Here is a 209229-nt window from a genome sequence, read left to right on the forward strand (position 1 = left end):
TGGCCTGGCCGCTGGCAAGGGTGTCATTGTCGCCATGACCCTGGAAGAAGCCGAAGCCGCTATCAATGACATGCTGGCCGGCAACCGTTTCGGCGAAGCCGGGCATCGTGTCGTGATCGAAGACTTTCTTGATGGCGAGGAAGCCAGCTTCATCGTCATGGTGGATGGCCGTCACGTGCTGGCCATGGCCACCAGCCAGGATCACAAGCGCATCGGCGATGGCGATACCGGACCGAACACCGGCGGCATGGGCGCCTATTCGCCCGCACCGGTCGTCACCGACACCATCTACCAGCGCGTCATGGACGAAGTGATCCTGCCTACCGTGCATGGCATGGCGGCCGAAGGGCACCCCTATGTCGGCTTCCTCTATGCCGGCCTGATGATCGATAGCGGCGGCGCACCCCGCGTGATCGAATATAACTGCCGCTTCGGCGACCCCGAAACCCAGCCGATCCTGATGCGCCTGAACAGCGATCTGGCCGAATTGTGCCTGGCGGCACTGGACGGCCGCCTGAACGAAGCCGAGGTGCAATGGGATCCGCGCCCGGCGCTGGGTGTGGTCATGGCCGCGGGCGGCTACCCGGATGATTATCGCAAGGGTGATATCATTCAGGGTCTGGATGGCACTGATGCCGACGATCTGAAAGTCTTCCACGCGGGCACCGCCTTGCGTGGCGACGAGGTCATCACCAGCGGGGGCCGCGTGCTTTGCGTCACGGCACTGGGTGACACCGTATCCGCAGCCCAGCAGCGTGCCTATGAAGGTGTGCGTGGCATTCAGTGGGACGAGTGCCAGTACCGCACCGACATCGGATACCGCGCCGTGGCCCGCGAACAGTAACACCCGCTGCTCTGTGCTCTGCCCCGCCAGCGCATGTGCTCAGGCCGGGCAGAGCAATAACCCCACTATCCCTCACACCGACCTCGCCACCCCGCTCCCCGCGCCGCGTGTGCCAACTGGCTCTCACCATGGGCGCGCCGCTCACTGCCCCACCCGGGCCGGCCTGTGAACACCCGCCCTGCTCTGCCATAATGCTTCCGTCGTAGAGCCGACAACTGGAGCCATGATTCCGCATGAGTAACGACGCCCCGCACATTGATCTGGAACGGCTGAAGCATTTCATCCCTTTCGATGGCCTGAGTGATTCGCATCTGGCAGAAATTCGTGCGCGCATCCAGTTGTTGCGGCTGCCGCCGGGCCGGCTGGTGTTCAAGCGTGGCGAGCCTGCGGCCCGCGCCCTGTTCCTGATCGAAGGCGCAGTGGACATGACCGACGCCAGCTTTCAGGTGCGGCCGCTGCCAGCCGATGATGACGAAAATTATCTGGCACTGGATAACTACCCCACGCACACCGTCAACGCAATCACCACCGCGCCCAGCATCTTTTATGCGCTGGATCGTAACCATCTCGATCTGCTGATGACCTGGACACAAGCCGCAGAATCCATGCTCGAAGAAGGCGACGATGCCGACCAGCGTGACTGGATGGACGCGCTGCTCGGCTCGGAGCTGTTCGCACAGGTGCCGCCGGCACGCATCCAGTCGCTGTTCGTGAAGTTCGAGGAACACCCCTGCAATCTGGGCGATGTGATTGTGCGCGAAGGCGACAGCGGCGATACCTTTTTCGTCATCAAACAAGGCAAAGCGATGGTGACACGGCAGCATAGCGGCCGCGAAGAAACGCTCGCTGCCCTGACTGCCGGTAATTTCTTCGGCGAAGACGCCCTGATCTCCGATGCGCCCCGCAACGCCACCGTGACCATGACCAGCGACGGCCTGCTGATGCGACTGGGCAAAGATGATTTTCGTGCGCTCTTGCAACAATCCGTGGTGCGCCGCGTCAGCGCCGAGCAACTCGACGCGCTCAACGAAGAAGGCGACCGCGCCTGTATACTGATTGATGTACGCTTGCCGATGGAGTTCAGGCATGATCGTACACCGGGCGCTCGCAATATCCCGTTGCCGGAGTTGCGCCGTGAACTACGCAGTCTGGAAAAGGATTTTATTTATGTGGTCAGCTGTGACGGAGGCCGCCGCAGCGAGCTGGGAGCTTATCTGCTCTCGGAAGCCGGGTTCGACGCATTCGTACTGGCACGCGCTGAAGAAAAGGACGCAGCAGCCGCGTCATGATCGGGCTTTGCGCCTGTTGTTTGGCGCGCTGGCCCTGCTGGCATGTTCACTTGCGAGTGCATCGCCGCCGCCTTTCGTCATCAACGCCGAGCTGGATCATGCGCGCATCACCGTGTACTCCGAGCACCTGCGCGACGAGCACGGAGACATCGAGTTCAACGACATTCTCAGCGGCGCCTACGACCGGCAATTTGTCCCGGCGCTGCGCTCATCCGAGTTTCTCGGCTTCAGCGATCAGCGCTGGTGGATCAGGCTGGCGCTGCACAACAACACGGCCAGCCCGCAGAACCTGCTCCTGACATTGACACCCGGCCTGTATGCGCGGCTGAGTTTCTACCGGCCCGATGACCGGGGGCTGTATCACGCCAGCCACGGCGGCACCGATCTGGCGCCACCCTGGGGCGATCTGCGCCAGCGCGCTCCGGCCTACCAGCTGACGCTGGCACCCGGCAGCACACAAACCTATTACTTCAGCGTTGTCCCGCGCCGCCATCTCAATTACACCCTGCACCTGACCAGTGTCGGCCATCAGTTGCAGAACGCGCTCGCCAGCAGCGGGCTGTTCCTGCTGCTCAGTGGTATCGTGCTCGGCCTGGTACTGTACAACTTTGTGCAGAGCCTGCTGTATCGCAATGACGTGCATTTCTACTATTCCCTGTTCCTGTGCGCGCTATTGCTGGCCGTGCTGACGGCCAGCGGCTTCATCGGGTATCAGTATCTTGCCGCGCCGGGCCTGCAACCCCGGCTCGAAGCCTTCGCCGCGCTCCTCGCGATCCTGTTGAGCACCGCCTTTACCCGGCGCTTCCTGAATATTGCCGCACTCCTGCCAGGCGCCGAGCCCTGGTTGCGCGCCACCATGGCCGGTTGCGCCATCGGCGCCCTGCTTAGCTGGATTGTGCCCGTTATCATCGCGGTGCAGCTGGTGCTGGCGCTGGCCGTGCTCAGCGCCCTGCTGCTGCTGTGGGTGGGCTTCACTTGCTGGCTGCGCCATGGTGAGGGCGCCGGCTTGTACCTGATCGCACGTGCGCCGCTATTGCTGGCCGTGCTGCTGATCGTGCTGGCCGGCTTCGGCGTAGTGCCGATCACCTTCGATGGGCCACTGCTGGCGCTATCGTGCGCCACGCTTGAGGCGCTGATGTTTGCCGTTGGCCTGTCACGCAAAGGCCGTGATGATCTGCGCCGCACATTGCGCGAAGAGCACGAAGAGGCACTCAACGCAGCCACCTGGCACACGCGCAGCGAGACCCTGGCACGCCTCAGCCACGAGATACGCACGCCGATGAGCGGCGTGCTCGGCATGGCCGAAATCCTGCGTGACACCCCGCTGACACCGAATCAGAAAGAATGCGTGCGCGGCATCCAGAACGCGGGCGAAAGCCTGCTCAAGATTCTCAACGACGTCCTGGAATACTCCCGCCTGGAACAGGGCCACACCGAACTGGAGCAGATCCGTTTCGATCTCAACGAGCTGGTGATGGAAGCGGTCGAGCTGTTCCGTGAAAAAGCCGAGGAAAAACAGGTCGAGCTGATCCCGCATCTGCACACCAATGTACCTCAGCAGGTGGAAGGCGATCCGAACCGCCTCAAGCAAGTGCTCACGCATCTGCTCGGCGCCTGCATCCGCCATGCCCAGCCCGGCGAGCTGGTCATCGACGTGGCCCGCGATGCGTCCGGCCGTGCCGATCATTTGCGGTTCGAATTCGAGGGCAGCGCGTTACAACAGGCCGGCGATGCCTTCAGCGCACTGACACAATTCGACAACGTGGCAGACGATCACAGCGACAGCACCCGCCTCGGCCTGTCCATCGCCCGGCAGCTGGTGGAGGCCATGGCTGGCCGCTGTGGCGTTCGCCAGGGCCGCGCCGGCCCGGCCAGCTGGTGCGTGCTGCCGCTACCGGCCGTGCTCGAACCCGGCCTGCCCGAAATCAGCGATGTCACCTTGCAAGGGCGCGCGCTGCTGGTGGTCGATGATTCCAGCACCGTTACCCGCGTGATCCGCCAGCAAGCGCTCGCCTGGGGCATGCGCGTCACCGCCTCCCACGATCCTCGGGAGGCGCTGGCCAGCATCCGCACCCAGGCCAACCTCAACGATCCCTATGACGTGGTGCTGCTGGATCATCGCATGCCCGGCATGACCGGCATGCAGCTCGCCGCCCGCGTGCAGGAAGATCCACTCATCACCCCCACGCCGATCCTCGTCATGCTCACTGGCGTCAACAGCGCCCCCACCGCCACCGTCGCTCGCAATGTCGGAATTCACCGCGTGCTGGGCAAACCTGTTTCCGGCCCCCGCCTGCGGCAAGCGCTGGCAGAAGAACTCGGTGCCGCCGCTCGCCCGCCGGCACCGCACCTGCGCGATCAGTCGCCCGATCCGGGGCTACGCATTCTGGTCGCCGAAGACCATCAGCTCAGCCAGAAAGTCATTCGCGGCATGCTGGCCAAGCTGGGGCTGGATGCCGAAATCGTGACCAACGGCCGCGATGCCGTGAACGCAGTGCGTGAAGGCCGTTATGATCTGGTGCTGATGGATTGCGAGATGCCGGAAATGGACGGCTTCGAAGCCACGCGCCGCATCCGTGACTGGGAGCGGCTGCATGATCGCAAGCCAGTGCCCATCATTGCGCTGACCGCACACATCCTGCGCGAACACCGCGAGCGCAGCCTTGCCGCCGGCATGAACGCCCATGTGCCCAAGCCGGTGGAGCTCGATGTGCTGCGCCAGGCGATTGTGCAGTTTACTGCTGGCGCCGAAACGCCGTCGGGCTCTGCCCCCGCCAACGGCGAAACGCCCGGTTGAAGGAACTCTGCTCGGCGAACCCCAGAAGCAATGCAATATCGCTCAGGCTCAATGCCGGGTCACGCAAGTACAGCTCGGCCAGGGAACGCCGCAAACCGTCCAGCAGCGCCTGAAAGCTCACGCCATGGCGCTGCAAGCGGCTTTGCAGCGTGCGCACCGCCAGCCCCATTCGTGCCGCCACCGCCTCGATGCCCGGCTCGCCGTCGGAGAGCATCTGGTAGAGCTGGCTGCGTACGGCGTTGACCAGATTGGTGCCGGCATCGTAATCCGCCAGCAACGCTGCTGCCTCGCGCTCCATCAGCTGCGCCAGGCCCGGATCAGCGCCGCGCAATGGCAACGACAGCATCGCCGGCGCCAGCTCCACGCCATCAAACGCAGCCTGAAAATGCACCGGGCAACCGAACCAGCGCTCGTAACGCTGCCGATCCGCCGGCGCCGCGTGGCGAAAGAAAGCGGCTAACGGCGCGATCTCGGTTGTCGCGTCGCCCACCAGCTGACGCGCAAAACTGACCCAGCCAGTAATCGCCGCTTCCGTCACAAAACGTGCCGGGGTGCCGGTCACCGGGCATTGCCAACTCAGACGGACCGGATCGCCCGGCGTCAACTTCGCCGTGCCCAGGTTGCCTGCCAGTTTCTCGAAACGTAGCAGACGCTGGATCGCCTGGCCCAGATCGGCACTCGCCAGCAGCGCGTAGCCCAGCACCTGATAAGAGCGCGCCTGCACCAGCCGCCCCGTCTCGAACCCCAGACCGTCATCGCCTGTCTGTTCCAGAATCACCAGAAAAAGCCGCAGCACATCCACCAGCGGCAACAACGCATCCGCTCGCGCCAACTGTGCGGCATCAATGCCGGCACGCGCCAGCACATCGGCCTGATCCAACCGGTAATGCGCCAGCAATGGCGGCAGCACCGAGCCGATATAAGCCGCCGATACTGATTGCGGCTCGCCAGCTATCCCCGGGTCAATAAGCATGTTTTCTCCGCCGCTCCGGCTCAGTGCCGCCACCCGTACTGCTCAACCTGCCGGCACCGCACGGCCGTGGCACCATGCGCGCAGGGCACCGATCTGCTCCGCCATCGTCACCGATAACGGCACCGTGCTGGTGATCTCCTGCTCCAGATGAGCATCACTGAGACGTTGCTCCTGCGCACGGGCGCTGTAAAGCGCCGCCACCACCGCCTGCTCGATTTCCGCGCCAGTAAAACCTTCACAGCGCGCCGCCAGACGAGCCAGATCAAAACGGCTGCTCTGTTCACCACGCCGGCTCAGATGAATGCGCAATATCTCGGCGCGGATGGCCGCCTCCGGCAAATCGACAAAAAACAGCTCGTCGATGCGCCCCTTGCGCACCAGCTCCGGTGGCAGCCGCTCGATATTGTTGGCCGTCGCCACCAGAAACACCGGCGCCTTGCGCTCGGCCATCCAGGTCAGCAAAGTACCCAGCACCCGCCGCGAGGTGCCGCCGTCGTTATCACCGGCGGCCAGCCCCTTTTCGATCTCGTCGATCCACAGTACACAAGGCGCCATGGTTTCTGCCATCTGCAACGCCTCGCGCAGATTGCGTTCTGTTTCGCCAAAATACTTGTTGTACACCGCACCCATATCCAGCCGCAGCAGCGGCAGATGCCACAGGCCCGCCACCGCTTTTGCAGCGAGGCTTTTGCCGCCACCCTGCACGCCTACCAGCAAAATACCCCGCGGCACATCTGCCGCCCCGGGATCAAGAAATGCCTGCCGCCGTCGCTCCAGCCAGGCTTTCAGATTCGACAGGCCGCCCACCTGCGCAAAGTTTGCCGTGTCGTATTCGAAACTGAGCACACCATCCATATCCAGCAGGCGAAACTTCGCCCTGTTCACTTCCGGTAGATCATCATCGGTGATCGCGCCATCCTGAATGATGGCGCCTCGGGCAAGCTTGCGCGCATCGTCCACACTCAGGCCACGCAGATTGCGCACCAACTTGTCCAGCGCCTCGCGCCCGGCGCGCACACGCTGGCCGCTTTCGCGGGTAAAATTGCGCGCCTCTTCCTGCACGATACGCATCAATTGCTCCGTATCCGGCAGCGACAGGCTAAAGCGCGTGCTCGCCCGCGACAGCTCGGGCGGCAATTTGAAGGCGTGGCTGATCAGCAATAACGTGTGCGGCACCGTGTCATGGCGCAGTGCGATATCTTTCAGCAACCGGACGATACGCGGCGCATTTTCCACATAAGGGTGAAAATCACAGAGCGCATAAATACCAGCTTCCGCGTTACCTCGAATCTGACCCAGCACCGCTTCCGGTTCGCTGGCATGGCGCTGGCTGGGCGCGTTCTCGATTTCCAGCCGCCGCAAACCCTCGACAATTGTCCAGCTGAATACCGGCCGGCCTTGTTGCATACCGATGCGGCGCACCAGATCCAGCGCCCGGCGCTCCTCCCAGGTTTCCAGCACGACAATCGGATAACGCGACTCCATCACCAGCCGCAGATCAGTCAGATCCTTCATGGTGCCAGCCCCCCGCCCCGCGCTGCCGGCAACACAGTGCGGCCCGCCATCGACAATTGCTCCGGCACGGCACCCCCCTTCTTCTGCATACTTGCGACAGTATCGCCAACCGCTTTGGCAGCGCACCGACTGTTGTTGTTAATCGCCATTATTATTGGTCATCCATCCCCGTCAACAGCCACCACCGCCGGTATCGGCGAGCCTACCACAGGGGGCGACACAACATGCTAGAATGCGCCCCATGACAACGACCCGACACAGTCGCCGCCTGAGTCCGCTGGACCAGCTGCTGGCCCGCGCCGACAACGCCTTGCGCACCCTCACCCCCGGCGCCACCCGGGGTGAGCGCGCCAATCCGGCCGACGCGGCACGCAGCGATAGTACGCCTGCCGACGCCCACCAGGCGCGACATATCGCCGGCCTGATGCGCATCAACCACACCGGTGAAGTGTGCGCGCAAGCACTCTATCAAGGCCAGGCCAGCACCGCTGCGTTACCTCATGTGCGCCGCGCCATGGAAGAAGCCGCCCGCGAGGAAGAAGATCATCTGGCCTGGTGCGAAGAACGCATCCGCGAACTGGGTAGTGAGCCGAGCGTACTCAATCCGGCGTTCTATGCCCTCTCCTTCAGCATCGGCGCGCTGGCCGGGATGGCCGGTGATCGCTGGAGTCTGGGCTTTGTTTCGGAAACCGAGCGGCAGGTGGTGCGCCATCTGGATGCGCACCTCATGCAAGTGCCATTGGAAGACGAGCGCACCCGCGCCATTCTCGAACAGATGCGCGAAGACGAGCTGAAGCACGCTGTCACCGCCGAGCAGGCCGGGGGCGCCGCGCTGCCAACCCCCATTCGTCGGCTGATGGCGTTGGTCAGCAAGGTCATGACTTTCAGCACCTATCGCATCTGACCCACCGCAGCCCACCCCTGGCCTGCCGCAGCCGCCACAACGACACCCGGTCTTTTCCGGCAAATGGCAAGTTACCGGCCTGACCGCCAGCCTGAAAAAATACCTTCAGCGGGAAAGCGTTTCCCCGCACACAAACGTGCCGCCCCGCCCGCCAGGCACGCGATGGCTTAACGGATCAATGCAAAAGGGGATAGCGATTGGAAGACACGGGCCATCCTGTGATGGCCCGTGGGTAACAGCGTGGCAAACGCTGGCAACGGGTGGCGCAGCCTTCAGGTTGCGCAGCCCGGCCTGCGTCGATACGGCGGTTATTCCACGTTACGGCTGTAGAAAATCTCGAGCATTTCCTTGCGCAAGCGCATTTCGATATCTTCCAGCTCTTCGGCGTTGAATTCATCCACGCCGGCGCCGAACAGATAATTGTCGATGTCGAAATCTTTCAGCAGCATCTTGGTGTGGAAGATGTTCTCCTGATAGACGTTAACGTCGATCATCTGATACTCGTTCTGCGTCTCTTCCGTGAGGAAGTTCTGGATCGAATTGATGTCGTGATCGATGTAGTGTTTGGTGCCGTCCACGTCGCGCGTCATGCCGCGCACCCGGTAATCGATGGTGACGATATCCGAGTCGAAGCTGTGGATCAGGTAGTTCAGCGCCCGCAGGGGCGAGATCACACCACAGGTAGACACATCGACATCCACGCGGAACGTGGAAATACCATTATCCGGGTGTGATTCCGGATAGGTGTGCACGGTCACGTGGCTCTTGTCCAGATGCGCGACAATCGAATCCGGCAGCGGGCCCGGGCCTTCCTCATCGAAATCCGGGTCGGTCGGCGGCGCATCATGTTCGGCAATCAGCATAGTGACGCTCGCGCCCTGCGGATCGTAATCCTGGCGCGCCACGTTCAGCACGTTGGCGCCAATGATCCGCGTGACGTTGGTGAGAATCTCCGTCAACCGCTCCGCATTGTAGAGTTCATCGATATATTCGATGTACTCCTTGCGATGCTGCTCCGTCTTGGCATAGCTGATATCAAAGATATTGAAGCTGAGCGACTTCGTCAGGTTATTGAAGCCGTGCAACTTGATCTTCTGGTTCAGGTCTCTCACCTCTGGCTACCTTTCCTCTGCGCCTTGCACAGTCAGTCGTTGCGGATAAAACGGCCACCGGAAATGGGGGGGTGCCAGATGAACTGCACCACCACCGCTTCCGGGTCCAGACAATAGAAGCTGCGTGCCCCGTCCCGGTGCGTGCGCGGCTCCGATTTCATGGTCACGCCCTGGTCTTTCAGGAACGTGAACCACTGGTCCACCTCGTCCATGCGGTCGATGATGAAGCCAATGTGATCCAGTCGCTGCGGCCGGGCGAACGATTCGCCCTGCCAGCGATGCAACGCCAGATTGTCACAGCCCGAACACAGATAGACGTTATCCGCATCCGGGCGCCATTCCACCGCCATGCCGAGCAGATCGACATAGAAGTGCTCACAGGCGGGCAGATCGTTGACGAACAGCGCTACATGCCGCAATCCGCCCAACGCTGCCGGCCGCTTGCTCGTCATCGTTCTTCGATCTCGTGGCTGTGGGTCATTTCGACACCCGCACGCCCAAGCATGATCGACGCCGAGCAATACTTTTCTGCCGACAGCTCCACCGCCCGCTTGACCTGGTTCGGTTTCAGGTTCGTGCCCGCCACCACAAAATGCAGGTGAATACGGGTAAATACCGCAGGCACTTCATTTTCGGCCCGCTCGGCCGTCAGTTCACAGCGGCAGGCGGTCACATCCTGCCGGGCTTTGCGCAGGATGTGGACGACATCAAAAGAAGCGCAGCCGCCCACGCCCATCAGCAGCATCTCCATCGGCCGCGCACCGCGGTTCTCGCCGCCGTGTTCCGCCGGGCCGTCCATCAGCACCGTGTGCCCCGTACCGGACTTCGCCTCGAAACAGACGTTCCCCTGCCAACGAATCGTAGCTTGCATAAACAGACTCCTTCAGCGCGGGCGCAGGTTACCACAACGCCAGCCTGCCACCATACCCCGAGTTCCTGACCACTCGGCCTGCCGACGATGGCGACCATTCCGCAGCTTGTGAAGGCGCGCCTTGGCAGGAGCGCCAAAAAAGGGCAATATCAGACCGTTTTGTCACCTTTTTTACCTACTTACCAGGCGAATAACAGGCCATGATGGACTCCAGCAACAAGATCATCCCCAACCTGGACAATTTCCTGGCCCACTGCCACCGACGCAAATACCCGGCCAAGAGCACTATCATTTACGCAGGCGACGAGTCGGATGCCTTGTATTATGTTCTCAAAGGCTCGGTTACCGTCATGATCGAAGACGATGACGGCCGCGAGATGATCATGGCATACCTCAACGAAGGCGATTTCTTCGGCGAGATGGGCCTGTTCGAGCAAGACCCGAGCCGCTCAGCGTGGGTCAAGGCAAAGACGGAATGCGAAGTGGCGGAAATCAGTTACGCCAAATTTCGTCAGCTGGCGCGTGAAGATGCCGAGATCCTGTTCACCGTCTCGGCACAGATCGCGGGCCGCCTGCGAGCCACCACGCGCAAGGTCGGCGATCTCGCCTTCCTGGACGTGACCGGCCGCGTAGCCGGCACCCTGCTTGATCTGTGCAAGCAGCCGGATGCGATGACGCACCCGGACGGCATGCAGATCAAGGTCACCCGGCAGGAGATCGGGCGCATCGTCGGCTGCTCCCGCGAGATGGTGGGCCGCGTGCTGAAAAATCTCGAAGATCAGGGGCTGGTATCGGTGAAGGGCAAGACCATGGTGGTCTACGGCACTCGCTGAGCCGCCTGGCACCCCCACGTCAGCCCCCTCCGCCCGCCACCCCACCGCACAGGGCCGGCTCTCGCCGGTCCTGTGCGTTTGGCCGTCTGCCCGCCATGCTCAGCTACGTGCGGCCAGCGTATCGTGGATTTCCTGCATCACGGTTGCCAGCTGGCTGATGCCCGGCTCCTCTATGGGGAAATGACCCGCATTGTCCAGCGGCACATGCCGCGTCTCGCCGCGAATCCGCCGCAGGAAGCGCAGGCTGAGTTCCGGCGCCGTCCAGCGATCCGCCGCCGGGTGCACCAGCATCACTGGCGCCGCATCGAACTGCTCCGGCTCCACCGGCGGCACCGAGCCGAGAAAAGTCCGCAGAAAGCCCAGTGCGATACGGCCGCCACCGCCACGCGGATCGGTGCGGCACAACCGGGCCAGCGTGCGCTCGTTGGCAATCTTGTTCATCGGCGTCAGCCAGCGAATCGGCAAGCGCCAGGAATCGATCAGCGGCGCTGCCCTGTTCATCAACCCGAGGCTCCAGCGCCCCACCAGCGGTGACAGCGCCGACCACACCTGCTCGTCTCTCGGATCGAGCAAGCAGGTCGCCAACAGACAAGCCACCCCGCCAACCCGTGCCGTGGCTGCGTAGGCCAGCATCCCTCCCATGCTGGCACCCACCAGCACCAGCGGGCGCGGATCGCGCGCTTGCTCGGCGCGCAGCAAATCACTGACGCAATCGACCCAATCGGAGTAACGCACCGCCGACGGCCTGGGCACGCGGGTACGGCCATAGCCCGGCATATCCGGCGCCAGCACCTCAAAACCGATATCCGCCGCCAGCGCCGCCGCCGGCCAGAGCGCGCCAGCGTGCCCGCCCGCACCATGCAGGATCATCAAGCGTGCCGGCGCCTCGGGGTTGCGTACGCGAGCAATGTGCAACGCCATGTCACGCCAGGGCCACCAATCGCTCTCCGGCTCGGCCGTGGCGCGCTCACGCCAGGCGGGGGGCAGGCAGGCAAGGTAATCCTTGTGGGAAGGCATCAGTGCAACTCCGGTTGTCAGCGAATAGATTGCGAGTAATACTCAGGTTTTGTGCCCCCACCCACAACTCGCATTCATCTGTCATGTCGACACCGCGCAAACGCCCCCGCCAGCAACGCTCACAGGCCACCTGGGCCGCCATCCTCGACGCCGCTACTCAGCTTTTCCAACGCCTGGGTTATGCCGGCACCACCACCAATCGCGTCGCCGAGCTGGCCGGCGTTTCGATCGGTTCGCTGTACCAATATTTCCCCGACAAGGACGCGCTGCTGCTGGCACTGGCCGAACGGCACATTTTTGATGCCGCCACGCAGATCAGTGCTGTTTTTGCCAGCCTGGAACGCGAGCAACCCGGCCTGGACGAAACACTGTCGCAGCTGATCGATGCAGCCGTGGCCCTGCATGAAAACGACCCGGCAACCCATCAGCTGCTATTTGATCAGGCGCCACGAAGCCCAGAGACGCAACAATATCTGCGGCGCCTTGAACTGCTACTGGCCAGCGCCGTGGCCCCGCATCTGCAACGGCTCGGCTGCGGCGGTGACACGCCGATGGTACGCGCCCTGCTGCTGGTGCAAGGGCTGGATGCGCAGATTCACGGCGCATTGCTTGCACCGCCGGCCGGCGTTGAGCGCCAGCAAGTGATCGATGAGCTGAAGCGGATGTGGCGTGCTTCGCTGGCTATCTAGCTCTACTTGTGCGGTTACATTTGTCGGCTGTTAGCTGCGCCTGTCACTTGGCGCGCTGTTATTGGCCCCGCTGTCATTTGGCACGTTCCCGGCGGCACCAGCCACAATCGAATGCCTGCCCCAGCCGCTCGGCGCGGCCGGTCGCCGTCACCACCCAGGGGCGCTGCATGAACGGTGGCCGGTGGCGCACATGTTGCGTGTGGCCACAGCTGAGCGACACCACCCAATCACCTTCGTCATCCTGATGAAAGCCGGTAATCACCGGCAACTGACGCTGCATGGCATTTCTTCCCCTCGGCGCAACCTCTCACAGGCAGCTCGATCCGGATGCCGAGCACCTCGGCACCGTGAGTGAAACGCTATTGTCGGCGCGTTTTGCAAGCCGGGCCAGAGCAAGTGATAACAGTGGTTGCCGGCACCAACGTCCGGCGCATGATCGAGCCGCCGACAGCCGTGGGCACACATCGGGAGCAATTGGCGCTCAATCGCGTCGGTGAAGCAGCATGGCGATGTGGCGTCACAAGCCGAGCAGCCAAGAAGCCCATGAGAGGGAGGTGCCCAAATAGAGAATTGGGGAATTGGGAAGCAGGGAAACTGACAAGCTGGCGAAACGGGCCACAGTAGCTGCCAGGCGCTCAGGACGCCAGGCAGCTACTGCCCCGTGACCGGGCCGCCCCGCGTGTGGTTCCTCCCACGCGGGGCGGCCCGGCCGATATCAACGTTCGGGATCGCCGAACGTCAGATAATCCCACATGCGCTCGAAGATCAGCCCGGCGCGGGTGGCGCGGCGTGTCGCCTCGTCGTGGCTGAGGGGCTTGGCCGGCACGCCACTGGCAAGGCAGTCCAGCTCGACGCGGGCCGCATCCTCCAGATACCAGGCCAGCACCACAGCAGATTGCACCGAATCGGACGCTGTCACCACACCATTGCCGCGCATCACCAGCGCCGCGCCATCGCCGAACATCTCTGCCAGCTGTTCGGCAGAAGTGTCGTCGCGAATCAGCTGTGGATCATCCCACAGCGGCGCGCCCGGCGAAAAATAACTGCCCATACCATGCAATACACGCGGCGTGCGCCCCAACGCAGAAAGCGACATGGCACGCGGCGGCATACTGCGCACTATCCCGCCTACATCCGGGCGGCGGCGGTAGATTTCGCGGTGGATGCGCACTTCACCAAGCACGCCATCAGGCAGCGGGCCGTTGATCGGCACCAGAGTGCCCGCCTCGCCCGGCGCGATGGTGATCATCGGCTTGGCCGTGCAAACCAGAAAGTGCTCGGCATCCACTCGCTGGCTGCAATGGCCGTAGGCATGAACCAGGCCGTGCCGGCCCAGGGCCCGGGCGGCAAGGCGGACGGTACGGTCTATTTCGCTGGTCAACGTCGCTCTCCTTTTCTGGTCAAGGCCTTGGCAGGCGACCATAGGGTTGCAGCAGCTCGGCCCGTGCCGGTGCTGCTTTCAAACTACTCTAGAGCGATGCAGCCATTCCTGGTAATGAATATATATAGCGCAACCATAACTCTTGGTTATTTCCCGACTCACCCCCGCCCGGCCTGCGCCTCGCTGCTGCCGGCCTGCCGCAAGGCGGCCAGCATCGCCTCTGCTGGTTGTGACAACGGGCTGTCGCGCCGTAGCGCCACGCCCACGGGGCCAAACGCCAGTGGCTCCGCCAGCGTCAGCTCGGCCAGCAGCCCGGCGCGCAGATCCGGCTCGACCACCCGTGCCGGGAAGGCGGCGATGTATTCAGTCTCCAGCAGCAGGCGGCGGTTACCAACCACCGACAGGGATTCACACGGCGACTGTGGTAACGGCAGGTTCTGGTCGTGAAACGCGGCCTCCAGCATCTGCCGCAAGGTGGTCTGCGGTGGCGGCATGATCCACGGCCAATCACCAAGCTGCTCAAGGGTCGGGCAGCGCAGCGCCAGCGCCGGGTGGGCCGGGCGCACCGCAAAACAGACGCGCTCCTGATAAAAGGATTCCAGCAGCAAGCCCTCGCGATATTGATAGGCGGGCAAGCGCCCGGCGATCATATCCAGCTCGCCCCGGCGCAGCGCCGGCACCAGCCGTGCATAAGTGCCTTCCACCAGCATCACCCGGATACCGGGCACGGTGCGCTGAAGCTGCGCCACCGCCTGCGGCACCAGGCTGGCGCTGGCCGCAATCAAGGTGCCAAGCCGCACTTCGCCGGCCAGCCCCGCACGGGCATTGTGTATCTCCCGCTCCACTTGCGTCAGCTGCGCAAACACCCCCGCAGCATGTTCCGCCAGCAGCTCGCCATAGCGGGTCGGGTGGGTGCCACGGCTGGTGCGCACAAACAGTTGCACGCCCAGGTCCGCTTCCACTTCGTGCAATATCTTGGTTACCGCGGGCTGGCTCAGGCCCAGTTCTTCTGCCGCCTTGACCAGGCTCTGGTTGCGTGCCACCGCCAGCACGGCACGCAATTGCTGCAATCTGACTCTGCGCGTCCAGCCTGTTTCCACCATCGCTGTGCTGCTCCTGCGGTTGATCGTAATCGGATGCAAGTGTGAGGCCGATCGCGAGCCGGCGCCCAGCCATCATACCACCCGCTCCGCCCTGCCCAGGGCCGCTGCTTCACCACCGATCTAAAAATCAGAACAAAGCGTTCAACCCCGGGCGGTGGTGGCTGGCGCCCGGTCTGTTTAAGCTGACTGGCAACTCAAACGATTATCCAAGGAGGATTTCATGCGTCTCATCCTGCCCGCACTTGCCCTGACCCTGCTCGCCGCTCCCGTGGCGCAGGCGGCAGATACCATCACCGAATATACGCTCGACCCTGCCCACACGCAGGTGCGTTTCAGCTGGGACCACTTCGGTTTTTCCACCATGGGGGCGAACTTCGACAGTGTGACCGGGACTATTTATGTCAACGAGCAACACCCGGAAAAATCCCGTGTCGACGTCAGCATCCCGGTCGCCAGCATCCACACCCATGTGCCGTTGCTGGATGAGCATCTGCTGACTCAGCCGGATTTCTTCAAGGCAGAGGAGCACCCGACCATTACCTTCCGCAGCACCGGCATCCGCAATGTGGATCGTGATGATGAAGAGTTCGATCTGGTCGGTGTGCTGACGGTGAATGGCATCAGCAAGGAAGTCGTGCTGGAAACCTCCGTAAACAAAGTGGGCCAGCACCCGATGTGGGATAACGCACGGGCGGTCGGCCTGGAAGCAGAAACCACGCTGAAGCGTTCCGATTTCGGCATGGGTGCATTCGCACCGGCTGTCAGTGACGAGCTGGAGGTACGCATCGAGCTGGAAGCGATCGAAGCCAGTGCCTTCGCCAAAGCCCAGCAGGCGCAATAAGCTCGATAAGCACGCGACTCACCCTGAACGCTCAAAGCAGAAAGCGCCGAACCCGGCGCTTTCTGCTTTCTCCAGACGAACAAAATATCAGTCGTCGCGATCGACTTTCACTACTTCGGAACTGCCCTGACGGACATGCACTTCGATGTCCTTGCCTTCCGCCGTCTTGCCGTCGATCTCGATGATTTCCTTGCGGTTGACGTCAATATCTTCGATCCGCACCAGCCCTTCACCCGCCGCGGCCTGCACGGCGGCGCGAATGTCGCTGTCGTTCATGCTGTGTTTGCGCTCACGATCCCGTTTGGACTTTTCTTCCACAATGGCGCCCTGGCTGGAGAACTTTACCTCAGCACGGGAATCCCCCTGCAACCAGCCCTCCACTTCCGCCTGACCATCGTCATCAATATCGATGTCCTTGAAATAAGTGAAACCGTACTCGGCGCTACGGTCCAGCAGGCCGTGCAGTTGCTCCACAGAGTAATCGGCGTGCACTGGCTGCAAAGTGATCATGCCGAGGGTGAGCGCGCCCGCCAGGGGCAATAAGGTACGTTTCATGAAAACCTCCTGTTCGTTTCACAGGCCCACACCGGGACTGCCGGCCTGACCCTGACCGGCAACAGCGGCCACCCGGCCGCTCCTGCTTGCACTGATGTTGGACCGTCGCGAGCACGAGTGTCCCCCGGCTGCGACGCCTTTTGACAATGTTTTTCAGCGTTGGGAGGGGAAGCTCAAGCGAACTGGCAGGGTACCGGGGCAACACCCTGCGCAGAACAAAGGCGGGGCGCTCATCTGCTCAGACTTTATGCAGACTCTATTCAGACTCTGCTCAAATTCTACTGAAACCAGGCAGTGAGCGCCGTGCAAAAACGGAGGGATCAGCGAAACAGACGAGCCAGCTCTTCACCCGGCTCATCGGCGCGCATGAACGCCTCGCCGATAAGAAAGCTGTGCACACCGTGCTCACGCATGCGCATGACATCCGCCGGTGCAAGAATGCCGCTTTCGGTAATCAGCAAACGATCGGCCGGAATGCGATCACGTAACGCCAGTGTGACATCCAGCGACACATCAAAGCTGTGCAAGTCGCGATTGTTGATGCCGATCAGCGGCGCCGGCAGGCGCAACGCCCGCTCAAGCTCTTGCTCGGTATGCACCTCGATCAGCGCGTCCAGCCCGGCCTCGACGGCGGCCTGATACAGCGTCGCCAACAGGTCGTCCGACAGCGCGGCAACGATCAGCAGCACGCAATCGGCGCCGATGGCCCGGGCCTCCCACACCTGATAAGGGTCGAGCGTGAAATCCTTGCGCAGCACCGGCAAGGTGCAGGCCGCACGAGCCGCCTGAAGGTAATCATCCTGGCCCTGGAAAAAATCCCGGTCTGTCAGCACGGACAAACACGCCGCACCACCGCGCTCGTAACTCGCCGCAATCGCCGCCGGCTCAAAATCCTCGCGGATCACCCCTTTGGAGGGGGACGCTTTCTTGATCTCGGCAATCACTGCCGGCTGCCCTTGCGCCAGCTTGCCTTGCAACGCCTGCTCAAAACCGCGTGCTGGCGATTGCTGATTCATCGCCAGCGCTTCATCACGCACTTGCGCCAACGGGCGCTGCTGCTTCAGCGCCTCGACCTCTTCCTGTTTGCGCCGCAGGATACGATCAAGCACTGTATCAGTCCGTAGAACACTCATCACCCGCTCCTCAGCAGATCAGTGAACCGCGCCACTTCATTCATGCGCTCGCCCGCCTCACCGTTGTGAATCATATCTTCGGCCATACGCACACCATCTTTCAGCGTCGCGGTGACGCCGGACACATAAATCGCGGCACCCGCATTGAGAGCAATCATGTCCGCTGCCTTTTCGCCTGCGGCAGTCGCGCGTTTGCCGAAGGCATCGCGAATCAGCGCCAGAGACTGCCGTGAATCGGTAACATCAAGGCCCACCAGCGACGCAGATTCAAGCCCCACATCTTCTGGCGTCACCATATATTCCGTCAGCTCGCCGTTACGCAGCTCCACCACCTTCGAACGGCCCGCCAGGCTCAACTCATCCAGACCATCCAGGCCGTGCACCACCATCACATGCTCGGCACCGAGCCGGCCCAGCACTTCCGCCATAGGGCGACACAGCTTCTCGGCAAATACCCCGACCACCTGACGCGTCACGCCAGCGGGGTTGGTCATCGGCCCGAGGATATTGAACAGCGTGCGCATGCCCAGCTCGCGGCGTGGCCCGATGGCGTGCTTCATTGCGCTGTGGTGCGCTGGCGCAAACATGAACCCCACGCCCGCCTCGCGGATACAACGTGCAATTTCTTCCGGCGTCAGATCCAGCCGCACACCAGCCGCCTCCAGCAGATCCGCCGAGCCGCTTCGGGAGCTGACCGAGCGGCCGCCATGTTTGGCCACATGGCAGCCGGCTGCGGCCGCGACAAAGGCCGCCCCGGACGACACGTTGAACAGGTTGGCGCCATCGCCGCCTGTGCCGACGATATCCACCAGGTAATTCAGCCCTTTTACATCCACTGGCGTGACCAGCTCACGCATCACTTCCACTGCGCCAGTAATTTCATCAAGCGATTCGCTCTTCATGCGCAGCGCCACCAGAAAAGCACCGATCTGCGCATCGCTGGCGGCACCCGTCATGATCTGCCGCATCACTTCTTTCATCTCCTCGCGGCTGAGATCGATATGCTCGACCACGCGCGCAAGGGCGTCACGAATATCCATGGCTCAACGCTCCAGAAAATTTTTCAGCAGAGCATGGCCATGCTCCGTGAGAATGGATTCCGGGTGATATTGCACCCCCTCGATATCCAACGTGCGGTGACGGATACCCATGATTTCATCCAGCCCCCCGTCCGCACGCTGAGTCCACGCCGTCACCTCCAGACACGCGGGCAAGCTTTGCTGTTCAAGCACCAGCGAATGATAGCGGGTGGCCGTATAAGGCGATGGCAAGTTGCGGAAGATGCCCGCACCGCCATGATGAATCTGCGATGTCTTGCCGTGCATCACTTCCGCCGCTCGCACCACCCGGCCACCAAACGCCTGGCCTATGCACTGATGCCCCAGGCAAACACCCAGAATCGGCACGCGGCCGGCAAAGTGCCGGATCGCCGCCAGCGAGATGCCCGCCTCGTTCGGCGTACACGGCCCCGGCGATACCATCAGCCGTTGCGGCGCCAGCGCTTCGATCTCTTCCAGCGTGATCGCATCATTGCGATACACAGCCACCGTCGCACCGAGCTCCTGCAAATATTGCACGATGTTGTAGGTGAAGCTGTCGTAGTTGTCGATCATGAGGATGTGCACGAGTCTAACCCTCTGATTCCTACAATATACCGGCCTGATAATCCACATCAGCCGTCAACGGGGAGCATAACGGCAGCGAGCAGGCCAGCAACACCAGGCGAGGTTGCGCCCGTCATCACAGCAAATGAGCAACATTAGCGGGGGCACTGGCGTCGAGCGCCCCCGAGATCCCGGAGCCGCCGTGCCGGAGCCGCCTGCCTGAAGCCTGCTCTGTCGCGGCCAGGCAGCACGGCACGCTAGCGCCACACCTAACCACAAGCTCCCCAGCCGTTCACACTGGTGAGCCATGGCGTACCGGGATTCAGTCGAATCAGGCAAGCAGACAAGCAAACAGGCAGGAGAGAAGCGTGCGAGAACAAGCCTTCCACAGCAAACCCACTTCAGATTCCGGTCATTCTAGTCGCCACCCCACTTGGCGTCCACTGCGCCCCGGCGCAACGCCCGCCTGTGGCGAGGAGCAGCCCGCAGGCCTGCTGTGCCGCGTTTGCCTGCAAGCATTGGGGGCCGGCAGCGGTCGCATCCTGCACCAGCATGGACGCAGGCAGAACCTTATGGCTCACTGGACGTCAGACAACAATACCTGTACCGCAGACTGGAGTGATTGACATGGAAATCAAGGCCGCTGTCACCCACGCACAAGGCAAACCCTTTGCTATCGAACACGTCACGCTCTCGGCACCCGGACCCAACGAAATCCGGGTTCGGATTGTCGCCACCGGCGTCTGCCACACCGACGCGGTAGCGCGGGATCTCGGCGTTTCGCCCTACCCCATTGTGCTCGGTCACGAAGGGTCGGGCGTGGTCGAGCAGATCGGCGACAACGTTACCCGTCTGGCAGTGGGCGATCATGTGGTGATGTCTTTTGCTCACTGCGGCCAGTGTGAGAACTGCCTGACCGGGCATCCCACCGTCTGCGCACGCTTCAACGAGCTCAATTTCGGTGGCCGTATGGAAGATGGCACATGCCGCCTGCATCAGAACCAGACCGAGTTGGGCACTTTCTTTGGTCAATCATCATTTGGCACCCACGTCGTGGCGCACGAGCGCAACGTGGTCAAGGTGGACAAAGATGTGGATCTTGCTCTGCTCGGCCCGCTGGGCTGCGGCATTCAGACCGGCGCCGGCACCGTGCTCAATCGCCTCAAGCCGGAGTTCGGCAGCGCCATTGCCATCTACGGCTGCGGCGCGGTCGGCCTGAGTGCCATCATGGCGGCCCGTATTGCCGGCTGCCGGCACATCTTTGCCATTGATGTCCACGACAGCCGCCTGGCGCTTGCCCGCGAGCTGGGTGCCACGCACACGCTCAATGGCGCGCAGGTCGATGTGGTGGAAGAGATCAGGGCTGTGACTGGCGGCGGCGCCCACTACGCCGTGGAGACGACTGGCGTGCCGCCGGTGGTGCGCCAGTGCCTGCACGCGCTGCGCCCGCTGGGCCAGGCCGCCATTGTCGGGGTCACGCCGGAAATGAAGATTGATGTGCACAACGATCTCATGGCCGAGGGCAAAAGCATGATCGGCGTCATCGAAGGCGATTCGGTGCCGAGAGTGTTCATTCCGCAGCTGGTGGATTATTTCAAAGCCGGGTTGTTTCCGTTTGACAAACTGGTGAAATTCTACCGTTTCGAGCAGATCAACGAGGCGTTCGAGGATTCTGCCAACGGCACCACCGTGAAGCCCATTCTCAAGTTCGACACCGAGTAAAAGCGCTCTGCGCCAGGCCGCTACCGGGCAGCTACCTGCCCGGTAGCGCACGCATCACTCAGCTGTTGCCATCATATTTGTCCAGATCGATACCCGAGCGGCCCGGTGCCAGGATATTGTTCGGGTCCAGCGCTCGTTTGATGGCATGTTCCACATTGCGCTTCACGGTGCCGTAGCTTTGCGCCACGCGCTCCTGGAAGCGTGTGTTCACCCGGTATACCGCATAGCCCTCTTTTTCGAACTCATCCAGCAATTCGCCAAAGCAGGCATCCGCACGCTGCCGCTCCTCTTCCTTGGTGCGATCAAACAGCACATCGATCACGTGGTGCATGTCACGTGGCGCGACAATGAATTCGGCCACATAATCCAGCCCGTGCTTGTGCAGCACGCGCTTGGCCAGCCGCGCCTGCTTTTCGCACTCGCTGCCCCGCGCCTCGCTGACCGGCGCAAACCACATGGAGCCACCGCCGCCACGCCAGTTATACAACCCGAACTCCTGCAAGTTCGGCACGCCGGACATCAGCTCCGCCCGGTATTTGAATGGCTGTGTATCTCCCGCCTTCTCCTGCGTCACGATGCGCCCCTTGCCCAGCTTTTTGAACGCGTCTGTAACGATCTTCCAGTTCACGTCCACCTGCTCCTGCGTGCCATACAGCGCGGCATACAGGTTCCAGGCGCCCATGCCGGTATCTTTCTGGATTTGCTTGAGCACGCTGTCCGGGGTGTGCCCGGGCTCTGTGGTGTACTGCGAGCGCCGCACGTTACCACTGCCCGCCTCCCACAGAATATTGGCAATCACCACCGAGTTGGGAATGGTGCCGGAGATACGCAGGGGCCGAAGCATCTCGACTATTTCGGCAATATCCGTTTCATCCTCGAAGATCACTTCAAACGGTTTGAACACCGGCGGCTTGGGCATCAGCCAGAAACCCATCTTGGTGGTGATGCCATAGTTCGCCTGGGTAAACATGCCGTCGAGTGTCGGGCCGTAGCCCCATTTGAAAATCTGCCAGGTATTGCTGCCTTTCACCCCACCCATGCCCGTGCGGTAAACCTCGCCGTTCGCCATTACCACTTCCATGCCGCACTGCATCATGAAATGTTCACCGTAAGGCGTGTAACCCACGCCGCGGTCCATGGTGTTGCCCAGCGGCCCGGCGATGGCCGAAGGGGCGGAGAACGACAACATCAGCGGCAGATTGTTTTTCTCGATATAGTCGTACAGCTGGCCATAGGTGACGCCAGGCTCAACCAGCGCGTAACACATATCCGCATCGACCTTGAGAATCCTGTTCATTTTTTTCAGATCCAGAATCACCTGACCACGCTTTACCGGCGCTGCTGACCCGTAACCAAAGTTGCGCCCGGTAGAAATTGTCCAGACCGGAATCTTGTGTTCATTGCAGATACGCACCACGCCCTGCACCTGTTCCACCGTGGTCGCCGTGAGCGCGGCCGAAGGTGCATGCGCTGCATTTTCCACCGACATCATCACCTTGTTGTAAGGCATCAGCTGATCCGCCTGGGCCAGCACGTTCGCCTCGCCCAGCAGCGCACGGAATTTCTCCAGCGCCTTGTCGAATTCCTTCCGGTCTATCCCTTCTGGCAGTACCGTCGTATTTTGATCAGACATGGATCAGACTCCTTTCAGACTTCGATCGAAAAAGATACGAAGCTACCGGCGAGCGGCATGTTCGCCAACGGCACCACAGGCGGCACCCCCTTTATTTCCGTGCCCAGCGCTGCCAGCAGATATCCGACGCTGCTCGCCCACTGTGCCGGATGCCCGGCGCCAGAGGCCGGCGCCGCCAGGGTGCTGATCTGGCCACTCTGGCCACCCTGCCCATGCCGTTCCTCCGCCAGCGTGAAAGCAGCACCGCAGGCATGTAACTGCTCACCAAACCATTGCGAGCAACCCGCTGCCGCTTCGGTGTTGAGCAGGTGATGGTGAGAGGCGCCGGCCTCGACGGTGTGCTGGCCCAGCCACTGCGCACGCGCACCACCGCTGCGCGCCAGATCAACAATCAGCGTCGCCGAGGCATCATCCAGCAAGCCGATCAGCCGCGCCGGCACGCCACTGCCCAACTGACGTTCGAAATCCAGCATGAAGCCCAGGTCCTGGCCTACATCCAGCACGTGCGGCGTGGCGCCCTGTGCGGCTGCCACGCCATGTAAAAACGCGGCACTGGCTGCCCCCTCGCCCACCAGCACCAGCAGTTCGCTGCGCTGAATTCCCGGCGCGGCAACACTGCCGCCCATGGCAAAAGCGCGCAGAGGTGCGTTCAGCGCCAGCCCTGCGAGGCTGCTCAGGGCCATCCCCTTGAGAACAGCACGACGTCTGATTTCCATGGCGCGATCCCTCAAGGTTGAGCTGCCGGCGCCGGCAGCGTCGATAAATACTCAGTCACCTGAGCAATGGATTCGTCATCAATATAAGAGGCCGGGAAAGACGGCATGGCGTTGAAACCGTTGCGCACGATCGAGCGCACATAAGCCTCCGGCAGATCGCGCCCGGCCAACACCGTACCGACCCCTACCTCGGGCGCGTGGCAGTGGCCGCAGACCTTTTCGTAAAGGTTCTTGCCGCTGCCCCACTGGCTCTGTTCCTGGGCGTAAGCTGCGCTGGCACATGCCAACGGCAGCACGCCCGCCAGCATCAGCCGTATCGCATTTTTATTGCGCGAGGGACGAGGCATCTTGCTTCTCCTGTGGTGAGTGAACGAGCCGATATCAGCAGGTATTCCCCATGCTATTGAGCGCGCCACAGCCGCAGCCGCGTCGGGCGACCCTGGCCCATACGCGCTTGCGCGCACCCAGCCCGCCACCGCCTTCCGCTGGCGGACGGATAAGCCGGCCAGGCACGGCGCAAGGCGCGATATCATGAATGGCGGGAGCGGCTGCCAAGGGTATGGTGGTGCGCGGGTGTAAACGTAAGAAGATAAAACAAGGAGCCAGAACAGAGGGGATATGAAGAGAGCTGCGGGAGGGTAATTTTCCGTGCGCTGCCCATGGCGGCAATACTCTTGACGCCAATTTTCCTGGCACTGTCCAGGGAGCCCATGGGAGGGTCCATGACACCATCCACGACACCATCCATGGCACCCTCCATGGCAACAGGGGCCATGGCAACAAGGGCGGCGGGGCCGACAACCCTGTGGCACTCGGCGAGCCTCCGCTCGCGCAGACCGGCTTGCTCATCATGAGCGATCCCTCTTGGTATTCCGAGCGTCAACGCCAGATCAAGGGCCACCTCGATCTGCCGAGTTCTCGAGAGCTGGATTTACCATTTCACTTTCCGGGCCAAGCGTCAAGCAATGCCACGCTAGCCATGCATGGCAGCGATTCGCTTTCGTTTCCAGTGCCGCCCTACTCTCGCAAAGTAACAGAACGGCACACCTGCCAAGGCATGATCGAGCGGGCATAATGGAGGCGTCAGTGCAAAATGCCGACCGGTTCGCACCGTAACAAGGCCCGGCGCCTGCCAGAATAAAAGGGCTGACGCAGGTGGCGCGGTGCAGGCAGGCGCCGTTACACCGCAAGCCACTTGATGCTCGGCACGCTCGGCACAAAGAGCTGAAACAAGAAAGGAAACGAGAGCGCGCGCGAATAGAGCGAGGGACAGAGAGCGAGGGCAGAGAGCAAGGACGGCAACGAGAGGGAAACGTGTTATCGCAGCGGAGATACTGATGAAGCATGCACCCACAAGCGAATGCACTCACAAAGGATCAGCCGCAGGCCGTGGCCAGACACCGCAGCCGCTCAACCGAGCCATGCCGGAAACGGCACCCGCCGGCACCGTTTCCAGGCGCTTCGCCCGCGCCGCTTAATGATCCAGCGTCAGGCCACGCAGTGCCATATTGACGGCGGTGAACACCGCCCGGCCCTTGTTCATGGTTTCTTCCCACTCCAGCCGGGGCACCGAATCCGCCACCACCCCTGCACCGGCCTGGATATAAAGCCGCCCGTCGCGGATCACCGCAGTGCGTATCGCAATGGCGGTATCCATCTCGCCATTGAAACCGATATAGCCTACTGCGCCGCCGTACACACCGCGCTTGACCGGCTCCAGCTCGTCGATGATTTCCATCGCCCGGATCTTCGGCGCACCACTGAGCGTGCCGGCCGGAAATGTAGCGCGCAATACATCCAGCGGCCCGCAGCCGCTGCGCAGGCTGCCATCCACATTGGAGACGATGTGCATCACATGGGAGTAACGTTCGACCACCATTTTTTCGGTCAGCCGCACCGAGCCTGCTTCCGCCACCCGGCCCACATCATTGCGCCCCAGATCGATCAGCATCAGGTGCTCGGCAATTTCCTTGGGATCGGCCAGCAGCTCCTGCTTCAATGCTTCGTCTTCTTCCTCGGTGCGGCCGCGCCGGCGCGTGCCGGCAATCGGGCGCACCGTCACCACACCCTGCTCGATGCGGGAAAGAATCTCCGGTGACGAGCCGGCGATATGGAAATCTTCCAGATCGAGATAAAACATATAGGGCGAGGGATTGAGGTAACGCAGCGCTCGGTAGAGATCCATCGCCGGCGCAGCAAACGGCACCGACATGCGTTGCGACGGCACCACCTGCATCACATCGCCCGCAAGAATATATTCGCGGATGCGCTCGACCCCGGCCTCGAAATCCTGCTGCGGCGTTTCCGAAACAAAACCTGCCTCATCAATAGGCTCCCCGTACATGCGATCTGCTGGCGCGGGCAGCGGCGCCCTCAACTTCGTCTGCAACTCGTCCAGCCGCTGCTGTGCCGCCGACAACGCCTGTGGCTGCGCCGGATCAATCAGCACCACCAGAAACAGGCTGCCGCGCAGATTATCGAACACCACCACTTCTTCACTGCGCATCAGCAGGATATCGGGTGTCTTCAACGTATCGCGGCCCGGCGCCGGGCCCAGGCGCGGCTCGAAATAGCGCACGCTGTCGTAGCCGAAATAACCGATCAGGCCACCATTGAAACGCGGCAGGCCGCTGATATCCGGTGCACGAAAACGCAGGCGATATGCCTCGATCCAGGCAATCGGATCGGCCACGGTTTCTTCATGGCGGCCGTCGGGCCCCGTCACCTGTACCCGATTGCCGTCGATACGGATCACTTCACGCGCCGGCAAGCCGATGATCGAGTAACGGCCCCAGCGTTCGCCCCCCTGCACTGATTCGAACAGGCAACTATAGGGCGCGTCGGCCAGCTTGCGGTAAGCGGAAAGGGGAGTATCCAGATCGGCGAGCACTTCGCGCACCACAGGAACGCGGGTAAAGCCGGCCTGGGCGTACTGTTCAAGTTGTTCCGGTGACATGGTCTGTCCTTGTTCTGTATAACGGCTGGGTGATGCAGTGAATACAACCAGAATCACTCTCTTGCGAGAGCACGGCCGAGCTTCACCATCGCCAGGGGACGGGCGCTGACAGAAAGGCAGACTGTGGTGTGGTGATGTCCCGGTACACAGGGCAAATCCTTGAATCGTGGTGATTCGTTTATCGGCGGATGCGAACCAGAGTGTAGTGCAGAGTGTGGCCCCGCACCGCTCGACATAATGGGCAAAGTGTAGCCGGCATTTGCGCTCACCGCGACCCCTGATAACAGCCCCGGCCTTGATCTGGATCAACCGCGCCAGGCCACCGTGCTGATGCAGATCAAGTTGCCCCCGCGACCGGCTGACAATACTGGAGCTTCCTGCAACAACGCGCTGGAGGCGCCTGATGATATCGAAATACCGCCCTGCTCTGGCTGGCTGCCTGCTGGCCGTTACTCCACTGCTGGCCACCACCGCCAGCGCCCATCAGGCCGGCGACTGGTTGCTCAAGATCGGCGGCACCCTGGTCACACCGCAGTCGGACAACGGCAAGGTGCTCGGCGGTGCAGCGGCGCTGGACGTGAAAAACAATGCACAACCCAGCATCAGCCTGACCTGGATGGCCACGCAAAATCTTGGCGTGGAAATACTCGGAGCGCTGCCGTTCGAGCACGATATCCGCAGCAGCGATCTCGGCGGCAAGATCGCCAGCACCCGCCACCTGCCGCCGACCCTGAGCGTGCAGTGGCACTTTTTGCCCCGGAGCACCGTGCAGCCCTATGTGGGCGCTGGGCTGAACTACACCCGTTTCTTTCACACGCGCACCCACGGCGCCCTGCGCGGCGAGCGGCTGGTGCTGGATGATTCCTTCGGTCTGGCCGGTCAGTTGGGCGTGCATATACAGCTCGACCAGGGCTGGTTCGTCAATGCCGACGTGCGCTATATCGACATCGACACCGACGTCAATCTCAATAGCAGCAAGATCGGCACAGCGAACATTGATCCCTGGGTGAGCACACTGGGTTTTGGCCGGGCTTTCTGAGCCGGCGCCGGGCGTTGTCATGGCGGTAGCGCCCGGTTTTTTCTATGCACTTCTGCAATATCGGCGGGAAGCGACAAAAGGCATCAGCAGAGAGAAAAAGAAAAAAGAAACTCGATAAACAGCCGGCAAGCGGGCCAACACAGCATCATCTGCCTACACATAACAATACATAAATAGAAGGACAGGGAGGCGTCACAACCCTTCATGCCACTGACCAAAGCATCAACAGCTCAAAGCCGTGGCCGGGGCATGTCCGACCGCCCGGTAATCCGGGCAAGAAAAACTGTTTTTCTCCCACCTCAGCCCAGCGTACGCAGAAAAGCGCTGACCGCCTCTAGCACCTCGGCCGGTTTTTCCCGATGCGGCACATGGCCGCAATCTTCCAGCAGCACCAGCGTCGTATCACCTGCGATGCCCTGCGCATAGCGCAGCGGCTGCGCACGCGAGCCATATTCGTCGTGCTCCCCGTGCAGCACCAGCGCCGGGCAACGCACATACGGCAACACCTCTGCCAACGACCAGTGGCGAAACGCCTCGGATAGCCAGGTGTCCACCCAGGCGGCGAGCACCCAGCCGGCCTTGTCACCATGGTAACGCTCAAGACGTTGCATTTGCCCCGGCTCGGCAAAGGCGTCACGGGCCGCACAAATGCCGTCACGGGTGCATTGCTCGACAAACGCTTGTGCGGATTCGGTAATGACGCCGACACAAAGCGCCGGCCACTGTGCTGCACAGGCGGCAGCCATGGCGCCGCCTACGCTGTGCCCGAACAGCACGCACTGTTTCAGCGCGAACGCCTCCGCCACCGCAGCAAAGCCCAGCTGTGCCTCGGCCGTCACAAACGCCACATCCTGCTGCCCAGGGTGTGGGCTTGAGGCACCAAACCCGAGCCGATCGTAGGCTATTACCCGTCGGCCCGTGGCCCGCACCAGCCGTTCGGGAAAATCGCGCCACAGCGCCACACACCCGAGCGAGTCATGCAGCAGCACCAATGGTGCGCCCGCTTCCGGCTCCGATGGCAGCCACTGCTTTGCAAATATGTTTGCAAATACGGTGCCGCCGGGCACCGGCAGCCAGCCCTCCTCGGCAACAATCCCACCCATCACTTTTTCCAACCGTCATTGCCCCGCTACCACACGCGCGTCGCGCCGTAGCAACACCAGGCACAGCGCCGGCACCACCAATAACGTCAACACGGTGGAGGCCATCAGGCCGGAGATGATCGCCCAAGCCATGGGCGGCCACAATGTCGACTGGGTGAACGCCAGCGGCAGCAGCCCGGCAATGGTGGTTGCGGTCGTCAGCAGGATCGGCCGCGTACGCCTGGCCACGGCAAAATACACCGCATCCGGTGCGGTATCACCGGCCAGCAAGCGCTGATCCACCACATCAATCAGCACAATGGCGTTATTCACCACAATGCCCACCAGCGCGACCACGCCCAGCACCGACATAAAACCGAATGGCGAGCCCGATAACACCAGGCCGGGAATAATCCCCACCGCAGCCATCGGCACCGTGAGCAGGATCAGGCCCAGGCGGCGATAGGAATTGAATTGCCACAGCAGGAAAAACAACAACAGCAGCACCCCGATTGGCGCCGAGCTCGCCAGCGCCCGGTTGGCATCGCCACTACCTTCGCTATCGCCACCAAACTCCAGCCGTGTGCCCTCGGGCAGTGGTTGCTCGGCCAGTTGCACACGCAGACCATCCAGCGCCTGGCTGAAGCTGAAGCCGTCATCCAGATTCGCCACCACGGTGTAAATGCGCACGCCGTTGCGGCGCGCTACACCTGCGGTCTCCCACGCAGCATGAACCCGCGCCACTTGCATCAGCGGCACCGGATCGCCTTGGTCAGGATAGATATTCACCGACAGCAACCGTGCCAGCGGCAGCGCCGTGCCCTCCAGTGAACGCAGCACCATTGGCATCGGATCGCGCTCCTGCCGGTACTGCTCGGCGGTCAACCCATAGCTTTGTCCGAACAACGAACGCGCCACATCGGCACGGCTCAGGCCGGAGCGCTGCGCCACCGCATCATCCACATCGACACGCAATGCTGGCGTGCCAAAATCAATATCGTGTCGCACATCCACCGCACCGGGCACCCTGCGCAGCATGGCAAACACTTGCTCGGCTGCACGTATGCGCTGGGTGTCATCAGCATGATAAATGCGCACTTCTACCGGCGCTTCACGTGGAGGCCCCTGGCCAAGCTGATTTGCTGCCAGCGTCACCTCGGGCATACGCTCACGCACATGAGCTCGCACATCGCGGATCACCGTACGCGTGGCGTCCAGATCGACTGCATCCACGACCAGGCGAGCGCGGTTAGGCGCCTGGGGCGTGCGCACGAGATTGTAGTAAAACGTCGGCCCGCTGCTGCCGACAAAACGATGCACCCGTTGCACATCTGGCCGGGCGCGCACGAACCGCTCAAGGTGTGCCGCTACATCTGCGGTATAGGCCTGATCCGTGCCTTCCGGCAAATGCAGATCAAGGATCACCTTGGGTCGGTCCGCATTCGGAAAAAACTGGAGGTTCATGAAAGGCGCCATCAGAAAACTGATCAGCACCATCCCCCCGCTGATCAGCAGCACCCGGCGCGGCTGGTTGGTAGACAGGCTTGCCAGGCGCTCACCGAGCGTCAACACCCACTGGCTGCGGCGCACAGATTCAAGGCGCAGAAAGCGCATGGAAACCAGCGGCGCCACACTGATCGCCAGCAGATAGCTGACCGTCAGCGTAATCATGATCATCACGGGCAAGGCGCGGGTAAAATCCGCCGTGCCGCCCTTCGACAACAGCATCGGCATAAAGGCCGCGAGTGTCGTGATCGAGGCCGTGCCCAACGGTGCTGCCAACTCACGCACAGCGCCTACCGCTGCGTCCTCCGGCTGCACACCGGCGCTGATACGGGTCTGCACGTTCTCTACCATGACGATGGCATTGTCGATCAGAATGCCAAGAGCAATCACCATCGCGATCACGGCGATCTGATGCAGGATACCACCGCCGAGGTTGTACAACCCGAGGCTGATCAGCACCACCACCGGCAATACCGATGCCACCAGCACACCCATGCGCAAGCCCATGCCGAGAAATACCACGACGATGATGATCAGCGCACTGAGTAGCAGGCTGCCTTCAAGCTCTGCCAGGCGCTCGCCCACCTTGTCCGGCTGGAAAAACATTTCGTGAATCGTCAGTGGGGCAAATTCGGGCGCCAGCTCTGCCAGCCGGGCGCGCAATGCCTCACCGAAACGAATCGCATCCACTTGCCCGCGCTGCGCCAGCAAATTCAGCAGCACCACTCGCTCGCCGTCAAACCACGCTTCCGCCTGTAACGGCTCAAGCGGGCCACGCCAGATATCGGCAATGGCCGCCAGCGGCACAAAGCTACCATCAGGCAGTGGGATCTGCGTGCGGCGCAAATCCTCGATATCGACAAACTCACTGTTGGCAAGCATCGACAGTCGCTTGCCGCCCGCAACCACAAAGCCACCCGGCACGACCTGATTGCGCTGCGCGATCAGGCCGGCCAACTGCTGTGGCGTGAGGCCGATACGATGCAGCTCGGCATCATCTACCGCGATCGTCAGCTGCTCGTCGGCCTGCCCTTCGATCTCGATTCGTGACAGATAGGGCAGATCCAGCAGCTGGTCTTTCAACAGCTCGGCGGTACGTGACAGCTCGGTGATTGACGATGAGCCGGCCAGCGCCAGCACCACCACCGGCGTGTCGATGATGCGATCATCCAGCACCATCTGCCCCACGCCTTCCGGGAAGGTCAGCTCGGCTCGCGCCATCGCCTGGCGCACCCGATCCCAGGCGGCGGTGGTGTCATAGATCTTGTCCAGCAGCATGATGCGCACAATGGCAAAACCACTGCGTGCGTTGCTGGTGACATGGTTGATTTCCTCGACCTGGAGCAGCTCTTCTTCCAGCGAGCGCAATACCAGACGCTCCACCGCCTCGGCCGTGGCGCCCGGATATTGCACAGTGATCAGACCCGCACGATGGGGGAAGCTCGGGTCTTCCTGGCGCGCCATATTGAAATAGGCCGCAAGGCCGACCAGCGACATCATCACGACAACCAACGCCAGCAGGCGCTGGCGCTGCAACAGTTGCTCTATCACGGGAGTATCTCCACGCGATCACCCGGCACCAGGCGGCTCAGCCCGGCGTAGACCACCTGATCGCCCGCTTGCAGATGCTCGCCGCCGACCAGCACCTGCTCGCCTGCCAGTTGCAGCACCGCCACCGGCACCCGCTCGGCAATGCTGTCACGCACACGGAACACGGCCGGACCCTCGGATGAGCGGAATACCGCCAGCACCGGTAGCGCCAGCGCCTCGCGGTGGCCGCGATAGACGCCCACCTCAACCGCCACACCGGGCACCAGCGCCGGGTCTTCGATACTGACCACCAACGGATACAACTCACCGCGTCGTGAACCGCGCCCGATCTCGGTAACGATACCGGCCAGCGGCTCCGAGCCACGCTCCATGACCCGCCACACCGGCAGCTCATCCCCCGGCTGCAATCCGGTGCGCAAGGTCTCCGGCACCCGGACTTCGACCTCCAGGCCAAGTGCAGAGGACAACCGCACCACCGGGCGGCCGGCGGAAACAAATTCACCCGGCTCCGCCAGCACCGCCTCGACGGTACCGGCAAAGGGCGCCCGCAGCTCACCTTCACTCAACAGCTGCTCGGCTTCCGATACCGCTGCCCGCGCCGTTGCCCGGCCAGCTTCCATCGCATCGCGACGCGCCTCCAGCTGCTCGAGATCCTGCTCGGACAGCACGCCCCGCTCGCGCAACGTCACGGCGCGCTGATATTCCTGCTCGGCCTGCCGCAACTGCGCCTCGATCTCGCGCAGCCGTGCCCGTGCCGAATCCCGTGCGGGCACAAGCTGCGGATTTCGCAGAGTGGCCAGCACTTCACCGGGCGCCACCTGCTGGCCGATTTCCACCGGCCGCTCATGCAACGTGCCGGATACCTGAAACGTCAGCTCGGCCCGCTGGCGTGCCCGCACAACACCCGCAAACCGCAGTGGCGCCAACTCTTCCCCCGCCAGCACCGGAGCCGTGCGCACAACCACCGGCGCCTGCACCGACTCATCGCCATGACCGTCGCAACCCGTGAGGCTCCAACCGGCGATTGTTATCAACACCAGTCTCAGACTCAAACCCGGCCAATACCTGCCCTTCACATTGCGCATACTCGCCTACCCCCGCGCGCTCTACATCATGCTGTCATCCGGACCGACGTCCGCCAGGCGGGCTGGCGCTGCCGATGAATGCGTGACATATTGTCAGCTGTTGACAGTTTGTCAATAAGATGGCGGATTGATAGCATTCAAGGAAACAAACACGGCTTCGGTGACGACACCGGCCACCCTGATAACCTTTAGTGACCGAGGTCAGCGCATGGGCGTGCGGGCTCGACGGGAGCAGGAAAAACTGGCGCGGCGCGAGCGCATTCTCGATGCGGCCGAGCAGATATTTTTCACCAAGGGCGCAGAGCGCTCGACAATGGATGACATCGCCCGTGCGGCGCAGCTCAGCCGCGGCCTGCTGTATGTTTATTTCCGCGACAAGAGCGCCATTCTGGAAGCCGTCATGCTCAGAGCAGCCGAAGCACTGCGCTGCCGCTTTCGCACCTTGGCGGCCACCGATCTGTGCGGGCACGACCAGATTCTCGCCATGGGTGAAGCCTACTACACCTTTTCTCTTGAGCAGCCCGACTACTTCGATTTGCTCACCCGCGCCGCCAGCGATTGGCCCACTTTGCCGCCGGAAACAAGCCAGCAGATGCTGGCGACATGCTCAGGCGAGGTAATGGCCATCATGGCCGAGGCCATTCGGCGCGGCGTCAGCGATGGCAGCCTCGCCGCCAATCAGATCAGAGATCCGGTGCAAACGGCGCTTTATCTGCGCGGCGCCCTGCACGGGGTCATCATGCTCACCCGGCAACCGGATGGCCTCGGTCTGCCCGCAGGCCAGAATGCCGCCGCACTGGTGCACTACACGCTGGAAACGCTGGGCGCATCACTGCGCAGCACGCCAACCGACAACTGAGCACCTTATACTGAACTCCGACTGCCCTGGCGGCCTGACACGGAGTTCTTCAATGAGTATTTCCCCCTGGCCCGCGCTATTGAGCGAAGCACTGAGCCTTAACACGGACCATCGCGATCGTTATGTGCAGCTTGCCAGCCTCAGCGATAGCGGCGAGGCCACCTGTCGTACGCTGGTGATGCGCCGTTGGCTTCCGGATGAGACAATGCTCGTCGCCACCACGGATCTGCGCAGCCATAAAGTGCGTGGTTTGCGCCACCACCCGCAGGGCGAAATCTGCTGGTGGCTGCCGACGCGCAACGAGCAGTTCCGCTTTCGTGGCACGGTGATCCTGCAAGGGGCCGAACCCGGCTCATCGCTGCGTGAGGAAATCTGGGATGATCTGGCACCGGCCGGCAAACTGAATTTTACCGGCCCGGCACCGGGTACTGCGCTCACCACGGCGCCAGTGCCGCGCCTCGCCACGCCACCTGCCACCCCTCCGGACAACTTCGTTCTGCTGATGATGCAGCCATTGCGCGTTGATTATCTGCGCCTGGATAACATGCCGCATCAGCGCTGGCTGTATGAGTACCATCGAGGCGATGGCAGCCACCGCAGTTGGCATGCCAGAGCGATTGCGCCCTGAGCTCATGCCAGCGATTGTGCTCTGAGCCAGTGCGCGCTGCGTTAGCGCCAGCGCACTGCTCTGTAGAAAGGCCTGCCAACCATCGGCTCTCAGCGCACGATACCGCACAACAGACGAGCACCACCGCCGCCCAGCGGCTCCGGTTCATCGGCGTGATTATCGCCACCGGCGTGAACAACCAGTGCCCGGCCACGCACTTCAGCCAGGGTTTTCAACCGTGGCGCCAGCACCGGGCGCTGGGCACGCCCTCGCTCGTCCACATGGAGCACCGGCAGATCGCCCTTGTGCCCCTGCCCCAGCGGGCCATCGTGCTCGCCAGTATTATCCGGGTCGTAATGGCCACCTGCCGCCATGGCAGCACCTTCCTTACCGTCTTTTCCGCGTGGGCCACAGTCGCCGCGTTCATGAACATGAAAACCGTGCTCCCCGCCCATCTTTTCCAGCCCGGCGAGCATTGGCGTAAACACCAGCCCCTGCTCACTTTCGGTAATCATGACGCGACCTACTTCACGGCCCACGCCGCTATCGCTGACCTCATGCATCATCACCGATATTTCAGTGCGCGCAGCACCGCCGAGTGCAATCGCCCACAAAGGAAGTGCGATCACAGCGAACAGGATTCCAAGACGGGTATGCACCACACCAGCTCCAATTTCGTATCTGCAAAACATCGCGAATCCTCCCTGTTTTTTTACCAGACGCATCCGTACATCCACGCCTTCGGGGAAGTGTGATCGCTGTCCCAGCCGGTGTATAGCTGTGGCTATTTGCCATCAATCCGCCGTGTGCAATATTTCTCAACACAACACGCCTGGTGTTCAATTTTTTGTTCAGCAAAGGCAGACGCGCACCACGCCCTGTAGCAAGGCATATAATTCCTTTTACATTAATCACATAGAGAAACAGAAAGCGTGCAAATTGCACTCAAACGAAGCGCGTTAAAAGTAACAGGATAGAAAACATGGCAACATTAATACGACACAGTGGCCAAAAATAAATTTTCGACTGCCCGGTCAGAAACAGGCCACAATGCCGATTGGCGCATTTACAAATAATCATTGAAAGCCGATGGCATTACCATGATGTGGCGCAGGCCCCTCGGGAGAACGCCTTCAGAAAAACCAGGGCAAGGCTTGAAACAGCCAGAAGCATTCGGAGCAGGCGCCGCAGACCTGGTGCCTGCTCCGATGTGATCCGGGCAACATTCAGCTCAGGCTTTCCAGTGCGGCCTTGGTGAAGGGGCGAATTTCTGCCGCACGATCTGCGAGCAGCTTGGCCAGCCATTGGGGATCGACCAGCAAAGCGCGGCCCACCGCCACCAGATCAAATTCATCCGCTGCCATGCGCTCCAGCAGATTCTCCAGCCCGACCGGGTTGGCGGTAGCCCCCATGCCCTGGCTGGTACTGCCGGCGAAGACTTCATCCAGCCCGACACTTCCTACCGTGATGGCGGGCTTTCCTGTCAGCTGCCGTGTCCAACCGGCCAGATTCAGTGGTGAGCCAGCAAATTCAGGCTGCCAGAAGCGGCGCGTGCTGGCGTGAAAGATATCCACGCCAGCATCCGTCAGCGGCTGAAGCAGCCGCGCCAGTTCGTCAGGGGTGTGTGCCAGCCGCGCTTCGTAATCCTGCTGCTTCCATTGGGAAAAACGAAACACGATGGCGAAGTCTTCGCCGACAGCGGCACGCACCGCCGCGACAATCTCTGTAGCGAAGCGAGCGCGCTTCTCCAGCGAGCCGCCGTATTCATCGTCCCGCTGATTGGTGCCTTCCCACAGGAACTGGTCGATCAGATAGCCGTGAGCACCGTGGATTTCCACGCCGTCAAAGCCCACCGCTTTGGCATCCCGGGCGGCCTGCGCAAACGCCGCGATGACCTCATCAATATCATCACGGCTCATGGCCTGGCCGTTGGGTTTGCCAGGCTTGAACAGGCCCGAGGGGCTGAATCCCGGCACTGCCGGATCAGGGCCGATGCCCTCTCGGCGCACCGCGCCCACATGCCACAATTGGGGAATGATCTGTGCGCCGGCCGCGTGCACCTCTTCCACCACCTTGCGCCAGCCTGCCAGCGCTGCCTCGCCGTGTATCGCCGGCACTTTTTCATAGCCGTTTGCGGCGCAGTGGCCGACAAAAGTGCCTTCGGTGATCAGCAGGCCCACACCACCCTCGGCGCGGCGACGATAATAGCCGGCCACTTGCTCGTTCGGCACATAGCCAGGCGAGAACATGCGCGTCATGGGCGCCATCGCAACGCGGTTACGCAAGTTCAGAGACTTGCACTGGAAAGGCTGTAGCAGCGGAGCAAGAACCGGGTCAGACATCAGACAATCTCCTGGGCAATGTCGGCAAGGCCGGCTTGTGAAAGCCGGGGCTGACGGTAGGGCCAGGAGTGGGGTTTTGCAACTCGGGTACAGATGGCAGGTGCTCAGGGGGCGGCAATCAAGGCAGCCGGAACCGTGGCGCACTCATCCGTGTGCGCGTTGCAGGCGCAGCCACCAGCGCCAGCCGCACCAGGCCGCAGCGGCCAGATAAGGCGCGCCGCCAAGCACCCACATCAACAGGCCCGCCAGTTGCTGATCCTGAATGCTGCGTGCTTCGCCGTAAAACGACGTATCGGAAAAAGTCAGCAAAGCGCCCAGGAAGCCGGTCTGCATCAGCGTGAACAACAACGCCACCAGTGCATCCGGCGTGCCTCGCACGCTGCTGCGCAGCACCGCCCACCACAGCAGCCCGGCGCTGATCATGAAGCAGGCATGTTCGATCACATGCACCAGGCTGTTTTCCAGCGCCCACACATAGGCACGCGGCACATGCCACCCCCACACCACGGCGGCATGCAGCAACGCCATGGCCATGGGATACCGCACCATTGTCAGAAACGGCCTGGAGGCGCGCGCCACCTGGCGGGGCAACACCGCCAGAAACTGCGGCAGCGGGCGTGCCAGCACCGCCATCGGCGCAATCACGGTCATCATCATCATGTGCTGTGTCATGTGCATGGCGGCGCTGGTTTCCGCCATCTCGTCCAACGGGCCGAACATGGCGATGCCGGCCAACACCATCATGGCGTGAAACGTCCAACGCGCCAGCGCGGATGGCTGCACGCGGCGTGCGCCCCAGCTATACAGCAACCACAACAGTGCCCAGATGATCGCCGCCACCAGAACAGGCAGGCGCTCGCGCTCCAGCGAAAAAGGCGAGTGTGCCAGTGCCAGCATTGGCCAGCACCACAAGAGCACACCCAGCCCGTGACGCTTTACTGCGCTAACCGTCATCATCACTCCTTTTTTCCGACCCTCGCTACAGGCACGGCGGCAACATCACGACCGGCAAGCCCACTGCCAGCGTCACCAGCGCTGCCACCAGGTTGAGCATCACCGCGGTACGCACAATGAAACGCCCCGCCGAGCTCTGATCCCGCCAGCTCGGTCGTGCATCCCGCCAGGTACGGTGCGCAAGAAACAGCAACAGGCCACAGGTGAGCATGGTAAAGGCCATCAACACGAGATTTACCCACGACAGCGTGCCGCCCTCCATCTCGACCAGGTGCTCGCAGGCGATCGACAAACCGGCATAAATCATGACGAACCAGACCGCCCAGATGGCCAGGCCAAACACCAATTGCATCGGATGATACGGTGACGACATCACGCACCTCCCCAGCCCAGTGGCCACAACACAAGCGCCGCAAAACTCACCATCGTGGTGACTGCGCTATAGCCCCACCAGTACTCCACTAGCAACGGCTCGTAGGGCGCCAGCCTGCTGACATAACCACGCCGGGCACGCCACGCCTGCATCAGCGCCATCACGGTGGCCAAGGCGCAATGCAACAACGTGTACATCAGAAAAACCGTGATGACCGCATCGTGTGCGGTGTCACCGGGAACAAGAGCCGAACGCCACCAGCCGGCGATCAGCAACAGGCACTGGCCGCAACCGAGCAGCGCCAGCCACCACAGGCCCTGTTGCAGCCGCGCATCATCACCGGCACGCAGGCGAGCGATCAGCCGCCGCAGCCATAACCAGCCAAGCGGCATCAGCAGGCTGGCCGCCAGCAATAATGGCCAGTGCAAATGGCTATGCTCGGGTAGCTGCCACTGCGGCGCCACCGTCCACAGATAAAACCAGCCGAACAGCAGCGACATATAGAGCGAGCCATTCGCCAGCAAGGTCACCCCCATGCCCCACAGGCCCGGCCCGTCGAAAGTGCGTGAATGCAGTGGCGGCTCGCCTGCGGCGGTGCGGCCGTCCGGGGCGGCCGCCGGGTGAGTGCCGTTTTCCCACGCCCAGCGCAACAGCAGGCCAAGCGCCACCAGGGCGGCGGCCAGGGCGATGACATAGACCTTGGCCAGCAGCCCGATACACATGAAGGCCAGCGCCAGTGCGCTGAAGAATGGCCACCAGGAATTGCCGGGGAGATGGATGATTTCCCGAATGCGGCCGCTGACCGGATCGGTGCCCCAGGTTTCCCGGCGGCCGTGATTGATGCTGGTCAGCCCGTGCCGGCCTTCGGCAATGGTTTCCGGCAGATCCGGCTGCTCCCACAACGGGTGCCGCCCGCTCACCTTTGGCAGGCTGACGAAATTATACGGCGCCGGTGGCGTTGCCGTGGCCCACTCCAGCGTATCCGCCTGCCAGGGATTGATGCGCGCCCGCCGGCCGGCCAGGCCATGCAGCACCAGATCCAGTATCACCACGGCAATGCCGGCCGCCATCACAAAACCGCCGATGGAGGACACCAGATTCGGCCAGTTCCACCCCATACCGGCATCGTAGGTATAAACACGCCGGGGCATGCCGAGCAGGCCCGTCAGGTGCATAACGAGAAACGTCAGATTGAAACCGACGAAGGTCAGCCAGAACCCCCAGTGGGCCAGCACTTTCGAGGGCATCCGCCCGGTCAGGTGCGGCCACCAGTAATAAAGGCCGGCTACCAGCGGAAAGAACATCCCGCCCACCAGCACATAGTGCATGTGCGCCACCACGAAGTGCGTGTCATGCACTTGCCAGTTGAACGGCACCAGCGCCAGCATCACGCCGGTCAGCCCGCCGATCACGAAGATCACCAGAAAACCGATGGTCCAGAGCATCGGCACTTCAAACACCGGGCGGCCCGTCCATAATGTTGCCAGCCAGGCAAAGATCTGTATGCCGGTGGGCACTGCCACCATCATGCTGGCGACGGAAAAAAACGCCTGCGCCAATTGCGGAATACCCACGGTGAACATGTGGTGCACCCACAGGCCAAAGCTGATGAAGGCGGTGGAAATCACCGACACCACCACCCAGCGATAACCGACCATCGGCCGTCGTGCGAACACCGGCAAAATAGTGGAAATGATGCCGGCCGCCGGCAGGAAAATGATGTAGACCTCGGGGTGCCCGAACAGCCAGAACAAATGCTGCCAGAGAATCGGATCGCCGCCGCGCAATACATCATAAAACGGCAGCCCCGCAGCGCGCTCAAGCTCCAGCAGGATGCTGGCCAGAATCAATGGCGGAAAGCCGAACACAATCATCAGGCTCATCGCCAGAATGTACCAGGCAAACAGCGGCATCGTTTGCAGCGTCATGCCTTCGGTGCGGGTACGCATGATCGATACCACCAGCTCGATACCCGCAGCAACCGCCGAAATTTCTATGAAGGTAATACCGATCAGCCAGAAATCCGCGCTGAGGCCCGGCGTGTACACCGCATCGGATAACGGCGTGTACATGAACCAGCCGGTATCCGGCGCGATCCCCAGCACCACGCTGGTCATCAGGATAATGCCGCCGAACAGATAGCAGTAATAACCCAGTGCGCTCAATCGGGGGAAAGCCAGATCTCGCGCACCGATCATTTTCGGTATCACATACAGCGCCACCCCTTCGAGTATCGGCACGGCAAATAAAAACATCATCACGGTGCCGTGCATGGTGAACAGCTGGTTGTAAATATGCGGCGGTATCCAGTCCTGCCCCGGCAATGCCAGTTGCGTGCGCATCAGCATCGCCATCAAACCGCCGATGATGAAAAACACGGCGCCGGTGATCATGAAATAGCGGCCGATGGCGGTGTGATTGACCACCGTCAATACCCGCAAGCCGCCGGGATTGCCCCACACTCGCACAAGCTTGTTGTGCTGCTCGGCGGCATCAAGCAGCGGCTTGCCGCCATGTTCTCGCTCCTGGCTCAGCGGCGCCTCATGGTCAGTCATTGGGCGCCTCCGTCGAGCGCTGCAACCAGTCCGCTATATCGGCGAGTTGCCCCGGCGCCAGTTGGCCATGATCGGGCGCCGGCGTGGGTGGCGGCTGTTGTGCGTGCTGGGTGAGCCAGCCAAGAATATCCGTGCGGCGTGCACCGATGGTGGTCAGATCCGGCCCGGCACCGCCCTGACTGACACCCCGCAGCGCATGGCATTCACTACAATGCTCTCGGAATGCGCTGGCGAGTGCAGGCTCCGCCTGCCTTTCATCCGGCGCCCGCTGTTGCTGCGCCAGCCAACGCTGAAAATCCGGCTCGGTATGTGCGGTAACCGGCATGTGCATATGCGCATGGCCCAGCCCACAGAACTCGGCACACTGGGCACGGAATACGCCCGGCTCCGCAGCGCTCAGACGTAATACGTTGACCCGGCCCGGCACCATATCCATCTTGCCGCCGAGCCGGGGCACCCAGAATGAATGAATGACATCTTCGCTGCTCACATGCACATCCACCGGCCGGCCCGCCGGCAGATGCAGCTCGTTGGCGGTCGTGACTTGCGCCTCCGGATAATGCACTTGCCACCACCATTGGCGTGCGGTCACTTCGATGCGCAGCGGCGGCTCGTCGGTGGCCAGCGGCAGCATGGAATGCCCGGCCGGAATACCAAAGGCCAGCAGCACCACGCTGGCACCCAGCGGCAACAACAACCCGCCACCAATGATCAGGCGCTTTTGCAGCTGCCGCGCCCGGAGCGCCGGCAACATCGTCTCTCTCGGCCGCATGGCCCACAGCCAGAACACCGTCACCATTACCGTCACGGCCGTTGCCACAATGAACATGCCCCACCACAACAGCGCGGCAGTATGTGCCGCCGGGCCAGCCGGCTGTAATGTCGACTGCGGGCCGTCGCAGGCCGCCAGCAACAACAGCGGCGCGAATTTAAAAACAGTATTAAATGCTATGCGCACGCCCGCGCCGCCCGCTAGGCTCGGAGAATCATCCAGCAACGGAGCGCCGGCATGGCTCGACAACAGGAACCGATCATCAGCCGCATGGCGATTGCGGGGCACCCGTTGCATCCGATGCTGATTCACTTTCCCGTTGCTGCACTGATCGGTGTGCTGGGTGCGGATGCGGGCTATCTGCTGACCGAAGATGATTTCTGGGCGCGCGCCGGATTGTGGCTGGCAGGTATCGGCGCTGCGGGGGGCTGGCTCTCTGGCCTGATCGGGCTGGTCGATCTGGTTTCGGTGCGACACACCCGGCGTCTGATCACGGCCTGGTGCCACGCGCTGGTGGCGGTGATGCTGCTGTCGGTGGCGAGCTTCAATTTTTTGCTGCGTTATACCGCCGAGGATATTACCGCAGTGATCCTGCCATGGGGACTGGGGCTGTCGCTGCTCACGGCCGCGCTCACCGCCGCAGCCGGTGTGCTCGGCGGGCAACTGGTGTACGAACACGCGGTGGGCGTCAGCGCGGAGGAGTGATCCGCCCGGCCCCGCCGCGCCCGTACAGGCATCCCGGCGTTTCACCTACAGCTCCGGTTTTGCCAGCACCAGCACCACGATCGCCAGCATCAATGCCAGCATCGTCGCGCTGGCGCCGCCAGCGAGCCACCCCGGTGTGCGCTCGGCGTGCCCGGCACGCTCGGCACGCAGCATCAACAAGCCGATCGAAACATGCATTAGCACCAGTGCGCTGACCAGCACCAGCTTGAACAGCATCCAGGGTGCCAGCGTTGTCATCAGCGTGAACAGCAAGGTGCCGCTGCCCACCGCAATCAGCGCAGCGGGGGTCGCCACCCAGATGAACGCACGCCGGGCAATAACAGTGGTGCCTTCGGTGTGCCCGGTTTCCCGTGCGGCGCCAGCGGTCGTGGCACCGGTCTGGAACAGCCGATCGTTGAGCAACAGCGTCGGGACGCAGAGGATGGCTGCGCTCCAGCATAGCAGGCCGGCAATATGAAGAGTTAACAACCAGAGCATCGTAAAAACGCTCCCGCGACTTTTTCAGTTCAGCTCGTGTTCGGCTTGCGTTTTCGGCTCGCGATGACACGCAGCGCAACCATGACGTTGCGCCAGTCTGGCATGGAAGGCAGGAGGCGGAATGAAAAAGAAAGTTTAATCCACGGCAAGCGAGCGCTGACCGACGCGCAAAGCGACGGCCAGCAGGACCATCGCTCAGGCAGGCATGGTTTCGACAGTGTGCGGCGCGTAATGCTCGGTGCCAATTGCGGCCTGCACGGCAAACGCGAAACTGGTGGATACCAGCGCAGCACAATCTGCTTCGCTTTCATCGAAGGGTGCCAGCTTGCCCAGTTCCAGCACCGCCACCACGTCATCGCCCCGGCACACCGGTACGATCAGGATTGCCGCTGGCGAGAGGGTTTCGAACGCGCTGCGTATCGGTAAATAATCCCGCGGCAAGTCCGTGAACTGCACCGGCTTGCGCTGTGCCAGCGCCGGCCCGATCAGGGTTTCCTCGACATCGACGATGTGCCCGCTGCGGCCCGGCTGCCCACCCCAGGCCGCCAGCGCACGCAAACGTGTTCCCTCGACACGATAGGCCATGCCGATCAAAGCGCCGGTCTGCTCCACCAGAAATCCCAGAGTGCGCTCGAACAACACTGCCAGGCCGGGATTGCCCGCGATCAAGGCCAGATAATCCGCCTGACGCTTTTGCCGCACCAGATCGTATTCCGCCTGCTGATTCATTTCACGCAGCCGCAGGGACTCAAGATTGAGCAGCTGGTTCTGCAGATAATCACGGCGCTCGGAATGCTCCAGCATGGCACCCACCACCACCGACAAACTCCAGGGCACAAAGAAATAGAGCAAGCTGTCCAGCCACAGAAAACTGCCATTGACTGCCAGCGCAATGATGACCGCAAAAACAAATGCCAGCAGTGTGCTGATCGATACCGCCACCAGCGGCAAGCGCAGGATCGAAAACACGATTACCAGCACATAAATCGTTTCGTAAGCCGCCACTTGTGCGAAAAAATCTTCACCGAGCAGCATCGCCGCCAGCACACATCCGAGCAGCGACACAAACACGCCGCCGACCAGCAACGGCTCGACGAACGCTTCCAGATCCCGGCGCAAGGTGCCCAGCCAGAGCGTTGTCAGCACCAGCCCCACCGGCAGCACCGCTACCAGTAACCAGGTATTCAGGCCAGGCGCTTCGCTGAACAGGGCAGCTGCTCCGGAGACCACCGAATAGACCAGCAACATGCCGTAGATCGAAACGCGCAACAGCTGTGCGGCCCGCTCGCGGGCGTGCGCACGAAAGGACTGCTCCAGGCGGCCCGGCATGCGGCGGGTAAGCAATGGTCCGGCCAGCGCCTTGCGCAGAGCTTGCTCGTCGTGGTGGGCATTACGCGCCTGCTCGGTACGCTGTTCGGCTTCAAAATAAGCGCTGACACCGTCATCGGCATCTGCCGCACGGTTCATGGTGATGGAATGACTGCTCACACTTCCCCCCAGAAGATGTGTTCCGGCCCCGACCGGTGTTGTTATGGCCGCATCAATATGCGATGCAAAACTGCCCCCGCGAGCGCGGTAATCGGCAGGCGCCAGCGGCGCAAGGCAGCCACCTTCTTGCAAAAAGACAGCGCTGTAAATGGTGGCATTGTGATAGCGTCGCCGCCTGACGGGCATTGCACCGGCCAGACAGGAGAAAGAAGGCTCCAGCCGGCCCGTTCGGCCAGCGCAGCGCCAGATCAGCGCGGCGCGCCCCTGCGGAGGCGCCGCTTCGCAAGCTTACAGCTCGTTCTGGATCTTCTTGTAGCCTTGCACCAGACGCACGTTGGTCTGTGCGACGTCCTCCGAAAAGCTGGAGGCGTCCGGCGTCACCGGCTCGATCCGCGCCAGATCTTCATCGCTGTTGATATGGCTGGTGGAGGGCACGTAGAAGTTGGGCGGCACGCTACAGGCTTCCACCACCGAGTTATGCCGTACCACCGAGCCGTCGCCGACCTCGCAGTTGAACAGCACGGTATTGAAGCCGATGAACACATTGCGCCCCACCTTGCACGGGCCGTGCACGATGGAACGGTGCGCGATGGAGGTATTTTCGCCGATCTCCACCCGTGCGCCGGATTTCGAGTGGATCACAACACCGTCCTGGATATTGGAATTGTCGCCGATCACAATCGGCTCCATGCCACCTTCGGCATCCACCTCATCGGCGCGAATCACCGCATAAGGGCCAATGAATACGTTTTCTCCCACCCACACCTTGCCACACAGGATGGCAGTGGGATCGACAAACGCGGACTGCGCCACTATCGGCAGATCGCCGCTCGGGTTTTTGCGGATCATGCTGTGAGGTTCCCCTTCAGGTCAGGCTCGCACTCAGCGAGCGTCAGAAGATGACGGCACCGACGCCAGCGCAGCGCGCATGCTGTCGATGGCCGCCCGGTAATCGGGTTTGCCATAAATTGCGGAACCGGCCACAAAGGTATCTGCGCCCGCTGCGGCGATCTCGGCGATATTCTGCTCATTGACGCCGCCATCCACTTCCAGCCGGATCTGGCGACCACTGCGATCTATCATCTCGCGCACGCGGGCGACCTTTTTCAGCGTGCCTGGGATGAAGGCCTGCCCGCCAAAGCCTGGGTTGACCGACATCAACAGTACGATGTCGAGCCTGTCCATGACGTATTCGAGCACCTCGGGCGAGGTTGCCGGGTTCAGCACCAGCCCCGCAGCACAGCCGGCATCGCGAATCAGTTGCAGCGAGCGGTCCACATGCTGGCTGGCTTCCGGGTGGAAAGTGATGATGCTGGCACCGGCTTCGGCAAAGCGGGTGATCAGCTCGTCCACCGGGCTGACCATCAGGTGCACATCGATGGGCGCACGAATGCCATAATCGCGCAAGGCCTTGCAGACCATGGGCCCGATAGTGAGGTTCGGCACATAATGGTTGTCCATCACGTCGAAATGGATCACGTCAGCGCCGGCTTCAAGCACAGCGGCGGCCTCTTCGCCGAGGCGTGCGAAATCTGCGGCCAGAATCGATGGCGCTAGCCAGTATTGTTGCTTGGTCATGCCTGTATCCTCTGCCTGCCACCGCTCACGAGGTGGGGTGAGTGGGCTCGTGCTGCGCATGAGCCAGAAACTGATCCAGCGCCGCCAGGCGCTGCGGAGTGCCGATATCGAACCAGTGGCCACGATGATACTCGCCACTGACCCGGCCGGCGGCCATCGCCTGTCGCAGCAGCGGCGCCAGCGGCGCGGCGCCATCCGGCAGCCCGGCGAACAACGCGGGCCGGTAAACGCCGATACCGGAAAATGTCAGCGCCCGGCCGCCCGGTGCTGGCGAGGCGCTATTGTCCTGCACTTGGCCATCCCCAGCCAAGGGCGCTTCGTTACAAAACAGCAGAAAATCGCCCTGCGGGTGATGTGACGGGTTATCCACCAGCACCAGATGCGCATCGCCGGCCAGGGATTCCGGCAGATGATGAAAGGGATAATCAGTCCAGATGTCGCCGTTGACGACTATGAAGGGTGCCTCACCCAGCAGCGGCAAGGCCCGGCGAATACCGCCAGCGGTTTCCAGCGGGGTTTCCTCGTGCGACCACTGGATACGCACGCCCAGAGCGCTGCCATCACCCAGCGCAGCCGCCAGTTGCTCGCCCAGCCAGGCGGTATTGATGACCAGCTCGGTGATGCCGGCACGGCGCAGATTGGCAATGTGGTATTCGATCAGGCTGCGGCCACCGGCCTTGAGCAACGGTTTGGGGGTGTGATCGGTCAGCGGCCGCATACGGGTGCCCAACCCGGCCGCCAGGATCATCGCCCGCATCAGCCGGCCAGCTCCGGCGCGCCGGCGGCGGCCAGCCGCGCAAGCACCCGGCGCAGCGGCGCCAGCTCCGCATGGCGAGCGGCCACGGTTTGCAGGTAACGGAAAAAGCGGGGCGCATCCGTCAGATATCTGGGCTTGCCATCGCGATGGCAGATGCGTGCGAAGATGCCGATCACTTTCAGATGCCGCTGCGCGCCCATCAGATCGCAGTCATGCAGGAACACCTGCACATCCCCCGGCACCGGCAAGCCGGCATCGCGAGCGGCAGCCCAGTACTGACGCAGCCAGCCTTCCACCCGCGCCTCGGGCCAGCTGATGAAGGCATCCTTGAACAGCGATACGGCGTCGTAACTGATCGGGCCGAGCACCGCGTCCTGGAAATCCAGCACACCCGGATCGGCCTCGCCCTGCATCAGATTGCGCGGCATGTAATCACGGTGCACGAACACCTGCGCCTGCGCCACGGCCCGCGCTATCAACACCGCCTCCAGCTCACGCAGATCATCATGCAGCGCCGGCGCCTGGGCAGCGGACAACGGCAGGCGCAGATGCTCCACCAGATGGCGCTGGATGTACCAGTCGGGGAACAACGCCAGCTCACGGCGCAACAGCGCTTCGTCATAACGCGGCAGGCCGGTGCTGTCGGCCTGCTGGATGAGAATCAACGTGGCAATGGCGCGCTGGAACGCCTGATCTGCATTCGCCTCGTTGAGCGTGTCGAGCCAGGTCTGCCGGCCCATGTCGGAGAGCAGCAAAAACCCTTGAGCGAGGTCGGCGGCAATGATCTCGGGCACCGGCACCCCGGCGCTGGCCAGCCGCTCGGCGATCTCGATAAAGGGACGAGAATCTTCACGTTCCGGCGGCGCGTCCATGGCCACCAGTGACCGCGACGGCAGCCGGAAACGAAAATAACGACGAAAGCTGGCATCAGTGGACGCCGGTACTGCTGCAGCATCAACGCCGGTTTGGGCCCTTACCCATCGGGTCAGCGCTTCGAGGCGGATATCTTCGTTACCTTTCGGCGGCTGCATTGCGTGCATTGTTCCTTTAAACTTCCGGCCTTTGGCACCGCATACGCCCCAGGGAGCCTCGCCGGAGGGCGGTGTCTCATGCAGCGCTTTTTACCTGTTCCGGACGACGAATGCCACTGCGCTCAGCCGTTAAACCACTGCTCTGCCACCTGCTGCTCATTATCGCAGCCGCTCCTGCGGGCGCGCAGGCCAGCGATCTGGGGTGGATGACGCGCGCGGAAATCGAAGCGCTGCCGCCCGCGCAGCAGGTGCCGATCCCCGCCTGGTGCTCCGGCACTTATTACAACCCCGAGCTTGCCGAACCTGATCCACGCGCCGACACCATCATCACCGCCGACCGCTCGCGGTTGGTGCCCGGCGGGCTGGCCGAGCTGCTGGGCGATGTGCGAGTGGAGCAGCCCGGCCGGTTCCTGCGGGCCGACCGCGCCGAGATGGATCAGGACACCGGCGATTTCCTGCTGGAAGGCGATGTGCGCGCCGATACCAACCTGTTCAGCGCACGGGCGGCCAGCATGCGCGGCAACACACGCCACGAGACCGCGCAGTTTCGCGACGTGGAATACGCCATGTTCGATCTGCACGTTCGTGGTGGCGCCGGCCTGATCGAACAGCAACAGCAACTGATCCATATCACCGACGGCTCCTACACCACCTGCCCGCCGGACCAGCGCGGCTGGGCGCTGACGGCCCGCCAGATCGAGCTGGATCGCGATACCGGCTGGGGCACCGCCCGCAACATGACCCTGCGCGTGCGCGATGTGCCGGTGCTGTACTTGCCGTGGATCACCTTTCCGATCGATGACCGGCGCAAGAGCGGCTTGCTGTTTCCGAGCCTGAGCACCGGCGATGATGGCGGTTTCGATGTAGCACAGCCGATCTACCTGAACATTCATCCGCAGGTGGATGCCATCGTGGCGCCGCGCTTCATCCAGAACCGGGGCAGCGGCTTCGATTCCGAATTGCGCTATCTGACCAGCTTCGGGCAAGGCTCGATCAGCTCCGGCTGGCTGTTTCAGGATCGCGAGTTCGACAATGAAGACCGCAAGATCGGCCGCTGGGCGCATCGCGGTCAGGTACGCCGCTGGACGCTGGATGCCGACGTCAACTACGTCTCCGACGACTTCTACTTCAAGGATCTGGACGCAGGCCTGGATGTGCGTTCACAGACCAACCTGCCGCGGCAGGGTGAAGCGCGCTACCGCGGCCGCACCTGGACATTCCTCAGCCGCGTCCAGGCCTGGCAGACCATTGATCCGCTGCTGCCGGATCAGAACAAACCGTACCGCCGCCTGCCGCAGCTCGCGCTCAGCGGCGATCCCACCATCGCCGGCCCGCTGCGGCTGCTATGGCTGTCCGATTTCACCCGGTTCGATCGCGAAACCGATCTGCCGCAGGACGACATCACCGGCGACCGACTGCATTTTGCCCCGGCCCTGAGCCTGCCCCTGCACCGTAGCTGGGGCTATATCGAGCCACGGGTGCGCGCCTACCACACCCGCTACAACCTGCAGGGCGTGGATACCCTGCCAGACAGCGAGCCGACACGCGATCTGACCGGCATCAGCCTGGATGCCGGGTTATTTCTGGAGCGCCCGCTGGTGCTCAATGACACCGACTGGACGCAGACGCTGGAGCCGCGCCTGTTCTACAACCGCATCGAGCACAAGAATCAGGATGACATCCCCAACTTCGATGCCGGTGAGCTGACCTTCGGCTACAACAGCCTGTTCCGCGAAAACCGCTTCACCGGCTACGACCGCATCGGCGACGAAGAAAAGCTGTCCATGGGCCTGACCTCCCGCTTTCTGGATACCACCAGCGGCCGCGAGGTGCTGCGCCTGCGTGCCGGGCAATCGCTGTATTTCAAAGACCGCCGCATCCAGCTGGACAACCGCCCGGTGGACACCCGCGAATGGTCGCCGGTGGTCGCCGATGGCACCTGGTATTTCAGCCGCTACTGGCACCTGTTCGGCGAAACCCAATGGGATCGCGAGAACAACCGCCGCGAGCAGAACAGCTTGCGGCTGGGCTACAGTGATGGCGAACGGCGGGTATTTCACGCCGGTTACCGGTATCGTGCACGCGAAGACATCAAACAGACGGAACTGGCGGCGATCTGGCCTGTCCATCGCCACTGGAGCCTGATCGGGCGCTGGCTGTTCGACATGGAAGGGGAACGCTCGCTGGAAAACCTGATCGGCGTGGAGTACCGCGACTGCTGCTGGCAGTTGCGCCTAGTCAGCATCCGAGATCTGACCGACCGCGACGGCGATGGCACCCTTGATCCAGATCAGACATTCCAGCTTCAGTTCCAGATGATCGGCCTGGGTGGCTTCGGCGGCCGGCTGGAGACGCTGCTCGAACGCAGCATTCCGGGTTACGGGAGAAATTATGCGAACACTATTCACTGACGTTGCACGCCGCCTGGGCGCGCCTGCGGTGCTGGCTCTGGCCATGCTGTTGCCGGTTGCGGCAGAAGCGCGCTTGCAGATGCTTGATCGCATCGCCGCCGTGGTCAACGACAGCGTCATAATGGAAAGCGAGCTGGATCAGCGCGTTGACGATCTGGCGCGGCAGTTCGTCGCCGAACGTCAGCAGCTGCCACCGCGCGACGTGCTGCGCCCGCAGGTGCTGGAGCGGCTGATCATGGAGCAGCTGCAACTGGACATGGCAGAGCGTGGCGGCATCCGTGTCGATGACGGCTCCTTGAACCAGGCGCTGGCCGGCATCGCCCGCCAGAACGACATGAGCCTGGACGAATTCGCCACCGCGGTGCAGGAAGATGGTTTCGAGTGGGCCGCCTTTCGCGAACAGATCCGCGCCGAAATGATCATCAGCCAACTGCACCAGCGGCAGGTGGCGCGCCGGGTGCGCATCACCGACCGCGAGGTGGATCGGTTTCTGGAATCGGAAATGGGCCGGCAATTGTTCGAATCCGAGTTTCGCCTTGGTCATATCCTGATCGGCCTGCCCGACGATGCCACCCCGGATCAGGTCGCCGCAGCCCAGCAGGAAGCCGAGCAACTGGTGCAACGCATCCGGGATGGCGCCGACTTCCGCGAAATGGCCGTGAGCTTTTCCGATGCGCCCCAGGCACTGGAAGGCGGCGACCTCGGCTGGCGCCCCGCCGCCCAGCTGCCGACCCTGTTTGCCGAAGAGGCGCTGCGCATGCAGCCCGGCCAGGTTTCCGAGCCCCTGCGCGCCGGCAACGGTTTTCACATCCTGCAATTGATCGACCGCCGTGGCGACGCCATACAAATCGTCGAACAGTACCGCGTGCGCCATATCCTGATCCGCACCAGCGCCCTGCGCACGCCCAGCCAGGCCGAGCGCCTGATCATCGAGCTCCATAACCGCATCGAGGGTGGCGAGAGTTTCGAGGCGCTGGCGCGGGAATATTCCGAAGACCCCGGCAGCGCCCGTGCGGGTGGCGATCTCGGCTGGGTGTCGCCCGGCGAGATGGTGCCCGAATTCGAGCAAACCTTTCGTGAAACCCCCGTCGGTGTGCTCTCACCTGTATTCCAGAGCGAGTTCGGCTGGCATTTCCTGCGCGTGGAAGACACCCGCAGCGCCGACATGAGCGACGAATTTCGCGTGCTGCGAGCCCGCCAGGCACTGCAACAGCGCCGTTACGAGGAAGAACTGCAACAGTGGCTGCGCGAAACCCGCGCCGAAGCCTTCGTGGACATCCGCATCTGACCGGCTACCCGGCCGCCTGGCAACGCTATGCCTGACTTAGCGCCCGGCAGCCGGGCTCCTGCCACTCGCTGCACTATCTGCTCCGGCACCACTTGCTCCGGCGCTACCTGCTCCGCTGCGCCTGATTAACATTGCTCGCTAATGCAGGTCGGTGCACCTGACGCTACGCCTTGCATCAGGCATAGCGCCCGGAAGCCTGCGATAGCACCGTGCTTTTGATATCTCACCTTCATGTTGCCGTAGCACCGTCTGCCAGCATCCCGGCGCCACCAGCTCCGACGAAACGAGGCTGTGGCGCATCCCGGCCCTGCCTGCATCCGCTACGAGGCAGCTCCCCACCACCGCTGGCCGTAGCCCTGCTCCTGCTGGCCAGCCGCGCACTGTCACAGCGCCCGACCGTGCTAAACTGGCATGGCTTTCTCTGTAAGCCCTATATCAGCCTTGTCAGCGGAGCTTTTTATGGTTGCGCCCATAGCCGTCACCAGCGGCGACCCGGCCGGTATCGGCCCGGATCTGGTGCTAACCCTGTCACAAGCGCAACCCGGCGCACCGCTTGTGGTGCTCGGCGATCACGACGTGCTCGCGGAACGCGCCAGCCAATTGAAGCTCGACGCACGCCTGCAACGCTGGCAACCCGGTGACGCACTGCCACACGATGCGCTGGCCATCTGGCACTGCCCGGCCGGCGCACCGGTACGCGCCGGCAAGCCCGACCCGGCCACCGCCGCCGGCACGCTGGCAATGCTGGATCGCGCCATCGACGGCTGCCTTGAAGGTCGTTTCGCCGGCATGGTCACCGCGCCGCTGGCGAAATCGGTGATCTGCGACGGGGCCGACCCGGCCTTCACCGGCCACACCGAATATCTGGCCGCGCGCAGCAACACCCCGCGCGTGGTAATGATGCTGGCCACCGACAACCTGCGCGTGGCACTGGCCACCACTCACTTGCCATTGCGTGCCGTTGCCGATGCCATCACCGGCCCGTCGCTGGCCGAGACGCTGCGTATTCTGGAGTACGACCTGCGCCTGCGTTTCAACCTGCCACGCCCGCGAATCATGGTGCTGGGCCTGAACCCCCATGCAGGTGAAAGCGGCCATCTGGGGCACGAAGAAATCGACATCATCCAGCCCGTGCTGGAGCAGCTGCGCGCCGAAGGGCTGCACCTGACCGGGCCACTCCCGGCGGATACCGCCTTCACGCCGCGGTATCTGGAAGCACACGACGCCGTGCTGGCGATGTACCACGATCAGGGGCTGCCCGTGCTGAAGTACGCCGGCTTTGGTCAGGCCGTGAACATCACCCTGGGCTTGCCGTTCATCCGTACCTCGGTGGATCACGGTACCGCCTTTGATCTGGCCGGCACCGGCCAGGCCGATCACGGCAGCCTGCTGGCGGCAACCCGACTGGCCATGAGCCTGGCACAGGGCTGATCCCTGCTCGCGCCGGCAGGCCAACCTTTTCTAACCTGTCGCCAACGGGTCAGCCGATCACAGCCCAGCTTGCCCGGCGACACGGCTGGCCATGGACGACAGCACTGGCCCCGCGCATTTCCACAGGCGGCGGCGCCGTGCAGCACCTCTGACAGATCATCGCAAAACCCGTTAAACTGCCCACCCAGTTCAATCAGGGATGCCTCTCATGCATCAGGCCCGCAAGCGCTTCGGCCAGAATTTCCTTACCGACACCGGCATCATCACGCAACTGGTACGCAGCATCGCGCCAGCACGCAACGATCTGATGGTGGAGATCGGCCCCGGCCAGGGCGCCCTCACCCGTCCTTTGATGGATGAGCTGGATCACCTGCATGCCGTCGAGCTTGATCGTGATCTGATCGCACTGCTACAACGCACGCTCACTGCACGCCGGCTGACCCTGCACCAGGCCGATGCCTTGCGGTTTGATTTCACCACCCTGGTGCCCGACGCACAGCAGCGCCTGCGCGTGGTGGGCAACCTGCCGTACAACATCTCCACCCCGCTGATGTTCCACCTGATCCGGCAGATCGACGTCATCCAGGATATGCACTTCATGCTGCAAAAAGAGATGGTGGAGCGCTTGGTCGCCACGCCGGGCAGCAGCGACTGGGGCCGTTTGAGCGTCATGATCCAGTACCATTGCCAGGCGGATTTTCTGTTCCTGGTGCCGCCCGAAGCATTCCGGCCAGCACCGAAAGTGGATTCCGCCATCGTCCGCCTGACACCGCACGCCACCCTGCCGCACCCGGTGGCCGACTATGCGGTATTTGCCGCGCTCGTCGGGCAAGTCTTCACCCAGCGGCGCAAGGCCATCCGAAATGGGCTAAAATCGTTCCTCAGCCCGGCGGAAATCGAAACCGCCGGCATTGATCCGGGCCTGCGCCCCGAGCAGTTGTCGCTGGCGGATTTTGCCGCCCTGGGCAATGCGGCGGCAGCCCGCATCAATGACACCAAGCCCTGACGAGCCGGCCCAACAGCCGCGCGGAGACCGCCCGATGCCAGCCCAGGACAACAACCGTTACCTGATCGACATAGAAGTGCACACCGAATTCCTGCCCGAGCAGAGCGATGCCGAAAGCAACCGCTGGGTGTTCGCGTATCACATCACACTGCGTAATGATGGCGACCAGCCCGCCCGCCTGATGACCCGCCACTGGGTGATCACCGATGGCGAGGAGCGCACCCACGAAGTCCACGGCGAGGGCGTCATCGGCGAAACCCCGTTGCTGGCACCCGGCCAGAGCTTCTCCTACACCAGCGGCGCAGTACTGGAGACATCCATCGGCAGTATGCACGGCAGCTATCAGATGCTGGCCGACGACGGCACCTGCTTCGATGCCCCAGTGCCCGCGTTCACGCTCGCACCACCCCACACCCTGCACTGAGCAGCATGAGCACCTATGTCATCGGCGATCTCCAGGGTTGCCTGTCTGCCTTCCAGTGCCTGTTGGAGAAAATCGACTTCGACCCGGCCCGGGATCAGCTACTGCTGGCCGGCGACCTGGTTGCACGAGGTGAGGATTCGCTGGGTACGCTGCGGCTGGTTTATCAGCTGCGCGACTGCACGCGTGCGGTGCTCGGCAACCATGATCTGCATTTGCTCGCGCTGGCAGCCGGCGCCGCCCCACTGCGAAAGAAAGAGCGCGATCTGACGCCCATTCTGGACGCACCAGACCGCGACGCGCTGCTGGGCTGGCTACGCCACCAGCCGCTGGCACTGCATCTGCCCCGGCACAACAGTGTGCTCACCCACGCCGGCCTGCCGCCCGGCTGGACGGTGGCGCAGACGCTGGCTCGCGCCGCGGAAGTGGAAGCCGCATTGCGCGGCCCCGATGCCGAGGATTTCTATCACGCCATGTACGGCAACAGCCCCAGCGCCTGGAGCGAGCAGCTGACCGGCACGACACGCTTGCGCGTCATCACCAACTACCTGACGCGCATGCGCTTTGTCGATGCCGAAGGCGCGCTTGATCTGGCCAGCAAAGGCGAGGCCGATGCGCCACCAGAAGGCTTCATGCCCTGGTTCCTCCACCCAGCCCGGCAAGACACTGGAATACGCGTGCTGTTCGGCCACTGGGCAGCCCTTGCAGGCAATGTGCCAGCCTCTGCTAATGTCGCGGCGCTGGACACCGGCTGTGTCTGGGGCGGGTGCCTCACCGCCTTGCGCCTGGAAGACAACCAGCGCTTGCATTGCGACTGTTCTCGCTAACGCTCCCGCCAGCCTATCACAGCGCTACCTTTTTGCCCCTGCGTTTACCGCCGGCCTGGCGGAATGCCCGCCAGAAAAAATTTTGCGCGCTCTTGCTTGCTGCAATGAATTATTTTTTTTGACTTTCACAAGCAAAAATGGCCATTCTAGAAACACACCCCATCCTGCTCGCGGCTACCCCGCGCAGGCGAACGTGATCCAAGGAAACGTATTACATGTAGAACACCGGTCTGGCCACCACCGGCGCACAGTGAGGACGCAAGGCATGAGTATTATCAGCCACTACCAAGCCCGCTATGAAGCCACCCAGCAGGAGGAGTATTCACTGGAGGAATACCTCCAGCTCTGCAAGGCAGACCCCTCCACCTACGCCACCGCCGCCGAGCGTTTGCTCATGGCAATCGGCGAACCGGAAATGATCGACACCGCCAAAGACCCACGGCTGTCACGCATCTTCTCCAACAAGATCATTCGCCGCTACCCCGCGTTCAGCGAGTTCTACGGCATGGAAGATGCCATAGAAAATATCGTCGCCTATTTCCGCCACGCCGCGCAGGGGCTGGAGGAACGCAAGCAGATCCTTTACCTGCTCGGGCCGGTGGGCGGCGGCAAATCGTCTCTCGCCGAAAAGCTCAAGTCATTGATGCAGAAGGTGCCTTTTTATGCCATCAAAGGCTCGCCGGTAAACGAATCGCCGCTTTCATTGTTTGATCCGGCAGAAGATGGCCCCATTCTCGAAGAGGAATATGGCATCCCGCTGCGCTATACCCGCTCGATCATGTCGCCCTGGGCGGTAAAACGCTTGCACGAGTACAACGGCGATATCTCCCGCTTTCGTGTCGTCAAGCTCTACCCCTCGACACTGGATCAGGTGGCCATCGCCAAGACCGAGCCGGGCGATGAAAACAACCAGGATATCTCCGCTCTGGTCGGTAAGGTGGATATCCGCAAGCTGGAAGACTTTGCCCAGAACGACCCCGATGCCTACAGCTTCTCCGGTGGCCTTTGCCGCGCCAACCAGGGGCTGCTGGAATTCGTGGAGATGTTCAAGGCGCCGATCAAAGTGCTGCACCCGCTGCTCACGGCAACACAGGAAGGCAATTACAACGGCACCGAGCATATGGGCGCAATTCCGTTCGACGGTATCGTGCTGGCCCACTCCAACGAGGCCGAGTGGCAAACATTTCGTCATAACAAAAACAACGAAGCCTTCATCGACCGGATATTTATTGTCAAAGTACCTTACTGCCTGCGCGTCAGCGAAGAAGTGCGCATCTACGAGAAGCTGCTGGCCAACAGCAGCCTGCGGGATGCACAGTGCGCCCCCGATACCCTCGACATGCTGGCGCAGTTCTCGATCCTGAGCCGCCTCAAGGAACCGGAAAATTCCAGCATCTACTCGAAGATGCGCATCTACAATGGCGACAACCTGAAAGATATCGACCCGAGATCGAAATCATTGCAGGAATACCGCGATGCGGCCGGTGTCGATGAAGGCATGACTGGCATCTCGACACGCTTTGCCTTCAAGATTCTCTCCAAGGTGTTCAACTTCGATCACAGCGAAATAGCCGCCAACCCTGTTCACCTGATCCATGTGCTTGAGCAGCAGATCGAGCAAGAGCAGTTTCCGCAAGAGCGTCAGGAGCAGTTGCGCCGCTACATCAAGGAATACCTGGTGCCGCGTTACGTGGAGTTCATCGGCAAGGAAATCCAGACAGCTTATCTGGAATCTTATTCCGAATACGGCCAGAACATCTTTGACCGCTACGTTACCTATGCCGATTTCTGGATTCAGGATCAGGAATTCAGAGATCCGGACACCGGAGAAATATTCGACCGTCAGGCGCTCAACGAAGAGCTGGAAAAAATAGAAAAGCCGGCCGGCATCTCCAACCCCAAGGATTTCCGCAACGAGGTTGTGAACTTCGTGCTACGCGCACGCGCCAACAACGAGGGCCGCAACCCGTCATGGCTGAGCTATCAGAAGCTGCGTGATGTGATCGAAAAGAAAATGTTTTCCAACACCGAAGACTTGCTGCCGGTGATTTCTTTCAACGCCAAAGGCTCGAAAGAAGACATGCAAAAGCACAACGACTTTGTACATCGCATGATGGAACGCGGCTACACCGAGAAGCAGGTGCGCCTGCTCTCGGAATGGTACCTGCGGGTGCGCAAGGCGCAGTAGTTGAGCAGGTCCGGGTGCCGAAACGGCACCAGGCATCGCACTATCCTGTCGCGGGAGGGCGATATGAGCTTCATTGTCGACCGCAGGTTAAATGGTAGGAACAAGAGCACCATCAACCGGCAGCGCTTTCTGAGACGCTACCGGGACCACATCCGTGAGGCCGTGGATAGCGCCGTCAACCAGCGCTCGATCCGTGATATGGAGCGCGGCGAGCGCATTGTCATTCCCCGCAAGGATCTCAGCGAGCCGCAATTTCAGCACGGCCCCGGTGGCAGGCGCACCATCGTCCATCCGGGCAACCGGGAGTTTCAGCGGGGTGACCGGATCGCCCGTCCGCAGGGCGGTGACGGCCAGGGCGGCCAGGCGTCCAACCAGGGCGAGGGGCTGGATGAATTTGCCTTCCAGCTGGACCCCAGGGAGTTTCTCAATTTCCTGTTCGAAGGGCTGGCACTGCCCAATCTCGTCAAGCGCCAATTGCGCGGCGAATCCAGTTACCGTGTCGTCCATGGCGGCATCACCAGCGAGGGCAACCCTTCGCGGATAAATATCGTGCGCTCCATGCGGCAGGCGTCGATGCGTCGGCGGGCGCTTGGCGCGGCCAATCGACGCCAGCTCAAGGAACTGCTGGCGGAGCAGGCGCAGCTGTTACAACAGGAGCAGTCGCCCCCTCGGCAGGCGCGGCTGGCCGAGCTGACCGAAGAAATAGCCCGGCGCCAGCGCCGCGCCGAGCGCATCCCGTTTCTGGATACTGTAGATCTGCGCTACAACCATACCGTCCGCCAGCCAGTGCCGGTCAGCCGAGCTGTGATGTTCTGCCTGATGGATGTCTCCGGCTCCATGGGCCAGAATATGAAAGAGTTGGCCAAACGTTTTTTTCTGCTGCTTTATCTGTTCCTGCAACGCAACTACAAGCAGACAGACGTGGTCTTCATCCGCCACCACACCAGCGCCAAGGAGGTCGATGAAGAAGAGTTTTTCTACTCGCGTGAAACCGGGGGCACCATCGTCTCAAGCGCCCTGAAACTGACCAGCGAGATCATTCGCGAGCGCTATCCAGAACACGAATGGAACATCTACGCTGCACAGGCCTCTGACGGCGACAACTGGAATGACGACTCACCCACCTGCGTGCGCATTCTGCGGGAGGAGCTGCTGCCGAAGATGCAGTATTTCGCCTACGTGGAAATCATGCCGCGCCGGCATCAGGCGCTCTGGGAGAGTTACAGCCTGCTACAACAGCAGCACCCGAATGCCTTTGCACTACAGCAGATTGATGGCCCGGGCGATATCTACCCCGTGTTTCGCGAGTTGTTTCGCCAGCGTATGGAGGCACCGGCATCATGAAGCAGCGCAGGCAGCCCCTGTCCACCACCTCGGAATGGAACTTCGAGCTATTGCAGCGCTACGACGAGGAAATAGCGCGCATCGCGCACGATGTTTTTCAGCTGGATACCTACCCCAACCAGATTGAAGTGATTTCCTCCGAGCAGATGATGGATGCCTACGCCTCAGTGGGGATGCCGGTGGGTTACCACCACTGGTCCTTCGGCAAGCAGTTCGTGGAAGTCGAGAACCGCTACCGGCGTGGGCAGATGGGTCTGGCCTATGAAATCGTCATCAATGCCAATCCCTGTATCGCCTACCTGATGGAAGAAAACACCATGGCCATGCAGGCGCTCGTGATTGCCCACGCCTGCTACGGCCACAACTCTTTTTTCAAAGGCAACTACCTGTTCCAGACCTGGACGGATGCCTCGGCAATCATTGATTATCTGGTTTTTGCGCGGCGCTATATCGCACAATGCGAGGAGCGCCACGGTGTCGAGCACGTCGAGCGCATGCTGGATTCCTGCCATGCATTGATGAATTATGGCGTCGATCGCTACAAGCGGCCCTATCCTGTCTCGGCCGAAACCGAGCGGCTACGCCAACAAGAGCGCGAAGACGCCCTGCAGCAGCAGGTATCTGAGTTATGGAAGACTTTCCCCGAGATGCAGCCCGATATCCGGCGGCGTGTTCCCATCGAGCGCTATCCGGCCGAGCCACAGGAAAACCTGCTTTATTTCATCGAGAAAAACGCCCCCTTGCTGGAGCCCTGGCAGCGGGAGATCGTGCGTATCGTGCGCAAGATGGCGCAGTATTTTTATCCGCAACGGCAAACCAAAGTGATGAACGAAGGGTGGGCCAGCTTCTGGCATTACACCCTGCTTCACGAGCTGTATAACGAGGGGCTGGTGACCGATGGTTTCATGTTCGAGGTTCTGCAAAGCCATTCACAGGTGATTTACCAGCCGCCCTTCGATAGCCCGTTTTATAACGGGATCAACCCTTATGCGCTGGGCTTTGCCATGTTTCGTGATATCCGCCGTATCTGCGAAGCCCCCACTGCTGAAGACCGGCACTGGTTCCCCGACATTGCCGGCAGCAACTGGCGCGAAACCCTGACCTTTGCCATGCAAAGCTTCAAGGACGAGAGTTTCATCCAGCAATTTCTTTCGCCCGCGGTGATCCGCGACATGAAACTGTTCGCCGTGCTGGATGACGATACCGATGATCACCTGGCAATCGATGCCATCCATGATGAAGCCGGCTATCGCGCCGTGCGGCAGCTGCTTTCCGAACAATACAATCTGAGCATCAGCGAGCCGAACATTCAGGTTTACCAGGCCGATGTGCGCGGCGACCGCTCCCTGACGCTACAACACATACGCCACGATCGCCGGCCTCTGGCACGGGATCAGGCTGCCGACGTCATGCGCCATCTGTACCGCCTGTGGCAATTCGACGTACACCTTGAAAGTGTGCAGGACGGCCGCGTGGTAGAGCGGCTTTCCATCCCGCCACCGGCGGCCGAAGGCAGCGCCTGATCCGGCACAACGCAATCGGGCCTTCGCTGCTCTCGCTAAGCCCACTCACCCGACAGCGTCGGCTTTTTTCGTACCGATCACTCAACCTCGGCCTCTTGCGTGAGCGGCCGGTTCTCCGGCATCAGCGCCTTGCGCACCGCCCGGTCGCCATACAGATACGCCCCCAGCGCCACCACGATCAGTGCCGCGCCGCCCAGCATCGAGATTGCCGGCGTTTCGCCATTGAGCAACATGCCCAACGCCAAGGCCAGCACCGGGGTAATCAAGGTAATCAGCGCCACCGTCGCCGCACTCAAACGCGACAGCACCAGGTAGTAGCAGAGAAAACCCAGCAGCGAGCCAAAAAAGGCCAGATAAAGCACCATCCACACGCCGCGCTGGCTCAACGGAATGGCCAACGGCTCGCCACTGCCCAGCCACAACAGCACAAAACACGGCAGGCTCAGCGCCAATGCCCCCAGCGTCTGGTTAAGCGGCGGCTCCCCCGCTGCGGCGCGCTGCACAGCAATAGCGCTGCCGCTGAACAGACACACCGCGCCAAACAGCATCAGGATCGCCGGCAAGGTGCCGCTGCCCGGCGCCAAGGCATCACTGAATATCAGCAACAGGCCCGCCACCCCGATCACACAGCCCAGCCAGTGCCAACCGCGCAGGCGCACCGAACCGGGCAGGCATTGCAGCATCAACCCGGACACCAAAGGCGCCAGCCCGAACATCACCGAGATCAGCCCGGAGGGCACCGACAACGACGCCTGATAACTCAGCGCCATGGCACCGAACACCCCCGGCACCGCTGCCAGATAACCGCGCACTGCGCGCCGGTGCCACGCCAGCCGGCCGCCGATACACCACAGCAGCAAAATACCGAACAGGGTTGCGAGCAGCATGCGCAACATCAGGCTGCCGATCGGCGCGCCGGCTTCGGCGCTCCATTTCACGGCCAGGGGTGTCGTTGCCCAGACGAGCACGACGATCAGATAAGCCGGGGCGGTGGGCATGTGAAAATCCTTTACTTGGATGAATGTCCCGACCGAAAAACAAAAAAGCCGCAGGGCCTGGGACGACACTGCGGCTTTTCAACTTCAGGATAATATCACCCCGGCCGCAGTCCTCGGCGCCACGCACGGCGCATGGCCACCAGCAGGCTTGCCGGGGCGGCCTGGGTAACGGACACTGCGTGCAGTTTGCGGGTTGTCATCATCATGCGACCATGATGCGCAGAACTGGCCACAGGTGCAATAACACAATGCAGCAGTCTCAGGTTTTTCTTGTCGGCGGCGCCGTGCGTGACGATATGCTCGGGCTGCCGGTGCACGAACGTGACTGGGTGGTGGTGGGCGCCACACCGGAGCAGATGATCGAGCAGGGCTTTCGCCCAGTAGGCCGCGATTTTCCGGTGTTCCTGCATCCACAAAGCAGCGAGGAGTATGCGCTGGCGCGTACCGAGCGCAAAGCCGGCATCGGCTACCATGGCTTTACCTTCAACGCCGCGCCTGATGTAACGCTGGAGCAGGATCTCGCCCGGCGAGATCTGACCATCAACGCCATGGCGCGCAGCCATGGTGGCGAGCTGGTCGATCCGTATCGCGGCCAACAGGATCTGAAGGCCCGCGTGCTGCGCCATGTCTCCGACGCCTTTGCCGAAGACCCGCTGCGAGTGCTGCGCGTGGCACGCTTTGCCGCCCGCTTTCATTGGCTCGGCTTTACCATTGCCGCCGAAACCCTGGCGCTGATGCGGCAGCTTTCCACACCCGAAGAACTGCTCGCTTTGTCACCGGAACGTATCTGGAAAGAAACAGAAAAGGCACTGAACGAACCCGACCCGCAGGTATACTTCGAAACACTGGAAGCCTGCGGCGCACTGCCGGTCCTGTTTCCCGAGCTGGCAGCGCTGCGCGGCGTGCCGCAGCCCGCCGCCCACCACCCGGAGATCGACACGCTCACCCATCAATATCTGGCACTGAAACAAGCAGCAGTGATGGCGCTGCCGAGCGTGGCACGCTTTGCAGTGCTGGTGCATGATCTCGGCAAGGCAGACACGCCCGAAGCCGAATGGCCACGGCATATCGCGCATGAGCACCGGGGCGGCAAGCATATCAAGGCACTGTGCGAGCGCCTGCGCGTGCCCACCGAACACCGCACGCTCGGGCTGCTCACGGCCACCTGGCATACCCACTGCCATCGGGCGCTGGAGTTGCGGCCTGAAACAGTATGGAAACTGCTGCGGGCGCTGGATTACCCCCGGCGGCCGCAACGCCTGGCGCTTTTTGCGGCAGCCTGCGAGGCGGATGCACGCGGGCGGGAGAGCTTCGCCGAGCGGGAATATCCGCAGCGGCAATATTTACTGGGCGCCGCAGCGGCCAGTGACAATATCGACATGAGCGCGTTGCGCGCCCGCGGGTTGGAAGGCAAGGCACTCGGCACCGCCATCGAGCGCGCCCGCATCGAGGCAATCAGGGAGTATCAGACACAATGGCGAAAGTCGCACTGATCACAGGCGCCGCACGGCGCATCGGCGCAGAGATTGCCCGCACACTGCACCAGCATGGCTTTCGGATTTTGCTGCACTGCCGCCGCAGCACGCTGGAAGCAAACGAACTGGCCGCCGAGTTGAATCAGCAGCGCGAAGATTCCGCTCGGGTCCTGGTGGCCAATCTCAACAGCCCCCCGGCGGTACGCGAACTGGCCGCCGCTGCACAAGCGGCCTGGGGCTATGTTGATGTACTGGTCAATAATGCATCGAGCTTTTACTCCACACCGCTCGCCAACGCCACAGACGATGACTGGGACGCGCTGCTGCACAGCAACCTGCGCGCGCCCTTCCTTCTGATACAGGCGCTGGCAGACACCCTGCGGGAGCGCCATGGCGCCGTGGTGAACATGATCGACGTGTACGCCGAAAAGCCGCTACAGGAACATTCGCTTTATTGCATCGCCAAAGCTGGCCTGGCCATGCTGACACGCAGCCTGGCACGGGAGCTGGGGCCGGACGTGCGCATCAACGGCATCTCCCCCGGCGCTATCTTGTGGCCAGAAGCCGGCCAGGGAAACCAGCAGGACATTCTTGATGCCACCGCTCTGGGACGCTGCGGCACGCCGGCTGATATCGCTGGCGCCGTCGCCTGGCTCGCGCTGGATGCGCCTTACGTGACCGGCCAGATACTGGCCGTGGATGGCGGCCGCTCGCTCTCGTTTCACGGCGGCTGAACGCGGCCGGAGACCAGGCATCCAGAGACACTACAAGAGCTGCGCCCTGCGGAATAGCAGCCTTGGAGGGCAACGTGCGGCGCTGTAAAAAGCACCGTAGATCCTGCCTGGCGTTGCAGAGCCATTCTATTCCGGCAAGCCTCAGCGGCGGCCGGACACCCGAAAATACGCCGTGCCACATCTCGGCCTGCGGCACCCTTTGAAGGGCCGCTCAGCGGCTGGTTTGATTTTTCTGTTATCGCCCTGGTTGTGGCAGGCATGACTCCCACACACCGCAGACAGCGCCGATTTCCGTCTTATAAGCGCCCGCCATCTGTGGTACAACCGTACACCCAATGACAAGACACCCGGCCCGGACCTGGCGCAAGGGTTGCGGCCTGGCGCCGCTGCCGTTCACCTGAATGGATACAGGATCATCTTTTATGAACGCTACAACATCTGCCTTACGCCTCGCCCCCCTGGCACTGTGCCTGGCCCTTACCGCCTGCGGCGGTAGCAGTGGCTCCGACCGCGGCAATCTCGGCACCCTTGATCCACTGCCATTGACTCTGGACTCTTATGCTCCGCTCGCGGCGCATATGGCACTATTTGTTGGACCAGCGGTGCCTGAACGCTATCACATGCTGCTGTCGTCCCATCTGGATGACATCATCAATGACTGTAACGCCCAACGGATTATCGACGGCGACACCACCCGCATTGACATCGACGATTGCAGCCACTCAGAGAATCTGGGCTCAAATCATCGCACTCGACAAAGCTACGTTAAACTTGAATACCAGGCCGATGTCGATGCCAATCCAGGCAGTGATACTTGGCTTGTTAATATTCAACATCTGGAAGATTTTGCCAGTCTGATCTCCCCTCCCATTCGCGACAGTGTCTTCACCAAGGCCGAGGGAACGCTCACGCTTACCGTGACGCCGGACTCAATTACAGTCACCGACACCGAGAGCCTCTACACCCGCAGCGAAGATCGCATTCTGACTGAAACAGAGCTATTAAGCCGGACACTACATTTGTTTCAGTTGGAGGGCTTCAGTGTCACGGTGCAGGATGACGGCAGCGAGCGAACCATTGATCAGCACGGGCGCCTGATTGTCGACGTCGGCGGAATACTCGGCTACGTGGATATAGATACCGTATCTTCATTGGTCTGGCCGGTACAAAGTGATTGCCCCACTATGGGCGAGATTGCTTTAACGGGGCGTGACGATGAGAAAATGAACCTTTCATTCGACAACAATCAAGTTACCGTCACGATCAGCAACGATGGCGGCGCAAATGGGGAACTGTTTGATTGTAACGACTTCCTCGGCTGGGTCGAGAGTGCCTTCGACAAATGAAAAAACCACCGGGGTGCGGCCGCACCCCGCTGCTTTCAAGCGCCTTCCAACTACTCTCAAGCGACCTGCCTGCTCTCTTCCTTCACCGTCACAAATTCATAATCGGTACTGCATACGGTGCGTGTTTCCAGCCAGTAGCGCCATGTCGCGCCGGGCCACAGCGCAAAGTTGCGGCCATCCGCTTGCTGATACCAGCTGGTGCAGCCTGACGTCCATGTCGTGCCTTGCAAGCGCTTTTGCACCTCCTCGCTGAACCTGCGCAGAGCGCTTTCTTTTACATCAAGATAATCTGCGCCCTCTGCCTTGAGCAGCTTCATGCATTGCACGATGTAATTCACCTGGCATTCGATCATGAACAGGATCGAGTTATGCCCCAGCCCGCTGTTCGGCCCCACCAGCATGTAAAGGTTCGGGTAACCGCTGACCGTCATCCCGTAGTAAGCTTCCGAGGCGTGCGCCCAGTCCTTGCGCAAGTCACGCCCGCCCAGCCCGATGACGGGAAACTCTTTCATGTAGATACGCGGGTCGACCACAAAGCCGGTGCCGAGAATAATGCAGTCGGCAGGATGCTCGACGCCGTCATCGGTGATCACGCTATGAGCGCGCACCTCGCGAATGCCGGCAGTCACCAGCGACACATTGTCGCGGTTGAACATCGGATACCACTTGTTGGAAATCAACACACGCTTGCAACCGAAGGCATAATCCGGCGTCAGCTGCCGTGCCAGTGCCTTGTCCTTGACTTGAAAATGGATAAACGCCTTGCACAGTGCTTCCAGCACCCGCGCCGCTCGCGGGCTGGATGCCGGCATGACACGCGCCTCGTTGCTCCAGTAAAGGCGTGCGCGGTGCAATTTACGCAGCGCAGGAAAGCGCCGGAACAAGGCGCGCTGCAAAGCGGGATAGCCGCGCTCATCACGAGGAATGACCCAGGCTGCCGAGCGCTGAAACACCGCCAGAGATTTCACTTGCGGTGCGATTTCCGGGCAATACTGAATGGCGCTGCCACCGGTGCCGATGGAGACAACACGCTTGCCGGCAAGATCATACTCGTGATCCCACTCGGCCGAGTGCATCACCTTGCCCTTGAACTTGCCCAGCCCCTTGATGGCCGGCTTGTTCGGCACATGCAGCGGGCCGGAGGCCAGGATCACATGCCGGCAGTGCACCGTCAGGCCGCTACTACTGCGCACCGTCCACAGTGCAGTGGCCTCATCAAAGCGCGCCTGATTCACCTCCTGATGAAAGCGAATAAAAGGTCGCAGCTGATAACGCTCGGCCACATCAAGAATATAGCCCTCGATTTCCTGCTGCGACGCATAACGCCGCGACCAATCAGCCTTGCCGGCAAAAGAAAACGAATAGAGATGCGACTGCACATCACAGGCAGCGCCGGGGTAGCTGTTGTAATGCCAGGTGCCTCCCACATCACCTGCTTTTTCGAGAATCACGAAATCTTCGTTACCGGATTCGTGCAATCGGATCGCGGCGCAGAGGCCGCCAAAGCCGGCACCGATAATTGCGGTATCCACATGAAGCGCTTGCGCGGGGACAGACGCCTTGCTGGTCATGTTTTTTCTCCTCAGGCAGCGCTCTGCGGCTCAAGATCATTGCCGCTCAAATTATTCATAAGCGTTTCGGCCTGTGCCAGAAACTCCCGGTTATCATGCTGCCAGGGATGAAATCCTGGCCGGAAAAAACTGAACCAGTCAGGCAATGCGCGCCGCAGCACTCCAGGGCGGCCGGCCACCAGATTGCCCACTGACCACCAGCCGCGCAGATCAAACAGGCCACCGGAGCGAGCAATCATCACGATATAAAACGGCACGAACAGGCTCCAGAACAGCATGTTCGCCAACACGAAGGCCACCACACGCAGCCCATAGGCACGCACATCACTCTCGACGACACTTTCGAACGCATCAAAGCAGACCGCCTTGTGCTCGGTTTCCTCAATTGCGTGCCACCGCCAGAGTGCGGCAAAGTGCGGTTCGACATCCTTCAGCAGCACTTCATTGCGCAGCAGCACATCCCCAAGCACCGCGGTCAGATGCTCCAGCGCCACGGTGGCCGCCAACTGTATCGGCCGCGGCAAGCGCGCCACATTGGCGAGCAGCCGCTCCACCGCTCGCTCCAGCGCATCCACCGGCAACCCGGCCTCTTGCAGCGCCTGGTTGTATTGTTCGTGCTCGCGGGTATGGAAGGCTTCCTGGCCAATAAAGGCTGACACCTGCGTCTTCAGCTTTACATCGGTTATTTCGTTGCGGTAATTACGCACGCTCTGAATGAAAAAGCGTTCGCCGGCGGGAAAAAAAAGCGACAACGTATTGAAGAATTGCGTGACATGCAGGCCCGCCGGATGCCATGTCAGCGCTTCGCCCCTGGGCAGGGCGAAGCGCAAATTGCGCCGCACAGGTTCTATCTGAATGGACATCGCCAAACCTCTCACCAAATAAACAAGTCAGAGAGAGATTAGGCGCGAAAGGCGATACCGAGAACCGTTACATCGGACAATGTAACGCTTTGTTGATCTGGATCAACGATCCCCGCCCGCCGGCCAGCGAAACGGCACCTGCCACAGGCCTTGCGCGGAGAAATCCGTTCGGCTCAGCAGCTCTCGATAGGTTTCGCCGAGCACCGGATGGCGCTCCTGGGGCACCAGATCCGCCAGCGGCTGCAACACGAACGCATGCTTGAGGATCTCGTCGCGGGGCAGCACCATGCCATCCACCTCGCCGGTCAGTTCACCGTAGGTCAGGATGTCGATATCCAGCGTGCGGCTGGCGTATTTCTTGTCACCACGCACACGGCCGTGCTCGGCCTCGATATCGTGCAACAGATCCGCCAGCACACCCGGCGGCAATGCGGTTTCGATGCGCGCCACCAGATTCAGAAATGGCGCGCCATCAAAACCCACCGCAACACTTTCGTACACCGGGCTGAGCTGCACTTGCCCGAACTGATCCGCCAGCCGATCCAGGCCAGAGCGGATGTTGTGCTCCCGATCGATATTGGAACCCAGGCTCAGGAACACCGGGGTGGCCGTTGCCCCCATCAGGAACGCTCGCCCCGTTCGATGATCACGCCCACATCCCGCGAGCCGCGCAGTGCACCAGGCTTGGACAGCTGCAAGCGCACCCAGCGCACGCCGAACTCTTCCAGCACGATAGCGGCCGCTTTTTCCGCCAGCGTCTCCACCAGCTGAAATTCCGACGCCTGAATGAAGGCAATCAGGCGCTTGCCCACGGCCTTGTAGTTGAGCGTATCGTCGATGCTGTCTGTCGCTGCGGCGCGACGAATGTCGGTGGCCATCTCCAGATCAAGGCTGACGGTCTGCCGAATGCGCCGCTCCCAATCGAAGATACCGATAACGGTATCCACTTTCAGGTCGCGGATATAGACGATATCCATTTTCAATCCCTATGCGATCATGCGAACCTTGCACGCCAGACCAGCCTGGCGATACGGAACGGAGGATTATAGCCGGTGGACCTCATCACATTACAGGATGCGCGTTGGCTGATTCCGCCGCTATGCCTCGCCGCCTACTTGCTCGGCTCCATCTCCAGCGCCATTTTGATCTGCCGCCTGTTCGGTTATCCCGACCCGCGCACCCAGGGCTCCAGTAACCCCGGCGCCACCAATGTCATGCGCATTGCCGGCAAACCGGCAGCCGCGCTCACGCTGGCCGGCGATGTGCTCAAGGGCGTGGTGCCCGTGCTGATCGCCTGGCAGCTGGGGCTCTCCGCCACGGCAACTGCGCTGATCGGTTGCTTCGCTTTTCTCGGCCACCTGCTGCCGGTGTTTTTTCAGTTTCGCGGTGGCAAGGGTGTTGCCACGGCATTCGGGCTGCTATTTGCCCTTTATTGGCCGATCGGCATCATGACAGGGATTACCTGGCTGGTGGTGTTCGGTATCGGGCGAATTTCCTCGCTGGCCTCGATCATCGCCTTCCTGGTGATGCCGGTCACCGTGTGGTACTGGCTGCCCGGCGCGTTCTGGCCAATGCTGCTGCTGACGCTGGTGCTGCTGGCACGGCATCACAGCAATATCCGCAAGCTGATAAAGGGAGAGGAGCTGGGCTTTCGCAAATCGCGACGCTGAGCTCAGACGGGCGCAAGCTCAGTGAGCGGCCAGCGCGCCCTCACCGCGATTTCCAACCCCTGCTGGTGCTCTCCGGCAGCCAGCCGCAGGGCACCGGCAAAGGCGATCATGGCGCCATTATCCGTGCACAGTTCCTGGCGCGGGTAACACACCTGCACCGGCTGCTGCTTGCGGGTTGCCTGCCCCAGCGCCTCGGTGAGCCGAGCGCGCAAGCGGCGGTTGGCACTGACCCCGCCCGCCATCACCAGTGTCCGATGGCCTGTCTGCTGCATTGCCCGCCGGCACTTGATCACCAGCGTTTCCACCACCGCCTCTTCGAAGGCACGGGCGATATCGGCCCGATCCTGCTCGCTCAGCCCGTCCCGCCCACCACATTCGGCGATGGTATTGAGGCAGTAGGTTTTCAGGCCGGAGAAACTGAAATCCAGCCCCGGCCGATCCGTCATCGGGCGCGGAAAGGTAAACCGCTGCGGATCGCCCTGTTCGGCCAACGCGCTGATCCGGGGGCCACCGGGATAACCCAGCCCCATCATTTTCGCCGCCTTGTCGAAGGCTTCGCCGGCAGCATCATCCAGTGATTCACCCAGAATGCGGTAATCACCCAGCGCCTGCGCCTCCAGCAGCAACGTGTGCCCGCCGCTGACCAGCAGCGCCACAAATGGAAACGCCGGTGGCTCGTCTTCCAGTAACGGCGCCAACAAGTGCCCTTCCATATGATGCACCGCCAGCGCCGGTATGCCCCAGCCGAACGCCAGCGCACGCGCCGCTGACGCCCCGACCAGCAATGCTCCCGCCAGCCCCGGCCCAGCGGTGTAGGCAATGCCATCAATCTCCGCCACCGTGCAACCGGCCTCATCCAGCACCTGCTGCACCAGCGGCAGCAGCCGCTGCACATGATCACGGCTGGCCAGCTCCGGCACTACACCGCCATGCCTGGCGTGCATCGCCACCTGGCTATACAGTGCATCGGCCAGCAGGCCGCGCTCGGTGTCGTACAGGGCGACACCCGTTTCATCACAGCTCGTTTCAATACCCAATACGCGCATCAGAGCCTCCGGTTGGGAGCGGATGATAGACCCCGGCCCCCGGCTGAGCCAGTACCCGGGCCGATATCCGGGCTCACGCCCAGCTTTGCAAATGGCCGTGGCTCCGGTAGAATGCCGCGCTCTCCGTGTCCGCCGTGTCTGCACGGACAACAGACCCGCGTCCGGGGCGCGCCCCACGGGGGCCGGCCCGAACAACTTATTGAAGGTAGATTGCATGCCGCAAGTACGTGTAAAAGAAGGTGAACCGTTTGACGTGGCGCTGCGTCGTTTCAAGCGCTCCTGCGAAAAGGCCGGTGTTCTGGCCGAAGTACGTCGCCGTGAGTACTACGAAAAGCCGACTCAAGAGCGCAAACGCAAGCGCGCCGCAGCCGTCAAGCGTCACCTGAAGAAAGTGTCGCGCGAGCAACTGCACCGCAAGCGCCTGTACTGATCCGAGCGGCCCGCCCGGCCCTTCGGACTTCCCCCAGGGAGCCCCGATGAGCGATCTCAAGGCCCAGCTTACCAGTGCCATGAAAGAGGCCATGCGCGCCAAAGACAGCGCGCGCCTGGCGGTGATTCGCATGGCACTTGCGGCGATCAAGCAGGTCGAGATAGACGAGCGCATCGAGGTTGATGATACGCGAGCGCTGGCGATTCTTGACAAGCAGGTCAAGCAACGCCTGGATTCCGCCCGGCAGTATCTTGACGCCGGCCGGCAAGAGCTGGCGGATATCGAGCAAGCCGAGATCGAGGTGCTCCGGGAGTTCTTGCCAGCGCCACTCTCGCAAGCCGAGATCGACACCCTGATCGAACAGGCCATCGCCGATTCCGGCGCCGCCGGCATGCAGGATATGGGCAAAGTCATGGCGCTCCTCAAGCCAGCCATGCAAGGCCGCGCCGATATGGCTGCCGTGAGCGGCCGCCTCAAGGCCCGCCTGACCGCCTGACCGCCTGAACCACCCTTAGCCAGCCCGCTTGCCGCCCGGCTGGGCGCGGCGGCGCCGTGCCGCTACACTTTCGCCTGAACACCCGCCCGCCCCGTGGCTAGACGAGAACCCATGGCACGCATACCGGACGCCTTCATACAGGATCTGTTGGCTCGCACCGATCTGGTAGAGCTGGTGGATAGCCGTGTGCCACTGAAAAAGACCGGCCGCAATTACAGCGCCTGCTGCCCGTTCCACAACGAGAAGACGCCCTCCTTCACCGTCGCCCCCGACAAGCAGTTTTATTACTGCTTCGGCTGCGGCGCCAAAGGCAACGCGGTCGGCTTCCTGATGGAATACGAGCACCTGAGCTTTCCCGAAGCGGTGAAACAACTGGCCGACAAAGCCGGCGTGGAAGTGCCACGGGAACGGCCCGAAACCGCGGAAGACCACGCCCGGCGCGATCACCTGCAAACCCTTTATGATCTGCTGGCACGCGCCGACCGGTTCTATCGCCAGCAACTCAAACAAGCGCCAGAGCGGCAGCCGGCCGTAGCCTACCTCAAGCAACGCGGCCTCAGCGGCGAAGTTGCCGCACACTTTGGCCTGGGCTTCGCGCCACCCGGATTCGATAACCTGACCAGCAACCTGTCGCTGGACAATCGCGGGCTGGAGCAAGCCCTGGAAGCCGGCCTGCTAGTGCGCCGGGAGGACACCGGCCGCACCTACGACAAGTTCCGCGACCGCATCATGTTCCCGATCCGCGACACCCGAGGGCGCACCATCGGCTTCGGCGGCCGCTTGTTAGGCGACGGCAAACCGAAGTATCTCAACTCGCCCGAAACACCGGTGTTCCACAAGGGCCGCGAACTCTACGGCCTGTGGGAGTGGCGGCAAAGCCGCGACAAATCCGAGCAGCTGTTCGTGGTCGAAGGCTACATGGATGTCATCGCCATGGCCCAGCACGGCCTGCCCAACGTAGTCGCCACCCTGGGCACCGCGACCACCGAAGAACACACGCAAAAGCTGTTCCGACAGGTGGATGAAGTGGTGTTCTGTTTCGACGGCGATGACGCCGGCCGCCGCGCCGCCTGGCGCGCCCTGGAATCGGCCTTGCCAGTGCTGGAAGACAATAAACAGGTACGCTTTCTTTTCCTGCCGGAAGGCGACGACCCGGACAGCCTGATCCGTCGTGAAGGGCGTGAAAGCCTGCTCGCCCGAGCGGCTGACGCACCCACCTTGTCGGCTTTTCTGTTCAGCCATCTGGCCGAGGGCCTGGATACCAACACCGTTGACGGCCGCGCCCGCCTGGCGCGCCTGGCACTGCCCTACATCCAGCGCACACAAGGCGATTTCTACCGCAGCCTGCTCCGCAAGGACCTGGCGGCCCGCACACGGCTGGATGAAGACGAACTCGCCCAGCTCACTCAGGCGCCTCCACCCCGCCCGGCCGCCGAGCCGCCGCCCTGGGACTCCCCACCCGCGCCGCCATCGGGACTGGATGAGCCGGCCTACGAAACACGGCCACCCGCACCACCACAACGCAAGCGCGGCTCGACCGAGCGCGGCAGCACACTGGCGCTGGCAGAACGCCTGACCTGCACCCTGCTGAACAAGCCCGGCTTGCTACAGGAATACCCGCTACCAGCGGAAATCGAAGAACTGGAACTGCCCGGCCTTGATCTGCTGCTGCAAACCGCGAGCCTGCTGCGCGACCAGCCGGATCTGCCCGCGCCCGCGCTGCTCGGCACCCTCATGGCGCTGGAGCAAGGCGACACCCTGGCACGCCTGCTGCGAGAAACCCTGCGCCCTGCCATGGACGACGCCACTGCCCAGCGCTACTGGCGCGACGCCCTGAAAACATTGGAAGTGATGCAGCTGGAACGTGCGCTGGCACGCGAACAAGCCAGCACCCGGCCCGATATCCGCCGGCTCGCCTCCTTGAGCACCGCACTCAGTGAAGCCCGCCTGAGCCTGGCAGCACCCCTTGATACCGGCAGCGCGCCCAGCTGACTGCCGGCCGGCCCCGATGCTGGCTTGCAATACGCCAGCATCGGCCCCATATCCGGACTGACGGAGCTCTGTTCAACACCGTTGCCGTCGGGCTGCTACGCGCCCTGACGAACGCACTCGGCAGCCTCCGAGTAGGAAAGGTACGGCGCATCCAGTATAATCCGCCGCTTGGCAAACCGCTTCATCAACCACGGGCCGCAACATGACTTCGCAGAAAGAGCAGCAGCAGTCACAGCTAAAACAGCTGATCGCTCTGGGCAAGGACCAGGGCTACCTGACCTATGCCGAAGTGAATGACCACCTGCCGGATTCAATCACTGACACCGATCAGGTTGAAGATATCATCCAGATGATCAACGACATGGGCATTCCCGTTGTGGAAAAAGCCGCTGACGCTGATCAGATAATGATGGACGAGAATGCCGACAGCACCGACGAAGTGGCCGCTGAAGAAGCTGCCGCCGTGCTCGCATCGGTAGAATCCGAGCCCGGCCGCACCACTGACCCTGTGCGCATGTACATGCGCGAGATGGGCACCGTCGAACTACTGACTCGCGAAGGCGAAATCGAAATCGCCAAACGCATCGAGGAAGGCATTCGCGAAGTGCTGCACGCAGTGGCCTTCTGGCCCGGTGCCGTCGAAATGGTGATCGCGGAATTCGACAAGATCACCACCGAAGAACGCCGCATTTCCGACTTGATCGCCGGGTACCTTGACCCCAACGACGACGGCGCAGCTGCGCCCGCCGCCCCTGCTGACGCCCAGTTTGCGGCGCGCAAGGAAGACAAGGCCAAGGGCAAGGATGACGACGACGAGGAAGAAGACGACAGCGACGACGACAGCGACGAGGACGATGGCAGCATCGATCCGGTGCTGGCCGCCGAGCGCTTCAACGACCTGCGCAGCCGCTGGGAGAAAGTACAACGCTCCCTGAAGCGCAACGGCCGCGACCACCCCTCTACCGCCAAGCACCTGGAACACATGGCAGAAATGCTCACCATGTTCAAACTGGTGCCGCGCGTTTATGACGAACTGCTGCGCCGGGTGCGCGACACCCTGGATTCGATCCGCCGCCACGAGCGGGAGATCATGGCGCTGGCCATCCGCCGCGGCACCATGGAACGCAAGGATTTCATCAAGTCGTTCCCCGGCAACGAAACGAACCAGGAGTGGGTGAATACCGTCGCCCGCAACAAGAAGTTCAAGCTTAACCAGGATCGCTTCGGTGCGGTCATGGACGATATTCAGCGAGCGCAAAAGCGCATCATGCAAGTCGAAGAAAGCGTTGGCTTGCCGGTCGCTGAAATCAAGGAAATCAACCGCCGCGTTTCCATCGGTGAAGCCAAGGCACGGCGTGCGAAAAAGGAAATGGTCGAGGCCAACCTGCGGCTGGTTATTTCCATCGCGAAAAAATACACCAACCGCGGCCTGCAGTTCCTCGATCTGATTCAGGAAGGCAACATCGGCCTGATGAAAGCTGTGGACAAGTTCGAATACCGCCGTGGCTACAAGTTCTCCACCTACGCCACCTGGTGGATCCGGCAGGCCATCACCCGCTCCATCGCAGACCAGGCACGCACCATTCGTATCCCGGTGCACATGATCGAGACGATCAACAAGATCAACCGGGTACAACGCCAGATGCTGCAAGAGATGGGCCGCGAGCCGACCCCGGAAGAGCTGGGCGTACGCCTGGAAATGCCGGAGGACAAAGTACGCAAGGTGCTGAAGATCGCCAAGGAACCGATTTCCATGGAGACGCCAATCGGCGACGACGAGGATTCGAGCCTGGGCGATTTCATCGAGGATGCCAACATCGAATCGCCCGTGGATTCCGCCACCATGCTAGGGCTGGAAGAAGCGACACGAGAAGTGCTGGCCAACCTCACCGCCCGCGAAGCCAAAGTGCTGCGCATGCGTTTCGGCATCGACATGAACACCGACCACACCCTTGAGGAAGTGGGTAAGCAGTTTGATGTCACCCGCGAACGTATCCGTCAGATCGAAGCCAAGGCACTGCGCAAGCTGCGGCATCCGTCGCGCAGCGAACACCTGCGCAGCTTCCTCGACGGCGAATCCTGACAGGGGTTGCAAAAGCACGAAAGCCGCTGAATAATTCAGCGGCTTTCGTTTTAAAGCGGCCACCTAGAGCCGCACTCAACAAGCTTCAAGTTCCTTTTTTTATCCGGGCCTATAGCTCAGTTGGTTAGAGCAGGGGACTCATAATCCCTTGGTCCCTGGTTCGAGTCCAGGTGGGCCCACCATCAATCAGCATCTCGCAAAAACAGCTTCGCTATCGCCGACGGCTTTCGCGGCATCGGCGAACGCTGCCTCCGGCTCACCGTCCATCCGAGGCGTGAACCACCCAGCGGAGTACATTCGTACTCCTTAAAATGAAAAAAAGCGTATGAAATTCTGCTTTCGACTATTGCCTTTCATGATTGCCCGGCTATGATGTCATTTAGATATCACGCAAAGAAGGGTATCTGGAAAAGCAAGAAAGCAAGTTTGAAAACGGGAACGCTCTCGGAAGGTGGGATAAACAAACAAAGCCAGAATATACACGCGGGTAACAACAAGCGACTCTGGTCACAATATTATAATGCACCGCCGTACAACATTTGTGAGCGCTTTCACTAAGTGACACGAAACAACATTTTTTACGGATTAATTTTCAGATTAACGGTATCTTGGCTAAAACATACTTGTTATAACCAAGATCACGTTGAATCGATCCGCCGGGGAAAAGGGACACTGGCAGTGTGCAGCCTTATGCCACTGCCGGGTCTGATCATCGCAACACGACTGATTGAAGAAATATGGTTATCGTTCTGGATCGCCTCACCATCAAGCAATTACAGGAAGTAGTCGCTGACGCCGAGGTATTGCTGCGCAAACGCCGTGAGCAGCAAGCTCTGGCCGAGCAAGAAGCTCTCAATCCTGCGCCGGCGCTCACTCCGCACCGCGCACCCTCGATTCATTATCGTCATCGCCCCTCGGCAAGCGAGTGATTTGCTCTTATCCTGTGCGCTACTGAAGCAATACCGTTATCAGGAGCAGCTCATGGATAACTTTACGCGTCACACCGACGATTTCGCGACTTGCGGCCAGATTACACCGGACGATATTCCCGCACTGGCAGCGCAAGGCTTTCGCACGCTGATCAATAACCGCCCTGACCTGGAAGGCGGCCCGGCGCAGCCCACCAGTGCTGCGCTGGCAGAAGCAGCTGCGGCGCATGGCCTGGCCTATATTCATATCCCCGTGATCAGTGGCCAGCCGCCCAGCGCCGAGCAGGCGGCGACCATGCGCCGGGCCATCGACAGCGCGGAAGCGCCAGTGCTCGCCTTCTGCCGTTCGGGCGCACGCTCGACCAATCTGTGGAATAGCGCGCTGGCGCGCTGACGCAACACACCATTGCTCACGCCTGACGAGGCCGCCCCGCCGTTGGCGGTGCGCAGCCGCGTCGGCATCTGGCGTTTTCTCGCGGCTTTCACGCTGAGAGGCTGAGAGGCTGAGAGCGAGACGTGGAGAGTGTGATGCGGAGATGTGAGGCGGAGATATGAGGCGGAGAGTGACGCAGGGAGTGACAGCCGTCACCCGAGCCCCTACGCTATACGTATGGACAGTACTGCCGCCTTGCCGCAGCCTGCGCCGCTCACCGATCCGCTTTATTATCTGCGCAATTTCCAGGCCGCGCTGGGCTGGATTCGCCAGCGTTACGACGATCTCCTGAGCGACGAGGCCCGTGCCTTTATCGACTCGTTCCTGAGCCTGCCCGGCCATGCTCAGGCGCTGCTGGTGCGCATGATAATGCGCAAGGGCACGCTGTTTCGCGCCAGCCGGCTGCGTTACCCCGAGATCGGTGAAACCGGCCAGGCCATGGCTCCCTTGATCGCGCTGGGCTGGGTTACCGAGAACCCGCCGATGACGCTGGCCGAGCTGTTCGAGCAACTCACACAGCCGGAGCTGCGAAAGGTGTTCGGCTCCCGGCTGCCGGCCGGGCGCAAGGCAACCCAGCAAGCCGCGCTGGAGGCCGAGGCCGGCGGCCCACGCCCGTTTTCCCAATGGGCGCCGAACTTGCCGGAAGCATTATTCGCCCTGGAAGTGAAACCGCTGTGCGATCGCCTGCGGCTGATGTTCTTCGGCAATCTGCGGCAGAGCTGGTCGGAGTTTGTGCTTGCCGAGCTCGGCGTGTTTCGCTACGAGCAGGTGGCCATCAGTCGCCGCTCCCGGGCCTTCAGCTCGCCGGCGGATATCGAGCTGGCGCTGCAATTGCACGCTTGCCGCCTTCAACTTGAACAAGGGTTGCCCGCAAGCGATCTATTGCCTCTCTTGCCATCGGGCGAAGCGGGCACCAGCTGGCTGCAATTACGGCGCCAGCGCCTGTTGTTTCACATCGGGCAGCAGGCTGAAAAGGAGAGCGATCTGACCACGGCAGCGTCGGCATATCGCCAATGCCAGTGGCCCGGCGCCCGTGCTCGATATGTCCGCGTGCTTGAGGTGAGCGGTCGGCAAGCCGCTGCGCTGGCATTGCTTCAGCAGGCGCTGGCGGCGCCGGAGAGCGAGGCGGAAACCCAGCAGCTGCAACGCATGAGGCCGCGCCTGCAACGTTATTTGGGCCTGCCTGTGCAGCGCGCTGCGGCGCCGCAGGCACCGCAGCAACTGGTACTGAACCTGCCGCGCCCGGCGACACCACAAAGCGTGGAACTGCTAGTGCGGGATCACCTGCACTCGGAAGCCACCCCTGTTCATTATGTGGAGAACTTGCTGATCACCGGGCTGTTCGGTCTGCTGTGCTGGGAAGCGCTGTTCGCACCATTGCCGGGTGCTTTCTTTCATCCGTTTCACCAGGGCCCGGCGGATTTGCTGCAACCGGATTTCGCCCTGCGCCGCAAAGCACTACTCGAAAGCGCCCTCGCCGAACTCGATGATGATCGCTGGCGCACCACCATCCGGCAGCGTTTTGCCGATAAGCACGGCGTGCATAATCCCTTCGTCGCCTGGGGAGCGCTGGACGAAACGCTGCTTGAGCAGGCGTTGCACTGCCTCCCCGCTGCTCATCTTCGATTGTGGTTCCAGCGCTTATTGCAGGATATTCGCGCACACCGCGCCGGCATGCCGGATCTGATCCGGTTTGATCTGGCCACCCGCAGCTACGAGATGATTGAAGTGAAGGGCCCCGGCGACCGGTTGCAGGATAATCAATTGCGCTGGTTGAGATTCTGTAGCGCGCACCAGATGCCGGTGCGCGTCTGCTATGTCAGCTGGGCCGGTGCGGATGAGTGAGGCGCGGATGAGCAACGCGCAAATAAGCGACGCGCAGATGAGCAACGCACTCTATACCGTCGCGGTGCGTGAGCTGTGCGCCTTTACGGCAAAGCAGGGCGATCTGGATATGCGCTTTACGCCCTCGCCCAGCGCGCAGGAGGGCATGGCCGGGCATCAGACAGTGGCCGCCCGGCGCGGGCCTGAATATGAAACCGAGCTGGCGCTGGCTGCGCGATACGATTGCCTGCAAGTGCGCGGCCGGGCCGATGGTTATGATCCGGCGCTCAATCAGCTGGAAGAGATCAAGACACATCGCGGCGATTTACGGCGCGTGCCGGAGAATCATCGCCAGCTGCACTGGGCGCAGCTTCATCTTTACGGCGCCATGCTGTGTGAGGCGCGCAACCTGGCTTCGGTGACGCTGGCACTGGTGTATTTCGATATCACCACCCAGCAGGAAACCGTGTTTCAGGAGCATATGACGCGCACCGCCTTGCAGGCAATTTTCGCGCACCACTGCCAGCGTTTCCTGCAGTGGGCACAGCAGGAGCTGGCGCACCGCAACCACCGCGATGCTGCGTTGCGCACTCTGGCCTTTCCATATTCCTTTCGCAGCGGCCAGCGTGATCTGGCCAGCGCGGTTTATCGCACTTTTCAGGGCACCGGTGTGTTGCTCGCGCAGGCGCCCACGGGCATCGGCAAAACGCTGGGTACGTTGTTTCCGGCGCTCAAGGCCATGCCAGGCCAGCTCACCGACAAGCTGTTCTTTCTGACGGCAAAAACGCCGGGCCGGCAGCTGGCACTGGATGCGGTGCCGGTGCTGGGCCAGGCTCCCTTGCGTACGCTGGAGCTGGTGGCGCGAGAAAAACGTTGCGAGCATCCGGGCAAAGCCTGCCACGGTGACGCCTGTCCGCTGGCTTCCGGGTTTTATGATCGATTACCCGCTGCGCGGACCGATGCTGCGGCCGTCGGCTTTCTGGATCAGGCTGCGCTGCGCGCGGTCGCGCTCCGGCACAGTGTGTGCCCCTATTATCTGGGGGTGGAGATGGCGCGCTGGTGTGACGTCATCGTGGGTGATTACAACTATTACTTCGACCTCAGCGGCTTTTTGATGTCGATGACACAGGAAAACGGCTGGCGCGTCGGGCTGTTGGTGGACGAAGCCCACAACCTGGTGGATCGCGCCCGTGACATGTACAGCGTAACGCTCACCCAGACAGCACTCACCTCCTTGCAGCAAACCGTGCCCGCGGTGTTGCGCCGCCCGCTGGCGGCCGTCCTGCAACATTGGGAGCAGCTCAACAGCCACCATTGGCAAGCGGATGCGACGGCAGATCAGGATCATCAATATCTGGTGCTCGACGGGCCGCCGGAGGATTTCCTGAATGCGCTGCGGGGAGCCGTTTCCGCGATCAGCGAATACCGTAATGCGCACCCCACACAGCAGCACATGGCGCTGCTGGAGTTCTACTTTCAGGCGGCGCATTTCTGCCGCATGGTGGAGTGGCTGGATCAGCATTTCATCACCGATCTCACCGTGCAACGCGGCGCGCCCCTGCGGCTGGACGATGCCATCGGGCTGCGCAGTGATATCTGCCTGCGCAATATGGTGCCTGCGCCCTTATTGCAGCAGCGGCTTGCGGCAGCGCAGGCGGCAATACTGTTTTCCGCCACGTTGGCCCCGCCGCGCTTTTATCTGGATATGTTCGGCCTGCCGCCAGCCACGCAGTGCCTGGATATCGGCGCGCCTTTCAAGGCCGATCAACTGCGTGTCACGCTGGTGCCACGCTCCACACGTTTTCGCCACCGGGCACGTTCCGTGCAACCGATTGCTGCGCTGATCGCCGAACAGTTTCAGGCACAACCGGGTAATTATCTGGCGTTCTTTCCGAGTTTCGATTATCTCGAACAGGTGCACGATGCGCTCCGCCGTACCCATTCTTCATTGCCACTGCTGGTGCAATCGCGCGGCATGAGCGAGCCCGCCCGCGAGGCGTTTCTGGCGCGCTTCACGCCCGACAGCACGCATATCGGCTTTGCAGTGCTCGGCGGCGCTTTCGGCGAAGGGGTGGACTTGCCCGGTACACGGCTGATCGGCACTTTCATTGCCACCCTGGGCATGCCGCAGGTGAACCCGGTCAATGAGCAGATGCGCATACGCTTGCAGCAGTTGTTCGGCGCCACCGATGGCGCAAGCGACGCGATAGGGTACGACTATACTTATCATTACCCCGGCCTGCGGAAAGTAGTGCAGGCGGCAGGCCGGGTCATCCGAACCCCGCAGGATACCGGTGTTGTGTACCTGATTGATGATCGCTTCGGCCACCCGAAAAGCCGCGCACTATTGCCGAATTGGTGGCATGTAGATCAGCAGCAAGGTTGAAACTGTCATAAACTATCGCATATCCTGCTTGAACACTTTTGGAGCAAAGCTCTCATGCACGCACAGACCGCCCATCAACTCACCGCACTGACCGCCGCCACTCGCGCCGGGCAAGGCGTGTGCGTGGCTGGCCAGGCGGCTCCGGCAAGCTATTTCTTCGGGTATTGGTTTAGCCTCTGGCGCGCCTGATACCCGCACAGGCGCCCAGCATACGGGACGCCTGACTGACGCACTTCATCAAACCCCCGGTCGGCTTCCCGCCCGGGGGTTTTCATTTTCCGGGCCAGAGCGGGCATAACACTTGAGCACTTACGACAGCAAAAAGGACATGACATGAACGCACCACTCACCGCCCCGGCACTGGACGCTGCACCCGTCACCCAGCGCCTGCCCGGCACCGCCGAGCTGAAAGCGGCGCTGCCGCTGGAGCCGGCGTTGATCCAGCGCATCCGCCAGCAGCGGCAGGCCATTCGCGCCATTCTCGATGGTGAGGACGATCGCCTGCTGGTGGTGGTGGGCCCTTGCTCCATCCACGATCCGGCTGCGGCGCTGGAGTACGCCGCACGCCTGGCACCGTTGGCCGAGGCCATCAGTGATCGCGTACTGGTGGTGATGCGTTTCTACGTTGAAAAGCCCCGCACCACGGTGGGCTGGAAGGGGCTGTTATATGACCCGCACCTTGATGGCAGCAATGATATGGCCGCTGGCCTGCATTGCGCCCGCGGGCTGATGCGCGACATTGCCCGCCTGGGGTTGCCGCTCGCCACCGAGATCCTGCATCCGATGGCCGCCGGTTACCTCGACGATCTGCTCAGTTGGGCGGCGATTGGCGCCCGCACTACCGAGTCGCAGATTCACCGCGAGCTGGTCAGCGGCCTGGGCTTGCCGGTGGGGTTCAAGAACGGCACCGATGGCGGCATTGCCGTGGCCGTGGATGCCATTCGCGCTGCCGCGCACCCGCACCAGCACTTCGGCGTCGACAGCCACGGGCATCCGGCCATTATTCATGCGGCCGGCAACCCGGATACGCATCTGGTGCTCCGTGGTGGCCGACAGGGCCCGAACTATGAGGCGGAGCAGGTGGCGGCAGCAGCACAGGCGATGGCGGCGGCCGGGCTGTCGCCACGCATCATGGTGGATTGCAGCCACGCCAACAGCGCCAAGGATCACCGTCGGCAGCCGCTGGTGCTGCAAGACGTGCTACAGCAACGGCGCGCCGGCAATGCCGCTTTGATCGGCGTGATGCTGGAGAGTCACCTGGAGGAAGGCAATCAGGCACTGTGCACGACACTGCAATACGGCGTCTCGATCACCGATGCCTGCATCGGCTGGGCGGCCACCGAACAGTTGCTTCACGAGGCTGCCGAAGCGTTACGGTGATCGGCCCTTGCGCCGATAAGACGTTACGCCGATACGGCTTTACCGGTGGCACGCTACGCAAACCAGCGCCGCTGTTTGCACGGAGGCAAAGGTGGCAGCCACCGTGCTAGCGGCAGCGCGCTGTGAGACGGGGCCGGGCGTTTGGCGGCACCTGCGCCCTCGCTTCCCGCGCTGACGCTTCAATCCCGCTCGAATTTCTTTTTCAAACGCCAGTCCATCAGGCGAAACAACGGCTGTGGCAAACGTGTTGCCATGCCTGGTGCAGCCGCCAGCAGCACACTGCCCACTTTACCCAACGGGCTGGCAATACGCGCCGGGCGTTTCTTCACCGCGCGCACCAGCCAGTTTGCCGCGCCCTCGGTATCCATCATGCGCATGTGCTTGTAAATATCCGTGCGCCCGGACATCGGTGTGCGCACCATCGGAAAATGCACCACCGTCACATCAAGGCCCTGATGGCCCAGCTCCGCCTGGAGCGAGCGGGAAAACGATTCCAATGCAGATTTGCTCGCCAGATACGCCGAGAACAACGGGATCGGCACCTGGGTGGAAAGCGTGGAAATATTGACCACCTGCCCACCGCCCTGCTCCAGCATTCGTGGCAGCAGTTTCAATGTCAGGCTCACGGCGCCGATGAAATTGATCTGGATGGTACGCTGGTAGTCGTGCAGCCGATCCAGTGCCTCGGTAATGGGGCGACGGATCGAGCGGGCTGCATTGTTGATCAGCACATCCACACGGGGATGCTCGTCGAGAATCGCCTGGGCGCAGGCAGCGGCCTGCTCCTCAATGGTCAGATCCGCCGGATAAACCCACGCCTGCCCACCAGCGCGTCGTATTTCCTGTTGCACCGCCTGAAGCTGCTCGACGTCCCGCGCCACCAGGCAGAGCCGTGCGCCCGCTGCCGCCATTTTCTGTGCCGCTACGGCACCGATGCCGCTGGACGCGCCAGTGAGCACGATGGTTTTGCCTCGCAGACGCGACATGATTCAGCTCCTTTCCGCTCTTTCGGATATGGCCCGGCGGGCATGTTCGGCTGTCTGCTGATGCGCGCAGCCGGGCTCGCGGCGCGGATTACTCCGCTATCACACCAGCCAGGACAGCGCGCTATGCTGCATCGCCGCGCCGACGATATAGATAAATACCAGCACCGCGCCAACCATGGCCAGCGGCTTGCGACGGCGAATGGCCACCGCGCCCAGGCCAATATAAATCACCAGCCCGATCAGCTTTGCCGCCAGCCAGGGCGTCTCATGCGGCCAGGCGCGCAGCAGCACCATCAGCTTCAGCCCCGCCAGCAATAGCAGCGTGTCGATGACATGAGGTGCGATGCGCATCCAGCGGCGCGCCAGCCAGGCGCTGCCCTGTAGCGCCAACCCGGCGCGAACGACAAAGAACAGCAGGCTCAGCAGCGCCAGCGTCATGTGCAGCATTTTCAATTGCAGGTAATCCATCGATCGCTTCCCATCCGTTTATTGCAGCCGCAGCACTATAGCCTGCCCAGCCGCTGACGTCAGGCGCTGCTGGCCCGGTAGGCAGGGGTTGGGCAGGGCCGGCGCGCTGGCCGGCCTACTTTGTGCGATCATTGCTCAGGATTGCGCAAGCCAGGGCCACGTGCTTTGGTGGCACAAGGTAAGGAGTACTTTATGGCGATTCCTGTTTTTGGTCTGGGTACATTCCGCCTCAAGGGCCCGCAGGCCGTGGCCGCAGTGAGCACTGCCCTGAAACTGGGCTATCGGCACATTGATACGGCGCAGATATATGGCAATGAAGCCGACATCGGGAAAGCCATTCAGACCAGCCGCATCGCCCGGGAAGATCTGTTCGTGACCACCAAGGTATGGCCAGAAAATTTTCACGGCGACGATCTCATCACCAGCCTGGAAGAAAGCCTGGAGAAACTTGGCCTGGATAACGTCGATCTGGCGTTGATCCACTGGCCGGTGCCGGCGCAGCAAGCGCCGCTGGCGGAGTATGTGGGCGCGCTGCTGGAAGCGCGCGAACAGTGCCTTACCCGTTACATCGGCGTGTCGAACTTCACCATCGCGCATCTGGAGCAAGCGATCACGGCCATCGGCGCCGAGAATATCGCCACCAATCAGATCGAAGTGCATCCATTTCTGCAAAACCGGGCGGTAAGGGATTTTGCACAGCGCCACGACATTCACACCACCGCCTACATGCCGCTGGCCCACGGCAACGTCATGCAGGATGCCACGCTGCAACGCATCGCAGGGGCACATCGGGTGACACCAGCGCAGGTAGCGCTCGCGTGGCTCATGCAGCAAGGCGTGGCCGTGATCCCGTCATCTACCCGCCGCGAGCATCTGGCCGCCAACCTGCAAGCGCAGAAACTCACCTTGAGCCAGCAGGAGATGCAAGATATCGCGGAGCTTGAACGAGGCGAACGGCTGGTGAATCCCGATTTCGCGCCGCAATGGGACTGATGCACGGCACCGAAACAGCCGCCTGGCAGCGCGCCGGGCTTCACAGATGTGCTGTGGGAGAGTAACTTCAAAGATAAAGGGATGTGATGGGGATCACATGGCATGAAGGCCACAGTCATGGCAGCCGCACCGACGACAGTAACAACGGCAACCGCACCAACAATAGCAACGGCCATGAAGGCCATCGCAAAAGCCATCGCCATCCTGCTGCCGCTCACCGGCGGCGTGCCAGCTCTGGCAGGTGGCGCCGATGCGCAACTCTTCGACGATATATTTCCCGAGGGCGGCCAAACGCTGTATTGCCAGAACACCTTTGCCGCCGGCACAAGCACGCATATCGACCGCCTTTACCCTCAGCGCCAGCTGGAACAACACTTCGGATGCAGCAATAGCCTGGCCTGCCGTGGCCATGAAGGATTCCTCGCTGCACGCAACGATCTGCATCAGATGTTTCCCATCGAGCGCCGTTCTGATCTGGATCGGCGTGGCGCACTGTTCGGTGAAACCCGCACCGAGGGCGCCGCCAGCGGCTGCGGCTATCGATTGGCGTTCCAGATTTTCGAACCGCCCGATCATGCCAAGGGAGATGTTGCCCGGGCCATGCTGTATATGCATACCGAGCACGGCGTGCCCTTGGTCGGCACGCTGGAAATGTATCAGCGCTGGAACAGGATGGACCCGCCCGATGATATCGAGCACATGCGCAATGAGCGTATCGCGGCAATACAGGGCAACCGCAACCCCTATATCGACGCGCCAGAGCAGGTCGATCAGCTGACACACAACCTGCCGAACCTGCCATAACGCGCCCGGCTCGTGGATCGCGCAGGGGCGATCCATTCATGCAGCAGAACGAGCCCCGGCGGGCGCGGCAGAACGCGCCCACCTGGCGCTGCGCTGCCAGCAGACTCGGAAATCTTCCACCATCGCCCCTGCCAGCCGCCGTGTAATAATTACCGTGCAATAACCACTGCGCTATAACCACTCAGCTATAAAAAGCACATGAGAGGCACAGGGCATGATGGAAGAAAGCTGCGCCGGAAACGCGCAGCTTTTTGTCTGGCTTTTTCAGGCATCCGGCCAGCGGAATCAGAAATCGTCCGCCGCCAGCGCCATCATGGCCGCACTGCCTGCCTGCATCTGCCGCAACAGGACGTCAGCGCGGGGCAGCAGGCGCTCGAAGTAAAAGCGCCCGACCACCTGCTTGCTGGCGCCGAAGCGATCACCACGATCCGCACTGGCCACCATCATGCGTGCCCATAGCCAGGCATAGGTGACGAGGCCGAACAGGTCCAGATATTCCACTGCCAATGCATTCACCGCATCCGGGTCGTTGCCGGCCTGCTCCAGCAGCGTCGCGGTGCCTTGCTCCAGCAGGTTCAGCGCATTTTTTAGCGGTGCACGCACGCTCTCCAGCACACCATGGGTCTCGCCTTCCAGCCAGTTGCGCACTTCCGCCACGAAGGCCGCTGCCGAGGCGCCGCCGTTGCGCACCACTTTCCGCCCTGCCAGGTCCAACGCCTGAATGCCGTTGGTGCCCTCGTATATCTGCGCAATACGGGCATCGCGCACAAACTGCTCCATGCCCCACTCGCGAATATAGCCGTGCCCACCGAACACCTGCTGCCCGGTGATGCACGTCTCCAGCCCGCGATCCGTAAAGAACGCCTTGGCCACAGGCGTGAGCAAGGCCACACGATCGTCGGCCTGCGCGCGAGCTGCTGCATCGTCGGAGAATTTGGCGATATCCAGCTGCATGCCGAGATAGGCCGACAGTGCGCGGCCACCCTCGTTGAGTGCGCGCATGGTCATCAGCATACGGCGCACATCACCGTGCACGATGATCGGGTCGGCGTTGCCGGCCGGGTTCTGCACGCCGCTGGCGGCGCGGCCCTGCAAGCGATCACGGGCATACGCCACGGCGTTCTGGTAGCTGATTTCACCCAGCCCGAGCCCTTGCAGGCCGATGGACACGCGCTCGTAGTTCATCATCGTGAACATGCACGCCAGGCCCTGGTTCGCTTCACCGATCAGCCAGCCTTTCGCGCCGTCGAAATTCATCACGCAAGTGGCCGAGCCCTTGATCCCCATCTTGTGTTCGATAGAGCCGCAAGACACACCATTGCGCTCACCCACGTTACCGTTTTCGTCAACGAGGAACTTGGGCACCAGAAATAGCGAAATGCCTTTCGAGCCAGCGGGCGCATCCGGCAGTTTTGCCAGCACCAGGTGAATGATGTTGTCGTTGAAGTCGTGTTCGCCACCGGTGATGAAAATCTTGGTGCCGGTAATGGCGAAGCTGCCATCATCCTGCGGCTCTGCCCTGGTGCGCAGAATGCCAAGATCGGTGCCGCTATGTGGCTCGGTCAGGCACATGGTGCCCGACCATTCGCCAGCGTAGATTTTCGGCAAATAAAGTGCTTTCAGTTGTTCGGATGCATGGGCATCCAGGCACAGGCAGGCGCCGTTGGAAAGAAGCGTGTACAGCGCCAGCGAGGTGTTGCCGCTGTGCATCATTTCCTCGAACAGCACCGCCAGCATCTTCGGCATGCCCTGGCCGCCGTAAGCGGGATTGCCCGAGAGCGCCGTCCAGCCGTTCTCGGCCATCAGCTGAAACGCTTCCTTGAAGCCGGATGGCGTGGCCACGCCGGTGTCGCTCCAGGTGCAGCCTTCTTCATCGCCGGAACGGTTCAGCGGCAACATCACACCCTCGACCATTTTGCCAGCTTCTTCCAGTACCGCGTCGGCAAGATCACGGCTGACCTCGGCCGTGGCCGGCATGCTCGCCCAGAGCTTTTCAGCGTGAAATACGTCATGCAGGATAAAGCGCATGTCATCCAGGGGGGCCTTGTAGCTCGGCATCGTCGTTCTCCGCAAAATCCGCAGTGTCAGTTCAGGTGCGCATTCGGCGCACATTTCCCATGGCAGTACCGGCACGCCGGCACAGTCGAATCAGGTGACTTTCAGGTCATACAGGCAGAAACGACAATGCCCGCCAGAGGCGGGCATTGTCGTGGCGCATGGCTGCCGCAGGAATCAGAACGCGAAGTGCGCCTCATCCAGATCCATGAGGCAGTCCAGTCCACCTTCAATGGCACCCTTGTGGCCCGCAGTACGCGGCAGGATGCGCTTGAAGTAGAACCGTGCGGTAGCGATCTTGGCCTTGTAGAAATCCTCGTCGCCGGCGCCTTCAGCCAGCTTGCGCTGTGCCACATCGGCCATCGCCGCCCAGAAATAGCCCAGCGTGACATAACCGGAATACATCAGGTAATCCACCGAGGCAGCACCGACATTCTCGATGTTCTGCATCGCCTGGGCACCGATGGCCATGGTCATGTCGCCCCACTCCTTGTTCAGGCGCGTCAGCGGCTCGACAAATTCCTGCATACCCTGGTTGTCGGCATTGCCTTCGCAGAACTTGTGGATCACCTTGGTCCAGTTGCGCAGCGCCGCGCCCTGGGTTTGCAACACTTTGCGGCCCAGCAGATCCAGCGCCTGGATGCCGGTGGTGCCTTCGTACAAGGTGGAAATACGTGCATCACGCACGTTCTGCTCCATGCCCCATTCGCGAATGAAGCCGTGGCCGCCGTAAATCTGCACGCCGTGGTTGGCCGCTTCCAGGCCGGCTTCGGTGAGAAACGCCTTGGCGATCGGCGTCAGCAGCGCCATCAGATCGTCAGCTTCCTTGCGCGCCTGCTCGTCTTTCGACTTCTGCACCACGTCGCCCAGCTTGGAGGTGTAGTACACCAGCGCACGGCCGCCTTCCGCGAAGGCTTTGGCGGTGAGCAGCATCCGGCGCACATCCGGGTGCACGATGATCGGGTCTGCCGGGCCATCCGGGTTTTTCGGGCCGGACAGCGCGCGCATCGCCAGACGATCACGCGCGTATTCCAGACCACCCTGGAAGCCGATCTCTGCGTGGGCCACGCCCTGCACCGCCGTGCCCAGGCGGGCAAAGTTCATGAACGTGAACATGGCGTGCAAGCCACGATTGGGCTCACCGATCAGCCAGCCCTTGGCACCATCGAAATTCATCACGCAGGTGGCCGAAGCCTTGATGCCCATCTTGTGCTCGATCGAGCCACAGGCAACGCCGTTGCGCTCGCCCAGGCTGCCGTCCTCGTTGACCAGCACCTTCGGCACGATGAACAGCGAGATACCGCGGGTGCCGGCAGGCGCATCCGGCAGGCGTGCGAGCACGATGTGGACAATATTGTCCGCCATGTCGTGCTCACCGGCGGAGATGAAGATTTTGGTGCCAGTAATGGCGTAGCTGCCATCCGCTTGCGGCTCGGCGCGGGATTTCAGAATGCCCAGATCGGAACCACAATGCGGTTCGGTCAGACACATGGTGCCCGTCCACTCACCGCTGATCAGCTTCGGCAGGTAGGTGTCTTTCTGCTCGGGCGTGCCGTGCTCTTCGATGGTGGCAACAGCACCATGACCCAGGCCCGGATACATGCTCCACGACCAGTTGGCCGAGCCGATCATTTCGGAAATCGCGATACCGGCTGACGACGGCAGGCCCTGGCCGCCGTAGTTCACATCGCCACCCATGGCCGGCCAGCCGCCCTCCACATATTTGGCATAGGCTTCCTTGAAGCCTTTCGGCGTGGTCACCACACCGTTCTCGAAGTGGCAGCCTTCTTCATCGCCCGAGCGGTTCAACGGCGCCAGCTCGTTGGCGGCGAACTTCGCCCCTTCTTCCAGAAAAGCGTCGATCAGTTCGCCATTGACCTCTTCCAGGCCCAGTTGGGCATAGTGGTCATCCAGGTTCAGCAGTTCGTGCAGCACAAAGCGCATGTCACGCACTGGGGCTTTATATTCAGGCATCTCGACCTCCGGGACACTCAGGAATTACTTTAATCAGCTAGGGGCGCGCCTTTGCATAAAAAACAGGCGCATAAAGATGGCCGCCAATGTTAGCGCCCCGCCCCGCCCCCTCCCACCAGTATTTGTGACCCAGGAGTCAAACAGGCGTTTGAATCCTGCCTTTCTCACCGCGTCAGTTATACTCTGCCATATCATTTGGCCGAACACCGTCGGCGGCCACGAACATCGCAGGCCCTACCATCGCAGGAGAGAGAGCCCATGCTTGACAGAGAACTGCTCGATATTCTGGTATGCCCGGTCAGCAAGGCACCGCTTATCTGGCAAGAAAGCACCAACGAACTGATCTGCAAGGCCAACGGTCTCGCCTATCCGGTGCGCGATGGCATTCCCGTGCTGCTGGCGGAAGAAGCTCGCACCCTTGAGGATGACGAGTTGCGCCAGCTCTGAAAGCGAGCACACCGTCACACAGTTACCTCATATCTTTAACATCATCCGCCGCTGCGTTGGTGCACAATGGCGTCTTGATCAAGGCTGGAGCCATCTGGCCGACCGATAGCAATACAAGGAGAGTACATGCCACGCCGTGCCACCCTTTCGCTGGTGCTGCTGTGTTGCCTGAACCTTGCGCCGGCTGCATGGGCCGAGCTGGTCATGCCTGCTGCCCCGGACCCTGACGATACGCTTGCCCCGCAAACCGATGATGCCACCGCAGTGCAACCGATGGATGCGCAGGATGCCTGCCTGCTGCGTGCGCTGCGCAACGCGCCGGCTGATACGCCGCTGAGCACTCTCAAAGACTCGTGTGGCATCACCGAACGCAGTGGCCGCCAGCAAAACGAGGATGCCCTGCGCGAGCGCCTGCTGCTGGAGCAATCCACACAGTTCAATCCGTTTGCCATGACGCCACACCGGCGCAATTACCTGATGCTGGGCAGCTACTGGTCGAACCCGCAGTGGAACGACCCCGCCAAGGAAGATCACGAGCTCAACCCGGTGGAAGTGAAGTTCCAGCTTTCCATCAAGATGCCGCTGGCAACCCAGGTACTGGATCACTACAACATCTACTTTGCCTATACGCAGGTGAGTTTTTTCCAGGTCTACAACAAGGCGCAATCACGCCCGTTTCGTGAAACCGATTACATGCCGGAGCTGTTCGCCACACGCACAGTGGACTGGCAGTTCGGCCCATTTGATTCCGAGCTGATCTCGTTCGGCTATGTGCATCAGTCCAACGGTCAGGACGTGCCGACCTCTCGTAGCTGGGACCGGCTGATGTTCAACTACGTCGCCCGCAGCGGCCAATACTATTGGCAGCTGAACACCTGGTACCGGCTACCGGAAAGCAAGAAGAAGCGCCCCATGTCGTCAAGCGGAGACGACAACCCCGATATCGAAAAATACATGGGCAACTTCGAGCTGACCGTAGCGCGGCCGTTCGGCAACCATATCGCCGAGATCATGCTGCGTAACAACCTGCGCCGTGGTGAAAACAAGGGCGCCGTGCAACTGGATTACACGTTTCCGATTTCCAGCCGTTTCAAAGGGATATTTCAGGTATTCTCCGGCTACGGCGACTCGCTCATCAACTACGACGATTACCAGAACCGCGTGAGCCTGGGGGTGCTGCTGACCGACACGCTGTAATGCCACAGCGGCTCGGGTTCATGCCAGCTTCCCCTGTGCTGCTCATTGACTGAGGGAGAATCACCATGCCAGCCCCTGGCATTTTTCGCCTGACCCTGCTCTTGATTGCCGCAGTGATAGCCACCGGCTGCACCGGCTTGCGCAGCAACACCGAGCCACCCGAGGTGACGCTGAGCAGCGTTGCCTTACTAGGCGTCACGCTGCTGGAACAGGAGTGGGAGCTGACCCTGCGTGCCCGCAATCCAAACGATTTCCCGCTGACACTACGCTCGCTGGATTACCGCATTTTCATCGAAGACGCCCCCTTTGGCCGGGGCCTGACCGGCAACGCCGTGACGGTGCCTGCCATGGGCGATGCGCTGATAACCACCCGTGTCGTCACCAGCCTGTTCGACACCTTGCGCCAGTTTCAAGCGCTGGATCTGGCCACCGGTGCGCCTGTGCGCTACCGCATCGAGGGTCATGCCCGGCTGGGCAACAGCCCGCTGAAACTGAAATTCGATCACGACGGGGCGGTTACATTGCCGGCGTTCTGAGCAGCTACTCCGAGCAGGTGCTTTGCAAAGAACATGCGAAGCGGGGACAGGCAACGCCACCAGCGTACCGGCTCTGGCCAGCCACGCTCGCTGCCGCTCTGCCGCTCTGCCGCTCTGCCGCTCTGCCGCTCTGCCGCTCTGCCGCTCTGCCGCTCTGCCGCTCTGCCGCCAACAATGTTAACCGATCCTCCACGAAACTTTTTTTGCTACACTGGCGCGATTATCCATCATCCGTTGCCTGCCCCATGACTTCTCGTCCAGTGCTGGTGTTCGATTCCGGTGTCGGTGGCCTTAGTGTCACTGCGGAGATCCGCCGCCGCCTGCCTACCGTGCCACTGCTTTATCTGATGGACAGTGCCGGCTTTCCTTACGGCATCAAAGATGACGCCACATTGATCACACGGGTGGTCGATGTCTGTGCCGACGCTGTTGCCGAAGCATCGCCGCGCATGCTGGTGGTGGCCTGCAACACCGCCAGCACGCTGGCACTGCCGGCGTTGCGTGAGCGCCTGGCCATCCCCGTGGTCGGCGTTGTGCCGGCATTGAAAGTTGCCGCACAAGCCTGCCCTGGAGGTGAGATCGGCCTGCTAGCCACACCCGCCACCGTGCACCGGCCCTATACCGATAACCTGATCCGGGAATTTGCCGCCGGCTGCCGGGTGCGCAGGCTGGGCAGCACGGCGCTGGTGCAATGGGCAGAAGACTGGGTGCATCACGGGCGCACGCCGCAAGGGCTGTTCGATCACCTCGACAACTGGCTGACCCAGCCGGCGCCAGTCACTCACGTGGTGCTCGGCTGCACGCATTTTCCGCTGCTGACGCCCACCCTGACGGCGCTGTGGCCCGGCGTGCACTGGATCGATTCCGGCGAGGCCATTGCCCGGCGTGTGGCGCAATTGCTCGGCGATGATATTCCATCAGGCGGCCGGCCTGCGCCGCAGTTGCGCTGGACAGGCGATCATCCCCCCGGTGCGGGTGTGGCGGCATTTCTCGCAGCACTGCCTTGATCTCGGTGCCGAACCGCTATTGCAGCTACTTCACACTTTTTCCCGCCACCGGTCACGAGCCTGCCGGGCAAACGCTCCCGGTGTCACGCCCGCCCAGCGGCGAAAGGCGTGAATAAAGCTGGCCACCTCGGCGTAGCCCAGGCGCGCCGCTATTTCCTCGGTGCCAAAGCCACCCGCCCGCAACATCTCTTCTGCCAGCGCCTGCCTGACTTCATCCACCAGCGCACGAAAGCTGGTGTCCTGTTCCGCCAGCTGCCGCCGCAGCGTGCGCGAGCTGATATGCAGGGCTGCGGCCACCTGCTCCATGCCCGGCATATGTGTCGGATCGGCCAGCAGTTGCTCACGCACCTGCCCGGCCACGCCAGCGCGTGCGCGGCGGCGGGCCAGCAATTCACGGCACTGCATCTCGCACAGCCGCCGGGTATGGCTGTTGGCCTGCGGCAATGGCAGATCCAGTAGGGCAGCGTCGAACGCCGCCATATCCAGCGGCGCGTCGAATATCGGCATCACGGTAAAACATTGCTGATACGGCGCCAGATCAGCCGGCGCGCCATGGCGAAACGTCACGCGCCGCTGCGGCAATGGCATATCGAACAATTCCCGCTGCAAGGTGGCGATTGCCGCCGCATCCCGCTCCAGCAGGAAAACCCGCACATCCTCCGGCAGATGGCTGCCGTCCAGCCGCAGCCGCGCCTCGCCGTCGCTTTCCTCCAGCCATATCCGCGCAAACGCAAACGTCAGATCAAGATAGGTGATGCCCAGCTCCACAGCGCTGCGCAAGCTCGGGCTGCTGACCAGCCCGAAGCCCCAGATGCCATAGCTGGTGAGATGATAACGCTGCCCCACCAGCACACCGGGGCCGGGGCCGCTGCCCAGATGCCCCACCAGATTGCGCACCAGCTGCAATTCCTGCGCTGCGCTGATCTCCGCCAGAGGATCTGCCAGCTGCCCTTCGCTCAGCCCGGTATCACGCAAGCAGGCGGCGCGGGCCATGCCATGCTCCTCACCAAACTGGCACAGCAGCGCCACCGATGCGGTACTACGGCGCGCCCCCAGATCCATTTTCACGCTCGGCTCCTGCATCACCCCGTGTCCGAAAATCACAATCTACTGGCCGCAGCGGCCATAAACAAGCAGGCAGCGCTGCTCTACCATGCACTCATGATGCAACACCTGACACAGAGCAGAGCATGAACATGAGCACGCATTTCGAAGTGGCTATCATTGGCGCCGGCTTCGGTGGCCTCGGCATGGCCATCAACCTGAAGAAAGCCGGGCGGGATTCGCTGATACTGCTGGAAAAAGCAGGAGAAGTGGGCGGGTGCTGGCGCGAAAATGACTATCCCGGCGCGGCCTGCGATGTGCCGTCTTATCTTTATTCCTACTCCTTCGAGCCAAACCCGCACTGGTCGCGCCGCTTTGCGCCGCAAGCCGAGATTTACGATTACCTGCGGCATTGTGCAAAAAAATACGATCTGTACCCGCACATCCGCTTCAAGACGGAAGTCACCGGCGCGCGCTTTGATACCGCCACCGGGCTATGGCACATCAGCACTCAGGCAGGCGAGGCGGCGGGCGACACCATCACGGCGCGTTATCTGGTCACCGCCACCGGCCAACTCAACCGCCCGCAGATTCCCGCAATAGACGGCGCCGAGAGTTTTGCCGGGGCCGCCTTTCATTCCGCCCAGTGGCGCCATGATCTGGATCTGACCGGCAAGCGCGTGGCGGTGATCGGCACCGGCGCCAGTGCCATCCAGTTCGTGCCGGCCATTGCCCCTCAAGTGGGCTCGATGACGCTGTTCCAGCGCTCCGCGCCTTATGTGATTCCCAAGGCGGATCGCGCCTACACCCGCCTGGAGCGTGCCTTGGCGGCCCGCTGGCCGCTGTGGCAGAAGCTTACCCGAGGTGGCATTTACTCCGTTTATGAAAGCCGCGTGCTCGGCTTTACCGCCTTGCAGCTGATCCTCAAGCTGTATACGCGCAAGGCGCTGTCGTTCATGCGCAAGCATATTCAGGACCCGGCGCTGCGCCAGAAGCTGACGCCGGATTACCCGATCGGCTGCAAGCGCGTGCTGATTTCCAACGATTATCTGCCAGCGCTGGCACAGGATAATGTGGCAGTGGTCGATACCGGCATCAGCCGCATTACACCGGCCGGCATCGAGACACGTGACGGTACTCGACACCCGGCGGATGTGATCATCTACGGCACCGGGTTTCAGGCCACCGATTTTCTCTCGCCGATGGCAATCACCGGGCGCGACGGCCAGGATCTCAATCAGGCCTGGCGCGACGGCGCCGAAGCCTACCTGGGCATCACCGTGCACGGTTTCCCCAATCTGTTCATGCTCTACGGCCCGAACACCAACCTCGGCCACAGCTCCATCGTTTATATGCTCGAGAGCCAGATTCATTATGTTCTGGCCGCCATCGCCACGACGGAAGCGCAACAGGCCCGGGCTCTGGAGGTGCGCGCGCAGGTGCAGGAAGCATTCAATACCGAGCTGCAAGCGCAGATTCGTCGCACCGTATGGGACAAGGACTGCACCAGCTGGTACAAGACCGCCAGCGGCAAGAACACCAATAACTGGCCGGGCTTCACCTTCCGCTACCGGCAACTGACCCGCAAGGTGAATACCGATGACTATCACTTTATTACCGGCTGATTCACGGCGCAGCCAACGGCTGCTCGCCGGCACGCTGCGGCTGGCCTTGCGCAGCCTGGTGAAGCCGCTGTTTCACCCCGTGACGCCGGTGCCGCTGTTGCGGCGCGGCTTGCGGCTCTCAGCGCTCACCACTCTGACCGCACGCGGCACCGAGCGCATGGACGTGCTGCTCGACGGCGTGCCGGCAGAATACCTGCGCGCCGCCAACAGCTCCGTGCGCCACGATCAGGTGCTGCTTTATCTGCATGGCGGCGCCTATGTGGTGGGCAGCCCCGGCACGCACCGGGCAGTGACCAGCCACCTTGCCCGCGCCAGCGGTGCCGGCGTGTTTGCGCTGGATTACCGGCTCGCGCCCGAGCACCCGTTTCCGGCCGCGCAGGATGACGCCGTCACCGCCTACCAAAGCCTGCTGGCGCAGGGCTATGCCCCCGAACAAATCCTTATCGGTGGCGATTCCGCTGGGGGCGGCCTGGCACTTTCGACTGCGCTGCGGCTGCGCGACAGCGGCCTGCCCGCGCCGGCCGGGCTGATCCTTATTTCACCCTGGGCCGATCTCACCCACCCCGCCGCCCGGCGCGCGCAGCAGCCTGATGACGTCATGCTCACCTGGGCCACACTGCGTCACGCCGCGCAACGCTATGCGCCAGATCAGTTGCAACACCCATATGTGTCGCCCTTGCTGGCGGATCTCGGCGGCCTGCCGCCGACGCTCATCATCGGTGCCACCGACGAAATACTCGATGACGACACCACCCGCCTGGCCGCCGCGCTGGCGCAGGCCGGTGTCGACACCCACACCTTTGTATATCAAGACATGTGGCACGTATTTGCCGTGCACGCAGGCGTGCTGGCGCAGGCCGACGACGCGATCCGGCGCATGGCGGCCTTTATTCAACGGGGAGAATTATGCCCGACAGTATCCTGATTACCGGCGCCGCCTCCGGCATCGGCTTGGCCGCGGCACAGCTTTTTCACAGCAAGGGCTGGCGCGTCGGGCTGCTGGATATCAACGCGCGCGATCTGGCACGTATCGCTGGCGGCCTGCGCGATCAACAGGGCCAACCCGCCTGGCACCGGGCGGTAGACGTGACGGACGCCACCTGCGCCCAGGCGGCGGTGGACGATTTTGCCGGCAAGGGCGGCTTGCGCGTGCTGTTCAACTGCGCCGGCGTGCTGCGCACCGGGCATTTTGCAGAGGTGCCGCTGGCAGAGCACGAGCTGACGCTGCGCATCAATGTGCTCGGCACCATGATCATGGCCCGGGCTGCTCTGCCGTGGCTGAAGCAGGCCCACCGGCCGGTGATGATAAACATGAGCTCCGCCTCGGCGGTCTACGGCATCCCGCATCTGGCCAGCTATTCTGCATCGAAGTTTGCTGTGCGAGCGCTGACCGAAGCCCTGCATATCGAATGGAAGCCGCTGGGCGTGCATGTATGTGATCTCATGCCGCCGTTCGTGCGCACGCCGATGCTGGCCAGCCAGCAATTCATCCCGCCGGTACTGCGCAAGCTGGGCGTGAACATGGCGCCCGAGAAGGTGGCGCAGGCCGCGTTAAATGCTGTGGAACGCCGCGCCGTGCATCATCCGATCGGATTGCAGTTCAACGGCCTGGTAGCGCTGGAAAAACTGACGCCGCACCGGGTTACGCAGCGGCTGATCGGCTGGCTGAGCCAGTAGCCTGCCCTTGATGCTGGCTCGCTTCGATGGGGTGACGGGTGACGGGGCAATGGGCAATGGAATGATGACCGAGCCAATCGTGCGCGGCGCTGTTGAACAGAGCTCAAGGCTGTTGAACAGAGCTCAAGGCTGCTGAACAAAGCTCAAGACTGTTGAACAGGGCTCAAGGCATCTGAACAGAATTAAAAGCAACGCGCCCGGCGCGGGCAGCCGTGTTTCGCCGGCGCCCGCACGGGAGGATTACCGTGAATCAGCCTGGCGGCCAGCTGAACGGGCGGCCGCCCAGCACATGGATATGCAGGTGAAACACGGTCTGGCTGGCGCCGGCACCATTGTTCACGTTCAGCCGGAAATCGGTCAGCCCCTGCTCTGCCGCGACCTTGTTGGCCACCAGCAGCAGGTGGCCGAGTAGCGTCTGATCTTCTTCTGTCGCGTCGGAGAGCTTCGGGATGACTTTCTTCGGGATCACCAGAAAGTGCGTCGGCGCCTGCGGGTTGATATCGGCAAAGGCCAACGCCTGTTCGTCTTCATACAGAATGGTTGCCGGAATCTCCCGGCTGATGATCTTGGAAAAGATAGTCTCGGCCATGCCTGCTCTCACTGCGACTGCAAAATGGGAAAGAACGCTCACCATAATGCAGCCGGCGCAGCCTGACCAGTGCCCGCCGGTGCCGTGTCGCGGATCACATCCCGGCTATTAACAATCGACAAATCCAGCCCCGGCGGGGTGAGAGTCCCACCGGCAACTGTCATAATGAACGCCGCTTTCACCCCAACACACCGCAGGTCAAACGCAACGACATGGCAACCCTTTTCGTAGACAACCTCACAGTGCTGGATTTCTCCTATCTGCACGGCAAACGCGGCATGGTGGGCGAGTCCTGGATCGTGGACATCGAGCTAACCGGCGATCTCGACGAACAGGGCATGGTGTTCGATTTCGGCCATATCAAGAAAGCCGTGAAGCACGCCATCGACGAATCCGTCGACCACAAGCTGGCGGTGCCGGCCGACAGCGACTATCTTGCCGCCAGCCAGGTGAGAGATGGCCGGGTAGAGCTGGAGTGGCTGTATGAAGCGGGCACCATTCGCATGAAGGCGCCTGCCTGTAGCACGGTTTTTCTGCCCGGGTCGGAAGTGACCAAGAGCACGCTGACGTTATACCTGCTGGATATCGTGCAGGCCGTGCTGCCCGCGAATGTCAGCGAACTGGTGCTCACGCTGCGCGAAGAGGATATCGGCACAGCCCCCAGCTATCACTACTCCCACGGCCTCAAGAAACACGATGGCAACTGCCAGCGCATCGCGCACGGGCACCGCTCCTGCATCCAGATTTTTGAAAACGGCCGCCGCAGCCGTTATTGGGAAAAGCTCTGGGCAGATCGCTGGGAAGATATTTACCTGGGCACTGAGGAAGATCTCGAAGGCGCCTATTACGTGGACGAAGTGCCGCACCTGCGCTTTCGTTACACCGCCCCGCAAGGCATGTTCGAGCTGCTGATCCCGGAAGATCACTGCTATCTGATCGACACCGACTCCACCGTCGAGCATCTGGCCGAGCACATCGCCCGGCAGCTCGCTCTGGAGGCACCGGGCAATCACTTTCGCGTGCGGGCGTTCGAGGGGGTGGCCAAGGGCGCCATCGCCGAAGCCGGCTCGCTCAACCCGCGCAGCCCACAAGGCTCCTGAGCCTGAGCGGGCGCCTAGATATCCTGCTCGCGCTCGTCGGGGTCTTCACGCAGGATATTGCCGGCCTCCTCCTGAATCAGCCGCCGTAGCCAGCGGTGTGCCGCGTTGTGATGCAGCAGCGGCGACCAGGCCATCTTCAATTCAAAGCGGGGAATCACAAACGGCGGGTCCTTGATTACCAGACGCGGATTCTGCGCCTGCATCCGCGCCACCCGGCTCGGTAGCGTGGCTACCAGATCATTGTTCATCGCCAGCAGCGCCGGCATCTGATAATGGCGCGTAAAAATGGAGATGCGCCGCGTCTTGCCGATCCGCGCCAGCGCCTGATCGATCCAGCCCAGCCCGCCCAGTTTTTCCGGATTCATACCAAAACCCACACCAAAACCGGTTTTCGACACCCAGATATGCTGCGCGCCGAGATAGGTATCCAGATTGAAATCCTTTGCCAAAGGGTTGCCACGGTTGAGCAAGCAGGAAAAATAGTCCTTCCACAGCGTCACCTGGTGAAACGAGCGCGGGATCTCGTTGAAGCGGTTGATCGCCAGATCCACCCGCCCCTGCTCCATGTCAGCATAGCTGACATCCGACGGCGTCAGGAAATCCAACACCACATCCGGCGCCTCCAGCCGCAACCGGCGCACCAGATGCGGCACTAGCGTGGCTTCGGCGTAGTCGCTGGTCATGATGCGAAATACCCGGCGGCTGTTTTCGGCGACAAACTCCTCGTCTGGCGTCAGCATGGCTTCCGCTTGCGCCAGCACCTGCCGCACCAGCGGCTGCAATTCCAGCGCCCGTTCGGTCGGGCTCATGCCATTGGAGGTGCGGATCAGCAAAGGATCCCCGAACAGCTCCCGCAAGCGCTTGAGCCCGTTGCTCATGGCCGGTTGGGAGATGCCAAGTTGATCTGCGGCGCGGGTGACGCTTGATTCCCGCAACAACACATCCAGATACTTCAGCAGGTTGAGATCAACGCGCCCGATGTTCATGATGGAGTCCTCTGACGTCCTGACACCGCCCCTCATTCACAGAATGAATGCCGAAGCAGGCCAGCATAAGCTCGGCAAATTATGCCGCATCCCCCGGCTCAGGTCACGCCAGCGCCCGCCAAGCGCACCTTCGCGCCGGCAATGGTCACAGGGACAGGATTCAAATGCGCCAGAGTCAACCCCGATATTAAGACACTAGTGCATTTTCACCCGAGGCGGGGTGTAGTATCGTGAGTCAGCAGGCAGTCGACCACTGCTATCATTATGATATTTATGTGATTTTCCGGGAGGGCGGAACGTAATGGATAACAACAGAAAAGCCACAGTTCAAACCAGGCAGGAAGTTGAAAAATTCGTGGTACGGCTGCCGAAAGGTATTCGCGGCATGATTTCGGATATCTCCCGCGTCAATCATCGCAGCATGAACTCGGAAATCGTTGCGCGGCTCGAAGAAAGCCTCGGCTTGAGTACCGGCATTGATGGTGTCAGCGAATCCGCACCCGAGCTCTATGCGGTGAACAGTGATCCGGCACGCACCGACAAACCCGTTTCCGAGCAAAACGCGGCCGAGCAGGAAGATCGCCTGCTGGAGCGCTTCCGGCGCATGTCGTCGGATCGCCGCCGCGCGCTGTTGGAACTGTTGCGCTGAGCGCCGCCATCCGATCAGGCATGATCAACACCCCGTGGGCCTGCCAGAATCACTGGCGCCATGGGGTCACCGGGATACTTGCGCTGCGGCACCCGGTGCCAGCGCTGCCGGCTCGCTAATGCCTACATCATGCGGGTATGCTGGCCACGCCGGCAGCTACGCACGGCAGCGCAGGACAAAGAGCCCAGCCTGCGAAACAATAAACCTATGCTCGCACGGGCCTGGCGAGACTGACAGCTCATGCTCTCCTCGCGTCTGAACCGCTCAATCAGCGAAAGCGTACATTATTCGCGACACAATGCGCCCATGGTGGGCGTGTTGGGCATTATCAGTTTTCCGCTTTATTACTTTATCTGGCAGTCGGTATTCCCGCAGCCTTACGAGAATCTGGGCCTGCGACTGCTGGGCGCCCTGATTTGCGTGCCGCTGCTGGCTTACCGCTTCTGGCCGACGCGACTGCAACGTTATTTCGCCCATTACTGGGTTGCATCACTGCTTTATGCCCTGCCGTTCTTTTTCACCTACATGCTGCTGCGTAACAATATGTCGCTGGTATGGAGCATGAGCACCATGGCTGCGCTGTTTCTGCTGGTGCTGGCGGTTTACGACTGGTTGCTGGTGATCTGCCTTTCGGTGCTGGGCTCACTGCTCGGCTGGCTCGCCTTCGTGCTCACCGCTGACAACACGGCGGCCTTCACGCTGTACCTGCATCAGTTACCTATTTACGCCTTCGTGGTGCTGGCCGGCAGTATCTTCAACTACACCGCCAATATGGTGAAAGAGGAAAAGCTCAATGCTCATGCGGCGATTGGACGCAATATCGCACATGAGTTGCGCACCCCGCTATCAGGCATGAAGGGTGCCATCGCCGGACTGGTAGCCTATCTGCCTGATCTGGTGCAGGCGCACCGGCTCGCCAGCGAGGCCGGCCTGCCGGTGCGGCAGATCCGGGCCAATCGCATGGATCAACTCAACGACGCTGCCAGCCGCATCCAGACCGAGATTGATTTCTCGCATACCATCATCGACATGCTACTGCTGAGTGCCGGGCAGGCTACGCTGAAGCAGGATAATTTCGCCCGCTACTCGATCAACGACACCATTCGCCGCGCCTTTGATCGCTATCCGTTCAAATCCGACCGGGAACATGAGCTGGTGCAGTGGCAGGAAGGGGAGGATTTTGATTATTACGGCTCCGATTTGCTGCTGATCCACGTCCTGTTCAACCTCACCAAGAATGCGCTGCACAGTGTCATCGGTGCCGGCAAGGGCGTGATCCACGTCAGTACCAGCCGTGGTGCGGATCATAACCGCCTGGTGTTCATGGATACCGGGCCGGGCATGACGCGGGCGCAGGTGAAGCAGATCTTCGATTACTTCTATACCTCGAAAACCGTGGATCAGGGCAGCGGGCTGGGCCTGTCGTTCTGCCGCCTGGTCATGCAGAGCTTCGACGGCTCGATCCGCTGTGAATCGAGGCTGGGCGAATATACCTTATTTGAACTTACCTTCCCTCAGGTGCGCTAATGTTAAAGCCATTTATTCAACCGTATTATCACCCTACCACCGTGGTAATGGTCGACGACAATCAGCGTTTCCTTGAGAACTTCAGCTTGCAGCTGGATGAAACCCTGGCCTGTATGTTTTTCTCGTCGGCCAAGGAGTGTCTGACGATGCTCAATGGTCGTGCCAAGCGGACACCACTGGACCAGCGTTGTTTTTCCTACTACCAGCAACCCACCAACAGCGACCGTGTGATACGACTGGATCTGACATTGATCGAGCAGGAAATCAGCAACCCGGAGCGATTTCGGGATGTGTCGGTGGTGGTGGTGGATTACGACATGCCGGAAATGACCGGCCTGGAGTTCTGCCAGCGCGTACGCAACCACCGGGTAAAGAAAATCCTGTTGACCGGTGTTGCCGATGAGAAAGTCGCTGTAGAGGCGTTCAATGCCGGCATCATCGATCACTTCATGATGAAAAGCGATCCGCAGATTACCACGCGGATCAACCGCACTATCGCTGACCTTCAGCGCCGCTATTTTTCCGAAATTTCTTCGCTGATCCAGAGCACGCTGGCACTGGAAGCGCCCGACTTTCTCTACGACAGCGAATTCATCCGCTATTTCTTCGAGCTGGTCGACGCGCGTAACATCGCCGAATACTACTACGTGGAAGACCCGAGCGGCTTTCTTATGGTCAGCGAAACCGGGCAGCTGCGCCGCCTGGTGGTGTACAGCGAAGCCGACCTGCAACGCACACTTTTCAATCTGCGCCTGATGAATCCCCCGGCAACGATCATGAAGCAGATTTCTTCTGGCAAGGCGGTGCCCTGGCTTTGGGCGGCGCCCGATGAGTTCGACGAAGACGAAGATTTCTACTGGAGCGATTATGTGCACGCCGCCCATCGGGTGGTCGGTGAGGACACCTGGTTCTGTGCGCTGGTGGATAGCCCGCCGGCGGATATCGAGTACGACAGCGAAACTTCAAGCTATATGGCCTATCTGACCGAGCTGGACAAACAGCCCTGACACAACACAGAAAATAGCCCGGAAGCGCCCTGTGGCGCCTCCGGGCCGACCTGGCAGACAACGAGGCGGCTTTAACCCGCCTCGCTCACAGCCAGAGGGGCATCAGCCTGCTGCACGTTGCCGCAGCCCCCCGCGCTGTAACCGGCGTGTCGACGGCCAGTCCCACATCCCCACTTCGTCGCGAATCGCGGCACAGACATCCAGCACTCTGCCCACCTGATGCAACGTCAACCCGGCGTTGATACTGAAGCGAATCATGGAACGGTTCTTGGCTGTCGCCGGCGCACAGAATACCGAGCCAAAGACGTTTCTTTCCTCAAGGGCTTCACGCAGCCGCAGGGTTTCAGATTCCACCCCCGCCTCCAGCGAAATGATCTGCGACTCGCTGGCGGTAACGTTATAACCCAGCTCGGCCAGGCCATTACGGAGGAAATCGGAGTTCATGCGCATGGCTTCACGCCGCCACCCTTCCTGAACAATGATATCCAGCGTCTTGTCGAGCCCGGCAATTTCGTAAGGCAGCAGGCAGGAGCTGAAAATCGCTGTGCGCGCTGTGCACCAGAAGTATTCCTCGAACGTCTTGCTGCACAGAATAATCCCCGCGCGCCCGGAGAATGCCTTGGCCAGGCTCGCGGTAACGAAGTGCACCCGGTCGTTGAGACCATGCTCACGCACCATGCCGGCACCAAAAGGCCCATGCGTGCCCAGTGAGTGGGATTCATCGACGATAATCAGGCAACCGAACTCGGTGGCCAGATCCACCACGCCTTCCAGATCGCAGAGTGCCCCCATGGTGCTGTACACCGAATCAACGCAAACAATCCCCTGCCCGTAGCTGTTCAACTGACGCCGCAAATGAGAAAGGTCGTTATGCCGGAATGGCCGCACCTGAGCGCCAGCGCTGATTACCCCCTCCCACATGGAGGCGTGCGCATTCATGTCCATATAAACCGGCACGCCTTCGCTGGCCAGCACCTGGATAAGCCCGACATTTGCGGCATAACCCGACTGACAGAGAATCGAAGACTCATAGCCGGCATAGTCAGCCATGCGACGCTCAAAGCGGCGCTGGTGATTGTCCCCGCGCAGAAACGAACCAGACATAAGGACACTTTGCGTATCTCCCAGCAGGCACTCCACCTGCGCTTTCACAATTTCCTCATGGCCGGCGATGCTCAGATAATCATTGCTCAGAAGCTGGATAGAATCCTTGTCTGGCAGACGACCGCGAAGGATGTGCTTTCCACCCCACAACTTGCCCCACCTTTCAATAAAAAAATCATCCATACGACGCTTGAGAAAATCTGGCATCTGGTCAATTTTCTTTTGTATGGATACTTCATTAAGTCTGATATTCATTTATTATTGCTCCGATTTTACTGACTATTGATTACCGGACAATCGCCAGCGATTGCCGGGCTGATATATGCAGCGCATTAACATCATTTCAGCGCCACACACCTACGATAGAGCAAAGGCAATTGCTCTATGCCATCCAGCGTAACGCGAGCAACGACCACTCTCAGCGACAATGCATCGCAAGCAATTAAAATGACTGCAGGGCAAGATCAAAACGAAATCAAACTGATATCAAAATTAATTAATTTCTAATATTTTCCACCACCAAGGCGACATAACATGACGCCCTTTGGCAATTAAGTTCACTACGTTATTCACCGTGATTGGCACTACCCGTTGCAGGCCGCACCACCTCGCTACTCGAGAACATTATCCCAATGATTGCAAAGTGCCCTAGTTACCCATGACTGAGCAGTGGTAATCTAGGCATCGCATAAGGCAGGGCTGCCTGACACTGGCTCAAGCAGCCGAAAGCCTGGGCGGCGGAAGGGTGGGATGGACAACCAGAATACAATGCGCGAAGCACCACAGACTTTGCCAAATGGTCAGGACCTCGTCCTGCCCTGGCATTTGCGGCTGCCCGCTCGCCTTGAGCAAGAATTTCGCGAGCAATTTCGAGACGCTGCGGCGCGGCTGATACCCGCCGCGTCCGTGCTATTGCTGGCCGTTTACGGGCTGGCGCTGGCAATCGAACATCGTATGGCACCCGAGGTGACGTTACTGAGTTGGCGCCCGCGCCTGCTAGCGGTGATGGCCACCGGCGCAGTATTGCTGATCAGCCGTCGCGCATTGCCATGGCTGCAACCCGCCATTGCAGCCATGGCCTTGATTGTGGCCTGCGTGCACATCTATCTCGGGCTGATCGTGGAGCATCCGCTGGCCGCGGCATATTTTTATATTCCGTTTCTCGCCGTGCTGGCACTGGGCAGCGTTTTTCGGGTGCTGCTCTACTGGGCTCTACCGATCAGCCTGCTGATTCTTGCAGGCCAGGCAGCAGCATTGTTCGGGCTCAGTTCACTGACCAGCGCCGAGTCTTTGATTATTTTTGCCTTTTCCTCTTGCGGCGCCCTCATGAGTCTGTTCGGGCAATACTTCTTCGAGCGATTGCAGCGGCGACTGTTCTTGTCTGATCGCGTGCTGCACCTGCACCGCAACGAGCTTCATGCCGCCAACCGCACACTGGAAACCCAGGCAAGCGAAGACGGGCTGACCGGCACCGTCAATCGGCGTGGTATGGATGTGCGACTGAGCAATCTGTTGCACAACATGCAGCACCAGGCGCGTGGCGCGCCAGACAGCGTGGCCGTGCTACTGTTTGATATTGATTACTTCAAACAGTACAACGACACCTATGGCCATCAGGCGGGCGACGAGTGTCTGAAAGCAGTCGCCGAAGTACCCAAGGCGATGGTGCAGCGCGCCACGGATTTTGTGGCCCGCTATGGTGGCGAAGAGTTTGTCATTGTGCTGGGCGGCACGCGGCTGCGTGACGCACTGGTGTTTGCCGAGCGGATGCGTTCGGGTATCGAGCGGCTGGGCATTCCGCACCGTAATTCCGGCAGCAACACTGTCGTGACCATCAGTATCGGCGTGGCCTGCACCGCGCCAGGCATCGATACCGCCGAGCAACTGATCCAGCGCGCCGACGAGGCGCTGTACCAGGCCAAGGGCCAGGGCCGCAACCGGGTGGCCTGCATTGATGAAGAAGGCGTGTTGCGAGTGCTTGCGCCGTGACAGCTGGCCGCGAATCGCCTGGGACGGCGGTGGCACAGCTTGATGTGCTCAACCACCTGCTGCGCCGCCCACTCTGGCAATTACGCTTTCCGGTCGCACTGGAGAGCGCCTTTGCCCGGCGCCAGCAACCCGCTCAGTTGCTTGCAGCACGCATTGCAGTGGGCCTGGGTGTGCCGGTGTATCTACTCTCCAGCGCACTGGAGTGGCTGACCGATAGCGCGCTTTTTCACAGCACCGCGCCGGTACGTCTGCTGGCCCTGGGCCTGCTGCTGCTTTCCGGCCTGGCGCTGTATCGCATCCCCTTGGCCAAACTGCGGATCGAGTGGCTGACAACGACGATGGTGGTGGCGGTCAGCTTTATCCAGCTTCATGTAAGCCTGCACAGTGCGCCGGTCTACCACCCGCTGCCCCTGCTGTGGATGCTGCTGCCACTGGCTTATCTCTGCACGCTGTCGAGAGTTTCGCTACGCGCTGTGTTGCCGGTGTGTCTGCTTTGCTTTGTGGTATTCCTGCTCGGACTCTGGCTCAGCCCGTTCCGGCACAGCCCCGCCGCGCCCCATGCACTGCTGTTGTTCACCAGCACACTGTTGCTGCTTCTGCTTACCGGTTATCTGAATGAGCGAGCTCAGCGGCAGCGTTTTCTCCAGGCCCGGCTGCTCAGCCTGCATCGCCGGGGGCTGCATTACGCTGGCACATTGCCGGATCATATTCTTGATGAAGAACTTGGCATTCTCGACCGCGCCAGCCTTGATCGCCGGTTGCGCACGCACCTGGCCGGCGACAGCAGCACACCGCCACAGATCGCCGTTGTGATTTGCGCGATTGATGATTACCAGATGCTGTCGCGACTCTATAACGACCAGGAAGCACACTTCTGCTTGCAGACCGTGGCCCGCGCCGCCCAGCGTCTTACTACAGGCGGGGCTGATTTTGTCGCCCGGCGTGGCCCGGCGCAATTGGCGCTGGTGCTGGCGGGGGGTAATACCTATGACGCGTTACAGGCAGGCGAGCGGCTGCGGCGGCAGATTCAGGCGTTGGCAATTCCACATCAAGGCGCGGCCAATGACACCGTGACGGTAAGCTGTGGTGCCGCCGATAGCGCCAGCCTGCGCGAGGTCAGCGCCGATGCCCTGCTTGCCGCCGCCGACCGCGCTTTGGAACAGGCGCAGCGGCTGGGCGGCAATCGTAGCGAATCGCTGCGTGCAGGATGAGGGCGTGGTAGGTGCTCAGGGGACGGGCATCGCGCCCACCCAGGTCTGGGGATCAAGACGTTCCTGAAACCAGTTGAGGCGCCAGTCCAGGTGCGGCCCGGTGGCCCGCCCGGTGGCCCCCACCAGCGCCACAGGCTGCCCCTTGGTCACACGCTCACCCTCTTCCACCAATATCCCGCTCAAGTGAATGAAGGTGGAAGACACACCGTAGCCATGATCGATAACCAGCGTGCCACCGGAATAGAACATATCCTCATGCACCAGTGTCACCACCCCTGCGGCGGGCGCTAGCGCCTGCGTGCCCATTGGCGCGGCAATATCCACACCGAGGTGCGGGCTGCCGGGAACGCCGTTGTAGACACGCTGGCTGCCATATACACCGGAGATCCGGCCTGTCACCGGCCAGATGAAATCATCCGCGAAATGCTCCAGCTCACTGAATATCTCTCGCGCCCGCCGCACCTGGGCCGCCTCTTCGCGGATGCGCTCAAGCACGGCCGGTGGCGGCGGGTCGACTGTCCGCTGAGGCACGCCCTCGATGCGCTGTATATTCCACTCCCGTGGCGTCAGCTTTAGCGACACGCGCTGCTCCAACTCTTGCCGCCGCAAGACCAGCTCGGCCTCGCCACTGGCATCGCGCCCGAAACCGAACGGCACGAGCCCCGACGGGCTGACCTTCAGCGGCTGCCCATCCAGCCACGCCTGCGTCTGTGGCGCGACGGTTGCTACCACCAGCGCACCCGGTGCGGGCTCGCCGCGCAGGCTCAGCAGTAGATCATCCGCCATCAGTGCGCTGCTCCAGAAAAGCAGACTAAAGAAAAATACTCGCATCAGTCACATCCAGTTGCGCCGGGTCGAGCACCCGCCGGGCATATGTTTCCCAGACCCGCTCGCGCACAAACAATTGGTAAAGATCGGCATCGATATGCCGGGCATCGCGCATCTGCTTGAGGATACTCAGTGCCTGTGAAATTTTCATCGGTGGCTTGTACGGACGATCATGAGCGGTGAGCGCCTCGAACACATCCGCGATTGCCAGCATCCGAGCCGGTAACGACATCTGCTCGCCGGTGAGGCCACGGGGAAAACCGCTGCCGTCGATACGCTCATGATGCCCCCCGGCGTATTCCGGCACTCGCCACAGCTTGCGCGGGAAAGGCAACGACTCCAGCATATCCAGTGTCACCTGCACATGATTGTTGATGATCTCTCGCTCTTCATGGGTCAGCGTGCCGCGCACCACACAAAGTGCGGCGGCTTCCTCTTCACTCAGCAATGGCTGCATGCGCCCCTTTACATCCGGCCACTGCCGCATGGCGATCTCGCGCACCCGTGCCTGATCGGCCTCGGCCATGCATTCGCTGCCCTTGTTCACGCGCCGCAAAAAAGCCAGCTCATCGTCCAGCACCGCAAGATCGTCAGCCAGAGCCCGCTGGTATCTGCTCGCCGCCTCCGGTTCGGCCGCCGTTGCCGCCGCGCATTCGCCCTGGCGCACGGCGCGCAATACCGCATAGCGCGCCGCGACTTCCTCAATTCGATCATGCAAGGTGTGCAGCTTGGTGGATTTGTCCAGCACCGAATCCGGGGTGGTCAGCTTGCCGCAGTCATGTAGCCACGCCGCCACCCGCAGCTCATACCATTCATCATCGGAGAGGTTGAAATCACGAAACACGGCGGTGTCAGCGCAGGCGGCCTGCGCAATCAGCTCGGTCAGCAGTGGCACCCGCTGGCAGTGCCCGGAAGTGTGTGAGCTTTTTTCGTCGATAGCGCGTGCAATGACGCGAATGAACGCGTCCAGCAGTTGCTCCAGCTCCTGCGCCAGCAAGGCATTATGTAATGCGGTGGCAGCGTAGCTGGTGATGCCGCTCAGCAATGCCTTGGTTTCGCTGGCGGTGCTGCCCTTTGCCACACCCAGCTTTACAGGCGCTGCCACATCCGACTTAGCACCGCCCGGCGTGGCACCACCCCACTCAACCACATTCAACAGCTGCAACACTCCCAGCACCTGCTGATCGTGATCCAGCAACGGGATTGCCAGGCTATCGCGTGTCGTGGCCTCCCTCGTCTCCCCTATCAGCTGCTGCGGCTGATAGCTGGTCACGGCTTCGCCACTTCGCGCCGCCTCGGCAACGGGGCTGGCCGGGGCATCCAGTAGCAGCTCGGGCTGCATCACCGGGGCATAGCCATTGCCACCCTGGCACATCGCCCGGGCTGGCCAACGCAGCACCGCACATTGCAAGCGCGGCACCGGCTGCCCGGCGCCGTTGGCAAGCAGATAGATCAGCGCCCCCTCGGCGCCGCTCAACGCTCTTGCCTCCTCCACGATCACCTCGCACAGACGCAACACATCACGCTGGGTGGTGATGCGCTGCGCCACGCGAAGCAGGCGCTGATAATGCTGGGGGTCGGTCTGTTCCATATTCATTCCAGGCTCTGGTCGTGGCAGCATATCCGGCCCGACGGCAGGCGAACAGGCAGGCTTTGTTACCGCCGGTGCCCACCCGTCACCAGACGTTGCCAGCCAGCGAGGGCGGCGTCTGTGCCATGCTGATGCAGCTGCCGGGCGCCTGCCGCGGGCTTCTCCTCAGGCCCTGCTGGCAGGGTGCCAGCCCTTGCCGGCTCGGCCTTTCGCCTTGCAGCCCCCCCACTGATTGCCTACCATCAGCCGGCTATTCAATCCCTTTGGCCGATGACTGATCCCATGAACATAGCCTACCGGTTGCCCGACGGGGCAGCTCTGGAATTCGAACAACCTGTCTCCGGCACCGAGATTGCCGCGCGCATCAGCAAAAAGCTGGCGAAACAGGCGCTGGCCGTGAAAGTCGACGGCGAGTTACGCGACCTGTACCTCACCGTGCCACCCGGCGCCACGGTGCAGATCATCACCCGTGAAGATGAAGACGGCCTTGAGCTGATTCGCCACGACGCTGCGCACATCATGGCGGAAGCGGTGCAGGAGCTGTTCCCGGACACTCAGGTCACCATCGGCCCGACGATTGAAAACGGCTTTTATTACGACTTCCACCGGGAGCAACCGTTCACCCCGGAAGATCTCAAGGCCATCGAAAAGCGGATGCACGAGATCGTGCGTCGTAATGAAGATATTCGCCGCGAAGTCTGGGATCGCGATGAGGCGATACGCTTCTTCATGGACCAGGGCGAGACATTCAAGGCCGAGATCATTCGCGATCTGCCCGCCAATGAAGAAGTCAGCCTGTATCGCCAGGGCGATTTCATCGACCTTTGCCGTGGCCCGCATCTGCCTTCGACCAGCAAGCTTGGCGACGGTTTCAAGCTGACCAAGGTGGCCGGCGCCTACTGGCGTGGCGACAGCAACAACGCGCAGTTACAGCGCATCTACGGCACAGCCTGGCGCGACAAAGCCGAACTCAACGCCCACTTGCAACAGCTGGAAGAAGCGGCGCGCCGCGACCACCGCAAACTGGGCCGCGAAATGGACTTGTTCCATCAGCAGGAAGAAGCGCCCGGCATGGTATTCTGGCATCCTCGTGGCTGGGCCATCTGGCAAAAGGTCGAGCAGTATGTGCGTCAGGTGTACCGCGACAGCGGTTACCAGGAAGTGCGCGGCCCACAAATTCTGGATGTCACCCTGTGGAAAAAATCCGGCCACTGGGACAACTATCAGGAAAACATGTTCTTCACCGAATCGGAGAAGCGCACCTACGCCGTCAAACCGATGAACTGCCCCGGCCACGTGCAGATTTATAATGCTGCGCTGCACAGTTATCGGGATTTGCCGGTGCGCTATGCAGAGTTCGGCGGCTGCCACCGCAACGAACCTTCCGGTGCGCTGCACGGCATCATGCGCGTGCGCGCCTTCACGCAGGACGATGGTCATATCTTCTGCACACCCGAGCAGGTGGAAGCGGAAGTTACCGCCTTCCACCGACAAGCCATGCAGGTCTATGCGGACTTCGGTTTTGAAAATATTTCGGTGAAGCTCGCGCTGCGTCCGGAAAAGCGCATCGGCACCGACGAGGACTGGGACAAGGCCGAGCGCGGCCTGCGCGCCGCACTGCAAAGTGCGGGTGTGGAATGGGAAGAGCTGCCTGGCGAAGGCGCTTTCTATGGCCCGAAGATCGAATACCACCTGAAAGACTCCATCGGCCGCTCGTGGCAGATGGGCACGGTACAGTTCGACCCGATGATGCCCGAGCGCCTGGATGCCGAATATGTCGATGAGCATTCCCAGCGACAGCGTCCGATCATGCTGCACCGTGCCATTCTGGGCTCGATGGAGCGGTTCATCGGCATCCTGATCGAGCATTATGCCGGGCACCTGCCACTCTGGCTGGCCCCCGTGCCGGTGGTGATCGCGACCATCACCAATGCAGCCGACAGTTATGCCGAGCGCGTGCGGGATGCATTGACTGCTGCCGGCGTCACCGTGGAAATGGATCTGCGCAATGAAAAGATCGGCTACAAAGTGCGCGAGCATTCCACCGCCAAGGTGCCGGTGATTCTGGTCATCGGCGAGCAGGAAGCCAACGAAGAGAAAGTGGCCATCCGCCGCCTGGGCAGCAAGAACACCGAGGTGTTGCCGCTGGCGGAGGCTGTGCAACAGTTAAGTGATGCGGTGCGCGCGCCGGGTCGCTGAAGCCGGGCGCCTGCGCGCCGCACAATGGCCGCACGCGGCACTCGTACCGCAGAGCTCTGTAACATGGAGCTCTCGCAATACAAGACCATTACAACACGAGGCTCTTGCGGCACGGTTTTTTCGTATTGCGGGACGGTTTTGTCAGCGGCTCTCGTGTCACAGGCTTTTGCAGCACAACACGCTTGCAGCACAGAACAACGGGCGAGACCATGTTTAAGGAAAACGAACAGCAGCCAAACGGATTTTTCCTGCCACTGGCCAGCGCGCTGGATACACTGGGCTGGAACAGCGATGGTCTGGTGCCCACCATTGCCCGCCAGTACGACACCGGCGAGGTGCTGATGCTGGCGTGGATGAATCGTGCCGCCCTGGAAGAAACCCTGCGCACCGGGCGCGTGTGTTATTTCTCGCGTTCACGTGGCGGATTGTGGCGTAAAGGCGAGTCCTCGGGGCAGATACAAAGACTGGTCGAGCTGCGCATTGATTGCGATGGCGATGCCCTGCTGCTGAACGTCGACCAGACCGGCCCAGCCTGCCACACCGGCCGTCGCGACTGTTTTTACTGGCGCGCCGACGGCGAGCAACTGGTGCTCGATAAAAACCCGATCATTGATCCTGCCGACCTGTACCCGGACAAGCGCTGAGACCATGCCGACACTGACTTTGCACAATACCCTTTCCGGCCGGAAAGAAACCTTTAACCCGGTCGATCCCGAGCGCATCACACTGTATGTGTGCGGGCCGACGGTCTACAACTATGTCCATATCGGCAATGCTCGCCCTGTGGTTGCGTTCGATGTGCTGTTCCGCTTGCTCAAGCGGCTGTATCCGAACGTAGTTTATGCGCGCAACATTACCGACATTGATGACAAGATCATTCAGGCCGCAGAGGAGAATGATGAGCCGATCACCGCGCTGACGCAGCGGTTCACGGTGGCGTTCGAGCAGGACATGGCGGCGCTCAATGCCCAGCCACCCACCATCACGCCCCACGCTACCGACCATGTGGATGATATGGTCGCGATGATTCGCACGCTGGTTGAAAAGCAGCACGCTTACGCGGCCGAAGGGCATGTGCTATTTGACGTGCAGAGCATGCCGGAGTACGGGCGGCTATCGAAGCGCTCGCTGGACGACATGCTGGCCGGTGCGCGGGTGGAAGTGGCTCCCTACAAAAAATACGCCGGCGATTTCGTACTGTGGAAACCAAGCACCGACGAGCAACCCGGCTGGGATTCTCCCTGGGGCCGTGGCCGGCCCGGCTGGCATATCGAGTGCTCCGCAATGATCGCACGCCATCTTGGCCCGCTGATCGATATCCACGGCGGCGGCCAGGATCTGATTTTCCCCCATCATGAAAACGAAATCGCTCAGGGCTGCTGTGCCCACGGCACGGATTATGTGCGCTACTGGATGCACAACGGCTACATCAATATTGATGGCGAGAAGATGTCCAAATCGCTGGGCAACTTCCGACTGGTACGCGAACTGCTCAAGCATTACCCCGGCGAAGTGCTGCGCTTTGCGTTGCTCTCTGCCCATTACCGCTCGCCGCTGAATTTCAGCGAGGAGCTGTTGCAACATGCCCGGGCCACACTGGACAGCCTCTATTACGCCCTGCTCGGCCGCGGTGCACAGATCGAGCCAGAGCCCGGATATACATTGCCGGATGACCACCCCGTCAATCTGGCACTGTGCGACGATCTCAATACGCCGGAAGCGATCAGCGAACTGCACCGTATCGCCGCACAATTGAACAAGGCCGGCGACGCCGACAAGCCTCGCCTGAAGGCCGAGCTACTGGCAGCAGCCGGCCTGCTGGGCCTGCTGACCCAGACGCCGTCCGCCTGGTTCCAGCAGGGCGGCGGCAGTGATGCCCTGGATAGCGCGGCTATCGATGCCCTGATCGAGGAGCGCAGCGCAGCAAAAAAAGGCCGTGATTTCAGCCGCGCCGATGCCATCCGAGAACAACTGGAACGCGCCGGCATTGTGCTGGAAGACACCCGCGAAGGCACGCGCTGGTCGCGCCGTCCTGCCAACACGGACTGATCAGGCTCATGCCCCGGAATTGTTCCGGGGCACTGCCTCCCGACAAGGCACGCACTCGATAGCGCCTCCCCCTGCCGTGCGCAACAAAGTCTTCGATAAAGCCCTGGCTAACATACCGGCGAAAGCCCCGATACGTTGAGCGCGACTCCGGCGCGAAGCCAGACCAGCGCACACACACCAGCCAATGTCTTACATCTTTTGTCGTGCAACACCTACATTCCTTTCCGCGTTCTCAGACAGACAGCCCGGCACCGGGGCCGGTACGCTGCCAGATCACAAGTGCGCAAACACGGGCGCAAGGGAAAGTGCCAAGGGTAAGCCCAAAGGAAAGTCCCAAGGGTAAGCCCCAAGGGAAAGCCCCAAAGGAAAGCGCCACAGAAAAGCGCTAAGGCAAAACCACACAGGCGTCACAGGGAGGTGCCCGCCATGGACAATCACGACACCAGCTACCGGCTGCTGTTCGCACACGCCGAAATGGTGCGCGAGTTATTGAAGGGTTTCGTGCCCGGCGACTGGGTCAGGGAACTGGATCTGGATTCGCTGGAAAAAATGAACGGCAGCTACGTCAGCGACGATCTGCGCAGCCGCCACAGTGATGCGGTCTGGCGGGTACGCTGGGGGCCGCGCTGGGTGTATGTGTACCTGCTGCTGGAGTTTCAATCCACAGTGGATCGTTTCATGCCGGTGCGCGTGCTCAGTTATATCGGGCTGCTGTATCAGGATCTGATCAAACGGCGCGAGCCCGGCAACAGCCCCCTGCTTCCGCCGGTGTTGCCGATCGTGCTATATAACGGCAAACCCCGCTGGCGTGCTTCAGTGGATCTGGCCGATCTGATCCAGCCCATGCCGCAGGCCCTGCACGAATTCCAGCCCCGGCAACGCTTTCTGCTGCTGGACGAAGGGCGCTATCAGGCCCATGAGCTGCCGGCGGGCCGCAATCTGGTTGCCGCGCTGTTCCGGCTGGAACACAGCGCCACGCCGGAGGCGCTGCGGCAGGTGCTAGCGCTTCTGGTAGACTGGCTGAAAACACCGGAATTGGCAGATTTGAGGCGCCACTTCGTGGAATGGCTCCGGCGCCGGGGGCCGAGCCTGGATCCGCAGACACACTGGCGCGAGATCAACGACCTACAGGAGGCCAACACCATGCTGGAAGACCGCATTCGCGAATGGAAAGCGCAGTTTCGCCAGGAAGGGCTGCAAGAAGGCCTGGAGCAGGGAGTGGAGCAAGGCGTGACACAAGGCGCTCGAACCATGCTGCAGCGCCAATTGCTGCGTCGCTTCGGCAGCGTGCCGGAGCCATTGGCGCAGCGGCTGGCCGGGGCCACCCTGCCGCAGTTGGAAGCCTGGGCTGATCTGGTTTACGAAGCCGAGACGATCGAAGATGTTTTCCATTGAGAGATCAGCTGACGAGAGAGGTCACCTGACGAGCGATCACTAGGTGCGAGATCACCCCTCATATAGCAGCGCTCCTCACGCCGGCACCATCGTCTGACAGCACTTCATGCATCGCCAGCACTTGCCGGCAGATCAGGGCCAGCTGCGCCTGCACCAGCCGCTGACCATCATCCGCTTCTTCCGGCAGGGCTTCCAGCACCTCCGCCAGTTGCGTCATGGCCGGCTCCGGCGCTGACAACAGGCTCCCCGCTTTGAGAGATGCGGCCATGGATTCGAGCCAACAAGCCAGGCGCTCCACGGCATCATCAATGAGCGCATCATTGCTATGCTCGGCCAGCAGTGCACGGTGCGCGCCGAGCGCGGAGAGATAATTCAGCAAACCGTGCGCGAGCGTCAGAAAGCGCAACGCATCTTCCACATCGCCACGAAAATAACCCGGCTCCTGCTGCATGTTGGCGAGTGCTGCCGCGAGCGCGGCGTCGGAGTTATGCGCGTCGCGGCGGGCCACCCGATAGGCCAGATCATCGCGCTTGCCGGTATCATACTGTTGCATGATCTGGCGCAGATAACGGGCGTTGCCACGCAGCACCGCGGCCTGCAAACCACCGAGCCTGCGCCCTTGCCAGTCCGGCAGGATCAGCAAGATCGCCAGCCCAGCCAGCAGGCAGCCAAGCACCGTATCCACGAGCCGTGGCCAGAACACGGCGTAGCCGTCGCCCACCTGACTGAAACAGAACAGCACTTGCAGCGTCATGGCAGCCGTGGCCAGCACATAGTGTCGGTGCCGTGTAGTGAAGAACACCACCCCGGCGATCACGGCAAAAGCCGCCTGCAAGGCAGTGCTCGGAAACAGGCCAAGCAATGCCCAGCCCAGCGCCAGTCCCGCCAGCGTGCCACTGACCCGTTGTACCAGGCGGCGCCGCGTCGCACCAAAGCTCGGCTGGCACACAAACAGCGCCGTCAGCATGATCCAGTAACCCTGTTCGTCATGTATCCAGTGCAGCAGCCCGAAGCCCACCGGCAACACCACGGCCAAGCGCACTGCATGACGGAATACCGACGAGGCCGGTGTCAGATGGCTACGCAATCGGGCCCAGCCTTCCCGGAGGGTGCGCGGCGAACGGTCCACCAGGGAGCTGTCGCTCTCTGCCACCAGCATCTCCGGCTGCCCGGCGCGAGCAAGAGCATTTTCCAAGGTCAGCAAGTTGTCCATCAGCGCATCCAGCGAGCGCAAGTGCGGCCGCCAGGAAGGGTTGATCTGGGAGCGCAGCCACACCAGCGAGGTGCGCAGATCATCCAGCGCCGGATTGGGCGCATTGCCGTAATCGAACGGCAGTCGCTGCCGCAGCGCACGCCCAAGCGCTTTGCAGGCACTGCCTTGCTGCCGCAAGACGCGCTGGAACCGGAACATCACATCGGAATGGAAAAACGCTTCCGCCAGCCGGTGGTACGGATAATGGGTGGAACCGGCCCGCTCGTGGATATCCTGCGCCAGAAAATACAGTTGCAGGTAAGCGCTCACGCGGCGGCTGTCGCGGCGGCGCGCCAGGCGTCGCAGGATGACCACACGCGCCTCATCAAGTGCCTTCACTACGCGCGCGTTCTGATGCACCAGCGCCAGCCGCAGCCCATGCACATCAAGCTGGGTCAGCGGTTCGAACAACCGCGATTTCAGTTTCAGATACTCACCCAGCTCACGAAATACACGCGAGACAGCTTGCTGCACCGCATGTTGCGTGAACAGCGCATGCCAGAGTACCGAAAGCAGACCATAGCCCGCCGCGCCCACCAACAGCCGCATCGGCTCCTGCCACAGCGCCGGCACCACGCCGGCACGCGGCTCCACCGTAATCATTGTGTAAATTGAAAGAATTAGAGTGGCCGAGCCAATCGTCGCAAATCGGCCTCCCAGAGCTCCGAGCATGATCAGCGAGACGCTCGCCAGCGAGAGCAGCAGCGCCAGCAACCAGCGATAAGGAAACAACAGTTCGACCGTGAGCGATGCCACCGCAAAACACAGCAGCGTCACGATCAGCGCCAGCAAGCGGCCGCGCCAATTGTCGTCGGTTTCTGCCAGCGCACTGGCAAGGATGCCGAGGATCAGCGGGATCAGCCAATCCGGGCGCTCCTGAGTGAGGCTCCAGAGCATCGCCGCGGAAAACGCCAACAGCACACGCACGCCATCGCCAATCGCATCCTGGCCCCATAGATGGGCCAGCAGGCGGCGGGGAGACAATTCAGACACGCGGAGCCCGGGCATGTACGCTCGATCAGACTTAAAAAAACGGAAGAAGAAATGCAGCTGTCACTATAGCAGCCCGGCGCAGACAAGGCGTGCCCGGCCGGGAGATTCATCGCACCAACGCCGATGGACTTTTGTTATAACATATCATAACCTGTCGTTCATCAGGGCCACTTCGCCGGCCCGCCTTGCCACCTGGGTGCTCCGTGACGTCGCTGCTGCTTGGCATGATCCGGCTTTACCAATACCTGCTCAGCCCGTGGGTCGGCAATCAGTGCCGCTTCTGGCCCACCTGCTCCGAGTATGCGCGCCTTGCCATCATTCACCACGGCAGCGCGAAAGGCAGCCTGCTGGCAGTGCGCCGGGTGTGCCGCTGCCATCCCTGGCACCCCGGCGGCTTCGACCCTGTGCCTGGCGTCCCGCTGCCGGACGATTACCACGATGAGCCCGAGCCTGCTGATGATGCGCCAGACGATACGCACTGAGTTGCGCCCTGCCATCTGGCTGCTGGTGCTATTACTGGCTGCCGGGCAAACACAGGCTGTCGCGCACCTGGTATGGCACATCAGCCCGGCGCTGGCTGCCGCAGGCGCCGGGCACATCGATACACACACCGAGGCCGGCCACGGCGAGCTATCGCTCAGCTGTGAATTATGCGCTGCCGGCCACCTTACGCTGCTGCATCAAACTGCTTCGCCGGCCAGCCCCGCTCAGCTCGTGCGCTGGGCCGCCCCCGCTCCGGAGCAAAGCCACACCCGCCTGCCCCCACCCCGCTGCTGCCGCGGCCCACCACAACACGCCTGACCTTCACCCCTGATCGGCTGGCGCACGTCAGCCATGCTCACGCTGCCGCCACGCGGCAGATCGCAAGAGGGTTACATCCGATGTTGAACAACTCCCGCCAGCCTGTGCTGGCGCTGGCTATTGCCGTCTTGGCAAGTAGCGCCAGTGCCGCCACCCATGCTGACGATACCCCTGTGCAGCTCGCGCCTGTGCGGGTTTCTGCCATGGCGCTGGATGAAGATGCCGACCAGTTGGCGGTGCCTTACAGCGTCATGGAGGGTGACGAATTATTGCTGCGCAATAGCGCCACCCTGGGCGAAACGCTCAACGGCCAACCTGGCGTGCACGCCGACAGCTTTGGCGGCGGCAGCAACCGCCCGGTTATCCGTGGCCAGACCGCGCCACGTGTCAGCGTGCTGTCCGATGGCGCATCCTTGCTGGATGCCTCGGCCATCTCGCCGGATCATGCCGTCACCGCCGAGCCGCTATTGATCCGACGGGTCGAAGTGTTACGCGGCCCGGCCGCCCTGCTGTACGGTGGCGGCGCTATCGGTGGCGTGGTGAACCTGCTGGACGACAAGATACCAACGCACATGCCACACGCCGGTGCCGAAGGCTTTGTCGCCGTGCGCGGCAACACCGTGGCCAACGAACGCGCTGGCGCCGCAGGGCTGACGCTACAGGCCAGCGAACATCTTGCTGTGCGCGTGGAAGGCTCGACCCGTGATGCAGATGACTACGAAGTACACGGGTTCGATCAACTGCGCGTGGATGGCACTTACGCTCGCAGCCACAATGGCGCCTTCGGGCTCTCCTGGATCACGCCTCGTGGTTATATCGGCGCTGCCTACAGTTACCGCACAGATAAATACGGCCTGCCCGGCCACAGCCACGAATACGAAGGTTGCCACCCCCACGGCGCCTCGCTGCACTGCGATCCGCATGGCCATGACCACCATAGTCATGATCACAATGAGCACCACGACCATGCTCACGGAGTGCCTTACGTGGATCTGGTCAGCGAGCGGCTGGATGTGCGCGGAGAATACCGCGACCCGCTGCCCGGTATCGAACGGCTGCGGCTGCGCGCCAGTTACACCGATTACGCTCATGATGAAATAGAAGGCGGTGTGGTCGGCACGCGCTTCGAGAATCTCGGTTACGAGGCGCGAATCGAGGCCGAGCACGCTGCCGTGGCCGGGCTGCACGGCGTCGTCGGCGTGCAGTACGGATTCAATCGCCTGCGTACCGTCGGCACCGAGGCTTTTCTACCGCAAACCGAAAGCGAAACAGCCGGCGTGTTCCTGCTTGAGCATTACACCCTGAACGACCAATGGCATCTTGAGGCTGGCGCCCGGCAGGACTATCAGAAGATTCGCACGCGTCATGATCCTCGCGACCTGCCGTCATCAAGGATGTTTGCCACCTCGGCGTCTGTGGCCGCCACCTGGCAATTTCTGCCGGATTATCACCTGTCATGGACGGCGGCACATTCACAACGGCTGCCGCACGCACAGGAGCTGTATGCACGCGGTGTGCATCTCGCCACCAACACTTACGAGTGCGGCCTGTTCCCCAGTATTTATACCTGTGGCGATGCAGGAAGCGATACTCGGATCAAGCGGGAGAGCTCTCGCAATATCGGTGTAAACCTGCGTCGCAACCATGGCGCACTCACGTTCGATATCGGCCTGTTTCATAATCACATCGGCAACTATATCTACGCCCGCACCCTGGATCAGTTCGAGGATTTCCGGCTGATCAAATACAGCCAGGCGGATGCCGAGTTCACTGGTGCTGAAGCGGAAGCCACCTGGTTCCCCAGCGACAGTTATTCCCTCACCGCTTTTGGCGATACCGTGCGTGCGCGCTTCGACAACGGCGGCAATTTGCCGCGTATTCCCGCCTATCGTGCCGGCCTGCGTCTGCATCGCTACTGGGACACCGTGATCGGCGAGCTGGAGTATTACCGTGTCGGCACCCAGCGCGACATTGCCGATTACGAACAGCGCACGCCCGGCCATCACATGGTGAATGCGGCGCTTACCTGGCAGCCTCGTGGCGATGAGCGTTACACCCTCTTCGTTCGTGGCACCAACTTGCTGCGTGAAAAAGTCTGGCATCACAGTTCGTTCCTGGCACATAGCGTGCCGGAACCCGGCCGCAGCGTGAGTCTCGGCGCGCGCCTTACCTTTTAAGCAAAATATTTCCCTGGAGCGATCACGATGATTTCTGCTTCTGATTTTTTGCGTCTGCTGGCGCTCATCACCCTGCCTGCCGGCCTGCTGCTATCCGGCTGCGGCAACGACAGCAATCCGCGCCCTGGCGCGGGCCACGACCACGCCCATCATGGCCGGCTGATCCTGGCCGACAACAATGCGCACGCTTATGTTTATGACCTGGATCAGCGCGCCTTGCTCGCGCCGCTGCACCTCGACTATCCAGCCCACAGCTTGCATACCAGCCCCGGCAAGCGTTTTGTGGTTATCACCCAGCGCGCTACTGGTGCCAACCCGAACCAGATACAGTTTATCGACGCAGGGTTGTTCGTGCATGGCGATCACATTGATGTGCTTGAGCCTTCCGTAGCCAACCTGACGCTGTCAGGCGAGGCACCCGCCCATTATCGCGCAGTGGGAAATCAGGCGACGCTGTTCTTCGATGGCGCTTCCGCCAGCCAGCGTTTTGTGCTGTTCACCGACAGCAGCCTTGCCGCAGGCAATATTGTCGCAGCGGAAAGCACGCCCGCCGCACACCATGGCATAGCCGAGCCGCGTGGCGAGTATGTGCTGGTGAGCACTGCCGATCGTGAGCGGGTAGCGGTATTCGGCCTGCACCACGATCATTTCCATCTTGAAGAAACCCTGCCGGAGCCTTGCCCCAATCTGCACGGTGGCGCTTCGCTGGAAAATCATGCTGCCTTCGGCTGCGATGATGGTGTATTGCTCGTGCATCAGGATGGCGGCGCGTTTACCGCCAGCAAGATCATCACACCACTGCGCATCACGCAGCTTGCAGGGCATCCCGCCATGAATGAATTCGTGGCCTTTGCGGCGGGCAATCAGGCGATCTACGCGGTCGATCCTATAAGTGGCACTGTCGAAGAAATCGACTGGTCAGCCAGCACCGGCACCGCCCACACCCGGCATCTGATCGACGCCACAGGCGCGCACCTGCTGGTGCTGGACGACGCCGGCACGGTGCATATTCTGACGACCGATGACTGGTCGCATCAGGGCAGCATTGCTGTGCTTCAAAATGGCACGGGGGCGCACATGGTCGCCAGCGCCAGCGATGCGCGGGCTTATCTGCTCGAACCGGCAGAACAGATTGTCCGTGTGCTGGATATCACGCAGCGAACCCTGCTGGATGACGACCAGATCACACTGGATTTCTCGCCAGTTGGCCTGGCCTGGGCCGGCATCAGCGGTGCTGCGGCAGAGGCTTTGTCGCCGCACCGCGACCATGACCATCAGCACGGCCATCAACACGATCATCAACACAGTCGCTAGCACATCCACTCGCACTGATCGGCACGCCGGGCGCGCTTGTCGCTGCGCCCGGCTGTCGGTGGCCGCCGGCGCGCACCGCCATGTCGAATCCGCTACAATGCTTCGCGTTTTCAAATCACCTCAGGAGCCATCATGAAAGCAGCCCTGCGTTCCCTCGCCGTCGCCAGCCTGGCGTTTTCCGCGCTGGCCATCGCGCCCGCCACCCAAGCCCAGTCCGGCTACGTGTCATTGGGTTACGTCCTGAGCGACCTTGAGCCAAAGCGAGCACGGCGAGATGCCGATGTCACCGCCCTGCAATTCACTTTTGGCGGTTGGTTCAATCCACAACAGACGTTCGGCGCAGAAGGCCGCATCGCGCTGGGCCTGGATGACGACAGCTTCACCAACCAGAACGGCACACGTGGCAAAGTCGAAATTGATCGCTACTACGGCGGCTACCTGCGGGCACAATTCCCCAACACCGTTCCGGTGCGGCCCTACGGGCTGGTCGGCATAACGCGTGTAGAAACCACGGAAAAAACCACTCGCAGCCGCGGCCGCAGCTACAGCGATATTTCACTCGGCTTTGGTGTGGACGTGGAACTGGATCGCAATATCTACGTGTTTCTCGAATATCTGCGTGCCACCGATAGCAGCAGCAGTGAAGTCACCAACCTCACCCTCGGGGTAGGCGGCCGATTCTGATGCAGCGGCAGGATTTCCGATTCTTCCACCCTCTGCGCGTTCGCTACTCGGAAGTAGACGCGCAGAGCGTGGTCTTCAACGCCCACTACCTGACCTATTTCGACGTTGCGCTCACCGAGTTCCTGCGCGATGCCGGCTACGATTACCACGGTCTGGTGGCACAGCAAGGGCTGGATTTTCATCTGGTGAAATCGACCGTGGAATATCTGGCGCCCATTCGTTTCGATGACGAGCTGGAGATCGGTGTCCGTGCAGCACGCATCGGCACCAGCAGCCTCACCTGGGCGTTGGGCATTTTTCGACGGGGGGAAGAAACCTGCCTGAGCCGGGGCGAGGTGATCTGGGTATGCGCCGCTGCGGGCAGCCATCGTTCTCACCCGTTGCCGGCTGATCTGCTCGCACTGCTGGAAACCTGTTAAGCCCACCGGGCGGGAAACGACACCGCGCCCTAGCACCACCTCATGAGTTTCGCCGTGTCTGATGGCCTCTCGCAACAGCCTCTCACGGTGGCCTGTTTCAATAGCCTCTCAATAGAGCAGCCTCTTCTGAATAAAGCCTCTCGTTGCACCCTTTCGCCAGCCCTCTCCACTGCCCCAGCAAGCGCTCAAGGCGCGTCCTGGCCTCTGCTGGCAGCGGGCCGACGGCGGCTCAGTTGCCGCGTCAGGATACGCACCTCACTGGCCCGGCCGGCCTCCAGGCCCCTTACCCATGTTGCCGGAGTTCGGGGCGGGGAGGCGCAGTTGTATCAGGGGATCGGCAGGTAACCGCCGGCCACGTTTTTGGTCACGATGGCCACGGCATTGTGGGCATGCAGGCTTTCCAGATGATTCACCCGCAACCAGAAATCCTGATATTGCGGATCTTTGTCCAGCGCCACTTGCAGGCGCCGGGCAGCATCTTCACAGAACATCAGGTTTTGCCCATTGAGGCGCGCAAACTCCTGTTCGTCTTCACGCTTCACGGCAGTCTGCACCGGCGTTTTCAGGGCGCCCTCGATCAGGTCGATCAGGGCCGTGATCGGGAAGGCACGATCTTCTTCTGCGCCATCGAGCAACACCCGCACCTGAGCGATGGAGCGCTGGCTGTGCGGCGTGGCGACGATGCCCTGCTCGGTGCCCAGCCATTCTGCGGCTTCTTCGGCATTGATAGTGCCCACATCGCCGAACTTGTCGCGGAATGCATTCTGAATCAGTTGCCGCGCCAAAGCAGCGGAGCAAGGGCAGGTGGATGAATAGGGCACTTCCACTGACAGCTCGATGCGCATGTCATCGCCGTGGAGCGTACCCGCCAGGCGCACCGGATAGCTCTTCCAGCCGGCATACTGGCTCTTGAGCGCCGGGCGGCGTACGGAATATTCAAAGCGCAGTTCCACAAACGCCTGGCTGCTCAAGCCCTGGTGGGTTTGCAGGAAGTTTGCCAGCAACTGACGGATCGACGCAGCGCTGACCGAATGATCGCCGAAGGTTTCCTCCAGCATCAGATATAGCCGTGACATGTGAATGCCGCGCGCCTTGGTGTCTTCCAGATTGACATACGCCTGGATCGAGGCGCTGATCGGGCGTTCGCCATGCACACTGTCGCTGACTCTCGCCGGCAAGTGGATTTCGCTCATGCCCACCCAATCCAGCTTCGGCCCTTTATGGCTATCGGCCATACTGGCTACGTCCGGCATCTCTGGGGGCGCTGCGTCTTCGCGTTTCATCTGGATCTCCGTCTGGCACGGGCTTGGCCGTGGATGGCGGCCGGTTGGGGAACCCACCGCAACTCTCGGGGCGGGGAAGTCTAGCAGAAAAGAAGCGGGTAATTGACCGACTTTCCGTGGGGGCTTCCGCATCCCACCCCCGCGCTACGCGCCGGCCGATGCCCGTGCTGGCACCTCCTGCCTGCTGCACGAGGTATTTTGGGGGGCGCCGCCGCATTTCAACCAATCTCGCCAATAGCGCTGGGCTATCCGCCGACGCTTTTGCTCTGCCTGCGCATTTTTTTCAATTTCCTGTGACTCGCCGGACAGCCGCACCAGATGGGGCTTTGACGCCAGTCACCACCCCAGTTATCAGCCACTTTTACAGATATTGCTTTGACATCTAACATTTCGAAGACTAACGTATGCCCCCAATAAAACAGCTTGCAAACCATATATATCAATTGGTTACAAGCTTAGACCGAGGAGGAGACTCGATATGAAGAGCCATCATCCTCAGCCACTGTCGAGAGTATCAGTCAATATGGCGAGGCATCACGAAGTGTTGATTTCATTGCGCCGCATCATCCGCGCGACGGATATGTACTCTCGCCACCTGAGCAAGGTCGCCGGGCTGACAGCACCACAGTTGCTGGTGATGCAGTCCATCGCCCAGCGCGGCGAAATGGCGATGGGCCAAATTGCCGATGAAGTGTCGCTGAGTCAGGCGACCATCACCACCATTCTGGATCGACTTGAGAAGCGCGAGCTGATCGTGCGTTTGCGGGGCTCCACCGACAAGCGACGAGTCTATGCCCGCCTCACCGCCGACGGCATGGCGCTGCTGGAAAAAGCACCCACGCCGCTACAGGAAGAATTCATCGACCGCTTCGCCGAGCTGGATGACTGGGAACAATCATTGATTGTCAGCTCCCTGCAACGTGTCGCCGCCATGATGAATGCGGGCGACATTGATGCATCGCCGGTACTGGATCTTGGCGCCATGGATCGCGCCCAGCCGACCGTCGAACTCAGCGAGCGTCGCGCCCGGCAGTCTGAAGCGGCTGCGCCCGCTCCCCCTTATCCCGAAGCCACAAGAAAGTAATCACTATGCTTGCAGAACCAACGGATACTCGACCCCAAAAGGCTCCCGTTGCGAACAACACCGCGCAGATCACACTGCGCAAACCGGAAAGCCAGGATGGCGCCCGCTTGCACAAACTGGTGCGCGCCTGCAAACCTCTGGATGAAAACTCCACCTACTGCAACCTGCTGCAGTGCACCCACTTCGCCGACACCTGTGTCGCTGCCGAAATGGATGGCGAACTGGTGGGTTTCATCTCCGGCTATATTCCGCCCAAGCAGCCCAACACGCTATTTGTATGGCAGGTCGCCGTGCACGAAAAAGCACGTGGCCAAGGGCTGGCAAAGCGGATGCTTGCCGAGATCCTTGAGCGCAGCGAATGCAATCAGGTGCAATTCATCGAAACCACGATCACGCCCGATAACGAGGCATCCTGGGCGATGTTCCGCAGCTTTGCCTATGCACGGCGCATGCCGACCGAGGAGTTCATCCTGTTCGACAGTCGCCTGCATTTTTCAGGCGAGCACAAGGATGAGCACTTGCTGCGTATCGGGCCTTTCAACCGGACGAACGCGTAGCCAGAGATCAACCCCCGTTTTTTGTTCACCGGGCTTTCCCTGACCGGCCCTGGCTGGCGTTCCTTCAGGGAAAACCGGGTGGCGAGGCGGCTACCGCCGCCAGCAAAAGTGAGTTGTTTCTACCGAACAGCCACTTGCTTTTTACCAACGCATTGGGAGGTGCGAACCATGGACACACAAATTTTTGATCGTATCGAATCCGAAGTACAAAGTTATGCCCGCAGCTTTCCTGTCCTGTTCAGCAAGGCCAAGGGCGCCTATCTGTTTGATGAAGAAGGCCAGGCCTATCTGGATTTTCTGGCCGGCGCCGGCACGCTCAACTACGGCCACAACCATCCGGTACTGAAAGAAAAGCTGCTGGCTTATCTGGGCGAGGATTACATCGTCCACGGCCTGGACATGCACACCTGCGCCAAGCGCAATTTTCTCAATCAGCTTGAAGAAGTGATCTTCAAGCCGCGCGACATGCAATACATTGTGCAGTTCACCGGCCCGACCGGCACCAACGCCGTGGAAGCGGCATTGAAGATCGCCCGTAATATCAAAGGCCGCTCGAATATCGTCACCTTTACCAACGGCTTTCACGGCGTATCGCTCGGCTCACTGGCCGTTACCGGTAACAGCCATCACCGCGATGCCGCGGGCGTAGAGCTCAACGGCGCCACGGTAATGCCATATGACGGTTATATGGGTGAAGGCGTCGACACCACCGAGTATATCGACAAGCAATTGTCCGATTCCTCCAGCGGTGTCGACAAACCTGCCGCAGTGATCGTGGAAACCGTACAAGGCGAAGGCGGTATCAACGCGGCCAGCCTCCAGTGGCTGCGCAATCTCGAGAAGCTGTGCAAGAAGCACGACATGTTATTGATCGTGGATGACATCCAGGCGGGTTGTGGTCGCACCGGCAGCTTTTTCAGCTTTGAGGACGCCGGCATCAAGCCCGACATCATTACACTTTCCAAATCCCTCAGCGGTTACGGCCTGCCCTTCTCGGTGGTGTTGATGAAGCCAGAGCTGGATCAGTGGAAGCCGGGCGAGCACAACGGGACTTTCCGTGGCCACAACCCTGCGTTCGTTACCGCCGCTGCCGCCCTGGATCATTTCTGGCGCGACAATACTTTCGCCAATGAGGTAAAGAAAAAAGGCCATATCATCAGCGAATATTTTGGCGCCATCGCGCAAAAATATGGCGATCAGTGGTTCACCACCACCGGCCGCGGCATGATGCAAGGCCTGGTCTGCACCAACGGCGAACTGGCGAACGAGATTACCAGTGAGGCCTTCCGCCGCAAGCTGATCATTGAGACCTCCGGTGCTGATTCGCACGTGGTGAAAACCCTTTGCCCGCTGACCATCAGTGAAGAAGATCTCCGCAAAGGCTTGCGCATCGTCAGCGACAGTGTCGACACCGTCATGCAAGCCCGTGCGCAAGCTGGCAAGCCAGGTGCCAGCAGCAACGTCGGCGCCGTGGCATGACCGTTGATCTGCCTCTCCTGTAGCCGGCTGGCTACCTCCCCGGGAGAGGCACCTATGACGCCCGCACCCGATACCGGGGGCGGGCTTTCCCTGACTGCCGCCAAGACGGCACCCACCCCTGTTTTTGAGGAGCTAGAATGATTGTTCGTACGCTTGAAGAAGCCCGTAACAGTGGCCGCGCCGTGCGCGCAGAGAACGGCAACTGGGAATCCGTGCGCCTGTCGCTGAAAGACGATGGCATGGGTTTTTCCTTCCACATCACCACCATCTTTGCCGGCACGGAAACGCACATCTGGTATCAAAACCATTTTGAGACGGTGTATTGCATTTCGGGCGAAGGTGAAGTCGAAACCATCGACGATGGCAAGATCTACCCGATCAAGCCAGGCACCGTGTATATCCTCAACAAGAACGACAACCACCTGCTGCGTGCCAAAAGTGATATGCAGCTGGCCTGCGCGTTCAACCCGCCCCTGCATGGCAAGGAACAGCACGACGAAAACGGCGTCTACGCGCTGGAAGCCGAAACAATCGATGGCTGAGACGCTCGCCGGCCTGACATTCCGTTCCACCGGGCCGGCGGCCATGCCGCCGTAGCCCGTGGAGCGTCCCTCCACACCGATTACCCGTTTCGCCCTCGAATACCAGCTTCTGGTGATAGGCCCGGTGCCCTGTTCGTGGGAAACTGCCAGGCTGCCATGACCGGCAGTCGCGAGATTTTCTCGCCTGTCGGGGCGCCTGAACGGGGGCAAGCATGACCAGCGCATCACTCTTCAACTCTGATTTTCCGCGGCCCGCTCCGGTGCTGGTCGTGGAAGACGAACCGCTCATGCAGCAGCGACTATTTCGCATACTTCAGGATCTCGGTTACGACGGCAGCGCCATAGAAATAGCGACGACCGTGGCCGCCGCACGCAAACACATCCACGAACGGCCGGTTTCCATGGCGCTGGTTGATCTCGGCCTGCCCGACGGCACTGGCTTCGAGCTGATTGATCTGCTGCGCAGCCGTGACGCCAATTTATGCATTCTGGTGATCTCGGCGTGGAGCACGGAAGAGCACATCGTTGCTGCGCTGCGCGCCGGGGCCACCGGGTATGTCCTGAAAGACCGTGACGACCTGGAAATTTCTCTCTCGATCCGCAGCGTCCTCCGGGGAGGCGCGCCTATTGATCCTTTCGTCGCACGGCGTATTCTGGAGCTACTCCCGATAGCACGCCCAGAACGCGCTCGGGAATCGGAGGGGGAAGGCGTGAAACTCAGCGCTCGCGAAACGGAGATCCTGCACCTGGTCGCCGAAGGGCTGACCAACCGCGAGATCGCCGCGCAGCTGTTCATTTCACGTCACACAGCAGAATGTCATATAAAAAATATTTACCGGAAACTGGCGGTGTCATCCCGTACCCGCGCCATCAACGAAGCGCGGCAGCGCGGCTTGCTGCCCTGACCCTGCTGCTTGCCGGCTTGCTGGCCGCGTCGGCTGCCGCCACCGCCACACCGTGCCGGCAACTCATTACCTCGGTGAGTGCCGCACAAGAGCTGGGCCAGCCCGACCATCCGCCTGCACAGGGCTGGGTGCCAGTCACCTTGCCGGATACCTGGCATACCCGTTGGCCAAAGACGCACGGCGCAGTCTGGTATCAAGTCCGATGGCATGACGAATGCAACGGCGACAAAGCCGTGGCGGTGCGCGTTTCGCACATGACCATGGCCGGCACCATTTACCTCAACGACACCCTGCTGTGGCAAGACGCCAGCCTGGAAGAACCCTTCTCTCGTAGCTGGAACATGCCTCGCTACTGGGTGTTGCCCACCGCTGCCCTGACCGGCCAGGACAACACTTTGTGGTTTCGCATTACGGGTATGCGCCATGATCTGCTCGGGCTCGGCCAGGTGGAAGTCGGCTCGCCGTCCGTACTCTGGCCAGCACATACCGCACAACGCTGGCAAAAGCGCGGGCTGTTCACACTCAACATGAGCATCTCGCTGGTGCTGGGCTGCCTGTTTCTGGCACTGTGGGCGGTGCAGCGCAGCGAGCGCGCCTACGCCTGGTACGCGCTCGCCTCGCTGGCTTGGGCGCTGTTTGCCGCCAGTATGCTGGCCACCACTCCTTGGCCATTTTCCAACAGTGCCGACTGGAACCGCGCCGTAACGGTGGCATTCATCGTTCACTGCGCTGCTTTCTGTCTGTTCACCTGGCATTTCGGCGGCCAACACTTCCCGCGCTTGCGACGCGCACTGGGCGGCATCACCCTCGCTCTGGTGATAGGCCTCTGGTGGGTGCCCGACACGCAGCTCACCGCCGTGCTCGTCGCCACCATTCCGGGTTACTCGTTGGTCTTCATCGCCAACTGTATCCAGTTCCAGTTTCACGCCTGGCGCAACCGGGAGCGTCACAATGTGCTGCTGGCGCTGTGTCTGCTGTTCTTTGTGGTCATCGCCTTACACGATCTATTGCTTGTTATTGGCGCCATTGGTGGCAGCCTGCTGTATTCACCTATCACAGCGCCAGTATCGATGATTTTCATGTTCCTGATTATCGCCAACCGGGTTGCCAACAACCGGCGCCGCATCGAAACCTTCAATACGCAGCTGCAAGCCGCCATCGAAGAAACACGGCAAGAGCTGACCCGCACGCTGCAACACAAACACCAGCTGGAGGCGAGCAATATTCGCCTGACCGAACGGCTCCGGCTCTCCCATGATCTTCACGACAGCCTGGGCAGCTCATTGATGCGCTCCATCGCGCTGGTAGAGCAAACCAGCACACCGCTGGGCAACCGGCACTTTCTTTCCATGCTGAAAGAACTGCGTAGCGACCTGCGCCAGATCATCGACAACAGCTCATCATCCGTGGCCGCCCATAACACACCTGCCGAGTGGCTGGCGCCATTGCGCCATCGCTTCGTGCGGCTGTTCGAAGAACTTGGCATGACCTCGCAGTGGCGTATGCCCGGCGCATGGCCGTGCCAGCATTCTCCTGTGCAGTTACTAGCGCTGACGCGCTTTCTGGAGGAAGCCCTCACCAATGCACTCAAACACAGTTGCGGCAATCATTTTGAAATCACGGTAGGGGCAAGCCAGGCCGGCACTACTTTATGCGTGCAGGACAACGGCGTCGGCTTTGATGTAGATATCGTCAGCCAAGGCAGCGGTATCGGCTTGCGCAGCATGCGCACACGCATCGAACGTCTGGGCGGGCAGCTGACAATTCACTCTCAACCGGGCAGCACCCGGTTGGTGGCGTCACTGGCAAACCCATCCGCCATGGAGAAACATGAAGTACAAGCGCAGAGTGCACCCGCCAGCGCATCACGCTCCGATTAGCGTGTGCCGCGCCGCCATCATTCGCCGCCTGGATCAGTCACCCTTACGCGGCTGCTGTAACCATTGCTGATCGCGTGTTTCACTTGTCAGCCATAATGCGGCCAATGTTATCAACGCAGCACCAGCCAGATAAAAACCGACCGCAGCAAGGCCGTACCGCGTCGCCAGCCAAGTGGCGATATAGGGTGCCAGCGACGCCCCGAAAATACCGGCCATATTGAATGTCAGCGACGCGCCGGTATAGCGTACCTCCGGTGGAAAAAGCTCGGAGAGCACCGTCCCCAGCGGGCCGTAAGTCATGCCCATCAGGGCCAGACCCATCACCAGAAATGCCAGCACGCCCGGCAACCCGCCGCTACCGAACAACGGCTGAAATAACAGGCCGAACAAGCCAATGCCAAGTGTCACCCACAGCAAAGTGCGCCGCCGTCCGAAACGATCTGCCAGCAGGGCAGCCACCGGCACCGTGAAAGCAAAAAACAACACCGCAAACAATTGGAGAATCAGAAAATCATCCCGTGCATAGCCCAATGCCGTCGTGCCCCATGTGAGACTGAACACAGTCGTCAGGTAAAACAGCACGAAAGTCGCCAACGCCATCGCGGTGCCCAGCACCAGCGCGCGCGGATGCCGGCGAAACACCTCGGCCATAGGCAGGCGCACCCGCTCCTGCCGATCCAGCGTTTCGCGAAACACCGGCGTTTCTTCTATCTGCAAGCGCACATAAAGCCCGATGATCACCAGCAGAGCACTGGCAAGAAACGGCACACGCCAACCCCAGCTGAAGAACTGCTCTTCATCCAGCATTTCGCCCAGCGCCAGAAATGATAGCCCGGAAAGCAGAAACCCCAGCGGCGCACCCAGTTGCGGGAACATGCCATACCAGGCACGTTTGCCTGGCGGCGCATTCTCGGTAGCGAGCAACACCGCGCCGCCCCACTCACCGCCCAGGCCCAGCCCCTGCCCGAAGCGGCACAGCGCCAGCAACAACGGCGCCAGCACGCCGATCTGCGCGTAAGTCGGCAGCAAACCAATCACCACGGTGGATACACCCATGGTCAGCAGCGCCGCTACCAGCGTGGCCTTGCGCCCGATGCGATCACCGTAATGCCCGAACAACGCCGAACCGAAAGGCCGGGCGAAGAATGCAATGGCAAAGGTGGCCAGCGACTGCAACATCGCCGTGGTGGGATCACTACCGGGGAAAAACAGCTGCGGGAATACCAGCACCGCCGCAGTGGCATAGATATAAAAATCGTAGAACTCGATGGTGGTGCCCACCAAGCTGGCGAACAGCACGCGCCGGGGAGAGTTGCTCGGGCGCGCAGCGATTGCGGCAGTGCTCATTACGGGTATACCTCGGCGGGCTGGCGAAGGGGGAAATGCTGCCAGCTTCCCGCCGCCTGCGCCAGCACCCGCGTACCTGCCGGCGCCGGCCCGAGGCACAAGCTACACTCGCGCCTGCACAATTTCCCGGATGCGCGCTGCATCCCGCTCGCGCCGCACCTGATCCAGCAGCTGTGCCGCCGGCGGAAAATCGCGGCGCAGATAATTGAGCCATTGCTTGATGCGGCCCGCCTCCTGCACCGGAGTGCCGGTGCCCAGCAAGCGCCCGGTATAATCCAGCAACCACGGCGCGATATCTTCCCAGCCGTGCTGCTCACCATGACGGATCGCACGCGCCAGAAACGGATCGCTGACCGCGCCACGCCCAAGCATCAGCGCACCGCAGCCACTCTCGGCGGCACACCGGCGAGCATCCTCAGCCGTCCAGACCTCGCCATTGGCGATGACGGGAATCGACACCGCTTCGCGCACCTCGCGAATGCGATCCCAATACGCAGGCGGCCGGTAACCCTGTGCCCGTGTGCGCCCATGCACCGTCAGCCAGCTGGCCCCGGCCGCATCCACCGCGCGGGCGTTATCCAGGGCACGCAGATCATCATCGTTGCCCAGCCGCATCTTGGCCGATACCGGCACCGTAGCAGGCACCGCGTCCCGCACCGCCGCCACCACCGCATATACCAGCTCCGGCTCATCCAGCAATACCGCACCGCCACGGTGCCGATTGACCGTCTTCGCCGGGCAGCCGAAATTCAGATCAATCGCCGGAGCGCCCAGCTCGACCCCCAGCGCGGCATTCTCTGCCACACATTGCGGATCGGAACCGAGCAGTTGCAGGTGCACCGGCGTGCCGGCGCGGGTACGCGCCCCTTCTCGCAGCTCCGGGCACCAGCGATAGAACACTTTCGGCGGCAACAAGCGGCCGCTGACACGCACGAATTCCGTCACGCACCAGTCGTAACCGCCGATATCGGTGAGCACCTGACGCAACCAGTAGTCGGCCAGGCCCTCCATGGGAGCGAGCACAAGTTTCATGGGCGGGGATGATAAGACGCCCTCGGCAAGGCAGCCAGCAGTGCATGTCGTGAGCAGGCTGCAAACGGTCAGGCTGCAAAAAGGCAAGGCCCTCGCCGGAGAGTGCGGGCCTGAAAGTACCGGGGTTTAGGAGATCTCGGGCGTTTACAGTGCCCGCACGGCCGACGAGGCCCACCAATATAGCCGCCACCGCCCGAAGGGGAAATAGCCCGCTTAGGCCGTTTTGGAATGCTCCACCAGTTAGCCAGCACCCACTTACTTCGGATCGGGCAGAAGCATTGACGAGCGCCACCTGCTTTTTTAGTGTTCGCCCTGCCCTGACACCCCCGCACGTGGCACAATGCCCCGCACCGCAACCGCCTTGAGGATCAGCCGCACTATGGCAGCCAAACCGAAATCGCCCCGCCTGGAGGAAGCTCTGGCTACGCTGGAAAGCCTGGTGGAACGGATGGAATCCGGCGATCTGTCGCTGGAGGATTCCCTCAAAGCCTTTGAAGATGGCATTCGCCTGACCCGCGAATGCCAGCAAGCCTTGCAACAGGCAGAGCAGAAAGTGCGCATCCTGCTGGAGCAACACGTGGACGCCGAACCACAACCTTTCCGTGAAGGCGACGATGCCGACGACAACTGAATTCAGCCGCCTGGCACTGTTCATTCAGGATGCCCGCGCACGAGTGGAAACGCGCCTGCACCTGGCGCTGGATGATGAGCTGGGGGTCGCTCCGCGCCTGCTCGACGCAATGCGTTACGCAGCACTGGGTGGCGGCAAACGCATCCGCCCGATGCTCAGCTATGCCGCCTGCCAGCTCTGCGGCGGCGAGCTGGCACTGGCCGACGCCCCGGCTGCGGCGGTGGAGCTGATTCACGCCTATTCGCTGGTGCACGATGATCTGCCGGCGATGGATAATGACGAGCTGCGCCGTGGCCGCGCCACCTGCCACATCGCTTACGATGAAGCCACCGCCATCCTCGCGGGCGACACCCTGCAAACCCGTGCCTTCGAGCTGCTGACGCAGCACGGTGACTACAGCGATGGCCAACGACTGGCCATGATTCGCACCCTGGCTCATGCCGCGGGCGCCGCCGGCATGGCGGCCGGGCAGATGCAGGACATGCAGGCGCAGGGCCAGGCGCTGACGCTGCCCGCGCTGGAAGAAATCCATTATCTGAAGACCGGGCGCCTGATTACCGCCTCTCTGGTCATGGGTGCCATCGCTGCCAATGCATCGGCGGCATTGTGCGATACACTACGGCAATACGGCGATGTCATCGGGCTGGCATTCCAGGTTCAAGATGACATTCTCGATGTAACCGCCGCCACCGAGCAGCTTGGCAAACCCAGTGGCTCGGATGAGCGCCACGGCAAAAGCACCTTCCCCGGCCTGATCGGCCTGGCCGCCAGCCGTGAGCGCGCCGCACAGCTCGTCGAGCAGGCCCACCGCCTGCTTGATGATGTCGCAGCGGAGCGCGACGTAAGCCTGCTGAAAGACCTCGCAAGCTACATCGTCGCCCGCACACACTGACCCGATCCGTAACGGGCGGTATAATGCCGCCCTGACATGAACCCATCGAGGGCCGCATGGCGAAGACGTTTGACGAAATACCGCTGAGCCGGCCAGCCACTCCCCTTCTGGACGGCATCGATCGGCCGGAACAACTGCGCGCCCTGCCCCGCGAGCAGTTGGCGCAGGTAGTGGATGAGCTGCGCGCCTATCTGCTGTACGCAGTGGGGCAATCCGGTGGCCATTTCGGCGCTGGCCTGGGCGTAGTGGAGCTGACGGTCGCACTGCATTACCTGTTCGACACACCCGAAGACCGGCTGGTCTGGGACGTGGGCCATCAGACCTATCCGCACAAGATTCTCACCGGACGTCGCGAAGCATTGCCGACAATTCGCCAGCAGGGCGGGTTGTCAGGCTTTCCCAAGCGCAGCGAATCGGAGTTCGATACTTTTGGGGTCGGCCATTCATCCACCTCCATCAGCGCCGCGCTGGGCATGGCGCTGGGTGCAGAAATGGCGGGCAAACAGCGCCGCACAGTCGCCGTGATCGGCGATGGCGCCATGACGGCGGGGCAGGCATTCGAAGCACTCAACCATGCCGCACACACCAAATCGAACCTGCTGGTGATCCTCAACGACAACAACATGTCGATTTCGCACAATGTTGGCGGGCTGGCCAATTACTTCGCACGCATCTGGGCCTCGAAAACCTATATCGCCTTGCGTGAGGGCGGCAAGCGCGTGCTCTCCGCCATGCCGGCCGCCTGGGATTTCCTGCGCCGCACCGAAGAAAGCATGAAGAACATGGTCAGCCCCGATGCGCTGTTCGAATCCATCGGCTTCAATTATATCGGCCCGATGGATGGCCACGATCTGGACGAACTACTGACCACACTGACCAACCTGCGCGATCTGAAAGGCCCGCAGTTGCTGCATATCTACACCACCAAGGGCAAAGGCTTCGCACCTGCCGAAGCTGACCCGATCGGCTACCACGCGATCAACAAGATCGAGCCCAAAAAACGCCTTCAGCAAGCGATACCCAAGCCAGGCCCGCAGATAAAATACCAGGACGTGTTCGGCCGCTTTCTGTGCGATGCCGCCGCCCGGGACGATCGGCTGGTGGCGATCACGCCAGCCATGTGCGAAGGCTCCGGCATGCTCGAATACAGCCAGCAATTCCCCGAGCGCTTCCACGATGTGGCAATCTGCGAACAGCATGCGCTGACGCTCGCAGCCGGGCTTGCTTGCGAAGGGCAAAAACCGGTGGTGGCCATCTACTCCACCTTTCTGCAACGCGCCTACGATCAGCTGATCCATGATGTAGCGCTACAGGATCTGGATGTCACACTTGGCATTGATCGAGCCGGCATCGTCGGTGAGGACGGCGCCACCCATGGCGGCGTATTCGATATCGGCTATCTGCGCTGCGTACCGAACATGATCATTGCTGCCCCCGCCGACGAAAACGAGTGCCGGCAGCTGCTGTACACCGCCTGGCAACATCCCGGCCCGTCTGCCGTACGCTACCCGCGCGGCACTGGCCCCGGCGTGCCCATGGTGGAGCAATTCACCGCGCTGCCGATCGGCAAGGCACGCACGCTGCGTGACGGCCGCCAGGTGGCCATCCTGTCTTTCGGCACCCTGCTGCCGGCCGCCATGGCGGCTGCTGACGCGCTCGGCGCCACGGTGGTGGACATGCGCTGGGTGAAACCACTGGATGAAATATTGATCCGTGAGCTGGCCACTTCGCACAACCTGCTGGTGACGCTGGAAGATCATCAACTGATGGCTGGCGCCGGCTCGGCGGTCAGCGAATATCTGGCCGCCAGCGCCATCACCGTGCCGGTGCTGCACCTGGGCCTGCCGGACACCTTCATTCACCACGGCAAGCGCGAAGCGCTGCTGGCCGAGCTGGGCCTGGATGCTGCCGGCATCGAGCAAAGCATCCGTGATCGGCTGCGCCTGCTGGACGTGCGCGCCGCCCGTGGCTAATGGCAGGGCGTGTGATCACGCCCGTGCCACCCTTACCCCAGCCCTTAACCGCGTCAGCGCTGCGTAGCGTCATCTCTACGTGAGACCGCTCCTGCATAGCGCCACCTGTGCAAAAGAGTGGCCTGTGCAAAAAGTCGTCACAGAGACTCTGTTTCCCCAAATCTGCTCCCCCACCACAAAGACGTTATCGAAGCGCGTGCGACACAGAGCCGTCCCTGAGGCAGATACCGGACGACCAGGTGACGGCGCTGCGATTGATGCATGCTTATCCACGGTGCGATGGCGCACATCACTGATTCACCGCCATGCCGCCCGGCTTGTCACGCCTCGAAAGCTGAGCGCACGGTGTCTTCGACGATACGCGCCGTATAAAGAACGTGTGCGGTCATATCCTGCCCGAAAGCCGATTGAGCTGGTGATGCTGGCCGAGATCGGCAAGGTTACTCTCGCAGGCACCGCTGCGTCGCGGATCAGCGTATCGTTGATCATGAAGCGATAAATCCGGCCGTTAATGGATTGCTCGCGCGCCCAGTGATGTCAGCTGACGGAAGCGCTTCGCGTTATCGCCACGCTCTGCGGCAAGCCTGGAGCGCGGCGGAAACCCATCAGGAGCGTTTGGTTAAAGCGGCATTATTCCCCGAATACGACGTGATGTGGCGGCTGGTTTGACACCAGACAGCCTGACGGCTTGCTGCTGAATACGCGTGAGAAAAGCGGCTGCTGCGCGGTGTCGTGCTGTGGCGTCTCAGCCCAGCCAGGCCAACGCAACCTGCAACACCAGCGCGGCGTACACGCCGGCCACCAGATCGTCCAGCATGATGCCGGTGCCGCCGTGCACCCGCCGATCCAGCCAGCCGATGGGCCACGGCTTGAGCACATCGAAAAAACGGAACAGCACAAAACCGAGCACCAGCCCCAGCCAGGATATCGGTACTGCGATCATGGTAATCAGAAAGCCGGCGAACTCATCCCACACAATCCCGCCGTGATCGTGCACGCCCATATCTCGCGAGGTGCGCCCGCACAGCCACGGCCCGACGGCGATCACCGCCAGCGTGCCAAGCAGATAACCCCACAGCGGGAGTTGCGCCAGCAGATACCAGAGCGGGATCGCCGCCAGCGTGCCGAACGTGCCCGGCGCCTTCGGCGCCAGCCCACTGCCGAAACCGAACGCCAGAAAATGCACCGGGTTGTGCATGTCCGGGCGCCGGGCTTCCGGGGGCCGGCCATCCGGGCGCCGGGCCTCCGGGGGACGGCCGTCGGGGCCTCCAGGTTGGCCAGATGGCATCCGCGTATCTGTGCTCACATCCAATTCCTTGAAAGCTGTTTGAGAGTAATTTCCGCCCGGCTCCTGCTCGCGGGCGCCCGCCGCCCCGCGCTGAACTCGCCGGACGTAGCCGTGCTTGCACAGGTGCTCGAATAGCCCACCGAAGCGTCATCGCCAGCGCCGAGGATATCTTGCCCTGATCCTCCTGCCCCTGGCCTTCCGCATGGTCGCCCCGTTTCTGTTATCTGGCGTGGCGCTGGCAAGCATCTTGAAACAAACGCTGCTTTCCCATGCAGCTCAACAACATATAGAGACACACCAGTCTCGATACTATCAAAGGGGGCAGCGGGCAAAGGGGCAGCGAACAAGTGAAGAAGCTGCTGGGCTACGCCGCTCGGGAGCGCCTGCTCACACCCGCACGCAAGCACCTTGCTCACGTTCGAAAATGATCCCAGCCAAGCGGCAGCGCCGGCAGCAGCTCGCCGTCGGCGCCCAGCACCTGTAGCCCCGGCTCACTACGGATGCGGCCGATCTGCACCGCATCACGCGGCAGGTTCAGGCCGGGCATGAGGGTAAACAGCAGCAAGTAGTCATCACCACCGGCCAACTGCACACGCGCCAGCGCGTCCTCTGGCTGGCTGGCGGCCCACTCGGCAAGCGCCGGCGAACACGGCAGCTGCGCCAGCGATAGTTCAGCGCCAACGCCTGATTCTTCCAGTATGTGCCCGAGATCCGCCGCCAGCCCATCGGAGATATCAATGCAGGCGCTGGCGATGCCGCGCAGCTTCTGGCCAAGGGCCAGCTGCGGCGCGGGCCGGCAGAAGCGGCTTGTGAGCGCGCCCGTGCGTGCGCCTGCCTGCCAGGCCGCCAGCCCGGCAGCGGCCTCGCCGGGCACGCCGGCAATGCAGAGGCGATCGCCGGGCCGGGCGCCGCTACGGCGCAATGCACGGCCGGCGGGCACTTCGCCGGTGACTTGCACAGTAATCGTAAGCGGCCCGCGCACGGTGTCACCGCCCACCAAGGCGATATCCGCTTGCCGAGCGAGCGCCTGAAAACCTTCGCAGAACGCCGCCAGCCACTCGGCATCGGCGACAGGCAGCGACAGGCTCAGCAGGCACCAGCGTGGCGTGGCGCCCATGGCGGCAAGATCAGAGAGATTGACGGCAAGGCTGCGCCAGCCGATATCTTCGGCCGGCATATCTTCGGGAAAGTGGCGGCCGCTGATGAGCGTATCCAGACTCATCACCAGCTCGCAGCCCGGCGTCGGCGTCAGGATCGCGCCATCATCACCGGGCCCGAGCACAACGCCCTGGCCGCCGCTGGCGCCCTGGTGGCCTTGGCGGCCCTGACGAAAGAACTGCCGGATCAGCGCAAATTCATCCATGGTGCCGCCGTGGGTCAGCGCGCCGCAAATTCCACCTGGCGGCACTTGCGCGCCACCTTGTCGAGCACGCCGTTGACATACTTGAAGGAATCTTCGGCACCGAACAGCTTGGCCAACTCGATGCCTTCATTGATGACCACCCGATAGGGCACATCAATACGCGCCAGCAGCTCGAAGGTGCCGATGCGCAGGATCACTTTCTCGATCTGAGACAGCTCCTGCACCTTGCGGTCCAGGGCCGGTGCAAACAGTGCGTCCAGCTCTTCCAGCCGTGGCGGCACGCCGTGCAACAGATCGTGAAAATAGTCGATATCGACTTTTCTCATGTCGTTTTCGGCACGGAAATGCGCTTCGATCTCATACAACGGCTGCCCTGCAATCTGCCATTGATACAGTGCCTGCAAAGCAAACCGGCGTGCCTTGCGGCGCGCCGAGGGGGAAGTATGAGTCGCCATCAAAGTTGCTTCAGCAGGCTGACCATCTCCAGCGCCGAAAGCGCCGCTTCAGCACCCTTGTTGCCCGCCTTGGTGCCCGAACGCTCAATGGCCTGCTCGATGGTATCCACCGTCAGCACACCGAACGCCACCGGCACGCCGGTGCTGTTCTGGATCGACGCAATGCCCTTCGCTGCTTCGCCCGCCACATACTCGAAGTGCGCCGTGCCGCCGCGAATCACCGCGCCCAGCGTAATGATCGCATCGTAGCTGTTCTTGTCGGCAATGCGCTTCACCGCCACTGGCAGCTCCCAGGCACCCGGCACGCGGATAATCTCGATGTCGGCTTGTTTGACGCCGTGCCGCACCAACGCATCGACAGCACCTTCCAGCAGTGCCTCGACGACAAAGCTGTTGAATCGGGCCACGACGATTGCGAAGCGGCCGCTTACGCCAGTGAGAACGCCTTCTATGGTCTTGATATCTTTCATGTTCAACCCTTGCTTGCGGACGGACAGCCGGCCACGGGCCAGCCGGGCGGCAAAACGGCGCTATTGTAACGCTTACCGTAGCGGAATACCTGCCTTGCGTGCTGTTATAGCCGCTGCCGGGGCATGGCCACTGGCTGCTCGGGCGGCAATAGCGGCGGTGCCAGTGCCTGCGGCAGCGCTGGCTGATTCGCCAGCCGCTCGGCCACACCTTGCAGAACAGCCTCTGGCTCCACTTCGTCAGGCGTAATGAACACACCGGCGCTGTGCATCACAGCACCGAGCCAGGGGCTGCTGGAATAGCGCACCACGGGCGCCGCCAGCAGCAGGCCCGCCAGCACAGGCGTCAGCCACCAGAAAAATACTGGCGCCACCCACCAGGTCAGCGCCCCGGTCAGCAGGGCCAGCAAGGCCCCTGCTGCGGTGCGCCGCCACGCCTCTGCCCAGGGCACCAGGCGCCCCGCGCGCACCTGAGCGTCCCAACTGACGTTGCGGCCCAGCAGAATGCTGAGCACGAACCAGGCGTGAAACATCATCATCAGCGGCGCGATCAGGATGGCAAACAGCATTTCCACCACCGCACCGCTCAACAGGCGCCTGGCGCCACCGAACGCTCGGCGCCGATCACGCAGGGCGATCACCACGCCCAGCACCTTCGGTAACAACAGCAGCGCGATGGTGATCGTCAGCAAGGTGATAATTTCGCCGGTGCGCACAATCGGCCAGTCGGGAAACAATTGATAGGCGCTGGCAAAATATTCTTCGCTGTCGAGCGCACGCCATACGGCATCCACCGCACTGAGCAACAGCATCAGCAGCCACAGTAGCGACGCGATATATGCCAGCGCACCAAACAGAAAATGCAGCCGGCTGACGATATGGAACCCGGGTCGAAACAACAGACGCAAGTGCTGCATGTTGCCCTGCACCCAACGGCGATCGCGCTTGGCATAATCAATCAGGTTACTGGGGACTTCTTCATAACTGCCTTGCAGATCGGCACGCAAAAGCACTTGCCAGCCCGCTCTGCGCAGCAGCGCGGCCTCGACAAAATCATGGGACAGGATATCGCCCCCCAGGGGCGGCTTGCCGGGCAGCGGCGGCAAGCCGCAGTGATCGATAAACGCTCTGGTACGCAAAATTGCATTGTGGCCCCAGTAATTGGCCGCATCCATCTGCCAGAAGCTCAAGCCAGCAGCCAGCATGGGGCTGTAAAGGGCGGCCGCAAACTGCACGAATCGCCCGAAAAAAGTGACCGAGCGCACCGGAATCGGCACCGTCTGGATCAGGCCGCATTGCGGCTGGCTCTGCATCAGCCGCACCAGATCAAGCAGGCAATCGACCCGCATGATGCTGTCGGCATCGAGCACAATCATGAAGTCATAGCACGCGCCCCAGCGCTGGCAGAAATCTTTCAGGTTGCCAACCTTGCGTTCGGTGTTCTGTGCTCGCCGGCGGTAAAACAGCCGCGCCCGCGGCTGGCGCGCTTGCAATGCTTGCCAGGCCTCCTGCTCGGCCGCCGCCACTTCGGCACGCGAGCTGTCCGACAACAAGAACACGTCGAAATGCCCCAGCCACCCCTGCTCGGCAAGCTCGGCAACCATCGCTTCAACCCCGGCCATCACGCGCCGGGTTTCTTCATTGCAGACAGGAATCACAAGCGCCGTGCGGGCGGTGACCGGCGCTTCGGGCACCGGCTGCTGGCGCGACAATGTCAACGGATCACGGCGGCTCCATTGCAGTAAAAAGCCCAGCACCGCGGTCCAGAAAGCGACCACAATCCAGCCGAACACAACCACAAACAGCGCCAGCACCATGGATTCCAGCATCGTCATGCCGTTGGCGCGCAAAATCTCGAACATCAATCCCGCACCCGCGAGCGTCGAGACGATCACCAGCAAGAAGAACAACGGCCGCCGCCAGCGGGCAGCCGGCCAGGCTATGAGCGAGCGCGTCCCGACCATGCCGTTACTCCATCGCGTCGGCGGCCCAGAGATAGCTCCAGACTTCACTCAGGCGCTGGTCCTTGAGCGCCAGATGGAGCCGCATATCGACCACATCATGCTCCTGCGGATCAAGCTTGAACGATACCCGCCAGGTGTTGCCGTCCGGCAATTGCCGCACATGCAGGTCGCGTACCTCGCCGACCGGGTGCGAGAGCACGGGCCGCAGTGGTGCCTGCGCGGCCAGCGAGGGCAGCTCGCCGCCACGAAAATCCACCACGAACTGCCGCACCGAGCGCGGCGGCGGATCGGGCTCGCCCGGCACCGCTGCCCAACCGATGCGTGTACGCAGCACAGCAGCCAGAGCATGATCGGGCACGGTTTTCTCGACTGTGCGCAGTTGATAGGCAAAGCGCCGGCTCTCACCGGCTTTCAGCGGCGCGTCCGGCACCCAGTAAGCGACAATATTGTCGTTCACTTCCGAATCGGTCGGGATCTCCACCAGCTCCACACGGCCCTTGCCCCAATCGTGTTCCGGCGTCACCCAAAGGCCCGGCCGCCGCTCATAGGCCGCTTCCAGATCCTGGTAGTGTTCAAAGCGGCGATCCCGCTGCAGCAGCCCGAAGCCTGCCGGGCTGCTGTCCTGCATCGAGGTGACGCGCAGCACACCGGGATTACCAAGCGGCCGCCAGATCCATTCCCCCTCGCCAGTGAGCACTTGCAGCCCGTCGGAGTCGTGCACTTCCGGCCGGAAATCATCCACAAAACGTGTGCTGTTTTCACCGTGATGGAACATGCTCGTCAGCGGTGCAATGCCAAGCTTCCCGATATCCTTGCGGGCAAACAAACGCGCATCCACGCGCATACTGGTCGGCGCACCGGGCGCTATTTCGATCCAGTAGGCGCCGGCCACCGAGGGGCTGTCGAGCAACGCGAACAGACGCAGCCTTGGTTCCTCCGGCTGCGGGCGGAACAGCCAGAATTCACGAAATACGGGAAACTTCTCGCCACGCGGTTCGGCGGTATCAATCGCCAGCCCGCGAGCCGAGATGCCATACGACTGCCCGGGCCCGACCAGCCGGAAATAAGACGCGCCCTGAAACACCAGAAACTCGTCTTTGTGCTCGGCAGTATTAATCGGGTAATGCACACGAAAGCCGGCATAGCCAAGCTCTTCGGAAGCTATGTCGGCCAGCGGCGCAGCCGGGCCATCGTAGCGGAACAGCTCGCGCCGGAACGGCAACTGCACCGCCCGATTATCTTCCACCAGATTGATCTGCACGGGTTCCTGATAAAGAAAGCCAGGGTGAAACAACTGGATTTCAAACAGCGACTGGCCGCGCCACAGTGCTTGCTCGGGCTTGAAACGAATGGCGCGGTATTGCTGATAATCAATCGTCGCAAGCGCCTCGGGCACGGTTACGGCAGGCGCCTGGAAACGCTCCGCCGCCAGCGCACGGGCACGCTCTTCAATGCGCTGAAACAGCGCACCGGCATCCGTATTGCGGCTGGATTCAAGCACCAGTTCCGACGCCACCGCCGGAGCGGAGAACAGGAGGCAGGCCAACAGGCCCGGCAACACCCGGTAGATCATGTGCGACACTCCCTTGCTGCAGCAGCGCCGACGCTGCACCAAGGGCACAGGCCGGGCGAAGGCTTCTCAATGTAACGCAGCAAGGAAGAAGCGCCCGGCAGGGGGCCGGGCTTTTGTTAAAGTTTTACGTTGGCGAGCCGCGTTTTACACCGAGGGCGGCTCGACGTATTCGACGATTTCCAGATCAAAACCGGACAGCGCATTGAAGCGCATCGGTGAGCTCAACAGACGCATCCGGCGCACACCCAGCTCCCGCAAAATCTGCGAGCCGGTGCCGATGTTGCGATACGCGGGGCCGCCCACGCGCGGTGCGCGGCGCTGGCCGGAAAAATATTCATCCACCATCGTCTGCACGCGATTGGAAACATAATCCTGGCCAAGAATAATGGCCACGCCAGCCTCGCTGCGTGACAGCTCCTCCAGCACCAGATGCATGTTCCAGCCGGTACGGCCATCCATCTTTGCGCTCATCAGATCGCGCAGCGGATCAACCAGATGCACCCGCACGGTGACCACGGTGTTGTCCTCGATGTCGCCTTTCACCAGCGCCACATGTGTCAGATCGTCCACCGTGTCACGGAACGTGATCAAGCGGAAATCGCCGTACCAGGTGGGCAGCACATGATCGCTGATCCGCTCGACGGTTTTCTCGTTGAGCATCCGGTATTCGATCAGATCGGCAATGGTGCCGATCTTGATATCGTGCTCTTCGGCAAACTTTTCCAGATCGGGGCGGCGCGCCATGGTGCCGTCTTCGTTGATGATCTCGCAGATCACGCCGATTGGTGCGCAGCCGGCCAGCGCCGGCAGATCGCAGGCGGCTTCCGTGTGCCCGGCACGATGGAGCACGCCACCCGGCTCGGCCATCAAGGGGAAAATATGGCCCGGCTGCACGATATCCTCCGGGCGCGCCTCGGGTGCGGCGGCGGCTTGCACGGTGCGCGCACGATCGGCGGCAGAAATGCCGGTGGTGACGCCTTCGGCGGCCTCGATCGACACCGTGAACTTGGTGCCGAAACCGGAGCTGTTGCGTTCCACCATCAACGGCAGATTCAACTGCTCGCAGCGCTCGCGGTGCATCGGCATGCACACCAGCCCGCGTGCGTATTTGATCATGAAGTTGATGGCTTCCGGCGTGCAATGCTCTGCCGCCATCACCAGATCGCCTTCGTTCTCGCGATCCTCATCATCCATGAGGATGACCATACGGCCGGCGCGGATGTCCTCGATCAGTTCCTGGACTGTGTTCAACTTCATGCAATCACCTTTTCAGAAAACCGTGTTCGGCGAGAAACGACATGGAAACGCCCTCGCCTGCGCCCGGCTCGGCAGCGCGCTCGCCCAGCAGCAGCCGTTCGAGATAACGGGCAATGATATCAACTTCCAGATTCACTCGCGTGCCCGGCGCCCAGCCACCGATGGTGGTCACCTGCTGCGTGTGCGGAATGATGTTCAGTGAAAACACAGCGCCGCTGACGCTGTTCACGGTCAGGCTGATGCCGTCCACCGTGATCGAACCTTTGTGCGCAATGTAGCGCGCCAGCGCCGCTGGCGCCTGAATATCAATGCGCGTGGAGCGGGCATCCGGCTGCAAGCTGATGATCTCGCCAAGACCGTCCACATGACCGGAAACCAGATGGCCGCCCAGACGCGTGCTCGGCGTAAGCGCTTTTTCCAGATTCACTTTCGAGCCGGCACGCAACTGGCCCAGCGAGGTCAGCCCCAGCGTTTCGCTGGAGACATCGGCAGTGAAGCCGTGGCCGGGCAAACCGGTGACTGTCAGACAGACGCCGTTGACGGCGATCGAGTCGCCCAGTTGCACATCGCCAAGATCCAGCGCGCCGGTGTGCACGTCCAGCGTGACGTCACCGCCACGGGGCGACAGGCTGCGAATCTCGCCGAGCGCTTCAATGATGCCGGTAAACATGCCTGATCTCCTGCAATCCGTCCTGCGACGTGTTCTGCAATGCGCCGCCCCCGGTTATCGGGGCTTGAGGGTAAAACTCAAGCGCAGATCAGCGCCGATGGCGCGCATCTCGCGCAGGTTGAGATGTTGCCGCTGCGCCATGCGCTCGATACCGGGCAGCACCAGCAGCGGGCGCGCTTCGGAACCCAGCAGCACCGGTGCCATGTACACCACCAGCTCATCGACACAGCCGGCTACCAGAAAGGCGCCTGCCAGCCCTGCACCGGCTTCCACCAGCACTTCATTGCAGCCACGCCGTGCCAGCTCCGCCAGCACCGCACGCGGCGTCCACTGGCCGATCATGACTTCCGCGCCCGCATCACGCAGCGCCTGCGCACCCGTCTCGACGCCGCCGAGCACCAGGCAATCACCTTCGCCGCGCACCACAGCGGCATCAGCCGGCGTGCGCAATTGCCGATCCATCACCACGCGCAGCGGCTGCCGCACCGGGCCGGGCCCGTATGCGGAGAATTGCCAGCTGTGCGGCCGCACTGTCAGAGCCGGCTCGTCCGTCAGTACCGTGCCGATCCCGGTCACCACCGCCGACGAGCGGGCGCGCAGCCGCTGTACGTCTTCCCGCGCCTCCGGCCCGGTGATCCACTGTGATTCACCCGATGCCATGGCGGTGCGGCCATCCACGCTCATCGCCAGCTTCACCCGCACAAACGGCAGTCCGTCCGCCATGCGGCGCACGAACCCCGGATTAAGCGCCTTGGCGGCGTCTTCCAGCAGGCCCACTTCGGTTTCAATGCCGGCCTCGCGCAGCCGGGCCAGGCCTTGGCCGGCCACCTGGGGATTGGGATCTTGCATGGCGGCGACAACCCGCGCCACCCCGGCATCGATCAGCGCCTGGGCACAGGGGCCGGTGCGCCCGGTGTGCGAGCACGGCTCCAGCGTGACGTAACAGGTAGCGCCATTGGCACGCGCCCCCGCCTGCGCCAGCGCGTGGCGCTCGGCATGGGCCTCGCCGGCGCGCTGGTGCCAGCCTTCACCCACCACTTCATCATCGCGCACCAGCACGCAGCCGACGCGGGGGTTCGGATCAGTGCTATAGAGGGCTTGTTGTGCCAGTTGCAGGGCACGGCTCATGTATTCGCGATCACGAATGTCGGCCATGGCCACCTCGCTCGGATGCGCAAGTATGACGGCAGGCTGCCGCCGGGATCATGGGTCTGCCGGCTTGCGGCCCGCCTGCTCAAGGCGATCCACTTCGGCACGAAAATCGGAGATATCCTGAAAACTGCGATAGACCGAGGCGAAGCGCACATAGGCGACATCGTCGAGCAGGCGCAGCTCTTCCATCACCAGCTCGCCCACTTCACGCGCCGGCAGCTCACGCTCGCCGGAGGCCCGCAGGCGGTGGCCGATGCGGGTAATAGCCGCCTCCAGATCCTCCATGCTGACAGGCCGCTTTTCCAGCGCCCGCAACATGCCGGCACGCAGCTTGGCATCGTCGAAAGGTTCGCGGGAACCATCGGATTTGACGATGCGCGGCATCACCAGCTCCGCCGTTTCAAAGGTGGTAAACCGTTCTCCGCAGCTCAGGCATTCGCGGCGACGACGCACCTGGCCGCCATCGGCAACCAGGCGCGAATCGATCACCTTGGTATCGTCTGCAGCGCAGAACGGGCAATGCATAGCGGTTTACTGCTCGTAAACCGGCAGCCGCGCACAGATCTCGCTGACCTGCCCGCGCACCCGCTCGATCACCGATTCATCGCCCATGTTATCGAGGATGTCGCAGATCCAGCCCGCCAGCTCGCGGCAATCGGCTTCGGTGAAACCGCGCGTGGTCACCGCCGGCGTCCCCAGGCGCAGCCCGGAGGTCACAAACGGCGAGCGCGGATCGTTCGGTACGGCGTTCTTGTTCACGGTGATGTGCGCACGGCCCAGAGCCGCATCGGCATCTTTACCGGTAATGTCCTGCTTGATCAGGCTGACCAGAAACAGGTGGTTTTCAGTGCCGCCGGATACCACATCAAAACCACGATCAATGAACACCTTGGCCATCGCCTGCGCGTTCTTGATGACCTGCTGCTGATAGGTCTTGAACTCCGGCGCCAGTGCCTCCTTGAAGCAGATCGCCTTGCCCGCGATCACATGCATCAACGGGCCGCCCTGGCCACCGGGGAACACCGCCGAATTGATTTTCTTGGCAATGTCTTCGTTGTTGGTCAGCACCAGGCCGCCACGGGGGCCACGCAGGGTCTTGTGCGTGGTGGTGGTGACCACATCGGCGTGCGGCATCGGGTTCGGGTACAGCCCCGCCGCCACCAGACCGGCCACATGGGCCATGTCCACCATCAGGATGGCGCCCACCTTGTCGCTGATCTCGCGAAAGCGGGGGAAATCCAGCAACTGGGAGTAGGCGGAGAAGCCGGCGATGATCATCTTCGGCTTGTGCTCCAGCGCCATGCGCTCCACTTCGTCGTAATCGATCAGGCCGGTTTCGGTGTCGATGCCATATTGCACCGCGTTGTAGCTTTTGCCGGAGAAGTTCGGCGCGGCACCGTGAGTCAGGTGGCCACCGTGGGCCAGGCTCATGCCCAGCACGGTGTCGCCCGGGTTCAGCAGGCCCAGGAACACCGCACCGTTGGCCTGGGAGCCGGAGTGCGGCTGGACGTTGGCAAACTTTGCGCCAAACAGCTCGCAGGCGCGGTCAATCGCCAGCTGCTCGATCTGGTCGACAAATTCGCAACCGCCGTAATAGCGCTTGCCAGGGTAGCCTTCGGCGTACTTGTTCGTCAGCACCGTACCCTGCGCCTCGATGATCCGCGGCGAAGCGTAGTTTTCCGAGGCGATCAGCTCGATATGCGCCTCCTGACGACGAACTTCGCCCTCAATGGCCGCCTGGATAGCAGGATCGAATTCCGCGATGGTCATGGATTTGGGAAACATGGGGTGCCCTACGGTCTGGTTACGGTGTGAAGGGCGCGTATTCTAACCAAATCCGCAGACAAAGGCACTGAAGCCCGCTCATGATGACGTGAGCAGGCCACACACAGGCGCTGCCGCGCTCCCGGCACCTCGCCGGGCAGCGGCAGCCGGTTGGCAGCACCGGCGCGCTTTGCCAGCATGTGCCGCGCCCATTCGCTGCACGTGGACACTGGCCATGGATTCACTGACCCAAATCGCCCTCGGCGCCACCGTCGCCCACACCGTCATGGGCCGCCATGCCGGCCGCCGTGCGCTGGCCTGGGGCGCCGCCCTGGGCACACTGCCGGATCTGGATGTGCTGGTGCCGCTGGCGGATCCCGTGGCCGCCTTCACTTATCACCGCTCGGCCAGCCACTCGCTCATTGTGCTGACACTGCTGGCACCGTTGCTGGCCGCGCTGATCAGGCGCTGCCACAAGGATCTCGGCCACCTTCGCTGGCGTTGGTTCTGGCTGGTCTGGCTGGTGCTGATCACGCATGTGCTGCTGGATGCGCTCACCGTATACGGTACGCAGCTTTTCTGGCCGCTCACCGATTATCCGGTGTCCGGCTCGGTGGTGTTCATCATTGATCCGTTTTACACCGTACCCCTGCTGGCCGGGCTTGTGGGGGCACTGTGGGTGCGTGATTCGGCGCTTGCACTGCGCTGGAGCGCTGCCGGGCTGGTGCTCAGCAGCAGTTACATGTTGTGGGGCATGGGCGCCAAAGCCTGGGTGGATCACCGCGTGCACACTTATCTGGCCAGCCATGAGGTCGCACACACCCAAGTGCTGAGCACACCCACGCCTTTCAATACTCTGCTCTGGCGGATAGTGGTCATGACGGACGATGGCTATCTGGAAGGTTTTTACTCGTTGCTAGATGGGCACGGAGCACCGACCTTTACCGCCCATCGCAGCGACACGGCACTGCTGGACGATCTCGGCGAGCACTGGCCTGTAGCACGGCTGGCCCGTTTCACGCACGGCTTTTACAGTATCGAGCGCACCGCCGATGGCCGCGTGGTGATGACGGATTTACGCATGGGCCTGCGCGGGTATTACTCATTCGCGTTTCAGGTGGCCGAGCTGCAACCTGATGGCACTGTCACACCCGTGCCCAGTGCGTGGGCACGTGCTGAAATCAGATCACGTGAGCTGGGCTGGGTATGGCAGCGTCTGACCAGCGCCGGCATCGACTGACGGCTGGCCCGGCGCACGCTACGCCCCTATGATGCGCTGGCCAATCCGGCTGTTCTGCAAACGGCAACAAACTGCAAATAGTGTGACCATGGCTTTTTCGCTCGCTCCCTGGCGCCAGGCGGCGCTCCTGACTTCGCCCGTGATGCTCGGCTATGTGCCGCTGGGCATCGCCTTCGGCGTGGTCTGTGTGCAGATGGGTTATCCCTGGTGGGTGGCGCCGCTGATGTCGGTCGCGGTTTATTCCGGCGCCGGCCAGTTCCTGTTGCTGTCGCTGCTGGCTGCCCAGGCTTCGCTGACGGAAATCGCCGTGGCCAGTTTTCTGCTCGGCTCACGTCATCTGTTTTACGGGCTGTCGTTGCTGGAGCGTTTCAGCGGCGCAGGCAAACGCAAGCCGTATCTTATCTACGCGCTCACCGATGAAACCTATTCGCTTTTGACATCGCACCCCGATGCGGAACAAGCAGCCATGGCGTTTCGTGTCAGCCTGCTGAACCAGCTCTGGTGGCTGACCGGCTCGGTGCTCGGCGCGCTGCTCGGCAGTGCCCTGCCGTTCGACAGCGCCGGCATGGAGTTTGCCCTCACCGCGCTGTTCATCGTGCTGACCATCGAGATGATGCGCAGCGTGCGTCAGGCGCGCCCGTTTGTGGTCGGGCTGTTGTGCGCGGGCGCGGCCATTTACTACCTGCCGGCACAGCATGTGCTACTGGTAGCAATTGGCGGCGCCTGTCTGGTGCTGCTGGCGGATTACGCCCGCCAACGGCGGGCACCGTGATGCTTGAGCTGCTGTTGGCCATCGGTGTGGCGGGCCTGGCGACGCTGGCGTCGCGGATGCTGCCATTTCTGGCGCTGCGCCGTTTTCAGGGGCATCCGCTGCTGCGTTTTCTCGGCGAGCAACTGCCGGCCGCGATCATGACCATTCTGGTGTTGTTCGCGCTGCGCCGGCTGCGCCCGCTCGGCCCGGAGCTGACCCTGAACATGACGGCGGAAGGCGTGCCGCTATTGCTGGCGGCGCTGGTAGTGGCCGGGTTGCATCTGTGGCGCGGCAATGTGTTGCTCTCGATCGCCGCCGGCACCGCGCTTTACATGGCACTGGTGCAGAACCTGCCGGCCTGAACCTGCCCCATCGCCAGCTGCCGCTCCCTTTCAACTGAGAGCGGTTTCGGCTAGCTTAGGCGAACCTCGCCCCGGCCCTGTTCCAGAATCGGCCAGGGCGCATCGTTTTCACGTTCTCTGGCGTATCTACTCTATGTCTCAATACATTTTCACCATGGATCGGGTCGGCAAGATCGTGCCGCCCAAAAAGCACATCCTCAAGGACATTTCGCTGTCGTTTTTCCCCGGCGCCAAGATCGGTGTGCTGGGTCTCAACGGCGCGGGCAAATCCACCCTGCTGCGCATCATGGCGGGGGTCGACAAAGACTATATCGGTGAAGCGCGCCCGCAGCCCGGCATCAACATCGGCTATCTGCCGCAGGAACCGGAGCTGGACAACACCAAGACAGTGCGGGAAGTGGTGGAAGAATCGCTGGGCGAAATCCGCGCTGCACAACAGCGGCTGGAAGAAGTGTACGCCGCCTATGCGGAAGAAAACGCCGATTTTGACAAACTGGCAGAAGAACAAGCACGGCTGGAAGCCATTATCGAAACCGCTGATGCGCACAACCTGGAGCGCAAGCTGGAAATAGCCGCCGACGCCCTGCGCCTGCCACCCTGGGAAGCAGAAGTGAAACACCTGTCTGGTGGCGAGCGACGCCGTGTCGCGCTGTGCCGTCTGATTCTCTCGGCGCCCGACATGCTGCTGCTGGATGAACCTACCAACCATCTGGATGCAGAATCCGTCGCCTGGCTTGAGCGCTACCTGCACGATTTTCAGGGCACTGTCGTGGCCGTCACGCACGACCGTTACTTTCTCGATAACTCCTGCGAGTGGATTCTGGAGCTTGATCGCGGCGAAGGCATTCCGTGGAAGGGCAACTACACCTCCTGGCTTGAGCAGAAAGAAGCGCGCCTGGAGCGCGAAGCCAAAGCCGAAAGCGCGCACCGCAAAACCGTGGAAAAAGAACTGGAGTGGGTGCGGCAGAATCCGAAAGGCCGCCGCGCCAAGAACAAGGCCCGTGTCGCTGCGTTCGAGGAACTGGCCAGCCAGGAATTCCAGCAACGCAACGAGACACAAGAGCTGTATATCCCGCCCGGCCCACGCCTGGGCGAAAAGGTGTTCGAGCTGAACAATGTTGCCAAGCATTTTGGCGACAAGCTGCTGTATGAAAACCTCAACTTCAGCGTGCCTCGCGGTGCTATTGTCGGCATCATCGGCCCCAACGGGGCGGGGAAAACCACCCTGTTCCGCATGCTCACCGGTGAGCAGCAACCCGACAGCGGCGAAGTGCAGATCGGTGATACAGTGCAACTGGCCTATGTGGACCAGAGCCGGGAAGATCTGGATGGCAGCAAGAGCGTCTGGGAAGAAATTTCCGAGGGCCTGGATATCCTCAAGATCGGCAACTATGAAGTGCCGTCGCGCGCTTACCTGGGGCGCTTCAACTTCAAGGGCCAGGATCAGCAAAAGCGCGTCAAGGATCTGTCCGGTGGTGAGCGCAACCGGTTGCACCTGGCGAAGTTGCTGAAACAGGGCGCCAACGTGCTGTTGCTTGATGAACCCACCAACGACCTGGACGTGGAAACCCTGCGTGCGCTGGAAGAAGCACTGCTGGCCTTCCCCGGCTGCGCCATCGTGATTTCGCACGACCGCTGGTTTCTGGATCGTGTCGCCACGCATATTCTGGCGCTTGAGGGCAACTCCGAAGTGGAGTGGTTCGAGGGCAGTTATTCCGAATACGAGGAATACCGCCGCAAGAAGCTGGGCGACGAAGCCTTGCAGCCGAAACGCACCCGGTACAAGAAAATCAGTGTCTGAGCACACGCCGTTGCCGATGGCGAGCTACGCTCGCTGTCGGCAACAATTTTTCCCTCATCTCGCCTCATCTCCGCTTCCCGGCCCTGCCGACACCTCCCCGCTCCGGCGCCATTTTAAAGCCCCGCGCTCACAACTCATTTGCGCTCGGTAAATGCCCGCCCGAAACCCTGACGACGGCCCATCTGTCTCCTGTTTTCAGCCCGTGCCCAGAACACGGCGCGTCACGAGCCAGAGGCATGGAAATGAATATTACGGCCAAGCGATCAGCGCACGATAGCGCGGCTGATCCTGCACCACTGTGCAGCCCATCGGCGACACCGGTTCCTAGAACGGCGAGCGCCCCCTATACTGGCATCCGCGTGCCACTGCGAAGCGGCACGCCACAGCACAATAATTCCGGGCTTGCGCCTCTCGGCCGAGGCGGCAGGGGGTGACGCAGGGAGCAACACCCGCCACCGACGCGCCCCGGCACAACGTACTCGGGCGCAGCCAGGCAACGTCTGGTGCGCCGACAAGCAGGCAACAGATCAAGCATGAAAGACAAACGCCGTTTCACGCGTACACCGTTCGATGGGGAGGCGCACCTGACCGCCCAGGGCACCTTGTTCAATGTGGAAGTGCTGGATCTGGCACTCAAGGGCGTGCTGATTACCATGCCACCCGGCGTCACTATGACGCCGGGCGAAACCTGCCAGCTCGATCTGTTGCTGGAGGATTCCGATATCCGCATTCCGCTGGCAGCGGAAGTGCGCCGTGTAGAGCGGGATATGGCCGGGCTGGAGTTTACGCGCATCGATCTGGATGCCCTGCGCCACCTGCGCCGCCTGCTGGCGCTGCATCTGGGGCAGGATGAAATGCTGAGCCCGGACGAAGAAGAGGAATAATTGCTGCGCCGCACGCGGCCGGAGCAAAGGCGAAGCAATCAGATATGTTCCAGCGCCTCTGCCAGTGTCGAGACAGCAATCACCTGCATGCCCGCTATCGGCGTGCGCGGCTGATTCGCCTTGCCGATGATCGCCTTGCGAAAGCCATGCTTGGCAGCTTCTGACAAGCGCTCCTGGCCCTGCGGCACGGGGCGTATTTCGCCGGACAAGCCCACCTCGCCAAACACGACAAGCTCACGCGGCAAGGCGCGGTCGCGGAAGCTCGACACAATCGCCAGCAGCAACGCCAGATCAGCGCCGGTTTCCATCACCTTGACGCCGCCGACCACGTTGGCAAACACATCCTGATCACCTACCTGAATACCACCGTGGCGATGCAGCACCGCCAGCAGCATCGCCAGCCGGTTCTGTTCAAGCCCCACGCAGACCCGACGCGGGTTGCCGAAATGGCTCTGATCGACCAGCGCCTGCAATTCCACCAGCAGCGGGCGCGTGCCCTCCCAGACGACCGTCACCAGCGAGCCGGAGGCAATATCGTCGGCGCGATTGAGAAAAATCGCCGACGGGTTTTTCACCTCTTTCAGGCCCTCTTGCGTCATCGCAAACACGCCAAGTTCATTGACCGCGCCAAAACGATTCTTCAGCCCGCGCAATGTGCGAAAACGGGAATCTGTCGAGCCCTCCAGCATCAGCGAACAATCAATCATATGCTCCAGCACTTTCGGGCCGGCCAACGTACCATCCTTGGTAACGTGCCCCACCAGCAGCAACACCGTGCCGGTCTGTTTCGCGAAGCGGGTCAGCGCAGCGGCGGATTCGCGCACCTGCGCAACAGACCCCGGTGCCGATTGCAGTGCAGTCAGATACATCACCTGGATCGAATCGATCACCAGAATCTTCGGGCGCTCCTTGCGCGCCAGATCAAGAATCCGCTCCACATCTGTTTCTGCGGCAAGTTTGAGCTGATCACGCGGCAGTTGCAGCCGCTCGGCGCGCATCGCCACCTGCGCGGGTGACTCTTCGCCAGTGATATAAAGACAGGGGTGCTGCGCCGCCAGGCGGCACAAAGTCTGCAACAGCAAGGTGGATTTACCGGCGCCGGGATGGCCACCGATCAAGATAGCCGAGCCCGGCACCAGGCCGCCGCCGAGCACCCGATCAAGCTCCGCCGTGCCGGTGGCGATGCGCGGCGTTTCAGTCAGCTCGATCTGATCCAGCCGCTGCACATCCGCCAGCTCACCGGTATACCCGCTGCGGCCGCTACTGGCCGCCCGCGCCGGCGTGGCCGGATCGATCACAAATTCACTGAGCGTGTTCCAGGCAGCACAGGCGCTGCACTGCCCCTGCCATTTGGGGTGATCGGCACCGCATTCATTGCAGACAAACGCTGTTTTACGCTTCGCCATTGCTCATCCTCAGAACAACCCCGTCAGGTGGCGCCATCCGCCATGCCCGGAGCGGCGCGGATAGCCGATCCCCAAGCCTGCCGGCATCTTTATTTGCGGCAGACCGGAGCCTGCAGCCAGCGCACTTCGCAACGGGGAAGTGCTGCCGGGGAAAATCAGATCACCACCCGCCGCACACGCGGCGTCACCTGACAGAACAATTCATAGCTGATGGTGCCGCAGGCAGCGGCCACTTCGTCCACACTGACCAGGTCGCCCCACAATTCCACCTCATCGCCCGGCTCCGCAGCGGGAATATCGGTCACGTCCACGGTCAGCATATCCATCGACACGCGGCCCGCCAGGCCGGTGCGTATGCCGTTGACTGCCACTGGCGTGCCGTTCGGCGCATGACGCGGGTAGCCATCGCCATAGCCGATCGCGACCACGCCGATCCGGCTCGGCCGCGAGGCACGCCAGGTGGCGCCATAGCCGACCGCATCACCGGCCGGCACCTCGTTGACGGCAATCAGGCGCGCACTGAGGCGCTGCGTGACAGCCAACCCCAACGAGGCAGCGGACTGGTTTAACAGAGGCGAGCCGCCATACAGCATGATGCCGGGGCGCACCAGCGCACCATGGCTGTCGGGGTAGCGATACAGGCCGGCGGAATTGGCCGCGCTGAATGCCAGGCCATGGGCATCGGCCAGCCTGCGCAACGATGCCAGCTGCTGCGCGCTTTGCGTATCCTGCGGCATGTCGGCGCAGGCAAAATGGCTCATCACGCCCGCCAGCCTCACCTGCGGCAAGGCGCGCAGGCGCGCAATTGCTGCCGCGCACTGGTGCACCGGCAAACCCAGCCGGTGCATGCCGGAATCCACCTTCAGCCAGACGGTGACAACCGCCGGCAGCCGCGTGCGCTCCAGCAGCTCGATCTGCCAGCCGCTGTGTACCACGAGCTGGATATCCGCTGCGCTGGCGGCGAGCAGCTCCTGCTGATCGAAGCATCCCTCTACCAGCAGCAGCGGTGCCTTGATGCCGGCCTCGCGCAGCGCTTGCGCCTCTTCCATCAGGGCCACGCCAAAGCCATCCACTTCGGGCCGAAGCGCGCTGGCAGCCCAGCTCAGGCCGTGGCCGTAAGCATTGGCTTTCACCATGGCGAACATGGCGGCACGGCCCGCCAGCTGCCGCGCCTTGCGGGCATTGGCGATCAGCGCCGGAGCACGCAGCTCAAGCAGGGTATTGCGTGTCATGCGTGGGCAGCTCCGTCGCGCTGCGGAGGCAGGTTATTCACCGGCATATTCCTGATAATACTCCGGCGCCAGGTCATCAAAGCGGGTGAACTCGCCCCGGAATGCCAGCCGCACGGTGCCGATGGGCCCGTTCCGCTGTTTGCCGATGATGATCTCGGCAATGCCCTTTTCTTGCGTGTCCTTGTTATACACTTCGTCGCGATACAGGAAGATGATCAGATCCGCATCCTGTTCGATAGCGCCGGATTCTCGCAAGTCAGACATCACCGGGCGCTTGTTCGGCCGCTGTTCCAGCGAGCGGTTCAGCTGCGAGAGCGCCACCACCGGCACGTTGAGTTCTTTCGCCAGGCCCTTCAAGGAGCGGGAAATCTCGGAGATTTCGTTCACCCGGTTGTCACTGCCGGGTACCTGCATCAGTTGCAGGTAGTCCACCATGATCAGGCCCAGCTCACCGCCACATTCCCGTGCCACACGGCGGGCGCGGGCGCGCATTTCCAGCGGCGACAAGCCGCCGGTGTCATCAATGAACAGTTTGCGCTCGGAAAGCATTTGAATAGCGGAGCTGATCCGTGGCCAGTCGTCCGGATCAAGCCGGCCGGAGCGCACGTTCTGCTGATGAATACGCCCCAGCGACGACAACATCCGCATCACCAGGCTTTCGCCAGGCATCTCCATGGAGAACACCAGCACCGGCTTGTTACCGTGAATGGCCACGTGCTCGCACAAGTTCATGGCGAAGGTGGTTTTCCCCATCGACGGCCGGGCCGCCACCACCACCATATCGGACGGTTGCAGCCCGGAGGTCATTTTGTCGAGCTCATCAAAGCCGGTGGAGAGGCCCGTCACCGCGCTCTTGTTGCGGTACAGTTCGTCGATCCTGTCCACGGTGCTTTTCAGCAGCGCCTTGATATCCCGTGGCCCGGTGCCTTTCTGCTGCTGCTCGGCGATTTCGAAGATAGCGGATTCCGCGCTATCAAGAATCTCGGCGCTGGTGGCCCCCTCGGGCCGAAAGGCTTTGTCCGCAGTTTTCTGCGAGATATTGATCAGCTGCCGAAGAATCGAGCGCTCCCGCACGATATCGGCGTAAGCGGAAATATTGGCCGCGCTGGGCGTGTTGCGCGTCAGCTCGGCCAGATAGGTGCCGCCGCCGGCGTTTTCCAGCTGGCCCAGCTGCTCCAGCGCTTCCGCCACCGTTACCATGTCGCGGGGCTGATCCTGCTCCGCCAGTTGTGCCATCACGCGAAAGATCAGCCGATGGTCCTTGCGGTAAAAATCGGGCTCGCTGACCCGCTCCGCCACCTGATCCCAGGCGTCGTTATTGATCATCAAGCCGCCAAGAATGGCCTGCTCGGCCTCAATGGAATTGGGCGGCAGGCGCAGGGCTTCCGGCAAATGCGGGTCAAGTTGGGACATATCGTTCATCTGAGGACGTGCCTGGGTGATATCAGCAAGGTGGCGGAGAGTATGCCACAGCCGTACCCGCCCCGTATCACCGGCGCGGCGCGTCCGGCGTGCTGCACAGTTGTATAAGAATGTTAAAGCGCTTGCCAATGGGCGCGGCACTTCTCACATTGGGGTGTGATTTGGCTATGCATCTGCCTGGATTCCATCGGGTCGCCACCCAGGGAGGAAACATGTCGAGCATTTCGCCGTTGACCGAACACCGCCGCAGCCGCTCCCCAGCGGCGACGCAACCGGCGCCAGCTCCGGTTCCCCGCTGGCTGCCACACTCGCTCCAGCGCCTGCTGGAACGGGCCGATATCCGCATCAATGGCAGCCGGCCCTGGGACCCGCAAGTGCATGATCGCCGTTTCTGGCGCCGGGTGGCGATGCACCGCTCCCTGGGCCTGGGCGAATCCTATATGGATGGCTGGTGGGATTGTCAGGCACTGGATGAGTTCATTCGCCGCCTGCTGGTGCACGGCGGCACGCAGGAAAGCCACTCCCGCTGGCAGCACATCACGCAATGGCTCTGGCAAGCGCTGATCAATCGGCAAAGCCTGCGCCGGGCACCGAAAGTGGCGCACCAGCACTACGACCTCGGCAACGATCTGTTCACGCGCATGCTCGATCCGACCATGAGCTACAGCTGCGGTTACTGGCGCCACGCCGACAGCCTGGCCGCCGCCCAGACCGCCAAACTGGATCTGATCTGCCGCAAGTTGCAGCTGGAACCGGGCATGACGTTGCTGGATATCGGCTGTGGCTGGGGCGGGCTGCTGCACCACGCCGCCACCCATTACGGCATCAAGGGGCTCGGCGTGACGCTGTCTTCGGAACAGGCCGGTTTTGCCAGAGAGCGCTGCCAGGGCCTGCCGGTCGAGATCAGCCTGACGGATTACCGCACTTTGACCGGCCAGTTCGATCGCATCGTCTCCGTGGGGATGTTCGAACATGTCGGCCGGCGCAACTATCGCACTTACTTTGATGCGGTACACCGGCTGCTGGCCGCGGACGGCCTCACCCTGCTGCACACGATCGGCACCAATCACTCATCCAGCGGCCACGATGCCTGGATTGATCGCTATATCTTCCCCAATGGCGAGCTGCCCTCCGTGGGGCAGATTGCCGCTGCTTCGGAAGCGGCCTTCATCACCGAGGACATGCACAACTTCGGCACCGACTATGCGCGCACTCTGCGCGCCTGGGATACCAATTTCCGCCACCGCTGGCCCGAGATCGCTGCGGCCTATGATGAGCGCTTCTATCGCATGTGGCGCTATTATCTGAATTGCTGCGCCGGCGCCTTTGAGGCACGAGACATTCAGTTATGGCAGTGGGTGTTCAGCCCCACCAGCAGGCGGCAGTCTTATCTCAGCAGCCGCTGAACGCTGGCCGGTCGTGCAGCCGAAACGAAAAACGCCCCGATCGGGGCGTTTTTCTTGACCTTCAATGCAACTATTGCAGCAGCAATCAGGCTTCCGAGACCACCACCACCTTGATCGTGGTAGTCACTTCGGCGTGCAGTTGCAGGTCGATCTCGAACTCGCCGGTGTTGCGCAGCGCACCGTTCGGCAATTTGACCTCTGCCTTTTCAACGGTCACGCCGGTCTGGGCGGTGATGGCGTCGGCGATGTCGCGTGTGCCGATCGAACCGAACAGCTTGCCTTCATCACCGGCTTTGGCACCGATGGTGACCTGCGCTTCGGCCAGCTGCTCCACGCGAGCATTGGCAGCGGCCAGCGCTTCCTCAGCCTGCTGTTGCAGCTCGGCGCGGCGCTCTTCCACCACAGCCAGATTCTCTTTTGTGGCGGGCAGCGCCTTGCCTTGCGGAATCAGGAAGTTGCGGCCATAACCAGCGCGCACTTCCACCACGGCACCCAGATCGCCCAGGTTCTTGATCTTGTCGAGCAGAATGACTTGCATGATCTCTTACCTCGCTCCGGCTCAGTTGTCGTGGGTGTCGCTGTACGGCAGCAGTGCCAGATAGCGCGCCTGTTTGATGGCCTGAGCCAGCTGACGCTGGTAGCGCGCACTGGTGCCAGTGATGCGGCTCGGGACAATCTTGCCGGTTTCGGTGATGTAGGCTTTCAGGGTGTCCAGATCCTTGTAATCGATCCGGGTAACACCTTCCGCTGTGAAGCGGCAGAACTTGCGACGGCGAAAGAAACGGGCCATTGGAAATCTCCTGGAATTTGTCAGTCGAAGCATTCAAACCGGGTAGCGTGTAGCTGCAATCTGTCGCGCGCCTCACCCCTGAAACCTGCCCGGGCGAGAAAACCCTGCACCAGGATTCTCTGCCCTTCGGCCAGCTGCCTGCTCTGGCTTACTAGCGCCTCCCCGACAAGCATCACGGCCATACGGGCCTGTACTTCGCGTGGAGCGCCACCTTCTTCCTGCCGGGAGCGATGTTCGAGCCAGAGTCGTCTGGTCGGTGCCCCGGCGGGCGTCAGGCGTATCGTTTCAAGGGAATGGATGACGCCGGTCAGCTCGCAATGATTACGCTCAGGCCCCAGCGGTTGCTTCCTCCCGGTTGTCCGACTTGGCCAGCGGCGAAGGCTCGGTAACAGCCTCGTCGCGGCGCAGTACCGCGTTACGGATCACGGCGTCGTTGAAGCGGAAGGTATTTTCCAGCTCCGCAAGCGTCTCGCCGTCGCACTCGATGTTCATCAGAACATAGTGCGCCTTGTGGATCTTGTTGATCGGGTAGGCCAGCTGGCGGCGGCCCCAGTCTTCAAGACGGTGGATGGCGCCTTTGGCTTCCGTGATCATCGCGGTATAGCGCTCGATCATGGCAGGCACCTGCTCGCTCTGGTCCGGGTGAACCAGAAACACGATTTCGTAATGACGCATTATCAGCTCCTTACGGATTGGGCAGCCTCCCGCACCAGCGGTGAGGCAAGGAGTCCCCGTGCACGCCTGCAAAAACGCAGAGCCGGGCTCGGGAAGGGGCGCGATTCTACCGCATCAGCCGCCCCGGGCACAAGCAACCGCCAATATCGCCGCTGGCCCCACGCTGATTGCCTCCGTACGCCTTGCGGCTTATTCTCAGAGGCCGCACCACCTGCCGTATGGCAAGGCGCGACCAACATGCACAACAAGAACAAAACGGGGACACCCCATGTTGAAGCATCTGGCGGCACTGTCCGCTGCACTCTCTATAGCACTGCCCGCCGCAACGGCCGCTACGTTCCTGAGCCTTGCCAGCCCTGTCGCGGCAAGCCCCGTCGTTACAGCAAGCAACGCCTGCACGCCGCCAATGCTGCCAGAGCGGCCCGAGCTTGAGCATTATCAGGATTACAGCGCTTTCATTGCCGACATCATGACCTTCAAACGGCTGGAAGCAGAGCTGCACAACCATCCGGCCAAGTGCACCCCCGTCGAACACGACGAGCCGGCTCGCCACCATGAAAACCTGGGCGACGCCGTGGCCAGCGCCCGCCAGCAGCCACGCTTTGATTATCAACGCCACGCCACATGGTATGACCGCAGCACCTCGCAGAGCTTCGTCTTGCAGCGCCTGAACCCAAACGAGCTTGCAGACGAGCGCCTGCACGCCGGCCCACCGGCCGCGCAGCGTTTGCTGCCTCGCGCCGCACTGGTGCGGCTGCCGCCGGATTGGCGCCAGGCTCGCCACGCCGATGATCAGGAGTTGCGCCGGGACCACGAAGCCCGGCGTGTCGAGGCGAGCAGCGATAACGCCGGCCTGAAGCTGGTGCAGCGCAACGAGAACCTGGTGCTGTTTTACGACCACAACAGCGCGCTGGTACGGGTGCGGGGCGACGTCTACGTCAGCTCGGGGCGCTGCGTCGCAAACTGTCGCGTGGTCGAGTAACAGGGCCCGCAGCCGTGAAACATCTGCTGGCGAGTTGCCTGGCGCTGGGCCTGAGCCTGCACTGCCCCGCGGACAGCACACCGGCACCGGAAGATTTCCTGCCGCCGCGACCGCAGTTGGCGCTATACAACAGTGAACATGCGTTCGTGGCGGCACTGCTTGCCTGGCAGCGAGAGCGCGATGCGGTGGCGGAAAAGATCGCACAGGGTGAGCTTGCCCCACCACCCGCGCCGCCACCCGACGACGACTGGCACAAGGTCAACGGCCCGGAAGATATCGATAGCGCGCTGGAAAAAGCCGCCGGATTTCAGCAACCGCACTATCGCGAGCGCTACCGTTTCAACCGCAGCACCCATGTGAGCTTTCCGCTGCCTGCGCTGCCGCTGGAGCAGATGGCAGCGCAGGCAGCCGGGCCAGCAGCAGGCGAAGATCAGGCGCGCTGAAGCCGGGGCCGGGCCAGATGGTGCACCACCACTGCCGTGGCCACGGACACATTCAGGCTCTCCACCTCGCCGACCATGGGGATTTCGAGCAGATAATCACATTTGTCCCTGGTCAGCCGGCGCATACCATCACCTTCCGCTCCCATCACGACCGCCAGCGCACCAGCAGGTTCGAAATCATGCAACAACTGGCTATGCGCATCACGGCCGGTGCCGGCAATCCAGACACCGCGCTCGCGTAATTGCTCCAGCAGCCGCGCCAGATTACCCACCTCGAAATAAGGCACCGTCTCAGCCGCACCGGCGGCACTGCGGCAGGCCACCGGTGTCAGCCCACAGGCATTGCGCCGGGGCACGATGACGCCATCGACACCGAACGCATCAGCGCTGCGCAAGCAGGCGCCCAGGTTATGCGGATCGGTGACGCCATCAAGCACGAGCAAGAGCGGCTCATGGGGCAAACGATCCAGATGCTTCAGAAGCGCCTGCTCATCACCCGGTGCGCGCGGCCGGGCACGCGCTGCCACGCCCTGATGCTGGGGGCCGGCATGTTTTTCCAGCGCCTCGCGCCCGACACGCTGCGGCCGCAGCCCCAATGCTTGCGCCTGCTCGCTCAAACGCAGTAGCCGTTCTTCACCACGCTCCGCCCGCCGATCATCCAGATAAATTTCCAGCACCGCCTCCGGGCGATGCCGCAACAGGCTCTCCACGGCGTGCAGCCCTGCAAACCAGACTGGTTTCATGAGAAAACTCCGACACCGGGCGGGGCTCCGCCCGGCATAAGCAGTGGGTTATTTCCGGGAACGACGCGCCGGCTTTTTACCGGAGCCCGGCTTTTCTGTCGATTTGCCAGCGGTGGCTTTGCGGGCCGACGCCGGCTTGCCGGCGGGCTTTTTGCTCTGCCCCGCGGCCGCTTTTCCGGCAGCTGACTTGCCGGTGGGCTTGCCAGCGGGTTTTCGCGGTGTGGCGCCATCTTTTTTCGGAATGCGGCCTTCTGCCAACGCCTGGCGTACACCGCCCCTTTTACGCGAGGCGGGGGCCTGTTCCTGCGCCAGTTGCAGATCGATCTTGCGGTCTTCCACATGCACGGCTGCCACTTGCACGCGAATCGAATCGCCAAGCTGGAAACGGCGCCCGGAGGACTCCCCGATCAGCATGTGCCGCTTTTCATCATGGTGATAATAATCGCTATCCAGATGCGCCACATGTACCAGCCCATCCACATAAAGATCATCCAGCTGCACAAAGAGCCCGAAATTGGTGACGCCACTGATGACACCGGGGAACTCGTCGCCGATGTGCTGCTGCATGTACTGACACTTCAGCCACTGCACCACATCGCGCGTTGCATCGTCGGCACGGCGCTCCGTCATCGAGCAGTGCTCACCAAGCTGCACCATCGCGGCCTGATCGTAGGGCAGCGCCTGCGCCTGTGGCAGTTTCGGCAGCTTGCCGGGGTTGTCGGTGTGCTTGGGCACATCGCCGCTGCGGATCAGGTAACGAATGGTACGATGCACCAGCAGATCAGGGTAGCGGCGGATCGGCGAGGTAAAGTGGGTATACGCGGCGTAAGCCAGCCCGAAGTGCCCCTTGTTCTCGGCGGTATAGCGCGCCTGCGTCAGCGAGCGCAGCATGACCGTCTGGATCAGAATGCGATCAGGGCGTTTGCTGATAGCCTCCGCCAGCTTCTGAAATACCGCCGGCTTGGCATCGCCGTCTTTTTCCGACCAGGCCAGCGACACGCCCAATGGCCCGAGAAAATCTTTCAGGCTTTGCAGCTTCTCGGTTTTAGGCGGCTCATGGTTACGATACAGCGCCGGCAGGCCGGACTGCTCAAGCAGCCGCGCCGCGCAGATATTCGCCGCCAGCATCGCCTCTTCGATCATCATGTGTGCCACATTGCGGCGCACCGGCTCGATGGCGCTGATCTTTTTCTGCTCGTCGTAAATAATCCGTGTTTCCACGGTTTCAAAATCAATCGCGCCTCGCTCATCGCGGCGCTTGCGCAATGCCTGATACAGCGAGTGGTAGTCGCCGAGCATGGTGCGCAGCCCGCTATCGAGCGCCTCGTGCGCCGCTTTGCCCGCCGGGCTGCCCGGCTCTTCCAGCAAGGCACCTACCTGGGTATAGGTCAGCCGCTTGCGCGAGCGCATCACCCCTTCGCCAAAATGAAACCCGGTGATGCGGCCATTGGCCGACACCTGCATCTCGCAAAACAGACACAGGCGATCCACATCCGGGTTCAGCGAACACAAACCGTTGGACAGTTTTTCCGGCAGCATGGGGATGACGCGATTGGGGAAATACACCGACGTGCCCCGGCGATGCGCCTCTTCGTCCAGGGCCGAGCCGGGCTGCACATAGTGCGACACATCAGCGATGGCCACTATCAACCGCCAGCCACGCCGCCAGCGGCGCTTCTCGACAAATACTGCGTCATCAAAGTCGCGCGCATCTTCACCATCAATGGTGACCAGCGGCAGATTGCGCAGATCAACGCGGCCCTTGATCGATTTTTCCGACACCTGATCCGGGATCGCTGCCGCTTCTGCTTCGACCTCGACCGGCCAGACAAACGGGATATCGTGGCTGCGCAACGCCACATCCACTTCCATGCCCGGCTGATCCGGCGAGGCGATCACTTCCAGCAACCGCACCAGCAGCCGGGGCTCGCGCCCGTCCGGATAATGAGTAATCTCGGCGCGCACATGGTCGCCTTCGCGTGCGGTAATGCCGTTGGCATCCTCGATCAGCACTTCGGTGGTGATACGACGGTTGGCAGGCTCGATGCCGGGGCCGGCCGAGCTGCGCACATAGCGGCCTACCACTTCGGTATTGACCCGCTCAATCACTTCTACAATACGCGCCTCGCGCTTGCCGAAGCGGTTACGGCCCTCGGGGCTGACCAGCACCCGATCACCATCGAGCACCGCCTGCATCTGGCGCGGCGAGACAAACAGATCTTCACCGCCCGCATCCGGCACCACGAAACCGAACCCGTCGCGATGCCCTTGCACACGCCCCGGCACCAGCGCCATACGCTCGACAATGCCGTACTGCCCGCGGCGGTTTTCCGCCAGCTGGCCGTCGCGCAACATCGCTTTGAGACGCCGGCGCAGTGCTTCGCGATCCTGCTCATCAACGACATCGAGCAGCACTTCCAGCTGATCGCGAGTCTGCGGCCGGCCAATATCATTCAATACCTGAAGAATCAGCTCGCGGCTGGCCACCGGCCGTTCATATCGCGCCGCTTCTCGCGCCGCATGGGGATCTCGATATCCTCTCGATCTTTTACTCATGAAATACAGTTTTTCCTGGAATAAGCTCCCGCGTGGACAAACGTGATGCCACAAGGGAAAGTGGCGGCGGCTTTACATATCGCCACCGTGTCCGCCCATAGTGGGGCCAGACCCCAGCGCACGCAACCGGCAGAATCGCCTTCTGTGGTGAAATTCTGCAAGAAAGATTTGACAATGCGGCGCCGTATACTAGAATACGCGCGCTTTCCGGTTGAATGTAACAACGCTTCCGGGAACGAGCCGAGGTGGTGAAATTGGTAGACACGCTAGCTTCAGGTGCTAGTGCTCGAAAGGGCGTGGAGGTTCAAGTCCTCTCCTCGGCACCAATTTCAAGGCTCCCTTTGGGGGCCTTTTTCGTTTTCAGGCCGCCAGGGCCGATGGCGAAACACCGGCTTCTTTCTTGCGCCGCATCGGCACCAGACGCAGCCTTTTGCTCTCCCCTGCCCACACCGGGCACGACAGGAGTTATCGCCATGAACGCTGCCACCTCATCCAACATTCCTGTCCGCCGCAGCCTGACACGCCGCCGCAGCCTGGCGCGTGTGAGCGCTGCTGCCTTGCTCGGCCTGACGCTGAGTTTTGCGCCGGTGGCCGTGCCGCAGGCACAGGCGGCCAATGCCTCGGTGCAGGCGATGGAGCGTGAAGCAGCCGAGCGGGCCGAGCGTCGCCGGCCGTTCATGGTGCTGTTCCCGGCTGGTGTTGCAGTGCTGACGCTGGTGCTGGTGCTGACCGTCAAACGGCGGCGCTGACACGCCCTTTATGCCAATACCTTGCCGCCCGTTGCCGCTCGGCGACGGGCAAGCAGCAACTGGCGCTCAGCGACTGGCGATGATGTACACCGCATGAATGACGCCGGGCAGATAGCCCAGCAGCGTCAGCAGAATATTCAGCCAGAAGGCGCCCCCGAGCCCGACTTTCAGAAACACACCCAAGGGCGGCAACAACACCGAAATCAGAATGCGCAGGATATCCATGGCCTGTCTCCCTGACGGTTGGACACTGTCAGGTTGCCGCAAAAGGCCGTCGGGGAACAAGCGAAGCCGGGCGCCCATCACGGCTCCCGGCGTTTCAGGTCACTCGAAAGGATGGCGCAGGACGATGGTTTCCACGCGATCCGGCCCGGTGGAAATGATATCGATGGGCGCGCCGGTCACTTCCTCGATGCGCTTGATATAGGCGCGGGCGTTGGCCGGCAGCCCGTCCAGCGTTTTCACACCCAGCGTTGATTCCTGCCAGCCGGGGAGCTCTTCATAGACCGGCTCCATGGTGGCATAGGAATCTGCATCCCAACCGGCACAGGCATCCAGCACCCGGCCTGCCTCATCCTTGTAGCCAACACAGACCTGCACCACATCCAGGCCGTCGAGCACATCCAGCTTGGTCAGGCACAGGCCGCTGATGGAATTGATCTGGATGGCACGCTTGAGTGCCACCGCATCGAACCAGCCACAGCGGCGCGGGCGCCCGGTGGTGGCACCGAATTCGTGGCCGCGCTCGGCCAGCCGGCTGCCCACGTCATCAAACAGCTCGGTGGGGAACGGCCCGGAGCCGACACGAGTGGTGTAAGCCTTGGTGATGCCGAGCACATAATCCAGATACAGCGGCCCAAAACCGGTACCGGTGGCGGTGCCGCCCGCCGTGGTGTTGGAGGAGGTGACAAACGGATAGGTGCCGTGATCGATATCCAGCAGCGTGCCCTGCGCCCCCTCGAACAGAATGCTCTCGTTGGCGAGGCGCTTGGCGTGCAGCTCGGCGGTCACATCCGTCACCATGCTGCTGATGTTTTCTGCCATCTCGACGGTTTCATCCAGCGTCTTCTGAAAATCCACCGGCTCGGCATGGTAATAATTGCGCAGCACGAAGTTGTGATAATCCAGCACTTCGCCCAGCTTGGCGGCAAAGCGCTCACGATGAAACACATCGCCCAGGCGCACGCCACGGCGGGCGACCTTGTCTTCGTAGGCCGGGCCGATACCGCGCCCGGTGGTGCCGATCTTGGCCTCGCCGCGTGCGTGTTCACGGGCCTGATCCAGCGCCACATGCACTGGCAGGATCAGCGGGCAGGAGGCGCTCAGGCGCAAACGCTCGCGCACTGGCACGCCCTTCGCTTCCAGGCCTTTGATTTCGCGCAGCAACGCATCCAGCGCCAGCACCACACCATTACCGATGAAGCATTGCACACCGTCACGCAGGATGCCTGACGGAATCAGGTGCAGAACCGTTTTCTCACCGTCGATGACCAGCGTGTGGCCAGCATTGTGGCCGCCTTGAAAACGGGCCACGCAAGCCACCTGATCGGTCAGCAGATCAACGATCTTGCCCTTGCCTTCGTCACCCCACTGGGTGCCCAGAATTACGACATTCTTGCCCATGGCCTGCGATCACTATTCCTGGTCAGGATGAAAGGGAATGAAGCTGCCAACGCTGCTCCACGAACACCAGCTCACGGTCACAGCGCAGCTCTGCCGGAAGATTGTCCGCGCCCGGCAGCGCCTGCACGACACGTTCGCCAGCGGCACGTAGCCTGGCGATTTCTGCCAGCAACGCCGCATCACTGCCGGCTGGCGCCAGAATGCCGCCGGGTTGTACTGCCGTGCCCTGGCAAGCCACCAGCAGCTTCAGATCAGCGCTGAAGCCAGTGGCCGGCCGGGCACGCCCGAATACTTCGCCGATATGATCGTAGCGGCCGCCTTTGGCGAGCGGCTCGCTGACGCCGTTGCGATAGGCCGCGAACAGGCTGCCGGTGTGGTAGTGGTAACCACGCAATTCACCCAGATCGAGATGAATTGCCACCTGCGGATGGGTCGCACGCACGCGCGCCACCAATTCCGCCAGTTGCTCGAGCACCGCCAGCGCTTCTGCACTGGCCGTGGCCAGCAAGACCCGGCCTTGCGCCAATGCATCCTCGCCCGCCAGCCAGGGCAGCGCAGCCAAGGCGCGTGCGGCCGGCTCGGGCAAGGCACGCTCGCTGAAGAACGCATCCAGCTCGGTGCGCGCCTTACGCAAATAAATCCCGCGCAGGACTGCCTCGTCGGCATCTGTCAGCCCGGCAGCTCGCACCAGGGCGCGGTAAATGCCCACGTGTCCCAGCTCCAGCGTGACATCGTCGGCACCTGCTTCGGCCAGCGTGGCCAGCATCAGGCTGATGACTTCCGCATCGCTTTCGATACCGTCGTGACCAAACAGCTCGACACCGATCTGATACGGAATGCGTGAGGCACCCGGCAACCCGATACGGGTGCGCAATGCTGTCGAGCAGTAGCACAGCCGGCTTGGCCCCTTGCGGCGCAAGCTGTGCGCATCAATGCGTGCCACTTGTGGCGTGATATCCGCACGCACACCCATCATGCGGCCAGAGAGCTGGTCGGTCAGCTTGAACGTCTCGATTTCCAGATCACGCCCGGCGCCGTTGAGCAACGACTCCAGAAACTCGATCAATGGCGGGAATACCAGCTCGTAACCCCAGCGGGTATAGAGGTCCAGCAGGCGGCGGCGCAATCCTTCGATCACGGCGGCCCGCTCAGGCAGTATTTCTTCTACCCCTTCGGGTAGTAGCCACTGTTCTTCGCGGTTCATACTCAACTTGTATGCTTCAGGAGGATCAACAGGCCTGCGCCACCAAGCATGGCCGCCAGGCCCAACGTTCGCAGCGCCCGGTCATCCAGACGCGCCAGCTGCAAGGCGGCGGCGCGCAAATGACGTGGCGACAGGCACAGCACCAGCCCTTCGATCACCAGCACCAGGCACAGCGCCTTCAATACCAGAATCCAGTCCATCTGGCTGCTCGGCAGACAGCAAAACGCCGGGCGGTTGCCCGGCGGGCGCATGTTAGCACTTCATCCCGGCGCAGGCACCCATTGATCGGGTGCAGGCGCCAGGCTTGTCTCAATTACCCGTGGCGCTCTTCAGGTAGCGGAAGAAATCGCCATCCGGCTCCAGCACCAGCACATCCTGATGATCGCGGAAGCTGTCGCGATAGGCTTGCAGGCTGCGGTAGAAGCGGAAGAACTCGCGGTCGCGATTGTAAATGCTCGCATAGATGGCAGCTGCCTCGGCATCGCCGTCACCACGAATCAGCTCTGCATCACGAAACGCTTCCGCCAGCAGCACGGTGCGCTCCCGCTCGGCTGCGGCACGAATCTTCTCCGCCCCTTCACGGCCCTCGGAGCGATGCCGCTCGGCGTCACGGGCACGCTCGGCGCTCATGCGGGCGAACACCCGGTCACGCACCTCGGTGGGCCAATCCACCTGCTTGACGCGAATGTCCACCACATCAATGCCGAAATCTTCCAGCACGTCGTCTTTCAGCTCCGCCAGCACCTTGACCATCAGCTGTTCACGGGCATCTTCCGACGGCGCCAGCTCGCCAGCTTCCTCAGCGCTGATCACTGGCGGAGGCGGCACATTGCTGTCGCCATCACCCACCTGCGGTGTCACCACACCGACCAGCTCGGCATCGGCAATCACTTCCTTGCGGCCGGCAACGACTTCCTGCACCGTCATCTGCGCCACTTCGTTACGCAGCCGCTCCGCCACCCGCACATTGAGGCGCTGCTGGGCGATGTCGCGCATGCGGTCAGAGTTGTTGGCGGCCCCGCCACCGATCACGGTGACGTAACGCTGCACATCCTGCACACGCCAGATCACGAACGAGCTGACATCCACCAGCTTGCGCTCGGAGGTGAGATAGGATTGCGCCGGCAGCTCATACGCCGTTGCGCGGCCATCCACGCGCACTACCTGGTCAATGAACGGCACCTTGAAATGGATACCGGGCTCTATATCGGTACGCACGATTTCCTGGAACCGCTTGAGCACCGCACGCTCGGTTTCATTGACGATAAAATACGAATCCAGCACCGCGATCACCAGGAACAGTGCCGCGATGAGGCTCATCAGGCTTCTCTGAGACATCAGCGAACCTCCCTGGTCGAACGGCCATAGAGACTGCGCGAGGCATTGTTGCCGCTGGTGCCCGCAGCCGTGGAAGAGGATGACGTCGACGATGACGACGACACGCCGCTGCTGCTGCTACGAGACGCCCCGCCACCCGAGGCGCTGGCGGGATCACGATGCTGCTTCATGATCTGATCCAGCGGCAGATACAACAGGCTGTCGCCGCCCTGCACATCCACCAGCACCTTGCTGGTGTTGCCCAGCACTTCTTCCATGGTTTCCAGATACAGCCGCTCGCGTGTCACTTCCGGGGAGCGAGTGTATTCTGTCAGCAGTTTCCCGAACCGCTCTGCCTCACCGCGTGCACGGTCAACAATCTCGGCGCGGTAGGCTTCGGACTCCTCACGCAGGCGCTGAGCGCGGCCGCGTGCTTCCGGAATCACAGCATTGGCATACGCTTCAGCCTCTTTCTTGAAGCGGTCTTCATCTTCGCGAGCACGGGCCACATCCTGGAATGCCTCGCGCACCGCAGCCGGCGCCGCTGTGCTATCGAGCACCACTGCCGCAACCAGCAAGCCGGTGGAATATTCATCCAGGTATTCCTGCAGGCGGCGCTGCACCGAGGCACGCAGGTCTTCCCGTTCGGTGCTCAAGACAGCATTGATCGTCTTGCTGCCCACCACATGGCGCAGCGCACTGTCGGTGGCGTTGCGCAGCACGGTATCGGAGTTGGCCACCTTCAGCAGATAGGCGGCCGGATCAATGACCCGGTACTGTACTTCCAGCGTCACACCCACAATATTGGTGTCGCCAGTCAGCATTTCTTCGTTCACGCGATGGCTGTTCATCTGCGTGACATTGACCTTGTGATAAGACTCGAACGGCGGCAGGTGCCAGTTCAGGCCCGGCTCGACCACGCGATGCAGCTTGCCAAAGCGCAACACCACACCCTGTTCGGCGGAATCGATCTGGAACGCCGCCCAGATGCCGTAGATGACGATCAGCACCGCCAGCACAATGCCGATGATGCCGGCGCCGCCACTGCTCCCCTGGCCACTGCCCCCGCGGTTACCGCCACCAAAGGCTCCGCCAAGTTTGTCTTTCAGGTTCTTGATGACTACATCCAGGTCCGGTGGACCCTGGTTGTTGTTGCCACCGCCGCCCCCCCAGGGGTCGCGCGGCTTCTGTCCGCCAGGTTCGTTCCAGGACATCGGGTTCTCCGTCTAGCTGATGCTGAAAATTCCGCTGGAATTTCCATCGCCGCGACGCTTGCGCGTGCGATCGGGCCGCCCAGGAGCGGGCGGAGATTTATTCGGGCCTTGGTTGCACATCCTTACCGGCCACCCCGCAGGTAGCCGCACATCGTTCGCCGGACGCCGCCCCGAGCCGCGATTCTACACGAACATCCGCCGCGTCAGGGGACAGAAAGTCGACGCCCGATGTGATCTGGTGACCAGTTCCGGGGCTGCCGTGTTACAGCCAGTCAGTGCAGGCGGCTGGGATTGTAGGAAGCAGGGCCGTCGCCTGCAACCGGCGGCACCGCGCCCGGCGCCACTGCCACATCTGTCTCCGACAGGCCGGCCGAGCGCAGCAAACGCTGGAAATGCACCCGGTTCACCCGCACACGCAACAGCATGGCACCCTCCTCGGACGTGCGCTCATCCAGCACCTCACCAGCCTCATGCAGCCGGGCGCGCAGGCCGCCGGCGGTCACCGGCAGCCGAACCCACTGATCGACCCAGCCCAGGGCAACGCGCTCTGCCATCGCTTCGTGCAGCAGCGCAAGCCCTCGCCCGGACTGCGCCGATACCCAGACGCGCCAGGGCAGCCCCTGCTCATCGCGCTCGATACGTGGCGCCTCATCAAGCAGATCGATCTTGTTGAACACATGCAGCACCGGCAGGGTATCGGCGCCGATTTCCTCCAGCACTTCGTTCACCGCATCCACATTGCTGTCACGTTCCGGCGCCGAGGCGTCGGTAATATGCAACAGCAGGCTGGCGCCGAGGGTTTCTTCAAGAGTGGCACGAAACGCATCCACCAGCCGGTGGGGCAAATGGCGGATGAAGCCGACCGTATCGGCCAGAATAGCCGGGCCGATACCGGCGATACGCACCCGGCGCAGCGTCGGATCAAGCGTGGCGAACAACTGATCTGCTACATACACATCCGATTCGGTGAGCCGGTTGAAGAGTGTCGATTTGCCGGCGTTGGTATAGCCGACCAGTGATATCAGCGGCGCCTCGGACCGCTCCCGCGCCCGCCTGCCCTGGGCTCGCTGATTGCGCACCTTGACCAGTCGCCCCTCGATGCTGCGAATGCGCTCGCGCACCAGCCGGCGGTCAGTCTCCAGCTGGGTTTCCCCCGGCCCGCGCAACCCGATGCCGCCTTTTTGCCGCTCAAGGTGCGTCCAGCCGCGCACCAGCCGCGTGGACAAGTGGCGCAGTTGCGCAAGCTCCACCTGCAAGCGCCCCTCATGGGTGCGCGCCCGCTGGGCAAAAATGGCCAAGATCAGCCCGGTACGATCCAGCACCCGGCATTTCAGCGCGCGCTCGAGATTACGCTCCTGGCCCGGCGAGAGCGCGTGATTGAACAACACCACATCGGCGTCTTCCGCCGCCACCACATCATGCAGCTCGCGCACCTTGCCGCTTCCCACAAAAGTGGCCGGGTCAGGGCTTTCCCGCCGCCCGGTGACTTCAGCCACTGCCAGCACACCGCTGGAAGCAACCAGATGGTGAAACTCGTCGAGATCTTCCGGGCCGAGGCTATCCGGTAATTCCAGGTGAACCAGTACCGCACGCTCTAGGGGGCGGCCAGAGGGGGCGTCACCAGGTGACGCATCGGGACGTTCAAAAAATTCCATTCAGATACCGGCAACTGGAGCGTGTGCGACCAGGGAGCGCCGGTGAAGCGATACCGGGCCGGCGCTACCACACCAGCCCGGTATCGAATCAGGCATTCCCCGCGAAGTCGTCATTATTGGCGTTGGCACCCATGGCAGGATTGCCACCACCCGGGCCCGAAGCACGTGGATTGCGTGCCGGCACAACGGTGGAAATAGCGTGCTTGTAAACCATCTGGCTGACTGCGTTCTTCAGTAGCACCACATACTGGTCGAACGATTCGATCTGTCCCTGCAACTTGATTCCGTTTACCAGAAAAATGGAAACCGGAATACGTTCCTTTCTCAGCGCGTTGAGAAAAGGGTCTTGTAGCGAGTGCCCTTTTGACATCGTTATCTCCTTGATTTTTCACACACAAAGCAGCGCCCCGGGAAACATCCGAAACGGGGGATGGCCAGATGACCAAAGCCGGACAAATATCCCCAGAGCAAGTCAGCGCAAAACCGGGCAAACCCCGGACCTTTTTGTTTCAGATTGTTGAAATAGCGCGCCAAGGCTATTTTTCAACCCGCAGCGACAGATGTTTTCTCGCAAAAACGAAGCCACACCCATACACCACGCCATCGCCAACCGGAGCAAAACCGCTCCGAACGGCGGGCAGGCCATCCCTGACCTGCCCCGGCAACCCGCATGGTGCGCGGGTTGCCGCATGTTCGTCTGTTGCCCGGGGAAAAAGTTTCCGGCCAGTCGGCGACCACCCCAGTGCAACAAGCAGCAGAATCAACGGCTACTAAACACCGATTCCGGGCCGCTTTCAAGCAGCGCCCGTGCCTGAGCAGTCAGGTCCGGCACATCGCTATCCAGCCAATGCAAGCCCGCCCAGCCCCGCAGCCAGGTGAACTGCCGCTTGGCCAGCTGGCGCGTCGCTGCCAGCGCCTTCTCCACCATCTGCGAATAATCGTATTGCCCATCCAGATATGCCCACACCTGCCGATACCCCACCGAGCGCATCGCCGGCAGCTCGGCGTGCATGCCCGGCTGCGCCCGCAGCGCCGCCACTTCATCCACCAGGCCCTGCGCCAGCATCGCTTCCAGCCTCAGGGCGATGCGCCGATGCAAGTCGCTGCGGTCTTCGGGGGCGACGGCCAATTGCACCGTCCGGTAGGGGAACGCCGGGCCGTTGGCGCCAGCCTCGCTCTGGCGCTGATGGTGTGCAGAGAGGGGTATGCCGGTGAGGTGATAAACTTCCAGCGCCCGCTGCAGCCGCTGCCCGTCATTCGGCTTCAGGCGCGCCGCGGTAACCGGATCAACCGCTGCCAGCTGCGCGTGCAATGCCGGCCAGCCGAGCCGCTGCGCGTCGTCATTCAACTGCGCTCGCAATGCGTCGTCCGCTGGCGGCAGATCGGCCAGCCCTTCCAGCAGGGCGCGGTAGTAGAGCATGGTGCCGCCGACCAGCAGCGGCACCCGGCCCGCCTCATGCACCGTCTTTATTTCGCGCAGCGCGTCGTGACGAAAATCCGCCGCCGAATACGGCTCACGAGGGTCGCGAAAACCGAGCAGCCGATGGGGCGCCTTCGCCAGCACCTCCGGCTCGGGCCGGGCGGCGCCGATCTCAAGCCCGCGATAGACGAGCGCCGAATCGACGTTGATGATCTCCAGCGGTAGCTGCTGCACCAGCTCCACCGCCAAGGCAGTCTTGCCCGAGCAGGTCGGGCCCATCAGAAAGATTACAGGCGGGGCTGAAGAAAGAGGCATGGCCATGCAGAACACACCGGCAGCAGACAGGGTGGGCATGATACACCAGCGCTGCCGGTGCTGCCGTGTTCAGCGGCCGCGCAGAAACAGTTTATCCAGCTCTTTCAGCGAGAGCTGCATCCATGTCGGCCGCCCGTGGTTGCACTGGCCGCTTCGTTCGGTGGCTTCCATATCGCGCAGCAGGCGGTTCATTTCGTCTGCGCTCAGGCGGCGGTTGGCACGCACGCTGCCATGGCAGGCCATGCTGGAAAACAGCTCGTCCATATGGCGCTCGATACGCTCGCTACTGCCTTGCGCCACCAGATCGGACAACACATCTCGCACCAACGCCTCCACATCGGCGCCTCGCAGCAGCGCCGGGATTTCCCGCACCACCAGCGTTTCCGGCCCGGCGCGCTCGACTGTAAAGCCAAGCCGCTGAAACACGCCCGGCTCGGTTTCGGCAAAATCCGCCTCGCGGGAGGACACCGCAATCGACAGCGGCACCAGTAGCGGTTGCGGGCGCACCTTCTCCTGCTGCCACGCCTGCTTGAGCCCTTCGTAAGTGATGCGCTCGTGGGCCGCGTGCATATCCACCAGCACCAGGCCCTCCGCGTTCTGCGCCAGAATATAAATACCGTGCAATTGCCCCAGGGCGAACCCCAGCGGCGGCACTTCGCCCGGCTCAGGCTCGGGCAGGCCGGCGGCAAGCGGCGCTTCTTGAACTCGCCGCTGCATCATCGGCGATGCTGCCGGGGGTGCGCCGCCGAGCAAGGCGCCATAGCGCTCCGCTTGCAGCATACCGTCACCGCCCTGACCAGCCGGGGCGCTCTGCCAGGCCTGTGGCGAACGTGGCGGCACCAGCGTCATGCGCGCCTGTTCGGTCAACCCTGTCTCAGTGCCGGGCTGCTCCACGGCGCGCACCGCTGGCGCCGGCGCTTCACCGGGGCGCAATTCGGCCACGGCCCGGTGCAACGAGCGAAACAGGAAATCGTGCACCATGCGCTGTTCGCGAAAACGGACTTCATGCTTGGTCGGGTGCACGTTGACATCCACCAGCGCCGGATCAAGCTCCAGGAACAGCACATAGGCGGCATGGCGGCCGTGATACATCACATCCCGGTAGGCCTGCCGTACAGCATGATTCACCACCTTGTCGCGGATCACCCGGCCATTGACGTAAAAGTGCTGCAAATCTGCCTGGGCGCGGGAAAAGGTCGGCAACCCCACCCAGCCATGCAGCCGCAGCCCGGCGTGCTCGATATCCACCGGCACCGATTGTTCCATGAATGCCACACCGCACAGGCGCCCCACCCGCTGGCTGCGGGCAGCGTGCTCCTGCGCGATCGGCAGTTGATGCACCACTTTCTGGTTGTGCATCAGCCGGAAGGCGGTATCAAACTCCGATAACGCGATGCGCCGGAACACCTCTTCCAGATGGTTGAACTCGGTTTTCTCGGTGCGCAGAAAGCGACGGCGCGCCGGCGTGTTGAAAAACAGATCACGCATTTCCACGGTGGTGCCCTGCGGATGTGCAGCCGGGCTGACCACGGGCGCCATGTCGCGCCCTTCGGCCATCACCTGCCAGCCGCTGGCCTCGGCGCCGTCGTTGCTGGTCAGCGTCAGGCGCGACACCGAGCTGATAGCGGCCAGCGCCTCGCCCCGGAAACCGAGGCTGCCGATGGCTTCCAGATCTTCCACGGCGGTAATTTTCGAGGTGGCGTGGCGCGACAATGCCAGCGGCAAATCCGCCTGGGAGATGCCGGCGCCGTTGTCACGCACGCGGATCAGCCGCACCCCGCCCTGTTCGACTTCCACTGAAATCTGGGTCGCACCGGCATCCAGCGCATTCTCCAGCAGCTCCTTGACCACGGAGGCCGGGCGCTCGACAACTTCCCCGGCAGCAATCTGGTTGGCCAGGCGAGGGTCTAACAGTTGAATAGGTGACATCAGGTTCCCGGAATCGTCAGCACCTGCCCGACACGGATCAGATCGCCGGACAGGCTGTTGGCTTCCCGCAAAGCGGCTTCTGTGGTGCTGTACCGGCGCGCAATCGCCGACAGCGTCTCGCCCGGTTGAATGCGGTGGCTGGCCACGCTGGCGCCGTTGTTGCGCCGGCGCTGTTCGGCAAACCAGCTGCCCGGCGCCGGGTGGTGTTCGAAATAACGGCGCACGCCGTTGAGAATGGCACGGGCGATTTTTTCCTGATGCTCGGCGGTGCGCAGCTTGCGCTCCTCCTCGCGATTGGAAATGAAGCCGGTCTCGACCAGCACCGACACCATGCTCGGCTCGCGCAGCACGGCAAAATTGGCTTGCTCGACAGTACGCCGATCACCGTGCAGCTTGGTCACGGCGCCCATCTCTTCCAGCATCTCGCGCCCCATGAACAGGCTGTGCGCCATGGAGCCGCTCATGGTCATGTCGGCAATCACGCCGAGCAGGCCGCTGTTGTCCTTTTCTTCTTCATAGACGCCAGCAACGCGGTCGGAGTCGTTGGCCATGCGCGCCAGATAACCGGCACGCGCACTGGTTGCGCCATGGTTCGACAGCGCAAACACCGAGGCGCCATGGGCACGGGAATCGGTAAATGCATCGGCGTGCAGCGAGATGAACACATCCGCGCCGTGCTTTTCTGCCGCCAGCCGGCGCCGCTCGGCCAGCGGCACATAGTAATCACCGTCGCGGATCATCACCGGCTCGATGCCCGGCGCGTCTTTCATCAGGCGCTCCAGCCGGCGTGCAATCTGCAGCACAATGGTTTTTTCGTACACGCCGCTGGGGCCGATGGCGCCCGGATCTTCGCCGCCGTGGCCGGCATCGATGGCCACGATCATGCTGCGCGGCCCGCCTTGTTCCTCGACCACTTTTTCCATGCTGCGCACGGGCTGCGGGTCACTGTCGAACAGATCCACCACCAGCCGCCAGCCGTGCGGCTCGATCGGCTTCAGCAAATTGGTGCGCGGGCGCACCGGGGCATCCAGATCCAGCACCACCCGCGTCATGTCGTTGGCATGGCGCCCGACGCGAATGCCGGTGATCGGTGCGCCGGTCAGATCAAGCCGGTTCATTTCGTATTTCAGCTCGACGCCGCTGAGATCAATCACCAGTCGCTCGGGGTTGCCGAGGCGATCCACCTTGTGCTCCACCGGCTCGGTCAGATCAAACACAATACGGGTATGATCCGGCGCCCGGTGCAGGCGCACCGAATCCACCACCTGGGTTGCCTGCGCTGTCGATGCCGCCAGCAGCATCGGCCAGGCGAGCAGCATGGCGAGCACGCGCCGTAGCAGAGCTGTCGATTCAGGCTGTCGCTGGTTTGCCGTTCGCCTCACACACGCTTCCTGTCTCAATGCCTCTCTACCTGTGCGGCTCAACCGCTCAAGTGCTTCCGGGCTGGCTTGCTGCGGGCCTCGCGCCTGTCAGCACAGCCTCACGGCCGGGCAGCGCTACGCGCAACGTAATATGTATATCCGGCTGCGGCAGCACCCCCGTGCCACGCTGTGGCCATTCCACCAGACACAGGGTGTCACTGGCAAAGTAATCACGAATCCCCATCAATTCCAGCTCTTCGGGATCGCCCAGCCGATAAAGATCAAAATGATATACATTGATCGCCGGCAGCTCATAGGGTTCCACCAGAGTATAAGTGGGGCTCTTCACCGGGCCCTCATGCCCCAAGGCACGCAACCAGCCGCGCACCAGTGTGGTCTTGCCTGCACCCAGATCACCTTCCAGAAATACCACGCCGCCACGAGGAAACATTGCCGCCAACGACGCGCCCAGCGCTTCGGTGGCCTGCTCATCTGGCAGATAATGTGTTTCGCTCATGGGTTGAGCACTCCCGGCAGCTGTTGCAGCAAATCCGTCGCCAGCATCCCGCGCTCGCCGAGCAGAGCCGCCACGCGATCACCGGCCAGCGCATGGGCCAGCGCTGCAGCCTGTGCCGCCTCGGCTGGCGCCAAGCCCTGCGCCACAAGGCCGCCGATGACACCACTGAGCACATCGCCCATGCCACCGCTGCCCATGCCGGGATTGCCGTAGCTGATCACCGTGGGCATGGCCATGCGGCCGCTGTCGATCACGGTTCCGGCGCCCTTGAGCAACACTGTTCCGCCCATCTCGGCCTGCAAACGCGCCACCGCAGCAAAACGATCCGCCTGCACAGCCTCGGTGGCAATGCCCAGCAGACGAGCTGCCTCGCCGGGATGCGGGGTGAGAATCCAGTCCTCGCGGGGCCGGTAATCCACCGCGTCACACAACAGATTCAGACCATCCGCATCGACCACCAACGGCCGTTGCGCGGCCAGCGACGCCCGCAGCAGCACGCGCCCCCACTTGCCCTGGCCGAGACCAGGCCCGGCCACAACCACCGTGGCGCGTTGCAGCAGCGGCGCGAGTTCGTCACTGCTCTCTACCGCGTGCGCCATCACCTCGGGCTGGCGCGCCAGCAGCGGTGCGATGTGCTCCACACGGGTCGCGACCGAGACCAGCCCGGCACCGGTGCGCGCCGCCGCCTGCGCGGCCATGACCACCGCGCCGCCATAACCATGATCGCCGCCGATGACCAGCACATGGCCATAGCGGCCCTTGTGCCCGGTGCGTTGCCGGCGTGGCAACCAACGGGCCAGCGCCGCCGGTGACGGGCGCCAGCTGGCCGGGGCCACCTCTGCATACACTTCAGGATCAACACCCAGGTCGTCGAACCACAGCCGGCCGCTATGTTCGGGCCCGCTGCCGGTCAACAGCCCCTGTTTGGCGCACAAGAACGTCACCGTCGCATCGGCGCGGATCGCCACACCCTGCGCTGCGCCGGTATCGGCGCTCAGGCCGGAGGGAATATCCAGCGCCAGCACCGGGCGGCCGGCGGCATTGATGGCCTTGATCACCGCTGCCGTCTCCGGCCGTACCCGTTGCGCCAGGCCGGTGCCCAGCAGGGCATCCACCACCAGATCGGCGTTATCCAGGGCCGCGCTCAGCTCGCTGACGCGCACCCGTGGCAAGCGCTCGGTCTGCGCTGCCATCAGCGCGGCCTCGCCGTTGAGTGTTGTTTCCGGGGCCAGCGGCAGCAGCACCGGCGACAGCCCGGCTTCTGCCGCCAGCCGCGCCACCACATAGCCGTCACCGCCGTTGTTGCCGGCGCCGCAACACACCAGCAGCCGCCGTGCGCGAGGAAATTCCTGCCGCAATACGGCAAACGCCGAGGCGCCGGCACGCTCCATCAGCGTTCCCTGCGGCAACAACTCGTCCGCCAGCGCCAGCGCATCAATGGCGCGGCTGCCGGCGGCGGTGTAAAGCTGTTGCGGGAGTTCCAATACAGGCATGTGCTTGTGCTTCGTCTACTGACCCGGAGAATGGCACGATTATACGCCACCCGACAGACACACGCCCGATCATGCCTTTTCGAGAGCTTGCCGCACAAATCAGACAATGGGGCCAGGAGCTTGGCTTTCAGCAGGTAGGCATTGCCGATACCGATCTGACCCATGCCGAGGCGCAGCTGCACGCCTGGCTGGAGGCCGGCTATCACGGCGGCATGGAATGGATGCGCGCGCACGGCAACAAACGCAGCCGCCCGGCCGAGCTTGAGCCGGGCACCTTGCGCGTGATTTCCGTGCGCATGGACTATCTACCGCCGGATACCGAACCCGTCCAACGTCTCAAGCAGCCGGAGAAAGCCTATATCTCCCGCTATGCGCTGGGGCGCGATTACCACAAGCTGATGCGCAAGCGGCTGGCCCGGCTCGCCGAGCTGATCCGCCAGGCGGCCAGCGAAAGCGGGCTGGCGCGTGCGTTTGTGGACAGCGCGCCGGTGCTGGAAAAACCACTCGCGGCCAAGGCCGGCCTCGGCTGGCAGGGCAAGCACACGCTGATCCTCAACCGCCAGGCCGGCAGCTGGTTCTTCCTCGGCGAAATTTACACCGATCTGCCGCTGCCGGTGGATACGCCGGTCACGGCGCACTGCGGTTCCTGCACTGCCTGCATTGATATCTGCCCTACCGCGGCGATCGTGGCGCCGTATCAGCTGGATGCCCGGCGCTGCATTTCTTATCTCACCATCGAGCACCAGGGCGACATTCCTGAGCCACTGCGCGAGGGCATCGGCAATCGCATTTTCGGCTGCGACGATTGCCAACTGGTCTGCCCCTGGAACCGCTACGCCCGGCACACTGGCGAGACGGACTTTCACCCGCGGCACCAACTCGACAACAGCGATCTGGTGACGCTGTTCGGCTGGTCGGAAGACGAGTTCTTGCAATACACCGCCGGCTCGGCGATTCGCCGCACCGGCTACCACAACTGGTTGCGTAATATTGCGGTGGCGCTGGGCAACGGCCCCGCCAGCCCGGCGGCGCTGGAAGCGCTGCGGCAGCGGCTGACGTTTCCCTCGGACATGGTAGTGCGGCACGTGCACTGGGCGCTGGAACAGCTGGCATTGCAGCAGCGCGCCTGACAGGCGCGCCCCCGACAAAGCAAGCTAGAAGGGACAGAAACAGATGAAAATAAAAGGCGCTCGGTCATGGCTCGCCAGAGCATTCGGCGGGCCACGGCCTGCACGGGTTGGCGCTGGCTAGTCTCGCTCGAACGCCAGCGAGCCGATCATCTCTCGCACCGTTTCGATTTCCTCGTTGCGATCGTCATCAGCGCAGTTGTAGCTGATCTCCAGCGCCAGGTGATCGGCAGCCAGATACCAGAACTGCCAGAATTCGCCATCACCCCGCTGCACAAAACTGATGCCACGAAAATCACCGGCAATCACTTTCTCCGGGCGCAAGCCGGCTTCCAGCTGCTCGGCCGCCAGCTGCTCAAGATCTTCCTGAGTGACCGCCTCGTCTTTTTCCAGGCCACCCACTTGCAGCACACCAACACCTTCCGGGTGCGAGAAAATCGCCACGTCGTCGAGATCTTCCGCATCCCAGCCATCGGGCACATCCAGCGACCAACCGATTTCTTCAAAGTCAGACATGGGGCAATACCTGTCATAGTATGTAGACACCGCAGTGTACTACTCGCAGGGCCCTAAAGGCACCGCCCGGCAAGGCCAGCCTGGCGGCTGCCCGCTGCGTTGCTCAGTCACTGACCAGGCTGCGCCCCTCCAGCGACGCCGGCTTGCTCGGCAAGGCATAACGCAGGATGCGCCAGACCACCTGCCCGAACTGCACCCACAGCGAGCCGGTGTTGTAATGCAGCCCATAACGCTGACAAATCGCCTGAATTTCTTTCGACAGCGCAGCGTAGCGGCGCGCAGGAATGTCCGGGAACAGATGATGCTCGATCTGATGGCTCAGGTTGCCGGACAGGATATGAAACACCCGGCCACCACGCAGATTGGAGGAGCCGAGCAGCTGGCGCAGATACCACTGGCCTCGGCTTTCGTCCTTGAGCACGCTCTTGGGAAACACCGCCACCTTGGCGGTGAAGTGCCCACAAAAGATGATCATGAACGTCCACAGATTGCGCAAGCCGTTGGCGACCAGATTACCGAGCAACACCGGCAGGAAAAACGGCCCCGCGACAAGCGGAAAGAACACATAATCCTTCAGCAGCTGCCGGCGCATTTTGCGGCCGATGGGGCGGAACTGCTCGCCCAGCTCGTCGCGACTGATTCGCCCTGCAAAATAGGCGCCCAGACGCAAATCCTGAATCGCCACACCCCATTGGAACAGCAAAGCAAAAACCACTGCATACAACGGCTGGCCGAGGAAGAAGGGCCGCCACCGTTGTTCCGGGAACAGCCGCAACAGGCCATAGCCGATATCGTCGTCCATGCCTTTGACATTGGTATAGGTGTGATGCTTGAAATTGTGCGTCTTGCGCCAGCTATCGCTGGTGCCGACGATATCCCACTCGTAAGTCTTGCCGTCAAAGCGCGGATCGTTCATCCAGTCATATTGGCCATGCATGACGTTGTGCCCCAGCTCCATGTTCTCCAGGATCTTCGACAACGCCAGCAGCAACGTGCCGAGCACCCAGGCAGGCGGGAAAATACCGAAGAACAGCAGCCCGCGCCCGGCCAGCTCGGTATAACGCACGGTGGCATGAATCCGGCGAATGTAGCGAGCATCTGCTTCGCCGATATCCGCCAGTGTGCGCTCACGCAGCGCATCTATTTCGGCGCCGAATTGTTCTATTTCTGCGGCACTCAAAGCCTGCCGCGCAACTGACTTGCTCATGCTTTCCATCCGTTCAGAGATCCAGCGAGATATCGCCGCGTGCGCGACTGACGCACAGCCGTAGTGCCGCCACCGGCTCGGGGTTGATGCCGCCGCCAAGCAAATCTTCGGTGCTGCCCGCCAGCTTGCCGCAAGCGCAGGTATTGCAAATGCCCATCCGGCAACCGTACGCGGGGCGCTCGCCGGCTGCTTCCAACGCCGGCAACAACGCCATGCCGGCCGGAATCGTCAGTTCACGGCCACTGCGCGCCAGTGTCACCCGCACTGGTTGCGATTCCGTGACCGGCGACAGCGCCGGCGGCGTGAAGGCTTCTGCAGAAAACGAGGCGACTTTACCGGCCAGCCCCTCCCGCACCGCGCCGACAAAACCGGCCGGCCCGCAGGCATAGGCCAGTTGGCCATCCAGCGCGGGCACCAGTTCGGCCAACAGCGCCGCATCCGGGCGGCCCGCCCGTTCGTGCGGCAGCAGCGACGCCTCGCGGGTCAGGATGGTGTGCAAACGAAAGCCCGGCAGCCGCTCATGCAACCGGCCCAGCTCATTGAGAAAACACAGGTCGGCGCGTGTGCGGGCCCAGTACAACAAGGTAATGGGCGCCGTGGATGCCCGCTGTTCGGCGGCATGCCGCAACAGGCTGATCAGCGGCGTGATGCCGGAGCCCGCCGCCAGAAACAGCCAGGGCTGTGCCGGGTCAGGCGGGGTCATGTCACCGAACGCAGGGCCGATTTCCAGCACATCTCCCACCCGGCAGCGCTGCGTGAGCCAGCTGCTCATGCGGCCTTCGGGTACGCGTTTGATGGTCAACGCCAGGCGGCGCCGGCTTGACCAGTCCGGGCTGTAGGAGCGCGTCAGCCGTACCCCCTCCACGGCGGCCGTCACGTTCACGTGCTGGCCTGGCAAACCCTGGCGCACATGGCGGTTCGGGCGCAGGATCAGCGTCACGGTATCCCGCGCAACCACTTCACGCGCCACCACTTTTGCCAGCGGCCGCTCCCAGCTGAGTGCAGGTGTAAAGTGCGCCGCCCAGAAATCGAACACCACCGGGTTGACCAGCGGCGAGATCAGGCGGGCGATGGGGCGGATAACAGACATGGGTATGTTCCCGGCGACAGAAGGCGCAATAATATACAGTCGTATATATACCTGTCCAGACGCTCTGCGAGCCAATCTGGGGTATTATCGGTGCGCACTGGCCCTGCCGCCTGCAAGCAGGCTGGCCCTCACCCGCAAGGCAGAATTGCATGACCGCTCACGAGACCGCTCACGAGACCGCCCCCGCGCCACGCCCCCATCAGGGCCGGCGTGCCGTCATCTCCCGGGATGATCTGATGGCCGCTGCGCTGAAGCTGGTCGGCCCGCATCGCAGCGTGTCCACGCTGAGCCTGCGCGAAGTGGCGCGGCAGGCCGGCATTGCGCCCAACAGCTTCTATCGCCATTTCCGCGATGTGGATGAGCTGGCAGTGGCGCTGATCAATCAGGCTGGCAGCGCCTTGCGGCAGATCATCGGTGAAGCGCGCACGCGTGCCACCGCCGAGCGCAGCGTGGTGCGCTCGTCCGTGGAATCTTTCATGGAGCAGCTACGGGCCGATCAGAAATATCTGCATCTGTTGCTGCGCGAAGGCACCGTTGGCTCGGATGCGTTCAAGAGCGCGGTGGAGGAACAGCTGGGCTACTTCGAAGAGGAGCTCTGCCAGGATCTGATCCGGCTGGCCGAACTCAAGGGCACCGGCATTCACGAGCCACAGCTGGTGGCGCGGGCGATTACGCGCCTGGTGTTCGCCATGGGCGCGATGGCCATGGACCTGCCGGAAGACCAGCACCCGGCACTGGTGACACAGGTGGAAACCATGGTGCGCATGATCATTCTCGGCACTCAGAGCATGGCGACGCAGCCAGGCCAGCCGGAATGAGCACCTTGCCACACATGTATATGATGGCCCACGCTCCATGCACTCAGCGGCACCCGTGACACCAGGTTGCGGCACGTCACCTTCATCCTGCGCGGCAGCGGCGACCTGATCAGGGTCATTTCCGCCAGAGCCATCAGCCACCAAAAGAGCCTTCAGCTACAAAAAGAGCCATCAGTCACAAAGAGCCATCAGCCCTAAAAGCCATGCACCGCAAAGAGAGGGCTTTTTTTATGAGCAAAGCCGAAAAAACGCCTGATTTCAACAGCGAAGCTGAAGAACGCGCGTTCTGGGAAGTCCATGATTCCAGTGAATACGTTGACTGGCGCCAGGCCACACCCGCCATTTTGCCAAATCTGAAGCCCTCGACGCGCACCATCTCCCTGCTTCCCTGTCTCCCTGCGCCTGCCCGAAGCGCTGCTGGATCGCATCAAGGTGGAGGCCAACAAGCGGGACATGCCCTACCGGCCCCTGATCAAGGCACGGCTGGCCGAGCATGTAGAGAAAAGCCGGCAGCGCAGTTAGCCCTGCCGGCGCCCGCACGGATCAGATCGAAAACACCTTTTCCCGGTAATAGCGCAGCTCTTCGATGGAGTCGCGAATATCATCCAGTGCCTGGTGCTTGCTGTCTTTTTTCACGCCGGCCAGCAGCTCGGGGGCCCAGCAGCGGGTCAGCTCCTTGATGGTGGAGACATCCAGATTGCGGTAGTGAAAATAAGCCTCCAGCTGCGGCATGTAGCGCCATAAAAAGCGGCGATCCTGGCAGATGCTGTTGCCACACATCGGTGACACACCACGCTCCACCCATTCCTGCAAGAATTCCAGCGTCACCGCCTCGGCGGCTCGCTCGTCGTATTCGCTGTCGCGGACACGATCGATCAGGCCCGAGTTGCCGTGCGTGGTGGTGTTCCATTCATCCATCGCAGCCATGGCTTCCGGCGGCTGATACACCGCCATCACCGGCCCTTCCGCCAGCACGTTGAGCTGGCTGTCCGTGATGATAGTGGCGATCTCGATGATGCGATCCTGATCCGGGTTCAGCCCGGTCATTTCCAGATCGAGCCAGATCAGATTCTGTTTGCGGTCGGTCATGCAGTCAGTTCCTTGTCGGAGAAAGCAGGTAGCCCCACAAGCTGCTCGGAAACAGCCCACAGGCGGGCCTGATCGGCGCTGCTGCGCGCTTGCGCAGCCGGCTTGCGCGGCTTGCGGTTGATGAAGTAACCCCCGTTGCTGGCACCGCCTTCAGCCCCTGTGGCCAGCCAGATAGTGGTGCGAGCGCCTTTTTCCGCGCTTACCAGAAACAGTTTCAGCAGGTTGGAAAACGCCCGTTCATACCAGTGATTCTGCGGCCAGATCCCCGTCGCCACCGCGCCGGGGTGCAGCGCATTGACAGCAATGCCGGCGCCCTCAAGCCGCGCCGCCAGCTCGCGGGTAAACAAGATATTCGCCAGCTTCGATTGGGCATAGGCCCGCATCACACCATAGCGCCGGTCCAGTTGCAGATCATCCCAGTGCATTCGGCCGATATACCGATGAGCATCGGAGGCCACATTGATAATGCGCCCACCGGGCCGAGCCATGGCGGGCAGTAACAGCCGGGTGAACAGAAACGGCCCCAGATGGTTGGTTGCGAACGTCAGCTCGAAACCGTCGGCGCTGATTTCCCGCCGCATACTGGCAAGCCCGGCATTGTTGATCAGGATATCCACCACCGGAAAGCGCTCGCTAATTTCCAGCGCCCCTGCCCGCACACTGGCCAGCGAAGCCAGATCCAGCGTGACCATTTCCACCTTGGCACGCGGATGCTGCCGCAGTATCTGTTCACGCGCCTCAGCCGCCGCCTCACTGCGACGGCAGGCCAGCACCACATACGCACCCTGCGCCGCCAACGCCCTCGCCGTTACCCAGCCGATGCCGCTATTGGCTCCGGTAATCACTACGGTTTTGCCTAACACTGCTGTGGTCACTGTAATACTCCCTGAACCTGCTCCTCGGCGCTGTCGGGCCGCCCTTCTGGCCGCTATAGTACCAGCCCAGCACCCTAGCCCGGATAGCCGATGAGCAAACGCAATCTCAATCGCCGCCAGCGCTGGCGTATCGAGAAGATCCAGAACGAGCGCCTGGAGCGAGCACGCCGCCGCCAGGAGCGCCTGGAAGACGATGTCGCCGATGAGCTGGGCGCGGCCCGCGCCGGGCTGGTCACGGCGCACTATGGCGCCCGAGTCGAGGTGGAAAGCGCCGACAGTGGCGAGCGGCAACGCTGCCATTTCCGCGCCAATCTCGCCCAGCTGGTGGTGGGCGACGAGGTGCTCTGGCAGCCGGCGCAAAGTGCCGGCGATGGCGTTGTCATCGCACAACAACCCCGGCGTACCGTGCTGCGGCGGCCGGACAATTACGGCAAGCTCAAGCCGGTGGCCGCCAATGTGGATCAGATGCTGATCGTGTTCGCGCCCGCACCGGTGCCTTCCAGCCAGCTGCTGGATCGCTATCTGGTGGCCGCCGAGTTGTCCGGCATCGCCCCGGTGCTGGTGCTGAACAAGGCCGATCTGCTGGACGAAACGCTGCGGCCGCTGCTGAATGATCTGTGCGCCATCTATCACCAGCTGGAATACCCCGTCATCGAAGCATCCGCTACCACCGCGCATGGCCTTGATCCGCTGCGCTGCGCCCTGGCCGGGCGCACCAGCGTGTTTGTGGGGCAATCCGGCGTCGGCAAATCATCGCTGGTCAACATGCTGCTGCCCGACGCGGCCCTGGCCACCAATGTGCTGTCGCAGACGTCCGGCCTGGGGCAGCACACCACCACCACCGCGCAGCTGTTCCACCTGCCTGGCGGTGGCAAACTGATCGACTCCCCCGGCATCCGCGAATTCGGCCTGTGGCACATTGATGAACACGAGCTGTTACGTGGCTACCGGGAGCTGGCATCGCTGCCAGGCTACTGTCGGTTCCGCAATTGTTCCCACCACCACGAGCCCGGCTGCGCACTCCAGCAAGCGGCGCAGAGCGGCGCCATCAGCGGCGAGCGGCTGGATAACTTTTTCCGCATTCAGGCCACGCTGGATGCCACCGCACGGCAGCGCTACGAATAACGTAGCGCCTCGCCAGTTGCGAGCGCCTGTTGCACAGCTACCGGGAACTGGCGCCATTGCCGGTTCTGCAACTGTTCTCGCCATCACGAGCCCGGCTGCGCACTCCAGCAAGCGGCGGAGAGCGGCGCCATAGACGGCGAGCGGCTGGATAACTTTTCCCCGCACTCAGCGCCACGCCGGGTGCCACCGCCTGGCAGCGCTGCGAATTACGGTAGTACCTTGCCTGGTGTGGAGTGCCTGTTGCATGGTGGCCGTGACAGGGTGGCCGTTGGGAGGCGCCTGCTGCACAGCGCTCGTTGCACGACGCCCATTGCATGGCGCCTGCTTTTCCACCTCGGCTCCGGTAAACTCGCTGCTTCCGTCCCACCTCTGCGGACGCTGCAAGGAATCTCGAATGGCTCGCGACCTGCCGCTGCTGATTTCTCCACAGGGGCTGCTGCCCGCCCTGGGCGACAGCGGCCTGCTAATTGTTGATCTCGGCCAGTCTTCGGTCTATCAACAAGCCCACGTGCCTGGCGCCATTCATCTCGATTTTCGTCAGCTGCAACGCAATACCCCACCGGCGCCGGGCCTGCTCCCTGATGACGCTGCACTGGAAACCTTACTGGGCAGTATCGGCCTGACGCCGGATACCCATGTGGTGGCCTACGATGACGAAGGCGGTGGCTGGGCCGGCCGCCTGCTGTGGCTGCTGGATGCGGTGGGCCACAGCCGCTACAGCTATCTGGATGGCGGCATCCACGCTTGGCTGGCAGATGGCATGCCCACCGAAAGCACGCCCACACAACCGCGCCCGGTGAGCTACCGGCTCGGCCGGAAAAACCTGCGTACCGATGTGCCGTTCGAAGAAATGTTGCGCCGTCACACCGACGACAATGTGGTGATCTGGGATGCGCGCTCGCGGGAAGAATTTGATGGCAGGCGCGCTTTCGCCCTGAAAGGCGGCCATATTCCGGGCGCGGTTCATTACGAATGGACAGAGGCCATGGACAAATCGCGCAATTTGCGGCTGCGTGATCTGGATGCCGTGCGCGCCGAGCTGGCCGAGCGCGGCATCACGTCCGACAAGGAAGTGATCACCCATTGCCAGACACACCACCGCTCAAGCTTCAGCTGGCTGGTGGGCAAGATTCTCGGTTTCGATAATATTCGCGGCTATGCCGGTTCCTGGGCCGAGTGGGGCAACCACCCGGACACACCGGTTGAAAAGGATCTGAAATAATGCAAATCACATTTCTCGACCGGCTGTTTGTGATCCTCCAGTATCTGCTGCCGCAGCACCTGCTCTCACGCCTGGTGGGCTGGTTCGCACGCAGCGAGATCCCCTGGATCAAGACCACCTTCATCAATCTGTTCAGCAAGCGCTTCAATATCGACCTCAGCGAAGCGCAGATCGAAGACCCGGATGCGTTCGCCAGCTTCAATGCCTTTTTCACGCGCGCCCTGAAAGACGGCGCCCGGCCGATTGCGCCCGAGCTGGATGATATCGCCTGCCCCGCAGATGGCACTGTCAGCCAGCTGGGCAAGATTCGCGGCAGCGATGTGGTGCAGGCAAAGGGGCAGTTTTTTTCTGTTTACGAGTTGCTCGGTGGCGATAGTCAATTGGCCAGCGAATTCAGCAATGGTCATTTCGCCACGGTTTACTTGTCGCCGCGTGATTATCATCGCGTGCACATGCCGGTCACCGGCACACTGCGCAAGATGATCTATGTGCCCGGCAAATTGTTTTCCGTGAATCAGGTAACCACGCGTCAGGTGCCACGGTTGTTTGCGCGCAACGAGCGCGCTGTCTGTATTTTTGATACCGCGCAAGGGCCGGTGGCGGTGGTGTTGGTCGGTGCGATGATCGTGGCCGGTATCGAGACAGTATTCGCCGGGCAGGTAACACCTCAGCCCACCGAAATCACACACACCGATTACCAGCGCAAGGAACCCGTGGTACTGGAAAAGGGTGCCGAGCTGGGGCGCTTCATGCTTGGCTCCACTGTGGTCATGCTGTTCCCGGAAGGGCGCTGCGAATGGGCCGCCGGGCTGGGTGCTGAAAGCCCGGTAAAAATGGGCCAGCCAATCGGCAAGACCAAGGGCTGATGCAGCTCGCCAATGCCTGGCAGGCCGCCTTCCACTCTCGCTTCACCGCCTGTCGCATCGCTTGAACATATGAAAAGGAGCGCCGTATTTTCTTGACGGCGCTCCCCCAGCTGCCGGAAAATTCGCCGCCTGCCCCACTACGGATCCTTATGCGGCTTGTTACCTTTGATCCCTTTCGCACCCTTGGCTTGCCCGGTGTGCGCTACATCAAGCCCGAACTCATGCACCAGCATCTGGATACGCTACGCGACGCAGACTGGCTGCTGTTTCCCGGTTATTGGCAGCTCAATACGCTGCTTTATGTCCTGAAGAAAAATATTTTCCCCAGCCCGGTGAGCTACCACCTGGGGTATGACAAAGTAGAAATGACCCGCGCCTTTCAGGCCGCCTGTCCGGCACATGTGCCACACACCGAGATCCTCGCCAACAGCCCGGACAACGTGCGTGACATTCTGCACCGCTGGCCGCTGCCGTTCGTGGCAAAACAGATCCGCGCCAGCCAGGGGCTGGGTGTATTTCTGATCGAAAGCGCTGGGCAGTTTGAACAATACGCCGCAGAAAACGAAGTGTTGTACGTACAGGAAAGGCTGCCCATCGAACGGGACCTGCGCATCGTGGTGGTTGGTCGCGAGATCGTCGCCGCCTACTGGCGGGAAGGCGATGGCTTTCATAACAACGTGGCACGCGGTGGCAACATCAATCGCACGCTGCCGATCCCGCCACACGCTATCGATTTCGTCCTGACGCTGGCGCAGTATCTGAATATCGATTACGCCGGTTTCGACGTGGCGATGGTAAACGGCCAGCCGATGCTGCTGGAGTTCAATCGCCTGTTCGGACAACAGGGGGTGCCGGGGCTACCCCAGCTCGTGAACGCCGCTATCCAGCGCTACATTCTGGGTGCGCCGGATTCCGGCACGCCATCAACCAGCCGCTCCGCCTGATCTGCAATCTGCAGCTGGTAACGCTGAGCCAACTGCTCCAGCGGCTGCAAACGCAATGTATTGCCTTCTGCACATGCGACTGCCACCGCCTGCTCCGGGCGGTAAAGTGAATGCGTATCCAGAGCCAGTGCAGCCAGCTCGTTTTCCGGCACGTGCAGCCGGCCCGGCACACCCGCCTGGCAACACGCCAGACTGCGCACTGAATCGGCGCCGGCCGTGACCAGCAGTTTGAACTCCAGCGCCATCTGCCCTGCCTGTTTGCGTTGCTCGCCCACACGCCGGCTGGCTCTCAGGAATAACATACCCGCGCACACGGCGCTCAGTGCAGCGTCCGCCGTCTCGCCGCGGAACTCGACCAGCGCACCGCCATCCAGCGCTACCCTGACCTTGCCGTCATACAGCCCGGCGGCCTGCGCAAGCGTCTGCTCATAGGGCGCCAGCAAGGAGGCAAAAAGGCTGTCGGTATAGCGTCGGCGCAGGTGCTCCTCGTTCACCAGCGCGAGCCGCAGTACGGCACTGACGGGTGTCTCGGGCGCGGCCTCGACAGCCGGCTCCATAACTGCCGGCGGCTGGTGCCACAATGGCTCCCCCCGCAGCCGCCGCGCCAGCAGCAGTAACAACACACGCAGTGCAAGCAGGCCCAGCACCAGCAGCACAAAGCCTGATTCGGCTTTTTTCTGCGGCTCGGTATCCGGCGCCGGCCAAAGTTTCACCGTACCCACCATGCCACCGCCGGGCAGATGCATCGCCTGCGTCACTGGTGCAGCCTCCACTGGCGCACCGCTGCTGGCCAATACACGGCCGCCCGCATCTTCCAGCGCTACTCTGGCCACCGGCGCCAGCTCTCCGGTGCTGCGGGCAATCACGTTCAGGCTCACCAGGTTATTCGTCGCGGTGTATTCCACCGCATACTCTGCGACCTGGCTCGCCAGTGCTGCAAGATATTCACGACGCGCATCCGCCAGCCGGCTGTCCAGCTGCGCTAGAAAATAGAGACCTATCAACAGGCTCGCGAGCAGCAACACAGCCAGCTCATGCAACAGCGTACGTTCTTTGATAATCCACTGGCGCCAGCGCGCCGTGTCCGCCTGGGGCATGCTCGATTCCTGATGGCAGAGGCAGGTGCGGCGGAGTATATCGCACCCGCCCGACAAAGCACCCCGCAGCGGCGCATGCCGTCGCGGTACTTTGCTGCTAATCTATGCGCGCCTTTGCCTGCCCCGGTTGTAAAGAGGAACACTGAGTGCGCGACATTATCCTGATCCAGGTTTCCGGTGGAGACCGCCCCGGCCTCACGGCTGCCTTTACCCGAATTCTGGCGCAGTTCCATCTGAATATTCTCGACATGGGCCAGGCCGTCATCCATGACACCTTGTCGCTGGGCATTCTGGTGGAAGTGCCGCCCGGCGCTGAAGCCGCGCCGATGATCAAGGATCTGCTGTTCGAGGCGCACAAGCTGAAAATCTCGGTGCGCTTTCAGCCCATTGATCTGGAACGCTACAGCGAGTGGGTCGCCGGCCAGGGCAAGGATCGCTACATCATCACCCTGCTGGCGCGCAAGATTACCGCCGAGCAACTGAGCGATGTAACCGCCGTGGTGGCAGACAACGCACTCAATATCGACAGCATCAACCGTTTGTCCGGGCGCGTGCAGCTGGAGCCGGAAGGTGATGCACCGGCCGCCACTGATCAACGCGCCTGCATCGAGATTTCCGTGCGCGGCGAGCCGAAGGATGCCGAGGCCATGCGCGCCGCCTTTTTGCACATTGCCAACGAGCGCAATGTGGATATCGCCTTCCAGAAAGACAGCGCTTTCCGACGCAACCGTCGTCTGGTCGTGTTCGATATGGATTCCACTCTGATCGAATCCGAGGTGATCGACGAGCTGGCTGCCGAAGCCGGCGTCGGCGAACAGGTAGCCGCCATCACCGAGCGCGCCATGCAGGGCGAGCTGGATTTCAACGACAGCTTCCGAGCGCGAGTCGCGCTATTGAAAGGGCTGGATGCCGATGCGCTGCATCGTGTGCAGCAGCGCATCCGCCTCACCGAGGGCGCCGAGCGGCTGATCGGCACACTGAAGGCGCTGGGTTACAGCACCGCCATTCTCAGTGGTGGCTTTACCTGGTTCGGTGAATATCTGAAGGCGCGCCTCGGCATCAACCATGTGTATGCCAACGAACTCGAGATCGAAAATGGCAAGGTGACCGGCCGCGTGGTCGGCCAGATCGTCAATGGCCAGCGCAAGGCCGAACTGCTGCGCGCCATCGCGGAGCAGGAAGGCATCAGCCTGGAGCAAGTGATTGCTGTGGGCGACGGCGCCAACGATCTGCCGATGCTCAGCATCGCCGGCCTGGGCATCGCCTTCCGCGCCAAACCGCTGGTGAAGGAAACCGCCAAACAGGCAATTTCCACGCTTGGCCTGGATGGCATCCTGTATCTGATCGGCGTGCGTGATCGCGATCAGGCGGAGCTGCTTTCCGCCGGGCTGGCAGCCAGGGAAAATCTGACGGCCGACTAGGTTTGCGCTGGAACGTTACAAGAAGGCTGCCCGCACGGCAGCCTTGTCGTTTGTGCGGCCGGCACACTACCGTGCCGCGCCATGAAAAAGCACGCTACTCGTCGGCGCTGAGCTGCAATTTCGGCCCCGGTGCCTGCAAGTAGAACCCTTGCAGATAGTTGACCCCACCAAGCGTCCACAGCACCTGCATCTGCTGGGCAGATTCGACAAAACCGACCAGTACCTCCTTACCCTGATTGCTGGCCTGGGTAATCAGCTCGGCAAATTTGGTGCGGCTTTCCGGTTTGCTCAGCTCCTGCGTAAAACTGCCATCGAACTTCACCATGGCCACCGGCACATGCTCGAACAGCTTGAACGGATTGATGCCGCCGGCAAAACGACTGATCGAGAAGCGGCAGCCCAGCACCGCAATCTGCTCGGCAAACGCCTGCGCCTGCTTGAGGAAAGTATTGGCATCGCCTTCGGATATCTGGAACAACAGCCGTGAAGGATCGAATTTCGATGCCTTGAGCGCCTTGCCGATCCAGGCGGCCAGCTCGGCATCCTGTAGCGAATAGCCGCTGAGGTTGATCAGCAGGCGCAGCGGTGTTTTTTCTGCCATCGCGGCACGAATGGCATGCAGCGTGACCCAGCGATCAATCTTCGCTGCCAGGCCATGCTCGGCGGCGATCGGCATGAACGCCTCGGGCTTGAGATCGTCGCCTTCTTTTTGTGGCAAATGCACAAATACTTCAAAAAAGTGATCGCTCTCGTCGGAGAGATTCATCAGCGGCTGATACAGCAGCCGGAAGCTGTTCTGCTCCAGCGCTTGCCGGATGGCCAGCGCCACCGCCTCCGACGAGCCTGCGGCCACATCATCCATGGGATCGTGGATATGAACGCTGTTGCCCTTGCCGCTGTTGTGCTTTTGCGCCTTGTTGCAGCAATCCAGCGCTCGGGTGATCACGGTCTGGCCATTGCGGCTGTCCTCCTGCACAAAAGCGACACCCACGCTGCCGGTCAGATGAAGAGTACGCCCCTGCACCGCCGGCATCAGCGCCTCGATGTCGGCTCGCAACTGCTCGGCCATCGGCGCCGCGTCCTCGCGCTCCTGCACCGGCAGCAGCAGGGCAAAATCCTCGTCGCCCACACGCGCCATGGGCACCTGATCGCCCAGCCGCTTGCGCAGCGCGCCGGCCACCAGCATCAGAGCCTCGTCTGCGCCTTCCATACCCACAGTGCCCTGCATCTGCTCGAATTCATCCAGCCGCAAATACAGCAGCCCGGCCATCTGGCCCGTCTTGTGCACCTCGGCAACGGCTTCCTCAAGGCGCTCCATGAACCACAGGCGGTTGTACAGGCCGGTAGTCTGATCCACCTGGCTCATGGCTTGCAGTTTTTCCTGCAACACGGATTCATCCACGTCGGCACTGCGAATCACGATCTGGGTGCAAGCTTCGCCGTCGTAGGTGGAGGGCGCAAACACAAAGGTCGCGTCGAATTCCTCGCCTCGGGTGTCGACACCCCGGCAGGCCAGCTCGTGCGTCTTGCTCTCATCCTGAGCGCGGCTGCGGAGCAGTTTTTTCAGCTTTTCATGATCGGCGGCCGACACCATATCCATCACCGGCACGCCGGCAAGATCGTCGGCGCTGGCATAGCCGAACATTTCCACATAGGTATCGTTGGCATGGATATGCATGCCATCGACGACATAGGCGATCGCATCGCGGCTTTGATCCATCAACACGGCCAGCCGCTTTTCCGCCTCGCGCAGCGCGTGCTCATTCTCCGTCCGCTCTTTGCGCATACGCACATAATCCAGCTGCTGATCCACCAGCAGCATGATCAGCTCGCGGTCCGCCACCGGCGCCATCGCCCGTGCACCCAGGGCCAGCGCGCCGCGTAATTGCCCGGCATCAAAGTGATCTGCCAGCACGATCACCGGTAGCGTCTTGCCGAGACGCTGCAAGTGCGCCATCACGCTCTCAAGGGTGCAGCCGCCGAACGCGGGCCGGCACAGCAGCATCTCCCAGCTGCCTGATTTCAACGCACGCAGCAGATCATCCTCGCCCAGCACCAGTTCGGCGCGCGTGGCGCGGCCGGCATTACGCAGGGCGTTCATCAACTGCTCGGCATCGTCCTGAGAGTCGTGGGCGATCAGCAAGCGGATGGTATCGAGTTTGTACGTCATCAAGAGCCTGTTGTCAGAATGCCCGAGGGCATCAGCAATGAGAGAAGCGAATGGCGCAAACGCCGCAACGCAGCATCTGCTCGGCGCCGGAGCAGCGGCCGGGCGGCATCGCCACCAGCGGGGCGGGCGCAACCAGCGTGGCACATTTTGCCCGCTCCGGTGGCGTAATCAACCCAGCGCCGGATGCCAGGCAGCCGGCAATATGGCCGGCTGCTCACAATGATGCCCAGATCGAGTGGAACTCGTCAGCATCACCGCTGGCCGCTGGCGCCGCATCCAGCGACTGGAATTCGTATTGCATGATACTCGCCGTGCTGCTGACCCGCCGCGCAAGCTGCACCCGCTCCCGTGCACCCTGCCGCAGCAGCTCCACAATACAGCCCGGCGCAAAGCCCAACGGCGGCAGCAGCAGCGTAGCCGGCTGGCCGATAGTATCCAGCTCCGGCAGCAACAGCACGCGCTGAAAATCACCCGCCTCGCCGGCCGGCGGCAATACGCGTGCGGCCACAGCCAGCACGCGGGGCGCCAGCAGCTCGACACCCAGCTGCGCACCCTGATGAGTCAGTTGTCGCACCCAGCGAACCAGCCCCACCGTCCATTCGTGATGTTCCTCTTCTCGCAAGCCGATCAACTCCCCGGTGCGCAATTGTGGCGGTGTCTCGCCCTGCCAGGCCAGGCAGTAGCCGCCAGGGCTGACGTTGACTGTCTGACAGCGGTGGGCAGGAAAACTCACGGCGCGCTGGCGGCCACCCTTGGCCGCTGCACTGGCGGTCGCCAGATCAATGGCTTCCATCTCCGCCTCGGACGGCGCGGCCTGCTGCGTGCGAGCGACAAAATCCACACTGCCGGAGGCATGAAAATGAACGGCGCTGATGCCCAGGCAAATATCCAGCTGCAAAGTATGCACCTGGCGCTGGAACGAGCGCTCGGCCACCGCACCCCATGCCTGGCACAAGTGCGCCAGCAACGCCGGCGGGCCACCGGCGGGCAGCTCAAAGCCACTCGGCGCATGGCCGGCTTCGCTCGCGGCCAACGCCTCAACCAACGCTCGCGAATGCACATACCGGGAGCTGGCTCGCGCTGCGGACACATGAGTGCGGCAGGTGGGCGGTTTATCCAGCTGCAAATCAAATACAAACAGATCGTCGTCAGCGTTTGCCGGGCGCACCTGGATCATGCCGGCCCACTGAGCACTGGCCTCGAATACCCAGGCTAGCTCCGGCTGGCGCAGCTGGTTCGGCCGTGCTGTCGCCAGCAGCAATGCACGATGGTAGGTATTCGCTACCGTGGTCACCTGCTCCGTGCCGGGCCAGGCCGGATCAGTGATCTGCACGTGTTCCAACGCATAGGTGCTCGCCAGCAGGTACAACTGATGCAGCTCCAGCCACAAGTGGCGCGGCGTGGGCAGATACAGCTGGCAGCTGCGCAGCAGGACCTCGGAAAGCGCACTGGCCGCCCGCTGCATGGCGGTTGCGACGTTTCGTTGCAGCGCGCGCTCGGCAGCGCCTTGCCCCGCCTGCCCGTTCGATTGCAAGCGCTGCACCCGCCGCAAGGCGCGTGACACAACCAGCTTGTAACCCGTGGCCAGATGATTTTGCAGTGCCTGTGCAAGGGCGGCCACCCGCTGTGCATTCTCCGGCAGCACCAGCGATTGTTTCAGATAGTGCTGGCCGAGGCTGGCGCAGGTTTCCAGCAGCGGCAGGCGCAGGATCTCCAGCAATTGCAGCCGTGTGGGTGTCTCCAGCGGCAGGCGATTGAGCTCTTGAATGTACAGGTAAAGCTGCCTGGCTGTTTCGCCCAGATTCATGCGCGGCAACTGTGCTACCCAGGCGCGCAGCCGGCGTGGCTGATCACTGCCCAGCGTCAATGCACCCAGATCCTGCTCAGGAAGGCGCAGCCTGATCTGTATGTCCCCCGACATAACCCCTCCATCGGTCACGCTGCATCGGTCACACTGCTCGTGTCTTACGCGCTTTACGCGCCAGGCAACCTTGCACCGCATATCGTGCGCATCGCCTGTATCCGCGTGCGCTTTATCGTTATTGTCACCCGCCACCTTGCACTACTTTCCGCGCGACTGTAAGTCAGCCCGGCAACGCTTGTAAATCCGCCTCGGCCACCGCAGCGACGGGCGTCTTGCTGTGATCGCCCGGCAATTCACGCACCAGCGCTGGCACCAGATAACCCGGCAGGCGGCTGCGCAGTGCGTCGTGCAGCGCCAGCGCCTGCTCATCCGGCACCGCGAAATGGGCTGCGCCGGCCACGCGATCCAGCTGGTGCAGGTAATAGGGCAGCACGCCGTGCTCGAACAGCGCCAGATTAAGCGCTTCCTGCGCTGCCAGCGAATCATTCACACCGCGCAACAGCACCGCCTGATTCAGCACCGTCACACCAGCCCGCTGCAATTGACGCATTTCACCCCGCAAGGAGGGCGCCAGCTCGTTGGCATGATTGGCATGCAAGACCAGTGTGGCACGCCAGCGCTGCTCATCCAGCATCGCCACCAACGCGTCGGTGATGCGCCCTTCGATGACCACAGGAAGACGGCTGTGGATACGCAGCCTGCGCAAATGCGGGATCGCCGCCAGCTGCGCGATCAGCTCGCCCAGGCGCCGGTCTGACAAGCTCAGCGGGTCGCCACCACTGAGAATCACCTCCTCGATATCTTGCCGCGCGGCCAGCCACGCCAGCGCTTCGTCCAGACGGGCGGCGGTGGGCAGGTGCGATTGGTAGGGAAAATGACGCCGGAAGCAGTAACGGCAGTGCACCGCGCAGGCGCCGGTGACCACCAGCAGCACGCGGCCATGGTATTTGTGCAGGATGCCAGGCACCGGCGTGTGCGTCGCTTCTGCCAGCGGGTCGGCGTGATAGCCCGGCACCTCCTGAAGCTCGTCGCCGCTGGCTAGTACCTGCCGCAGCAGTGGATCGTGCGGGTCGCCGGGCCGGATGCGCGCCGCATAGCTGCGTGGCACACGCAATGGAAAATCGGCTGCGGCCTGCAAGGCTTCCGGCAGCGCTGCCCGGCTCAGCCCGAGCAGCGCCAACAGCTCGGCCGGGTCGGTAATCACCTGCGCTTGCTGCTGTATCCAGTCGGGCGCCGGCGCCAGGGGAATGGCCGTACCGCCCATATCTTGCGCGCTCACGCACACCTCCGTGCCAGCCCGATGTGCCAAGTCTGTCGTTGCTGCGTTATCATTGCCGCCCTTCATTTACGTTTGACTGTGGGTGTGTACATGGCGACCTATTCTACCAACGAATTCAAGTCCGGCCTGAAAGTGATGCTGGACGGCGACCCTTGTGCCATCGTCGAGAACGAATTCGTCAAGCCAGGCAAGGGCCAGGCGTTCAACCGGGTGCGCCTGCGCAACCTGAAAACCGGCAAGATCTGGGAGCGCACGTTCAAGTCCGGCGAGAGCCTGGAAGGCGCCGACGTCATGGACGTGGAGATGCAGTACCTTTATACCGACGGCGAATTCTGGCACTTCATGAACCCGGAGAGCTTCGAGCAGCTGCCCGCCGATGAGGCCGCCGTGCGCGATGCCATTCAGTGGTTGAAAGAAGAAGACATGTGCACCGTCACCCTGTTCAATGGCGCACCGCTGGTAGTGGCACCGCCCAATTTCGTCGAGATGGAAATCATCGAAACGGACCCCGGCCTCAAGGGCGACACCGCTGGCACCGGCGGTAAGCCGGCCAAGCTATCCACCGGCGCCACAGTACGGGTGCCGTTGTTCGTGCAGACCGGCGAAGTGATCAAGATCGACACCCGCACTGGCGAATACGTCAGCCGCGTCAAAGGCGGATGAGCGACTGGCGCCCGGGCACCGACGCCCGGGCCCTCAAGGCCCGGGCCATGCTCTACCGGCAGGTGCGGGCCTTCTTCGATGCCCGCGATGTACTGGAAGTGGACACACCGCAACTGGCCTCCCACGGCGTCACGGATATCCACATCCAGTGCATTGCCGTGCCCGGTTACGGCTATCTGCAATCCTCGCCCGAATACCATATGAAGCGGCTGCTGGCCGCCGGCAGCGGGCCGATCTGGCAAATCTGCCGTGCCTACCGTGATGGCGAAGCCGGCCGCCGCCACAACCCCGAGTTCACCTTGCTGGAGTGGTATCGCACCGGCTACAGCCTGGATGATCTGATTCGCGAATGCTGCACCTTGCTCAGCGAGTTGCTGGCGCTATCGAAAGTGCAGCGCTACGCCTTCCGGGAGCTGTTTCGTGAGGTCACCGGGCTTGATCCGCTGACCGCCGATACCGATGCCTTGCGCGCCCATGCGGCACGCCACACCGAGCTACCGGCTCTGGATCATGCCGGGCTGGTGGATTATCTGATGGCCACCGAAGTGGAAGCAGCCCTGCCGCCGGAGCAGCTGAGCGTGGTGGACCGCTTCCCTGGCTGGGCCGCCGCGCTGGCACAGACCGAGCACGACCCGGATGGCGCCGAGGTGGCATTACGCTTTGAGGTGTATGCCCGTGGCATGGAGCTGGCCAACGGCTATTACGAGCTGACCGACACCGCCGAGCAGGCAGCACGCTTTGCTCGCGATCAGGCCCGCCGTGCGGCGTATCAGCAACCGCCCATGGCCCCAGACCCTTATCTGCTGGCCGCGCTGGCCCACGGCCTGCCGGCCTGTGCCGGGGTGGCGGTAGGGCTGGATCGGGTCTTGATGTGCCAGCTGGGCGAAAGCGACATCCGGCGCCTGATCACCTTCCCGCACCATAACGCCTGAGCGGGCGCGGCAAGGCCGTACCCGATGAGGCATATATTTCCACACCTGTCTGGCTCACTTCTCTGATGCGCTTCCCCGACGCGCTCGCCAGATCCATTCCCCTGATTCGCCCGCCACAACAGGTCAACACATGCGGAGCATGGGTGCCCCGCCGCAGTATTGGCGCCCTTGGCACTCGCATCGCCCTGCTCGTTCAGTCACTCAAGCGTTCGCGCCGCTTGCATCAGCCGCGCCGGCCAGCACCACCGGCAGTGGCTCCGCCAGCGCCATTTCATCAGCCGAAATGCGCGTCTTCCAGGCCAGAATCTCCACACCCGCCTGGCTTGCCTGCCTCAGCAAGGCACCGTAGGCGGGATCAATTTCATCCGCCGGCCGCACCTGGCAGGCACCGGTATGCTGCACGCAGAACACCAGCACCGCCCGCTGCCCCGCCTGCACCACCTGCATCAAGGTCTGCAAATGCTTCTGCCCGCGCAGGGTCACGGCATCGGGGAATATGAGAATGCCGTGATCCGGGTCATCCGGCCCCGGCCCGAGGGTCACGTTTTTCACTTCGATCAGCGTATGCGGCGGCTCCCCGTCGCGGGCACCCAACGCCAGATCAAAGCGGCTGTCGCCCCAGCGCACTTCTCGCTGCAAGGCATCATTGGCGAGCGCCGGCAGCCGGCCGGCGAGAATCGCCTCGGCCACCAGCGCGTTGGTGCGGCTGGTATTGACGCCAGCCCAATGGCCATGTGCCACCTGCACGGCTTCCCAGGTATGCCGGTATTTGCGTTGCGGATTGCCACTGTCGGAATACAGCACGGCGGCACCCTCCGGCGCACAGTGCTTCATCGAGCCAGTGTTTGGGCAATGCAGTGTCAGCGTGTCACCGGCTTCGGTGACGATATCGGCCAGAAACCGCTTGTAGCGCCGCACCAATGTACCGTGCTGCAACGGCGGATCAAATTTCATCTACTGCTGCTCCAGAAACTGCCGAATACGCCCCAGCGCCTCTTCCAGCCGCGCCAGCTCGCAGGTATAAGCGACGCGCAGGTAACGCTGCGGCCCGTGCGCCGTGCCGAAATCTACCCCCGGCGTGAGCGCCACATGGGTACGCGCCAGCAGTGTCTGGCAAAAGGCATAGCTGTCGTCGGTCAGCGCCGAGGCATCCAGATAAAGATAAAACGCCCCGGCCGGCTCACCCATGATGCGAAAACCCAGCTCGGGCAATCGTTCGCACAGCAGAGCCCGCCGCTCGGCCAACATGGCGCGGCGCCGCTCAAGCTCCGCCAGATTAGCCGGTGCGAAAGCCGCCAGCGCGGCGTACTGCGCGGGCGTGGAAGGTGCGAGGAAGAAATTCTGCGCCATGCGCTCCAGATCCGGCACCAGTGCCGGCGGCACCACTACCCAGCCCAGGCGCCAGCCGGTCATGCCGAAATATTTGCTGAAGCTGTTCAGCACCAGCACGTCATCTGCGACGGCCAGCGCACTGCTGGCTGGCGCGTCGTACACCAGCCCCTGGTATATTTCGTCGATGATCAGCGCGCCATCACGCTCGCGGGCAATGTCGGCCAACGCGGCAATATTTGCAGCAGGCAATACATTACCGGTGGGGTTATCCGGTGAGGCCAGCAAGGCCACGCGCGTATTGTTGCGCCAGGCGGCGGCCACCGCGTGCGGCTCCACCTGCCAGCCATTTTCCGCCGTGAGCAGCAGCGGCTGCGGCTCGCCGCTGACCAGCTCCACAAAATGCCGATTGCATGGGTAACCGGGATCGGTCAGCAGCACACCATCGCCGGGGCCGACCAGCGCCGATAATAACAACTGCAACCCGCCCGAAGCCCCCGGCGTGATCAGGATGCGCTCTGCCGGCACAGTGACGCCAAACTGGCTTCGGTAAAAACCGCTGATGGCTTCACGCAATGGCTCGATACCCGCCGCAGCAGTGTAGCGGGTGCGGCCCTCCGCCAGCGCCTGCTGCCCGGCGCGAAGCACCGCCTCCGGTGTCGGGAAATCAGGCTCTCCGACACCGAGATGGATCACATCGTGGCCGGCGGCACTCAGTGCTTCGGCCTGCGCTACCAGCGCCATCACATGAAAGGGGGCGATTCGATCACACCTTGCGGCGCGAGGAAAAGAGCGGATCACCAGGGCAAGCCCCTCCGAAACAGGCCCGGCTTTCAGTTTCAGCCGGGATGATTATAATCGGCGCGCCCCGGAGCAAAGCCCGGTGCGTATTTTTGCCGGCGAATTTGCTGGCGCGGCGGCCGGCCCCCTCCCCGGCGCATTTGCCGACGTGCCGGCACCGCCCCGGACGGCCAGCACAGGGGTGACAATCGCCCTGTGGTAAGGGTATCGTCGGAAGCTTGCCTGCGGCGCCAGCGGATGTGGCGCTCAAACTAACAGTGAGCAGCGAGTATGTTAAGGGAGTTGATCAGAATGGCTACCCGTAAAAAGAAAGTACCCGCGAAGGCCGCGCCCAAGAAGGCCGCCACCGCCCCGACCGTGAAGGCAAAAAGCCCGGCTACCCCGAAGGCAACGGCCAAAGCCGCCGCTGACACGAAAACCACCGCGAAGGCAAAAACTCCAGCCAAGGCCACCGCCAAAAAAGCGGCTGCTTCCGAAAAGTCAGCCCCCAAGGCTGCGGTAACGAAAAAACCGGCAGTAAAGGCAAAGGCAGCTGTCGCAAAAAAAGCACCGGCAAAGAAAGCAGCACCGAAGAAAGCTGCACCGAAGAAAGCTGCACCGAAAAAGACAGAAACAACACAAAAAGCGGCCGCGGCAAAAACGGTAGCCACTAAAGCCGCCGCCACCAAAGCTGCTGCAAAAACGGCGACCAAGCCGAAAGCAGCGGCCACCAAGGCGGCGCCGAAAGCCGCAGCCAAAAAAGCAGCTGCGCCGACAAAGGCAGCGGCCAAGGCAACGGCCCCAAAAGCCAAAGCGACGAAGCCGGCAGCAGCAAAAAAGACTGTAACCGCAAAGGCAAAAGCTGCACCGGCAAAAAAAGCGGTGCCCGCTGCGAAAGCGGCACCTGCCAAGAAGACCGCAGCAAGCAAATCCGCCGCGCCAGCGAAGAGTGCAGCGGCAAAGACAACCCGAACAACCAAAGCCGCTGCTCGCAAGGCAGCGGCACCGGCAGCAGGCTCCACCCAGCGCCCGCTGCCGCCGAAATCTGCACCCCGGCCTGCCGCTCCTGCGTCCGCTGGCCCCGGTGCCCGTGCCAGAAAGGACACCGGCCATACCGGGCAGGGAGGTGCCGCCCCATCAACCACTTCTCAGGTATCGTCGAAAGTGAAAGATCCCATGGACCTCCCGGCGCCGAAGCCGGGCACGATGATTCACGGTTACCCCCCCTACACCCCTTCCAAGGGTGAGGAATACATGAGCGATGAACAGTACGCGCACTTCCGCGCCATTCTTGTCGCCTGGCGACAAGAGCTCGTGGAAGAAGCGGACCGTACCGTGCATCACCTGCAAGACGAGGCCGCCAACCTGCCCGACCCGGCAGATCGCGCCACTCAGGAAGAAGAATTCGCGCTGGAGCTGCGCACGCGTGACCGCGAGCGCAAGCTCCTGAAGAAAATCGAGAAGGCGCTGGAAAAGATCAACGAAGGCGAATACGGCTATTGCGAAGCCTGCGGCATCGAGATCGGCATTCGACGCCTTGAAGCCCGGCCCACCGCCGAGCTGTGCATCGATTGCAAGGAGCTGGCCGAGATCAAGGAAAAGCAACTGGCGGGCTGATGCAGCGACGCAGCCGCCTGCCCCACCATCGCGAACGTCGGCGCCGCCCGGCGTTTCGCGTGGCACGATCACGATGACTGCCTACCGCGGCCGTTTTGCACCAACCCCGTCCGGGCCGCTGCACCTTGGCTCGTTGCTGGTGGCGGTGGCCAGCTATCTGGATGCACGCAGCCAGGGCGGCACCTGGCTGGTGCGCATCGACGACATTGACCCCCCACGCGAAGTGCCCGGCGCCGCTACCATGCAGCTGCACCAGCTGGCAGCCCATGGCTTGCACTGGGATGAACAGGAGCGCTACCAGAGCCAGCGCCACCCGGCTTATCAGGCCGCCGTCGAGCAGTTGCTGCGCGCTGGCCACGCCTTCCACTGCGTGCTTTCCCGGCGCGATCTGACCACGCTCGGCGGCCGCCACCCCGGCCCGGCCTGTGCCGTATCACCCGCCCCGGATCGCGCCGTGCGCCTGGCGGTACCGGCCAGGCCGATTCGTTTTGACGACCGCCTCCAAGGGCCGCAGCAACTGAACCTGGCGGAGCAGGAAGGGCCATTTGTGATACGCCGACGCGACGGCCTGTTTGCCTATCAACTGGCCTGCGCGCTGGACGATGCCGATGACAGCATCACCGATGTGCTGCGCGGCGTCGATCTGCTCAGCTCCACCCACCGGCAGTTGCATGTGCTGGATTGCCTGGGCCGCCCCCGCCCACGCTATGGCCACCTGCCGGTACTGGTGGATCATTACGGCGTGAAACTGTCGAAATCGGCGGGCAGCGCAGCCCTGACGAGCAATGTGTCCGCCAATTTGCAGCAGACACTGGCACTGCTGGGTCTGCCGCCCCCGCGAGAGCTGCATGGCGCACCCTGCCCGGCGCTCCTCGCCTGGGCGATCCCCCGCTGGCGCAGCAGCACCCTGGCGGCATGCCAACGGATCACTGCGCCATCGACGGGCCGCCGCTGAACAAAACGAATGCATCCGGGGCGTGCCGCCGGCACCGTCCTCGGTAGCGAGGTTGGCCTAGCACACCGCACTTGCGCTACGCTCCCTCTCTCACCCCGCCTCACTGGCGGGGTCAATCCTGCCATCTGGCCCTGGGCGACTGGATTTCCCCATGTATACCGACCGATTGCTGATTATCTTCATTCTGGGCACCTATCTGCTGTCGCCGGCCATCATCGAATGGTGGAGCGAAGGCGGCCAGGCGTGGTATCGCCCCTACCTGATGTGGCTGCTGCTGATCGGGTTGTGTTACTGGATTGGCAAGAGCCGCGACTTCGATGGGATTTAGTCTTTCACAGGTTTTTCTGATAGCGCTGGGCTACCTGCTGTTTCTGTTCATGGTGGCCTGGATCACCGATCGCGGCTGGTTGCCGGCGCGGCTGGTGCGGCACCCGGCAGTGTATGTGTTCTCGCTCGGCGTGTATGCCAGCGCCTGGGCGGTATACGGCAGCATTGGCTACGCTTATCAGTATGGCTACAACTTTCTGGCCTATTTTCTCGGCATCTCCGGCGTCTTCATGCTCGCACCCATGGTGCTCTCGCCAATCCTGCGCCTGACCACCACGCATCAATTGGGCTCGTTGGCCGACCTGCTCGCGTTTCGTTATCGCAGCCGCCTGGTTGGCGCCATGACCGCCCTGATGATGCTGATCGGCATGTTGCCGCTGCTCTCGCAGCAGATCAAAGCGGTGGCCGAATCAATCCAGCTGCTCACCACCGAGGCCGAGCCCACCGGGGTCGCCTTCTGGTTCTGCGTACTGGTCACGCTGTTCGCCATCCTGTTCGGAGCCCGCCACGCCACCGCCCGCGAAAAACACGAAGGGCTGGTGGTCGCTATTGCGATGGAATCAGTGATCAAGCTGATTGCCTTTGCCAGTGTCACCCTGCTCGGTCTGTTCGGGGTGTTCGGTGGGCCAGCCGAGCTTGGCGCCTGGCTGGAAGCCAACCCGGAGGCTCTGACACGCCTGTACCAGCCACTCCAGGACGGCACCTGGCATTCGATAATCCTGGCGTTTTTTGTCTCCGCCGTGGTGATGCCGCACATGTTTCACATGGCCTTCACGGAAAACCTCAACCCGCGTGCCCTGATGACCGCCAGCTGGGCGGTGCCGCTGTGGCTGCTGGTGATGGCGCTGTGCATTCCCGTACTGCTGTGGGTCGCAGCGGCCGCCGAACTGGTCGCGCCGCCGGATTATTATTTCCTCGCCGTGGGCAGCCTCAGCGGCCCCAAGGGCGCTTTACTGGCGTTCATTGCCGGGCTGGCCGGCGCTAGCGGCATGCTGATCGTCGCCACACTGGCGCTTTCTGCCATGACCCTCAATCACCTGGTGCTGCCAGTCCGTCAAAGCCGGCCATTGGACGAAAGCCTGTATCGCTGGCTGCTCTGGGCACGGCGGCTGCTGATCTGCGCCATTCTGGCGCTGGTGTATCTGTTCTATACCGCCACCGGCGAGCGCCACAGCCTGACCGAACTGGCGGTGCTGTCGTTCGTTGCCACACTGCAATTCGTGCCGGGGCTGATCGGCACGCTGTTCTGGCCGGGGGCAAACCGCAACGGGCTGTTCAGCGGTCTGGTGGTGGGCTTCACCTTATGGGCGCTAACGCTGCTGCTGCCGATTCTGACCTCCGGCGGCTACCCCAGCTGGCTGTTCGAACTGCTGGATATCAGCCGCCGCAGCCCCGCCGCCCAGTGGCATCACGTCGCCATGGCCTCGGTGATCTGCAACAGCCTGGTATTCGTGCTGGTATCGCTGTTCACCCGCACCTCGCAAGCGGAGCGCAACGCCGCCGATACCTGCGCCGTGGGCAGCCTGCGGCGGCCACTGCGCTGGGAACTTGAGGCCACCAGCGCCGATGATTTCATCGCCCATCTGACCGAACCGCTCGGCCCCGTCACCGCCGCGCGTGAAGTGGACATGGCGTTGCGTGACCTGCATCTGACCCGCGCCGAAACACGGCCCTACGCCTTGCGCCGGCTGCGTGACCAGGTGGAAACCAACCTGTCCGGCCTGCTCGGCCCTTCGGTGGCCCATCAGATCGTCGATGACCACCTGCCCTACAAGCCCCAGTCGGAGCAGGAATCCAGCGAAGACATCCAGTTTATCGAGACGCGTCTGGAGCTTTACCGGCACCGTCTCTCCGGCCTTGCCGCCGAGCTGGACAGCCTGCGCCGCTTTCACCGGCAAACGCTGCTGGAGCTGCCCATGGGCGTCATCTCGCTGGGCGCCGATGGTGAAATCATCGGCTGGAATCTGGCCATGGAGCAGCTCACCGGCATCGGCGCCGAGCGCACCATCGGTGCGCGGCTGACCACCTTGCCGCGCCCCTGGAACCCGCTGCTGCACAATTTTGCCAACGGCGATCTCAGCCGTGATCCCCAGGCCGAACTGCCGGAACCGGACGGCCCGCCACGGCTGTTGAGCCTGCACAAATCACAAGTGCTGGGCGCGCTGCCCGGCGAGCGCACTGGTGGGCTGGTGATCGTGATCGAGGATGTGACCGATCTGCACGCCCTTGAGGCGCGGGTGGCCCACAACGAGCGGCTCGCCTCCATCGGACGGCTGGCGGCGGGTGTGGCACACGAAATCGGTAACCCGGTGACCGCAATCGCCTGCCTGGCGCAAAACCTGGATCACGAGCCCGATGCCGATGACGTGCGCCAGGCGGCGACACAAATTGTCGAGCAGACCCGCCGCATCAGCCGCATCGTGGAATCGCTGATTACCTTTTCTCATAGTGGCGGCGGCAATCTGGAGGGGATCCAGGGCCCGATCTCACTTCATGATACAGTGGCAGAGGCGATCGGCTTGCTACGGCTTGATCCCGGACGCCGCAGCCAGGCCTTCGCCAATCACTGCAACCCCGATCACCGGGTGCGCGGTGACAGCCAGCGCCTGTTACAGGTGTTCGTCAACCTGCTGGCAAACGCCACTGATGCCTCCCCCGACGACGCGCCGATCACCGTGCGCAGCCGGCTGGTGGATGAAGGCCAATCCGTCGAGATAGAAGTGGAAGACCGTGGCCACGGCATTCCGACTTCGCTGCGCGACACGCTGTTCGAGCCGTTCGCCACCAGCAAACCGGCGGGGCGGGGCACCGGCCTTGGTCTGGCACTGGTTTACAGTATCATTGAGGACCATTTTGGCAGCCTCCGGGTAGAAAGCCCGGTCGCTGACCAGCGTGGCACACGCTTCATCATCACTCTGCCAGGCTTCTCGGACGATACCTGACAGGCTGCGAGGTCAAGTCATGAGCCATATTCTGATTGTCGAGGACGAGCCGGTTATTCGCGGCGCGCTGCGCAAACTGCTGGAGCGGCACGAGCACACCGTCGTCGAAGCCGCCTCCGCCGAAGCCGCGCGCGAGCACGATCTGGCCGATTTCGATCTGGTCATCAGCGACTTGCGCCTGCCCGGCGCCAGCGGCACTGAGCTGATCAGCCTGGCACGGCCCACCCCCGTGCTGATCATGACCAGCTATGCCAGCTTGCGCTCCGCGGTGGACGCCATGCGTGAAGGCGCAGTCGATTACATTGCCAAACCTTTCGATCACGACGAAATGGTGCTGACCGTTGAACGGATTCTCAGCGAGCGCACCCTGCGGCGGCATAACGAAGCACTGCGCGCTGATGTGGAGCGCAGCTATCCGGTGCAGGAAATGCTCGGCGAATGCGCTCCGATGCAGGAGCTGTTTCGCCGTATCGACAAGGTTTCCGTCACCGATACCACGGTGCTGATCACCGGCGAAGCCGGCACCGGCAAGGAGCTGGTGGCACGTGCTATTCACGCACGCAGCGACCGCCGCCGTGGGCCGCTGGTGGTGATCAACTGTGCCGCCTTGCCGGGGCAACAGCTGGAAGTGGAACTGTTCGGCCACGAAAAAGGCGCATTGCCCGGCGCCGAAGAAAGCCGGCGCGGCCTGGTGGAAACCGCCGATGGCGGCACCCTGTTTCTGGATGAGGTGGGCGAATTGTCCGCAGATGCCCAGGCACGCCTGCTGCACCTGCTGCAAAACGGCGAGAGCAGCCGCCTTGGCGCATTATCGGGCCGCCCCATTGATGTGCGGTTGCTGGTCGCCAGCCCGCGCCTGCTGGATGCCCGCGTGGCTGCCGGCCAGTTTCGCAAGGATCTCTATTACCGTCTCAACGTGATCCAGCTGGAGCTGCCACCGCTACGCGAGCGCGGCGAGGATATCCGTCTGCTCGCCCATGCCCTGCTGTCGCGCCTGTGCGAGCGGCATAACAGCCGCGAGCTGCATTTCGACGAAGCGGCATTGAAAGTCATGGATCGCTACACCTGGCCCGGCAACGTGCGCGAGCTGGAAAACGCCATTGAGCGAGCCGTCATCCTGGCCGATGGCCCGGCCATCACACCGGAGCTGCTGGCGATTCCTTCCGACCCGCCCGCCCCCCTGACACCAGCTCAGGCCCAGGCCGCCAGCGCAGCGCGCCGGCCACTACAAGATCCACAGGAAGATCTGTCGCTGGAAGATTATTTCACCCGCTTCGTGCTGGAGAACCAGGACGCGATGACAGAAACAGAACTGGCGCAAAAACTCGGCATCAGCCGCAAATGTTTGTGGGAACGGCGCCAGCGGCTGGGTATCCCGCGCCGTCGCAGCAGTAGCACAACCTGAACGACGGCCAAAAAACGGCCACACCTGTTACCGTCCTACACACCAAGTAACAACCTGACGGAGCGGTCACACTACTTATAATCGACCCCATCACACAAAACTTCGCAACACATTGAATTTAAACGGTTTTTCAAAATGTTGCATTGAGAGTGGGGTAAATGCACGATGAACACACGCCACCGAACAACAACAACAGGGGCGGGACTCGAAAAAAAAGAATAACAATTTCATGAGTCGAAACAATGCTTGTCATGGCGAGTTTGCCATGACCAAAACAAGGCAGAAAACAAAACAAACAATAACAATAACAGAATCAGCGCAATCATAAGGGGTCTCAGCAAAGCTGGGGCCCCTTTTTCATTTGCGCCTTGTGCACAACCAATGAACCGACGCACCCTCCGTTCTGCCCTGTCTGCCCTGTCTGCCCTGTCTGCCCTGTCTGCCCTGTCTGCCCTGTCTGCCCTGTCTGCCCTGTCTGC

The 209229-nt window shown here is 62.1% G+C and carries 187 protein-coding genes, 2 tRNA genes and 2 pseudogenes (1 of these 191 running past the window's edge); 94 read left to right on the top strand and 97 right to left on the bottom strand.

Annotation, left to right across the window (positions count from 1 at the left end; translation table 11 throughout):
* From purD to MU846_RS06430, 3 genes are all read left to right on the top strand, one after another.
* Positions 1-844 carry the 3' portion of a phosphoribosylamine--glycine ligase gene (purD, locus tag MU846_RS06420; RefSeq protein WP_246950551.1) on the top strand. It extends 440 nt beyond the left edge of the window, so only the last 844 of its 1284 coding nucleotides appear in the window; its start codon lies off the left edge, out of view; the stop codon is at positions 842-844.
* A gap of 233 nt (positions 845-1077) precedes the next feature.
* Positions 1078-2133, top strand: a complete 1056-nt coding sequence (locus tag MU846_RS06425) for a cyclic nucleotide-binding domain-containing protein (RefSeq protein ID WP_246950554.1) — start codon at positions 1078-1080, stop codon at positions 2131-2133.
* A gap of 7 nt (positions 2134-2140) precedes the next feature.
* Positions 2141-4930 (top strand): hybrid sensor histidine kinase/response regulator, encoded by a 2790-nt coding sequence (locus MU846_RS06430; protein ID WP_246950557.1) that lies wholly within the window; start codon positions 2141-2143, stop codon positions 4928-4930.
* Here MU846_RS06430 and MU846_RS06435 read toward each other — a convergent pair.
* Together MU846_RS06435 and MU846_RS06440 are read right to left on the bottom strand one after the other, a co-directional pair.
* On the bottom strand, positions 4869-5903 hold the full coding sequence (locus tag MU846_RS06435; protein WP_246950560.1) for an AraC family transcriptional regulator: 1035 nt from the start codon (positions 5901-5903) through the stop codon (positions 4869-4871). The genes MU846_RS06430 and MU846_RS06435 overlap by 62 nt on opposite strands.
* A 42-nt stretch (positions 5904-5945) precedes the next feature.
* The gene (locus MU846_RS06440) at positions 5946-7418 is read right to left on the bottom strand and encodes a Ycf46 family AAA ATPase (protein WP_246950563.1); all 1473 of its coding nucleotides are present in this window, start codon (positions 7416-7418) and stop codon (positions 5946-5948) included.
* A 241-nt stretch (positions 7419-7659) separates the two neighbouring features.
* Between MU846_RS06440 and coq7 the strand changes: the two genes are divergently transcribed.
* Complete coding sequence (coq7, locus tag MU846_RS06445) at positions 7660-8322, top strand: 2-polyprenyl-3-methyl-6-methoxy-1,4-benzoquinone monooxygenase (RefSeq protein WP_246950580.1); 663 nt, start codon at positions 7660-7662, stop codon at positions 8320-8322.
* 308 nt (positions 8323-8630) lie between these two features.
* Here the strand turns inward: coq7 and speD are convergent, their stop codons facing one another.
* From speD to MU846_RS06460, 3 genes are read right to left on the bottom strand one after another with little or no spacing between them, the layout of a single operon-like run.
* Positions 8631-9425 carry an adenosylmethionine decarboxylase gene (speD, locus tag MU846_RS06450; RefSeq protein WP_246951168.1) on the bottom strand — a complete coding sequence of 265 codons (795 nt, stop codon included), beginning with the start codon at positions 9423-9425 and terminating at the stop codon, positions 8631-8633.
* Between the two features lie 41 nt (positions 9426-9466).
* Positions 9467-9886 (bottom strand): VOC family protein, encoded by a 420-nt coding sequence (locus MU846_RS06455; RefSeq protein ID WP_246950583.1) that lies wholly within the window; start codon positions 9884-9886, stop codon positions 9467-9469.
* Positions 9883-10305 (bottom strand): OsmC family protein, encoded by a 423-nt coding sequence (locus MU846_RS06460; protein WP_246950586.1) that lies wholly within the window; start codon positions 10303-10305, stop codon positions 9883-9885. The genes MU846_RS06455 and MU846_RS06460 overlap by 4 nt, the downstream gene beginning before the upstream one ends.
* Positions 10306-10508: 203 nt before the next feature.
* On the opposite strand from MU846_RS06460, the gene crp reads away from it, so the two are divergent.
* Entirely contained in the window at positions 10509-11138 is a 630-nt protein-coding gene (gene crp / locus MU846_RS06465; RefSeq protein ID WP_371738724.1) for a cAMP-activated global transcriptional regulator CRP, read from the top strand.
* 99 nt (positions 11139-11237) lie between these two features.
* Here crp and MU846_RS06470 read toward each other — a convergent pair whose 3' ends face one another.
* Positions 11238-12155, bottom strand: coding sequence for an alpha/beta hydrolase (locus MU846_RS06470; protein ID WP_246950604.1), 918 nt, complete (start codon positions 12153-12155; stop codon positions 11238-11240).
* Positions 12156-12238: 83 nt separating this feature from the next.
* On the opposite strand from MU846_RS06470, the gene MU846_RS06475 reads away from it, so the two are divergent.
* Positions 12239-12844, top strand: a complete 606-nt coding sequence (locus MU846_RS06475) for a TetR/AcrR family transcriptional regulator (RefSeq protein WP_246950606.1) — start codon at positions 12239-12241, stop codon at positions 12842-12844.
* Between the two features lie 73 nt (positions 12845-12917).
* Here MU846_RS06475 and MU846_RS06480 read toward each other — a convergent pair whose 3' ends face one another.
* From MU846_RS06480 to MU846_RS06490, 3 genes are all read right to left on the bottom strand, one after another.
* Positions 12918-13124, bottom strand: a complete 207-nt coding sequence (locus tag MU846_RS06480; protein WP_246950609.1) for a DUF3565 domain-containing protein — start codon at positions 13122-13124, stop codon at positions 12918-12920.
* Between the two features lie 435 nt (positions 13125-13559).
* Positions 13560-14225, bottom strand: a complete 666-nt coding sequence (locus MU846_RS06485; protein WP_246950612.1) for a class II aldolase/adducin family protein — start codon at positions 14223-14225, stop codon at positions 13560-13562.
* A 158-nt stretch (positions 14226-14383) separates the two neighbouring features.
* On the bottom strand, positions 14384-15328 hold the full coding sequence (locus MU846_RS06490; RefSeq protein WP_246950628.1) for a LysR substrate-binding domain-containing protein: 945 nt from the start codon (positions 15326-15328) through the stop codon (positions 14384-14386).
* A gap of 220 nt (positions 15329-15548) precedes the next feature.
* Between MU846_RS06490 and MU846_RS06495 the strand changes: the two genes are divergently transcribed.
* Positions 15549-16169 carry a YceI family protein gene (locus tag MU846_RS06495; RefSeq protein ID WP_246950630.1) on the top strand — a complete coding sequence of 207 codons (621 nt, stop codon included), beginning with the start codon at positions 15549-15551 and terminating at the stop codon, positions 16167-16169.
* Positions 16170-16256: 87 nt separating this feature from the next.
* Here MU846_RS06495 and MU846_RS06500 read toward each other — a convergent pair whose 3' ends face one another.
* The 4 genes from MU846_RS06500 to MU846_RS06515 all read right to left on the bottom strand — a co-directional run bounded on the left by MU846_RS06500 (position 16257) and on the right by MU846_RS06515 (position 19530).
* Complete coding sequence (locus tag MU846_RS06500) at positions 16257-16724, bottom strand: hypothetical protein (protein ID WP_246950633.1); 468 nt, start codon at positions 16722-16724, stop codon at positions 16257-16259.
* A gap of 320 nt (positions 16725-17044) precedes the next feature.
* Positions 17045-17857 (bottom strand): indole-3-glycerol phosphate synthase TrpC, encoded by an 813-nt coding sequence (trpC, locus tag MU846_RS06505; protein ID WP_246950635.1) that lies wholly within the window; start codon positions 17855-17857, stop codon positions 17045-17047.
* Positions 17857-18897: an anthranilate phosphoribosyltransferase gene (gene trpD / locus MU846_RS06510; protein ID WP_246950648.1), complete on the bottom strand. Its 1041-nt coding sequence runs from the start codon at positions 18895-18897 to the stop codon at positions 17857-17859. The genes trpC and trpD overlap by 1 nt, the downstream gene beginning before the upstream one ends.
* Positions 18898-18900: 3 nt before the next feature.
* Positions 18901-19530 carry an anthranilate synthase component II gene (locus tag MU846_RS06515; protein WP_442780655.1) on the bottom strand — a complete coding sequence of 210 codons (630 nt, stop codon included), beginning with the start codon at positions 19528-19530 and terminating at the stop codon, positions 18901-18903.
* 558 nt (positions 19531-20088) lie between these two features.
* On the opposite strand from MU846_RS06515, the gene MU846_RS06520 reads away from it, so the two are divergent.
* Complete coding sequence (locus MU846_RS06520) at positions 20089-21183, top strand: NAD(P)-dependent alcohol dehydrogenase (RefSeq protein WP_246950651.1); 1095 nt, start codon at positions 20089-20091, stop codon at positions 21181-21183.
* 58 nt (positions 21184-21241) lie between these two features.
* Here MU846_RS06520 and MU846_RS06525 read toward each other — a convergent pair whose 3' ends face one another.
* From MU846_RS06525 to trpE, 4 genes are all read right to left on the bottom strand, one after another.
* Complete coding sequence (locus MU846_RS06525) at positions 21242-22816, bottom strand: FAD-binding oxidoreductase (RefSeq protein ID WP_246950653.1); 1575 nt, start codon at positions 22814-22816, stop codon at positions 21242-21244.
* A 14-nt stretch (positions 22817-22830) separates the two neighbouring features.
* A complete protein-coding gene (locus MU846_RS06530; protein ID WP_246950657.1) occupies positions 22831-23532 on the bottom strand; it encodes a hypothetical protein in 702 nt (233 codons plus the stop codon).
* A gap of 11 nt (positions 23533-23543) precedes the next feature.
* The gene (locus MU846_RS06535) at positions 23544-23879 is read right to left on the bottom strand and encodes a c-type cytochrome (RefSeq protein WP_246950660.1); all 336 of its coding nucleotides are present in this window, start codon (positions 23877-23879) and stop codon (positions 23544-23546) included.
* Between the two features lie 1127 nt (positions 23880-25006).
* A complete protein-coding gene (gene trpE, locus MU846_RS06540) occupies positions 25007-26488 on the bottom strand; it encodes an anthranilate synthase component I (protein ID WP_246950662.1) in 1482 nt (493 codons plus the stop codon).
* Positions 26489-26891: 403 nt separating this feature from the next.
* Here trpE and MU846_RS06545 point away from each other — a divergent pair, with 403 nt between their 5' ends.
* A complete protein-coding gene (locus MU846_RS06545) occupies positions 26892-27527 on the top strand; it encodes an OmpW/AlkL family protein (protein WP_246950665.1) in 636 nt (211 codons plus the stop codon).
* Positions 27528-27826: 299 nt separating this feature from the next.
* On the opposite strand, the gene MU846_RS06550 is transcribed toward MU846_RS06545, so the two are convergent.
* Genes MU846_RS06550 through MU846_RS06560 form a run of 3 tightly spaced genes read right to left on the bottom strand, consistent with a single transcriptional unit; the run spans position 27827 to position 32718 of the window.
* Positions 27827-28630: an alpha/beta fold hydrolase gene (locus MU846_RS06550; RefSeq protein ID WP_246950668.1), complete on the bottom strand. Its 804-nt coding sequence runs from the start codon at positions 28628-28630 to the stop codon at positions 27827-27829.
* A 15-nt stretch (positions 28631-28645) separates the two neighbouring features.
* Complete coding sequence (locus MU846_RS06555; RefSeq protein WP_246950671.1) at positions 28646-31666, bottom strand: efflux RND transporter permease subunit; 3021 nt, start codon at positions 31664-31666, stop codon at positions 28646-28648.
* Positions 31663-32718 carry an efflux RND transporter periplasmic adaptor subunit gene (locus MU846_RS06560; RefSeq protein ID WP_246950673.1) on the bottom strand — a complete coding sequence of 352 codons (1056 nt, stop codon included), beginning with the start codon at positions 32716-32718 and terminating at the stop codon, positions 31663-31665. Before MU846_RS06560 ends, MU846_RS06555 begins: the two co-directional genes overlap by 4 nt.
* Positions 32719-32959: 241 nt before the next feature.
* On the opposite strand from MU846_RS06560, the gene MU846_RS06565 reads away from it, so the two are divergent.
* The gene (locus MU846_RS06565; RefSeq protein WP_246950675.1) at positions 32960-33610 is read left to right on the top strand and encodes a TetR/AcrR family transcriptional regulator; all 651 of its coding nucleotides are present in this window, start codon (positions 32960-32962) and stop codon (positions 33608-33610) included.
* Between the two features lie 52 nt (positions 33611-33662).
* Positions 33663-34238 carry a pyridoxamine 5'-phosphate oxidase family protein gene (locus MU846_RS06570; RefSeq protein WP_246950678.1) on the top strand — a complete coding sequence of 192 codons (576 nt, stop codon included), beginning with the start codon at positions 33663-33665 and terminating at the stop codon, positions 34236-34238.
* Between the two features lie 89 nt (positions 34239-34327).
* On the opposite strand, the gene sodC is transcribed toward MU846_RS06570, so the two are convergent.
* From sodC to coxB, 6 genes are all read right to left on the bottom strand, one after another.
* Positions 34328-34909: a superoxide dismutase [Cu-Zn] SodC gene (gene sodC, locus MU846_RS06575; protein WP_246950706.1), complete on the bottom strand. Its 582-nt coding sequence runs from the start codon at positions 34907-34909 to the stop codon at positions 34328-34330.
* Positions 34910-35443: 534 nt separating this feature from the next.
* Positions 35444-36559: an NADH:flavin oxidoreductase gene (locus MU846_RS06580; protein ID WP_246950708.1), complete on the bottom strand. Its 1116-nt coding sequence runs from the start codon at positions 36557-36559 to the stop codon at positions 35444-35446.
* A gap of 144 nt (positions 36560-36703) precedes the next feature.
* Positions 36704-37513, bottom strand: coding sequence for a cytochrome c oxidase assembly protein (locus MU846_RS06585; protein ID WP_246950710.1), 810 nt, complete (start codon positions 37511-37513; stop codon positions 36704-36706).
* Between the two features lie 25 nt (positions 37514-37538).
* Positions 37539-37886: a hypothetical protein gene (locus MU846_RS06590; protein ID WP_246950712.1), complete on the bottom strand. Its 348-nt coding sequence runs from the start codon at positions 37884-37886 to the stop codon at positions 37539-37541.
* Entirely contained in the window at positions 37886-40441 is a 2556-nt protein-coding gene (ctaD, locus tag MU846_RS06595; protein WP_246950716.1) for a cytochrome c oxidase subunit I, read from the bottom strand. Before ctaD ends, MU846_RS06590 begins: the two co-directional genes overlap by 1 nt.
* On the bottom strand, positions 40434-41399 hold the full coding sequence (gene coxB / locus MU846_RS06600; protein WP_246950719.1) for a cytochrome c oxidase subunit II: 966 nt from the start codon (positions 41397-41399) through the stop codon (positions 40434-40436). The genes ctaD and coxB overlap by 8 nt, the downstream gene beginning before the upstream one ends.
* 51 nt (positions 41400-41450) lie before the next feature.
* Between coxB and MU846_RS06605 the strand changes: the two genes are divergently transcribed.
* Positions 41451-41918, top strand: coding sequence for a DUF2231 domain-containing protein (locus MU846_RS06605; protein WP_246950721.1), 468 nt, complete (start codon positions 41451-41453; stop codon positions 41916-41918).
* Between the two features lie 45 nt (positions 41919-41963).
* Here the strand turns inward: MU846_RS06605 and MU846_RS06610 are convergent, their stop codons facing one another.
* From MU846_RS06610 to MU846_RS06635, 6 genes are all read right to left on the bottom strand, one after another.
* On the bottom strand, positions 41964-42416 hold the full coding sequence (locus MU846_RS06610; protein ID WP_246950724.1) for a CopD family protein: 453 nt from the start codon (positions 42414-42416) through the stop codon (positions 41964-41966).
* A gap of 195 nt (positions 42417-42611) precedes the next feature.
* Positions 42612-43904, bottom strand: coding sequence for a GAF domain-containing protein (locus MU846_RS06615; RefSeq protein ID WP_246950727.1), 1293 nt, complete (start codon positions 43902-43904; stop codon positions 42612-42614).
* Between the two features lie 288 nt (positions 43905-44192).
* Entirely contained in the window at positions 44193-44753 is a 561-nt protein-coding gene (locus tag MU846_RS06620; RefSeq protein ID WP_246950730.1) for a gamma carbonic anhydrase family protein, read from the bottom strand.
* 33 nt (positions 44754-44786) lie between these two features.
* Positions 44787-45482, bottom strand: coding sequence for a ribulose-phosphate 3-epimerase (gene rpe, locus MU846_RS06625; RefSeq protein WP_246950732.1), 696 nt, complete (start codon positions 45480-45482; stop codon positions 44787-44789).
* A gap of 25 nt (positions 45483-45507) precedes the next feature.
* Positions 45508-46239: an N-acetylmuramate alpha-1-phosphate uridylyltransferase MurU gene (gene murU, locus MU846_RS06630; RefSeq protein ID WP_246950734.1), complete on the bottom strand. Its 732-nt coding sequence runs from the start codon at positions 46237-46239 to the stop codon at positions 45508-45510.
* On the bottom strand, positions 46239-47270 hold the full coding sequence (locus MU846_RS06635) for an aminoglycoside phosphotransferase family protein (protein ID WP_246950744.1): 1032 nt from the start codon (positions 47268-47270) through the stop codon (positions 46239-46241). Before MU846_RS06635 ends, murU begins: the two co-directional genes overlap by 1 nt.
* 110 nt (positions 47271-47380) lie before the next feature.
* On the opposite strand from MU846_RS06635, the gene MU846_RS06640 reads away from it, so the two are divergent.
* From MU846_RS06640 to MU846_RS06680, 9 genes are all read left to right on the top strand, one after another.
* A complete protein-coding gene (locus tag MU846_RS06640; protein ID WP_246950753.1) occupies positions 47381-49681 on the top strand; it encodes an LPS-assembly protein LptD in 2301 nt (766 codons plus the stop codon).
* Positions 49662-50969, top strand: a complete 1308-nt coding sequence (locus MU846_RS06645; protein ID WP_246950756.1) for a peptidylprolyl isomerase — start codon at positions 49662-49664, stop codon at positions 50967-50969. The genes MU846_RS06640 and MU846_RS06645 overlap by 20 nt, the downstream gene beginning before the upstream one ends.
* 459 nt (positions 50970-51428) lie before the next feature.
* Positions 51429-52400: a 4-hydroxythreonine-4-phosphate dehydrogenase PdxA gene (pdxA, locus tag MU846_RS06650; RefSeq protein WP_246950759.1), complete on the top strand. Its 972-nt coding sequence runs from the start codon at positions 51429-51431 to the stop codon at positions 52398-52400.
* A gap of 208 nt (positions 52401-52608) precedes the next feature.
* Complete coding sequence (gene rsmA, locus MU846_RS06655) at positions 52609-53406, top strand: 16S rRNA (adenine(1518)-N(6)/adenine(1519)-N(6))-dimethyltransferase RsmA (RefSeq protein ID WP_246950768.1); 798 nt, start codon at positions 52609-52611, stop codon at positions 53404-53406.
* 34 nt (positions 53407-53440) lie between these two features.
* Positions 53441-53830: a Co2+/Mg2+ efflux facilitator ApaG/CorD gene (gene apaG / locus MU846_RS06660; protein WP_246950770.1), complete on the top strand. Its 390-nt coding sequence runs from the start codon at positions 53441-53443 to the stop codon at positions 53828-53830.
* Between the two features lie 5 nt (positions 53831-53835).
* Positions 53836-54654, top strand: coding sequence for a symmetrical bis(5'-nucleosyl)-tetraphosphatase (locus tag MU846_RS06665; protein WP_246950772.1), 819 nt, complete (start codon positions 53836-53838; stop codon positions 54652-54654).
* A 265-nt stretch (positions 54655-54919) separates the two neighbouring features.
* Complete coding sequence (locus MU846_RS06670; protein ID WP_246950774.1) at positions 54920-56842, top strand: PrkA family serine protein kinase; 1923 nt, start codon at positions 54920-54922, stop codon at positions 56840-56842.
* A 63-nt stretch (positions 56843-56905) separates the two neighbouring features.
* A complete protein-coding gene (locus MU846_RS06675; protein ID WP_246950777.1) occupies positions 56906-58186 on the top strand; it encodes a YeaH/YhbH family protein in 1281 nt (426 codons plus the stop codon).
* Entirely contained in the window at positions 58183-59709 is a 1527-nt protein-coding gene (locus MU846_RS06680) for a SpoVR family protein (RefSeq protein WP_246950779.1), read from the top strand. Before MU846_RS06675 ends, MU846_RS06680 begins: the two co-directional genes overlap by 4 nt.
* A gap of 77 nt (positions 59710-59786) precedes the next feature.
* Here the strand turns inward: MU846_RS06680 and MU846_RS06685 are convergent, their stop codons facing one another.
* Positions 59787-60707, bottom strand: a complete 921-nt coding sequence (locus MU846_RS06685) for a DMT family transporter (RefSeq protein WP_246950782.1) — start codon at positions 60705-60707, stop codon at positions 59787-59789.
* 248 nt (positions 60708-60955) lie between these two features.
* Here MU846_RS06685 and MU846_RS06690 point away from each other — a divergent pair, with 248 nt between their 5' ends.
* From MU846_RS06690 to MU846_RS06700, 3 genes are all read left to right on the top strand, one after another.
* The gene (locus tag MU846_RS06690) at positions 60956-62200 is read left to right on the top strand and encodes a multifunctional CCA addition/repair protein (protein WP_246950792.1); all 1245 of its coding nucleotides are present in this window, start codon (positions 60956-60958) and stop codon (positions 62198-62200) included.
* Positions 62182-62916 (top strand): pteridine reductase, encoded by a 735-nt coding sequence (locus MU846_RS06695; protein WP_246950794.1) that lies wholly within the window; start codon positions 62182-62184, stop codon positions 62914-62916. Before MU846_RS06690 ends, MU846_RS06695 begins: the two co-directional genes overlap by 19 nt.
* A gap of 422 nt (positions 62917-63338) precedes the next feature.
* Positions 63339-64262, top strand: coding sequence for a hypothetical protein (locus tag MU846_RS06700; RefSeq protein ID WP_246950797.1), 924 nt, complete (start codon positions 63339-63341; stop codon positions 64260-64262).
* A 56-nt stretch (positions 64263-64318) separates the two neighbouring features.
* Here MU846_RS06700 and MU846_RS06705 read toward each other — a convergent pair whose 3' ends face one another.
* The 4 genes from MU846_RS06705 to folB form a co-directional block, all read right to left on the bottom strand.
* A complete protein-coding gene (locus MU846_RS06705; protein ID WP_246950800.1) occupies positions 64319-65833 on the bottom strand; it encodes a flavin-containing monooxygenase in 1515 nt (504 codons plus the stop codon).
* A gap of 11 nt (positions 65834-65844) precedes the next feature.
* On the bottom strand, positions 65845-66696 hold the full coding sequence (locus MU846_RS06710; protein WP_246950803.1) for a metal-dependent hydrolase: 852 nt from the start codon (positions 66694-66696) through the stop codon (positions 65845-65847).
* Between the two features lie 102 nt (positions 66697-66798).
* Positions 66799-67317 (bottom strand): 2-amino-4-hydroxy-6-hydroxymethyldihydropteridine diphosphokinase, encoded by a 519-nt coding sequence (gene folK / locus MU846_RS06715; RefSeq protein WP_246950806.1) that lies wholly within the window; start codon positions 67315-67317, stop codon positions 66799-66801.
* On the bottom strand, positions 67317-67673 hold the full coding sequence (gene folB, locus MU846_RS06720; protein WP_246950809.1) for a dihydroneopterin aldolase: 357 nt from the start codon (positions 67671-67673) through the stop codon (positions 67317-67319). Before folB ends, folK begins: the two co-directional genes overlap by 1 nt.
* Before the next feature lie 75 nt (positions 67674-67748).
* Here folB and plsY point away from each other — a divergent pair, with 75 nt between their 5' ends.
* Positions 67749-68366 (top strand): glycerol-3-phosphate 1-O-acyltransferase PlsY, encoded by a 618-nt coding sequence (gene plsY / locus MU846_RS06725; protein ID WP_246950813.1) that lies wholly within the window; start codon positions 67749-67751, stop codon positions 68364-68366.
* Between the two features lie 2 nt (positions 68367-68368).
* On the opposite strand, the gene tsaD is transcribed toward plsY, so the two are convergent.
* On the bottom strand, positions 68369-69412 hold the full coding sequence (gene tsaD / locus MU846_RS06730) for a tRNA (adenosine(37)-N6)-threonylcarbamoyltransferase complex transferase subunit TsaD (protein WP_246950815.1): 1044 nt from the start codon (positions 69410-69412) through the stop codon (positions 68369-68371).
* A gap of 214 nt (positions 69413-69626) precedes the next feature.
* Between tsaD and rpsU the strand changes: the two genes are divergently transcribed.
* From rpsU to MU846_RS06780, 10 genes and pseudogenes are all read left to right on the top strand, one after another.
* Entirely contained in the window at positions 69627-69842 is a 216-nt protein-coding gene (gene rpsU / locus MU846_RS06735; protein ID WP_246950817.1) for a 30S ribosomal protein S21, read from the top strand.
* A gap of 46 nt (positions 69843-69888) precedes the next feature.
* Entirely contained in the window at positions 69889-70338 is a 450-nt protein-coding gene (locus MU846_RS06740; RefSeq protein WP_246950819.1) for a GatB/YqeY domain-containing protein, read from the top strand.
* A gap of 111 nt (positions 70339-70449) precedes the next feature.
* Complete coding sequence (gene dnaG / locus MU846_RS06745) at positions 70450-72330, top strand: DNA primase (RefSeq protein ID WP_246950821.1); 1881 nt, start codon at positions 70450-70452, stop codon at positions 72328-72330.
* A 190-nt stretch (positions 72331-72520) separates the two neighbouring features.
* Positions 72521-74413: pseudogene (gene rpoD / locus MU846_RS06750) on the top strand (RNA polymerase sigma factor RpoD); the annotation flags it as partial.
* 105 nt (positions 74414-74518) lie between these two features.
* Positions 74519-74595: transfer RNA gene (locus tag MU846_RS06755), tRNA-Ile, on the top strand.
* Positions 74596-75150: 555 nt separating this feature from the next.
* Complete coding sequence (locus MU846_RS06760; RefSeq protein WP_246950825.1) at positions 75151-75342, top strand: hypothetical protein; 192 nt, start codon at positions 75151-75153, stop codon at positions 75340-75342.
* Between the two features lie 52 nt (positions 75343-75394).
* Positions 75395-75736: a protein tyrosine phosphatase family protein gene (locus tag MU846_RS06765; RefSeq protein ID WP_246950827.1), complete on the top strand. Its 342-nt coding sequence runs from the start codon at positions 75395-75397 to the stop codon at positions 75734-75736.
* Positions 75737-75952: 216 nt separating this feature from the next.
* Positions 75953-77620 carry a VRR-NUC domain-containing protein gene (locus MU846_RS06770; RefSeq protein ID WP_246950832.1) on the top strand — a complete coding sequence of 556 codons (1668 nt, stop codon included), beginning with the start codon at positions 75953-75955 and terminating at the stop codon, positions 77618-77620.
* Positions 77621-77627: 7 nt separating this feature from the next.
* The gene (locus MU846_RS06775; RefSeq protein ID WP_246950835.1) at positions 77628-79985 is read left to right on the top strand and encodes an ATP-dependent DNA helicase; all 2358 of its coding nucleotides are present in this window, start codon (positions 77628-77630) and stop codon (positions 79983-79985) included.
* Positions 79986-80318: 333 nt separating this feature from the next.
* Positions 80319-81365 (top strand): 3-deoxy-7-phosphoheptulonate synthase, encoded by a 1047-nt coding sequence (locus tag MU846_RS06780; RefSeq protein WP_246950838.1) that lies wholly within the window; start codon positions 80319-80321, stop codon positions 81363-81365.
* 179 nt (positions 81366-81544) lie between these two features.
* Here MU846_RS06780 and MU846_RS06785 read toward each other — a convergent pair whose 3' ends face one another.
* Positions 81545-82351: an SDR family NAD(P)-dependent oxidoreductase gene (locus MU846_RS06785; protein ID WP_246950840.1), complete on the bottom strand. Its 807-nt coding sequence runs from the start codon at positions 82349-82351 to the stop codon at positions 81545-81547.
* A gap of 99 nt (positions 82352-82450) precedes the next feature.
* A complete protein-coding gene (locus MU846_RS06790; RefSeq protein WP_246950847.1) occupies positions 82451-82819 on the bottom strand; it encodes a SirB2 family protein in 369 nt (122 codons plus the stop codon).
* Between the two features lie 192 nt (positions 82820-83011).
* On the opposite strand from MU846_RS06790, the gene dkgB reads away from it, so the two are divergent.
* Together dkgB and MU846_RS06800 are read left to right on the top strand one after the other, a co-directional pair.
* Entirely contained in the window at positions 83012-83812 is an 801-nt protein-coding gene (gene dkgB, locus MU846_RS06795) for a 2,5-didehydrogluconate reductase DkgB (protein WP_246950849.1), read from the top strand.
* Positions 83813-83986: 174 nt separating this feature from the next.
* Entirely contained in the window at positions 83987-84616 is a 630-nt protein-coding gene (locus tag MU846_RS06800) for an endonuclease (protein ID WP_246950851.1), read from the top strand.
* A 285-nt stretch (positions 84617-84901) separates the two neighbouring features.
* On the opposite strand, the gene MU846_RS06805 is transcribed toward MU846_RS06800, so the two are convergent.
* Together MU846_RS06805 and MU846_RS06810 are read right to left on the bottom strand one after the other, a co-directional pair.
* Positions 84902-86674, bottom strand: coding sequence for an acyl-CoA dehydrogenase C-terminal domain-containing protein (locus MU846_RS06805; protein ID WP_246950853.1), 1773 nt, complete (start codon positions 86672-86674; stop codon positions 84902-84904).
* Between the two features lie 174 nt (positions 86675-86848).
* Complete coding sequence (locus MU846_RS06810) at positions 86849-88645, bottom strand: acyl-CoA dehydrogenase C-terminal domain-containing protein (protein WP_246950855.1); 1797 nt, start codon at positions 88643-88645, stop codon at positions 86849-86851.
* Positions 88646-88903: 258 nt separating this feature from the next.
* On the opposite strand from MU846_RS06810, the gene MU846_RS06815 reads away from it, so the two are divergent.
* From MU846_RS06815 to murI, 4 genes are all read left to right on the top strand, one after another.
* A complete protein-coding gene (locus tag MU846_RS06815) occupies positions 88904-89092 on the top strand; it encodes a Trm112 family protein (RefSeq protein ID WP_246950857.1) in 189 nt (62 codons plus the stop codon).
* Between the two features lie 126 nt (positions 89093-89218).
* The gene (locus tag MU846_RS06820) at positions 89219-90289 is read left to right on the top strand and encodes a phospholipase A (RefSeq protein ID WP_246950859.1); all 1071 of its coding nucleotides are present in this window, start codon (positions 89219-89221) and stop codon (positions 90287-90289) included.
* Positions 90290-90354: 65 nt separating this feature from the next.
* Positions 90355-90825: an LEA/WHy family protein gene (locus MU846_RS06825; protein ID WP_246950861.1), complete on the top strand. Its 471-nt coding sequence runs from the start codon at positions 90355-90357 to the stop codon at positions 90823-90825.
* Between the two features lie 245 nt (positions 90826-91070).
* The gene (gene murI / locus MU846_RS06830) at positions 91071-91832 is read left to right on the top strand and encodes a glutamate racemase (RefSeq protein WP_246950863.1); all 762 of its coding nucleotides are present in this window, start codon (positions 91071-91073) and stop codon (positions 91830-91832) included.
* A gap of 30 nt (positions 91833-91862) precedes the next feature.
* Here the strand turns inward: murI and MU846_RS06835 are convergent, their stop codons facing one another.
* Positions 91863-92894: an AraC family transcriptional regulator gene (locus tag MU846_RS06835; RefSeq protein ID WP_246951172.1), complete on the bottom strand. Its 1032-nt coding sequence runs from the start codon at positions 92892-92894 to the stop codon at positions 91863-91865.
* A 134-nt stretch (positions 92895-93028) separates the two neighbouring features.
* Between MU846_RS06835 and MU846_RS06840 the strand changes: the two genes are divergently transcribed.
* Genes MU846_RS06840 through MU846_RS06850 form a run of 3 tightly spaced genes read left to right on the top strand, consistent with a single transcriptional unit; the run spans position 93029 to position 96178 of the window.
* A complete protein-coding gene (locus MU846_RS06840) occupies positions 93029-94501 on the top strand; it encodes a flavin-containing monooxygenase (protein WP_246950865.1) in 1473 nt (490 codons plus the stop codon).
* Positions 94476-95426, top strand: coding sequence for an alpha/beta hydrolase (locus MU846_RS06845; protein ID WP_246950867.1), 951 nt, complete (start codon positions 94476-94478; stop codon positions 95424-95426). Before MU846_RS06840 ends, MU846_RS06845 begins: the two co-directional genes overlap by 26 nt.
* Positions 95408-96178 (top strand): SDR family oxidoreductase, encoded by a 771-nt coding sequence (locus MU846_RS06850; RefSeq protein WP_246950869.1) that lies wholly within the window; start codon positions 95408-95410, stop codon positions 96176-96178. Before MU846_RS06845 ends, MU846_RS06850 begins: the two co-directional genes overlap by 19 nt.
* Positions 96179-96428: 250 nt before the next feature.
* Here the strand turns inward: MU846_RS06850 and MU846_RS06855 are convergent, their stop codons facing one another.
* Positions 96429-96767: a histidine triad nucleotide-binding protein gene (locus MU846_RS06855; protein ID WP_246950871.1), complete on the bottom strand. Its 339-nt coding sequence runs from the start codon at positions 96765-96767 to the stop codon at positions 96429-96431.
* 212 nt (positions 96768-96979) lie between these two features.
* Between MU846_RS06855 and MU846_RS06860 the strand changes: the two genes are divergently transcribed.
* Positions 96980-97867, top strand: a complete 888-nt coding sequence (locus MU846_RS06860) for a 6-pyruvoyl trahydropterin synthase family protein (RefSeq protein WP_246950873.1) — start codon at positions 96980-96982, stop codon at positions 97865-97867.
* A gap of 14 nt (positions 97868-97881) precedes the next feature.
* Here MU846_RS06860 and MU846_RS06865 read toward each other — a convergent pair whose 3' ends face one another.
* Positions 97882-98853, bottom strand: coding sequence for a LysR family transcriptional regulator (locus MU846_RS06865; protein ID WP_246950875.1), 972 nt, complete (start codon positions 98851-98853; stop codon positions 97882-97884).
* Positions 98854-99154: 301 nt separating this feature from the next.
* Between MU846_RS06865 and MU846_RS06870 the strand changes: the two genes are divergently transcribed.
* The 3 genes from MU846_RS06870 to MU846_RS06880 all read left to right on the top strand — a co-directional run bounded on the left by MU846_RS06870 (position 99155) and on the right by MU846_RS06880 (position 102036).
* On the top strand, positions 99155-99502 hold the full coding sequence (locus MU846_RS06870; protein WP_246950877.1) for an Arc family DNA-binding protein: 348 nt from the start codon (positions 99155-99157) through the stop codon (positions 99500-99502).
* Positions 99503-99742: 240 nt separating this feature from the next.
* Positions 99743-101029: a sensor histidine kinase gene (locus tag MU846_RS06875; RefSeq protein WP_246950879.1), complete on the top strand. Its 1287-nt coding sequence runs from the start codon at positions 99743-99745 to the stop codon at positions 101027-101029.
* Complete coding sequence (locus tag MU846_RS06880; protein WP_246950881.1) at positions 101029-102036, top strand: response regulator; 1008 nt, start codon at positions 101029-101031, stop codon at positions 102034-102036. Before MU846_RS06875 ends, MU846_RS06880 begins: the two co-directional genes overlap by 1 nt.
* 102 nt (positions 102037-102138) lie before the next feature.
* Here MU846_RS06880 and cqsA read toward each other — a convergent pair whose 3' ends face one another.
* On the bottom strand, positions 102139-103395 hold the full coding sequence (gene cqsA / locus MU846_RS06885) for an alpha-hydroxyketone-type quorum-sensing autoinducer synthase (protein ID WP_246950883.1): 1257 nt from the start codon (positions 103393-103395) through the stop codon (positions 102139-102141).
* A 495-nt stretch (positions 103396-103890) separates the two neighbouring features.
* Here cqsA and MU846_RS06890 point away from each other — a divergent pair, with 495 nt between their 5' ends.
* A complete protein-coding gene (locus MU846_RS06890) occupies positions 103891-105129 on the top strand; it encodes a GGDEF domain-containing protein (protein ID WP_246950885.1) in 1239 nt (412 codons plus the stop codon).
* Between the two features lie 29 nt (positions 105130-105158).
* Positions 105159-106340: a diguanylate cyclase domain-containing protein gene (locus MU846_RS06895; protein ID WP_246950887.1), complete on the top strand. Its 1182-nt coding sequence runs from the start codon at positions 105159-105161 to the stop codon at positions 106338-106340.
* A 15-nt stretch (positions 106341-106355) separates the two neighbouring features.
* On the opposite strand, the gene MU846_RS06900 is transcribed toward MU846_RS06895, so the two are convergent.
* The gene (locus tag MU846_RS06900) at positions 106356-107171 is read right to left on the bottom strand and encodes a M23 family metallopeptidase (RefSeq protein ID WP_246950889.1); all 816 of its coding nucleotides are present in this window, start codon (positions 107169-107171) and stop codon (positions 106356-106358) included.
* Positions 107152-108765 (bottom strand): HD-GYP domain-containing protein, encoded by a 1614-nt coding sequence (locus MU846_RS14615; RefSeq protein WP_306799289.1) that lies wholly within the window; start codon positions 108763-108765, stop codon positions 107152-107154. The genes MU846_RS06900 and MU846_RS14615 overlap by 20 nt, the downstream gene beginning before the upstream one ends.
* Positions 108766-109041: 276 nt before the next feature.
* Here MU846_RS14615 and thrS point away from each other — a divergent pair, with 276 nt between their 5' ends.
* The 4 genes from thrS (at position 109042) to MU846_RS06930 (ending at position 114402) form a co-directional block, all read left to right on the top strand.
* Positions 109042-110958, top strand: coding sequence for a threonine--tRNA ligase (thrS, locus tag MU846_RS06915; protein ID WP_246950891.1), 1917 nt, complete (start codon positions 109042-109044; stop codon positions 110956-110958).
* 209 nt (positions 110959-111167) lie between these two features.
* Positions 111168-111602 (top strand): phosphoribosyl-AMP cyclohydrolase, encoded by a 435-nt coding sequence (gene hisI, locus MU846_RS06920; RefSeq protein ID WP_246950893.1) that lies wholly within the window; start codon positions 111168-111170, stop codon positions 111600-111602.
* A 4-nt stretch (positions 111603-111606) separates the two neighbouring features.
* Positions 111607-113007, top strand: coding sequence for a cysteine--tRNA ligase (cysS, locus tag MU846_RS06925; protein WP_246950895.1), 1401 nt, complete (start codon positions 111607-111609; stop codon positions 113005-113007).
* A gap of 426 nt (positions 113008-113433) precedes the next feature.
* Complete coding sequence (locus tag MU846_RS06930; RefSeq protein WP_246950897.1) at positions 113434-114402, top strand: Rpn family recombination-promoting nuclease/putative transposase; 969 nt, start codon at positions 113434-113436, stop codon at positions 114400-114402.
* Positions 114403-114460: 58 nt separating this feature from the next.
* Here the strand turns inward: MU846_RS06930 and yccS are convergent, their stop codons facing one another.
* A complete protein-coding gene (yccS, locus tag MU846_RS06935) occupies positions 114461-116647 on the bottom strand; it encodes a YccS family putative transporter (RefSeq protein ID WP_246950899.1) in 2187 nt (728 codons plus the stop codon).
* Between the two features lie 203 nt (positions 116648-116850).
* On the opposite strand from yccS, the gene yidD reads away from it, so the two are divergent.
* From yidD to MU846_RS06960, 5 genes are all read left to right on the top strand, one after another.
* On the top strand, positions 116851-117129 hold the full coding sequence (gene yidD / locus MU846_RS06940; protein ID WP_246950901.1) for a membrane protein insertion efficiency factor YidD: 279 nt from the start codon (positions 116851-116853) through the stop codon (positions 117127-117129).
* 399 nt (positions 117130-117528) lie between these two features.
* Positions 117529-119625, top strand: a complete 2097-nt coding sequence (locus MU846_RS06945) for a TonB-dependent receptor domain-containing protein (protein ID WP_246950903.1) — start codon at positions 117529-117531, stop codon at positions 119623-119625.
* Between the two features lie 27 nt (positions 119626-119652).
* Positions 119653-120939 (top strand): hypothetical protein, encoded by a 1287-nt coding sequence (locus MU846_RS06950; RefSeq protein WP_246950905.1) that lies wholly within the window; start codon positions 119653-119655, stop codon positions 120937-120939.
* Positions 120940-121071: 132 nt separating this feature from the next.
* Positions 121072-121623, top strand: coding sequence for an outer membrane beta-barrel protein (locus MU846_RS06955; protein ID WP_246950907.1), 552 nt, complete (start codon positions 121072-121074; stop codon positions 121621-121623).
* Complete coding sequence (locus MU846_RS06960; protein ID WP_246950909.1) at positions 121623-122042, top strand: acyl-CoA thioesterase; 420 nt, start codon at positions 121623-121625, stop codon at positions 122040-122042. The genes MU846_RS06955 and MU846_RS06960 overlap by 1 nt, the downstream gene beginning before the upstream one ends.
* A gap of 326 nt (positions 122043-122368) precedes the next feature.
* Here the strand turns inward: MU846_RS06960 and folE2 are convergent, their stop codons facing one another.
* Positions 122369-123325: a GTP cyclohydrolase FolE2 gene (gene folE2, locus MU846_RS06965; RefSeq protein WP_246950911.1), complete on the bottom strand. Its 957-nt coding sequence runs from the start codon at positions 123323-123325 to the stop codon at positions 122369-122371.
* Positions 123326-123848: 523 nt separating this feature from the next.
* On the opposite strand from folE2, the gene MU846_RS06970 reads away from it, so the two are divergent.
* The 6 genes from MU846_RS06970 to MU846_RS06995 all read left to right on the top strand — a co-directional run bounded on the left by MU846_RS06970 (position 123849) and on the right by MU846_RS06995 (position 129772).
* Positions 123849-124409, top strand: coding sequence for a MarR family winged helix-turn-helix transcriptional regulator (locus MU846_RS06970; protein ID WP_246950913.1), 561 nt, complete (start codon positions 123849-123851; stop codon positions 124407-124409).
* A 5-nt stretch (positions 124410-124414) separates the two neighbouring features.
* Positions 124415-124966, top strand: a complete 552-nt coding sequence (ectA, locus tag MU846_RS06975; protein ID WP_246950933.1) for a diaminobutyrate acetyltransferase — start codon at positions 124415-124417, stop codon at positions 124964-124966.
* Positions 124967-125134: 168 nt separating this feature from the next.
* Complete coding sequence (gene ectB, locus MU846_RS06980; RefSeq protein ID WP_246950935.1) at positions 125135-126445, top strand: diaminobutyrate--2-oxoglutarate transaminase; 1311 nt, start codon at positions 125135-125137, stop codon at positions 126443-126445.
* 137 nt (positions 126446-126582) lie between these two features.
* Complete coding sequence (locus MU846_RS06985) at positions 126583-126987, top strand: ectoine synthase (protein WP_246950937.1); 405 nt, start codon at positions 126583-126585, stop codon at positions 126985-126987.
* 212 nt (positions 126988-127199) lie between these two features.
* Complete coding sequence (locus MU846_RS06990) at positions 127200-127892, top strand: response regulator transcription factor (protein WP_246950940.1); 693 nt, start codon at positions 127200-127202, stop codon at positions 127890-127892.
* Positions 127802-129772: a sensor histidine kinase gene (locus MU846_RS06995; protein WP_246950942.1), complete on the top strand. Its 1971-nt coding sequence runs from the start codon at positions 127802-127804 to the stop codon at positions 129770-129772. Before MU846_RS06990 ends, MU846_RS06995 begins: the two co-directional genes overlap by 91 nt.
* Before the next feature lie 33 nt (positions 129773-129805).
* Here MU846_RS06995 and MU846_RS07000 read toward each other — a convergent pair whose 3' ends face one another.
* On the bottom strand, positions 129806-131119 hold the full coding sequence (locus MU846_RS07000; RefSeq protein WP_246950944.1) for an MFS transporter: 1314 nt from the start codon (positions 131117-131119) through the stop codon (positions 129806-129808).
* 102 nt (positions 131120-131221) lie between these two features.
* Positions 131222-132151 carry a tRNA dihydrouridine synthase gene (locus MU846_RS07005; protein WP_246950946.1) on the bottom strand — a complete coding sequence of 310 codons (930 nt, stop codon included), beginning with the start codon at positions 132149-132151 and terminating at the stop codon, positions 131222-131224.
* A gap of 379 nt (positions 132152-132530) precedes the next feature.
* On the opposite strand from MU846_RS07005, the gene MU846_RS07010 reads away from it, so the two are divergent.
* The 3 genes from MU846_RS07010 to dxs are packed head-to-tail and all read left to right on the top strand — an operon-like array spanning position 132531 to position 135647.
* Positions 132531-132782, top strand: a complete 252-nt coding sequence (locus MU846_RS07010) for an exodeoxyribonuclease VII small subunit (protein ID WP_246950948.1) — start codon at positions 132531-132533, stop codon at positions 132780-132782.
* The gene (locus MU846_RS07015; RefSeq protein ID WP_246950950.1) at positions 132766-133674 is read left to right on the top strand and encodes a polyprenyl synthetase family protein; all 909 of its coding nucleotides are present in this window, start codon (positions 132766-132768) and stop codon (positions 133672-133674) included. Before MU846_RS07010 ends, MU846_RS07015 begins: the two co-directional genes overlap by 17 nt.
* Before the next feature lie 56 nt (positions 133675-133730).
* The gene (gene dxs / locus MU846_RS07020; RefSeq protein ID WP_246950966.1) at positions 133731-135647 is read left to right on the top strand and encodes a 1-deoxy-D-xylulose-5-phosphate synthase; all 1917 of its coding nucleotides are present in this window, start codon (positions 133731-133733) and stop codon (positions 135645-135647) included.
* Positions 135648-136392: 745 nt separating this feature from the next.
* Here the strand turns inward: dxs and MU846_RS07025 are convergent.
* From MU846_RS07025 to glyA, 11 genes are all read right to left on the bottom strand, one after another.
* Complete coding sequence (locus tag MU846_RS07025; RefSeq protein ID WP_246951174.1) at positions 136393-136845, bottom strand: phosphatidylglycerophosphatase A family protein; 453 nt, start codon at positions 136843-136845, stop codon at positions 136393-136395.
* Between the two features lie 502 nt (positions 136846-137347).
* Positions 137348-138298, bottom strand: coding sequence for a thiamine-phosphate kinase (gene thiL, locus MU846_RS07030; protein WP_246950968.1), 951 nt, complete (start codon positions 138296-138298; stop codon positions 137348-137350).
* Positions 138299-138312: 14 nt separating this feature from the next.
* Positions 138313-138753, bottom strand: a complete 441-nt coding sequence (gene nusB, locus MU846_RS07035) for a transcription antitermination factor NusB (RefSeq protein WP_246950970.1) — start codon at positions 138751-138753, stop codon at positions 138313-138315.
* Complete coding sequence (gene ribH, locus MU846_RS07040) at positions 138753-139223, bottom strand: 6,7-dimethyl-8-ribityllumazine synthase (protein ID WP_246950972.1); 471 nt, start codon at positions 139221-139223, stop codon at positions 138753-138755. The genes nusB and ribH overlap by 1 nt, the downstream gene beginning before the upstream one ends.
* A 104-nt stretch (positions 139224-139327) precedes the next feature.
* Positions 139328-141184 (bottom strand): glucans biosynthesis glucosyltransferase MdoH, encoded by a 1857-nt coding sequence (mdoH, locus tag MU846_RS07045; protein WP_246950974.1) that lies wholly within the window; start codon positions 141182-141184, stop codon positions 139328-139330.
* A 4-nt stretch (positions 141185-141188) separates the two neighbouring features.
* Positions 141189-142757, bottom strand: a complete 1569-nt coding sequence (locus MU846_RS07050; RefSeq protein ID WP_246950976.1) for an OpgD/OpgG family glucan biosynthesis protein — start codon at positions 142755-142757, stop codon at positions 141189-141191.
* A 144-nt stretch (positions 142758-142901) separates the two neighbouring features.
* Positions 142902-144014 carry a bifunctional 3,4-dihydroxy-2-butanone-4-phosphate synthase/GTP cyclohydrolase II gene (ribBA, locus tag MU846_RS07055; protein ID WP_246950978.1) on the bottom strand — a complete coding sequence of 371 codons (1113 nt, stop codon included), beginning with the start codon at positions 144012-144014 and terminating at the stop codon, positions 142902-142904.
* 4 nt (positions 144015-144018) lie between these two features.
* Positions 144019-144684: a riboflavin synthase gene (locus MU846_RS07060; protein ID WP_246950980.1), complete on the bottom strand. Its 666-nt coding sequence runs from the start codon at positions 144682-144684 to the stop codon at positions 144019-144021.
* 54 nt (positions 144685-144738) lie between these two features.
* Positions 144739-145839, bottom strand: a complete 1101-nt coding sequence (gene ribD / locus MU846_RS07065; protein WP_246950982.1) for a bifunctional diaminohydroxyphosphoribosylaminopyrimidine deaminase/5-amino-6-(5-phosphoribosylamino)uracil reductase RibD — start codon at positions 145837-145839, stop codon at positions 144739-144741.
* Positions 145840-145887: 48 nt separating this feature from the next.
* Entirely contained in the window at positions 145888-146361 is a 474-nt protein-coding gene (gene nrdR / locus MU846_RS07070; protein ID WP_246950984.1) for a transcriptional regulator NrdR, read from the bottom strand.
* Between the two features lie 6 nt (positions 146362-146367).
* Positions 146368-147621, bottom strand: coding sequence for a serine hydroxymethyltransferase (glyA, locus tag MU846_RS07075; protein WP_246950986.1), 1254 nt, complete (start codon positions 147619-147621; stop codon positions 146368-146370).
* Between the two features lie 214 nt (positions 147622-147835).
* Here glyA and MU846_RS07080 point away from each other — a divergent pair, with 214 nt between their 5' ends.
* The 5 genes from MU846_RS07080 to MU846_RS07100 all read left to right on the top strand — a co-directional run bounded on the left by MU846_RS07080 (position 147836) and on the right by MU846_RS07100 (position 152638).
* Positions 147836-148840 carry a metal-dependent hydrolase gene (locus MU846_RS07080; RefSeq protein WP_246950989.1) on the top strand — a complete coding sequence of 335 codons (1005 nt, stop codon included), beginning with the start codon at positions 147836-147838 and terminating at the stop codon, positions 148838-148840.
* 88 nt (positions 148841-148928) lie between these two features.
* Entirely contained in the window at positions 148929-149612 is a 684-nt protein-coding gene (locus MU846_RS07085; protein WP_246950997.1) for an AzlC family ABC transporter permease, read from the top strand.
* Positions 149612-149953, top strand: a complete 342-nt coding sequence (locus MU846_RS07090; RefSeq protein ID WP_246951183.1) for a branched-chain amino acid transporter permease — start codon at positions 149612-149614, stop codon at positions 149951-149953. Before MU846_RS07085 ends, MU846_RS07090 begins: the two co-directional genes overlap by 1 nt.
* Positions 149954-150086: 133 nt before the next feature.
* Entirely contained in the window at positions 150087-151754 is a 1668-nt protein-coding gene (gene ettA, locus MU846_RS07095; protein WP_246950999.1) for an energy-dependent translational throttle protein EttA, read from the top strand.
* A 533-nt stretch (positions 151755-152287) separates the two neighbouring features.
* Complete coding sequence (locus MU846_RS07100; RefSeq protein WP_246951001.1) at positions 152288-152638, top strand: PilZ domain-containing protein; 351 nt, start codon at positions 152288-152290, stop codon at positions 152636-152638.
* 38 nt (positions 152639-152676) lie between these two features.
* On the opposite strand, the gene radA is transcribed toward MU846_RS07100, so the two are convergent.
* The 3 genes from radA to dnaB all read right to left on the bottom strand — a co-directional run bounded on the left by radA (position 152677) and on the right by dnaB (position 156698).
* A complete protein-coding gene (radA, locus tag MU846_RS07105) occupies positions 152677-154044 on the bottom strand; it encodes a DNA repair protein RadA (RefSeq protein ID WP_246951016.1) in 1368 nt (455 codons plus the stop codon).
* A gap of 155 nt (positions 154045-154199) precedes the next feature.
* The gene (gene alr / locus MU846_RS07110; protein ID WP_246951018.1) at positions 154200-155276 is read right to left on the bottom strand and encodes an alanine racemase; all 1077 of its coding nucleotides are present in this window, start codon (positions 155274-155276) and stop codon (positions 154200-154202) included.
* A 33-nt stretch (positions 155277-155309) separates the two neighbouring features.
* Positions 155310-156698: a replicative DNA helicase gene (gene dnaB, locus MU846_RS07115; protein ID WP_246951020.1), complete on the bottom strand. Its 1389-nt coding sequence runs from the start codon at positions 156696-156698 to the stop codon at positions 155310-155312.
* A 212-nt stretch (positions 156699-156910) separates the two neighbouring features.
* Between dnaB and cfa the strand changes: the two genes are divergently transcribed.
* The gene (gene cfa, locus MU846_RS07120; protein ID WP_246951030.1) at positions 156911-158104 is read left to right on the top strand and encodes a cyclopropane fatty acyl phospholipid synthase; all 1194 of its coding nucleotides are present in this window, start codon (positions 156911-156913) and stop codon (positions 158102-158104) included.
* Between the two features lie 85 nt (positions 158105-158189).
* On the opposite strand, the gene rplI is transcribed toward cfa, so the two are convergent.
* The 4 genes from rplI to rpsF are packed head-to-tail and all read right to left on the bottom strand — an operon-like array spanning position 158190 to position 159569.
* Positions 158190-158642, bottom strand: coding sequence for a 50S ribosomal protein L9 (gene rplI / locus MU846_RS07125; RefSeq protein ID WP_246951032.1), 453 nt, complete (start codon positions 158640-158642; stop codon positions 158190-158192).
* Between the two features lie 21 nt (positions 158643-158663).
* The gene (gene rpsR / locus MU846_RS07130) at positions 158664-158894 is read right to left on the bottom strand and encodes a 30S ribosomal protein S18 (protein WP_246951034.1); all 231 of its coding nucleotides are present in this window, start codon (positions 158892-158894) and stop codon (positions 158664-158666) included.
* Positions 158895-158914: 20 nt separating this feature from the next.
* Positions 158915-159286 (bottom strand): primosomal replication protein N, encoded by a 372-nt coding sequence (gene priB / locus MU846_RS07135; RefSeq protein WP_306799303.1) that lies wholly within the window; start codon positions 159284-159286, stop codon positions 158915-158917.
* Positions 159222-159569, bottom strand: a complete 348-nt coding sequence (gene rpsF, locus MU846_RS07140; protein ID WP_246951043.1) for a 30S ribosomal protein S6 — start codon at positions 159567-159569, stop codon at positions 159222-159224. The genes priB and rpsF overlap by 65 nt, the downstream gene beginning before the upstream one ends.
* A 268-nt stretch (positions 159570-159837) precedes the next feature.
* Here rpsF and MU846_RS07145 point away from each other — a divergent pair, with 268 nt between their 5' ends.
* Complete coding sequence (locus MU846_RS07145; RefSeq protein WP_246951045.1) at positions 159838-160551, top strand: hypothetical protein; 714 nt, start codon at positions 159838-159840, stop codon at positions 160549-160551.
* Positions 160552-160565: 14 nt separating this feature from the next.
* Positions 160566-160994, top strand: coding sequence for a hypothetical protein (locus MU846_RS07150; RefSeq protein WP_246951046.1), 429 nt, complete (start codon positions 160566-160568; stop codon positions 160992-160994).
* Here MU846_RS07150 and rlmB read toward each other — a convergent pair.
* Both rlmB and rnr read right to left on the bottom strand, forming a co-directional pair.
* The gene (gene rlmB, locus MU846_RS07155; RefSeq protein WP_246951048.1) at positions 160982-161737 is read right to left on the bottom strand and encodes a 23S rRNA (guanosine(2251)-2'-O)-methyltransferase RlmB; all 756 of its coding nucleotides are present in this window, start codon (positions 161735-161737) and stop codon (positions 160982-160984) included. The two genes, MU846_RS07150 and rlmB, sit on opposite strands and share 13 nt — an antisense overlap.
* 48 nt (positions 161738-161785) lie before the next feature.
* Positions 161786-164293 carry a ribonuclease R gene (rnr, locus tag MU846_RS07160; protein WP_246951049.1) on the bottom strand — a complete coding sequence of 836 codons (2508 nt, stop codon included), beginning with the start codon at positions 164291-164293 and terminating at the stop codon, positions 161786-161788.
* A 239-nt stretch (positions 164294-164532) separates the two neighbouring features.
* Between rnr and MU846_RS07165 the strand changes: the two genes are divergently transcribed.
* Positions 164533-164619 (top strand) — tRNA-Leu (locus MU846_RS07165).
* Positions 164620-164766: 147 nt separating this feature from the next.
* The gene (locus MU846_RS07170) at positions 164767-165042 is read left to right on the top strand and encodes a hypothetical protein (RefSeq protein ID WP_246951051.1); all 276 of its coding nucleotides are present in this window, start codon (positions 164767-164769) and stop codon (positions 165040-165042) included.
* Positions 165043-165108: 66 nt separating this feature from the next.
* Here MU846_RS07170 and MU846_RS07175 read toward each other — a convergent pair whose 3' ends face one another.
* The 13 genes from MU846_RS07175 to MU846_RS07235 all read right to left on the bottom strand — a co-directional run bounded on the left by MU846_RS07175 (position 165109) and on the right by MU846_RS07235 (position 179090).
* On the bottom strand, positions 165109-165267 hold the full coding sequence (locus tag MU846_RS07175; RefSeq protein ID WP_246951053.1) for a YqaE/Pmp3 family membrane protein: 159 nt from the start codon (positions 165265-165267) through the stop codon (positions 165109-165111).
* A gap of 99 nt (positions 165268-165366) precedes the next feature.
* On the bottom strand, positions 165367-166665 hold the full coding sequence (locus MU846_RS07180) for an adenylosuccinate synthase (RefSeq protein ID WP_246951056.1): 1299 nt from the start codon (positions 166663-166665) through the stop codon (positions 165367-165369).
* Positions 166666-166687: 22 nt separating this feature from the next.
* On the bottom strand, positions 166688-167869 hold the full coding sequence (locus MU846_RS07185; protein WP_246951058.1) for an ATP phosphoribosyltransferase regulatory subunit: 1182 nt from the start codon (positions 167867-167869) through the stop codon (positions 166688-166690).
* A 2-nt stretch (positions 167870-167871) separates the two neighbouring features.
* Entirely contained in the window at positions 167872-168069 is a 198-nt protein-coding gene (locus MU846_RS07190; protein ID WP_246951060.1) for a DUF2065 domain-containing protein, read from the bottom strand.
* A 109-nt stretch (positions 168070-168178) separates the two neighbouring features.
* Entirely contained in the window at positions 168179-169207 is a 1029-nt protein-coding gene (hflC, locus tag MU846_RS07195) for a protease modulator HflC (protein ID WP_246951062.1), read from the bottom strand.
* Complete coding sequence (gene hflK / locus MU846_RS07200) at positions 169207-170400, bottom strand: FtsH protease activity modulator HflK (protein WP_246951064.1); 1194 nt, start codon at positions 170398-170400, stop codon at positions 169207-169209. The genes hflC and hflK overlap by 1 nt, the downstream gene beginning before the upstream one ends.
* Before the next feature lie 272 nt (positions 170401-170672).
* On the bottom strand, positions 170673-172055 hold the full coding sequence (gene hflX, locus MU846_RS07205) for a ribosome rescue GTPase HflX (RefSeq protein ID WP_246951066.1): 1383 nt from the start codon (positions 172053-172055) through the stop codon (positions 170673-170675).
* Between the two features lie 88 nt (positions 172056-172143).
* Positions 172144-172425 (bottom strand): RNA chaperone Hfq, encoded by a 282-nt coding sequence (hfq, locus tag MU846_RS07210; protein ID WP_246951069.1) that lies wholly within the window; start codon positions 172423-172425, stop codon positions 172144-172146.
* Positions 172426-172815: 390 nt separating this feature from the next.
* Positions 172816-173829, bottom strand: coding sequence for a tRNA (adenosine(37)-N6)-dimethylallyltransferase MiaA (gene miaA, locus MU846_RS07215; RefSeq protein ID WP_246951071.1), 1014 nt, complete (start codon positions 173827-173829; stop codon positions 172816-172818).
* Between the two features lie 30 nt (positions 173830-173859).
* A complete protein-coding gene (mutL, locus tag MU846_RS07220) occupies positions 173860-175719 on the bottom strand; it encodes a DNA mismatch repair endonuclease MutL (protein WP_246951073.1) in 1860 nt (619 codons plus the stop codon).
* Positions 175719-177101 carry an N-acetylmuramoyl-L-alanine amidase gene (locus MU846_RS07225; protein ID WP_246951083.1) on the bottom strand — a complete coding sequence of 461 codons (1383 nt, stop codon included), beginning with the start codon at positions 177099-177101 and terminating at the stop codon, positions 175719-175721. Before MU846_RS07225 ends, mutL begins: the two co-directional genes overlap by 1 nt.
* Before the next feature lie 46 nt (positions 177102-177147).
* Positions 177148-177597, bottom strand: a complete 450-nt coding sequence (gene tsaE / locus MU846_RS07230; protein ID WP_246951091.1) for a tRNA (adenosine(37)-N6)-threonylcarbamoyltransferase complex ATPase subunit type 1 TsaE — start codon at positions 177595-177597, stop codon at positions 177148-177150.
* A complete protein-coding gene (locus MU846_RS07235; RefSeq protein WP_246951093.1) occupies positions 177594-179090 on the bottom strand; it encodes an NAD(P)H-hydrate dehydratase in 1497 nt (498 codons plus the stop codon). Before MU846_RS07235 ends, tsaE begins: the two co-directional genes overlap by 4 nt.
* Positions 179091-179161: 71 nt before the next feature.
* On the opposite strand from MU846_RS07235, the gene queG reads away from it, so the two are divergent.
* Positions 179162-180220 carry a tRNA epoxyqueuosine(34) reductase QueG gene (gene queG / locus MU846_RS07240; RefSeq protein ID WP_246951095.1) on the top strand — a complete coding sequence of 353 codons (1059 nt, stop codon included), beginning with the start codon at positions 179162-179164 and terminating at the stop codon, positions 180218-180220.
* 117 nt (positions 180221-180337) lie between these two features.
* On the opposite strand, the gene MU846_RS07245 is transcribed toward queG, so the two are convergent.
* The 3 genes from MU846_RS07245 to MU846_RS07255 all read right to left on the bottom strand — a co-directional run bounded on the left by MU846_RS07245 (position 180338) and on the right by MU846_RS07255 (position 183030).
* Positions 180338-180733, bottom strand: a complete 396-nt coding sequence (locus tag MU846_RS07245; protein ID WP_246951100.1) for a hypothetical protein — start codon at positions 180731-180733, stop codon at positions 180338-180340.
* A gap of 103 nt (positions 180734-180836) precedes the next feature.
* Entirely contained in the window at positions 180837-181940 is a 1104-nt protein-coding gene (locus MU846_RS07250) for a fatty acid desaturase family protein (RefSeq protein ID WP_246951102.1), read from the bottom strand.
* 13 nt (positions 181941-181953) lie between these two features.
* Entirely contained in the window at positions 181954-183030 is a 1077-nt protein-coding gene (locus MU846_RS07255; protein WP_246951104.1) for a ferredoxin reductase, read from the bottom strand.
* A 149-nt stretch (positions 183031-183179) separates the two neighbouring features.
* Here MU846_RS07255 and fabR point away from each other — a divergent pair, with 149 nt between their 5' ends.
* From fabR to MU846_RS14750, 3 genes and pseudogenes are all read left to right on the top strand, one after another.
* Complete coding sequence (gene fabR, locus MU846_RS07260) at positions 183180-183848, top strand: HTH-type transcriptional repressor FabR (protein WP_246951105.1); 669 nt, start codon at positions 183180-183182, stop codon at positions 183846-183848.
* Positions 183849-184078: 230 nt separating this feature from the next.
* Positions 184079-184159, top strand: a pseudogene (locus tag MU846_RS14745) (hypothetical protein); the annotation flags it as partial.
* Between the two features lie 121 nt (positions 184160-184280).
* A complete protein-coding gene (locus MU846_RS14750) occupies positions 184281-184370 on the top strand; it encodes a hypothetical protein (RefSeq protein WP_371738714.1) in 90 nt (29 codons plus the stop codon).
* A gap of 21 nt (positions 184371-184391) precedes the next feature.
* Here MU846_RS14750 and orn read toward each other — a convergent pair whose 3' ends face one another.
* On the bottom strand, positions 184392-184937 hold the full coding sequence (gene orn / locus MU846_RS07270; protein ID WP_246951107.1) for an oligoribonuclease: 546 nt from the start codon (positions 184935-184937) through the stop codon (positions 184392-184394).
* Positions 184934-185812 carry an SDR family oxidoreductase gene (locus MU846_RS07275; protein WP_246951109.1) on the bottom strand — a complete coding sequence of 293 codons (879 nt, stop codon included), beginning with the start codon at positions 185810-185812 and terminating at the stop codon, positions 184934-184936. The genes orn and MU846_RS07275 overlap by 4 nt, the downstream gene beginning before the upstream one ends.
* 90 nt (positions 185813-185902) lie before the next feature.
* Between MU846_RS07275 and rsgA the strand changes: the two genes are divergently transcribed.
* The 4 genes from rsgA to MU846_RS07295 all read left to right on the top strand — a co-directional run bounded on the left by rsgA (position 185903) and on the right by MU846_RS07295 (position 189969).
* The gene (rsgA, locus tag MU846_RS07280) at positions 185903-186937 is read left to right on the top strand and encodes a small ribosomal subunit biogenesis GTPase RsgA (RefSeq protein WP_246951116.1); all 1035 of its coding nucleotides are present in this window, start codon (positions 185903-185905) and stop codon (positions 186935-186937) included.
* Positions 186938-187331: 394 nt separating this feature from the next.
* Positions 187332-188159, top strand: coding sequence for a sulfurtransferase (locus MU846_RS07285; protein ID WP_246951118.1), 828 nt, complete (start codon positions 187332-187334; stop codon positions 188157-188159).
* Positions 188159-189025, top strand: coding sequence for an archaetidylserine decarboxylase (gene asd / locus MU846_RS07290; protein WP_246951120.1), 867 nt, complete (start codon positions 188159-188161; stop codon positions 189023-189025). The genes MU846_RS07285 and asd overlap by 1 nt, the downstream gene beginning before the upstream one ends.
* A gap of 149 nt (positions 189026-189174) precedes the next feature.
* The gene (locus MU846_RS07295; protein WP_246951122.1) at positions 189175-189969 is read left to right on the top strand and encodes an ATP-grasp domain-containing protein; all 795 of its coding nucleotides are present in this window, start codon (positions 189175-189177) and stop codon (positions 189967-189969) included.
* On the opposite strand, the gene MU846_RS07300 is transcribed toward MU846_RS07295, so the two are convergent.
* Complete coding sequence (locus MU846_RS07300; RefSeq protein WP_246951124.1) at positions 189915-191066, bottom strand: hypothetical protein; 1152 nt, start codon at positions 191064-191066, stop codon at positions 189915-189917. The genes MU846_RS07295 and MU846_RS07300 overlap by 55 nt on opposite strands.
* 146 nt (positions 191067-191212) lie before the next feature.
* Between MU846_RS07300 and serB the strand changes: the two genes are divergently transcribed.
* On the top strand, positions 191213-192487 hold the full coding sequence (gene serB / locus MU846_RS07305; protein WP_246951126.1) for a phosphoserine phosphatase SerB: 1275 nt from the start codon (positions 191213-191215) through the stop codon (positions 192485-192487).
* Between the two features lie 94 nt (positions 192488-192581).
* Here the strand turns inward: serB and MU846_RS07310 are convergent, their stop codons facing one another.
* From MU846_RS07310 to epmB, 3 genes are all read right to left on the bottom strand, one after another.
* Positions 192582-194657, bottom strand: coding sequence for an EAL domain-containing protein (locus tag MU846_RS07310; RefSeq protein WP_246951128.1), 2076 nt, complete (start codon positions 194655-194657; stop codon positions 192582-192584).
* Between the two features lie 214 nt (positions 194658-194871).
* Positions 194872-196578: a cyclic-di-GMP receptor FimW-related protein gene (locus MU846_RS07315; RefSeq protein WP_246951130.1), complete on the bottom strand. Its 1707-nt coding sequence runs from the start codon at positions 196576-196578 to the stop codon at positions 194872-194874.
* Between the two features lie 163 nt (positions 196579-196741).
* Positions 196742-197785, bottom strand: coding sequence for an EF-P beta-lysylation protein EpmB (epmB, locus tag MU846_RS07320; protein ID WP_246951193.1), 1044 nt, complete (start codon positions 197783-197785; stop codon positions 196742-196744).
* 105 nt (positions 197786-197890) lie between these two features.
* Here epmB and efp point away from each other — a divergent pair, with 105 nt between their 5' ends.
* Together efp and epmA are read left to right on the top strand one after the other, a co-directional pair.
* Positions 197891-198463 carry an elongation factor P gene (efp, locus tag MU846_RS07325; protein ID WP_246951132.1) on the top strand — a complete coding sequence of 191 codons (573 nt, stop codon included), beginning with the start codon at positions 197891-197893 and terminating at the stop codon, positions 198461-198463.
* Complete coding sequence (epmA, locus tag MU846_RS07330; RefSeq protein WP_246951134.1) at positions 198460-199395, top strand: EF-P lysine aminoacylase EpmA; 936 nt, start codon at positions 198460-198462, stop codon at positions 199393-199395. Before efp ends, epmA begins: the two co-directional genes overlap by 4 nt.
* A 201-nt stretch (positions 199396-199596) precedes the next feature.
* Here epmA and sfsA read toward each other — a convergent pair whose 3' ends face one another.
* From sfsA to MU846_RS07345, 3 genes are all read right to left on the bottom strand, one after another.
* On the bottom strand, positions 199597-200349 hold the full coding sequence (gene sfsA / locus MU846_RS07335) for a DNA/RNA nuclease SfsA (protein ID WP_246951143.1): 753 nt from the start codon (positions 200347-200349) through the stop codon (positions 199597-199599).
* Positions 200350-201468 carry an aminotransferase class I/II-fold pyridoxal phosphate-dependent enzyme gene (locus MU846_RS07340; protein ID WP_371738728.1) on the bottom strand — a complete coding sequence of 373 codons (1119 nt, stop codon included), beginning with the start codon at positions 201466-201468 and terminating at the stop codon, positions 200350-200352.
* A 308-nt stretch (positions 201469-201776) separates the two neighbouring features.
* Positions 201777-202499, bottom strand: coding sequence for a hypothetical protein (locus MU846_RS07345; RefSeq protein WP_246951145.1), 723 nt, complete (start codon positions 202497-202499; stop codon positions 201777-201779).
* Between the two features lie 181 nt (positions 202500-202680).
* Between MU846_RS07345 and dksA the strand changes: the two genes are divergently transcribed.
* From dksA to MU846_RS07370, 5 genes are all read left to right on the top strand, one after another.
* On the top strand, positions 202681-203121 hold the full coding sequence (gene dksA / locus MU846_RS07350) for an RNA polymerase-binding protein DksA (protein WP_371738719.1): 441 nt from the start codon (positions 202681-202683) through the stop codon (positions 203119-203121).
* A gap of 73 nt (positions 203122-203194) precedes the next feature.
* Positions 203195-204076, top strand: a complete 882-nt coding sequence (gene gluQRS / locus MU846_RS07355; protein ID WP_246951147.1) for a tRNA glutamyl-Q(34) synthetase GluQRS — start codon at positions 203195-203197, stop codon at positions 204074-204076.
* Positions 204077-204227: 151 nt separating this feature from the next.
* A complete protein-coding gene (locus tag MU846_RS07360) occupies positions 204228-204404 on the top strand; it encodes a hypothetical protein (protein ID WP_246951149.1) in 177 nt (58 codons plus the stop codon).
* Positions 204394-207345, top strand: a complete 2952-nt coding sequence (locus tag MU846_RS07365; protein ID WP_246951151.1) for a sensor histidine kinase — start codon at positions 204394-204396, stop codon at positions 207343-207345. The genes MU846_RS07360 and MU846_RS07365 overlap by 11 nt, the downstream gene beginning before the upstream one ends.
* 19 nt (positions 207346-207364) lie before the next feature.
* Positions 207365-208750 (top strand): sigma-54-dependent transcriptional regulator, encoded by a 1386-nt coding sequence (locus tag MU846_RS07370; protein ID WP_246951154.1) that lies wholly within the window; start codon positions 207365-207367, stop codon positions 208748-208750.
* Positions 208751-209229 lie beyond the last annotated feature (479 nt).

Origin of the sequence: Alcanivorax quisquiliarum (assembly GCF_023051175.1) — a bacterium.
GTDB classification, from domain to species: domain Bacteria; phylum Pseudomonadota; class Gammaproteobacteria; order Pseudomonadales; family Alcanivoracaceae; genus Isoalcanivorax; species Isoalcanivorax quisquiliarum.

What these genes read in the sequence shown, in the direction of transcription:
- MU846_RS06425 (WP_246950554.1), top strand. Translation starts at nt 1,078, where the DNA reads ATGAGTAACGACGCCCCGCACATTGATCTGGAACGGCTGAAGCATTTC.
- MU846_RS06435 (WP_246950560.1), bottom strand. Translation starts at nt 5,903, where the DNA reads ATGCTTATTGACCCGGGGATAGCTGGCGAGCCGCAATCAGTATCGGCG.
- MU846_RS06440 (WP_246950563.1), bottom strand. Translation starts at nt 7,418, where the DNA reads ATGAAGGATCTGACTGATCTGCGGCTGGTGATGGAGTCGCGTTATCCG.
- coq7 (WP_246950580.1), top strand. Translation starts at nt 7,660, where the DNA reads ATGACAACGACCCGACACAGTCGCCGCCTGAGTCCGCTGGACCAGCTG.
- MU846_RS06455 (WP_246950583.1), bottom strand. Translation starts at nt 9,886, where the DNA reads ATGACGAGCAAGCGGCCGGCAGCGTTGGGCGGATTGCGGCATGTAGCG.
- MU846_RS06460 (WP_246950586.1), bottom strand. Translation starts at nt 10,305, where the DNA reads ATGCAAGCTACGATTCGTTGGCAGGGGAACGTCTGTTTCGAGGCGAAG.
- crp (WP_371738724.1), top strand. Translation starts at nt 10,509, where the DNA reads ATGGACTCCAGCAACAAGATCATCCCCAACCTGGACAATTTCCTGGCC.
- MU846_RS06470 (WP_246950604.1), bottom strand. Translation starts at nt 12,155, where the DNA reads ATGCCTTCCCACAAGGATTACCTTGCCTGCCTGCCCCCCGCCTGGCGT.
- MU846_RS06475 (WP_246950606.1), top strand. Translation starts at nt 12,239, where the DNA reads ATGTCGACACCGCGCAAACGCCCCCGCCAGCAACGCTCACAGGCCACC.
- MU846_RS06480 (WP_246950609.1), bottom strand. Translation starts at nt 13,124, where the DNA reads ATGCAGCGTCAGTTGCCGGTGATTACCGGCTTTCATCAGGATGACGAA.
- MU846_RS06490 (WP_246950628.1), bottom strand. Translation starts at nt 15,328, where the DNA reads ATGGTGGAAACAGGCTGGACGCGCAGAGTCAGATTGCAGCAATTGCGT.
- MU846_RS06495 (WP_246950630.1), top strand. Translation starts at nt 15,549, where the DNA reads ATGCGTCTCATCCTGCCCGCACTTGCCCTGACCCTGCTCGCCGCTCCC.
- MU846_RS06500 (WP_246950633.1), bottom strand. Translation starts at nt 16,724, where the DNA reads ATGAAACGTACCTTATTGCCCCTGGCGGGCGCGCTCACCCTCGGCATG.
- trpC (WP_246950635.1), bottom strand. Translation starts at nt 17,857, where the DNA reads ATGAGTGTTCTACGGACTGATACAGTGCTTGATCGTATCCTGCGGCGC.
- trpD (WP_246950648.1), bottom strand. Translation starts at nt 18,897, where the DNA reads ATGGATATTCGTGACGCCCTTGCGCGCGTGGTCGAGCATATCGATCTC.
- MU846_RS06515 (WP_442780655.1), bottom strand. Translation starts at nt 19,530, where the DNA reads ATGTGGATTATCAGGCCGGTATATTGTAGGAATCAGAGGGTTAGACTC.
- MU846_RS06520 (WP_246950651.1), top strand. Translation starts at nt 20,089, where the DNA reads ATGGAAATCAAGGCCGCTGTCACCCACGCACAAGGCAAACCCTTTGCT.
- MU846_RS06525 (WP_246950653.1), bottom strand. Translation starts at nt 22,816, where the DNA reads ATGTCTGATCAAAATACGACGGTACTGCCAGAAGGGATAGACCGGAAG.
- MU846_RS06530 (WP_246950657.1), bottom strand. Translation starts at nt 23,532, where the DNA reads ATGGAAATCAGACGTCGTGCTGTTCTCAAGGGGATGGCCCTGAGCAGC.
- MU846_RS06535 (WP_246950660.1), bottom strand. Translation starts at nt 23,879, where the DNA reads ATGCCTCGTCCCTCGCGCAATAAAAATGCGATACGGCTGATGCTGGCG.
- trpE (WP_246950662.1), bottom strand. Translation starts at nt 26,488, where the DNA reads ATGTCACCGGAACAACTTGAACAGTACGCCCAGGCCGGCTTTACCCGC.
- MU846_RS06545 (WP_246950665.1), top strand. Translation starts at nt 26,892, where the DNA reads ATGATATCGAAATACCGCCCTGCTCTGGCTGGCTGCCTGCTGGCCGTT.
- MU846_RS06550 (WP_246950668.1), bottom strand. Translation starts at nt 28,630, where the DNA reads ATGGGTGGGATTGTTGCCGAGGAGGGCTGGCTGCCGGTGCCCGGCGGC.
- MU846_RS06565 (WP_246950675.1), top strand. Translation starts at nt 32,960, where the DNA reads ATGGGCGTGCGGGCTCGACGGGAGCAGGAAAAACTGGCGCGGCGCGAG.
- MU846_RS06570 (WP_246950678.1), top strand. Translation starts at nt 33,663, where the DNA reads ATGAGTATTTCCCCCTGGCCCGCGCTATTGAGCGAAGCACTGAGCCTT.
- sodC (WP_246950706.1), bottom strand. Translation starts at nt 34,909, where the DNA reads ATGTTTTGCAGATACGAAATTGGAGCTGGTGTGGTGCATACCCGTCTT.
- MU846_RS06580 (WP_246950708.1), bottom strand. Translation starts at nt 36,559, where the DNA reads ATGTCTGACCCGGTTCTTGCTCCGCTGCTACAGCCTTTCCAGTGCAAG.
- MU846_RS06585 (WP_246950710.1), bottom strand. Translation starts at nt 37,513, where the DNA reads ATGACGGTTAGCGCAGTAAAGCGTCACGGGCTGGGTGTGCTCTTGTGG.
- MU846_RS06590 (WP_246950712.1), bottom strand. Translation starts at nt 37,886, where the DNA reads ATGTCGTCACCGTATCATCCGATGCAATTGGTGTTTGGCCTGGCCATC.
- ctaD (WP_246950716.1), bottom strand. Translation starts at nt 40,441, where the DNA reads ATGACTGACCATGAGGCGCCGCTGAGCCAGGAGCGAGAACATGGCGGC.
- MU846_RS06605 (WP_246950721.1), top strand. Translation starts at nt 41,451, where the DNA reads ATGGCTCGACAACAGGAACCGATCATCAGCCGCATGGCGATTGCGGGG.
- MU846_RS06610 (WP_246950724.1), bottom strand. Translation starts at nt 42,416, where the DNA reads ATGCTCTGGTTGTTAACTCTTCATATTGCCGGCCTGCTATGCTGGAGC.
- MU846_RS06620 (WP_246950730.1), bottom strand. Translation starts at nt 44,753, where the DNA reads ATGATCCGCAAAAACCCGAGCGGCGATCTGCCGATAGTGGCGCAGTCC.
- rpe (WP_246950732.1), bottom strand. Translation starts at nt 45,482, where the DNA reads ATGACCAAGCAACAATACTGGCTAGCGCCATCGATTCTGGCCGCAGAT.
- murU (WP_246950734.1), bottom strand. Translation starts at nt 46,239, where the DNA reads ATGCGGGCGATGATCCTGGCGGCCGGGTTGGGCACCCGTATGCGGCCG.
- MU846_RS06635 (WP_246950744.1), bottom strand. Translation starts at nt 47,270, where the DNA reads ATGCAGCCGCCGAAAGGTAACGAAGATATCCGCCTCGAAGCGCTGACC.
- MU846_RS06640 (WP_246950753.1), top strand. Translation starts at nt 47,381, where the DNA reads ATGCCACTGCGCTCAGCCGTTAAACCACTGCTCTGCCACCTGCTGCTC.
- MU846_RS06645 (WP_246950756.1), top strand. Translation starts at nt 49,662, where the DNA reads ATGCGAACACTATTCACTGACGTTGCACGCCGCCTGGGCGCGCCTGCG.
- pdxA (WP_246950759.1), top strand. Translation starts at nt 51,429, where the DNA reads ATGGTTGCGCCCATAGCCGTCACCAGCGGCGACCCGGCCGGTATCGGC.
- rsmA (WP_246950768.1), top strand. Translation starts at nt 52,609, where the DNA reads ATGCATCAGGCCCGCAAGCGCTTCGGCCAGAATTTCCTTACCGACACC.
- apaG (WP_246950770.1), top strand. Translation starts at nt 53,441, where the DNA reads ATGCCAGCCCAGGACAACAACCGTTACCTGATCGACATAGAAGTGCAC.
- MU846_RS06665 (WP_246950772.1), top strand. Translation starts at nt 53,836, where the DNA reads ATGAGCACCTATGTCATCGGCGATCTCCAGGGTTGCCTGTCTGCCTTC.
- MU846_RS06670 (WP_246950774.1), top strand. Translation starts at nt 54,920, where the DNA reads ATGAGTATTATCAGCCACTACCAAGCCCGCTATGAAGCCACCCAGCAG.
- MU846_RS06675 (WP_246950777.1), top strand. Translation starts at nt 56,906, where the DNA reads ATGAGCTTCATTGTCGACCGCAGGTTAAATGGTAGGAACAAGAGCACC.
- MU846_RS06680 (WP_246950779.1), top strand. Translation starts at nt 58,183, where the DNA reads ATGAAGCAGCGCAGGCAGCCCCTGTCCACCACCTCGGAATGGAACTTC.
- MU846_RS06685 (WP_246950782.1), bottom strand. Translation starts at nt 60,707, where the DNA reads ATGCCCACCGCCCCGGCTTATCTGATCGTCGTGCTCGTCTGGGCAACG.
- MU846_RS06690 (WP_246950792.1), top strand. Translation starts at nt 60,956, where the DNA reads ATGCAGCAGTCTCAGGTTTTTCTTGTCGGCGGCGCCGTGCGTGACGAT.
- MU846_RS06695 (WP_246950794.1), top strand. Translation starts at nt 62,182, where the DNA reads ATGGCGAAAGTCGCACTGATCACAGGCGCCGCACGGCGCATCGGCGCA.
- MU846_RS06700 (WP_246950797.1), top strand. Translation starts at nt 63,339, where the DNA reads ATGAACGCTACAACATCTGCCTTACGCCTCGCCCCCCTGGCACTGTGC.
- MU846_RS06705 (WP_246950800.1), bottom strand. Translation starts at nt 65,833, where the DNA reads ATGACCAGCAAGGCGTCTGTCCCCGCGCAAGCGCTTCATGTGGATACC.
- MU846_RS06710 (WP_246950803.1), bottom strand. Translation starts at nt 66,696, where the DNA reads ATGTCCATTCAGATAGAACCTGTGCGGCGCAATTTGCGCTTCGCCCTG.
- folK (WP_246950806.1), bottom strand. Translation starts at nt 67,317, where the DNA reads ATGGGGGCAACGGCCACCCCGGTGTTCCTGAGCCTGGGTTCCAATATC.
- folB (WP_246950809.1), bottom strand. Translation starts at nt 67,673, where the DNA reads ATGGATATCGTCTATATCCGCGACCTGAAAGTGGATACCGTTATCGGT.
- tsaD (WP_246950815.1), bottom strand. Translation starts at nt 69,412, where the DNA reads ATGCGCGTATTGGGTATTGAAACGAGCTGTGATGAAACGGGTGTCGCC.
- rpsU (WP_246950817.1), top strand. Translation starts at nt 69,627, where the DNA reads ATGCCGCAAGTACGTGTAAAAGAAGGTGAACCGTTTGACGTGGCGCTG.
- MU846_RS06740 (WP_246950819.1), top strand. Translation starts at nt 69,889, where the DNA reads ATGAGCGATCTCAAGGCCCAGCTTACCAGTGCCATGAAAGAGGCCATG.
- dnaG (WP_246950821.1), top strand. Translation starts at nt 70,450, where the DNA reads ATGGCACGCATACCGGACGCCTTCATACAGGATCTGTTGGCTCGCACC.
- MU846_RS06760 (WP_246950825.1), top strand. Translation starts at nt 75,151, where the DNA reads ATGGTTATCGTTCTGGATCGCCTCACCATCAAGCAATTACAGGAAGTA.
- MU846_RS06765 (WP_246950827.1), top strand. Translation starts at nt 75,395, where the DNA reads ATGGATAACTTTACGCGTCACACCGACGATTTCGCGACTTGCGGCCAG.
- MU846_RS06770 (WP_246950832.1), top strand. Translation starts at nt 75,953, where the DNA reads ATGGACAGTACTGCCGCCTTGCCGCAGCCTGCGCCGCTCACCGATCCG.
- MU846_RS06775 (WP_246950835.1), top strand. Translation starts at nt 77,628, where the DNA reads ATGAGCAACGCGCAAATAAGCGACGCGCAGATGAGCAACGCACTCTAT.
- MU846_RS06780 (WP_246950838.1), top strand. Translation starts at nt 80,319, where the DNA reads ATGAACGCACCACTCACCGCCCCGGCACTGGACGCTGCACCCGTCACC.
- MU846_RS06785 (WP_246950840.1), bottom strand. Translation starts at nt 82,351, where the DNA reads ATGTCGCGTCTGCGAGGCAAAACCATCGTGCTCACTGGCGCGTCCAGC.
- MU846_RS06790 (WP_246950847.1), bottom strand. Translation starts at nt 82,819, where the DNA reads ATGGATTACCTGCAATTGAAAATGCTGCACATGACGCTGGCGCTGCTG.
- dkgB (WP_246950849.1), top strand. Translation starts at nt 83,012, where the DNA reads ATGGCGATTCCTGTTTTTGGTCTGGGTACATTCCGCCTCAAGGGCCCG.
- MU846_RS06800 (WP_246950851.1), top strand. Translation starts at nt 83,987, where the DNA reads ATGAAGGCCATCGCAAAAGCCATCGCCATCCTGCTGCCGCTCACCGGC.
- MU846_RS06805 (WP_246950853.1), bottom strand. Translation starts at nt 86,674, where the DNA reads ATGCCGAGCTACAAGGCCCCCCTGGATGACATGCGCTTTATCCTGCAT.
- MU846_RS06810 (WP_246950855.1), bottom strand. Translation starts at nt 88,645, where the DNA reads ATGCCTGAATATAAAGCCCCAGTGCGTGACATGCGCTTTGTGCTGCAC.
- MU846_RS06815 (WP_246950857.1), top strand. Translation starts at nt 88,904, where the DNA reads ATGCTTGACAGAGAACTGCTCGATATTCTGGTATGCCCGGTCAGCAAG.
- MU846_RS06820 (WP_246950859.1), top strand. Translation starts at nt 89,219, where the DNA reads ATGCCACGCCGTGCCACCCTTTCGCTGGTGCTGCTGTGTTGCCTGAAC.
- MU846_RS06825 (WP_246950861.1), top strand. Translation starts at nt 90,355, where the DNA reads ATGCCAGCCCCTGGCATTTTTCGCCTGACCCTGCTCTTGATTGCCGCA.
- murI (WP_246950863.1), top strand. Translation starts at nt 91,071, where the DNA reads ATGACTTCTCGTCCAGTGCTGGTGTTCGATTCCGGTGTCGGTGGCCTT.
- MU846_RS06835 (WP_246951172.1), bottom strand. Translation starts at nt 92,894, where the DNA reads ATGGATCTGGGGGCGCGCCGTAGTACCGCATCGGTGGCGCTGCTGTGC.
- MU846_RS06840 (WP_246950865.1), top strand. Translation starts at nt 93,029, where the DNA reads ATGAGCACGCATTTCGAAGTGGCTATCATTGGCGCCGGCTTCGGTGGC.
- MU846_RS06845 (WP_246950867.1), top strand. Translation starts at nt 94,476, where the DNA reads ATGACTATCACTTTATTACCGGCTGATTCACGGCGCAGCCAACGGCTG.
- MU846_RS06850 (WP_246950869.1), top strand. Translation starts at nt 95,408, where the DNA reads ATGCCCGACAGTATCCTGATTACCGGCGCCGCCTCCGGCATCGGCTTG.
- MU846_RS06855 (WP_246950871.1), bottom strand. Translation starts at nt 96,767, where the DNA reads ATGGCCGAGACTATCTTTTCCAAGATCATCAGCCGGGAGATTCCGGCA.
- MU846_RS06860 (WP_246950873.1), top strand. Translation starts at nt 96,980, where the DNA reads ATGGCAACCCTTTTCGTAGACAACCTCACAGTGCTGGATTTCTCCTAT.
- MU846_RS06865 (WP_246950875.1), bottom strand. Translation starts at nt 98,853, where the DNA reads ATGAACATCGGGCGCGTTGATCTCAACCTGCTGAAGTATCTGGATGTG.
- MU846_RS06870 (WP_246950877.1), top strand. Translation starts at nt 99,155, where the DNA reads ATGGATAACAACAGAAAAGCCACAGTTCAAACCAGGCAGGAAGTTGAA.
- MU846_RS06875 (WP_246950879.1), top strand. Translation starts at nt 99,743, where the DNA reads ATGCTCTCCTCGCGTCTGAACCGCTCAATCAGCGAAAGCGTACATTAT.
- MU846_RS06880 (WP_246950881.1), top strand. Translation starts at nt 101,029, where the DNA reads ATGTTAAAGCCATTTATTCAACCGTATTATCACCCTACCACCGTGGTA.
- cqsA (WP_246950883.1), bottom strand. Translation starts at nt 103,395, where the DNA reads ATGAATATCAGACTTAATGAAGTATCCATACAAAAGAAAATTGACCAG.
- MU846_RS06890 (WP_246950885.1), top strand. Translation starts at nt 103,891, where the DNA reads ATGGACAACCAGAATACAATGCGCGAAGCACCACAGACTTTGCCAAAT.
- MU846_RS06900 (WP_246950889.1), bottom strand. Translation starts at nt 107,171, where the DNA reads ATGCGAGTATTTTTCTTTAGTCTGCTTTTCTGGAGCAGCGCACTGATG.
- MU846_RS14615 (WP_306799289.1), bottom strand. Translation starts at nt 108,765, where the DNA reads ATGAATATGGAACAGACCGACCCCCAGCATTATCAGCGCCTGCTTCGC.
- thrS (WP_246950891.1), top strand. Translation starts at nt 109,042, where the DNA reads ATGAACATAGCCTACCGGTTGCCCGACGGGGCAGCTCTGGAATTCGAA.
- hisI (WP_246950893.1), top strand. Translation starts at nt 111,168, where the DNA reads ATGTTTAAGGAAAACGAACAGCAGCCAAACGGATTTTTCCTGCCACTG.
- cysS (WP_246950895.1), top strand. Translation starts at nt 111,607, where the DNA reads ATGCCGACACTGACTTTGCACAATACCCTTTCCGGCCGGAAAGAAACC.
- MU846_RS06930 (WP_246950897.1), top strand. Translation starts at nt 113,434, where the DNA reads ATGGACAATCACGACACCAGCTACCGGCTGCTGTTCGCACACGCCGAA.
- MU846_RS06945 (WP_246950903.1), top strand. Translation starts at nt 117,529, where the DNA reads ATGTTGAACAACTCCCGCCAGCCTGTGCTGGCGCTGGCTATTGCCGTC.
- MU846_RS06950 (WP_246950905.1), top strand. Translation starts at nt 119,653, where the DNA reads ATGATTTCTGCTTCTGATTTTTTGCGTCTGCTGGCGCTCATCACCCTG.
- MU846_RS06955 (WP_246950907.1), top strand. Translation starts at nt 121,072, where the DNA reads ATGAAAGCAGCCCTGCGTTCCCTCGCCGTCGCCAGCCTGGCGTTTTCC.
- MU846_RS06960 (WP_246950909.1), top strand. Translation starts at nt 121,623, where the DNA reads ATGCAGCGGCAGGATTTCCGATTCTTCCACCCTCTGCGCGTTCGCTAC.
- folE2 (WP_246950911.1), bottom strand. Translation starts at nt 123,325, where the DNA reads ATGAAACGCGAAGACGCAGCGCCCCCAGAGATGCCGGACGTAGCCAGT.
- MU846_RS06970 (WP_246950913.1), top strand. Translation starts at nt 123,849, where the DNA reads ATGGCGAGGCATCACGAAGTGTTGATTTCATTGCGCCGCATCATCCGC.
- ectA (WP_246950933.1), top strand. Translation starts at nt 124,415, where the DNA reads ATGCTTGCAGAACCAACGGATACTCGACCCCAAAAGGCTCCCGTTGCG.
- ectB (WP_246950935.1), top strand. Translation starts at nt 125,135, where the DNA reads ATGGACACACAAATTTTTGATCGTATCGAATCCGAAGTACAAAGTTAT.
- MU846_RS06985 (WP_246950937.1), top strand. Translation starts at nt 126,583, where the DNA reads ATGATTGTTCGTACGCTTGAAGAAGCCCGTAACAGTGGCCGCGCCGTG.
- MU846_RS06990 (WP_246950940.1), top strand. Translation starts at nt 127,200, where the DNA reads ATGACCAGCGCATCACTCTTCAACTCTGATTTTCCGCGGCCCGCTCCG.
- MU846_RS06995 (WP_246950942.1), top strand. Translation starts at nt 127,802, where the DNA reads ATGTCATATAAAAAATATTTACCGGAAACTGGCGGTGTCATCCCGTAC.
- MU846_RS07000 (WP_246950944.1), bottom strand. Translation starts at nt 131,119, where the DNA reads ATGAGCACTGCCGCAATCGCTGCGCGCCCGAGCAACTCTCCCCGGCGC.
- MU846_RS07005 (WP_246950946.1), bottom strand. Translation starts at nt 132,151, where the DNA reads ATGAAACTTGTGCTCGCTCCCATGGAGGGCCTGGCCGACTACTGGTTG.
- MU846_RS07010 (WP_246950948.1), top strand. Translation starts at nt 132,531, where the DNA reads ATGGCAGCCAAACCGAAATCGCCCCGCCTGGAGGAAGCTCTGGCTACG.
- MU846_RS07015 (WP_246950950.1), top strand. Translation starts at nt 132,766, where the DNA reads ATGCCGACGACAACTGAATTCAGCCGCCTGGCACTGTTCATTCAGGAT.
- dxs (WP_246950966.1), top strand. Translation starts at nt 133,731, where the DNA reads ATGGCGAAGACGTTTGACGAAATACCGCTGAGCCGGCCAGCCACTCCC.
- MU846_RS07025 (WP_246951174.1), bottom strand. Translation starts at nt 136,845, where the DNA reads ATGCACAACCCGGTGCATTTTCTGGCGTTCGGTTTCGGCAGTGGGCTG.
- thiL (WP_246950968.1), bottom strand. Translation starts at nt 138,298, where the DNA reads ATGGATGAATTTGCGCTGATCCGGCAGTTCTTTCGTCAGGGCCGCCAA.
- nusB (WP_246950970.1), bottom strand. Translation starts at nt 138,753, where the DNA reads ATGGCGACTCATACTTCCCCCTCGGCGCGCCGCAAGGCACGCCGGTTT.
- ribH (WP_246950972.1), bottom strand. Translation starts at nt 139,223, where the DNA reads ATGAAAGATATCAAGACCATAGAAGGCGTTCTCACTGGCGTAAGCGGC.
- mdoH (WP_246950974.1), bottom strand. Translation starts at nt 141,184, where the DNA reads ATGGTCGGGACGCGCTCGCTCATAGCCTGGCCGGCTGCCCGCTGGCGG.
- MU846_RS07050 (WP_246950976.1), bottom strand. Translation starts at nt 142,757, where the DNA reads ATGATCTACCGGGTGTTGCCGGGCCTGTTGGCCTGCCTCCTGTTCTCC.
- ribBA (WP_246950978.1), bottom strand. Translation starts at nt 144,014, where the DNA reads ATGAAGTTGAACACAGTCCAGGAACTGATCGAGGACATCCGCGCCGGC.
- MU846_RS07060 (WP_246950980.1), bottom strand. Translation starts at nt 144,684, where the DNA reads ATGTTTACCGGCATCATTGAAGCGCTCGGCGAGATTCGCAGCCTGTCG.
- ribD (WP_246950982.1), bottom strand. Translation starts at nt 145,839, where the DNA reads ATGGCCGACATTCGTGATCGCGAATACATGAGCCGTGCCCTGCAACTG.
- nrdR (WP_246950984.1), bottom strand. Translation starts at nt 146,361, where the DNA reads ATGCATTGCCCGTTCTGCGCTGCAGACGATACCAAGGTGATCGATTCG.
- glyA (WP_246950986.1), bottom strand. Translation starts at nt 147,621, where the DNA reads ATGTTTCCCAAATCCATGACCATCGCGGAATTCGATCCTGCTATCCAG.
- MU846_RS07080 (WP_246950989.1), top strand. Translation starts at nt 147,836, where the DNA reads ATGGATTCACTGACCCAAATCGCCCTCGGCGCCACCGTCGCCCACACC.
- MU846_RS07085 (WP_246950997.1), top strand. Translation starts at nt 148,929, where the DNA reads ATGGCTTTTTCGCTCGCTCCCTGGCGCCAGGCGGCGCTCCTGACTTCG.
- MU846_RS07090 (WP_246951183.1), top strand. Translation starts at nt 149,612, where the DNA reads ATGCTTGAGCTGCTGTTGGCCATCGGTGTGGCGGGCCTGGCGACGCTG.
- ettA (WP_246950999.1), top strand. Translation starts at nt 150,087, where the DNA reads ATGTCTCAATACATTTTCACCATGGATCGGGTCGGCAAGATCGTGCCG.
- MU846_RS07100 (WP_246951001.1), top strand. Translation starts at nt 152,288, where the DNA reads ATGAAAGACAAACGCCGTTTCACGCGTACACCGTTCGATGGGGAGGCG.
- radA (WP_246951016.1), bottom strand. Translation starts at nt 154,044, where the DNA reads ATGGCGAAGCGTAAAACAGCGTTTGTCTGCAATGAATGCGGTGCCGAT.
- alr (WP_246951018.1), bottom strand. Translation starts at nt 155,276, where the DNA reads ATGACACGCAATACCCTGCTTGAGCTGCGTGCTCCGGCGCTGATCGCC.
- dnaB (WP_246951020.1), bottom strand. Translation starts at nt 156,698, where the DNA reads ATGAACGATATGTCCCAACTTGACCCGCATTTGCCGGAAGCCCTGCGC.
- cfa (WP_246951030.1), top strand. Translation starts at nt 156,911, where the DNA reads ATGTCGAGCATTTCGCCGTTGACCGAACACCGCCGCAGCCGCTCCCCA.
- rplI (WP_246951032.1), bottom strand. Translation starts at nt 158,642, where the DNA reads ATGCAAGTCATTCTGCTCGACAAGATCAAGAACCTGGGCGATCTGGGT.
- rpsR (WP_246951034.1), bottom strand. Translation starts at nt 158,894, where the DNA reads ATGGCCCGTTTCTTTCGCCGTCGCAAGTTCTGCCGCTTCACAGCGGAA.
- rpsF (WP_246951043.1), bottom strand. Translation starts at nt 159,569, where the DNA reads ATGCGTCATTACGAAATCGTGTTTCTGGTTCACCCGGACCAGAGCGAG.
- MU846_RS07145 (WP_246951045.1), top strand. Translation starts at nt 159,838, where the DNA reads ATGTTGAAGCATCTGGCGGCACTGTCCGCTGCACTCTCTATAGCACTG.
- rlmB (WP_246951048.1), bottom strand. Translation starts at nt 161,737, where the DNA reads ATGAAACCAGTCTGGTTTGCAGGGCTGCACGCCGTGGAGAGCCTGTTG.
- rnr (WP_246951049.1), bottom strand. Translation starts at nt 164,293, where the DNA reads ATGAGTAAAAGATCGAGAGGATATCGAGATCCCCATGCGGCGCGAGAA.
- MU846_RS07170 (WP_246951051.1), top strand. Translation starts at nt 164,767, where the DNA reads ATGAACGCTGCCACCTCATCCAACATTCCTGTCCGCCGCAGCCTGACA.
- MU846_RS07175 (WP_246951053.1), bottom strand. Translation starts at nt 165,267, where the DNA reads ATGGATATCCTGCGCATTCTGATTTCGGTGTTGTTGCCGCCCTTGGGT.
- MU846_RS07180 (WP_246951056.1), bottom strand. Translation starts at nt 166,665, where the DNA reads ATGGGCAAGAATGTCGTAATTCTGGGCACCCAGTGGGGTGACGAAGGC.
- MU846_RS07185 (WP_246951058.1), bottom strand. Translation starts at nt 167,869, where the DNA reads ATGAACCGCGAAGAACAGTGGCTACTACCCGAAGGGGTAGAAGAAATA.
- MU846_RS07190 (WP_246951060.1), bottom strand. Translation starts at nt 168,069, where the DNA reads ATGGACTGGATTCTGGTATTGAAGGCGCTGTGCCTGGTGCTGGTGATC.
- hflC (WP_246951062.1), bottom strand. Translation starts at nt 169,207, where the DNA reads ATGTCTCAGAGAAGCCTGATGAGCCTCATCGCGGCACTGTTCCTGGTG.
- hflK (WP_246951064.1), bottom strand. Translation starts at nt 170,400, where the DNA reads ATGTCCTGGAACGAACCTGGCGGACAGAAGCCGCGCGACCCCTGGGGG.
- hflX (WP_246951066.1), bottom strand. Translation starts at nt 172,055, where the DNA reads ATGGAATTTTTTGAACGTCCCGATGCGTCACCTGGTGACGCCCCCTCT.
- hfq (WP_246951069.1), bottom strand. Translation starts at nt 172,425, where the DNA reads ATGTCAAAAGGGCACTCGCTACAAGACCCTTTTCTCAACGCGCTGAGA.
- miaA (WP_246951071.1), bottom strand. Translation starts at nt 173,829, where the DNA reads ATGCCCACCCTGTCTGCTGCCGGTGTGTTCTGCATGGCCATGCCTCTT.
- mutL (WP_246951073.1), bottom strand. Translation starts at nt 175,719, where the DNA reads ATGTCACCTATTCAACTGTTAGACCCTCGCCTGGCCAACCAGATTGCT.
- tsaE (WP_246951091.1), bottom strand. Translation starts at nt 177,597, where the DNA reads ATGAGCGAAACACATTATCTGCCAGATGAGCAGGCCACCGAAGCGCTG.
- MU846_RS07235 (WP_246951093.1), bottom strand. Translation starts at nt 179,090, where the DNA reads ATGCCTGTATTGGAACTCCCGCAACAGCTTTACACCGCCGCCGGCAGC.
- queG (WP_246951095.1), top strand. Translation starts at nt 179,162, where the DNA reads ATGCCTTTTCGAGAGCTTGCCGCACAAATCAGACAATGGGGCCAGGAG.
- MU846_RS07245 (WP_246951100.1), bottom strand. Translation starts at nt 180,733, where the DNA reads ATGTCTGACTTTGAAGAAATCGGTTGGTCGCTGGATGTGCCCGATGGC.
- MU846_RS07250 (WP_246951102.1), bottom strand. Translation starts at nt 181,940, where the DNA reads ATGAGCAAGTCAGTTGCGCGGCAGGCTTTGAGTGCCGCAGAAATAGAA.
- MU846_RS07255 (WP_246951104.1), bottom strand. Translation starts at nt 183,030, where the DNA reads ATGTCTGTTATCCGCCCCATCGCCCGCCTGATCTCGCCGCTGGTCAAC.
- fabR (WP_246951105.1), top strand. Translation starts at nt 183,180, where the DNA reads ATGACCGCTCACGAGACCGCTCACGAGACCGCCCCCGCGCCACGCCCC.
- orn (WP_246951107.1), bottom strand. Translation starts at nt 184,937, where the DNA reads ATGACCGACCGCAAACAGAATCTGATCTGGCTCGATCTGGAAATGACC.
- rsgA (WP_246951116.1), top strand. Translation starts at nt 185,903, where the DNA reads ATGAGCAAACGCAATCTCAATCGCCGCCAGCGCTGGCGTATCGAGAAG.
- MU846_RS07285 (WP_246951118.1), top strand. Translation starts at nt 187,332, where the DNA reads ATGGCTCGCGACCTGCCGCTGCTGATTTCTCCACAGGGGCTGCTGCCC.
- asd (WP_246951120.1), top strand. Translation starts at nt 188,159, where the DNA reads ATGCAAATCACATTTCTCGACCGGCTGTTTGTGATCCTCCAGTATCTG.
- MU846_RS07295 (WP_246951122.1), top strand. Translation starts at nt 189,175, where the DNA reads ATGCGGCTTGTTACCTTTGATCCCTTTCGCACCCTTGGCTTGCCCGGT.
- MU846_RS07300 (WP_246951124.1), bottom strand. Translation starts at nt 191,066, where the DNA reads ATGCCCCAGGCGGACACGGCGCGCTGGCGCCAGTGGATTATCAAAGAA.
- MU846_RS07310 (WP_246951128.1), bottom strand. Translation starts at nt 194,657, where the DNA reads ATGACGTACAAACTCGATACCATCCGCTTGCTGATCGCCCACGACTCT.
- MU846_RS07315 (WP_246951130.1), bottom strand. Translation starts at nt 196,578, where the DNA reads ATGTCGGGGGACATACAGATCAGGCTGCGCCTTCCTGAGCAGGATCTG.
- epmB (WP_246951193.1), bottom strand. Translation starts at nt 197,785, where the DNA reads ATGGGCGGTACGGCCATTCCCCTGGCGCCGGCGCCCGACTGGATACAG.
- efp (WP_246951132.1), top strand. Translation starts at nt 197,891, where the DNA reads ATGGCGACCTATTCTACCAACGAATTCAAGTCCGGCCTGAAAGTGATG.
- epmA (WP_246951134.1), top strand. Translation starts at nt 198,460, where the DNA reads ATGAGCGACTGGCGCCCGGGCACCGACGCCCGGGCCCTCAAGGCCCGG.
- sfsA (WP_246951143.1), bottom strand. Translation starts at nt 200,349, where the DNA reads ATGAAATTTGATCCGCCGTTGCAGCACGGTACATTGGTGCGGCGCTAC.
- MU846_RS07340 (WP_371738728.1), bottom strand. Translation starts at nt 201,468, where the DNA reads ATGGCGCTGGTAGCGCAGGCCGAAGCACTGAGTGCCGCCGGCCACGAT.
- dksA (WP_371738719.1), top strand. Translation starts at nt 202,681, where the DNA reads ATGGACCTCCCGGCGCCGAAGCCGGGCACGATGATTCACGGTTACCCC.
- gluQRS (WP_246951147.1), top strand. Translation starts at nt 203,195, where the DNA reads ATGACTGCCTACCGCGGCCGTTTTGCACCAACCCCGTCCGGGCCGCTG.
- MU846_RS07360 (WP_246951149.1), top strand. Translation starts at nt 204,228, where the DNA reads ATGTATACCGACCGATTGCTGATTATCTTCATTCTGGGCACCTATCTG.
- MU846_RS07365 (WP_246951151.1), top strand. Translation starts at nt 204,394, where the DNA reads ATGGGATTTAGTCTTTCACAGGTTTTTCTGATAGCGCTGGGCTACCTG.
- MU846_RS07370 (WP_246951154.1), top strand. Translation starts at nt 207,365, where the DNA reads ATGAGCCATATTCTGATTGTCGAGGACGAGCCGGTTATTCGCGGCGCG.